The sequence below is a fragment of the Mycoplasmopsis glycophila genome (genome assembly GCF_900660605.1).
GTDB lineage: Bacteria > Bacillota_I > Bacilli_A > Mycoplasmatales > Metamycoplasmataceae > Mycoplasmopsis > Mycoplasmopsis glycophila.
In genome coordinates this window covers 692,057-922,742 of record NZ_LR215024.1, presented here as the reverse complement: position 1 = coordinate 922,742, position 230,686 = coordinate 692,057, and the positions used below count along the sequence as shown (strand labels likewise).

165 protein-coding genes, 7 tRNA genes, 4 rRNA genes, 2 pseudogenes and 1 riboswitch (2 of these 179 cut by a window edge) are annotated in these 230,686 nt (G+C 29.2%); of the genes and pseudogenes, 116 read left to right on the top strand and 62 right to left on the bottom strand.

Annotated features, from left to right (window positions below; translation table 4 throughout):
- On the bottom strand, positions 1 to 1,176 hold the 5' portion of the coding sequence (tuf, locus tag EXC46_RS03610; protein ID WP_027333868.1) for an elongation factor Tu. 12 nt of this gene lie to the left of the window's left edge; the window shows 1,176 of its 1,188 coding nt (coding positions 1-1,176); the start codon lies at positions 1,174 to 1,176; its stop codon lies beyond the left edge, outside the window.
- A gap of 496 nt (positions 1,177 to 1,672) precedes the next feature.
- Here tuf and EXC46_RS03605 point away from each other — a divergent pair, with 496 nt between their 5' ends.
- Complete coding sequence (locus tag EXC46_RS03605) at positions 1,673 to 4,054, top strand: phosphoketolase family protein (RefSeq protein WP_027333867.1); 2,382 nt, start codon at positions 1,673 to 1,675, stop codon at positions 4,052 to 4,054.
- Positions 4,055 to 4,217: 163 nt separating this feature from the next.
- Entirely contained in the window at positions 4,218 to 9,518 is a 5,301-nt protein-coding gene (locus EXC46_RS03600; protein ID WP_027333866.1) for a lipase family protein, read from the top strand.
- A 664-nt stretch (positions 9,519 to 10,182) separates the two neighbouring features.
- On the opposite strand, the gene EXC46_RS03595 is transcribed toward EXC46_RS03600, so the two are convergent.
- Positions 10,183 to 10,389 (bottom strand): hypothetical protein, encoded by a 207-nt coding sequence (locus EXC46_RS03595; RefSeq protein ID WP_027333865.1) that lies wholly within the window; start codon positions 10,387 to 10,389, stop codon positions 10,183 to 10,185.
- A 98-nt stretch (positions 10,390 to 10,487) separates the two neighbouring features.
- On the opposite strand from EXC46_RS03595, the gene EXC46_RS03590 reads away from it, so the two are divergent.
- The 7 genes from EXC46_RS03590 (at position 10,488) to EXC46_RS03560 (ending at position 15,339) form a co-directional block, all read left to right on the top strand.
- Complete coding sequence (locus EXC46_RS03590; RefSeq protein WP_027333864.1) at positions 10,488 to 11,024, top strand: tRNA (cytidine(34)-2'-O)-methyltransferase; 537 nt, start codon at positions 10,488 to 10,490, stop codon at positions 11,022 to 11,024.
- Positions 11,008 to 11,730, top strand: coding sequence for a TrmH family RNA methyltransferase (locus EXC46_RS03585; RefSeq protein WP_027333863.1), 723 nt, complete (start codon positions 11,008 to 11,010; stop codon positions 11,728 to 11,730). Before EXC46_RS03590 ends, EXC46_RS03585 begins: the two co-directional genes overlap by 17 nt.
- Positions 11,731 to 11,739: 9 nt before the next feature.
- On the top strand, positions 11,740 to 12,015 hold the full coding sequence (locus tag EXC46_RS03580; protein WP_027333862.1) for a hypothetical protein: 276 nt from the start codon (positions 11,740 to 11,742) through the stop codon (positions 12,013 to 12,015).
- Positions 12,016 to 12,017: 2 nt separating this feature from the next.
- Complete coding sequence (gene ylqF / locus EXC46_RS03575) at positions 12,018 to 12,878, top strand: ribosome biogenesis GTPase YlqF (RefSeq protein ID WP_129622190.1); 861 nt, start codon at positions 12,018 to 12,020, stop codon at positions 12,876 to 12,878.
- A gap of 165 nt (positions 12,879 to 13,043) precedes the next feature.
- A complete protein-coding gene (locus EXC46_RS03570; protein WP_044888951.1) occupies positions 13,044 to 13,412 on the top strand; it encodes an IMPACT family protein in 369 nt (122 codons plus the stop codon).
- An 8-nt stretch (positions 13,413 to 13,420) separates the two neighbouring features.
- Positions 13,421 to 14,797: a M17 family metallopeptidase gene (locus tag EXC46_RS03565; RefSeq protein WP_027333859.1), complete on the top strand. Its 1,377-nt coding sequence runs from the start codon at positions 13,421 to 13,423 to the stop codon at positions 14,795 to 14,797.
- A gap of 305 nt (positions 14,798 to 15,102) precedes the next feature.
- Positions 15,103 to 15,339 carry a hypothetical protein gene (locus tag EXC46_RS03560; RefSeq protein ID WP_129622189.1) on the top strand — a complete coding sequence of 79 codons (237 nt, stop codon included), beginning with the start codon at positions 15,103 to 15,105 and terminating at the stop codon, positions 15,337 to 15,339.
- 346 nt (positions 15,340 to 15,685) lie between these two features.
- Here the strand turns inward: EXC46_RS03560 and EXC46_RS03550 are convergent, their stop codons facing one another.
- Together EXC46_RS03550 and EXC46_RS03545 are read right to left on the bottom strand one after the other, a co-directional pair.
- Positions 15,686 to 17,023, bottom strand: coding sequence for an ATP-binding protein (locus tag EXC46_RS03550; RefSeq protein WP_027333891.1), 1,338 nt, complete (start codon positions 17,021 to 17,023; stop codon positions 15,686 to 15,688).
- 139 nt (positions 17,024 to 17,162) lie between these two features.
- Positions 17,163 to 19,907 carry a hypothetical protein gene (locus EXC46_RS03545; RefSeq protein ID WP_129622187.1) on the bottom strand — a complete coding sequence of 915 codons (2,745 nt, stop codon included), beginning with the start codon at positions 19,905 to 19,907 and terminating at the stop codon, positions 17,163 to 17,165.
- A 309-nt stretch (positions 19,908 to 20,216) separates the two neighbouring features.
- Between EXC46_RS03545 and EXC46_RS03540 the strand changes: the two genes are divergently transcribed.
- Together EXC46_RS03540 and EXC46_RS03535 are read left to right on the top strand one after the other, a co-directional pair.
- Complete coding sequence (locus EXC46_RS03540) at positions 20,217 to 21,581, top strand: M17 family metallopeptidase (protein WP_027333893.1); 1,365 nt, start codon at positions 20,217 to 20,219, stop codon at positions 21,579 to 21,581.
- A gap of 250 nt (positions 21,582 to 21,831) precedes the next feature.
- Positions 21,832 to 27,075, top strand: coding sequence for a hypothetical protein (locus EXC46_RS03535; protein ID WP_027333894.1), 5,244 nt, complete (start codon positions 21,832 to 21,834; stop codon positions 27,073 to 27,075).
- A 27-nt stretch (positions 27,076 to 27,102) separates the two neighbouring features.
- Here the strand turns inward: EXC46_RS03535 and EXC46_RS03530 are convergent, their stop codons facing one another.
- Positions 27,103 to 27,309, bottom strand: coding sequence for a hypothetical protein (locus tag EXC46_RS03530; protein ID WP_084262972.1), 207 nt, complete (start codon positions 27,307 to 27,309; stop codon positions 27,103 to 27,105).
- On the opposite strand from EXC46_RS03530, the gene rrf (EXC46_RS03525) reads away from it, so the two are divergent.
- From rrf (EXC46_RS03525) to EXC46_RS03515, 3 genes are all read left to right on the top strand, one after another.
- Positions 27,298 to 27,403: ribosomal RNA gene (rrf, locus tag EXC46_RS03525) — 5S ribosomal RNA — on the top strand. The two genes, EXC46_RS03530 and rrf (EXC46_RS03525), sit on opposite strands and share 12 nt — an antisense overlap.
- 92 nt (positions 27,404 to 27,495) lie before the next feature.
- Positions 27,496 to 27,601, top strand: a 5S ribosomal RNA gene (gene rrf / locus EXC46_RS03520).
- Positions 27,602 to 27,729: 128 nt separating this feature from the next.
- Positions 27,730 to 28,035, top strand: a complete 306-nt coding sequence (locus EXC46_RS03515) for a thioredoxin family protein (RefSeq protein ID WP_027333915.1) — start codon at positions 27,730 to 27,732, stop codon at positions 28,033 to 28,035.
- A 60-nt stretch (positions 28,036 to 28,095) separates the two neighbouring features.
- On the opposite strand, the gene EXC46_RS03510 is transcribed toward EXC46_RS03515, so the two are convergent.
- Positions 28,096 to 28,171, bottom strand: a tRNA-Thr gene (locus EXC46_RS03510).
- 55 nt (positions 28,172 to 28,226) lie between these two features.
- Complete coding sequence (gene ffh / locus EXC46_RS03505; RefSeq protein ID WP_027333916.1) at positions 28,227 to 29,573, bottom strand: signal recognition particle protein; 1,347 nt, start codon at positions 29,571 to 29,573, stop codon at positions 28,227 to 28,229.
- A 120-nt stretch (positions 29,574 to 29,693) separates the two neighbouring features.
- Between ffh and EXC46_RS03500 the strand changes: the two genes are divergently transcribed.
- Positions 29,694 to 30,635: an RluA family pseudouridine synthase gene (locus EXC46_RS03500; RefSeq protein WP_044888969.1), complete on the top strand. Its 942-nt coding sequence runs from the start codon at positions 29,694 to 29,696 to the stop codon at positions 30,633 to 30,635.
- Complete coding sequence (locus tag EXC46_RS03495) at positions 30,628 to 31,557, top strand: hypothetical protein (RefSeq protein WP_027333917.1); 930 nt, start codon at positions 30,628 to 30,630, stop codon at positions 31,555 to 31,557. Before EXC46_RS03500 ends, EXC46_RS03495 begins: the two co-directional genes overlap by 8 nt.
- A gap of 1,372 nt (positions 31,558 to 32,929) precedes the next feature.
- Here EXC46_RS03495 and EXC46_RS03485 read toward each other — a convergent pair.
- The 5 genes from EXC46_RS03485 to EXC46_RS03465 are packed head-to-tail and all read right to left on the bottom strand — an operon-like array spanning position 32,930 to position 39,485.
- Positions 32,930 to 35,860, bottom strand: coding sequence for an AAA family ATPase (locus EXC46_RS03485; protein ID WP_027333858.1), 2,931 nt, complete (start codon positions 35,858 to 35,860; stop codon positions 32,930 to 32,932).
- Between the two features lie 9 nt (positions 35,861 to 35,869).
- Positions 35,870 to 36,523, bottom strand: a complete 654-nt coding sequence (rnc, locus tag EXC46_RS03480) for a ribonuclease III (RefSeq protein WP_027333857.1) — start codon at positions 36,521 to 36,523, stop codon at positions 35,870 to 35,872.
- 2 nt (positions 36,524 to 36,525) lie between these two features.
- A complete protein-coding gene (plsX, locus tag EXC46_RS03475) occupies positions 36,526 to 37,509 on the bottom strand; it encodes a phosphate acyltransferase PlsX (RefSeq protein WP_027333856.1) in 984 nt (327 codons plus the stop codon).
- A gap of 1 nt (position 37,510) precedes the next feature.
- Positions 37,511 to 39,142: a DAK2 domain-containing protein gene (locus tag EXC46_RS03470; RefSeq protein ID WP_027333855.1), complete on the bottom strand. Its 1,632-nt coding sequence runs from the start codon at positions 39,140 to 39,142 to the stop codon at positions 37,511 to 37,513.
- Positions 39,135 to 39,485 (bottom strand): hypothetical protein, encoded by a 351-nt coding sequence (locus tag EXC46_RS03465; RefSeq protein WP_027333854.1) that lies wholly within the window; start codon positions 39,483 to 39,485, stop codon positions 39,135 to 39,137. Before EXC46_RS03465 ends, EXC46_RS03470 begins: the two co-directional genes overlap by 8 nt.
- A 141-nt stretch (positions 39,486 to 39,626) precedes the next feature.
- Between EXC46_RS03465 and recO the strand changes: the two genes are divergently transcribed.
- From recO to EXC46_RS03310, 30 genes and pseudogenes are all read left to right on the top strand, one after another.
- Complete coding sequence (gene recO / locus EXC46_RS03460; RefSeq protein WP_027333853.1) at positions 39,627 to 40,298, top strand: DNA repair protein RecO; 672 nt, start codon at positions 39,627 to 39,629, stop codon at positions 40,296 to 40,298.
- Between the two features lie 684 nt (positions 40,299 to 40,982).
- Positions 40,983 to 43,559 carry a hypothetical protein gene (locus tag EXC46_RS03450; RefSeq protein ID WP_027333851.1) on the top strand — a complete coding sequence of 859 codons (2,577 nt, stop codon included), beginning with the start codon at positions 40,983 to 40,985 and terminating at the stop codon, positions 43,557 to 43,559.
- 6 nt (positions 43,560 to 43,565) lie between these two features.
- The gene (locus EXC46_RS03445; protein WP_044888948.1) at positions 43,566 to 44,093 is read left to right on the top strand and encodes a hypothetical protein; all 528 of its coding nucleotides are present in this window, start codon (positions 43,566 to 43,568) and stop codon (positions 44,091 to 44,093) included.
- 2 nt (positions 44,094 to 44,095) lie between these two features.
- The gene (locus EXC46_RS03440) at positions 44,096 to 47,161 is read left to right on the top strand and encodes an ABC transporter permease subunit (protein WP_027333849.1); all 3,066 of its coding nucleotides are present in this window, start codon (positions 44,096 to 44,098) and stop codon (positions 47,159 to 47,161) included.
- A 1-nt stretch (position 47,162) separates the two neighbouring features.
- Positions 47,163 to 48,113 (top strand): sugar ABC transporter permease, encoded by a 951-nt coding sequence (locus EXC46_RS03435; protein WP_027333848.1) that lies wholly within the window; start codon positions 47,163 to 47,165, stop codon positions 48,111 to 48,113.
- A 2-nt stretch (positions 48,114 to 48,115) separates the two neighbouring features.
- A complete protein-coding gene (locus EXC46_RS03430) occupies positions 48,116 to 49,333 on the top strand; it encodes an ABC transporter ATP-binding protein (protein WP_027333847.1) in 1,218 nt (405 codons plus the stop codon).
- Positions 49,334 to 49,404: 71 nt separating this feature from the next.
- Entirely contained in the window at positions 49,405 to 50,046 is a 642-nt protein-coding gene (locus EXC46_RS03425) for a hypothetical protein (RefSeq protein WP_129622186.1), read from the top strand.
- A 244-nt stretch (positions 50,047 to 50,290) separates the two neighbouring features.
- A pseudogene (locus tag EXC46_RS03420) lies at positions 50,291 to 51,984 on the top strand (IS1634 family transposase).
- Positions 51,985 to 52,091: 107 nt separating this feature from the next.
- Positions 52,092 to 52,838, top strand: a complete 747-nt coding sequence (locus EXC46_RS03415; RefSeq protein ID WP_027333406.1) for a class I SAM-dependent methyltransferase — start codon at positions 52,092 to 52,094, stop codon at positions 52,836 to 52,838.
- Between the two features lie 127 nt (positions 52,839 to 52,965).
- Positions 52,966 to 55,872 (top strand): hypothetical protein, encoded by a 2,907-nt coding sequence (locus EXC46_RS03410; protein ID WP_027333407.1) that lies wholly within the window; start codon positions 52,966 to 52,968, stop codon positions 55,870 to 55,872.
- Between the two features lie 73 nt (positions 55,873 to 55,945).
- Complete coding sequence (locus tag EXC46_RS03405) at positions 55,946 to 61,318, top strand: PDxFFG protein (RefSeq protein ID WP_027333408.1); 5,373 nt, start codon at positions 55,946 to 55,948, stop codon at positions 61,316 to 61,318.
- Between the two features lie 14 nt (positions 61,319 to 61,332).
- Positions 61,333 to 64,422 (top strand): ABC transporter substrate-binding protein, encoded by a 3,090-nt coding sequence (locus EXC46_RS03400; protein ID WP_027333409.1) that lies wholly within the window; start codon positions 61,333 to 61,335, stop codon positions 64,420 to 64,422.
- A gap of 47 nt (positions 64,423 to 64,469) precedes the next feature.
- Positions 64,470 to 65,492, top strand: a complete 1,023-nt coding sequence (locus EXC46_RS03395; RefSeq protein WP_044888847.1) for an ABC transporter permease — start codon at positions 64,470 to 64,472, stop codon at positions 65,490 to 65,492.
- Positions 65,492 to 66,514: an ABC transporter permease gene (locus tag EXC46_RS03390; RefSeq protein WP_027333411.1), complete on the top strand. Its 1,023-nt coding sequence runs from the start codon at positions 65,492 to 65,494 to the stop codon at positions 66,512 to 66,514. Before EXC46_RS03395 ends, EXC46_RS03390 begins: the two co-directional genes overlap by 1 nt.
- Positions 66,515 to 66,521: 7 nt before the next feature.
- A complete protein-coding gene (locus EXC46_RS03385; protein WP_187468988.1) occupies positions 66,522 to 67,802 on the top strand; it encodes an ABC transporter ATP-binding protein in 1,281 nt (426 codons plus the stop codon).
- A 1-nt stretch (position 67,803) separates the two neighbouring features.
- Positions 67,804 to 69,144 (top strand): ABC transporter ATP-binding protein, encoded by a 1,341-nt coding sequence (locus EXC46_RS03380; RefSeq protein WP_027333412.1) that lies wholly within the window; start codon positions 67,804 to 67,806, stop codon positions 69,142 to 69,144.
- Between the two features lie 149 nt (positions 69,145 to 69,293).
- On the top strand, positions 69,294 to 71,063 hold the full coding sequence (locus EXC46_RS03375) for a Vmc-like lipoprotein signal peptide domain-containing protein (protein ID WP_052352997.1): 1,770 nt from the start codon (positions 69,294 to 69,296) through the stop codon (positions 71,061 to 71,063).
- Positions 71,064 to 71,209: 146 nt separating this feature from the next.
- Positions 71,210 to 71,872 (top strand): winged helix-turn-helix domain-containing protein, encoded by a 663-nt coding sequence (locus EXC46_RS03370; RefSeq protein ID WP_027333413.1) that lies wholly within the window; start codon positions 71,210 to 71,212, stop codon positions 71,870 to 71,872.
- Positions 71,873 to 72,011: 139 nt separating this feature from the next.
- Entirely contained in the window at positions 72,012 to 74,054 is a 2,043-nt protein-coding gene (locus tag EXC46_RS03365; protein WP_129622185.1) for an alpha-amylase family glycosyl hydrolase, read from the top strand.
- Positions 74,047 to 75,684, top strand: a complete 1,638-nt coding sequence (locus EXC46_RS03360; RefSeq protein WP_027333415.1) for an alpha-amylase family glycosyl hydrolase — start codon at positions 74,047 to 74,049, stop codon at positions 75,682 to 75,684. Before EXC46_RS03365 ends, EXC46_RS03360 begins: the two co-directional genes overlap by 8 nt.
- A gap of 9 nt (positions 75,685 to 75,693) precedes the next feature.
- Positions 75,694 to 78,069, top strand: coding sequence for a glycosyl hydrolase family 65 protein (locus EXC46_RS03355; RefSeq protein ID WP_027333416.1), 2,376 nt, complete (start codon positions 75,694 to 75,696; stop codon positions 78,067 to 78,069).
- Positions 78,062 to 78,721, top strand: a complete 660-nt coding sequence (gene pgmB, locus EXC46_RS03350) for a beta-phosphoglucomutase (protein ID WP_027333417.1) — start codon at positions 78,062 to 78,064, stop codon at positions 78,719 to 78,721. Before EXC46_RS03355 ends, pgmB begins: the two co-directional genes overlap by 8 nt.
- 252 nt (positions 78,722 to 78,973) lie before the next feature.
- On the top strand, positions 78,974 to 82,591 hold the full coding sequence (gene rpoB, locus EXC46_RS03345; RefSeq protein ID WP_129622184.1) for a DNA-directed RNA polymerase subunit beta: 3,618 nt from the start codon (positions 78,974 to 78,976) through the stop codon (positions 82,589 to 82,591).
- The gene (locus tag EXC46_RS03340; protein ID WP_044888842.1) at positions 82,584 to 87,017 is read left to right on the top strand and encodes a DNA-directed RNA polymerase subunit beta'; all 4,434 of its coding nucleotides are present in this window, start codon (positions 82,584 to 82,586) and stop codon (positions 87,015 to 87,017) included. The genes rpoB and EXC46_RS03340 overlap by 8 nt, the downstream gene beginning before the upstream one ends.
- 86 nt (positions 87,018 to 87,103) lie before the next feature.
- Positions 87,104 to 87,682 carry a hypothetical protein gene (locus EXC46_RS03335; protein WP_027333419.1) on the top strand — a complete coding sequence of 193 codons (579 nt, stop codon included), beginning with the start codon at positions 87,104 to 87,106 and terminating at the stop codon, positions 87,680 to 87,682.
- A gap of 84 nt (positions 87,683 to 87,766) precedes the next feature.
- Positions 87,767 to 88,264: a dUTP diphosphatase gene (locus EXC46_RS03330; RefSeq protein ID WP_027333420.1), complete on the top strand. Its 498-nt coding sequence runs from the start codon at positions 87,767 to 87,769 to the stop codon at positions 88,262 to 88,264.
- 2 nt (positions 88,265 to 88,266) lie between these two features.
- Positions 88,267 to 88,797 (top strand): DUF4256 domain-containing protein, encoded by a 531-nt coding sequence (locus tag EXC46_RS03325; protein ID WP_027333421.1) that lies wholly within the window; start codon positions 88,267 to 88,269, stop codon positions 88,795 to 88,797.
- A gap of 130 nt (positions 88,798 to 88,927) precedes the next feature.
- Positions 88,928 to 89,011 (top strand) — tRNA-Leu (locus EXC46_RS03320).
- Between the two features lie 120 nt (positions 89,012 to 89,131).
- Positions 89,132 to 90,220: a M42 family metallopeptidase gene (locus EXC46_RS03315; RefSeq protein WP_027333422.1), complete on the top strand. Its 1,089-nt coding sequence runs from the start codon at positions 89,132 to 89,134 to the stop codon at positions 90,218 to 90,220.
- 64 nt (positions 90,221 to 90,284) lie between these two features.
- Entirely contained in the window at positions 90,285 to 91,811 is a 1,527-nt protein-coding gene (locus EXC46_RS03310) for a hypothetical protein (protein ID WP_027333423.1), read from the top strand.
- Between the two features lie 167 nt (positions 91,812 to 91,978).
- On the opposite strand, the gene EXC46_RS03305 is transcribed toward EXC46_RS03310, so the two are convergent.
- From EXC46_RS03305 to EXC46_RS03295, 3 genes are all read right to left on the bottom strand, one after another.
- On the bottom strand, positions 91,979 to 92,263 hold the full coding sequence (locus EXC46_RS03305) for a TM2 domain-containing protein (protein WP_084262924.1): 285 nt from the start codon (positions 92,261 to 92,263) through the stop codon (positions 91,979 to 91,981).
- Positions 92,264 to 92,365: 102 nt separating this feature from the next.
- On the bottom strand, positions 92,366 to 93,040 hold the full coding sequence (locus EXC46_RS03300; RefSeq protein ID WP_027333424.1) for a DUF402 domain-containing protein: 675 nt from the start codon (positions 93,038 to 93,040) through the stop codon (positions 92,366 to 92,368).
- Between the two features lie 2 nt (positions 93,041 to 93,042).
- Positions 93,043 to 94,794 carry an MYPU_1760 family metalloprotease gene (locus tag EXC46_RS03295; protein ID WP_027333425.1) on the bottom strand — a complete coding sequence of 584 codons (1,752 nt, stop codon included), beginning with the start codon at positions 94,792 to 94,794 and terminating at the stop codon, positions 93,043 to 93,045.
- A gap of 197 nt (positions 94,795 to 94,991) precedes the next feature.
- Between EXC46_RS03295 and EXC46_RS03290 the strand changes: the two genes are divergently transcribed.
- The 8 genes from EXC46_RS03290 (at position 94,992) to EXC46_RS03255 (ending at position 105,469) form a co-directional block, all read left to right on the top strand.
- Entirely contained in the window at positions 94,992 to 95,207 is a 216-nt protein-coding gene (locus EXC46_RS03290; protein ID WP_027333426.1) for an MAG6790 family protein, read from the top strand.
- 118 nt (positions 95,208 to 95,325) lie between these two features.
- Complete coding sequence (locus EXC46_RS03285) at positions 95,326 to 95,994, top strand: nuclease-related domain-containing protein (protein WP_027333427.1); 669 nt, start codon at positions 95,326 to 95,328, stop codon at positions 95,992 to 95,994.
- A 4-nt stretch (positions 95,995 to 95,998) separates the two neighbouring features.
- Complete coding sequence (locus tag EXC46_RS03280) at positions 95,999 to 98,122, top strand: helix-hairpin-helix domain-containing protein (protein ID WP_027333428.1); 2,124 nt, start codon at positions 95,999 to 96,001, stop codon at positions 98,120 to 98,122.
- 150 nt (positions 98,123 to 98,272) lie between these two features.
- Entirely contained in the window at positions 98,273 to 99,262 is a 990-nt protein-coding gene (locus EXC46_RS03275) for an ECF transporter S component (RefSeq protein WP_044888843.1), read from the top strand.
- A 20-nt stretch (positions 99,263 to 99,282) separates the two neighbouring features.
- Positions 99,283 to 101,733, top strand: coding sequence for an MAG1360 family OppF-related protein (locus tag EXC46_RS03270; protein ID WP_129622183.1), 2,451 nt, complete (start codon positions 99,283 to 99,285; stop codon positions 101,731 to 101,733).
- Between the two features lie 15 nt (positions 101,734 to 101,748).
- A riboswitch (TPP riboswitch) is annotated at positions 101,749 to 101,855 on the top strand.
- A 32-nt stretch (positions 101,856 to 101,887) separates the two neighbouring features.
- The gene (gene cypl / locus EXC46_RS03265) at positions 101,888 to 103,051 is read left to right on the top strand and encodes an ABC transporter thiamine pyrophosphate-binding lipoprotein p37/Cypl (protein WP_052352998.1); all 1,164 of its coding nucleotides are present in this window, start codon (positions 101,888 to 101,890) and stop codon (positions 103,049 to 103,051) included.
- Positions 103,051 to 103,788, top strand: coding sequence for an ATP-binding cassette domain-containing protein (locus EXC46_RS03260; protein WP_052352999.1), 738 nt, complete (start codon positions 103,051 to 103,053; stop codon positions 103,786 to 103,788). The genes cypl and EXC46_RS03260 overlap by 1 nt, the downstream gene beginning before the upstream one ends.
- A 565-nt stretch (positions 103,789 to 104,353) precedes the next feature.
- A complete protein-coding gene (locus EXC46_RS03255) occupies positions 104,354 to 105,469 on the top strand; it encodes a hypothetical protein (RefSeq protein ID WP_129622182.1) in 1,116 nt (371 codons plus the stop codon).
- 361 nt (positions 105,470 to 105,830) lie between these two features.
- On the opposite strand, the gene EXC46_RS03250 is transcribed toward EXC46_RS03255, so the two are convergent.
- Both EXC46_RS03250 and EXC46_RS03245 read right to left on the bottom strand, forming a co-directional pair.
- On the bottom strand, positions 105,831 to 107,660 hold the full coding sequence (locus tag EXC46_RS03250) for an ABC transporter ATP-binding protein (RefSeq protein WP_052353000.1): 1,830 nt from the start codon (positions 107,658 to 107,660) through the stop codon (positions 105,831 to 105,833).
- Between the two features lies 1 nt (position 107,661).
- Positions 107,662 to 109,437, bottom strand: coding sequence for an ABC transporter ATP-binding protein (locus EXC46_RS03245; RefSeq protein WP_027333433.1), 1,776 nt, complete (start codon positions 109,435 to 109,437; stop codon positions 107,662 to 107,664).
- Positions 109,438 to 109,551: 114 nt separating this feature from the next.
- On the opposite strand from EXC46_RS03245, the gene hrcA reads away from it, so the two are divergent.
- The 6 genes from hrcA to EXC46_RS03215 all read left to right on the top strand — a co-directional run bounded on the left by hrcA (position 109,552) and on the right by EXC46_RS03215 (position 118,319).
- Positions 109,552 to 110,550 carry a heat-inducible transcriptional repressor HrcA gene (hrcA, locus tag EXC46_RS03240; RefSeq protein ID WP_027333434.1) on the top strand — a complete coding sequence of 333 codons (999 nt, stop codon included), beginning with the start codon at positions 109,552 to 109,554 and terminating at the stop codon, positions 110,548 to 110,550.
- Between the two features lies 1 nt (position 110,551).
- A complete protein-coding gene (gene grpE / locus EXC46_RS03235) occupies positions 110,552 to 111,370 on the top strand; it encodes a nucleotide exchange factor GrpE (protein ID WP_027333435.1) in 819 nt (272 codons plus the stop codon).
- Positions 111,371 to 111,498: 128 nt separating this feature from the next.
- Positions 111,499 to 113,298, top strand: a complete 1,800-nt coding sequence (gene dnaK, locus EXC46_RS03230) for a molecular chaperone DnaK (protein ID WP_129622181.1) — start codon at positions 111,499 to 111,501, stop codon at positions 113,296 to 113,298.
- Between the two features lie 660 nt (positions 113,299 to 113,958).
- Positions 113,959 to 115,269 (top strand): glucose-6-phosphate isomerase, encoded by a 1,311-nt coding sequence (locus EXC46_RS03225; RefSeq protein WP_084262928.1) that lies wholly within the window; start codon positions 113,959 to 113,961, stop codon positions 115,267 to 115,269.
- Positions 115,270 to 115,278: 9 nt separating this feature from the next.
- Complete coding sequence (locus tag EXC46_RS03220) at positions 115,279 to 115,992, top strand: 16S rRNA pseudouridine(516) synthase (RefSeq protein ID WP_044888845.1); 714 nt, start codon at positions 115,279 to 115,281, stop codon at positions 115,990 to 115,992.
- A gap of 176 nt (positions 115,993 to 116,168) precedes the next feature.
- Positions 116,169 to 118,319, top strand: coding sequence for an MIP family Ig-specific serine endopeptidase (locus EXC46_RS03215; RefSeq protein WP_027333439.1), 2,151 nt, complete (start codon positions 116,169 to 116,171; stop codon positions 118,317 to 118,319).
- Positions 118,320 to 118,369: 50 nt separating this feature from the next.
- Here the strand turns inward: EXC46_RS03215 and EXC46_RS03210 are convergent.
- A pseudogene (locus tag EXC46_RS03210) lies at positions 118,370 to 119,296 on the bottom strand (nucleotidyltransferase).
- A gap of 213 nt (positions 119,297 to 119,509) precedes the next feature.
- On the opposite strand from EXC46_RS03210, the gene rpmF reads away from it, so the two are divergent.
- The 22 genes from rpmF (at position 119,510) to EXC46_RS03780 (ending at position 139,067) form a co-directional block, all read left to right on the top strand.
- Entirely contained in the window at positions 119,510 to 119,713 is a 204-nt protein-coding gene (gene rpmF, locus EXC46_RS03205; RefSeq protein ID WP_027333441.1) for a 50S ribosomal protein L32, read from the top strand.
- 193 nt (positions 119,714 to 119,906) lie between these two features.
- Positions 119,907 to 120,500 (top strand): Holliday junction branch migration protein RuvA, encoded by a 594-nt coding sequence (gene ruvA, locus EXC46_RS03200; protein ID WP_027333442.1) that lies wholly within the window; start codon positions 119,907 to 119,909, stop codon positions 120,498 to 120,500.
- Positions 120,484 to 121,437 carry a Holliday junction branch migration DNA helicase RuvB gene (ruvB, locus tag EXC46_RS03195; RefSeq protein ID WP_044888846.1) on the top strand — a complete coding sequence of 318 codons (954 nt, stop codon included), beginning with the start codon at positions 120,484 to 120,486 and terminating at the stop codon, positions 121,435 to 121,437. The genes ruvA and ruvB overlap by 17 nt, the downstream gene beginning before the upstream one ends.
- Before the next feature lie 70 nt (positions 121,438 to 121,507).
- Complete coding sequence (secDF, locus tag EXC46_RS03190) at positions 121,508 to 124,126, top strand: protein translocase subunit SecDF (protein ID WP_027333444.1); 2,619 nt, start codon at positions 121,508 to 121,510, stop codon at positions 124,124 to 124,126.
- 95 nt (positions 124,127 to 124,221) lie between these two features.
- Positions 124,222 to 125,490 carry a GTPase ObgE gene (gene obgE, locus EXC46_RS03185; protein WP_027333445.1) on the top strand — a complete coding sequence of 423 codons (1,269 nt, stop codon included), beginning with the start codon at positions 124,222 to 124,224 and terminating at the stop codon, positions 125,488 to 125,490.
- A gap of 182 nt (positions 125,491 to 125,672) precedes the next feature.
- Complete coding sequence (gene rplM, locus EXC46_RS03180; protein WP_027333446.1) at positions 125,673 to 126,107, top strand: 50S ribosomal protein L13; 435 nt, start codon at positions 125,673 to 125,675, stop codon at positions 126,105 to 126,107.
- Complete coding sequence (gene rpsI / locus EXC46_RS03175) at positions 126,107 to 126,502, top strand: 30S ribosomal protein S9 (protein WP_316244675.1); 396 nt, start codon at positions 126,107 to 126,109, stop codon at positions 126,500 to 126,502. Before rplM ends, rpsI begins: the two co-directional genes overlap by 1 nt.
- A 57-nt stretch (positions 126,503 to 126,559) precedes the next feature.
- A tRNA-Ile gene (locus tag EXC46_RS03170) sits at positions 126,560 to 126,636 on the top strand.
- 363 nt (positions 126,637 to 126,999) lie between these two features.
- Positions 127,000 to 128,506 (top strand): 16S ribosomal RNA (locus EXC46_RS03165).
- 299 nt (positions 128,507 to 128,805) lie between these two features.
- Positions 128,806 to 131,693: ribosomal RNA gene (locus EXC46_RS03160) — 23S ribosomal RNA — on the top strand.
- The 16S and 23S rRNA genes sit together here with 1 tRNA gene alongside, the layout of an rRNA operon.
- 153 nt (positions 131,694 to 131,846) lie before the next feature.
- Entirely contained in the window at positions 131,847 to 133,250 is a 1,404-nt protein-coding gene (secY, locus tag EXC46_RS03155; RefSeq protein ID WP_027333501.1) for a preprotein translocase subunit SecY, read from the top strand.
- On the top strand, positions 133,244 to 133,891 hold the full coding sequence (locus tag EXC46_RS03150; protein ID WP_027333500.1) for an adenylate kinase family protein: 648 nt from the start codon (positions 133,244 to 133,246) through the stop codon (positions 133,889 to 133,891). The genes secY and EXC46_RS03150 overlap by 7 nt, the downstream gene beginning before the upstream one ends.
- Before the next feature lie 76 nt (positions 133,892 to 133,967).
- The gene (gene map, locus EXC46_RS03145; RefSeq protein ID WP_027333499.1) at positions 133,968 to 134,726 is read left to right on the top strand and encodes a type I methionyl aminopeptidase; all 759 of its coding nucleotides are present in this window, start codon (positions 133,968 to 133,970) and stop codon (positions 134,724 to 134,726) included.
- Positions 134,727 to 134,728: 2 nt separating this feature from the next.
- Entirely contained in the window at positions 134,729 to 134,944 is a 216-nt protein-coding gene (infA, locus tag EXC46_RS03140) for a translation initiation factor IF-1 (protein ID WP_027333498.1), read from the top strand.
- Positions 134,945 to 134,959: 15 nt separating this feature from the next.
- A complete protein-coding gene (gene rpmJ / locus EXC46_RS03135; RefSeq protein ID WP_027333497.1) occupies positions 134,960 to 135,073 on the top strand; it encodes a 50S ribosomal protein L36 in 114 nt (37 codons plus the stop codon).
- A 17-nt stretch (positions 135,074 to 135,090) separates the two neighbouring features.
- On the top strand, positions 135,091 to 135,459 hold the full coding sequence (gene rpsM / locus EXC46_RS03130; protein ID WP_027333496.1) for a 30S ribosomal protein S13: 369 nt from the start codon (positions 135,091 to 135,093) through the stop codon (positions 135,457 to 135,459).
- 2 nt (positions 135,460 to 135,461) lie between these two features.
- Complete coding sequence (gene rpsK, locus EXC46_RS03125) at positions 135,462 to 135,851, top strand: 30S ribosomal protein S11 (protein ID WP_027333495.1); 390 nt, start codon at positions 135,462 to 135,464, stop codon at positions 135,849 to 135,851.
- A gap of 30 nt (positions 135,852 to 135,881) precedes the next feature.
- On the top strand, positions 135,882 to 136,889 hold the full coding sequence (locus tag EXC46_RS03120) for a DNA-directed RNA polymerase subunit alpha (RefSeq protein WP_027333494.1): 1,008 nt from the start codon (positions 135,882 to 135,884) through the stop codon (positions 136,887 to 136,889).
- Position 136,890: 1 nt separating this feature from the next.
- Positions 136,891 to 137,253: a 50S ribosomal protein L17 gene (gene rplQ / locus EXC46_RS03115; RefSeq protein WP_027333493.1), complete on the top strand. Its 363-nt coding sequence runs from the start codon at positions 136,891 to 136,893 to the stop codon at positions 137,251 to 137,253.
- A 176-nt stretch (positions 137,254 to 137,429) separates the two neighbouring features.
- The gene (locus tag EXC46_RS03110; RefSeq protein ID WP_027333492.1) at positions 137,430 to 138,041 is read left to right on the top strand and encodes a DUF6088 family protein; all 612 of its coding nucleotides are present in this window, start codon (positions 137,430 to 137,432) and stop codon (positions 138,039 to 138,041) included.
- A complete protein-coding gene (locus EXC46_RS03765; protein WP_052353004.1) occupies positions 138,034 to 138,246 on the top strand; it encodes a hypothetical protein in 213 nt (70 codons plus the stop codon). The genes EXC46_RS03110 and EXC46_RS03765 overlap by 8 nt, the downstream gene beginning before the upstream one ends.
- Positions 138,186 to 139,067 carry a nucleotidyl transferase AbiEii/AbiGii toxin family protein gene (locus tag EXC46_RS03780; protein ID WP_084262938.1) on the top strand — a complete coding sequence of 294 codons (882 nt, stop codon included), beginning with the start codon at positions 138,186 to 138,188 and terminating at the stop codon, positions 139,065 to 139,067. The genes EXC46_RS03765 and EXC46_RS03780 overlap by 61 nt, the downstream gene beginning before the upstream one ends.
- A gap of 91 nt (positions 139,068 to 139,158) precedes the next feature.
- On the opposite strand, the gene EXC46_RS03100 is transcribed toward EXC46_RS03780, so the two are convergent.
- Complete coding sequence (locus EXC46_RS03100; RefSeq protein WP_027333491.1) at positions 139,159 to 140,664, bottom strand: amino acid permease; 1,506 nt, start codon at positions 140,662 to 140,664, stop codon at positions 139,159 to 139,161.
- A 96-nt stretch (positions 140,665 to 140,760) separates the two neighbouring features.
- On the opposite strand from EXC46_RS03100, the gene EXC46_RS03095 reads away from it, so the two are divergent.
- Together EXC46_RS03095 and EXC46_RS03090 are read left to right on the top strand one after the other, a co-directional pair.
- Positions 140,761 to 141,885 (top strand): low temperature requirement protein A, encoded by a 1,125-nt coding sequence (locus EXC46_RS03095; protein ID WP_027333490.1) that lies wholly within the window; start codon positions 140,761 to 140,763, stop codon positions 141,883 to 141,885.
- A 122-nt stretch (positions 141,886 to 142,007) separates the two neighbouring features.
- The gene (locus tag EXC46_RS03090; RefSeq protein ID WP_027333489.1) at positions 142,008 to 143,522 is read left to right on the top strand and encodes an MATE family efflux transporter; all 1,515 of its coding nucleotides are present in this window, start codon (positions 142,008 to 142,010) and stop codon (positions 143,520 to 143,522) included.
- 146 nt (positions 143,523 to 143,668) lie between these two features.
- On the opposite strand, the gene gap is transcribed toward EXC46_RS03090, so the two are convergent.
- The 9 genes from gap to EXC46_RS03045 form a co-directional block, all read right to left on the bottom strand.
- Positions 143,669 to 144,664: a type I glyceraldehyde-3-phosphate dehydrogenase gene (gene gap / locus EXC46_RS03085; protein ID WP_027333488.1), complete on the bottom strand. Its 996-nt coding sequence runs from the start codon at positions 144,662 to 144,664 to the stop codon at positions 143,669 to 143,671.
- Between the two features lie 187 nt (positions 144,665 to 144,851).
- On the bottom strand, positions 144,852 to 145,688 hold the full coding sequence (gene fmt / locus EXC46_RS03080) for a methionyl-tRNA formyltransferase (RefSeq protein ID WP_027333487.1): 837 nt from the start codon (positions 145,686 to 145,688) through the stop codon (positions 144,852 to 144,854).
- A 1-nt stretch (position 145,689) separates the two neighbouring features.
- Positions 145,690 to 146,580 (bottom strand): ATP-binding protein, encoded by an 891-nt coding sequence (locus EXC46_RS03075; protein ID WP_027333486.1) that lies wholly within the window; start codon positions 146,578 to 146,580, stop codon positions 145,690 to 145,692.
- On the bottom strand, positions 146,580 to 147,629 hold the full coding sequence (locus EXC46_RS03070) for a replication initiation and membrane attachment family protein (protein ID WP_027333485.1): 1,050 nt from the start codon (positions 147,627 to 147,629) through the stop codon (positions 146,580 to 146,582). Before EXC46_RS03070 ends, EXC46_RS03075 begins: the two co-directional genes overlap by 1 nt.
- Positions 147,630 to 147,992: 363 nt before the next feature.
- Positions 147,993 to 148,880, bottom strand: a complete 888-nt coding sequence (locus EXC46_RS03065) for a 5'-3' exonuclease (protein ID WP_027333484.1) — start codon at positions 148,878 to 148,880, stop codon at positions 147,993 to 147,995.
- Positions 148,867 to 151,842 (bottom strand): DNA polymerase III subunit alpha, encoded by a 2,976-nt coding sequence (gene dnaE, locus EXC46_RS03060; RefSeq protein ID WP_027333483.1) that lies wholly within the window; start codon positions 151,840 to 151,842, stop codon positions 148,867 to 148,869. The genes EXC46_RS03065 and dnaE overlap by 14 nt, the downstream gene beginning before the upstream one ends.
- 89 nt (positions 151,843 to 151,931) lie before the next feature.
- Positions 151,932 to 152,738 carry a DUF5378 family protein gene (locus EXC46_RS03055; protein WP_044888857.1) on the bottom strand — a complete coding sequence of 269 codons (807 nt, stop codon included), beginning with the start codon at positions 152,736 to 152,738 and terminating at the stop codon, positions 151,932 to 151,934.
- Between the two features lie 113 nt (positions 152,739 to 152,851).
- Positions 152,852 to 152,928: transfer RNA gene (locus tag EXC46_RS03050), tRNA-Arg, on the bottom strand.
- A 17-nt stretch (positions 152,929 to 152,945) separates the two neighbouring features.
- Positions 152,946 to 153,020: transfer RNA gene (locus tag EXC46_RS03045), tRNA-Cys, on the bottom strand.
- A 268-nt stretch (positions 153,021 to 153,288) separates the two neighbouring features.
- Between EXC46_RS03045 and EXC46_RS03040 the strand changes: the two genes are divergently transcribed.
- The 14 genes from EXC46_RS03040 (at position 153,289) to EXC46_RS02970 (ending at position 168,411) form a co-directional block, all read left to right on the top strand.
- Positions 153,289 to 154,617, top strand: a complete 1,329-nt coding sequence (locus EXC46_RS03040) for a hypothetical protein (protein WP_027333481.1) — start codon at positions 153,289 to 153,291, stop codon at positions 154,615 to 154,617.
- A gap of 98 nt (positions 154,618 to 154,715) precedes the next feature.
- The gene (locus tag EXC46_RS03035) at positions 154,716 to 156,446 is read left to right on the top strand and encodes a hypothetical protein (protein WP_027333480.1); all 1,731 of its coding nucleotides are present in this window, start codon (positions 154,716 to 154,718) and stop codon (positions 156,444 to 156,446) included.
- Between the two features lie 101 nt (positions 156,447 to 156,547).
- Positions 156,548 to 156,988: a hypothetical protein gene (locus EXC46_RS03030; protein ID WP_027333479.1), complete on the top strand. Its 441-nt coding sequence runs from the start codon at positions 156,548 to 156,550 to the stop codon at positions 156,986 to 156,988.
- Between the two features lie 44 nt (positions 156,989 to 157,032).
- A complete protein-coding gene (locus EXC46_RS03025; protein WP_027333478.1) occupies positions 157,033 to 158,376 on the top strand; it encodes a hypothetical protein in 1,344 nt (447 codons plus the stop codon).
- Positions 158,377 to 158,446: 70 nt separating this feature from the next.
- Positions 158,447 to 159,952, top strand: coding sequence for a 2,3-bisphosphoglycerate-independent phosphoglycerate mutase (gene gpmI / locus EXC46_RS03020; protein WP_027333477.1), 1,506 nt, complete (start codon positions 158,447 to 158,449; stop codon positions 159,950 to 159,952).
- A 132-nt stretch (positions 159,953 to 160,084) separates the two neighbouring features.
- Positions 160,085 to 160,648: an elongation factor P gene (efp, locus tag EXC46_RS03015; RefSeq protein ID WP_027333476.1), complete on the top strand. Its 564-nt coding sequence runs from the start codon at positions 160,085 to 160,087 to the stop codon at positions 160,646 to 160,648.
- A 1-nt stretch (position 160,649) separates the two neighbouring features.
- A complete protein-coding gene (locus EXC46_RS03010; RefSeq protein ID WP_044888856.1) occupies positions 160,650 to 160,961 on the top strand; it encodes an MMB_0454 family protein in 312 nt (103 codons plus the stop codon).
- Between the two features lie 3 nt (positions 160,962 to 160,964).
- The gene (locus tag EXC46_RS03005) at positions 160,965 to 161,285 is read left to right on the top strand and encodes a hypothetical protein (RefSeq protein ID WP_027333474.1); all 321 of its coding nucleotides are present in this window, start codon (positions 160,965 to 160,967) and stop codon (positions 161,283 to 161,285) included.
- A gap of 358 nt (positions 161,286 to 161,643) precedes the next feature.
- A complete protein-coding gene (locus EXC46_RS02995; RefSeq protein ID WP_027333472.1) occupies positions 161,644 to 162,366 on the top strand; it encodes an MAGa3780 family membrane protein in 723 nt (240 codons plus the stop codon).
- Between the two features lie 113 nt (positions 162,367 to 162,479).
- The gene (locus EXC46_RS02990; protein WP_044888855.1) at positions 162,480 to 163,544 is read left to right on the top strand and encodes a nicotinate phosphoribosyltransferase; all 1,065 of its coding nucleotides are present in this window, start codon (positions 162,480 to 162,482) and stop codon (positions 163,542 to 163,544) included.
- A 2-nt stretch (positions 163,545 to 163,546) separates the two neighbouring features.
- Positions 163,547 to 163,894: a hypothetical protein gene (locus tag EXC46_RS02985; RefSeq protein ID WP_052353002.1), complete on the top strand. Its 348-nt coding sequence runs from the start codon at positions 163,547 to 163,549 to the stop codon at positions 163,892 to 163,894.
- Between the two features lie 84 nt (positions 163,895 to 163,978).
- Entirely contained in the window at positions 163,979 to 164,389 is a 411-nt protein-coding gene (locus EXC46_RS02980) for an MscL family protein (protein WP_027333471.1), read from the top strand.
- Positions 164,390 to 164,532: 143 nt separating this feature from the next.
- Entirely contained in the window at positions 164,533 to 167,163 is a 2,631-nt protein-coding gene (gene gyrA / locus EXC46_RS02975; protein ID WP_027333470.1) for a DNA gyrase subunit A, read from the top strand.
- Between the two features lie 81 nt (positions 167,164 to 167,244).
- The gene (locus EXC46_RS02970; RefSeq protein ID WP_027333469.1) at positions 167,245 to 168,411 is read left to right on the top strand and encodes a Cof-type HAD-IIB family hydrolase; all 1,167 of its coding nucleotides are present in this window, start codon (positions 167,245 to 167,247) and stop codon (positions 168,409 to 168,411) included.
- A 171-nt stretch (positions 168,412 to 168,582) separates the two neighbouring features.
- On the opposite strand, the gene rlmD is transcribed toward EXC46_RS02970, so the two are convergent.
- The 12 genes from rlmD to mnmA all read right to left on the bottom strand — a co-directional run bounded on the left by rlmD (position 168,583) and on the right by mnmA (position 180,837).
- Positions 168,583 to 169,896, bottom strand: coding sequence for a 23S rRNA (uracil(1939)-C(5))-methyltransferase RlmD (rlmD, locus tag EXC46_RS02965; protein ID WP_044888860.1), 1,314 nt, complete (start codon positions 169,894 to 169,896; stop codon positions 168,583 to 168,585).
- On the bottom strand, positions 169,880 to 170,422 hold the full coding sequence (rsmD, locus tag EXC46_RS02960; protein WP_027333467.1) for a 16S rRNA (guanine(966)-N(2))-methyltransferase RsmD: 543 nt from the start codon (positions 170,420 to 170,422) through the stop codon (positions 169,880 to 169,882). Before rsmD ends, rlmD begins: the two co-directional genes overlap by 17 nt.
- A 9-nt stretch (positions 170,423 to 170,431) precedes the next feature.
- Entirely contained in the window at positions 170,432 to 171,145 is a 714-nt protein-coding gene (locus EXC46_RS02955; RefSeq protein WP_027333466.1) for a chromate transporter, read from the bottom strand.
- Positions 171,139 to 171,720 carry a chromate transporter gene (locus EXC46_RS02950; RefSeq protein WP_027333465.1) on the bottom strand — a complete coding sequence of 194 codons (582 nt, stop codon included), beginning with the start codon at positions 171,718 to 171,720 and terminating at the stop codon, positions 171,139 to 171,141. Before EXC46_RS02950 ends, EXC46_RS02955 begins: the two co-directional genes overlap by 7 nt.
- The gene (locus tag EXC46_RS02945; protein ID WP_129622180.1) at positions 171,710 to 173,815 is read right to left on the bottom strand and encodes an MYPU_1760 family metalloprotease; all 2,106 of its coding nucleotides are present in this window, start codon (positions 173,813 to 173,815) and stop codon (positions 171,710 to 171,712) included. Before EXC46_RS02945 ends, EXC46_RS02950 begins: the two co-directional genes overlap by 11 nt.
- 108 nt (positions 173,816 to 173,923) lie before the next feature.
- Positions 173,924 to 174,136 (bottom strand): YneF family protein, encoded by a 213-nt coding sequence (locus tag EXC46_RS02940; RefSeq protein WP_129622203.1) that lies wholly within the window; start codon positions 174,134 to 174,136, stop codon positions 173,924 to 173,926.
- A 132-nt stretch (positions 174,137 to 174,268) separates the two neighbouring features.
- Positions 174,269 to 175,354, bottom strand: a complete 1,086-nt coding sequence (locus EXC46_RS02935) for a M42 family metallopeptidase (RefSeq protein WP_027333462.1) — start codon at positions 175,352 to 175,354, stop codon at positions 174,269 to 174,271.
- 45 nt (positions 175,355 to 175,399) lie between these two features.
- A complete protein-coding gene (gene greA / locus EXC46_RS02930) occupies positions 175,400 to 175,876 on the bottom strand; it encodes a transcription elongation factor GreA (RefSeq protein ID WP_027333461.1) in 477 nt (158 codons plus the stop codon).
- A gap of 65 nt (positions 175,877 to 175,941) precedes the next feature.
- Positions 175,942 to 176,646, bottom strand: a complete 705-nt coding sequence (locus tag EXC46_RS02925) for a BC85_0335 family putative methyltransferase (RefSeq protein WP_084262934.1) — start codon at positions 176,644 to 176,646, stop codon at positions 175,942 to 175,944.
- Positions 176,646 to 177,083, bottom strand: a complete 438-nt coding sequence (gene ruvX / locus EXC46_RS02920) for a Holliday junction resolvase RuvX (protein ID WP_027333459.1) — start codon at positions 177,081 to 177,083, stop codon at positions 176,646 to 176,648. Before ruvX ends, EXC46_RS02925 begins: the two co-directional genes overlap by 1 nt.
- Entirely contained in the window at positions 177,071 to 179,698 is a 2,628-nt protein-coding gene (gene alaS, locus EXC46_RS02915) for an alanine--tRNA ligase (protein WP_027333458.1), read from the bottom strand. The genes ruvX and alaS overlap by 13 nt, the downstream gene beginning before the upstream one ends.
- Before the next feature lie 20 nt (positions 179,699 to 179,718).
- A complete protein-coding gene (gene mnmA / locus EXC46_RS02910; protein ID WP_027333457.1) occupies positions 179,719 to 180,837 on the bottom strand; it encodes a tRNA 2-thiouridine(34) synthase MnmA in 1,119 nt (372 codons plus the stop codon).
- A 96-nt stretch (positions 180,838 to 180,933) separates the two neighbouring features.
- Between mnmA and EXC46_RS02905 the strand changes: the two genes are divergently transcribed.
- A complete protein-coding gene (locus EXC46_RS02905) occupies positions 180,934 to 181,419 on the top strand; it encodes a hypothetical protein (RefSeq protein ID WP_027333456.1) in 486 nt (161 codons plus the stop codon).
- On the opposite strand, the gene EXC46_RS02900 is transcribed toward EXC46_RS02905, so the two are convergent.
- Genes EXC46_RS02900 through mutM form a run of 3 tightly spaced genes read right to left on the bottom strand, consistent with a single transcriptional unit; the run spans position 181,409 to position 183,115 of the window.
- Positions 181,409 to 181,717 carry a Smr/MutS family protein gene (locus tag EXC46_RS02900; protein ID WP_027333455.1) on the bottom strand — a complete coding sequence of 103 codons (309 nt, stop codon included), beginning with the start codon at positions 181,715 to 181,717 and terminating at the stop codon, positions 181,409 to 181,411. The two genes, EXC46_RS02905 and EXC46_RS02900, sit on opposite strands and share 11 nt — an antisense overlap.
- Before the next feature lie 7 nt (positions 181,718 to 181,724).
- Positions 181,725 to 182,282 (bottom strand): cysteine hydrolase family protein, encoded by a 558-nt coding sequence (locus EXC46_RS02895; protein WP_044888853.1) that lies wholly within the window; start codon positions 182,280 to 182,282, stop codon positions 181,725 to 181,727.
- The gene (gene mutM / locus EXC46_RS02890; protein ID WP_027333453.1) at positions 182,270 to 183,115 is read right to left on the bottom strand and encodes a bifunctional DNA-formamidopyrimidine glycosylase/DNA-(apurinic or apyrimidinic site) lyase; all 846 of its coding nucleotides are present in this window, start codon (positions 183,113 to 183,115) and stop codon (positions 182,270 to 182,272) included. The genes EXC46_RS02895 and mutM overlap by 13 nt, the downstream gene beginning before the upstream one ends.
- A 206-nt stretch (positions 183,116 to 183,321) precedes the next feature.
- Between mutM and rplJ the strand changes: the two genes are divergently transcribed.
- The 5 genes from rplJ (at position 183,322) to EXC46_RS02865 (ending at position 191,157) form a co-directional block, all read left to right on the top strand.
- Entirely contained in the window at positions 183,322 to 183,819 is a 498-nt protein-coding gene (gene rplJ / locus EXC46_RS02885) for a 50S ribosomal protein L10 (protein ID WP_027333452.1), read from the top strand.
- 62 nt (positions 183,820 to 183,881) lie between these two features.
- A complete protein-coding gene (gene rplL / locus EXC46_RS02880) occupies positions 183,882 to 184,253 on the top strand; it encodes a 50S ribosomal protein L7/L12 (protein WP_027333451.1) in 372 nt (123 codons plus the stop codon).
- Between the two features lie 165 nt (positions 184,254 to 184,418).
- Positions 184,419 to 187,616 (top strand): type I restriction endonuclease subunit R, encoded by a 3,198-nt coding sequence (locus EXC46_RS02875; protein ID WP_027333450.1) that lies wholly within the window; start codon positions 184,419 to 184,421, stop codon positions 187,614 to 187,616.
- A gap of 95 nt (positions 187,617 to 187,711) precedes the next feature.
- Positions 187,712 to 189,274 (top strand): type I restriction-modification system subunit M, encoded by a 1,563-nt coding sequence (locus EXC46_RS02870; protein ID WP_027333449.1) that lies wholly within the window; start codon positions 187,712 to 187,714, stop codon positions 189,272 to 189,274.
- Positions 189,274 to 191,157 (top strand): restriction endonuclease subunit S, encoded by a 1,884-nt coding sequence (locus EXC46_RS02865; RefSeq protein ID WP_129622179.1) that lies wholly within the window; start codon positions 189,274 to 189,276, stop codon positions 191,155 to 191,157. The genes EXC46_RS02870 and EXC46_RS02865 overlap by 1 nt, the downstream gene beginning before the upstream one ends.
- A 52-nt stretch (positions 191,158 to 191,209) precedes the next feature.
- Here EXC46_RS02865 and EXC46_RS02860 read toward each other — a convergent pair whose 3' ends face one another.
- Genes EXC46_RS02860 through EXC46_RS02835 form a run of 6 tightly spaced genes read right to left on the bottom strand, consistent with a single transcriptional unit; the run spans position 191,210 to position 197,435 of the window.
- Positions 191,210 to 191,992, bottom strand: coding sequence for a hypothetical protein (locus EXC46_RS02860; RefSeq protein WP_027333609.1), 783 nt, complete (start codon positions 191,990 to 191,992; stop codon positions 191,210 to 191,212).
- Positions 191,976 to 192,938 carry an aromatic motif membrane protein gene (locus EXC46_RS02855; protein ID WP_027333608.1) on the bottom strand — a complete coding sequence of 321 codons (963 nt, stop codon included), beginning with the start codon at positions 192,936 to 192,938 and terminating at the stop codon, positions 191,976 to 191,978. The genes EXC46_RS02860 and EXC46_RS02855 overlap by 17 nt, the downstream gene beginning before the upstream one ends.
- Complete coding sequence (locus EXC46_RS02850; RefSeq protein ID WP_027333607.1) at positions 192,938 to 193,969, bottom strand: aromatic motif membrane protein; 1,032 nt, start codon at positions 193,967 to 193,969, stop codon at positions 192,938 to 192,940. The genes EXC46_RS02855 and EXC46_RS02850 overlap by 1 nt, the downstream gene beginning before the upstream one ends.
- Positions 193,959 to 194,945, bottom strand: a complete 987-nt coding sequence (locus tag EXC46_RS02845) for an aromatic motif membrane protein (RefSeq protein ID WP_129622178.1) — start codon at positions 194,943 to 194,945, stop codon at positions 193,959 to 193,961. The genes EXC46_RS02850 and EXC46_RS02845 overlap by 11 nt, the downstream gene beginning before the upstream one ends.
- Positions 194,923 to 195,633, bottom strand: a complete 711-nt coding sequence (locus EXC46_RS02840) for an ABC transporter ATP-binding protein (RefSeq protein ID WP_027333605.1) — start codon at positions 195,631 to 195,633, stop codon at positions 194,923 to 194,925. Before EXC46_RS02840 ends, EXC46_RS02845 begins: the two co-directional genes overlap by 23 nt.
- On the bottom strand, positions 195,633 to 197,435 hold the full coding sequence (locus EXC46_RS02835) for an ABC transporter permease (RefSeq protein ID WP_044888885.1): 1,803 nt from the start codon (positions 197,433 to 197,435) through the stop codon (positions 195,633 to 195,635). The genes EXC46_RS02840 and EXC46_RS02835 overlap by 1 nt, the downstream gene beginning before the upstream one ends.
- A 237-nt stretch (positions 197,436 to 197,672) precedes the next feature.
- Between EXC46_RS02835 and EXC46_RS02830 the strand changes: the two genes are divergently transcribed.
- Positions 197,673 to 199,310: an endonuclease gene (locus EXC46_RS02830; protein ID WP_052353012.1), complete on the top strand. Its 1,638-nt coding sequence runs from the start codon at positions 197,673 to 197,675 to the stop codon at positions 199,308 to 199,310.
- A 66-nt stretch (positions 199,311 to 199,376) separates the two neighbouring features.
- Here EXC46_RS02830 and EXC46_RS02825 read toward each other — a convergent pair whose 3' ends face one another.
- From EXC46_RS02825 to EXC46_RS02815, 3 genes are all read right to left on the bottom strand, one after another.
- Complete coding sequence (locus EXC46_RS02825; protein WP_044888891.1) at positions 199,377 to 200,330, bottom strand: LacI family DNA-binding transcriptional regulator; 954 nt, start codon at positions 200,328 to 200,330, stop codon at positions 199,377 to 199,379.
- 180 nt (positions 200,331 to 200,510) lie between these two features.
- A complete protein-coding gene (locus EXC46_RS02820) occupies positions 200,511 to 201,473 on the bottom strand; it encodes an MAGa7180 family putative nuclease (RefSeq protein WP_027333602.1) in 963 nt (320 codons plus the stop codon).
- A 2-nt stretch (positions 201,474 to 201,475) separates the two neighbouring features.
- Positions 201,476 to 202,117: a hypothetical protein gene (locus tag EXC46_RS02815; protein ID WP_027333601.1), complete on the bottom strand. Its 642-nt coding sequence runs from the start codon at positions 202,115 to 202,117 to the stop codon at positions 201,476 to 201,478.
- Between the two features lie 502 nt (positions 202,118 to 202,619).
- Here EXC46_RS02815 and EXC46_RS02810 point away from each other — a divergent pair.
- Both EXC46_RS02810 and EXC46_RS02805 read left to right on the top strand, forming a co-directional pair.
- Positions 202,620 to 205,058: a PTS transporter subunit IIABC gene (locus EXC46_RS02810; protein WP_129622177.1), complete on the top strand. Its 2,439-nt coding sequence runs from the start codon at positions 202,620 to 202,622 to the stop codon at positions 205,056 to 205,058.
- A gap of 458 nt (positions 205,059 to 205,516) precedes the next feature.
- The gene (locus tag EXC46_RS02805; protein WP_129622176.1) at positions 205,517 to 206,194 is read left to right on the top strand and encodes a thermonuclease family protein; all 678 of its coding nucleotides are present in this window, start codon (positions 205,517 to 205,519) and stop codon (positions 206,192 to 206,194) included.
- A gap of 22 nt (positions 206,195 to 206,216) precedes the next feature.
- On the opposite strand, the gene EXC46_RS03790 is transcribed toward EXC46_RS02805, so the two are convergent.
- From EXC46_RS03790 to EXC46_RS02790, 3 genes are all read right to left on the bottom strand, one after another.
- Positions 206,217 to 207,776 (bottom strand): YitT family protein, encoded by a 1,560-nt coding sequence (locus tag EXC46_RS03790; RefSeq protein WP_044888884.1) that lies wholly within the window; start codon positions 207,774 to 207,776, stop codon positions 206,217 to 206,219.
- A 203-nt stretch (positions 207,777 to 207,979) separates the two neighbouring features.
- Positions 207,980 to 208,594, bottom strand: coding sequence for a tRNA (guanosine(46)-N7)-methyltransferase TrmB (trmB, locus tag EXC46_RS02795; protein WP_027333598.1), 615 nt, complete (start codon positions 208,592 to 208,594; stop codon positions 207,980 to 207,982).
- Positions 208,595 to 208,684: 90 nt separating this feature from the next.
- The gene (locus EXC46_RS02790; protein WP_027333597.1) at positions 208,685 to 210,637 is read right to left on the bottom strand and encodes a DNA topoisomerase subunit B; all 1,953 of its coding nucleotides are present in this window, start codon (positions 210,635 to 210,637) and stop codon (positions 208,685 to 208,687) included.
- 143 nt (positions 210,638 to 210,780) lie between these two features.
- Between EXC46_RS02790 and EXC46_RS02785 the strand changes: the two genes are divergently transcribed.
- Positions 210,781 to 210,856, top strand: a tRNA-His gene (locus tag EXC46_RS02785).
- A 106-nt stretch (positions 210,857 to 210,962) separates the two neighbouring features.
- Here the strand turns inward: EXC46_RS02785 and EXC46_RS02780 are convergent.
- From EXC46_RS02780 to lepA, 5 genes are all read right to left on the bottom strand, one after another.
- Positions 210,963 to 211,036, bottom strand: a tRNA-Trp gene (locus EXC46_RS02780).
- A gap of 11 nt (positions 211,037 to 211,047) precedes the next feature.
- Positions 211,048 to 212,148, bottom strand: a complete 1,101-nt coding sequence (gene ychF / locus EXC46_RS02775) for a redox-regulated ATPase YchF (RefSeq protein ID WP_027333596.1) — start codon at positions 212,146 to 212,148, stop codon at positions 211,048 to 211,050.
- Positions 212,149 to 212,280: 132 nt separating this feature from the next.
- A complete protein-coding gene (rplA, locus tag EXC46_RS02770) occupies positions 212,281 to 212,976 on the bottom strand; it encodes a 50S ribosomal protein L1 (RefSeq protein WP_027333595.1) in 696 nt (231 codons plus the stop codon).
- A gap of 2 nt (positions 212,977 to 212,978) precedes the next feature.
- The gene (gene rplK, locus EXC46_RS02765) at positions 212,979 to 213,575 is read right to left on the bottom strand and encodes a 50S ribosomal protein L11 (RefSeq protein ID WP_027333594.1); all 597 of its coding nucleotides are present in this window, start codon (positions 213,573 to 213,575) and stop codon (positions 212,979 to 212,981) included.
- Between the two features lie 217 nt (positions 213,576 to 213,792).
- Complete coding sequence (lepA, locus tag EXC46_RS02760) at positions 213,793 to 215,598, bottom strand: translation elongation factor 4 (protein ID WP_027333593.1); 1,806 nt, start codon at positions 215,596 to 215,598, stop codon at positions 213,793 to 213,795.
- 127 nt (positions 215,599 to 215,725) lie between these two features.
- On the opposite strand from lepA, the gene EXC46_RS02755 reads away from it, so the two are divergent.
- The 6 genes from EXC46_RS02755 to tpx are packed head-to-tail and all read left to right on the top strand — an operon-like array spanning position 215,726 to position 222,536.
- Entirely contained in the window at positions 215,726 to 216,937 is a 1,212-nt protein-coding gene (locus EXC46_RS02755) for a replication-associated recombination protein A (RefSeq protein ID WP_044888883.1), read from the top strand.
- 2 nt (positions 216,938 to 216,939) lie between these two features.
- A complete protein-coding gene (pheS, locus tag EXC46_RS02750; protein WP_027333591.1) occupies positions 216,940 to 217,893 on the top strand; it encodes a phenylalanine--tRNA ligase subunit alpha in 954 nt (317 codons plus the stop codon).
- Entirely contained in the window at positions 217,883 to 218,560 is a 678-nt protein-coding gene (locus EXC46_RS02745) for a uracil-DNA glycosylase (protein WP_027333590.1), read from the top strand. Before pheS ends, EXC46_RS02745 begins: the two co-directional genes overlap by 11 nt.
- The gene (locus EXC46_RS02740; RefSeq protein ID WP_027333589.1) at positions 218,560 to 220,722 is read left to right on the top strand and encodes a phenylalanine--tRNA ligase subunit beta; all 2,163 of its coding nucleotides are present in this window, start codon (positions 218,560 to 218,562) and stop codon (positions 220,720 to 220,722) included. The genes EXC46_RS02745 and EXC46_RS02740 overlap by 1 nt, the downstream gene beginning before the upstream one ends.
- A gap of 18 nt (positions 220,723 to 220,740) precedes the next feature.
- The gene (glyA, locus tag EXC46_RS02735; RefSeq protein WP_027333588.1) at positions 220,741 to 222,009 is read left to right on the top strand and encodes a serine hydroxymethyltransferase; all 1,269 of its coding nucleotides are present in this window, start codon (positions 220,741 to 220,743) and stop codon (positions 222,007 to 222,009) included.
- A gap of 20 nt (positions 222,010 to 222,029) precedes the next feature.
- Positions 222,030 to 222,536: a thiol peroxidase gene (gene tpx / locus EXC46_RS02730; RefSeq protein ID WP_027333587.1), complete on the top strand. Its 507-nt coding sequence runs from the start codon at positions 222,030 to 222,032 to the stop codon at positions 222,534 to 222,536.
- Between the two features lie 211 nt (positions 222,537 to 222,747).
- Here the strand turns inward: tpx and EXC46_RS02725 are convergent, their stop codons facing one another.
- Both EXC46_RS02725 and dcm_N read right to left on the bottom strand, forming a co-directional pair.
- On the bottom strand, positions 222,748 to 224,055 hold the full coding sequence (locus tag EXC46_RS02725) for an MAG4270 family putative restriction endonuclease (protein WP_027333586.1): 1,308 nt from the start codon (positions 224,053 to 224,055) through the stop codon (positions 222,748 to 222,750).
- Between the two features lies 1 nt (position 224,056).
- Positions 224,057 to 225,268 carry a DNA (cytosine-5-)-methyltransferase N-terminal subunit gene (dcm_N, locus tag EXC46_RS02720; RefSeq protein ID WP_223211555.1) on the bottom strand — a complete coding sequence of 404 codons (1,212 nt, stop codon included), beginning with the start codon at positions 225,266 to 225,268 and terminating at the stop codon, positions 224,057 to 224,059.
- Between the two features lie 256 nt (positions 225,269 to 225,524).
- Here dcm_N and rbfA point away from each other — a divergent pair, with 256 nt between their 5' ends.
- Positions 225,525 to 225,866, top strand: a complete 342-nt coding sequence (gene rbfA / locus EXC46_RS02715; RefSeq protein WP_027333584.1) for a 30S ribosome-binding factor RbfA — start codon at positions 225,525 to 225,527, stop codon at positions 225,864 to 225,866.
- A 242-nt stretch (positions 225,867 to 226,108) separates the two neighbouring features.
- Positions 226,109 to 230,686: the 5' portion of a coiled-coil domain-containing protein gene (locus tag EXC46_RS02710; RefSeq protein ID WP_027333583.1), read on the top strand. It continues 2,100 nt past the right edge of the window; 4,578 of the gene's 6,678 nt are visible here — the first part of the coding sequence; it begins with the start codon at positions 226,109 to 226,111; its stop codon lies beyond the right edge, outside the window.

The window sequence follows — 230,686 nt, the reverse complement described above, 5'->3', positions numbered from 1 at the left end:
TTTTGTAACTGATCCAGCACCAACTGTACGTCCACCTTCACGGATAGAGAATTTTGTTCCCTCTTCAACGGCGATTGGAGCGATAAGTTTAACTTTAAGGTTAACGTTTTCTCCTGGCATAACCATTTCACGTCCAGCTTCAAATTCAACTCCACCTGTTACGTCTGTTGTACGGAAGTAGAATTGAGGTTTATAGTTTTTGAAGAATGGTGTGTGACGTCCACCTTCTTCTTTTTTAAGTACATAGATAGCAGCTTCGAATTCTGTGTGAGGAACGATTGATCCTGGTTTAGCTAAAACTTGTCCACGTTCAACTTCTTCACGGTTTACTCCACGAAGTAATAATCCAGCGTTATCTCCAGCCATAGCTTCTTTAAGGTTTTTACGGAACATTTCGATTCCTGTAACAACTGTTTTTTTAGTAGGTTTTAATCCAACGATTTCAACTTCATCGTTTAATTTTAATGTTCCACGCTCTACACGACCTGTAGCAACTGTTCCACGTCCTGTAATTGTGAAAACGTCCTCAACAGCCATTAAGAATGGTTTGTCGAATTCTTTAACTGGTGTTTCAATGTATGAATCAACAGCGTCCATAAGTTCCATAATTTTAGCTTCGTATTTTTCATCACCTTCAAGTGCTTTAAGAGCTGATCCACGAATAATTGGAGCGTTATCTCCGTCAAATCCGTATTCTGAAAGAAGTCCACGAATTTCCATTTCAACAAGTTCGATCATTTCTTCTTCACCTTCAAGCATGTCGCATTTGTTTAAGAATACAACCATACGAGGAACTCCAACTTGTTTTGAAAGAAGAATGTGTTCACGTGTTTGAGGCATAGGTCCATCTGTTGCAGCAACAACTAAGATAGCTCCGTCCATTTGAGCAGCCCCTGTAATCATGTTTTTAACGTAGTCAGCGTGACCTGGACAGTCTACGTGTGCGTAGTGTCTTTTTTCTGTTTGATATTCGATGTGTGATGTGTTAATTGTTATCCCACGTGCTTTTTCTTCTGGTGCATTATCGATAGAAGCATAATCACGAGCTTCTGATAATCCTTTTTTAGCTAATGTTGTAGCAATAGCAGCTGTTAATGTAGTTTTACCGTGGTCAACGTGTCCAATAGTACCAACGTTAACGTGTTCTTTACTACGGTCAAAATCTAATTTTGCCATTTTTATCCTTTCTTACTAATTAATATAGTTTTACTTTTTTAAAATTTTTAAAATATAAATAATAAATTATCTATTTTTAGTTCTAGCGCTAAAACCAACCATAGCCTAGTCTTTCATCTAGGTCCTGTCCATTGATAATTAGCAATAGAATTTTACCAAATTATTTACTAATTAAAATATTTGAAATATGCTTATCTGTGCGCTATTTGTAAAATAAAAATTCTTTATTATTTTTAATATACGTATATTTTACCACAAAAACAATATTTAAGAATTACGCTTTTTGTTTTGTTATTCTTATTTTAGAAAGATAAAAATGTGGAAAAATAATTCAAAATTTACCTATTTAGCACACTTTATTTTTGAAAAAATAGAAAAATGGGATAATAAAAATACATATTAAAAGATGTTATTTTTAATGTGTTGCTAATTGTAAAATTAGCGAATTGGTTTAATTTAACATTTTAACTTTAAAAATAAAAAGGACATAAAATTTATGAATAAAAAAGAATTTAGCACAAAAGAATATTTAGATAAAGTTCATGCATGATGAAGAGCTGCAAACTACTTATCAGTTGGACAAATCTACTTAAGAAATAACCCACTTTTAAAAGGTGGACTTAAAGCTGAAGACGTAAAAATGTATCCTATTGGACACTGAGGAACAATTCCAGGTCAAAACTTAATTTATGCACACTTAAACCGTGTTATTAATAAATATGATTTAGATATGTTCTATATCGAAGGACCAGGACATGGTGGACAAGTTATGATTTCTAACTCTTATTTAGATGGAAGTTATACAGAATTATTCCCTGAAATCACAAAAGATGAAGAAGGGTTAAAAAGAATGTTCAAAAGATTCTCATTCCCAGGTGGAACAGCTAGCCACGCTGCTCCTAAAACACCAGGATCAATCCACGAAGGGGGAGAATTAGGATATTCATTATCACACGCAACAGGAGCAATTTTAGATAACCCTAATATTATTGCTGCTACAGTTATCGGTGATGGTGAATCAGAAACAGGACCTTTAGCTGCTGGATGGTTTGCTACATCATTCATTAACCCAGTTAATGATGGAGCGGTTTTACCAATTTTACACATTAACGGTGGAAAAATTTCTAACCCTACAATTATGTGCCGTAAAACAGATGAAGAAATTAGAAGCATGCTTTACGGATACGGATGAGAAGCTATTTTTGTAGAAGCTGACGTTCATGATCAAGTTGGAATTCACGCACAAATGGCTGAAAAATTCGATGAAGCTATTGAAAAAATTCTTAAAATTCAAGAAGAAGCTAGAAAAAAACCAGCTGAAGAAGCTACAAGACCTTTATGACCAGCACTTATTGTTAGAACACCAAAAGGATGAACATGTCCACACAAAATTGATGGTCTTACATATGAAGGAAGCTTTAGATCACACCAAGTTCCATTACCTGTAACATCAGAAAAACCAGCAATGCTTGAAGATCTAGAAAAATGATTATTATCATACAAACCAGAAGAGTTATTTAATGAAGATGGAAGCTTTAAAGCTGAACTTGCAGAAATCGCTCCAAAAGGATTAAAACGTATGGGTGTTGCACCTATTACAAACGGTGGAGTTGATCCAAAACCATTAGATTTACCAAAATGAGAAAAATTCGCACTTGATATTAAAAAACCAGGTGAAATTAAAGATCAAGATATGGTTAATGCTGGAAAATACTACGCTGAAGTAATTAAAATGAACCCAACAAACTTCCGTGCATTTGGACCAGATGAAACTAAATCAAACAGATTATTTGATGTTTTAAAAGTAACAAACCGTCAATGAATGGAAAAAGTTGATCCTGAATTAGATGAAGCTATCGGACCAGTAGGTAGATTAATCGACTCACAACTTTCAGAACACCAAGCAGAAGGAATTTTAGAAGGATACGTTCTTACAGGACGTCACGGATTCTTCGCATCATACGAATCATTCTTAAGAGTTGTTGACTCAATGTTAACACAACACATGAAATGAGTTGCTAAAGCAAGAAAAGTGCACTGAAGAAATGACTATCCATCACTTAACGTTATTGCTACTTCAACAGCATTCCAACAAGACCACAACGGATATACACACCAAGATCCAGGTCTTTTAGGACATTTAGCAGATAAAAAACCTGAATTAATTCGTGAATACCTTCCAGCTGATACAAACACTCTTTTAGCTGTTTTAGAAAAAACATTAAAAGAAAGAGATGTTATTAACTTAATCGTTGCTTCAAAACAACCAAGAGAACAATGATTTAACAAAGAAGAAGCTGCTGAATTAGTTGAAAAAGGATTAAAAGTTATTGATTGAGCATCAACATGTTCAGCAAACGAAGAACCTGATTTAGTACTTGTTTCATCAGGAACAGAACCTACATTAGAATTATTAGCTACAGCAGAATACCTTCATAACCAATACCCATCACTTAAATTCAGATTTGTAAACGTAGTTGATTTATTAAGATTACGTCACCCAAGTTTAGACCCACGTGGACTTTCAGATGAAGAATTTGATGCAATCTTTACAAAAGATAAACCTGTTGTATTTGCATTCCACGGATACGAAGGATTATTAAGAGACATTTTCTTCTCACGTCACAACCACAACTTACACGCACATGGATATAGAGAAAATGGTGATATTACAACTTCATTTGATATTCGTTTAATGAGTGATATGGATAGATACCACATGTCACAAACAGCAGCAAAAGCTGTTTATGGAGACAAAGCAAATGACTTTGTTAAATTAATGGAAGATAAAGTTGCATACCACAAACAATACATTCAAGAAGTTGGAATTGACGAAGATGAAGTTAGATTCTGACAATGAAAAGGATTAAATAAATAATTAAATCCTTATAAACCAATAGAAGGTGCAAAAGCGCTTTCTATTTTTTTATTTATGAAAAAAATTAGGTTATAATATTAACCATTTAAAATTAATATAAAATTAATTATATAAGCCAACTAACTTAAGTTCAACTTTATAAAATTTCATAATTAAGGAAAACATGAGAAAAAATAATAAATTAAAACTTTTACTTGTATCTCTTTCAGCACTAGGTTCTTTCTTTGTGACTGCTTCTACTAATGAAACATACGAAAACATCCAGCCACTTACTAGTGAAACAGCACAAAAAATTTACGCTGGCGAAATTTCAATGGCTGATGGATATTACGATTCATCGCTTATTAAAACATCTATTTTAAATCCAGATGGTGATGATGATGAGGATGGTCTTTTAAATAAAGAGGAAGTCTACACCTACGAAAAAGACAGTAAATTATACTATGGACTAAATTCACACCCTCACCTAGCTGATACTGATGGAGACGGAATCACAGATGATCAAGATACACATAAATTAAGTTGAGATTTAAGTGACAGAGATATGCTCTTTTTTCAAGAGTTAGCTTACCGTAATAAATCTGTTCTTTTTTACATGTTTAACAATGATAATTTTCTTGATTTTAAAGACAATGTTCAGCAAGCACTTAATCTTGAAAAACAGGGCAAATATAGTGGAGAAAATCAACGTTTTATGCTAAATGCATATACAAATATGCAATATGAATTTTCAAGATATTGACAACCTGTTTATAGTTTTGATGAATCAAATGGTTACCAAGCAACTTGATTTACTAATCAAAGTGATTTCCCTTTTATTGAAAGTCAAACTCTCAATGTTCTTGCGATAGCTGGTACCAATAATCCTAATGATTTTGATGATGATATAGATTTAGCAGCAGGAGCAAAACGTCCTTCACAGCTTTCAGATAATATAAATAAAGCAACATGATATTGACAAGATTGAAACATAAGAAAAAAATTCTTCAATCCAAGTGACCCTAAATTTAATTCGCAAAAAATTAAATGATTAGACCAAAGAGGAAAACCTTCTATAGCCACAGTAGGTCACTCTTTAGGTGGTTATTTAGCAAATGGTTACGCAGCATTACTTCTTGAAAACAAGAAGGATAATTCTTATAGCAATAATTATTTAGGTGCTTGATCTTTTAACGCACCAGCCATTAAAGATTCATCATTAGCAAATTACGTTAATACATGAATTAGAGAAGGCAAATCGCATAATTTTGTAACTGCACAAGATAATATGCCTAGTCATTTTTCAAACGCTATTACAGTTGGAGATGGTGGCCACACCAATAAATCTTTCTTTAAAAAACCAATTGTAGATAAGTATTTTGTAAATGGTATTAGAAAAGGTTCAGAAACAATTCTAAATCCGCAACCACAGCTTAAAGATTTAGCTTTAGCAAAGCAGATCTTATCTGTTAATTACATTAGAAATAATTCGACTTTAAAAAGTTTTGAATCAGTTTTTACTAGCCAAGTTAAATACAAAAACAAAATTCAAGAGAATATTCCTAAAGGATATAAGTTTAAAGATGAGAATGCCTTAAATAATCTTTCTTTATTTAGTCAAAATTTAGAAATTGTACCAATTAATCATAAGATTGTTTACAATTTCACATTTAATGGTAGACCTGTACATACTTTTGATCAAACAGAATTTACTGTTAATGTCGAAACAAATAATTACAAAGTTCCTTCGATTCCACCTTATCCAAGTAGCATTACAAAAAGATATGCTATTAAAGGTTATGATAGCGTCCCTATTGTTACTGATTTTACAAAAGATTCAATCTTTAATTTAGAACTTATCGAAGTTGAAAATAAAGCTACTACTAAAATTACTTTTGTTGATCACGCAACAAACAAGCAAATTGGAGAAAAACTGACTGCAACTACTTATCCTGGTGAAGATATATATTGAGAAAATGCATGAAATGACGTGAATTATAGGTTGTTAGATCCTGAATCTTATCCAACGTGAGGAAAAGAAAATATTATTGATCTAGAACTCATTCCATTTGAACAAAACATCATCTTCAAGATGGATAATAAAGAAATTGGACGTGAACAATTTATCACGAAAGTTACTGATCAATTACATAGTTTTTCACTTCCAAAAAGTAAGCTGCCACATAAACTTTATGAACAAATTAGCATCAATGAGCAAGAAAGAAATAATACTTTTGCTACTTGAGTTGTTAATTTAAGAGAAGTTGACGAGCCTAAACACGAAGTTATAGTTAGACTTCTTGATCCTCTTTCTCGTGATGTTTTAGTAGTGCAAAAATTCCAAAAATGAAGTGATGAGAAAATTACTCAAAGTGAAATAAATTTACCAAATCATTATGAATTTAGTGATAAATCATCTTATGATGCTCTAGAGACACAAGATATTATTTTAAAACGTAAAGAATATACTCTTACTTATCAATTTGTTTTGGAAGGCGAAACAATTAGTACAGATGTAATTGAAACTGAGTATTTAGGTGATTATGAACTGCCAAATGTTCCTAGTTCAAACACAAATGATTTTGTATATCAAACTAAAAATCAACTTCGTAAAATTGAAAATATAGATAAAAATCAAACAATTGTTGTTGAACTTACTAAATTACAACTTCAAACCACAATTAATTATGTTTGAGACGGACATAATGTAGCATCACAAGAGCTACAAAAAGCTCCTTCATATAACATTCAAGTCAGTGATTTATCAGTTCCTGAAAATTACACTCTTGTAAATTCTAATATTGTAAATATTAAAACAGGACAAACAAATAATCTTGAAGTAAATAAAGTGCAAAAAACTGTGTTTGTTTCTTATTTTATTGATCAAACAGAAATTGCAACTCAAAAAATTACAAAAGATTTTGATTATGTGATAACTTCTTCTAGTTTATCTATTCCAACCGGATATTCCTTAAAAAATCCAAACCAAGTGTTTGATATGAATCACAATCATAATATTGATTTAGTTCGTAAGGAATATGTTCTAACTTATGAATTTTGATTTGAAGATCACAAAATTAGTTCAGAGCAAATAACTGTCTCATATGGCAAAGAATACCAACTGCCTCCTCTTCCTTTTTCTAATTTAAATGATTATGGTTATAAAACTTTAAATGAATATAAACCACTAAAAACAGTTGAATCAAATCAAGTTGTTAAAATTTTTCTAATTAAAGACGAATTAGTCACAACAATTAACTATTTTGATCAGGAACAAAATTTAATTCAATCACAACAAATTAACAAAGCACCTAGCTATAAAGTAAAGCACAGTGATTTAGTACTTCCTTTAAATTACCATATAGAAAACCCAAATACATTAGAAATTCATACAGGGCAAATTAATTCGGTTATTTTAAGTAAAAATCTTTTAGAAACACAAATTACACTTAAATATCAAAATAATGCAATTGAAACACGTAGGCTTGAAATACCATTTGATGAGCATCTTTTTGCTAGTTCATTAGTAGCGCCAAAAGGATATGAAATTAAGGATTTAAACTTAATAATTAATGCAGGGCAAAACTACGAAATTGAGTTAAATAAAAAATCATATATTTTGACTTATGAATTTAGATTTAATGACAAGATTATTTCAGTTAATAAAGTTCCTGTGTTATATCATGAATCATATACCTTACCTAGCTTACCAAGTTCAAATTCAAATGATTTTAGCTATAGAACAAAAAATACTTATCAACCAATTTTAAATGTTGAAAAAGATCAAGAAATAATTGTTGATTTAGAAAAAGATCAAGTAGCTACAACAATAGAATACCTTAATGATGCTAATGAAATTTTAGAAACGCAAAAGTTTTGAAAAGCTCCAAATTATCAAATTACAAGCAAGGATTTAAATATTCCAAATGGCTATGCATTAAAAGATCCAAATATTCAAATTACAATTGGACAAAATAATAAAGTTGCTGTTACTAATTTAGTTGCAACAACCACTTTTAATTTCGTAGATAATGAGCAACTAATTAGTTCAATCACCCTTAAACAAGCGCAAAATAGTCAAATTGCATTTTCTAGTTTACAATTACCATTTGGCTATCTTGCAAGAGATCCACAAGAATCATATTTAGCAGGTCAAACATACACAATCAATGTTGAAAAAGAAACATTTACATTAACTTATGAATATTTCTTCGAAAACACAAAGGTAGCCAGTGTTTCTTTAAAAGTTAAATTCCATGAAGAATATAACCTTCCAGAGTTGCCTATATCAACAAGTAATTTATATGATTTTGGATTAGTTGATCCTAACTCATATAAAGCTATAAATAATGTTGAACAAAGTGAAACTTATAGAATTTATTTAGCTAAAAAGCAAGTTGAAACAATTTTTGAATATTATTATAATGACAAAAAATTGGGAACTCAACAATTTTATAGCTCATCAAAATACACTCCTTCTACAAGCGATTTAATTTTACCTGCAGGATATGTTTTAAAAACAAGTGACCTTGTTTTAGAAAGCGGAAAAATAAACCAAATTTTAGTACAAGAAGCTAGTTCTGCTACAACATTTATCTTTAAGTATGAAGATCAAGTTATTAAGACGCAAACGCTTGAAAGAAATAGCAAAAACAAGATCTTATTAACTGAACTTGATGTTCCTAATGGATATGTAATTATCAATCCGCAAAACGAATATGATCCAAAAGCAACATATGAAATTGTCTTAAACAAAAAGCAATTCCATATTACCTACAACTTTTATTATGAAGGTGATTTAATTGCAATTGAAAAAGTTAATGTTCTCTTTGAAGGAACATATGAACTTCCGCCTGTTCCTAACTCAAATTCTGATGAATATCATTACATTCCTATTTCAAACTATGTTGTTTTAGAAAACGTAAATGAAGATCAAATTGTTAATGTGCAATTAGAAAAAAGTACTGATGTTACAACATTAATTTTCGTTTTTGATAACAAAATCTTACATAGACAAAGTATTTCAAAATCCGAATTTAATAATTTTAATAACACAATGTGAGAAATTACTGAACACTACATTGCTACCAACCCTAATATAACCATAATTAAAGGACAAGAGAATATCATTAATTTACAAGAAGAAATGGTTGTTTCGCACATTGTTTTAAGATTTAAAGATAAAATTATTAAGGAAATTACAATTACTCATAAATACAATGAGCCAATTAATCTCGAAGATTTAGATCTTCCTGAAGAATATGTTTTACCAAAAGGGTTAAATTTATACCAATTAGATGGCATATACACCATCGAATTACAAATGAAAAACAACTCTTCTGGAAATTGAAAACCGCTTGTTATTGGTCTTTCTTTAGCAGTTATTTTAATCATTAGTTCTATTATTACAGCGCTAAAAGTAGGAAAAGCGAAAATGCTTTTAATGCTTACAAAAATATGAAAAACAATATCATTTAAAAAATAGAACATTTTCAATTTCTTGCAAATTTTTCACAAAATTAACTCAAAAAATACAAAAACATCCAAAAACACTTATTTTTAGGCTATATTTGAATCTTTTGGTGATTTACCTATAAAAAAATAAAAATGAAGGTATTTTATAAAAAAATCTTTTAGTTTATAATATTAATGTGGAAGTAAAAAATGAATATTTCGTTTTAAGTTTTTTTAGGACTTAATAATTCGTTTTTGTTCTGGTCAAACTAAAATGCATTATTTTCTTGGTAATCCTATCAAAACTTGCATTTATGTTTGTTAAAAATCTAAATATTAGAACTTCGTGACTTTCTTCATTTTATTGTCTATTCCACATTTTTTTGAAAAGTTGTAACAGCAATTTTTCTAAACAGTTTTAATATGATTAATTAGGTTTTTATAATCATAAATAAATTTTATTTCATTCATAAAAAGCACGCGAAAGCGTGTTTTTTCTTTTCTTATTTTTACTTTTAGTTTGAGAGAAATATTCGTGATAAAAAAGCCTAAAATTGATTCAAAATCATATTTTTATAATCTTCCTACGTTTCCCAGCTCCTAGTATAAAAAATGAAATATCTGACTTTGTTTCGGATATTTATTTTTGTTTAAGTGATTTCAAAACATTTTTAACTAAATAGTAATCATCTCAACTATTCTCTAATTTTGACACACCCCAAAAAACTTACTGAAGATGATGTTAAAGTGTTATCAGCTCTTGCACAAAAAGATTTATCAAATGTGTAATTTAGTGCAATTAAAGGACTAATTGATGGATTATTAAGAGGAGCAAATGAGCAACTTAAATGACCATGATGATTAGCTCTTGTACTTACAATCGCCGGAATTGGTTCATTCATTTTTGGTTTAATCAAAAAAAGCAAAAAAGACGAAAATTAATTTAATTAATCGATAAAAAACACACGCAAGTGTGTTTTTTCTTTATAATTAAACTATTATGTTAAATATAGTTTTATTTCAACCTGAAATTTGCCCAAATACAGGAAATATTATTCGTACATGTTTTGCAATCGGAGCAAAATTGCACATTATTAAACCAATTGGTTTTGATTTACACCCAAAATGATTACGCAGATATGGAGCAGGACGTATGCTTTCGGATATTCCGCATGAAGTTCATGCTTCATATGAAGATTTTGCTAAGAAATATTCAAACAAGAAAATTTTTTATGTGACAAGATATGGACTTAATCTTTATAGTGACGTTAATTACAAAGCTACTTATGAGCAAGATAAAGAAGTGTGACTTATGTTTGGTCGCGAGTCAACTGGAATTGATAAAAAGATCTTGCAAGATAATTTAGAAACTTGCATTCGTATTCCAATGGTGTCTGCAATGCGGTCAATTAATTTAGCAAATTGTGTAAGTATTTTAGGTTTTGAAGTTATGAGACAACTTAACTTTGTTGATTTATCGAAATTTGAAGTTGAAAAAGGTAAAAACTATTTAGTTGAAAATGATTTTAACAAGTAAAACAAATAGCAAAATCAAAGCACTAAAAAAATTACATGATAAAAAATATCGCGAACTTGAAGGTGCTTTTTTAGTTGAAGGATATCACCTTGTTTCGGAAGCTTTGAATAAAAATTTAGTTTTAGAAATTTTTGAAACACCAAGTTCCCAAAAATATCCAGAATCAACTTTAATTTCAGAAGAAATTTTGTCTTATTTATCTACAACAATCACACCTCAAAAAATTTTAGCTAAAGTACGTAAACCCACTTTTAATCAAAAAGTTAATAAAATAATTGCACTTAATAATTTACAAGATCCAGGTAATGTCGGAACTATAATTAGACTTGCGAAAGCTTTTAGATTTGATACAGTTATTATTGAGAATTTAGACCCATACAATGAAAAGGTAATCAGATCATCGCAAGGCGCTTTTTTCGATATTAATATCATACCAACCAAAAATTTAGAAGCACAGCTAATTAAATTAAAAGAGCGTGATTATGTAGTTTATCAAACTCTTTTAGATCAAGAAGCAATTGCGCTCAATGATGTTAATTTTGTGAGTAATAAATTAGTAATTGTTGTCGGAAATGAAGGACAAGGAATTAGTAAACAAATTCAAAATTATGCTGATTATAAAGTTTATATCCCAATTGATTTTGAAAGTTTAAATGTAGCTTGTGCTACTGCAATTGTTTTAGATAAAATTAGAAATAAAAAATAAGGAGCAAAAATGAAAAAAATTCTATCAAATGTGAAAAGCAAGTTAATTAATGCCAAGTTTTCAATCAATTTAGAAGGATATTCAAAATCTGAAGTTAATAATTTTCTTGAAGAAATTAGTGCTTTAATTCATTATGCAATCACAGATTTTGAATCATTTGAATCAGCTTTAGCTAAAAAAGATGAGATTATCATGTCACAAAAAAGTAAAATTGATGAATTAACTTTTGAAAACGAACGTCAAAAATTACAAATTACTAAACTAGAACAACAAAGAAAGAGTTAAAAATGGAAGATAAAGATGTAAAAGTAAATAATTATAAAAATTTAATTCAATGATTTCCTGGTCATATGGCCAAAGCTATGAAGGAAATTAGAGAAAATGCAAATCTTTGCGATGTTTTTATAGTTGTGTTAGATGCTCGTTGCCCAATTAGTTCATACAATGAAGATTTTGATTCTATAGCTACACAAAAACCACGCCTTTTTATCATCACAAAAAGTGATTTAATGGACATAAGCAAAAAAGCAGCAATTAATGCTCGTTTTAAAAACGAGCACTTGCTTTGATTAGATTTACGTAAAAAATCTTCAAAAAATGCTATTTTAACGAAGATTAAACAAATAATGAAGCCTAAAATCGAAAAGAACAAGCAAAAAGGAATGCTTATCACAAGAATGAAGTCTTTTGTTGTTGGAATTCCAAACTGCGGGAAAAGTACTCTTATTAATTTAGTCAGTGAAAAAGCGAGCTTAAAAGTTGCTAACTACCCTGGTGTTACTCGTGCTAAAAAATGAGTTGTGAATGGAGAGTATTTATTTATGGACACTCCAGGTATTTTATTGCCTAAATTTGAAGATCAGGAAGTAGCGATTAAACTTTTAACAATCGGATCAATTAAACTTGAGAATTTTCCAATTGATTTTATGGCTACACAAATGTGAAAACTACTCAGTAAATACTATCCAAATAAATTAGAAGAAATTGGAATGAAACCAAGTTTTGATGATAACGAGATTTATGGACTCTTTTTTGAATATGCTAACAAGTTTAAAATTTTAAAAAATGAGGGTAAAGAAGATATTAAAAAAGCTCAGCTACAATTTATTAATTATTGCAAAAATTTAACTGGTGTAACTTATGATTAAAAGCTTTTAAAAAAGTTTTTGTTTTAAGCTATTCTTTAAAATTCAAAATGCTACTATTCTAGCGTTTTGTTTTTTTAATTCGTTTTACTTAAATCATAAGAAAAGCGAGATTAGATACACTTGTTTTTAATCTTTTCTTTTTGAAATGCTATAATTTGAATAATTATGATTAAAGAAGAGTTAGTTATTAAAAAATCCAGATTTATCGCCTATTGTTTTGATGTTCAAAACAAAGAAGAAGTCAAAAAAATTTGGCTAGAACTTAAAAATGAGCATAAAAATGCAAGGCATGTTTGCTATGCTTATTTACTTTATCAAGATGGAGTAGAGAGCGCTGGTTTTAATGATGATGCAGAGCCAAAAGCCACTGCAGGAAGACCTATTTATAATTTGATGAGAATGAAGAATGTTTATAATAAAGCTATTTTTGTTGTGAGATATTTTGGCGGAATCAAATTAGGTGAAGGTGGATTAAAACGAGCATACGGTAGCAGTGCTGGTATGGTAATTAATAAACTAATTGAAAACCAATAATTGGAGATATTATGAAAATAATTAAAAAAGAAAATCAAAATTTTGTGAAAGTTATTGCTGCTTACGAAGGAAGTGTTTTTCCAGAATTTGTGGGAACTAAAAACTTCACATTAACAGAAGATATTGAAAAAAATATAGCTTATTTTTACATCGATAAAGAACATCAAACAATTGATGGACTAATTGAAGCAGCTTTAAAATTAGGTACTTATAGAAACCGTAATTATCAAATTGATTTAACTAGTTTTTTATTTAAGGGTATTACAATTGAACAATTAATGAGAATTTTTATTCTCAAAATTGACTTTGTTAGAGCAGAGCTTTTTAAAAAATCAATTGAGATCAAAACTAGCAAAACAAAAAGCAAAGAAATGCATTTATTAGTTGAAAATTTAACAAGTGCACAAGCAAAACTTATCAATAAACTACAACTAGTTTCTGATGCTATTACTAAAGTAAGAAACTTGCAAATTAAACCCGAAAACTTCTTAAATTCGGAAATGTTAGCTTCTGAAGTTGCTCATGATTTTTCAGGATTATCAAATTTAAGAGTTGAAGTTTTAACTAAAAAAGAAATTCAAGATCTTGGTATGAATTTACTTCTTTCAGTTAATAAAGGAAGCACACATGAACCAAGAGTTTTAGTAGCGCAATATCAAGGAAATCCAAAATCAAAAGAAAACATTGTAATTGTAGGTAAAGGAATCACTTTTGACACTGGTGGAGTTAATACCAAAGGATATCATATGTCAGGAATGAAATTTGATATGTCCGGTTCTGCTATAGCTGCTTATGCTGTGAAAGTATTAGCTCAATTAAAAGCTAAAGTTAATGTAAGCGCAGTGATGTGTATTACAGACAATAGAATTAATCACGATGCTTCTTTACCTGAAAACATTTATCAATCAATGAGTGGAAAATGAGTAGAAGTAAATGATACTGATGCTGAAGGTAGATTAGTACTAGCTGACGGTTTATATTATGGGGCTACAAAATTAAAAGCGACCACTTTAATTGATGTTGCAACACTTACAGGTACAATGCTAACTGCTCTTGGGCATGTTTATACTGGAATTTGATCAACTGATGAAAATAACTGAGAACAATTTGAAAAAGCTAGTCAAATTAGTCTAGAAAAAGTATGAAGAATGCCAATGCATGAAGATTTTAATAAAGGGAACAAAAGTTCGAAAGTTGCAGACTTATTAAATTGAAGTTCAATAGTTAAAGCTGACTCAAACCAAGCAGCAATGTTTTTAAAAGAATTTACTAATGATGTTAAATATATCCACTGTGATGTAGCAGGAACAGCTGACAAAAATGGTGAACCGCAAGGTGAATTAGTTGCAACACTAGTAGAATATGCTCTTTTATCAAGTAAGTAAAACAAAGGAACTAATTTATTATATTCAAACAAAACCAGCTTATTTAATCGCTGGTTTTTGTTATGCAACATCATTTATCCAAATAAAGATCTTAAACTGAAATACTAATTAGCTTCCGCTATAAGAGTTGTTATAAAAACAATCTTACTATTTGTGAAAATAGCAAGAAAAGAGGGAAAATATGTCTCATTAAGTTTACGGCTGGCTTCACTTTTCTGTATTTTGAGTTGGAAAAAATAATTATTTTTTTACATTTTAACCGGCATTAGTTAAAGTTTTATAAATACAATATAAACACACTTGCATTGGGTTCAAAATTGGGTTCAAAATTGGGTTCAAAATTGGGTTCAAAATTGGGTTCAAAATTGGGTTCAAAATTGGGTTCAAAATTGGGTTCAAAATTGGGTTCAAAATTGGGTTCAAAATTGGGTTCAAAATTGGGTTCAAAATTGGGTTCAAAATTGGGTTCAAAATTGGGTTCAAAATTGGGTTCAAAATTGGGTTCAAAATTGGGTTATAATTTTGCTGGATTTTTAATTTAAAAGCACTTTGGAACTAAAAAAATACAAGAGTAAAATTCACTTTCTCTTGCATTCTTGGTTTAAATTTAACCTATATTTTTATATTTTAAGTTGAAAAAAGAATTATTTTTTTTACATTTTAACCGGCATTAGTTAAAGTTTTATAAATACAATATAAACACACTTGCATTGGGTTCAAAATTGGGTTCAAAATTGGGTTCAAAATTGGGTTCAAAATTGGGTTCAAAATTGGGTTCAAAATTGGGTTCAAAATTGGGTTCAAAATTGGGTTCAAAATTGGGTTCAAAATTGGGTTCAAAATTGGGTTCAAAATTGGGTTCAATTTTTCTGGATTTATTTATTACTTCTATTCGTTTTCTGCATCTTCTAATAATTTTCAATAACCATTTTTTAGATCACCAACACGTATAATTTTATTTTTTTGTTTTAATTGAGAAATTTCTCTTTTTATGGTACTGTAAGATGTATTTAATATATTTTTAATTTGGTTTATAGATATTTTAGGATTTTCATGAATTAGATTGAGTATTTTGGTTTGTCTTTCGGTTAATCTTGTTTCAATAATATTTTTTATAATATCTTCAACATCTTTCGCATTACTATTGTAATTTCTATTGTATAGGGTTACTAATACACCATTATTAGAAATATAGTATTCAGGACTTTTCTCAAAATTTTCATAATCTTGAAAAATTCTTCTAACACCCGATGCATAATTTTCAATAAGACCTAATTTATCTAATACTTTAACTATTATTTCATTTCTTTTTGCTATAAAACCTTTTTTCATTTCTTCCAAAGTTAATCCCTCGGGAGTATCTCCTGGAGAAAAAATTTGTACTCTATCTTTAAAAAATTCAACCTTTATATCCCCGCTTAATGAATAATCACGGTGACAAAAAGAATTTGCAATAGCTTCTCTTAATGCTCTTTTTGGTATATCGTGTTTTTCTTCTCTAGCAGGTTTACCAGAAATTGTTATATTATTTTTATTTAATAGATTTGAAAAATATAAAACATCATCCATTTGTTTCACAATAGAACCACTGAATTCCTTTTTATCTAAAAACTCATCAATATCTACACCTTTAAAAATTGCGAATTTTGTAATTGTGTTATTTTGGTCGCTCAAAAGAAGAGCGGCGTTATTGTAATTATTATTTTTATCAATTAACGATAACGCTCTTTTGTCAAATTTGATATTCTTTTCTTTAAATTTCTTTTCAAGATAATCAAATGTTAAATCTTTTTTACTGATAGTAATAGATTCATAGCTTTGTGTTTTAAAATTATTCAACATTCTCTTTATCTCTTCTTGTGTTGCTCTTCTTTTTGTACTACCTACTCTAACGAATATGCCTTTATAATTAAAACCTTCACCGTCTTTGTAATAATATGGTTTATTTAATCCTTTGGAGATTTTAATCTTAAAAGGTATTTCATCAGGAAAAACTTCTACTAATTCAGAAATATTCGTATTAAAAGCATTGACAATTCAATTAGAAATAGTTTCTTCTCATATTTTCTTTTTTTCTTTGATTTTATCTTCGTCAGCTTCACCTTTATCGCTCATGCCTAAATATATTTCCCCACCTTCTGTGTTTAAAAAAGAAACAATTTCAGCTTTCAATTGACTCGATTTTTCAGGTATATCTATTTTGTATTCAATATTTTTCTTTTCCATAATTAATCCTATTTTTTTACTTTTTATAAATTCAACTTATAAAAGCTATCTATATTTATATTTTAAAACAAAAACCCGCTTCTTATTAGATAAAACGGGTTCTTTCTATAATGCTGCAAGTTTTTAGAAAAAACTAATTCTAATTTGCTTCTATATTTTGAGGTTCTTCTTCTTCTTCTTTCTTTATACGTTTTCAAATAATGAAGAATCATCATAAGAATGGAATAAGAAAGATTAAAAGAGTAAGTAATCATAATTTATTTCATGATTTCTTATATCCGCTTAAAAGCGATCTATTGATGTTTGTTTGTTCTTGAATCTGTGAATTAGAAGAATCATCACTATTGCTTAAAATTTGCTTTGTAGCAGAAATTGCATCTAAAATTGCTTGCTGACTTTGTTTGGTGATTTTGTTTCATTTTGGATCATTTGTAAAATCAATCAAATCATTTAATGATTTAATCAAGTCTTGCAAGTCAATTATTCTATTTTTTAATTCATTTTGTTTATTTTCAAATGTATTTGAATCTGCTTTGTTATTAATTACTTGTTTTTGTAATTTATCTTTAAGTTGATCGTCTAAAATAGTATTATTAGTAATTTGTTTAATTAAATCAACTTTTGATTTTACTCTTTCTAATAATGCTGATAATTCTGAATTATTAGGCAATAAAATCACTTCGCTTATAAGTTTGTCTTTTTGATCATTTGTTAAAACAGGATCTTTTTGAATTTCTGCAATTAACTTTGCTTTAGCTAGTTCATTAGCTAATTTGTTTTCAAAATTTACATCTTTTGGATCTAAATTATGGATATTTTCGTTAATTTGATTCTTTTGTTGCTCGGTTAAATTGCTATCTTGTTTTACTTTAGTTATAGCTTCTTGTTTTTTGTCGATATTTGATGAAACGTGGTCAAATGTTTGATCGATAGGATTGTTATTTTCAACATTTTCAACAAGTTTTTCTTTATCTTGAACTGTAAGTAATGAATCTGGAGTGTTATTGATGCGCTCGTATGCTTCTTTTTTCTTATTGATATTCTCATTTGTTATTTCGAATCTATTTTGCTTGTTACGTCAATTTACATCATCGTCAACATTGGCGTTAAGTATATCTTCAATAAGATCTTCTTTTTGTTTAGGTGTTAAGTTGCTATTTGTAATTTCGTCAATAGCATCACCTTTATTAACGATTTCATTTAGATTATCATGAAATTCTAGAATGTCCTCAGGAATACTTACTCCCTCATTATATGGTTCATTTAAATCATGAACTTGCTGTTTCAATCTATTTTTTTGTTCGGTTGTAAGTCTTTTATCTTGGCCTATTTTAATTTTAGCTTTTTCTTTAGAAGTAATATTTCTTACATCTTTTAACATATCTATTATGTATTGAATTTGGCTAACTTCTATAACACCATCGCCACTATTTTTATTTAATAATTGCTTTGCTTTTTCGTATTGTTTTAGAAACTTTTTGTTAGTTTCTAATTCTGAATTTTCTTTGGCTACTTCATAATCATTAGCACTATCATTAAATGCAACTTTAAGTTCGTACATCTTTTGATCAACAAGTTTAGCTTTTTCTACTTGATTTATAACATCTTCACGTGTAGGAGTTACATTTTTATCTGCTATATTGTAATTAGCAAATAGTGTTTTTTGTTTATTGTTTAAGTTTTCTAACCTTTTAACTTCTGCTATATATTCATTTCGAGTTCAAAAACGAAGTTCTGGCTGACTGTTTTTGTCTTTTTCTGGACTTATAATAGAAGGATCTTTTTTAGATCTTAATGAATATTTGATAGTTAGAATACCAAGATTTTCATCGTAAGGTATAAGTTCGTTTATGATAAGTTCTTCAGATTCTTCTGTAAAAATATTATTTCCATTTTTTATTAAAAAATGATCTCTAAAGTTATATATATTAATGTCGCTTGGATATAATCTTTGCTCTCTTGGTATTGATGTGTTTTTATATTCAAAGCTTAATTGAATATTATTGATACGTTCTTGTTCTTCTTGTGTATATCTTTGAAATCCGGTTATAAAATTAGAAGTAGAAACGTCATTTGACTCGCTAGCAAAATTAGCTTTTGATCAATTTGTAGGATGACTGTGCATTCCGCTAATACCGATCTTATGAACTATATCTGCATATTCTGCGTTGTAGTTTCTTAAATCGTACTTAACTAAAAAAGTAACTCTAGTGCGTCCATAAAACTTATCATCTTCGTTAGGATTATCTTTATTGTTAGTACTTGAGCCATTTTTAACAACTCTAATTTCTAGTTTAATATATTTATCTCTATTTATTTCTTGTTTCATTTGTTCATCTATCAAATAAAAAGATTTATATGCATCAGAGTTTTGATTGAGCTCTAAAATGTTAATTTGAGCTTTATTAGGATATTCAAAAGCATTTTCTGTATTTTCTAAAGCATGAGCAATTTGATTAATTTTATCTTGAATTCGAGCTATTTCATAATATGCATTCAAATCAACTTTTGAAGCATCAACTTCTTTAGCTTTTTGAGCTTCATTTATATAAATGCTCTTTTCATTTTGATTTAAATGACTTAAAGCTCTAATTTTATCTACAACTTCTTGAAAGTTTGAGGCTTGTACTTCTTCTGTATTTGCTGTTACGGTTTCGGCATTTTCACTTGGTGTATCATTTCTATTTACATTTAAAAATGCACTTATTGCTTTTGTTTTATAATTAGCGACTAGATTTTTAGATAAACTGTTTGTTTTAGAAACCTCTTTTGTATCATTTTTGCTTTCTACAACTAAATTTGCAGAAACGGGTATTATCATTGAAAAAGATGCTAAAGGCAGCAAGATTTTTGCTGGAATTTTGGCTATTTTTTTACTTTTCATATTTTCTCCTAAATAAAGCTTTGAAAGCAACACTATATATCATATTTTATCAAACACCAAAGCTACAAAAGCATAATGTCATGTTTTTAGTTCGTGTCATTTTTTTGCAAAGTAAAAAAGTGCATAAAATACATCAAATAAATCAAAAAAGAAGTTTTTTTGCAATTTCTCTTTTTGCTTCTTTTAAAACTTATATATATAATACATTAAAAAGCTAATCGTTCGTTTGTAATCAAAAAATGACACATTTTTTACCATAAAGTAATATAATTTACTAAATTAGATTAAAAAACAAGAAAGGATACAAAAATGATTAAAAAAATTGATAGTCAACGTAATGAATCAATGCTTGTTAAAGCAGTTTTCAAAGGTGACGAATATCCAAAAACATTAGTAGAAAAAAATAATGTAGTTACAGAATATTTTTCTCAAAATGAAGCATTAGTTTATATGGGAGATGCTGAAAAACACACATACGAAAGTGTTTTTAGTTTTGCTAAAAACTTCTTTTCATCATTAGTAAGAGATGTTCAAGTAGATTTAGACTCATTTGTAAAAGGTAAAGTATGCATTCCTTGTGTTGTTAAAGCTATGACACATGCATATAACTATGTAAATGCTGATATTTATTCAGCAAAAACTTCAAAAAAACCTAAAAAATATTCAGTTAGCTTACTTTCAAAAGCTGAAGCTTCAAAATATGAAGAAGCTTTCAAAGAAGCAACAATTTTATCTGAAGCAGTTAACTTTGCTAGAAACTTACAAGTTACACCTCCAAACATTTGTAACTCAGAATGATTAGCTGAACAAATAAAACAAGATTTAGCACAATACGATAACCTTAAAGTTACAGTATTAAACAAAAAACAAATTGAAGAATTAAAAATGGGACTTTTACTTTCTGTTAACCGTGGAAGTATGTATGAACCAAGAGTTGTTGTTATTGAATACAACGGGAACCCTGAATCAAGAGAAAAAACAGTTTATGTAGGAAAAGGAATCACATTTGACTCTGGAGGTTACAGTTTAAAACCTTCAAGAAGCATGCTTGGTATGAAATTTGATATGTCAGGTTCTGTTTTTGTAGCAAGTGCTATGAAAGCTATTGCGCAACTTAAACCTAAATCAAATGTTGCTGCTGTTATGTGTATCACAGATAACCGTGTTAATGGAGATGCTTCATTACCTGATTCTGTATGAACATCAATGAACGGCAAAACAGTTGAAATCAACAACACAGATGCTGAAGGAAGACTTGTTATGGCTGATGGTTTAACATATGCTGTTAGAAATCTTAAAGCTACACGTTTAGTAGATGTTGCGACATTAACAGGTGCTATTTTAGTTGCTTTAGGACACACTTATACAGGTGTTTGAGCCACATCCGAAGAAGCTTGAAAAGATTTATCATCTGCTGCTGAAGCGCAAAAAGAATTAGTATGAAGAATGCCACTTGATGATGCTTTTGGTAAAGAAATCAAAAACTCACCAGTAGCTGATCTTAAAAATACAGATTTAACTGGAATGGGTGGTAGTAATTCTGCTGCTATGTTCTTAAAAGAATTCACTGAAGGAGTTGAGTACATCCATTTAGATGTTGCTGGTACAGCAGATCTTAATGGTCATCCAACAGGAGTTATGGTTAAAACATTAGCTCAATTAGCTTCAAAATAATACATGATAGACACCAATGGCCTTGCCATGGTGTTTTTCTTTAAAAACAGCTGCTAAACGCCCAGAAAAACACTCGAATCTTGACTATTCATATCATTTCTTATTTTCAAACGCTTGAGAAATAGACTTTGGAGAAACCAACAAAAGTTCTGGTAATTTTTCTTGAAATAGATGCGAATTTTTATTTTATTTGATTGTGATTAGAATAAAAAATAGTAGAATAAATACACATTTAAGAAGTAGGTAAATTATGGGTAAAAAATTAAATTTCAAAAAATTAATACTAATTAGTTCTTTAGTTGCGATAGCTCCTTTCGCACTATCAGCAATTAATTCTCAAAATATAGATAAAAATCAGGCTCATTCTGTTGATGTTTATGATACAAAATTACAGTTCAGTGATTGAATGTCAAATGTGAATGGAAACAAAAGAATTACACAGCTTTCTATTCCTGGAACACACGATTCAGCTATGTTTGCTGGATGAAGCGGTTTTATCTGACCTAGTGCTAAAGCATGAGCTAAAACAGTAGAATGAGATTTTAACAAACAACTTAAAGCAGGAATCAGATTTTTTGATCTTCGTTTAGCAAGCAATATGTGATTTTACCATGGATCAATTTGCTCAACTTCTGAATTTGCTCCAGTTATGAATTTATTTGCTAATTTCTTAAAAGCACACCCTGGAGAAACTTTAATTATTAGATTGAAAGCAGAAAATGAGAATTTAGATAGAATGTCTGATTCTGCTAAAAAAGATTGAACAAATAAAATAATGAAAGTTCTTTCTTCTTCAAATGTTGCACCACATGTTTACAGTAATCCTACTAATGGTCCATTTCTTAATCCGACTTTAAATGAACTTCGTGGAAAAATGTTTTTCTTTAATAATATGACTCCTGTAATGGGTGCGTACAGAAAATTTGGTGCATATTGAGGAGATAATGACACAATGATGCTTCAAGATCAATATGCAACAGAAGAAGAGCAAAAACTTCACTTAGTATATACTTCATTAAATCTTTCAAATATACAAGAAAACGATGAAAATGAAAGAAATAGATTAATCATTAATTTCACTTCACGTTCTAAAAATAATAGTCAACCTTGGCGAACATCTCAACCTATCAATAAAGCAGTTTTTAATTATTTAAAATCAAACCAACAACTTTTAAGAACTGGTGTATTAGTTTTTGATTACCCTGGTGACGCTGTTTTGGAAGAAGTTGTTAAAAGAAATTATTACTACACAGAAAATGAATTAAATGACAATAACATTCTTCCTCAATTTTCTCTTACTGTTGATAACATCGACGAAGGGAATGATTTCATTAGCTTTAGAACTGATGTGAATGATTTTCATTTTGAACTTGAGGTTGAAAATCTTGAAACAGGGATAAGAACTACTTTAGAAATTAATAATGTAGATTTTCAAAATCGTAAAATTTATGTTGAACATAATTTTTTAAAAAATGAAAAAGTACATGTAACTGCTTATAGACAAACAGAAGGGAATGTTTATTACCCTACACCTCAAAAGTATAATAATTTTAATTTCGAAATTAAAGTTGTTGAAGATCAAATTTTAACTCGTTTGCTCAATTCTTTTGAAACTAAACTAAATAAACTTAAAAGTGATTTATTAGAGGTTGTTAATCTTGATTCTTTAGAATTAACTTATTACAATAAAGTTTTATTCGAACCTTTTGAAGAAGTTAAAAGAAATCGCCAAAACGTTGTAGAAGCAAAACAAAAACTCAAAGAATTAGTTAACAATTACACTACTTTGCTTCTTCTTTTTGAACAAATTCAAAAAAGATATCAAGCGCAAAATTTACTTGCTAGTTTTGCAAGTAAAACATACTTAAATCAATATTTTGATTCGCAAGAATTTTTAGATATTCTTAACAAACAATTTGAGAAAATTGATGCTTTTTATCAAGCAGATTTAGAAAGTAATAGTGTAATATCACATGAAAGAGTAACGAATATCTATAAAGAGTTTTATCAATTATTACTTTCAAAAATTAACTTTTTAGAAAGTTTCCTTGATGATAATAAAGAAATTGATCAAAACTATTTTGGAAATAAGTTTAAATTAGTTGACGTTTGAGGAAAAGAAGAATATCTTGCTTCAATTAATTCTAAAAAGGAATTTATTAAAGAAGCTTTAAAAAGAGTGATGAAAGCAAATCAAGATCAAATTGAAGAACAAAAGAATTCTTTAATTACATTAAATGATGACCTAATTGCATTTTCGAATTATGTATTAGCTAAAACAACTGAATTTAAGAATTTCTTAACTGATAAACATGACATTTCAAACGTTTATTTACAACAATTTTATTCAGAATTTATCTCGAGCTTAATCACTAAAAATGAAATCGGTTTAGAGAATGTTAAAAATAAAATTTCAGAAATACATCAAGCAATTATTAGATCAAAAGAGATTTTATCTGAAGCAAATAGTTTTAAACTTTCTGATGCTTTCAATAATTCATTAGAGGATATGCAAAATCAATTTAATGCAATGATTGCGAAGATAAATCAGTTTATCGAAAGCGACAGAAACTTTAGTATTGATGAGATTAATTCTGCCAATAATGGACTACTTGAAATTAAAAATTCAATTCAAGAAAAATGAATTTTATTACAAGAAACTAGAAAAAAAGCAATTATCGAAGCTGACAAGTGAAGTTTTTTAAGTGAAGCTGTGATTGCAGAATTTAAAACCTTCGTGAACGAGCAATTAGATGTTAATTTAATTAATTCACAAGAAGCAGAAAAGCAAAAACAAAACAACATCAAAAAAGAAATTTATGACAAGATAACTAAATTTAGCGAATTAAATGCAATAGCTAAAAAAATCTATCTAAATCAAATTGTAGCTTCTGAAATAGATTCTTTACATGATATTGTGCTTCGAGCTCAAAAACAAAATGATGCTATTTTAACTTTAATTAATCTTCATAAAAAGAACGAACAAACTAACCAAACATTAAACTTTTTAGAAGCAGACGAAGAATTTAAAAATGCTTATAACCAAGCATGAACAAATTTAGTTAACTTTATTCAAAATAAATCAAATACAAACTTAAACACTAATGAGCTCGAAGAACTTGATAATCAATTTAAAGCAGCTAAAGCAAATTTAAATGGTGAAGCAAATTTTGAAACCAATAAACAAAAAGTTAAAGAAGAAATTAAATCGTCAAATCTATTTGAATTTAATAAAGAAAGTTTGATTTTAGAAGTAGATAATGTTCAAAAATCAAGTGATCTTGAAGCTATTAAGCAAAAATTACAAACAATTGCATCAATTATTAATTTAATCTCAAATTCAAGTAGTTTAAATGAAGAACAAAAAAGACATTTTAACAATGAAGTTAAAATGAACAACATTATTGAAAATGCTACGCAAGTAACGCAAAATATTATTCAACTTCAAAATAAAATGACTGACTTTAATATGCAGTTAGAAGAATTTCATAATTCAGCTCAAGTGCAAGAATTAAATAACGAACAACTACAAAACTTCCGTGAGCTTGTTAATATTTTTTACCAAAATGAAAAAGAGAAATTAGCTTCAGAATTGCTTTTTGTTAATGATCTAGAAAAAGAGACAAAGCTTTTAAAACAATTTAAAGATATTATTTTTGATATAGTGCAAAATTACACTAACCAAAATAGTGATTGAATTCTTGAAAAATATGATGAACTTGAAGGTCTTTATTTTTCTAATCAAACTGAATACTATCAAGTAATGATTTCGAGCTATAAAGCTAAATTTGAAGAAAGAATTGAATATGCATTAAGTTTATTTACTAATTCAGATTCAACTCTACAAAGCTTTATTAGAGACAAAAATAGTTATAATGCACAAGATTTAAGTTTATTGAATCCTAAAGAGCTTAAAGTCTTTTGACAAAATATTTTAAATAGTATCAATCAAATTAATCTTTATACTCAAGATAAGAAAATTCATTTAGAACAAATGAATGCAAAACTAGATAAATTAAATCTTAGTTTAGACCAAATCACAGACTTAAACCAAGAAGAAAGTCAAATTAAAGAGGGAATTAAACAAGAAATTCTTGCTTTAAGTGATTCTCTTCGTGGATTAAATATAGAAGAGCTTGAATCAAAAAATACGGATTTAGAAAAAATTGTAAATGAAATTGAAGCTTTAAAAGCAAAAATCAATGAAAGAAATGAAGCTCAAAGTAACTACGAGCAAAAAATCAAAGCGCAAATTCATCAACTCGAAGAAATCAAGTTGAGTTTAACAGCTGAATATTTTAGTGATTTAGTCAACAAAATTAATGAACAAATCGAATTAATCGAAACTTATGTTCAAACTCAAAACAAAGAAGAGCAAGAAATAAACTTAACTAAAATTAATGAGTTTAAAAACAACCTTCAAGCTGATATTAATATTAGATCTGAAGTTGTTAACGCTCTTATTATAGATATCAATGAACTTCAAAATAGTCTCTTTACACAAACAAATAAAGTTCCGGATACAGAAGCAGAATTTGCAAAATTTGAAGAAATTAAAAACACTGATTTAAATTTAGCAAGCTATGAAGTAGTTGAACGAATCAGAACTAAAGTAAATGAATTAGCAGCGCAAAGAGAACTTTTTGAAACAATAATAAGCAAGAGAGAAAAGTTAAGTCAAGAATGATCGAAAAATTATCAAACAATTCAAAGCTATATTGATAGTATTAATAACTATGATGTAGAACAACAAATTAAAGATCAAATAGCAGCTTTAGAAAAAGCTAATATTAATAATTTAAACAATAATCAATTATCAGGGCTTATTCAAGGTTCTAACGAAACAATCAACGAACTCAAACGTTACTTTGACCCCGAAAAAGTTCAACTTGTTAATTCAAATTTAGAATTAACAGTTGCTTCAAACGAATTTTCTCATGAACAAGTTGAAAATCTCCAAAGTCGCAATAAAATCGCAAACTCAGTTGAAGAACTTCAAAATCTTAATTCATTTATTCATAACTTTGTTGAAGTGAAAAAGAACTACGAGCAAGGTTCATTAAATGATAAACAATATCATTCACAATTAAATTCATTAGGTAAAATCTTAAATGAAGAAGAATTAGAAACTTATAAAGCAAAAGATCAATCTTTAAAAACTAAAATGAATACACTTAAAGAAAATTTTGATAAATTAACCGAAGAATATAAGAAAAAAGAAACTTATAGTACAGAAGCACAAGAAATTTATCAAGAAGTTTTAACAAAAGTGGAAAACGAAGAAAACTGAGACGAAGATGAAGTTGAAGAAATTATTGACAAAATTCAAGTAGCATATAACAGAATCGAAAGTATAACTCTTGAAATTCCTAACGAAACTAAAGAACAAACAAGATGAGGTTTAATTTTAGGAATCACAATACCAGCTTTATTAAGTGGGCTTGCAGCCGGAGTTGCCTACTGAGTTCTTAAAGTTAGAAAAATTTTAAAATAAATTAAAAAGTTTGTTTTTTGCCTTTTTTTAGCACAAAAACAAACTTTTTGTTATAATACTAACAGTTAAAGAGTAAGGAGGCACACTTATGTCAAACAAAGAAAACAAATCATGTTCATGCGTTTCTTGCACATGTCAAGCTTGCACATGTTCAAATTGCTCATGTTCAGCAAAAAAATAATTTTTTTTACTTGCAAACTGTCTTAAATATAGTAAAATATTATCAGTGGCCATAGCAAAGGGGTGCACCTGATCCCATTCCGAACTCAGTAGTTAAGCCCTTTAGCGTCGACGATAGCCTAACGGTGAAAATAGAACGCCGCTTTTTTTTATTCTTTTTTTACATCAAGGAACGAAAAAAAGCTTTTTAAATTATTTTAAAAATTTTCTTGACTCATTATATAAATATAGTAAAATATTATCAGTGGTCATAGCAAAGGGGTGCACCTGATCCCATTCCGAACTCAGTAGTTAAGCCCTTTAGCGTCGACGATAGCCTAACGGTGAAAATAGAACGCCGCTTTTTTTTATTCCTTTTTTTAGAACTGATAATTAGCTTAATCTATCAAAAAGTTTATTTTTAAGCTTTTTTTAAATAAAAAATACACTTTTTGCTATAATTTAAGTAACAATATAAAATTTAAGGAGTAAAAAATGTTAAAAGAAGTTAATAGAGAAGAATTACAAAGCGCTTTAGGTAAAGGAGTTCAATTAGTTGTTTTTTTTGCAGAATGATGTGGACCATGTAAAATGTATAAACAATCTTTAGAAGCTCTTTCAGAAGCACAAGGAATTGACATTTTACGTGTTAATATTGATAAAGAAAGAGATTTATCAATTGAACACAGAGTTTCTTCAATTCCGCTTACAGAAATTTATGTTGATGGAGAAATGGTTGAAACAGTTAGTGGATACCTTCCTTTTGAACAAATTCAAGCTGTTGTACTTAAACACTTCTAATTCCTAATGATAATAAAAAACCTCGAATTTAATTTCGAGGTTTTTTGATGTTAAAACATATGGTGCCGACAACTGGACTCGAACCAGCGACCACCTCCTTACCATGGAGATACTCTACCTACTGAGCTATGACGGCAACTAATAATAATTTTAACATAAATTATTTGAAGTAAATTAATAAAAAAGAATTGTTAAAACCCAAAACCTGCTCCGCCAGGCATCTTACCGTTTTTAATGTTTTTCACCATTTCAGTCATTCTTTTTTGCATTTGTTCAAAATCATTGAGAAGTTTATTGTATTCTTGAGCTGTGCGTCCGCTTCCTTTAAGAATTCTTTCTTTGCGTGAAGCTTGCTTTAATAATTTAGGATTTTTTCTTTCTCTATCAGTCATTGATGACATAAGTATTTGATAAATATTCATTTTTTCTTCTGCTTTTTCGAGTTGATCTTCGTCAATTTTATTTGCAAGACCACCAGGAAGCATTTTTAAAATTTTAGAGAACTTACCTAAATTTTTCATTTGTTTGATTTGTTCTAATAGATCATCTAATGTAAAGTTACCTGAAAACATTCTTTCTAACATGTTTTGAGCTTTATCTTGATCAATGACATCTTGTGCTTTTTCAACAAGAGATAAAACATCACCCATTCCTAAAATTCTATCTGCCATTCGATCAGGGTGGAATAAATCTAAATTTGATACTTTCTCACCTGTTCCAATAAATAGAATTGGTAAATTTAAAACTTGTCTCAAACTTAATGCAGCTCCTCCACGTGCATCTGAGTCTAATTTAGTAATAATTGTCCCTGTTAAAGATAATTTTTCATCAAAAGTTTCTGCAACATTCAAAATATCTTGCCCACTCATTGCGTCAGCTACAAATAAAATTTGATTAGGTTTAGCAACTTTTTTAGCTAAAACTAACTCATCCATAAGTTTTTCATCAATACTTAAACGTCCTGCGGTATCGATTATGATTAAATCATTATTATTTTGTTTTGCTTTTTCTAATGCATTTTCAATGATTTTATCGACAGGATGTTCAATTCCCATATCAAAATGATCGATTTGAATGCTTTTAGCAAGTGTGACAAGTTGTTCTACTGCAGCAGGACGGTAAATGTCAGCTGCTACAACAAGAGGTTTTTCAGTCATTTTTTTCTTTTTGAAATAAAAAGCTAATTTTGCTGTAGCTGTGGTTTTTCCTGATCCTTGTAAACCAGTCATCATAATAATATATGGTTTTTTATCTAACTTAATTTCTTTAGTTTCATTACCAAGGATATTTACAAGCTCTTCATGAAAAATTTTGACCATTTGTTGAGAAGGATTTAATTTACCAACAATTTCACGAGTTAAAGCTTTTTCTTTAACATTATTAATAAAAGTTTTCACAACTTTCAAGTTAACGTCAGCTTCTAAAAGAGACATTTTAACTTCTCTTGTGATTTCAACAATATCTGCTTCATTAAGAACAGTTTTTTTAGCCATTTTAGCTAAACTTTTTTGTAATTTTTTTTCTAAAAATCCTAACATAAATATAATTATACATTAAGTTAAATTATTCTTTTTGAGCTAATATAATATCTTTTAGTAATGCTTTGAACTCTTTGTGCTTTCAATAATAAAATTCAAATAATTGATATAATAAATATTATGATTGAACTAATAGTTAAATACAAAGATAGAATAGATAAATATGTTTCGAATAATACTGAAATTTCACGTAATGATATTCAACAATTAATTGAAGAAAACGTTGTTAGTGTTGATGGTATGATTATCAATAAACCGAAATTTCAGGTGCGTGAAGGGCAACTAATTAAAATCGAAAGAGTTATCGATAAAGAAATTAAAATCGAACCACAAGAGATGGAATTAAATATTGTTTATGAAGATGAACATCTTTGTGTTATAGATAAACCGACAGGGCTGATTGTTCACCCGGCACCAGGGCATTATGAAAAAACCCTAGTAAATGGTTTGCTTTATCACTTCAAGAACAATTTATCAAATGAGAACGGACTTTTAAGACCAGGAATTGTTCATAGAATTGACAAAGATACAAGTGGTTTACTAATTATTGCAAAAAACAATGAATCACACAAACTTTTAGCAGAAATGTTTGCTGAACATAAAATTCAAAGATCTTATGTTGCGATTTGTGACGGAATAATTGAAGATAAAAAACTAAAACTAGATTTACCAATTGGAAGAAATCCAAAAGATCGTCAAAAAATGGCTGTTACAAATCAAAATTCTAAACATGCGATTACTTATGTTACGCTGTTAAACACTTTTTATTTAGATAATTTACCAAAAAGCTTAATTAAGTGTGAATTAGAAACAGGACGTACTCACCAAATCAGAGTACACCTTGCATATATTAAAAACCCAATTTATGGAGACCCAATTTATAATAAGTATGTAGATGAACAAGGACAAAGACTGCATGCTTATAAATTAACTTTTCTTCACCCGTTATTAAACAAAAGAATCACTTTATATTCAAAACCACCAAAAGATTTTGATGTAGCAAATTTTGATTTTGATCAATTTATTGCTGAAGATCAAAAAGAAATGGAGCAAAATGATTAAAAAAAGAGAATATTTCACAAAAAACTCAATTGAAGAATTATGAACATTTGAAAAATCAACTTTTAGATTTTGAATTATTGCGTTTTTTGTTGGTCTACTAGTTCTTTCAGCACTAGTATTAGCACAAATAATTGTTTTAGCAGTTAACTTTGAAAACATTCGCAACGAAGCTCTAGAAGTTGTTAAGGATGCAACTACTAAACCATCTAATTTTTATATTGGTTTAAAAACATTTGCGTATGATGGAGTTATTTTAGGATTTTTAGTATTTATTCTAATAACTTATGCAAACTCTGTCAAATTATCATACAAAGAGCATGACTTTTCCAAAATTTCATACTCATCATTAGCTTATGCTTTAACCATTTTACTTTTCAATGTAGTTTTAATTATTTCTAATTTAGCTACAAGCGGTGGAAATGGATTATTTATTTTCAGTAACTTAACTGGTTGAAGACTTGCTTATGCCATTCTTAAGTTTATCTTTTTTGTTGTTATGTTCTTGGTTTGTTTCTTATTAAGAAGAGAAGTTTTAGCAATTAAAAAAGCTTTCCTTGCTATTCACCAAAGAAAAGCTTTCGAAGATTTACGTAAAGAATTTACAAAAATGGTGAAAAATGAAGATGCACAAAATCCATTTGTAAACATGGGAAATTGAGAGAAAATGACTGAAGATGAAATAGAAGAAGAATTTAAATATTCAGCTGAAAACACATCTAAACCAAACCACAAAAAAGAATCGGAAGATGCTAAAAAGAAAGAAGAAATTCAAAAGCTTTTAGATTTACCAAATGAAAAACTTTTCAAAATAGCTGAAATGCTTAACATTTTTGATTATGAAAAACTATCAAAAGATGAATTAGCTGAAAAAATTTACTTTTACACAACCACAGAAAATCAAAAAAATAAAGAAGATAAATAATACTTACTTAAAAAACAAGAGACAACCAAATCCTTTCTTGTTTGCTAGAGTGTAATCTCTAGGGCAACAAAAAACATTTTTAACACTCCTAATTTTTTATTTTTAAAGAAACATTTTGAAAAGTTGTATAATTTTAATGAAATTTTTCGACTCATGGACCTCATATCCATAGAAAAAACACCTTCGGCCGGAAGGTGTTTTTTCCTTTTCGAAAGGAGGTAATATGCGCTAAATTATTTGGTTCTTAAAATGGCTAGTATAACTAACAATATTAAGAAAATCAAAAATAACTTAATATTCATATTCCTTTCTTTCAAAAAAATTTTTTTCAACCCATTTTCCTCCTTTCCAGTTAGAAAATCCCAGAGATTCCCTAACATTAAGTAGATAAGAAAAAAACACTTTTCCACTCAAAAAGAACTAAAAAAGAACAGAAAAAGTATAAAGGTAAGATTTAGTTAATCTATCTTTATAAACTTTTAGATTTAAGACGTTTTTTCATTGAAAGTTTATTTGTAATACAATTTGATTTATTTACTTAACTTTTTATATTGCTAAGCGGAACAGTCCCTATTTTTTTTATTTTTAAAGAAACCTTTTGAAAAGTTGTATAATTTTAATGAATTTTTTCGATGCATGGACCTCATTTCCATAGAAAAAACACCTTCGGACGGAAGGTGTTTTTTCCTTTTCGAAAGGAGGCAATATGCTCTAAATTATTTGGTTCTTAAAATGGCTAGTATAACTAACAATATTAAGAAAATCAAAAATAACTTAATATTCATATTCCTTTCTTTCAAAAAAATTTTTTTGATGCATTTTCCTCCTTTCCAGTTAGAAAATCTCAGAGATTCCCTAACATTAAGTAGATAAGAAAAAAATACTTTTGCACTCAAAAAGAACTAAAAAAGAACAAAAAAAGTATAAAGATAAGGTTTAGGATAGAATGTAATCTCCAACGCAACAAAAAATACCATTTTTTGAAATCTAAAAGTGGTATTTTTTGTTTTTTTCTTTGTCTTCATTGAATTTCTAAAGATTTAATAGTGGCTATTTACTTTAGTCTTATATATTTTGTAGCTTTACCTACACCTTCTCTTTTGATTTCTTGTTCTTTTACTAGTTTTCTTAATTAACTTTCGATTGAACTAAGACTAAGATTAGGGCGAAGTTCGATAATATTTTGTTTTGAAAACCTTTCTATTTTCTGATTAATTGCTTTTCTTACAATTTCAAGAGGAGGTAGTTTTTCTTCGATGATAGAAAAGCGAACTTTAAATGCTTTGTAAGTAGCGAGAATAATACCTTAATGGACTTGACGCCAGTTGGCCTAAATTGTCCGCTCACAAAAAAAAGATGGCCAATTAACCATCTATTTTTCATCCACCATTTTTTTAGCATCTTCGAGTTTAACGCTGAAAAAGCTTGTTACACCACGGTGTTGCATAGTTGCTCCAAAAAGTGCATCTACTTTAGTCATTGTACCGATACGGTGTGTAATTACTAAAAATTGTGTTTGTTTTTTAAGTTCTTGAAGGTATTCTCCATAACGTAAAACATTGTTTTCATCAAGAGCAGCTTCAACCTCGTCCAAAATACAAAGGGGAAGTGGTCTTGCTCTTAAAATTGCAAAAAGTAAAGAAATTGCAATTAGAGATTTTTCACCCCCAGAGAACAATTTTAAGTTTTTAATACTTTTGCCTGGCGGTTGTGCATAAATGCTTATTCCACTCTCTAAAATATTGTGTGGATCAACGAATTTAACTTCAGCATTTCCACCACCAAACATTGAACTGAAGACTCTAGAAAACTCTTTATTAACATCAGTTACTATGTTGGTTAAACGAGTAATTATTACTTTATCCATTTGTTCGATTGCTTCTAGAATTGTGGTTTTAGCATCAACAAGCTCTTGTAAGTTTGTTGAAAAACTTTCGTATCTTTCTTCAACTTCAGCTAGTTCTTCAATTGATTCGAGGTTAACATTACCAAGTTCTTCAATTTCTTTTCTTAATTGTTTAATTACTTCGCCAGCTGATTCTATTGAAAGCTCAAGTTCATAATTTTCAATTGCATAATCTAATGTTAATTTATAGTGATTTGCTAATCTCTCTTTATACTGATCTAAATAAAATTCAGCATTTTGGTATACCTTCATTTTTTTAGCAAATGACTCTGAAAGATTAATTAACATTTTCGAAATGTTTTTTCTTTCTTCTTCGAACTGATTAAGCTCTGTTTTAAAGTTTTCTTCAATTTTTGTTTTGGTTTGAAGATCGAATTCAATTAAACGTAACTCTGCCTCAAGTTCTTGAATTTTTTGATGAAGAGGACCAAGATTAATTTCTGTGCTCTGTTTTGAATTATCAAAAGAAGTAGCTAAAATTTTATATTCTTTAATTTCTGATGTAAAGTCTTCTAGTCTAACATTAATTGTTGCTAATTCTTTGTGATATTCATTATAAAAAGCTTGTTCATTATTTATTTTTGATTGTAAGGTTTGAATTTCCTTCGAAGCTAAATTTTTATCATTTTCTAAAACGGGTAGAATTGCTTGAAATTCTTTTATTTTATCATCCAAACTAAAGGCATCATCTGATTCTTGCTTGGTTCCACCTACCATTACCCCACCAGCACGAATGATATCTCCATCTAGAGAAACTATCATATATTTACTTTCAAGTATCTTTGAAATTTTATTACCTGATTCAATATCTTTGGTGATAATAATGTTTCCAAGTAAAAATTCCTTAAGTTTTGAAAATTCTGCTTTAGTTTCTACAAGATTTGAAGCAATATCAACATATCCAGGCTGATTTTTTAAAACGAATAAATAATCATCACGAACATATTTTGGTTGGATTGTATTTAATGGAATGAATGTAGCACGCCCACCATTGTTTTTCTTTAAGAAATTAATTCCTTCGACTGCTGTTTCTGATTTATCAACAACTATGTGTTGTGTAGCATTTGCTAAGATAGTTTCAATAGCTGTTGCATATTCACGTTTAACACTTAATAAGTCGCTAACAAGACCTTTATAACCTTTGAAAAGCTGTTTGTTTTGAACTATTGATCTAGTACCTTTAAAAAGGTTTGTTTGCTTATTCTTTTTTTCTAAAAGAAGATTGAGTTGCAACCTAGCATAATTAATTTTTTTATCAGATTCATTTAATAAACGAAAGTTTTCTTGTAGCTCTGATTGTAATTCTTTAATTGAGTTTGATGATGTTTCAGATTTAATTTCCAAATCGTATTTTACTTTGCTAAAATAATCAATTTTTTGTTCAAGCTCTTTTGTTTTGGTTAGAATTGCAGCTAATCTTTCTTCTTCGTTTGCTTTGATTTCACCTCTTGCAATTAAATCTCTTTTTTCATTTTCTTTCGCTTCAGTTACTCTTAAATCACCGAGCCTAATTGAAATTGAATCTTTTTTGCTTCTTAAACTGACTAGTTCGCTATTAAATTTATGCAATTCAGTTTTCTTGGTATTGATTGAAATATCTAATTTATCAATTTGATCTTTATATCTTTTTTGAGTATCTTCAACACCGGCTAATTCGCTATGTAGTTCGTCATAAACTTTTTCTAATCTTTGGATTTCGTGAGCTAAAAAAGCAATTTCGATTTTTTCTAATTTTGCACTTTTTTCTTTGTAAAGTAAAGCTTTTTCTGCTTGTTTTTTAAGAGGTTCCAGTCTTCTTTCGAGTTCTCTTACAATTGTTTCGATTTGCTTTAGAGTACTTTCTGTTCTTTCGAGTTTTTTAATAGCTTCTACTTTTCTGACTTTATATTTTGAAACTCCAGCAGCTTCTTCGAAAATTAAACGACGTTGTTCATCACTTGATTGTGCAATTTCAGAAACTGTACCTTGAGAAATAATTGCTAATGAGCTTTTTCCAATTCCGGTTTCCATCGCAATTGTTTTAATATCTTTTTGACGACATGGCTCACCATTTAAGAAATATTCATTAATTCCTTTTCCACGTTGTAAGCTTCTTGTGATAGTAATTATGTCAGAGTCAACACTTGAAATTCCATCACTGTTATCAAAAGTAAGTGTAACGGTTGCCTTATTCATTGCGGGAACAGTTTTAGAACCAGAGAAGATTACATCTTCCATTGTATCTCCCCTTAATTCTTTTGAGCTTTGTTCTCCAAGAACTCATCTAATGGCATCATTAATGTTGCTTTTTCCTGATCCATTTGGACCAACAATTCCTGCTACTTCACCATCAAATTTTAGTACAATCGGATCTGCAAATGACTTAAATCCATGTGCTTCTAATTTAATTAATTTCATTTTATTTCCTTATTTTAACTTACTGAGTGCATCTTGCGCGGCAGCAAGTTCAGCTTCTTTTTTTGTGCTACCTAGTCCTTCTCCAAAAATTTGCTTATCATGTTTTGCTTTTGCATAAAATTGTTTATTTGGTAATTGTTCGGTAATATATGAAATATTTTCTTTACTAAAACTTTGAAAATATTCTTGTAATTGACTTTTTGCATCTTTATTATTTTCTGAATGGACACGATCAATTACAGGATAGATGTATTTTGCTATAAATTCTTTTGCTTTTAAAATTCCTTGGTCAACATAAATTGCGCCAACAATTGATTCAAAAACATCGGCTTGAACTTTATGTGATTCTTTAACATCCTTTTCCATTTGCCCAGGTCCTGTTTTTAATAAATCGATTAGACCAATTTCGAGACTAATTTCACTGAGTGTTTCAGTACATACAGCTTTAGCTCTTAATCTGGTTTGAAATCCTTGTGCTAAATCTGGATATTTTTTATAGATGTATGAACTAGAAATAAATTGTAAAACAGCATCACCTAAAAATTCAAGTTGTTCATAATTTTTACGGTTTTGATTATATGAAGAGTGAGTTAGAGCTTCAATAAAAGTTAGTTTATTCTTTGGTTCAATTTTATGAATTTCAAAAAAATCATTTAGTGTCATAATTACTCATTCATCTTATTTTTTAATTTGATTAGTAAATCTTTTTCAACAGCATCTTTAATATTATTTAATGCTGATAAATAAGCTTTTTTATCGCTTGAACCGTGCGCTTTAATTGCTAGTGCATTAACTCCGATAACTCAAGCACTTCCAACATTTCTATAATCTAAAACTTGTCCTACTTCTTTGAAAGCGCCTTTTAAAAAGCTAGCAGCAACTTTACGAACAAAACTTTTCATAATTCTCATTTTAAGGAGGTCTTTAAAAGTAAAAATAGCACCTTCGTAGCTTTTTAAAACTAAATTTCCGCCATATCCGTCGATTAGAGCTACATCTATATTTCCTCTAAATAAATCTCTTGTTTCTTGAAAACCAATGTAGTTAATATTTGACTCTTCTTTTAAGATTGCATTTGCTTCAATAGCAAAATCTTGCCCTTTATAATCTTCAGTCCCGATGTTCAAAATAGATACCTTAGGATTAGCTGTATTAAACATAGTTTGGTGAAAAACTGATCCTAATTTAGCTCACTCAACTAAATATTCAGATTTAACAACTAAATTAGCACCAACATCCATGAATAAAAATTTGCATCCATTAATTGCATTACAAACAGGCATAAAGGCAGGGCGAGAAACATTTTCTAATCTACCTAATTTCATGGTTAAACCAGTAATATATGAACCGCTATCACCGCTAGATAAAATTGCATCAAAGCCATCTTCTTTAATCATTTGAATGGCTTGATTCATTGAGGTATTTTCTCGTAAAGTGCTTCTTAATTCTTTAGGATTTGAAGGAACATTAGGGTTGTTTAGATAAAAGACATTTTCTAAAAGTTCATCTTTGTAATTTTGTTTAAATTCTCCAATTAGATGCAATTCGAAATTAGGGTTTTGTTTAGCAAATTCTAATGCAGCAGCAATTCCTGCACTTTGACCGTTATCATTACCATTTAAGTCGAAAACAATTTTATAATTTTCCATTTTATTCAACTCCTATTAAAAATTGATAGTTTGGTTGTTTACCATCAATAATTTCAACTTCAATATCAAATTGACTTTCAATGAAATTGTTAAGCTCTTCAGCATCATTAATTGAACTTTCTTGACCATAATAAATACTTACAATTTCCTTATTGTTATCGACCATTGCTTCAATTAAAATCATTCCAGCCTCAAATAAAGTTTTGCTTGAAGCAATAATTTGACCATTAAAAATTGATAAATAATCACCTTCTTTGATTTTTACGTTATTGATTGTTGTGTTTCTAACAGCTTTAGTTACTTCTCCAGAATTTACTTCTGAAATTGCTTCGGTAATTAACTCAAGATTATCTTCAACACTAGTTGAGTGATTAAAGTTTAACATCGCTGTAATTCCTTGCATTTGTGTTTTTGTAGGAACAACAATAATGTTTGAATCTTGGAATACTTGAGCAGCTTGTTGAGCTACTAAAATAATGTTTGAATTGTTAGGTAAAATAATTACATTTTTAGCATTAACAGCTTTAATAGCTTCAATTAAATCTTGAGCTGAAGGGTTTTGTGTTTGACCGCTTTCTACAATGTAATCACACCCTAGTTCTTTCATGCGTTCGATAATTCCGCTTCCAAGGTTACATGAAATAATTGCAATTTCTCTTCTTTCACTATTTTTAGAAATTTCTTCAAGTCTTTGAGCATTTGCTTTTGAATTGTTAGCTTGCAATGTCATGTTTTCAGACTTAATTTTGATAAATTCGCCATATTTTTGAGCGTGATTTAATAATTTTCCTGGCGTTAATGTATGTCCATGAATTTTAAGAAAGTTGTCGTCTTGTACAATAACTAGAGAGTTAGCAATTTTCTGCATATTTTTTGTAAAAGTATCTTTGTTGAAATTATTTGGTTCTTTTAAGTCTACTAAAACTTCTGTACAATAACCAAATTCACCATTAAAAACTTCTTTATCACTTATGAAGCTTTGAATATCATCAGCTTCATTTGAAATTTCAACAAAATTACCTTGTAAAGCAAAAAGCATACCTTGCAAAATGGTAAAGAGACCTTCTCCACCACTATCAGTAACACCTACTTCACGTAATGTTTTAAGTTTATTAGGCGTTTCGTCGCAACTTTTTCTTGCAAATTTAACAACATTTTCAAAAAACTCAAGGATTGATAATTCTTTATCTCAAAGTTCTTTTCTTAAATTTTCGCTTGTCTCTCTAATAACTGTTAAGATAGTACCCTCTACTGGTTTAAATACAGATTTATAAGCTCTTTTAGCAGCTTCTTCAAAGGCAATTATTAATTCGTTTGTAGTTAATACTTCTTTTTCTAAACACCCTAGAGAAAAACCTTTAAAAATCTGAGAAAGAATAACACCTGAATTACCACGGGCTTCATAAATCATATCGTGTGCAACAGATTTACTTACTTCTTCAACTGTTGGGCTTTGTAAAGTTTCTAAATTCTTTACAACACTACTAATTGTTGAAGACATGTTTGTACCAGTATCTCCATCTGGAACTGGGAAAACATTTAAAGCATCAATTTTATTTTTAGCATTGTTCAAAGCATTGGAACCTGAAATAATAGCTTTAGCTAAATCACTACCATTAAGAATATTATTCATTTGTGACCTCTTTTATAAAAATTATTAATTTTTCTAATTTGTAATTACTTTTTTTGAGATTTTTAGTTAAATTTTTGTTTAATTGTGAAATTATGAATTTTGCTTGTACACCTTCAAGGATTGAAATACCAATTTGAATGATTAAACCTTTTTCACCATTTGTCACATCAATTAGCGAAAATAAATCATTTTCAATATTTGGATTGTTTGTATTGAGTTTGATTTCTAGATTTTCATGAACTGCTGTAGGATCGACAGAAATTGTCTCTCTATGTAATTTTGTAATTCCAACCATTGAAATTAATGATTCAACAAAAATTTTTTTAACTTCAGAGAAATGCATTTATACTCCCTATTTAATTGGTTTATATAATAATTTATATTTTACATTATTTTTTACATTTATATGGTTTAAAGATAAAGAGAAAATCTTCAAGTAATTTTATTGTGCAATTTGTATCAAATTTAGTTATGATATTTAAGTATGGCAGAAACAATTCATGAAGCAATTGTGCTTAATATTTATGAAAATGAAGAAAACCTTTTTGTTGTGAGTTTTTTTACTCGCAAGGGTATTTTAAATTTAATAGCACAAGGATTAAATAAGCAAACATCGAAAAACAAAGCTAATTTACAAATTGGTTCACTTGTTGAAATTGAATATTTTGCTTCCCGCTTTGAAGGTAAAATGGGTAGACTTAAAAAAGCACATTTAGCTAGCAGCATTGATTACACTGAAGTTAGTAACATTGAATTTGCTAGGTCACTAGTTAAGTTACTTGGCAACATTAATACATCAAATCATATTTTTGAACTTTGTAAAAATATTTACCAGTTCATTTCGCCACTTGCAAATCGTAAAATTTTAACTTTTTTATATGCTCAAGCACTGATTTACTTTGGAATTTGCCCGAATTTTGATTCTTGTCGCATTTGCTTCAATCGGAAAAGTTTAATTGATTTTGATATTTATGAAGGCGGCTTTGTTTGTAATCGTCACGAGCTTACAACTGATAAAAATATGGAATACTTACAAGCTGTTTGGTGCTCTTTTCATAGCCTTGCTCGTTACCTTACAATTGTGAATAATACCACAAACAAAATTCTCTTTAATCTGTACTCACAAATAATTAAGGAAAACGGTTATCAAACATAGGGAAAAAGTTTCATATTTCAAAAACACCTTTATTATTGCTTTAAAAAATAAAAATAGATATTTTTTAGCTTTTGTTTATGCCTTTTAGACGCATTATCTAAATTTTAGTTAATCTTGACTAGTCAAATACAGTTCGAAAATTGCTAGTACAAAGAAATAATAATATAAAAGAATTATTAAGCTCTATTAAATAAAATTTAATTAGGAGTTATGAGAGAAATAAAGTTTAAAAAAATTCCTATGCGAACAAAGATTAGATGATTGTTCCTAGGAAAATGACCATTAGAAAGAAAAAGCAAACCAAAAATATTAGAATATATGTTTCTTGTATTTAATAATATTTTAATTTTTATATTATCAATCATATTATTATATATCTACCTGAATTCATTCAAAAATACAACAAAAAGTCCACTTAATCTATTGATTTCATTGATACAAGAACACACAGAGCTCAAATTATTAATTACATTATTGTTTGGAATGTTTTTCGTCAACTTGTTCTTGTGTATTCATGTTTATTATATTTTGTCAAAGACAGAATTTAATAAATGAATACCAATTTTAGGTACTATTTTCGCATTATCATTTGTTTTTAGCTTTTTAGCAATTCTCTTTTTTATGGTTGCTTACGCTAAAAGCGAATTGGCTTTCGAATAATTACAATAACTCCAAGGAGATTTTATGAAGAAAAATAAAAAATTATGAACATCTATGGTTCTTTCTTTAACAACACTTACAGGATTCTCAATTTTTTCAGCTGGATGTAATCCAGAAACTACAACAAAAGATGATTCTAATGTAAGTGGTGGTATCGAGTTTAATTTAAATAGAGATTTTAGAGATAAAGACGGATTAATTAAAGATTATACAAACGAAGATATTAGTTCTGTATATGCAACAAGCAGCACACCTGCAAGCAAAGTACTTTTAGTAAACGTTGATGGTTCTCAAAAAACAATGTACCACAATGCTTTCTATTTATTCAAACAAACACAAGCTTATGCAAAAGGATACAGAATTAAAACAATCGAAAAAGGTGCATTCGATATTTTAGATACAACAATTAACGTTGGAGCGACAGATGAAAGACAAGCGCCAGATATTCTTTATGCACCATCAGATAGAGTTACTGACCTTGCATCAAGAGGAATGGTTGTTGAATTAGATAAATTTGATCCAAAACTTTTAGATACTTTACAAAAATCTATTAATTTAACAGATACAGAAAAAAATGATATTTTAGCTTATGGTTCATACCTTGGACTTAAACAAGGAGAAACTACTCCTTCGAAAAAATTCCTTGCTATTAGACACAACGTTGAAGGTATTGTTTTAGCTTCAAACAAAGAAGAAGTTGAAGTGCGTGCAGACCTTCTTTCAAATGAAAACAACACATTACTTAAAATGGTTCAAAATGGAAAAGGTTTATTCTTCTACCAAAACTTCTGATTTGGAAATGGACTTTTAGGTGGATACTTTACAAACAGAGACCATTTAACTGAAGCGCAAAAAAATGATTCTGAATATTCAGTAGATAACCTTATGAACAAAAGTATTTACCAAAACATTGAAAAAGGTGCTCCTTCTTCAGGTTGGGTAGTTACTGATCCATTTCACGAAGTTTTTGCACCAGTTATTAATTTAGCAGGAGCAATGAGCTACGAAATTTGAAATGCTATTTACAAAATGACTGATGAAGAATATGCTAACTCACCATGAGGACAAAAAGGTATTCAAAGAAAATCATTAGAAGTTGCACTTTCAAGTGATGGTGGAAACTTTAACAACCAAGTTTATGCATTCTTTAAAGAAAACAAACTTAACTATACAATTCTTGGTTCATGAGAACTTACAAACGCTTTCAAAAATGGAGGTGTAAAATCAGTTTTTGCTGCTCCAGATGTTGATGAAGGTGTTCCATACTTACAATCACCAGGTTCATGAACATACTTAATTAACGTAAGAAACTTAAATGCTGAAAAATATGGAAATTTAGATGATAGAAAACAAGCTTTAAGAGAATTACTTCTTGCAATTTACTCTCCTGAAGCTTCAAATGCATACTTTAAAGCTGATACAAAAATTCCATACGCTAAATCATTACAAAATCTTCTTAAAGCAAACGTTGATCAAACACTTGAAAACGAAAACGAGGGTGCACAAACATTTGCTAGAGATTTAGGATATGCAAATGTTTCTGAACTTAAAGCAAAATACGCAGAATTAGTTGCACCAGTTGATGCTTTAGCAGGTGCATTTATTGGAAATGGTTGAGAAAACACAGCTGATGCAAATGCTACTTCAGAAAACAACAAAACAGCAACTACAGAAGAATTTGTTGTAAGAGTAAGTTCATTACCTGAAGAATCTGTTGTAAGATTCAAAGAATTACTTCAACCATATGGTTTACCACTTAAAAATGCTTTAGCTGGTTTATACCAAACATCTGTAGCTGGATTAACAGCAGGTACAGAAGCATATAAATTATCAACTGATTTACTTTCAGAAGATGCTAAAACAAACTCAAGATATGATGAATTAAAAGACGGAAAGAACTGACACCTTAGAAAAGTAGAAAAAGCTATTTTTGGAGTTAATGAAGATAACGAAAAAGATTCATTCATTGACCAAATCAAAGAATACACAATCAAATTACTTAAAGCTACAACAGCAGAAGAAAAAGCTGCAGCACAAGGTGAATATGATGCTTTCTACAACAACTTATTAGAAGCTGGATATGCCTTTTACGCTCCAACAGCTAAAAACCCAGTTGATAAAGCTACATTCTCAGATCTTTTTGCAAAACGTATGACATATTGATTCAATAATGCATTGTTAAGATCATTAGGAACAACATTATTAGATGCTTTAAACTTCCCACGTAAAGATGGAAGCGCATCAGATGTTAAATACAGCAAAGTAGCACAAGTAATTAATGACCTTCTTAAAGCAGGTATTGTTAACAAAGTATTCGATGTTTTAACATCAACAACACCATATGATCAAGGTGGTCTTGGAGTATTTAGAACACTTCAAAAAAGACCTGGAGTTTCAAACCCACAATTTGGTATCGTTTGAGAAACATGAAATGAAAAAACATTTGGTGCTTTACCAGTATTTACTGAGTTAAGAGATAAAGGAAACATTACTGATAAAGAATCATTCTTAAATGCTATTAGAACAAAATTAAGTGACAATATGAAAACAAAATTAGGCGCAATCCAAGGTGATGCTAAATTCCTTATTCCTTGAACATAATATTTAATGTCAAATTATTATCGAAAATTTAAAACTAATATTAACAAAATAGACTTTTACGTTCTTGTTAGTTTACTTGCAGCTTTAATGTTTACTTTAACTATTTGAGTAATTATCCCATTTACTCTTGGAGTTAATGAAGAATACCTTAAAGCAAACGGAATAGATCCAAATTCGATAAATAAAGAGAATAATGAAGCAACAAGTTTGACATCATTAACCCTGCTGTCATATATTGCCAATGCTTTTGTTATTCTCTTTTTCCTTGCCTACCTCTTTTGGGCAGCAAGGAAAGTAAAAGTTGGTTACATCTTTTATTTATCTTGAATTTTTATCTTTATTACTTTAGCTTTTATACCTTTTATTAAAGGTGTAAAAATCTTACACACTTGACAATTAGGAACAGGAATTTGTATTAGTATTTTTTCTTCATGCATCAGCATTGCACTGGCTATTTCGCTGGTAAAATATCATATGGAAAGAAAAATACACTATTATGAATGATTTAAAATACATAGACAGAAAGGGAGGTAAGAATGGAGAAGCTTAAACTTTATAATTGATACGGTGAAGAATTTGAAAGCAAATTACCAGAAACTGCAGATACTTTAAAAGCTTATAAACACCAAGTTAATAACGTCTTTACTCGTTTAAGTGAAAACACTAAAACTAGATATAACGTTGAAAAAGACTTGTTTTTAAGAGCTAAAACCAAAATCAATGACAATTTAAAAAGAGAATTAGATAGCAATAAAGTTGCTTATTTAAATAAACTTAAAGTTTACAAAGATTCAATCAAAAAACTTGCTTTCGTAGATGATGTTAAAAAACTAATCAATTTTGAACTCAAAAAAATTAGAAGCACTAAAAAAGCAAACAAAAAATATGTTAAAGATTTTGTCTATTCACTCGAACACACTGGTGATGACTTTGAAGATAAAGTAGCAAACATTCAAAAATTACAAAAGAATGTTAATTCAACAGAAACAGAACTTTTCCAAAAACACTGTTTATTTAATGCTGTGTTAATTTACCTTAAGAAATTCCAAGATCGTGATTTTGACTTTGATAAATTACAACCTTATTTATCAGCATATGAAGTTCAGTTTTTATCTTCAAAATATGATCCATCAGCTTTTCTTCAAGATTTTTATGCAAAATTAGAAATCAAAAGAGCCAAATTAATCAAACAAAAAGATCTTTTGGTTTCAAAATACAATGAAACTAAAAAGCTTCAAAGAGAGCTTTACTTAAATGAGAAAAATAACATCATTTTAAGCGCGAACCAAAGAATAGTCGAATTAGAAAATGAATTTAATTTAAAAACAGAAGAATTAAAAACAAAAGCTGAAAACTACAAAAAAGAAGCTTTAACTAAAATCAAAAACCACAAAGCCCAAATTTTAGCTAACGAAAAAGCTAACGTAGCTAAAATTAAGCAAATTAAATCAGAAGCACAAAAGGTACGTAGCGTATTAAAAGTGCAAAAAGATAAATTATTACCAATTTTTGAATACAAGTTTCTAATCAAGAACGCAAATGATTTTATCAGTTTTATTAATAAACAAACAGACTCAAAAGTCACTTTAAATGATCAGCACAAAAACGTGACAGATTTAGGAACTTTAAAAGCAATTTATAATAAAACATTAAATCAATTAAAAGAATTAAATCATGATTCAAACCCACATTATGCTTTATACAAAATTGCTTTTAAATACTTCTTTAACTGCAGCAACTTACTTCAAGTTAAAAAAGAAGCAAAAGCACTTGTTAAATCTGAATATCTTAAAAATGTATCAAAAACATATAGATTGTACAGTTATGAAGCAGAATTTAAACAAGAAGAATCAAATGCTTTAAGAGAATGATTTATTGAAGCTAGAAAAACTAGAATTAAATTCTTAAAAGAAAAAATTCTAGCTAAATTTGAACTCCAAATTCTTAAAGTAAATGGAATGTTCAAAGAAGAGCAAGAGGATGCAAAAGTAAAATTTGGAGAAATTAACAAAGTTTACAAAAAAGATCTAGAAGAATTAAGTGAAAAAGTTAAAAATAAAGAAATTTCAAAACAAGCTGTTAAGAACAAAAAAATTGAAATTAAAATCAAAGCTAAAGAAGCTAGATATACAGTTAAACTTGAATCAAAAATCTTAAAAAATAGAGAAATTTTAAAGAGTCTTTTCTTCCGTAGAAGAGCGGAAGTAAAAGTTAACCGTAAAATTTATGAAAGTAAAATTAATGAAGCGCAAAAAACTATACCTGTTGAAACACATAAAAACATTAAACTTATTGCAACAATATTAGGATTTATTTGTCCTGGTTTACCTGAAATAACATACTTTAGACAATACATTAAAGGAATTTTAATGTTGCTCTTTACAGCAGTTGTTTGAGGATTTGCGATTCCTTTCTCATTAGGTTTCTATACTTCTAATATGAATGGTATTTTTGGATTTATAGACCTTGGAGCAAGCGGATTTAATGCTGACTTAGGTCATTTTCCTGATGCGCGTTACTTCCTTTTTGGAGGGGTAGTTTCGGTTATTCTTTTAACCTTTTCAATAATATACTTTGCGGTATCTGCAATTGGTGCAAGCAGAGTAGCAAAAAGCCTTTATCAAGGATCGCGTGCAAGCAGATGAAGTCATACCAAACGTTGATTACAAACATCAGGTTTCCCTTGAATGATTTCACTTTTTGGATGATTTTTAATGATCTTTATAGTAGTTGCTCCTGTTGTAACATCTATTTTAATTTCATTTACCAACTTTGGATTTAACCACCAAGCACCTACACAAACAGTAGATTGAGTTGGATTAGAGCAATGAGGAAAATGATGAATCTTTAGAAAAGCAAATTTAATTCAATCAATCGGAAACGTTTTAGGTTGAACATTAATTTGAACATTTGCATCTACTATCTTGCCAATTTGTTTAGGTCTTTTAATTGCGATTCTTGCAAATAACAAGAGATTAATTGGTAAAAAATACTTTAGATTAATTTTCATCTTACCTTGAGCAATTCCTGCTTTCGTTACTCTTGGATTCATGAAAAACATGTTTGCATCAGGAGAAACGGGGTTAGTGAACTTTATTCTTCTTAAATTATTTAATATTGAACCACGTTCATGATTGCAAGAAATTGGAACAGCTAGAGTTTTAGTTATTTTAGTTCAAACATGAATTGGTTATGCATGAATTTTCATGCTTGTTACAGGTAATTTACAATCGATACCAAAAGATATTTATGAAGCTGGTTCGGTTGATGGAGCGAAAGGTAAACATCTATTTTGATACCTTACTTTACCTTCGTTACTTTTAGCGATTGCCCCAATGTTAATTGGACAATTCGTTGCGGCATTTAACAACTTTACAACCATTTCTATCTTCACTGGTGGTGGTCCTGCATATTCATATGCAACTACATTCGGTGAAGCTTCAACAGACATTATCATTTCATGAGTTTATAAACTTACAACTGGTGCAGTTAAAATCGACGGAAACCAAGCATTCGGAGCTGCACTTGCAACATTAGCCTCATTATTCAGTATTGGTTTAGCAGCAAGAGGATTTATCAAATCAATGTCAAGGAGAGATTAATATGTGATTTAAGAAAAATAATTTTTACGAATTTACATTTAATAAAACAAATGTTTCGAAAAAGAAATTACAACCAAAAAGATTGAAATTTAACGAATCAGATACTAAACCCCCAACACCTCTTGAAATGATTTGACTCTTCTTTAATTACCTTATTTTAATAGTTTGAGCTTTAATTATTCTCTTCCCGATCGTTTCATTAATTGTTGCTTCATTTAATACTTCAAACCCTCGTTATGTTAGTGTTACACCATTTTCTTTTGGCTTTGACAACTTAACATACTTATTTACATCTCCAAAAAGTTCATTTACAACTTGATATGGAAACACAATTTATATCGCAACTTTAACATCTATTATTTCAACAGTTACAGTTGCGCTTAATGCATATGCATATTCTCGTTTCAAATTTGCTGGTTCTAAACACTCTTTAACAATTATTATGTTAGTGCAAATGATACCTGCTACATCTTCACTTATTGTTTTATATATTTTAGTAACAATGGGTGCTCAACTTCACATTTCGCCAGTTTCAATGCTTGTTATCATTTATTCTGGTGGTGCGATTGCAGGTAATACATTTATGGTTAAAAGTTATTTAGATACAGTTAGTGCAGAATTAGATGATTCAGCTAAAGTAGATGGATGTAATAACTGAGGACTATTTTTCAAAATTTTATTACCAGTTATTAAACCAGCTCTTGTAATGGTTGCTTTATGATCATTTCTTATTCCATTTACAGATGTTATTCTGCCACAGTTTGTGCTTGTAGACGATAAAGAAAGAACTTTAGCTGTAGGGTTACAAAAATTCCTTAACGACCAACAAGATATTCAAGCTGGAGCTTACACTATGGGGACTTTATTAGCTTCTATTCCTGCGTTTATGCTATTTATGTATCTTCAAAGATACATCGTTGGTGGATTAAGTGATGGAGCGGTGAAAGGATAGTTATGTTATTTAAAAAGAAAAACGAAAATATTATTTTAGAAACAAACGAATTAGATGAACTTCAAAATTTTGAACAATTAGATTTAGAAAAAATGATCAGCGAAATTGGTGAAATTGGAAATACATCTAATGGTGCACATATTCAATTAGTTAATATTTCTAAAAAATATGAAGGTAATGAAAAATATACTTTAAAAGATATTAATTTAGAAATTAAACCTGGAACATTCTGTATCTTTTTAGGGCCTTCAGGTTGCGGAAAAACTACACTTCTTAGAATGATTGCAGGCCTTAACTCAATTACTAAAGGGGACTTACTTTTTAACTCAAAAAGATATAATAACCTTTTACCTAACGAAAGAAATATCGCAATGGTCTTTCAATCTTATGCTCTTTATCCACACATGAACGTTTACAATAATATTTCATTCGGTTTAAAAATTGCTAAAGAAAGAAAAGATATTATTGATCGTCGTGTTAAAGATGTTGCAAAAATTCTTAAAATCGATGAATATTTATATCGTAAACCAAAAGATCTTTCTGGTGGACAAAGACAACGTGTTGCAATTGGTAGAGCGATTGCAAGAAAACCGTTAGTCTTCTTAATGGATGAACCACTTTCAAACCTTGATGCTAAATTAAGAGAAAGCATGCGTAGAGAAATTGTTAATATTCACCGTATGCTTAACACAACAAGTATTTATGTTACACATGACCAATTAGAAGCGATGACTATGGGTAATCAAATTGTTGTTTTCAATGATGGTCAAATTCAACAAAACGGAACAGGAAGAGAACTTTACTTTAAGCCAGCTAACATTTTCGTAGCTAAATTTATCGGTTCGCCAACAATGAACACTTTTGATGCTGTTTATAAAAACGGTGAAGTTGTTTCGGTTGATGGTGATGTTAAAATTCCTCTTACACTTCCAGAGAACAAAAAGAATGTAAAAAACAATCAAGAAATTGTAACTGGATTTAGAAGTGAAGATATTCGTATTTTCACAGAAGATGCTCCAGGACGTATTAAAGGTAAAATTGCAAATGTTGAGTTAATCGGAAAAGATCAATTAGTTGCTGTCAAAATTAATAAAGATATTGAGTTTATTGTTAATGCTTCAAATAGCGCTGAATACGAGCTTTATTCATATGTTTATTTAGAATTTGAAGAAAGCAGAATTCACTTATTTGATAAAGAAACAACAATGAGACTTAATTAAATATAACAATGAAATTAACTAACAAATTGCGTAATTGATCGCTTTCGAGAAATTACGCGCAAAGAAAATTTATGCTAATAATTTTGGCAACACTTATCTTTTTCATTCTTGCTATCTTGATTTTTGAAGCGATTTCTTATTCACAATATTTAGTCGAAGATAAAAGACTTATTTTGGCTAAACTTATCGAAGAAAACAAAAGTAAGGAGCCAGGCAAACAACTAGCAACAGATGATGCTACAGTTTGAGCTCTTTCACCTGGTTATGCTCTTAAAACTATTTTCTATAGTTTAGAATTATCAGCTTTAGGTTTTATGTTTGTTGCGTTTGTGTTTACTATTTGAATTTTGATTAACTTATTTACTAATAAATACAATGGTGATAAATATTTTAGAATTTTATATTACACAACCACAATAGCTTTTGCTCTTATTTTCTTTACAATTTCAGTTCAACCACAACCAACTTATTTTGCAAGACAAAAAATTGAAATTATTGACGGAGCAAAATATTCAATCGATATTAAAGAAACAATCCACGTAATTAGCTACAAATGATTCTGAATTGCTTTATTTGGTACCTTTATTTCTCTCATCATATCAATCGTAGCTAAAAAGAAATTAGGATATTTAACAAAATCAAAATTCTTAAATACAAGATTTGCTGAAACTAAAAAACTTAAAGAACAAATTAGAGTTATCGAAGAACAATAATTAATATTTCAAATAATGCACCTACTCCTACATGAGTAGGTGCATTTTTATATACTAAAAGCGTTCTTTGACTACCTAGGGAGCTTTCACTGTATAATTAAATTACTTATGAAAAATACAAAAAAATTTATAGCAGCATATAATACCTGAGTTTCCAAGTTGGAAGCTCTTTTTTATACCTTCTACCTTATTACTTATATACATAGTATATAAGTACAGTTTTTAATTATTTTAATTTTTTACAATGATTACAATGATAATAATGTATAATATAAATATGAGTAACTACATTCTGTATAAAAGAAAAAACCCAAAAGGAATTTACATTGCATTAGGAATATCAAAAGGATATGGTAAAGGGATTGGTAATTTAGTTGGATTAGGTTATTGAGAAGAAATTAAAGAAAAATATTCTCTGCAAAACATCGATGATTTAAAACCAATTGCTAAATTAGTTCCTGTTGGAGAAGATAAAATTGAAGTTAAAACCAAATTTTTTCAATTGCTTGAACCAACATCTGTCGAAACAAATGTGAAAAATGTTGGTATTGAATTGATTTATAAAGTAATTAAAGAACTAGATTTATTTAAAGGATTACCGAAAACTAAACACAAATCTTTAGAAGAAGTATTAGAATTTATTGTTGCAACAAGAATAATTCAACCAAGAAGTTATATTTGTCAATACAAAAACAAAAATGACTTTTTACATGATATAGATATAAAAAAATCTTCAATTTATAACTATTTTGATACTTTTTTAGAATATAAAAATACAATTTTAGTCAATATTTATAACAAAATGCAAGAATTGACAACTAGAAACACAAAATTAATGCATTTTGATAATACAACTGCTTATTTTCAAAGTTTTTCAAGAGATGGTTTGAGACAAAGAGGTTTTTCTAAAGATGGAAAGCATGATGAAGATCAAATTGTTGTGGCTATGGCAGTTGATAATAATGGTATTCCTTTTCACTATAAAGTTTTCGAAGGAAATACTGCAGATTCTAAAACTCTTGTGAAATTTTTAGTCGAAATGCAAAGGATTTACAAAACAAAAGACACAATAATAGTTGCTGATAAGGGTATTAGTCAAAATGCAAATTTAAGATATTTAGAGCAAAAAGGATATAAATATATAGTTCAGAAACGTATTGATATTCTTGGAAAAGAAGATAAAGCATTTATAGTAAATGATCAAGGGTTTGTTCAAGAAAATGATTATTTCACTAAATCTAGATTCGTCCAATCTGTTTGAGCTAAAAATAAAAATAAAAATAAAAAAAGATATAGCGATACTTTTAGAAAACAATTTGTCTATTTTAGCCCTTCCAAACAAACTTTAGACAAAATAAAAAGACAAAATCTTATTAATAAATTGGAGAAAAAGTCTATTAACGGTGAATTACCATTAAGTGCTTTGGTTCCTGAATATAAGAAAAAGTATATGGATGTAGATGGTAAAACAGTTGGAAGATTAAATATCGAAAAAATTAAAAAAGTCGCTAATGAAGATGGTTTTTATATGATTGAAACCAACATAACAAATATAGATTCAAAAGAAGCAAATGAAATATATAAGGGACAATGAAAAGTCGAAGAAGGTTTTAGAACTTTAAAATCAGCAATCGAAGTTAGACCGATGTACGTCTATAAAGACGAGCATATTCAATCTCATGTATTTTATGCTTTTTATCTCTAATTGTTTTGAAATATTGCATTTATAAATTAAAGAAATTTTATAAAGATAATGGAGAGATCCAAAAACTCACAATGAATATGTTTATAGATGCATTGAAACTTATAACAATCACAACAAAGACTGTGAATGGTAAAGTTGTAAGTGAAATCAAGAATAATTTAGACCCAGAACATAAGGAATTAAACAAAATATATAGTGATTTTCAATATGCAGTCGATGGTCTATCATTGTAATTTAAAAGCGCAAAAAACGAATACGCCTTATTTATAGGTGTATTCGTTTTTTTCTTCATTACAACTTGGAAACTCAGGGGAGCTTTCACTGTATAATTAAATTACTTATGAAAAATACAAAAAAATTTATAGCAGCATATAATACGGAAAAATCACTTTTACATTATGGACACGCAATTTACAATGTTGGTATTTTACAAGCAGAACATAAGATTTTAGAAATGCTTAACTTACCAAAAGACGCTAAAATTGCTGATTTAGGCTCAGGCCCTGGGAGGTTTGGAATTAATTTAGGCTTACTTATGCCTAATTATCAAATTGATTGCTATGATTTATCTGAACTTTCAATCGATTTAGGAAGAAAATTAGCTAAAGAACATAAACTCCAAAAACGTGTTAAGTTTATTTGCGGAGATTTAACTAGTTTTGGTCTTTATGGCAAAAATAAGTATGACCTTATGTTTTTTACTTTTAATGCACTAATGACAATCCCTGATCATCATAATAAAGTTTTAGCATTACAAAATGCTTATAAAAGTTTAAAAGAAAATGGTTTTTTAGCTTTTACAGCTCCAACAATTAGTGGCGATCGCAACCGAGAAAAATATTTTTCTCAAATTAAAAAAAGCGAAAACGAAAGACTCGGCGATCTAACTTATCAAGTTGAAAATGAACTAGGAATACTTTGTTATTATGAAATCGAAGAAATTATGGACTTGCTTAAAGAAGCTGGGTTACCAAAACCAACTTTTTACGATTATCGTGACAATATTGCTGAAGAAACCTTGCAAGCAAAAGAATTTTCAGATAATGCAGTTTATTACTTAATTGAAAAAACAAGTGCAAAAGATTAAAAAACACTAAAAATAAGGGTAAAAGAGTATAATTTGGTATACTTTTTAATATTAATGCAAAAATTCCAACTTTATTTGCATTAGAAATAAGAAAATAAAGACATTTAGAATACAAAAAGGAGTAAATATGAAGAAAAAAATACTTTTAGTTTCTTCTCTACTAACAGCAGCGACACCTACTTTTGCTGTTTTAGCATCTTGTGTTGACACACAAAAAGCAGCACAAGAGCAAGAGAAAAGTGAGTTTGAGAAAAACGCCAAACTTGTAGAAACAGCTTTAGAAATCATTAATAATTCAAAAGTATCAAGTAATTTTTATCGTAAACAAAAACAAAACTTCTTACAACTTAAAGAAGACTTTGCAAACGCTAAAACAACAATTGCAAAAGCAAGAGTTAATGAGTCTTTAGGTCAATTTTATAAAGATTTACTTAAAGATTGGTCTTCACAACTTTTTGAAGTTGTAGAAAACACTAAAACTGCACACGTTTTAAATGAAAATTTAGTGGCTGAAGCAAATTCAAAACTTGAGAACATGGTGGCTGATCGTGAATTGGAAAAAACAGTAAATAATGACGAAATTGAAAAACTTAAAGCAGAACTTAAAAAAGCCAATGAAGATCTTGCATTAGCAACTGTTCACAACGGAAATGAATTAAGTGAAGAACTTGCAGAGTTAAAAGCTAACTTTTTACCAAGACAACGTTCAGGTAAATTTGCATTAATGGAAGCGCAAAGATATTTAATCGATTGATACACAGAGTTTCTTAAATTCTTAAATACACTAGCACCAAAAGATCCTGAATCACAAAGAATTTTAGCTAACTACATTACAAATGCAGAAGGCATTAGACAATCAACAGAACTTTCACTTGAAAGCACAAGAAATACACCTGAAACATATGAAAATAGAAATCAATTCCGTGTTGATTTAGCAATTACTATGGAAAGAATTAAGAAAATTGGTGATGCTTACAAAAGACTTTTCAACTACGATTTACCTTATCCAAAAAGTGAAGCAATTGATGATCTTTATGATTGAAGAATTGAAAACTTCAAGAGAATTAAAACTGCTATAGAAGCGAATGACGCAAGCGTGTATGATCGTCCAGAAATTAAAACAACTCTTATTTCTTTCCTTGAACAAATTATTAGTCAATACGCAAAAGTAAAACTTCAAAATGCAAATTATGCTGAACAAGTTTTTTCATATGTTTTCCTTGAAGAAAACTATGCACTTAAATATGTTTTCCCATCTAATAGCGTTGGACTAGATGTTGTAAACCCTTCATTTAGACTAAATTTAAGTAAAAACTACTTATTAGAGTATCCGCTTTATAACCGTATTTATGATAGTGAAACTACAGCTAAAATTGATGTATTTTACCTTCAAACAAGAAGAAATATGGTTAACTTTTGAAATTCTGAAGGAAGCAAGCATTATATAACTTCATTAGGATATAGAAGAACTTGAAATCAATTTTGAAAATATCTTGAAAACACTTCAAATTATAAATACAACGCTAAAGCAAACACCTATTATGAAATATTAGGAACATTCAACGAAGCTAATTTATCTATTACTAATTTAGCTGTTCCAATAGCAGAAATTGAAGCTAAAAGAGTTGAAATTGTTGCTAAAATCGATGAATTAAAAGATAAAGTATGACAACTTTATCTTCAAGCAAGCAGAAAAATTAGTGAAAATGAAGAGTATGATTTTGAACCTGAAGATTTTAGACCATATACAGACCTAAAAAATTCAATTAGAGACAAAAGAAGTAAAGCAATGCTAATGTCAGATGGAACATTTGTTGAAGCATTTGATAAATATATAGCATTTCTTTTATTAGAAAAATATGCTGAAAAAATGTTGGAAATTTACGACTACTGAAAATTATTAGGAGACAATCCTAAATCTGATGAACTGGAAGCTGTTTTAAGATACAAAACTAAATCTGATAAGTTACTTAAAAAGATGAATAATGCAAAAAATGATTATGATGAATCAGTTGCTGAAAAAACTTGATTTGAAGCGAAAATCTTCCCATTATTCAGCAACTTTGAATGACCTAATTTTGATGATTCATCATTAAGTGATGAACAAAAAGTTACTTTATACAAAGAGAAACTTGCAAAAATTAAAGAGATTTATGACAATATTAAAACAATTTGTGAAAATATTGAACCAGAGTATGCTAACACAATTTTTAGAGAATGAGTTTTTGATGATTATTATAAAAATGATTTTAATGAAATTCAGCAAGCATTTGAAAATATGGAAACTGTGCAATCTATTGGTTATAGTCAAAAAGAACTTTTTGCTTCACTTAAAGAAAAATACAAAGGAAGAAAAGAGACTGTTATTGAAAATGAAGTTGTTGCAAAAGAGCGTTACGAAAGTGCTAAAGCAACATATGAAGCTGGTGATTTAAATTACCAAAACTACATCGTTCCAAACCAAGAGTTATATGCATTAATTCGTCAATGAAATATTAAAAACCGTGCTGAATTAAGTAGTTTACAATTAAGTAACGAAGCCGGGAAAGAACCAGATACCGGAGCACTTCAATTATTTAATTCTTACTCAACAGAATGATCATTTGGTCATGAAGATACTCAAAACAAACCATACATTCATATCACTAATTTAGATATTGATGATATTGAAAATAACACAGAAGATGATCAATATAGTTCTGATAAAGTAAAAGCAAAATTACTAGAAATTGAAAAAAGATATTTTGAAGCAAACGAAGCTTATCTTGAAGCTAAAAAAGCAAATGCTGATAATTTAGAAGCGCTTAAAAACAAATTAGTAGAAGTTAGAAAAGAATACTATGATTTCTTAAATAACCCTAACTTTACTTTCTTAAAATCAAGCTATGCTAAATATAATGTTTCACACTACGGAAGTGGTCAACAAGTTATTTTAAGTCCATTCAAATTAGCTAATATTTACGCTAGTGAAGTGGCTTCATATGAAGTACTTAAACAAATTAATGAAGAATACATCAAAGATTCTGAAAATTAATTTAACTTTGGAAAAACCATATTGTCAAATATTTAAATATGGTTTTTTTCATACTTAACAAGAAAGGATACCTATGGCAAAAAAATTAAGTTTAAAAAGTAAAATATTAATTTCATTAGGTATGATCGCAGCTGGTGCTGGTATAGCGTATGGGAGTATGTACCAATATGCTCAAAACTCTGATGAGGTTTTAGGTTCTGATCGTCCTTACTCAAAAGAACAACTAGCTAACAGATACGCTGAAATTCGTAAAAGTGATGGAGAATTAGCTCCTACTTTATCAATTTTAGATCCGTTAAAAGAAAATAAAGTTGCTGATCTTAATGAAGATGGAACATTATTTTGATTTTTAGATCAACCTAGCCAAAAAATGGATTTAGAAACATTTTTTAGAGCTTATTTTGAGAGATATCAAGAAAGCTTTGTTTTAGAAGTGAAATATGCTTCATTTAGTTTTTACAATGAATATGTTTTAGCTGTAAAACCAAAACAATTTATCAATTTCAGTAAATGATTTATGAACGAAGTAGCTTGAGGACCAGATATTTTAACATTAGAAAGCTTCAGAATTGTACCTGGTGCAGAACAACGTGGTAACTCAATTACATTAGGTTCACACTCAACTGACCGTAAAGAATCAAGTGAAATTAAGTTCTTCCCAGATGCTTTCTTTGGTTCGCTTCCGATTTTTAACCAAGCTGGTGGACGTGGACTTGCACAAGATTCATTAGGTTATAGTGCTTTTAGTAAAAATGTTAATTTAGAAACATTAGAAGAATATTTATCGAATATTCCTTTAGCAACCGCTTTAATGAACAACGAAGAACGTTCATTTACAACTTCTTATGCTGAAGATAACGATATTTCAAGAGATGCAACACCAAACATCGAGCATTTCCAAGGTTTATTAATGCCTGGAAGACTTTTTGATAAAGAATTTTTAGCTTATGAAGATCAAGATTCTGCTAATGAAGTTAGCGTTACTCTTTCAGAAAGCAATAAGATTTCACAAAAACCAATTTTAATCTTACCTATTAATACAACAGAAGAAGAGTTTAATAAGCTTAAAGAAGAGCAACCAGTGTTACTTAAAAATGCTCAATTTAGTGATTTATTTAAAGTGAAAGTTGCAGATGTTGTGAAACAAAAATTAGTTGATCCATCAGCTCGTAAAACACCAATTTCAATGCGTGTTTCATTTGAAAGCGAAGAACATGGAGACTTTGATTACTTCTTCAAAGAAGTTCCTGGAAGCTACCTTGAAATTGTCAGTTTAGATACTTTCAGAAATACAATTAATGGATCAATTGATAATTTCCTTGACTTTTATGACTTTAATAGTTATTTAAATAAAGAACTTTATGTTCACCAAAAAGAGAATAAAGATGGAACAAAAGAAATACAATTCTTTGGTTCATTAGCTGAAGCACAAGATAAATTAAGACAATCAGGAATCCAAAAAAACTCTTTATATAAAATTTCTGAATTTAGTAAAGAAAAACTTATTGACGGTTCATGAAACTTGGATGTTATTTTAGAAAACATTACAAAAAGAAACTTGCCTGGAATTAAGAGTGAATTAGTATTAAGTTTTAACAGCAAGGAAATTAAATCTAATTACAATAAAAAACTAGAATTTTTCTACTTCAAAAAAGCAATCGGATACAAAGGATCAATTAAACCAATCGTTTTATCTCCAGGACCTGAAAATGTTAATTTAACAGACGAAGAAGGAAATCCAATTCGTGGATTAAAATCAAGAGATTATCAACTTTTCAATGAAGTTTATTCAGGACTTGTAGATATTATTACAACTAAATATCCACATTTACTTAAAGAACTTGATGGACCTCATATTGAAGAAACTATCAATGATCAAGGATTTTATGAATATAAAGTGGTTGATGGACCATATAAAGGAATTAATGACGGAGATAGAATTGGTTTACCTTTAATTCTTAATGCTTTAATTGAAAACTATCCTGGAATTTCAACTGATTTCTTAAAATATGTTGGAACTCACGAATATGGACACCACTATACTCTTGAAGGTTCACAAGGTCTTAATAATCAAAACAATTCAGTTGTTGTTGGGGCGTTAAATACCCGTGGTGGAGCAAACATTCAATCATACTATTCATACGATGCTTTAAAAAATTATTTAGATGCTAGAACTGGACTTAACATTGTTAGAGTTGACGCATTAGGCAACGAAACACCTAATGGAGAATTTATTAACTTTGCTTTCAATAAAGTAAATTCTAATGATATCTACAAAGAAACTGATGATGATATTTGAGGTTCAACTAAATCAAATGACAATGTTTTTGATGTTATTGATAACAAACTTAGACGTTTCTTACAAAGCTATGAAACTATGAAGCAAGCTGCTAAATTAAGAGATGTACGTCTTGGTGATATGTTTATTGCTAACTCATTTGATAGACATTCTGGTACTTTAAACCCATTTATTGAAGGTAAAATGTCTGCTTTCAATAAAGAAAGAAAATTTGAAATTCTTTCTGATGAGCATATTTTAAATATTGTGCTTGACGGAAGAATGGAGCAAATCCCTTATGTAATTCAAGATAATGGAAATGTTGATGTTAAAGTAATCGAAACAAAACAAAATCAAAATCATAAATACCTTGTGACTAAAATTAATGTTCACAATTTAGATGGTTCACCAGTTATTGATGTTCCACTTTACGAAGAATTATCAGATGAATCTTGAGATTATGTACAGAAAAAAGTTAATGCTATTCAACAAGGTATTCTTAACTTAATTAGAGCAAATGGTAATGATAGTGGTTGAAACCAATTGTCAACTATTTTAGGTGGACAGCCTGATATTAGTTTAAATACACTTTTAGAAAGTGAACCATGAACAATTTGAACTCAATCTGTTTTAACAAGAAAAGATGCAGTTGAAAAAGATCCTTTTTATAACTTGTATGGATATGAATATAAAAACCAAAGACGTAAAGGATACTCATATTTAGCATTATCACCTAATAACAACTATCTTAACTGATTCTTCATTAGACAAGGATATTTCGCTAAAAACATCTCTGACCAAATGCCGGATAGTATTAGCACAGGTTCTGATGCAATTATGAAGTTAAAAGATGCTACATATGAAGGTAACTTTGCTGAAGTAAACTCAGTTGTTTACTTTAATGAAAATAGCAAATATTCATTCCCATTTGTTCAAACATCAAAAACATCAATTGATTTATTCTCAGATCGTATTACAAATAGATTACAAGACTTCGCAGATCGTTTTGATTTAACTAAAGCTTATGGATATAATTTCCTTGGTTTTGATAGTTTTTGAGTATCAAAAAATGTACAAAGCGAAAATGCAGTTGGATTTTTAGATACTGAAAATAACTTTGTTTTAGAACCAGAAAGTGGATCTTGACCAATTGCGATTCGTTTCAAAGCTTTTAATAGCATTAATAGCAAATTAGAAAGATCACTTTTAAATGTTGAAACAATCAAAGTGGATGGAAATGAAGAGAGCGCTTTCGTTTTTGCTAACTTCCAAGAATTTCTTGATTATTTTGCAATTGACTATTCACAATTTATTAAAGTAGGAATTACAAACGATAATTCAAAAGCCAAATTTAATATTAATTTAGAATATGCTAAAACTAAATTTAATTTTGATAAATTTAGAGAAGAATTAAGAAAATCTATTACAGAAGATAATAAAGCGGAAATCGAGTCAATTTTAGCAAGCGATCAAGCTTTAGCTAATGAATGATTTAGATTATTCACAAAATCAAATCTTTTCTTCACTATTAAAGATTTCAACCCAGCAACACAGCTTGTTGCAAACCAAGCAATCTTATCAACAGATTATGGTATTACTGTTTTAGAGCCAGAACTGCGTGATAACTATTATGAAGATTCAAGTTTTATCCCTGAAGATAAACAAAGAACCGGAATAACAATTGAAAGACTTCAAGATCTTATTTTAGAAGTTGCTAAAAAACATGGAGTTACTACAGAAAGCGATCTTAATAACTTAAACTCATTTGACTTTTATCAACTTATTGGACAATCAGTTAAAATTAAAAATAATGGAATTAATACTCCTTCATACTTTAGTAATTTCACATACTTCAAAATTAGCACAGGAAACCCATCAAGTGATTTCTTAACTTATAACCTTACAAGGGTAGAACCTCTTGTTAATGATAAATTCACTGATTATATTTATAGTTTCCCAGAAACACTTACAAGAGATTATGTGCAAACAACTTATGTACCTTCATACAATAATTTTGGTAATTTACCTTCATATTTAAGTAATGTAAATGAAGCCACAACAGGTTTAGACTATATTGTTGATGCTACAAAATTACTTTGAATTAATGACACTAAATTAAGTCATTTAGAAATCAACAACGCTCAAATCACTTTAAATGCTTATAAAAAATTCTTAATTTCAAAAGATGAAATTGTCAAAGAAAGAACTGCTGCATTTATTAAAAAAGAAGAAATTAAACCAGAATTAGAAAGATTACAAGCTGAACTTGAAGAAGCGAAAAAAGAACCTGATACAGCACTCAGAAATACTTTAATTTCTAATATTGCTTCAGAAAAACTTAATTTATATTCATTTTTAGGGACTTTAGCTGATAAAGTAAAAGAATTAACAAATCAAGGTAATGCAAAGGTTATCACAATTGATTCAAGTCTTTTAGCCGAAGATCAAACAGACTCTAGAGATTCATCATATTTTGGAAAATTCATTACTAACTCAAATGGTTACTTTAAAGACAGATGAGAAAAAGATATGATCGACATGAAGCTTTATGACGATAATGGAAATCCAGTTGTAATTCCTGAAAAAGACAGAAGACTTGAATTTAATGGTAAAAAGATTGACAATCAACCAGAAGCATTCTTCATTTCACAATTATTAAACTTTGGTGTAGGTTCGAGAAATATTAGTGGAATTTTCAGAAACAAAAAATTTGATGCTTTAGCTATGTTTGGATATATTGAAAATGAATATGCAAGCAAAGCAAAATACATTAAGTTTGTTGATGTTGAAAATCCATCTGTTGTTCGTTATTTACCAATTAACATTGAAAATACTAACAATATTTTCTATTTAAGAAAACAAGGTGACCCTAATTCAAAAGCTAAACTTGAAGATTATGGATACACTTCTTGAATTTCTGATTACGAATACATGGGTAAATATCGTGACACTCTTTTACAACCAAAACATTCTTACTATGTTGAATTTGTTGACGAAAACAAACAAAGTTTAGTTGAAATGAAATTAGGAAATGTTGAGACTATTGCAGAAAATGGAAAATTAATTTCTCAATCACCAATTATCTTGACAAATGAAGTAGATGCTAACGGAGAAAAAACAGGAAAAGTTGTTCTTAAAATTAATTACCAATTTAACATTTTAGGATAATGGAAGGAGGAAATATGAAACAAATCAAAAAGAAATTATTTAGTTTACTTTTAACTTTTGGTGCAACAAGCCAATTAGCATTTATCGCGACTGCTTGTGGTACTAAAGAAAAAGATAAAAATGAAGAATACTTAAATAATGTTATTGCAACAGTAGATAAAAGTTCTTATGATTTAGGACTTGCTACAGAACCACTTAATAACTTAAACTATGTTTTAAAACAATCTGTTAACAAAATCCTTCCTTCACTTGTTGATTCTTTCTTAAAAAATGGTCCAGTTGATTCTTTAAAATCAATCTTAAATACTTCTAAATTTAATATGGTTATGGTTGATACCAATTCAGGTAAAGGTTCATCTAATTTTGATTTTTATTACAATAGTACATTAGCTAAAGTAGGTGAAAACGAAAAACCAAATCCTTCAACTTCGAAATTAGCCAGTGAAAATGGATACGGGAATGTTCTTGGTTCTTCTTATGGACTTCATGATTTTGGTATCTTTGGTGGACTAGGTAGAGCTAGTGAAGGTGATGATGTTAAAAAACAATCAACAGTTTATGCCTTTCCTAACCCAAAAAACTCAAATAACTATATGGCAGCAACAGGTTTTGTTAACAAAGCCAAAAACATTTGAAGCAATGGTGATATTGTTACTGCTCAAGATTTAAGAGATTATCTTGAATATATTCTTGACTACAACAATGGTTCAGAAAAATTCGATCAAATTAAGAAAATGTCTATTCGTGGAGCTGAAGATTTTGCTAATGCTCAAAATGAATACAATAAAAAACATGGAAAATTCTACTCAAATCCTTGAGGAAGAAGAAGTTATGTACCTGGACCATTTGAAAAATATTCATATGTTCAAACAGCTAGTCCAGTATGAGAATCTCAAACAGAAGGTGACGAAAAAGAAGTTGAACAAATTAAACAAGCTGCTCTTAAATTCGGTTTTTATACAGGTCAATTATTTTTAGACTATACAAATGAAGATATTTTTAGTAACCTTGATTTAAACCCTTCTTTTGCTTTAGATAAAGAAGTGCAAGATTTTGTAATGCGTGATCCAAAATTCCCAAATGATGAATCAAAACGTAAAACAGTTACAATTATTAAAAATCAATATGTGAATCCATATCAAGAATTTGATTATACAGATCCAGCTACTCCAACTACATTAAAAGCTAGAATTCAATCTTTATCAGTAGATGAAAACAGTTTTACAATTATTTTTGATGAAAATAAAACACCTGATTTAAACTTTATTTTATCTCACATTTTAATGCAACTTTATCCAATCAATCGTAAGTATGTTGAAACACAAACTAAAGGAATTGATGATTATGGTTCAAGTCCAGAAAAATTCCTAACAAGTGGTCCATTTACTTTCGATCCAAAAGAAGTTGTACTTGGTCCACAAGGAAATATTACTCTAAATAAAAACCAAGAATATTATGATGTAGACAACATTATTCCTAACAAAATTAAGATTTTATTCTCAGTTGAAAGAAACATTAACTCAATTTTCTTCAAAGATGGTTATATTTCTCAAACAGTAATTCCAGGTAATGCAATTAACTCATTTTGAGCTAATCCTCAAACTAAAAAATACCTTAAAAAGAATTATGGTTATGGAACAATTGCGCTTGGATTTAATTTAGATCCAGAATCAAATGGACAAAGTTATATTCAAGATCAAAATATTAGAAATGCTATTTATTATGCTTTAAATCGTGAAGAAATGCTTAAATACGTTGGATGAGAGTTTTCTTTCCCGGTTAACAACTGAACAGCATATGGGCAATACAAAACAAAAGATGGACGTAATTTAGAAATGTTTTTCAGCAACAGAAAATTAAGAGCGAAAAACAATAAAGAGTACGAACTTCTTAACTATGATTATTTAGTACACCTTTCAAAATCATTTAATTTTGAAAATACAATCAGAGAAGATTTTGCTTTTGATTTAGAAACAGCTAGATTTTATGTTGAAGAATTCAAAAAGGCAAATCCAACTGTTAAATCAATCACTTTAAAATATTTAAACAACTCTTCTGACGAGCAAAAGAAAGCTGGTCAATATGTTAAAGAAAAAATTGAACAAATGAGTGATGGATTTATTAAAATTGAAATTAAAAGCTTGCCAGAAAACGTTTTTGGTAGTTTCTATGAAACTGGAGAATTCGATTTTGTGTACCAAAACTACGACAAAATTGGTGGAAACTCTCCACAAGACTATATTTCAGCTTTCTTTAAGAGAGATGGACTTAATTCACTAGAAGGTAGCTTGTTTGGATTTAAGGACAACCCAACTGGTGACTATATTTATGCTGATTACTTCACAAAACTAGTTGTAGATGCTAACTTTGAAGGTTCATTAGAAAAATTCCTTGAACCAGTTATAGTCCAAATTAAATATGTTATTAATGCTGATGCTGAATTAAAAGCAGAATTTGACAAAATTTATCAATCGCAAGCAAAACCAGCAATTATTAACTATGCTGAATCGAAGTTAGATCAAATTTGAGCTAAATTATTAGAAAAAAATCCAGAAAATGAAACTAAATTAGTAAAAAGTTTAGTTAAAGAACTTCTTCAATACTTATTAGTTAAAGATGCTAATATTGCTAAAACCAAATTAAGACATGCTGCTGTTTTCTGAATGAATTTAAGTTATTCAATTAGTGAGATTGCAAATATAACAAGCAGCACAAGACAAAGATTGCAAGAGCAACCAGTTTCTGACGGTAAAGATAAAACTTTAGATTTATGAGAGAAAGTAATTGAATTATCATTCCAAAAAAATGATGAATCAATTCAAGCTTATTCAGATCGTCTTAATGCTTTCTTTTCAGGAAACTTTACTGATTTAGAAATAGAGCAAGGTTGAAAAGAAGATGCTATTTTCCAATTAATTGGTACTTTTGAAAAAGTTGTTAGAGAAAACGCTTTTGTAGTACCTTTAATGGAAGTTGATACCAACTGAGAAGTAACGAAAGTTGGTGGTGTAAGTTCATTATTCACATTTGATTTACAATATGCATATGATGTAACTAAACCACCAAGACCAGGATTACCAAGAACAATCGGAGGAGGAAACTAGTGAAATCACAAAAAAATTTAGATGAGCAAAACTTAAATTTTGCTAATATGATTGAATCAAGCAACAAAATTATTTTTACAAACATTAGAAATAAAAAATTAAGCTTTGCACAAAAAGCTTTTGCTATCGATTCTCCGCTTTTAAAAACTCTTTGAAGAATGTTCAAAATTATTTTTGAGTTCTTAATTATTGGTCTTATCGTTATTTCAATTACCTTCTTTCTTATTAACGCTGTTCCTGGTTCAAACTCAATTGTGGCAAGTGCTAAAACTCCAGAAGCTAGAGAGGCAATTGAAGCTAAATATGGTTTAAATCTTCCGCTCATGCAAAGATATTTCAACTATATTCAAGGGATATTTAGGGGTGATTTTGGTATTTCGCTTTCTTTATTCCCGGGACAAGAGATTAATTCATTTATTTGAATTAGATTCTATAAATCATTTTTAGTTGGTATTTTCTCTGTCTTTCTTACTGTTGTAATTGGTATTTCACTTGGAATTTGAGTTGGAAAAAACCCTGGTGGAATTGTTGATAACGTTTCCACGGTGCTTGTAAGTATCTTTTCATCAGTTCCTTCAATTATTTTTGCTCTTGTTTTAATTTTCATTGGTAGAGCAGTCGGAATTCCATATGTTTTTGAAATGAATGATTTTTCAACTTTCATCTTACCTGGAATTGCGCTTTCATTAGGAAGTATCATTGTTTATATCAAATACATTAGAACAGAGCTTAATAGAGAACTTAATTCTGTGCATGCTAAATTTGCTTACCTTAAAGGTTTAACTAAAAACCGTTTTGTGTGAAAACATGCGCTAAAACCAGCTTTATTCCCAATTGCTACTTTCTTCCCTGCTGTTATTTTTGGTTCATTTATCGGAAGTATTTTTATTGAACAAATCTTCTTCATTCCTGGTTCAGGGGCAACTTTACTACAAGCTATTCAAACAAAAGATTATAACGTCATCTTATTCCTTATCATTATTTTTGCTTTATTAACTATTGTTTCGTATGCAACTCGTGATATTCTTTACGAAGCAATTGATCCAAGAGTTAGAAGAAGAGGTAAATAATGAGTAAATTTAATAAATTAAATAATTGATTTGCTAAAAAAGCAAATGATATTCGTAGTAAAGCAACTGAACCAATTAGTGAAGCTGCACCAAATCCATTGGCACAACCTTTTAATTATCAAGCTTGAAAAATTATTGGAAATGCTTTTGAATATAATGAAGGAAAACATTTAGCTAAAGAATCTAATCTTTTCAAAGAATTTGTTTATCGTTTTGCTAATAACTTTGCTGGTGTCTTTGGATTTATTTTGATTGTAATGATTATTCTTGCTGCTATCATTATCCCTTTTACAACTCAAGATCCAAACTTCTCTTATGTTCAAGATAAGTTCAAAACAATTGGTGAAGTAGATTCACGTGGGATCTTTCATATTTTAGGAACTGACTCAGTTGGTAGAGACTTTTGAGCAAGACTTTGATGAGGTCTTCGTTATTCACTTGCTCTTTCAATTGCTGTAACAGCAATTGAAGTATGTATTGGTCTTACAATTGGTATTATGATGGGGCAATTTGAAATTTTTGATAAGATTATGACTTTTCTAATCAAGATTATTTCTGTTGTACCAAGTATCATTATCTTAATTCTTTTAACAATCATTTTAAACCCAGGTTTTTGAGTTATTGTCTTTTCATTATCTTTAACTGGTTGAATTGGAATGGCAAACCAAATTCGTGCACAGGTTAAACGTGCTAAACATTTAGAATGAGTTGCTGCTTCAAAAGTATTAGGTACTCCAATGTACAAAATTCTTAAAAATTATGTTCCAGTTATTTTACCTATCTTAATTACTCAATTAGTCTTCACAATCCCGGGTGTTATTCTTTCGGAAACTTCGCTTGCATTTATTGGTCTTGCAATCGATGATGTCCCAACATTAGGGAACTTAATTTCAGAGGGTCAAAAAATCTTCCCAACTTACTTAAGATATGTCTTTATTCCATCTTCATTCTTAATTGCTATTACAGCAAGTGTTCAATTAATCGGAGCTAGTGTGCAAGACGCACTCAGAAGACAAAGATAGGAGCGCAATGAAAAAGAATGTTAAATACAACCTTTGAGTAAAAAACATGAAACAATCAGCTAAAAATTTTGTAAATTTCTTTAACTATAAACAAAGACAAAGAAACAAAATTTTTGATTGAGATGATTTTTACAAAGATGTTCAATACAAAACATTTAATGATGGAACAAAATTAAAAATTGCCGCTGAAATTAAAGATATTTATTTATCATTTACAAACCCAGCTCGTCCTGGTGAGAAAAATAAAGTTTTACGTGGACCAAGTATTCAAATTTTCGAAGGTAAAGTACACTCAATTATTGGAGAAAGTGGTAGTGGTAAAAGTGTTATTACTTCCTTACTTTACGGATTAACTGGTGATAATGCTGTGATTGACTCTGGAGAAATTAAACTTTATAACAATAATGTTGAAGAATTTAGTTTAAGAGATTGAGAACGTTCAAAATATAGAGGTAAAGTTGTTTCTGCGGTTTTCCAAAACCCAATGTCAACTTTAAACCCAACCATGAAAGTTGGAGAACAAATCATGGAAGGTATGCTTATTAATCGTGTTGTAAAAAACCGCAAGGAAGCATATGCTAGAGCAATTGAATTCTTAAAATTAACTAAAATTAATGACCCAGAAGCTGTTATGAAATTATACCCACACGAAATGTCAGGTGGTATGATTCAACGTGTTGTTATTGCAGCGATCGTTGCTTTAGAACCAAAGGTTCTTGTTATGGATGAACCTACAACTGCACTTGACCCTACAGTTCAAGCTTTAGTTCTTGATGTAATTAAAGACCTTCAAGAAAAGCTTAATTTATCAATTGTATTTATTACTCACGACCTTGGAGTTGTTGCTTCGATTAGTGATTATATTTCAATCATGTATGCTGGACAAATTATTGAAGAAGGAACTGCGCGTGAAATTTTAGAATATCCACAACACCCTTATACATGAGGTTTAATTTCAAGTATGCCTGATGTTAACTTAGGTTCGAGATTAAAAACTGTTCGTGGTAGTGTTCCTGCTAACTTAAATAATATTGTTGGTGATGCTTTTGCACCTAGAAATGACTATGCTTTAGGAATCGACTTCGAACAAGAACCAGCTTTCTATTTCATTTCAGAAACACACCGTGTCAAAAGTGCTTTACTTGATGAAAAAGCGCCAAGCTATCAACCGCCAAAAGTAATTCAAAAATTATGAGATAAATATCTTGCTAATACACCAGAAAAAGAAATTATTGCCGTTAAAGAAGATGGTACTTCTTCGAAAGTGATTTACAAGAAAGGAGCATAAAATGAGCCAAGTTAATACAAAAACAAATGTTTACATTGAAAAGAAAAAAACTCTTTTTGGTACTAAAAAATATTACAGAAATTGATTACCTGGTTTAGAAGATATGCTCACTCCGAAGCACGATGAAGATATTTTAGTTAAATTAAGAAACGTTGATATTACTTATGGTTCAGGTTCAAAAGCCTTTAAAGCTGTTTCAGATTTTAGTGTTAATATCTACAAAGGGGAAGTTCTTGGTCTTGTTGGTGAATCTGGTAGTGGTAAAAGTACAATCGGAAAAACACTTGTAGGTCTTGTTCCTTATAGTTTTGGTGAAATTAAACTTTTAGAAAGAACTTTACCAAAAAAACTTAAAAGAGGATTCAAATTCGGTAAAAAATTACGTGAATACAAAGAAATCGAAAACTTTATGGTTAATAAAGTGCAAATGATTTTCCAAGATCCAGCTAACTCTTTAAACCCGCACGTTAACGTTGAAGCTGTTGTATCTGAAGGGCTTGAAAATACCAAAAATGCGCGTGAAATTTATTTATATAATAATGATCAAGAAGTTGAAAAAGAACTTTATGAAAAACACTTAAATCAAAAAGATGATGTCAAGTTTTTTGGAACTTACGCAAAAGAACTTTCTGCTAAAATCGCTGAAAATGAAGATGTTGCATATCAAGCTTTATATGTTGATCTTTTATCAGAATTAGAAAAGTCGAATAATAAATCAGCTTATGAATTTCTTTTAGCTGAAAAAACTAAAAGAGATGAACTTAACAAACTCAGTGAAAAAGAATGTAAAAGAATTTTAGTTGTCGAAATGCTTAAAAGTGTTGGACTTGATAAAACTGTTTTAAGACGTTATCCACTTGAGTTTTCAGGTGGTCAACAACAAAGAATCGGGATTTCACGTTCTGTTGTTCTACGTCCACAATTACTTGTTGCCGACGAGCCAATTTCGGCTTTGGACGTTTCAATCCAAGCTCAAGTTGTTAATATTTTTAACGACTTAAAAGAAAAATATAATCTTACAATTTTATTCATTGCTCACGATTTACGTATGGTTGAATATATTTCTGACCGTATTGCGGTTATGAACAAAGGTAGATTATTGGAAATTGGTAAAACTGAAGAAATTATGAAACATTCATTACACCCTTATACAAAAAGTCTTTTAGACGCTGTTCCTTCTATTTATGGAACAAAGGGTTCATTAATTGGTTATGTTTATGATCCACAAATTCATCAATATAACGATGAGGTTCAACCTGTTTGAAACAAAATTAATGATGATCACTATGTTTTAGGTACACCTCAAGAAATTGAAAATTGAAAAAAAGAATTTTGAAAATAAACAAATTAAATGGCACTTTTTAGTGCTATTTTTTGTTTTTTTGATCTTTTAAAACCATGCATAGGGTGCAAAAGAAGTTTTTAAATTTCGAATAATTGTATAAAATATTATGTATATAAAATAAATTAAATATGAAAGGATAAAATATAATGAAAAAAATCCAAAAATTATTATTAGGATTAACCGGTGTTTTAGTAACTTCAGCACCTGTATTTGCTATTGCTGCTGGATGTAATCCTGAACAAAAACCAGCTGATAAAACTACTGAAGGAAATGATAACTCAGGTTCAACAGAAACAACTACTCCAAGCAACCCAAATCCAAGCACAGATAACGGTTCAACAAACGGTGAAAATTCTTCTGATAATTCAAACCCTTCAAATGAAGCTTCAAATCCAAGTGGAAACAATTCATCAGATAATGAAGGTTCAAATCCAGGATCAGGTGATAACTCAAACCCAGGAGAAACACCACAACCTAAAGAAGATAGTGAGGGTGTAAAAACATTAAAACAAGAAGGTGACGCACAATTAGCTATTTCAGCTGAATTAGAATTAAAATTAAGTAACCTTAGACTTGATCAAGAAGTTGCTCCTTTAACAGAAGCTATTGCTTCATATCAACTTTTAAAATCAAATGAACAAGCGACAGAAAATGATTTTAGAGTTGCTATTGACAACATTAAAGCACAACACAAAGCAGCTGAAGCTAGATTCACTAAAGACGCTATCATCAAAGGTATTAAAAAATGAGTTGAAGAAATTAGAAAAAATTATGTTAGAACAGCTGCATTTGGTAATACAATGGCCGCAACAATTAAAGAGTTTTTACTAAATTTTGAATTAAATACTAATGCAAGCAAAGATTCTCTTGAAGAACAATTAAGAGAAGTTATTGTAACTTATATTACAAATTATGAAGAGAATTTACCGAAAATTGATACTTTATTAGAAGTAATTGATAATAGAGATTACATTAGAAAAGCTTGAAGTTTTCTTAGACCATTAAAAAGCAACTTAATCTCTGATAGAGAAAAACTAGCTAAATATAATGCTTTTTCAACTGCTTATAGTTCATACATTTATAATTCAGCTGCTAAATCATATTATTCAATGTTTGTAAATAATTTAGAAGATATAAAAAATAATCTAGAACAAATTAAAACAATGAGAGAAAATCAACTTAAAGATATTATTGATATTATCTTTGATAAAGTTAAAATAAAAGTAAAAGCAGAACTACGTAATCCACAAAATGATTTATTACCATACTTAAGTGAATATAAAAATGCTTTATTAGAAGCTCAAAACTATTTAGGTACTAATTCAAATCCTACAACTGAAGAAAAACTTGAATACTTTAATTTATATGTAAAAGCAGATCAAAAACTATTTTCAATTAACACTTTAAATAAGCTTGTTTATACTAATAGAAACCTTACATTAGAAAAAAATATTGTTGAAGATTTTGCTTTATTACCAGATGGAATATACCCTGTTTTATTACCGAAAGATAGACCAGATGATAAAAATATTCATGTTAGTCCTATCACTCCAAGTATGCCAGAAGTATTTAATACAGGTTCTGAAAGTCAAGACAAATACAATAAATTTGTAGAATTGAGAGAAAGAATTATTAATGAATTATTTAAATTACAACCAGGTATGATCAAAATGTATTTAATAAAAGATGAAGCAAGATTAGCTAGAATGGCTAGTGTTTTAATTAATTGCATCGATTATGCTATTCAAACAGGATTGTTTTTAGAAGATAATCTTTATACATTCTTATTAGGAACAGAAAAAGAAAATTCTGTAATTATTCTGCCAGAAAACTACTTCTCATTCTATAGGGTTCTTTTAACAATGGAAGAAACTTCATCTAGACCAAGACCAGGCGGAGGGTCATTCGAAGCTTAATTCTATTAAACCTTTTTAACATCAAAATACATAGAGATTCATTCTTTATGTATTTTTTTGCAAATTTTAGGATTTAATAAGCTGAAATTAAAAATAATTTTCATTGTTCTATTCATTTAAAGTTTAAAAAACATTATAATTGTTTTATGACTAATAAACAAAAGAATAAGACAACTCAAATTATTGAATATTTGATGGATTTAATTCGTACAAGAAGAATACCAGTTAATAAAATTATGCCTTCAGAACATCAATTAATGCATAAATTTGATTGTTCAAGAAACATAGTAGTTGCAGCTTATCAAAAACTTGAATTTTTAGGTGCGGTTTATTCAATTCAAAAAAGAGGCCACTTTGTAGCAGAAAACTTTCATAATTTAATTAAACCTATTAGCTTCCTTTTTGCTGCAGATAAGCAAACTGGTGTTGAAGTGCAAGGTGATGTTCCATTACCACAGTGAGCAGAGGACAAGAATATTATTTTTGTAAATGGATTTCGTGTTTTCGATAAAAAGTTCTATAAAGAAAATGAACTAATTGCTGAAGCTAGAATTTTCATGTCACTTAAAAATATTGATCAATTCGAACCTATTGATTGTACTAAACCTTTAATCGATGTTTTATTAGAAAAAGAAGATTTAACAAACATAGTGTATGAATTAGAATTCGATAATGTAGAAAAATTTGGGCAAAATCCATCGCTTGGAATTAGATTTTTTGGTTACGATGCAGATAGCATTTCAATTGCTGGTGTTTTTTATGTAGATCCAAAACACTTTAAATTCTTCCACCAAGAATTTTCATTATAATTGTCAAACTCCAAAGGCTAAAACCTTTGGTTTTTTGTACTTCTTTTTTGACCGGTCTAGTATGCTAACATAAATTGAACCATCAAGAAAATTTGAATTTTGCTTATTTTTTATATAGCTTAAATATAATAATTTTGCTATGAAATTAAAATATCAAAATAAAGATTTTTTCAAAAAATTTGATAACGAATACGCTTATAAAAAGGGTCAATTAGGAATTTTTTATAAAGGGGACCACATTTTTGCGAGACTATGACAACCACTTGCTGAAAATGTTGAGCTTTTAATCTTTGCCAAAGATGATCAAGATAGATTAATTAAGACATTACAAATGTCTAAAAAAGACACAATTTGAGAAGTTAAAATCAGTAAAGATTTTGATGAATTTTACTATCAATTTAAAGTAACTCAAGACGGGAAAACAAATGTTGTTTTAGACCCTTATGCATACAGTATGGCACCTTTTAACTGAGAAGGACAAGAAGTTAATGTTGGAAAAGGAGCTTTTGTAGATTTTGATTCTCCTAAAGCAGGAAAGATGCCAAGAGAAGTTAACTTAAAAACAAATTATGGTGTAGATCCAATTGTTTATGAACTACACACTAGAGACTTCACTAGCTTACTTAATCCAAAACAATTTAAAAGTAGATTAGGAACTTTTAATGCAATGTTAGAACATAAAGTTTTTAAATACTTAAAAAGTTTAGGTGTAACACATTTACAACTATTGCCTTTGCAATCAACTTATACTGTAAATGAATTTGATCTTAGAATTTTACAAAAAGGTGACGGTGAAGGTTGACTTACAAATTACAACTGAGGATATGATCCGCATAATTACTTTACTTTAAATGGAATTTACTCTAGTGATCCTTCAAAGCCTTACGCTAGAATCAAGGAATTTCGTAAATTTGTGGACGAAGCGCACAAAAACAATATTGGTGTAATTGTTGATGTTGTTTACAACCATATGTTTACAAATCGAATCTATGATGATATTATTGATGGTTATTACTATCGAGATAACGCGGTAACTCGGCCAGTAAGTTATCCGCCACTAGCTGATGAAAGATACATGGCAAGAAGAATTATTGTTGATTCGCTTAAAATGTATGTTGAAAAATTTGACGTTGATGGATTTCGTTTCGACTTATCTTGTTTCTTACATAAAGAAACAATTGATGAGATTGATAAGGAACTTAGAAAAATTAAACCAAATATTGTGCTCCATGGTGAAGCTTGAGCATATACAGATTTAAACACGGAACAAAAAGAAGCTTACATCAAAGGTTCGCTTGATAACAACTTACAATTTGGATACTTTAGTGATACTTTACGTGATGCAATCAAAGGTTTTGACATGCATGGTGGGGGCAAAGGTCTTATTGCGAGTTACGATAAAAACTTATTAGAAAGATATATTGTAACTGTAACTGGTGGACTTAAAACTTATAACTATAATTTCCTTGAAAAGGTTTCTGAATATGATGCTTACACATCAGATCCAAGAGTGAATTTATCATATGCAAGTTGTCATGATGGATCAACACTTTGAGATAAAATTAACTTTTCAACTGAAAAATTAAGTTTTATTGAAAGACTAGAAAGATATCGTCAAGGACTACTTATGACAACAACAACTATGGGACGTCAATTTATGTTAGCCGGAACCGAGCTTTTACAAACCAAACCATATGATAAAACCGGTGTGCAAACTAATGATATGCACAAATCAAATTATCGTGATAACTTCGGTGAGCACCCTGATGACAATAAATATGAATGAAACTCGTATAAAACAACAGATTATGTTAATGGATTAAAATGAAAACATTTAGAAAATGAAAATGTCCAAAAATATATTTTTGAATTTGTTCAAAAATTAAATAAATGAAGAAACAAGACTAGATTTTTTAGATTAGATAATTTAGCAGATATTGAAAAAGCACTAACTTGAAGAAAAGTAGATTTTGGAAAAGGTATTTTAATTTTTGAATTAAATGTAGATAATAAAACAATTCAAGTTATTCATAACTTTGGAAATAGCAAATTTAAATACGATATTAAAGGTAAGAAAATTTTATTTAATAGCAAAATTAATCAAACGAATTTGAATTATGTTTACGATCATACATCAATGATTTTAGAACTTAAAAATAAAAAAGGAGCAAGCAATGACTAAAAAACAATTAAAAGATAAAGTTTTATATCAAATTTTTCCTCGCTCATTTTATGACTCAAATAATGACGGTGATGGAGATATCAAAGGAATTACACTTAAATTAGATTATTTAAAAGAATTGGGAATTGACGGAATTTGACTTTGTCCAACTTATGAAACTAATTTTGTGGACGCAGGATATGATGTTTTAGATTATAAAACAGTATGGAAACAATTTGGAACATTAGAGGATTTTAAAGAGCTTACAAGAGAAGCTAAAAAACGTAACATTGATATTATTATGGATATTGTTTTAAATCACGTATCAAACGAACATGAGTGATTTAAAAAAGCTTGTGAATCAAGAGATAATAAAGAACATGATTATTTCATTTGAAGAGATGAACTTAATGAAGATGAAAGAAATGCAAAAAGTATTTTTGGTGGAGAGGCTTGAGAATATGTTCCAAGTGTTAATAGATATTATTTTCACCTTTTTGCGAAAGAACAAGTTGATTTAAATTGAGCTAACGAAACTACAGCAAAAGCAATGGCTGAAGTTATTGATTTCTGATATGACCTTGGAGTTCGTGGTTTTAGATTAGATGCGATTAAACACGTTGCTAAAAACTTCGCTGAAGTTAAAGATAATCCAGCTTTTGCTTGATGTGATGGTTCAGTTGATTTTCTTAAAACTTTTAACAAATTAGCATTTAGCAATAAACCTGACGCTTATACATTTGGAGAAGCAAGTGGAATTAGTGCACAGGAACTTAAAAAATATGGTTTAAGTAAAGATAAAGTAGCTGATAATTACTTTAACTTCTCATGATGATGAATTGGATGAGGAAGACAAACTGGAAGAAACGGTTATGATGCAAATTGAGATTACCGTGAATTTGTTTGACAACAAAAACCATTCCAAGAAGACGAAAGTATTCCAGCTGAATCATTTACTAACTTCTTATCAAATCACGATACATCAAGAAGTCTTTCAAGATGAGGAAATGAAACATTCTTTAGAAAAGAAAGTGCTAAAACTCACGCTCTTTTCTTAATGGCACTTAAAGGTGTACCATGTATTTACTACGGGGAAGAAATTGGTATGTTAAATACAATTTTTAACTCAAGAAAAGAATTTAAAGACGTTGATATTTTCAATGCTTTTGATGACATGGTTGATAAAAAGAAAATTTATTCAGAAAGTGAACTTTTACTTTACTGCAACATTAATTCAAGAGACGCAGGTCGTGTAATCATGCAGTGAAATGATAAAGTTAATGCAGGATTTAATGGAGGCCACACTCCATGAATCAAAATGAGTAGAAACAAAGAAGAAATCAATGTTGAAAAAGATAAAGCTGACTCAAATAGTATCTTTAATTTCTACAAAGAACTTATTAAAATGCGTAAAAATGAACTTAAGCTTGCTTTAGTAGATGGTACTTCAAAAATTGATTTACAAGAAGGCGGTGTAATTCAAGTTGTACGTGAAGCACAAGGGCAAAAAGTTATTGCGTACATCAATATGACAAGTAAAGAACTTGCTTTTGATAAAGAAAATGGAAAACAAATTTTATCAACTTACGATGATCAAAAACTAGTTGAAAATAAATTAAGACCATATGAATCAATTTTAATTTTGAAATAGGAGCAATTTATGGAATTTTTAAAATATAACACAAAGGATAAAACAATTTCTCAAGTGAAATTTGACAAAAATGTTGTCGCAAAAACAGAAAGTATTTTTTCACTTGGAAATGGTTATTTAGGGATTAGAAGTGCAGATGAAGAGGTTACTTCATACAACAAAGAAGACTTCTTCGTTAATGGTATCTTTAATAAAGATAATAAAAATGAAGTTAGTGAATTAGCAAATTTAGCTGATTTATTAAGTACACCAATTTATTTAAACAAAAAAGCTTTTGAAGTTTCAGAGCAAGATGAATATAACAAAACTTTACATATTAAAACAGGAATCTTAACAAGAGAAGTTATTGCAAAAAGAGGCGAATATAAATATGCACTTAATTTTGAAAGATTCGTATCTCAAGCTAATAAAAACGTTTATGCACAAAAAATAACAATTAAAGTTTTAAAAGCACCAGAAAAAGCTAATGTTTTATTTAAAGCTGGTATTAATGGACAAGTCACAAATAATGGGACACAACACTTTATGGAAGGTCTTAAATCTAGACCTACAAATGAATCGTTACAAATGCAACAAAAAACAACTCTTTCAAACCGTTTTGTAGTGCATAACATGGTAACAAGATTATTTGTTAATGGACAAAGAATTTATGGTGGAAATGATGATTATGTTATCGACATTCAAAGACGTCAAATTTTCTTCAAAATTAATTTAAACCTTAAAGAAGGTGATGAGGTTATTTTAGAAAAATTAATGTCAGTTCACACTTCAGTTGACAGTAAAAACTATGTTTTAAATGATGAAGTAGTTTTAAATGCAGCCAAAGATGAGCTTTCAAAACTTTTAGATGCTACATACGATGAACTTAAAGAAGCGTCAATTGCAGCAATGGACTCAAAAGTATGAGAAAGATTCTTTGTGGAAATTAAGGGTGGCAAAGAAGCTGAATATGATTCTTTAGCACTTGATTTTGGTATTTTCCACCTAAATAACTTTGTTCCTACAACATCAACTAATATGAATGTGGGAGCAAAAGGATTGAGTGGAGAAGGATATCAAGGACATACATATTGAGACACAGAATTTTTCATTAATCCAATTTACTTATTTAATGATCCACAAGTTGTTAGAAACTTATTAACTTATAGATTTAAAGGACTTGCAGGAGCACGTAAAAAAGCGCTTGAAACCAAAGAAAGACCAGAGGAATCAAAATTAATTGGAGCGCAATATCCATGAGAAATGGCTTGACCAACAGAAGGAGAAGTTTGTCCTTATTGAGGACAAGCCGATGTTGTTTCAGGACAGCAAGTTCCAATCGCTTCACGTAGACAAGAAATTCACGTTTCTGCCGATGTGGCTTATGCAATTAATCAATATTACCAAATCACAAAAGATAATAAGTTCATGAATAAAATGGGTTACCAAATGGTATTTGAAACAGCATATTTTTACACAAATCGTGCTGAATTACAACCTGATGGAAGCTATGAAATTAAAGATGTAATGGGACCAAATGAATATAAAGGTAACATTGATAACAATGCTTACATCAACATGATGGCAAAATACAATATCGATTTAGCTCTTAAGTATATTTACAAACTCAGTCAAGATGAAAAATCAAAAGAAATTTTAGATTTCATTTTAAGAAAAATTCCTTATAAACTTAATATTTCAAAAATGAAAAAAGTTTCAAAACATCTTAAACAACAAGTTCCAAACAAAGATTTAATTATTGCAGAAAATGATCAATTTTTAGGTTTACCAAAAATTGATGTTAAACCATTCCAAATGCTTGGTGATGCAGGAAAAAAACTTTTCTCAACTGCAGAAGGGCACAAAAGATTATGTAGCCAACTTGTTAAACAAGCCGATGTTGTGTTGCTTTTAAACTTATTGCCACACTTATTTGATAAAGAAATTCGTAAAGCGAACTTCGATTATTATGAAGATATCACAACACATGATTCTTCATTATCACCAGCAACATATTCAATTGAAGCTGCTCGTCTAGGAATGCTTGAAAAAGCATATCACCTATTTAAGTATGGTATTAACATCGATTTAGGATTAAATATGTCTTCATCAAATGCTGGTATTCATGCTGGTTCATTAGCAGCTATCTACCAAATGATTGTTTTTGGATTTGGTGGACTTGATTGACATAATGACAAACTACATTTAAATCCAATCTTACCAAAAGAATGAGATAGCCTTAAATATCGTTTCCAATACCAAGGAAGCACTTTTGAAGTATTTGTACAACAAGATAAATTCTCAATCCAAGCTATTAATAACTCAAAACCAAGAACAATTTCAATTCATGGCAAAGATATTCTAGTTGGTGCCATGCAAAAAACATATGAGGTAAAAAATGCTTAAAGGTTTTGTTTTTGATTTAGATGGAGTTATTACAGATACAGCTATCTTACATTATCAATCTTGAAAACAAATGGTAGCAAAGCTAGGGATTGATTACACAGAAGCTGATAATGAAAAATTAAGAGGTTTGCCTAGAAAAGACACTCTGATCGCTATCTTAAAACTTTACAATTATGATTATTCAGAGTTAGATTTAGATCATATTTGTGAAGAAAAAAATGAACTTTATAAAAAATTATTAACAACAGAAATTAATGAAAACTCAATTCTACCTGGTGTTAAAAACTTTTTAGACCAAGCAAAAAGTCATGGAATTAAATTAGCTATCGCATCAAGTAGCTTTAACGCTCCTGTGATTTTAGAAAAATTAAAAATTAAAGATTACTTTGATTTTATTGTGAATCCAGGAACTGTTAAACACGGAAAACCAGCACCAGATATTTTCATTGCAGCAGCTCACGGATTAGGGCTAGATGTGAGTGAATGCATCGGTTTTGAAGATGCTATTGCTGGAGTTAAAGGAATCAAAGATGCAAATATGGTGGCTGTTGCTATTACAAATGAAGATCCATCAGAATTTGCAATTGCTGACTTAATCTTGAAATCAACATCAGAGTTAGATTACGATAAAGTTGCACATTTAGTTAAATAATTACAAGTGCAAAAATTTTGAACACTTTAAAAGCAAATTATGCAAAAAGACCAGTTTTATAGCTGGTTTTTTTATTTTTGCAAATTAATTAAGCTTAAAAATACCTAAAAAAGCTCGTTAATGAAAGAAAAAACAAAAAAATAATTTTTTTAATTTTTTTTATGTTAAAATTTATGCACCTTACGGACACGCAATTTATATATATGTAATATATATTTGAGTGTCTTTTAATTATTTAAAGGAAGTAAATTTATGGAACAAAAAAAATATATTAACCGTAAATTCGGACCAAAAACAGTGAGAAGAGATTATTCTGTAACAAAACATTCTCTTGATTTGTTTGATATTTTAGCGACAAGCAAAGAAAGCTTTGAACTTTTTATCAACAAAAAAATTCAAGAATGTTTACAGGAAGTATATCCTATTGAAGCTGCTAATAAACAAGTTCGTTTAGACTATGTTAAAAACTCACTTAAACTTGAGTTACCTTTCAAAAAACTAACAAGTGAAAGTGAAGAAATTAAAAAATGTAAAGCTAAAGGAACAAACTTTAGTGTGAAGGTATATGCTACTTTAAGAAGAGAGATTACCGAAACTGGAGAGGTTCGTTTAGATGATGTTTTAATTGGTGAAATTCCTTATATGACATCAGGTGGTAGTTTTATCATCAATGGATCAGAAAAAGTTATTGTATCTCAATTAATTCGTTCACCTGGTGCTTACTATGGACTTGGTGTTCGTAATAAACAATCTGATGACCTTTTCAACAAGTTAGAAATTTTACCAAGAATCGGATCATGATTGGAAGTATCTCACAAAGTTACTTCTTCATCAATCGATACTGTTAAAGTAAAAGTTGATAAAAACAAAAACATTAATTTAGCAACTTTTTTAGGATCGTTTGGTTTTACAGCTCAAAATATTCAAGAACTATTTGGTAATAGTGATCTTTTACAAGAAACACTCAGAAAAGATAAAATTATTAGCAATGATGAATTAACAGACGAAGAAAAAGTTGATCAATGTCAAGAAGAATTATTTAGAGGACTTAGAAAAGGTGATCGTATTTCAGAAGAAGCTAAAAGATCACTTATTCCTGGAATTTTATTTGATAAAAAACGTTACAACCTTTCATTAACAGGTCGTCACATGCTTAATAAAAAGTTATCACTTGTAGACCGTATAACAAATACTTATTTAGCAGAAGATTTAGTTACTAAAACAGGTGAATTACTTGTTCAAAAAGGAACTTTTATTGATATCAAACTTGCTAAAGAAATTCAAGGTTTCTTTGAAACTGGTGTTTTAAGTAGTGAAAAAATTCCTGGAATCAATCCAGAATTTGTTTACCACAAACTTATTAACAACAATAAAGATCTCAAAAAACGTATTAAGATTATTAAAATTAAGGTTTATCCAACAAGAAAACAAATGGAAGCTGGTTTAGAGCCTGTTTTAGTAATCGGAAATGATCCAAAATCTGTTGAACAACATTTATTAATTTCAGATATTGTTGCAGCAATTAACTATTACTTCAACTTAATTGAGGGAATTGGACAAGATGATGATCCAGACTCACTTACAAACAAACGTATTGTTTCAGTTGGTGAGCTTTTAGAAGGGCAATTATCTGTAGCTTTAACTAAACTTGAAAAAATTACCCGTGAAAGAATGGGAGCTAAAGAACCAGATAAAGTTACAGCTAAAAACGTAACAAACAACAAATTGGTTACAAACCAAATGAAAACATTCTTTAACACTTCAAAACTTTCACAATTCATGGATCAAATTAACCCGCTTGCTGAAGTTTCTAACAAACGTAGAGTTACATCACTTGGACCTGGGGGTCTTAACCGTGATACTGCGCAGTTTGAAGTTCGTGACGTTCACTCAACTCACTACGGAAGAATTTGTCCAATCGAAACTCCTGAAGGACCAAACATCGGACTTATTCTTAACTATGCTACTTTTGCAAAAGTAGATGATTTAGGTTTCCTTAAAACACCTTACTTTAAAGTTAATAATGGTGTTGTAGATTATAATGATGTTAGATATTTAACAGCTGCTGAAGAAATCGGTTATTCATTCGCTCAATCATCAGTTAAAGTTGATGATAATAATAAAATTACTGTTCCTACACTTACAGTAAGAAGAGACTATAACTATATTATCGCTTCACCTTCAGAAGTTGATTTTATTGAGGTTTCATCAAAACAAATTGTTTCAGTTGCAGCTGCTGCAATTCCTTTCCTAGAAAATGACGATGCCAACCGTGCACTTATGGGTTCAAACATGCAACGTCAAGCTGTTCCGCTTTTACAAGCTGAAGCACCACTTGTTGCAACAGGTATTGAAGCTGATATTGCTAAATATTCTTCATACAATATTGTTGCCAAAAATTCAGGTGAAGTTACCTTTGTAGATGGTTCAAAAATTCATATTAAATATCCTTCACCTAAAGAACCAGATAAATTTATTACTGACAAATATACTTTAAGAAACTTCGAAAGAAGCAACCAAGGTACATTAATTCAACAAAGACCAATTGTTGAAGTTGGGCAAAAAGTTGAAAAAGGTGATTTATTAGTTGATGGTTCATCATTTAAAGATGGTGAAATGGCACTTGGTAAAAACTTATTAATTGGATTTTCAACATGAAACGGTTATAACTATGAGGATGCTGTTATTATTAATGAACGTTTAGTTAAAGATGATGTATTTACTTCAATTCACATTGAAGAACAAACAATTCAATTTAGAAGCAGCAGAGCCGGGGATGATAAATTAACTCCAAATATTCCAAACGTTTCAAAATATGCATTAAGACATTTAGATGAACAAGGTATCGTAAGAGTTGGTTCTGAAGTTGTTCCAGGTGATGTTCTTGTTGGTAGAACTTCTCCAAAAGGTGAAGAAAACCCTTCACAAGAAGAAAAATTATTGATGGCTATCCTTCAACAAAAATCTTCAAATGAAAAAGATACATCATTAAAAGTTAAAAATGGACACAACGGAACTGTTATTCATGTTGAAGTTTTATCACGTGATAAAGGTGACGTTTTAGATGAAGGTATCGATAAAATTGTTAAAGTGTCTATCGCTCAAAAACGTAAAATTAAAGTTGGTGATAAGGTTGCTGGACGTCATGGTAACAAAGGGGTTATCTCAATTGTTTTACCAGAAGAAGATATGCCATATTTAGAAGATGGAACACCACTTGATGTTATGCTTAACCCACAAGGGGTTCCTTCACGTATGAACATTGGGCAAATTCTTGAATTACACCTTGGAATGGCTGCTAGAAAATTAGGTGTGAAATTCGTAACACCAAGCTTTGATGGGGTTAAAAAACCAGATATTGAAGCTGCTTTAGAAGAAGCTGGACTTGATAAATCAGGAAAACAAATTTTAATTGACCCAATTACAGGTAGAAAATTTGACAAACCTATTTCAGTTGGGGTGATGTACATGCTTAAACTTAACCATATGGTTGACGATAAAATGCACGCACGTAGTGTTGGACCATATTCTCTTATTACACAACAACCTCTTGGAGGAAAAAGCCAAAACGGGGGACAAAGATTCGGGGAAATGGAAACATGAGCGATTGAATCTTATGGAGCAACAAATGTGCTACAAGAAATCCTTACTTATAAATCAGATGATATTTCAGGAAGAAATGCTCTTTATAGTGCATTAGTTGCTGGAAAAGAACTTCCACACCCTGGAATTCCAGAATCATTTAATGTTCTTAGTTATGAACTTAAAGGATTAGGAATGAAACTTGATGTAACAGAAGATACACAAGATTTAGAAGAATTAGATGTTGATCTTTATCAATACTTAGATGGAGGAGAAAGTTATGAATAATTTCAATAACAATGATCCAAAAGACATTAGTAAATTAATCAATAAGATTACTTTATCATTAGCAACAAATGATGATATTTTAGAATGATCTAATGGAGAGGTTAAAAAACCTGAAACAATTAACTATAAATCTTATAAACCAGAAAAAGATGGATTATTTGATGAATTAATTTTCGGTCCTACAACAGACTATAAATGTCCTGTTTGTGGTACTAAATACAAAAAAAGTGATGAAAATTTAATTTGTTCTAAAACTCCTGCTTGTGAAAAGTATAAACCTCAAATTCTTCCAAAAATTACACGTAGAAGTAGAATGGGACACATTAAATTACACAACCCAGTTGTTCACTTCTGATTCTTCAAAATTGATCACTCAATTATTTCAAAACTTTTAGGTTTAAGAGTCCACGATTCAAATAAACAAGTAACTAAAGCGGATTTAGAAAAATTAATTTACTATAAATCACACATTGTTTTAGATAGTGGAGAATTAAAATCATTAAAGAAAAATACAATTATTGACATTAACGACGCTGCTAATATTTATGAAGCTGCATTAGAAGAAATGTTAAATAATTATGAAAAAGACACAGACGAATATGAAGATATCGAAACAGCTTTAAATGAACTTAGAGATTATGCTGTTTCTAAAATCGGGAAAGATTTCGGGATTGATTTTTATCAATACAACGATATCATTCACGAATATTCAAATGCTAAAATTGGAACAGGTTCACAGTCAATTGCTTATCTTTTAGAAAATATTAATTTAGAAGAAGAAGCACTTGCTGTTCAAGCGGAAATTGATATTATCAATTCACAAGGTGAAGATGAAGGATTAACTTCAACTAAAATTCAAGATCGTCAAAAACTTTACAAACGTTTAACAGTTATTAACTCATTTATTAAATCAGGTCAAAAACCAACAAGTATGCTTATTTACAACTTACCTGTTATTCCTGCTGATTTACGTCCACTTGTTCAACTTGATGGTGGAAGACACTCAACAAGTGATGTTAATGAACTTTACCGTCGTATTATTATCAGAAACAATCGTTTAGAAAAATGAAATGAATCAGATGCTCCAATGCTTATCAAACAAAATGAGTATCGTATGATTCAAGAAGCTGTTGATGCTTTAATCGATAATGCACGTAAAAAACCATCACCAGTTACATCAAAAGACTCACATCCTTTAAAATCAATTTCAGACGCCCTTACAGGTAAAAAAGGACGTTTCCGTCAAAACCTTTTAGGAAAACGTGTTGACTATTCAGGACGTAGTGTTATTGTTGTTGGGCCAACTTTAAAAATGTATGAAGTAGGTATCCCAAGAGATATGGCTGCCAAACTTTTCGAACCTTGAATTATTAAAGAATTAATTAAAGGTGAAGAAAGTATTACTAGTGTAAAATCAGCTAAAAAATTAATTGAAAACCTTAACCCAATTATTTGACCATACGTTGAAAAAGCAATCGATGGAAGACCAGTTCTTTTAAACCGTGCTCCTACATTGCACCGTCTTTCAATTCAAGCTTTCCAACCAGTTTTAATTCGTGGTAAAGCAATTAAATTACACCCACTTGTAACTACAGCTTTCAACGCTGACTTCGACGGGGATCAAATGGCTGTTCACGTTCCAATTTCAGATCAAGCTGTTCGTGAAGCTAAAGAGTTAATGTTAGCTTCAAAAAACATTTTAGGACCAAAAGATGGAGAACCTATCATTAACCCTTCACAGGATATGATTTTAGGTCTTTACTACTTAACAATTGAAAAAGCTGGAGCCAAAGGTGAAGGTAACTTCTATGCAAACTATGATGATATGATGTTAGCTTACGAAAGAGGCTACATTACACTTCATACACGTGTAGTTTTACCTGTTAAATCATTAAATAAAGAATCTATTTCATCAAATACAAGTGAGCCATACTTAATTTCAACTGTTGGTAAATTTATTCTTAATAATGCTTTCCCTACTGATTTCCCATTTGTTTTTGGTAAATACGTTTCTGTAAATTACAAAACAAATCCAGATGGATCAGTTAAAACTATTGAAAAAGAAATGATTCATACTTCAGAACATGATTTGGATAGATACACTCTACCATATGGAGCGAACTTTAAAGAAGAAATTGCTAATATGCAACCAAATCTTGCTCTAACTAAAAAAGATATCGCTAAAATTGTTCGTAAAGTATATGAAAACTATGTTGCTGTTGTAACAATGGAAGATATTGCTGAAGTAATCCAAAACGTTACTCAAATTAACTATGAAGATAACTTCCAAGAATGTGCAGAATTAATTGATTATAAAGGCGAGCAAATTTCAACCTCACATGCAAGAATCATCAACAAGTTAATTAAAGAAGCATTCTCAAGATTAGCTTTCAACACTCCTAAAAATCAATTACCTGAAAGTTTCCAATGAGACGTTGATCAATATACTAAAGCACTTGATGATGTTTGATTTAACTACAGTAACTATGTTGCATCAATTTTAGATAAAATCAAAAACCTTGGATTTGCCTTTTCAACAATTTCGGGTACAACAATTTCGATGAACGATATTACTACACTTGAAACAACTAAAGAAAAAATTCAAAAAGGTGAAAAATATATCGATGAACTTAAGAAATTCTTCGAAAATGGTTGATTAACAGATGATGAACGTTATAACTTAGTTATTCAAAAATGAACAGAAGTTAAAGATTCGATTGAAAAAGATCTTAAAGAAGTTACAAAATCAGATTTAGATAACCCATTATTTATGATGTTCACCTCAGGAGCACGTGGAAACTCATCTAACTTTACACAGCTTGCTGGTATGCGTGGACTTATGCAAAACAACACCAAAGTACTTAAAGCCGATGCGGAAAACGACCGTGTTGTTCGTAGTACTGTTGAAATTCCTGTTAAATCTTCATTCCTTGATGGACTTAGTGCATATGAATTCTATTCATCAACCCACGGGGCTAGAAAGGGACTTACAGATACTGCGCTTAACACTGCTAAATCAGGATACTTAACACGTAGATTAGTTGACGTTGCGCAAGGTATTGTTGTACGTGAAGAAGATTGTGGCAGTGACTTTGGTTTTGTAGTTAAAGATATTAAAGATACAAAAACTGATACAGTTATTGAATCGCTTACCGAAAGAATTGAAGGTAGATTTACTAACTCAGCTATTTTAGATGATCAAGGAAATGTTGTTGTTGAAGGTAACACATTCATTACACCTGAAATTGCTAACAAAATCGTGAATGAATACGGTAAAAAAGAAGTTGAAATTCGTTCAGTGCTTTCATGTCATACTAAAAACGGAGTATGTAAACGTTGCTACGGAAAAGACCTTGCTTCAAACCGTATTGTTAACATCGGTGAAGCTGTTGGGGTTGTTGCGGCTCAAAGTATTGGGGAACCTGGAACCCAGCTTACCATGCGTACATTCCACACCGGAGGGGTTGCTGGGGTAGAAGATATTACAGGTGGGTTCGGTAGACTTATCGAGCTTATCGATGCTTACGATTTCCCATGAGGACGTCCTGCAATTATTTCTAAAGTTTATGGAACAGTTACATCAATTGTGCCTGCTAAAGATAAGTCAGGAAAAGATACAGATGTAATGCTTGTTACAATTGAAACTCAAGTTAATGCAAAACAAAAAGAAAACATTATCGAAAGTGGTAAAGTTTCACAAAAACTTAGAGTTAAAGTTGGTGACAGAGTTGTACCTGGACAAAAAATCTTTGAAGGACCAGTTATCCTTAACGATTTACTTAAATATGCAGATACTCGTGCTGTTCAAAATTACTTATTAAAAGAAGTTCAACGTTTATACCGTTTACAAGGTATTACAATTTCAGATAAATATATTGAAATCATTATTCGTCAAATGCTTTCAAAAATTATGATTACAGATCCAGGAGACTCTAACTTCTTCACAGGAAGTCTTGTTGATACTTTTGTATATCAAAGAGAAAATGGAAAATTACTTGCTCAAGGTAAAAGACCTGCCTTTGGTGAAGTTAAGATTAGAGGGGCTAAACAAACGCCATTACTTAGTGACTCATTCCTTGCTGCTGCTTCATATCAAGAAACAGCTAAGATCTTAGTTAACAGTTCTATCGCAAAACGTGTAGACCACCTTGAAGGACTTAAAGAAAACATTATCCTTGGACTTAAAATTCCTGCTGGAACTAACTCAAACTTTGAGTTAAAAGGTAAATACGACATTAGAGATCCAAGATCATACTTTGCTCCAATGGCATATTCAAACAATAACGAAACTTTTGAACCAATGGAATTAATGGATTTCGAAGAACTTACAGAAAATGGTGAATACTACGATCAAATCGATGAAATGTCTAATTTACAATACGACATGGACGATGTTTCATACGATGGAATGGAAGATTTCGATTAATAATTCAAAAATCACTCCTTATCATAGATGAGAAGTGATTTTTTGTATATAATTATTCCATAAGTGTAATCTTATAAAGGAGATGTATGAACGAACAAAACCTTAAATTCTACTCAAAAACTCAAAAACTCTTTAGAAACGTAATTATTTCAGGAATCGTGGCAATTGCGCTTCTAGTATTTTGTTCTTTTCTATCATTTTTTGTATTATCATTTTTAACAGCTTTTGAATTTGTTTCTACTGGAAAAGCAGCACTTGCGGTTGTTAAAGGGGTATTGTGTTATTTACCATATCTAGTAGCACTTGTTGTATTTATTTTTTATGTAATTCTTTACATCAATAGTTTATTTGAAATTTGATACAGAAAAACAGTTACAGAAAACGCTGAACTTATTCAATTAGCAAAAATGGCTTTTATTTTTTTAATTGTTGGACTTGGTATCTTATCATTACCTGCAGTTTTAAATTTATTAACACAATCTTCAGTTGTAAGTAATGCAAGTTTAACAAAAAACGTGTCTTTAAATCTTGTTGCTTGCGGTGTTTTAATTGGTGGTTTAATTGTATCATCAAAAGTTAATAAGAAATTAGAATTGGTTATTAAAACACAAAACCCACAAAATGAAGCTCAAAAGGAAGAAAATAAAGTAGAAGAAAATAACTAAAATTAAACACAAAAATCAGATTAAACTTAAAAATCTGATTTTTTTATATTCTTTTGTAATCTTTTCTTATATATAATTGATAATATGAATTTACAAATGATTTTCGATATGCAAAAAGCATTAGATGAAAAAATTAACCTTAAAAGAAAAACCAATCATCCTAATTTAACTCATAAAGAAATTGAAATCCAAAAGAACCTTGCTCTTATAGTGGAAGCTGGTGAGTTTGTCAATGAAGTACAAAGTTTTAAATATTGAAAAATGAATAAAAACATTGATCAAAGCGCTATTAAGGAAGAATTTGCTGACTTACTACACTTTCTTGTGACTTTTGGATATGAACACAAAGTTGATTCTTATATTGAACCAAAAATTGTTTCTAATGATATTAATGTCCAATTTCAAGAGCTCTTTGTAGCAATTGCAAAATTAATGCAAGAGATTAATCACGACCATATTAAACATATTTTTGAAATTGCATTAGGTAGCTTTGTAATGCTCGGGTACGATTATGGCGATCTTTTTGAAGCTTATTTTTTCAAAAATCAAAAAAACTATCAAAGGTTAAAAAATAATTATTAATCATGAATAAAGCTGAATTTATTACACTTTTAGAAACAAGAATTTTATCTAAACAAATTGTCGAACTTGATATTTGAGCACAAATCAAAACTCAAATCGAGCAGGATGAAAAAATTTTCGAAACACTTTGAAAAATGGAAGAAATTGGCGGAGAGATTAACCTTATTCCATTTAACGATCATTATTTATTTGTAGACACTTTTTTAAAGCCTAAAAAAGAACGAACATCAGTTTGCTACAATGAACATTTTAGATTAAAACGTAAGAAATTCCAGCCTGCAAATAGTGCTTACGAAATAGCACAGAGCGTTGGTGCTGATTTACTTGATGAATTTGAATATGAAGCTTTACAAAATTATTTCGAACTTGATTTAACTACTTCTGTTTGACTTAAAACGCCATTTCATCTTTTAGATGCAGGTATTGCACTTTTTGGAGATCGAAAGAGCTCACGAACCTTTATTTACCATAATGGGCCTGATTCTTATTATGCAAACCGTTCGTTTAGACTTAAGAAAGCTATTTACCTTTAATTCATCCTACACAAGCTTTTTGGCTTGTGTTTTTTTATTTCAATCATCTTTATTAATAACGGCAGATGTTCAATCAATCTAAAAATCAATAATTTCAGTCAAATTGTATTATAATTATATTAATACACTTGCCTCAGTGGTGGAATGGTAGACGCTGCGGACTCAAAATCCGCTGGAGCAATCCGTGCAGGTTCAAGTCCTGTCTGAGGCACCAAATCTTTGACTTGCTAACGCAAGTTTTTTATTACTTTTTTTTGAATTTAATAGATAAATTTTTTCTAAAAAAAACTAAAATATATGTATTAAATTCAATATTTCGAAAAAGGAGAAAAAAATGGATAAAAAATATGAAAAATTAGCAGGTAGACTAGCTAAATATATGTCAATTGAAGCTATCTCTCGTTTTGAAGAACCTGTTGTAGAAGAATTAAAAAGCAGCTTAAATTCAGGTGCTTTTGAAGTTTCGAGAGATAAATTAGGTTCAGTAATTTTCTACAAAAAATCAAAACACCCTAACGCTCCAAAAGTTATGATTGCAGCACACATGGATGAAGTTGGGTACATGGTAAGAGAAATTAAAGATAACGGGAACATTTTAGTTACTACAATTGGTGGAGTTTGACCAACAGTTGTAATTGGAACAAAAGCTATTGTAGTTTCGGCTAAATTAGGAAAAAGATATGAAGGTGTATTTGGACATACTTCAATTCACATTTTAGAACGTGAAAAAGTATCTAAAGCAATTACAGCTGACGAGTTATTCGTTGATTTAGGATTTGTTTCTAGAAAAGAAGTTGAAGAAGCGGGGATTGAAATTGGCGACAAAATTTTCATGACAGGTGAAACAGTTCATTTTGCTAACAACATTATTGGTGGAAAAGCAATGGACAACCGTGCTGGAGTTACATCATTAGAAGCGATTGCTAAAAATGTTGAAAATTTAGATTTACCTTGCGATGTTTACTTTGTCGGAACAGTGCAAGAAGAAGTTGGAACAAGAGGTGCTAAAACTTCAGTTGCGATTTTAAATCCAGATGTTGCTTTTGCACTTGATACAGGTGCTGCACATGATACAACCGGAGCAAAACCAGGAACTCCTTCTTTAGGAAAAGGTGTAAGCATTTTAGTTAAAGACGGTGGAACATTACCTGATCCAAAATTAGTTGATCTTTTAATGAACATTTCAAAAGAAAAAGAAATTCCTGCTTATAAATATGTAGCTGGTGGCGGAGGAACAGATGCTGCTGAACTTCAATTTGCGCCTGGTGGAGCAAGTGTTACTACAATTTCTTTACCACAAAGATATTTACACAGTCCAATTGGATTATGTTCATTAGTTGATATTCAAGCTGCAATTGATCTTTTAACAGAATTTTTAAAATCATTTTCAAACGAAAAATACGATTCAATTTCATATAAATAATTGAGGAAATAGCGGAGACGCTATTTTTTCTTATACTTTTTAAGTTTGTTATAATTTGAGTAATATGCAAATAAATCAAGAGAATAAAACAGAATTTGAAGATATTAAAATCTCGGCAAATGATTTAATTATCAAAATTGATGAACTTTACGATAATTTATATAAGAAAAAAATAAGCAAAGCAACAAGAACTTTTCTTTGCAAGCTTTTCTTGCTTTATTTTTATTATCCAACACATACAAACAAAGATAATCAAAAAGGAATTGTTAGGTATGTATTTGATCAAGGTAAGGATCTTAAATCACTCTTTTTTGATTATGATGATACTATCAAAAAATACTATTCGCGTTTAATTAGTCTTCTTAATGACAATAAGATTGATTATGATAAAAATGTCAGCGAAATTGATTTAGATGACCAAGTTATTATTAACCTAATGCAAAAGAATCTCTCTCCAAAAGGTTATTTAAAAACTAAATATGACCAAAAAGACTTTATGGATTATTTAGTTAGTACAAATCTTTTAATTGTAGATAATAATTTTGAAGCATCATGATTTGAAACTTATGAAAAATCTGAATTAACAAATGAGATTTTTGAAAGCCTAAAAGAGTGCTATAAATTAGACTTATTCTTAAGAATTCCGAAAAATTTAATTATCTCTAAAATAGATCTTAAAAAAGATTTCATAGCACTTCCAAGTAAAGATGTTTATGCAATTTATCGTGAATTACTTCAAATTTCGAAAAGCAAAACTAGCAATAAAGAAAAAATCAAAGAAATAAAGGAAAAAATCAGACAAAAAACCCGCCGCAAAGAGATGGATTTAGTAACAATTCAAATTTATTCATCAAATTTCTTTGATGAAATTAAAGAAACCTTTAAAGTTGAGAATAGTCAATTTAAAAAGACATGAAAAAAAGTAAGAATGATTACAAGTTGAAACAACCGTTTTTTAGTTATTTTTGCGATCTGTTTTGTGCTCTCAACTTTATTTTTTGAAGTCTTTCAAGGGTTATCAATTTGAAATGAAACTCTTTCAAAAGAAAAACTCATTTACATTGGATTTGCACTCCTTTGTATTTTGGTAATTTCAGGTATTATTTTGCTTATTCTTTACATTCTTAATCGTCAATATATTCGTTCATATAATTTTAGTTCAAATGTTGAATATAAATCATTAGGGCAAAAAAGTCCTCATTACTTTGCGATGATTGACATTTTTGATGCAACTTGAGAGTTAATTAGTGAAAAAAATAAAGAACAAAAACAGGATTCACTAGATGAATTACACAAAAATAAGAACATTTTTTCTGTTTGAAAAATTGTTTTTGATTTTAGTGACATGGATTTAAATCCTGATATGCTTCATGAAATTTATTTATTCAAGTCATATTATGAAATCATTTCAACAAATAAAGAACATACACTCTTTAAAAATCAAAATGCTCTAGAATTCAATTTTATAATTTCAGAGTCTCAAAAAGATTCGCTTTTTGTGAAAAGACTAGAAAAGCTTATTGAACAAGATGATAACTTTGAATGTGTCTTTTTAGAAGAAAAACACAATAAACTATTAAATGACAACTAATGAAACAAAAGACGAATTTTTATAATAAACTAAATTTTACCTTTTGTTTAATCAAAAAAACACCTACTTTTGAGGTGTTTTTTTGATTGTTTTTTTGAAATGTTTTTATTTTATATTTGATCTTTATTAAAAAGATTTTTTAAGTGTAAAATTACATTTATGTTTAATTATCACTCTGTAATTCTTAATCCGTCGCTATCTTTTTGTTGACCGCAAATAGCTAAAATAAGATCCACAAGCGCTCAAATTCCTAATGTCATTCAACCGAAAAATAATTTAGCAAGTCCTAATCCTATTCTTCCAGCGTAAAATCTGTCTACTCCAAGCCCTCCTAAAAAGAAACTTAAAAGAACAAGAACAAGTCTACTTTTAGAACTTCTAGGCTTACGAACAAAAACATGGTTAAATTCGCTTTGCTCATTTTGATATTGGTTATTTTGTTCAGTATTCATTTTATTTTACCTTCCTTTTCAATCTTCTTTTTTAATTATAAATGAATTCTTTTTTTTTTTTTTTTTTGCAAAAACAAAAATATTTTCTCTAATTTTATTGAACTAAATTTTATTTTTTCATTTTTTCTTATTTGTATTTTTTGAAAATTGATTAAAAATTTCTCTTTCTTCTAAAAAGATTTTTTTATTACCTCAAGCAATGAAGTTCTCAAGTGTTTTTTCACTAATTAATTTATCTTTTGAAGCTATGCCAAGATAATATTCAATTATTGAGTTATTAAAAAAGTATTCATAATTATTATAAATCGAAATTACTTCATTAAGTTCTTGAAAGATAATTTTTTTAAGCTTTTCAGGATATTTCATTAAGTAAGCATTGTTTGTAAATTCTTCACGATCAACAACTTGTAATTCTTTTTGAGGATAGCACTTAATATCAAGGTCATAATCAATAAATTTGATTGTATTATCTTCAAAAATAGGTTTTGAAGCCATATTTATGTAATAGTAGTTACCAATATTTTTCTTAAATAGGACAATTGCATTGTAATAATTATTTTTAGGTAAAAATCATAAAGCACTTTCGGTATACTTTCAGCCAGATGATTCTTTTTGGCTTTCTGTCACCCTTGTACCTTTGAGAAAAAGTACTATATGTCTTTTATTGTGAAAAATAACTTTAGCACCATTTCATTGACGATATAAAAATCCATTATGTTTGTATGCTTGGACATTAATTATTTTTCCTACTTTTAGTTCGCTAAAGTCTCATTCCATTATTATTCTCCTGTTTTGTTAATTTTGTGTAGTATGATCTCATTTTGTGCATTTTGATAAATAGTTACCTTATCTATGTCTTGATAACTTAAATTACCTTTTAAATTAATCAATGAATAAGGTGGAATTGTAAGTTTGTTGTCAAATAAAATTTCATCCAATGAGACTTGCCCATCATTATTTAGATCTTTATAAAAATATAAAGCAAGATTGTTTGGTAGTTTTTCTACATTGATAAAATCTGTGTAATAAGGCACATAATGATATCCTGGATAAAGTCTTTGATCAATTTGCTCTGTTCTAGCTGTTTGATTACTTAATCTTGCTCCTTGGTCATAAGTTTTTCTTCCGAAGAAATTAAATGCAGGCATGTAGTGAATTGTGGCTGCCTTGATAATTTGCTCATTTTGTTTGTCTCAAAAAGCTATTCCTGTATATTCGTTGTTTTCTAAATAACCAGTTATTTTGATGTTAGCAAATTTTGTATCATCAAGTCAAATTTGGTCACTTTTTCTTTCTTTTTGCTCAAAAATGTATTTTCAGTTATTTTCGTAACAAATTTGACTAATTGATTTGCCGTAACCAATATATTCTAAAAATAAATTATAAAATTTTTGCTCATAATTAAATTTAAATAAATCATTAAAGAAAATAGGTTCAATTAAACTTCAATCTTTTAAAATATCATCATTATTTTTAAATAAAAGTGTTCGTGATCAATCAAATAAGTATGAATAATAATTTAACTTTCCGTTTGCTGTTAAACCTTCAAATGAAGCTTTAACACCATTATATTCGAGCTTATCAGTTTTATTAAAGTAATTTTCGAATGCATATTTAGTATATTCTCTTGCTATCATCTCTTCATAAGAATAAAGATATTTAATTTTTCTTTTATTGACAAAAGCTGTCATAATCTTACTAAAAGAGTACACAGAACGGATCTTATCTTCGTTTTGATCAAAATTTGCAAACTGAATTAAATCATTTAAAGAATTATTTTTTTCAGGATTCTTAATAGTAGGGTTTAGTAATTTGACAAATTGATCAATAAATTGCTTATTAAAAGTGTAATTTGAACTTAAAGTTAAATTTTTATCAGCATGATAGTAATCAAAATTAGAAAAATAAGATGTGGCAACGTGATGAATATATTCATGAAACAAAGAAGGCATTAAAACAGCGATAATTTGCTCTGCTAACATTTTTTGCGATTTAGCTACTTCCATAAAAAGATAAATCGCTTTATTTTTGTCGCTATAAGCACCATGTAAATCTTCTTGATTAAAGTCCTTTAAGTTAATATTAATTGAATCAAGATCAAAAACTTCGGTTGAAAAAGGTATTTTACGCTTGAATTCATTAGCTAAAATTACTAACCCTTCTTTTCCTAATAAAAAAGTAGCATTATTGTTTGTAATGTCTAATGGATACTCTCTAAATTTAATTTTTGTGTATGGATCAATGTACTCTAAATAGATTTTTCCATCTTCTTCTTGGGTTGTTTTAAAAGCTTCACTAGTAAGGTTAATTTGATCTACAGCACTAGCATCAAGGCTTAAAAACTCGCTTTCATTAATTTTGTGCAAAAACTTATCTGCTTGTTCAGAAGTTTCTAAAACTGAAGAATAAGTTAAAGTTTCTAAATTAACTGGGACTGATTTTGCGCTACATGAACCAGCAAGAAAAATTGGAAAGCTTAAACTTGTTAAAAAAGAACCAAAAAGAAACCGTCTCTTTATATTTTTTTTCATAGTTATTTTTAATTATATACTTAACTTTTAGTGTCTGTTAAGATATTATAGTAAAATTAATTTGTAGATCTTTCTACCTGAGATTTTCTCAGTATTTTTATATAAAAGGTATTTTCTAAAAAATAAAACTTCTAAGTTTAACACTAGTTTTTTTAACTAAGAAAATATTTAAAAGTTATTTAAATAATGGAGGGCTTATGTACAAATACAAAGCAAGATTGTTATCACACGGAGAAATTATTGCTCAAGCAAATTCTTTAGAAGATCTTGAAGGATTAATTAAAGGATTCAGAAGAGGGCAAAAACGTGGGGAACACACTCAAGGGAATGAAAAAATTGAAATCATTCACGTCGAAAGAAATAACTTGGAAGGAAAGAAAGCATCTAAAGAAGTTGTATTAAAAGTTGTTTAGAGCTTTATTTAGTTTTTACCATATGAGTTGGCATTAGCCAACTTTCTTTTTACCTTTTTATAATAATGCTAATATAATTAAAACTAACAATCAAAAGATTAAAAATGAAAGGATGAGTATGGATCATAAAACCTTAACATTTGTGACTATTGGTCTAATTGGCTTTGTTTTACTTGTGTCTTTAGTAATTTGACTTTACTTCCGCTTGAAAAGGAAGAAACAAGAGAAAAACAAAACTGGTTTTATTTTTGAAGAAAAAGTAACTAAACAATTACAAACTTTAGCCAAGAAAAATGAAGCTATTTTTCTAAAAGGTGCAATTTATCATTATGATGGAAATGTTTTTGAACTGGATGGAATTTTAATTTATGATAGTTTTATAGTTATAGTGGAAATCAAATCTTATTTTGGAAAAATGGTAGGTAATGGATATGAAAAAGATTTAACTATTTTAAATCATAATAAATCTAAAAAAATCCCGAATCCTATTTTACAAAACGAAAGACATATTACACATGTTGAAAGATTTTTAGGAAGAAATATACCTGTAGTTTCACTAATTATTGTACCTGAATCAACTGAAGTTGCTCTTACTGAAAAACCTAATCATGTAATTTTTAGTACAACAGAAGAGCTCGATCAAAAATTACTTTTTTTATGAAAGCAATCTCTGAATTGAACTCAAAAATTTAATAAGCAAGATGTTAAAAATACAATTGTAGCAATGCAAGCTAAAACAAGCAAAGAAAGAAAAAAATTTAAAAAACTAATTAATAAAAAGGGGTAATTTAATGGATAATAAAGCAATTTTAAATGTAGCTAATGAACTTAAAATCAAAGAATCACAAGTTCTTGAAGTTTTAGGAATGCTTGCTCAAGGTGATACTGTACCATTCATTTCTCGTTATCGTAAGGATAAAACGGGCGGACTTGATGAAGAACAAATTTATCAAATTGAAACACTTTTCAAATACACATCTGAATTAAACAAAAGAAAAGAAGGGATCTTACAAATTTTGGATGAAAAGAAATTATTAACACCTGAATTAAAGCTTAAAATTGAAAATACGAAAACAAAAAGCGAACTAGAAGCTATTTATGAACCGTTCAAGGTTGGAAAAGTAACGAAAGCATCAGAAGCTATCAAATTAGGTCTTGAGCCACTTGCTTTAAGTATTTTAAATAATACAAAACGTGATTTTGATCCTAAAGTAGAAGCGAAAAAATATCTTAATGATCAAGTAACAAGTGTTGAATTTGCGCTTGAACAAGCAAATTATATTATTGCTCAAATCATTTCGCAAAATGTTGAAATTAGATCAGCAATTAAAGAAAACATCGAAAATTATGCTGTTTTAGTCTCAAAAGCAAAGAAAATTGAGTTAGACGAAGAACAAAAATTCACTAATTATTATGATTATAAAATCCCGCTTAAATATATTAAGAATCACAATGTTCTTGCAATTAATCGTGGAGTAAATTTAAATATTCTGAAATTATCTTTTAATTATAAAGTAGACTTTCTCAAAATAATTATTCTTAAACAAATTGATAAGAAAAGACTTAATGCAAAATTTCTTGATCTTGCAATTGATGATTCATTAAAAAGACTTATTTTACCTAGCCTTGAGCGTGAAATTTTTAATGATTTATTTGAAAAAGCAGAAGCATCTGCAATTAAAATTTTCTCAAATTCGGTGGAAAAATTATTAATGGCTCCTGCTATTAAAAACCATAATGTTCTTGCGATTGATCCAGCTTTTGTCAACGGATGCAAACTTGCTGCATTAAATGAAAATGGAGATCTTTTAGAAATTAATAAAATCTTTCCTAATGCGCCAAGATTTCAAATTGAACAAGCTTCTAAAATTGTTCTTGCAATGCTTAAAAAACACAAAATTGATATTGTTGTAATTGGAAATGGTACTGCTTCAAGGGAAACTGAACAATTTATAGCTAAACTTATCAAAGAAAATGATTTAAAAATTAAGTATGCTATCGTTTCAGAAGTTGGTGCATCTGTTTATTCGGCATCAAAATTAGCAATTGAAGAATTTCCTAACTTAAATGTTGAAGAAAGAAGTGCGATTAATATTGGTAGAAAATTCCTTGATCCTTTAAATGAACTAATTAAAATTGATCCAAAATCGATTGGTGTTGGACAATATCAGCATGACTTAAATCAAAAAGAATTAAATCATTATTTAAACTTTAAGGTTGATAAAGTAGTTAACTTAACCGGAATAGATCTTAATTCAGCTTCAAAAACTATTTTGACTCATATTTCAGGACTAAGTTCTAAAGTTGCAGAAAATATTATTTTGTACAGGAATGAAATTGGTAAATTTAATAACCGTGAGCAACTAAAAAAAGTTAAAGGGCTTGGAGCTAAAACATATGAACAAGCAATTGGCTTTTTAAGAATTTTTGATTCAAATAACTTTTTAGATCGAACTTTTGTTCACCCTGAATCTTATGAGCTTGCCAATAAAATTATTCAGGATTACAATTTAGAACCAAACAATGAAGGATTAAGTAATCTTAAATTAGAAGTTCAAGAATTAGCTGACAAATACCATGCAAATTATTATGAAGTGGATCTAATTTTAAATGCACTCAAAAACCCTGTCAAAAACTTTGATCAAAACAAGAAAGGTTTTATCTTAAAAGATAATATTTTAAACATTCAAGATCTTAAAGTGGGTGATCAAATTCAAGGAACCATTGAAAACATTACTGATTTCGGGGTGTTTGTTTATATTGGACTTAAACAAAATCTTTTTATTCACACTTCAAAACTCGGATTATCAGAAAATGAAAGTGCTTTTGAAAAATATCATCCAGGGCAAATTATTGATGCTAAATTATTAGAAATCAATTTGGAAAAAAACAGAATTTCAGGAGAAATTATTTAAATTCTTAAAAAGGAACATAACTTAAAAACAAACAATTTAAATTGTTTGAGTGCCTTTGTTATGTTCTTTTGTTTTTCTTTAGATGTTAGTATAAAAATAACTAGAATAATATAAAATTAAAAAAAGAAATTAACAAAACGAAAGGTGACGATGAAAGAAAAATTAAAAATTTGAAATATTAAGTTATTTCCAAAGTGAACAATTCGAAAAATGGCTTTTGTTGCTATTTTAATTGCTATTTCTGTTGCTTTTACGATTATTTCTGCTCAGATTGTACCTTTAGTAAATATTCAATCATATAAATTTTCATTTATTGGTTTACCAATTAAAATTTCTGGATTTATTTTTGGTCCTTTCGTGGGGCTATTTGTTGGAATAGTTAGTGATTTCCTTTCGCTTTTATTTATTCCGCCAGCAGGCTACAATCCAGTTTATACTGTGGCAATTGCGGTCAATGGTATTGTATCTGGTATTTTTGGATTTTATTTTGTCCAATTTATCAAAAATGCATTTTCGAAAGATTATCGGCTAGCTAAAATTTCAGTCAAAATTTACTTATTGAACATTAAATATAATAATTATCAAGCTAAAGAAAACTTTTATCTTGTTGATAAATATGCTAATAAAATTATTCGTTTACAACACAAGAGTAAATATATTTCTGAAGATTCTTCAAACAAGCTTCTCGCGAATATTTATTTAATTAATGGTGTAGCTTTTTTATTGATGGTTGCTGCAATTATTGGTATTTATATGTCCATTGCTTATGATCGAAATCCAGCAATTTTAAATAATAGTTTAATTCGTGATAAAACTATTTTATTAATCTTAATGATTTCAGGTATTCTCTTAATGGTTGTTTTTATTATCATTGGTCGTTTTACACTTAAATTAGAACGTTATACTGTTCTTGTTCCAATTATTGTGTTTTCAGCATTTTTAGAGCTTATTAATACTCCAATTCTTTCTGTTGGTGACGTTTTATCTCTTGGGTCAGGTAACTTTGATAATTATTTCTTTTGAGTTTCGCAACATATTCTAACTAGCCCTATTAAAATTTGATTCAATATGTTTGTTATTTACTATTCATATATGATCGTTTCAAAATTAATTAATAAAAATTCTCATTTGACTTACTAACAAGCAAAAAGTAGGAACTTATGCAAAATAAAAAAAATCTTCTAACAATTCATAATATTTTTGCTCAATCTAATCTTTCAGAAAATGAAGTGGATTTTATTACTTTACCTTATGTTGAAATTTTTCAAAACGAAAAAACAGCTTTCTATATCAATGAAAAAAACTCTTTATTAACTTTTGATTTGCTTTGAAAAAATATTGTAAGTAACAAAAATGTCTCACTTGCATTTTTTGACCAAGATTCAAATAATAAAAATTCAGAATTTGTTACAAACAAGAAAGAAGTACTTAAGAAAATGGGAATTTTCAATATCTTGGAAGTTATTAACGAAGATGATGAAAATATTCCTCTTTTCGAAATTTGAGAAAACATTCTTGCCTTACCAACAGCTGAAAAACTAGAAAAAGAAGCAAATCAATTATTTAAAGACTTTGATTTTACACTTAAAAACGTTCTTTTTAATATTATTAATAAGTATTCTAAAGATATTATTGACCTTAACCAAGAAAATATTCGTGAAGCAAATTTAATTCTTTCTAAAATTAGTAATAACGATATTGGTTATAATCCTAACCTTTTTAGCGAATCTATTAAAACTCTTAATGAATTAAGTTTAGATTACAAAAATGACTTATTAGATATTCTTATTGAACTTTTTAATGCTGTCCGTGAAAATCACAATAAAATTCTTGAAAGTTATGAATTAAGTAACATTGTTCGCCAAAAAAGACTGATTGAAAATAGTAAAAAAAGACTTTTTTACATGAATGAAATTAAAAATGGATCAATTAATAAGTTACAAAATTCAATTAAAATACGTGACTTTTATTTTGAAATTGATTTTTACAAAAAACTCTTAAGAAAAACCAAGAAAAAGTCATTAAACCTTTTGAATTACTTGCTTAAAGTTATTTCAAGAGACATCAAAACTCTTAAATGAAAGCTATCTATTGTTAACCGTGAAAGCTCAAAGTTTTTAGAAATTTATAAAGATATTTCAATCAAAAAAAGAGTTTATGCCCTTTTAAAAAGAAACAAAAGTAAATTATACTATTTAAAAGCCGAAAAAATTTGAAAACTCAATAACTACTTAAATACTGAAATTAAAATTTTTATCAATGAAACTTATCGAACAAAAAAAGAAGATACTTCACTTAATAAAATTAATAAATTAAGTAAGTTAATTTATTATGAATTTAACTTTAATATTGATAAATACATTTTGGAATCCAAAGATTTTAAAAATAAAATAGAAAACGAAATCAAGGAAATTCAAAGTAAAATCAACAAGCTGGAAAAGCTTAATTTTGAAAAAATTCTCAACACTCAAAGCTATTGAAAAATTGATGAGTTTGAAAGAAGAATCAAAATGTCCGAGGCTGAATTGCAGTGATTCAAACTCAATGAAAAAAAACTTTTTAATAGCATTATCAAAAATAAAGAAATTAGAATTAAGCGTCTTTCTGCAAGTTTTCAAGCTGTTTTTGACGAGCTTGAACTTTTCAAAGAAAGATTTACTTGAATTAAAAATAATTATCCTTCTATTTTTAAAGAAAACATCGAAATGTTAAACAATTTAAATCATTTTTACGATTACTTTTATAAATTCAAAAAAATGATTAGCTTTTTAAGCGCTTTATCAGACTTTACAACTTCAAAAGCGCCAGCAAACAAAAAAATCATTGAAATTTATAAAAATATTCTAAATTTTAGTGATTTTGTTGAAAATCTCTCGATTTCAAATGCAAATTATCTTATTCCGTATTGTGATTTGAAATTAGTTGATAGAGCTAAAATTAAGTTGATGAAATTTATTTTGTCGAAAACGAAGCTTTTATTTGTCAAAGACAGCAACTTCATTACATCAGATATTCGATTAGAATTTCTTCGTGTTTTATTTAAAATTTCTGAAAAATATAATTTAAACTTTGTTTTTGTAACGAGCCATTCTGGTCTTATTAAGGCCAACTTTGATCGTGTGCATTTTTTTGGAAACTATTCTTTACTTGAAGGTGGACTTGTGAGTGAAGTTTTTGAAAATCCAATTCATCCGATTATTTATGAAATTTTAGTTAACAAAAAATACTCACTTTTAGATGTGCGGGACACTAAAGAATACGTTTATGATGATTTATTTTATGTTGACGACGATAATCATTATGTCTTTGCTTCATTAGATGAATTTCAAAAATGAATTTCAAAGCGTGAGAATCGAAATTTATCAAATTACATTGCAAAAAACCCTCAATTTAATTCAACAATGGAAACAACTGTGGAAATTGAAGGGAACGAAATGGTAAATATTTTCTATAATCAAGAATTTATTATTACTCAAAACAATAAAAAAAGCAAAAAAGTTCAAAAAAATGAAGATTTAGAGCTATATAATGAACTTTTAAGTTCATCTGAACAAAATGCTGAAAACAAAAAAGAATTCACATTTGATGAAAATAATGAACAATTTTTTTAAAATCTATATAATTACAAGTAAGGACAGAGGTACTTACTTGTTTTTTTCGTCAAGTAGGTTGAGAAACACTCTTATTAGCTGATCTAGGTAATGCTAGCGTAGCGAGTTCTCTCATGAAGAATTCTTCCTGTCCGAGGAGGTTTTTTTATTATTTATGAAAAAGAAAATTAAATTTTTATCATTGTTATCTTTAACAAGTTTAGGTGCAGTTACACCTATGTTTTTTGCAAGTGCATGCAATAATAAGCAAGAAGAGGCAAAAATTATTAGAATGCATTTAGGTGATCCGTATAGTAAACAAGATGTGATTAAAGCTAATCTTGAAAACCATTTTAATTCTTACTTAAAATCACAAGATTTAAATTACAAAGTAGCAATCGAGTTTACAGAAGACGATAATTATGCTACAGTAAAAGAAAAAATATTGAAAAAAGAAATTGATTTAGGTTTTGTTTCTGCTGGTTCAACATATCACAGCAAAGAAGAAATGTCAATTAGTGGAATTTATCCATTAGTACAAACTTATACTCGTAAATTTGCGGGAGAAATTAAAAATGCTGGTTATGTAGATGGATCTGCAACAGATCCGCTTAGAGTTTCAGCAGCAAATGAAGAAGCAATTTTTAAATCAAAACCAAGACAAGATTGAAATAACGAAGGTGATCTTGGAATGGACTTTGATGGTGCAATTTACAGAAAAGTTTATGATGCGGAAGATGCGTTAGTACCTTACCAAAGAGGGCTTTTTGTTATCGTTGCTACACCAGATATGACACAAGAAATTGTTAAAGCATGAAATGAAAAAGACTTAACTTCTTTTGTTTCTTATGGACTTGGAATTGGTAGTGCTGATTCAGGAAGTAAATATTTATTACCAGAAGCTTTAATGAAAAAGCACTTTGGAAAACAATTCCTTTCATTTAAAGATTTACAAGCTAAATATTCAGAAAAAGTTATAAAAACTAAAACAAAAAAAGCTAATGACCAAAAAAATGAAAATATCCATATCTTTATGGACAATGAAGGATTCTACGGATATAGTAAAGTTGAATCCAACGATCCTTATACTCCTTCTGCAGAAACACGTCCAGGTCAAGAAATTAGTTTTTTAACTGTTACAGAGAAGCTACCATACAATGTAGCTCTTGTTAACTCAAAAACAATTCCTACAGATGTGGCTAAAGCACTTGGACAAGCTTTTGTTGAATTACAAAAAGGCGACAATAGTTGAGGTGCTACACAAGGGTTTAATAGCTATGCAGTCATTGAAAATCCAGAAGATGCGTACTGAAAAGTACTTAAGGAGACATTAGGTTAATGTTAAAATTCAAGAATGTTACAATTAGTTATCACAAAAATTACTTAAAAGATAGTGTCTTTGATGATGTGTCTTTTTACCTTAAAGAAGGTGAAATTATCGGAATTATTGGAAAAAGTGGTTATGGAAAAAGTACAATACTCAAAAGTATTTTTGACAACTCCTTAATCAAAGAAGGTGAATTAATCTACAATAATACAGATATTTTAAGTTCATCTCGCAAAACCAGAAAAAAATTCAAAAAGAGTATTAGTTTTATTGACCAAGACAACTTGATTCTCGAAGATTACGATTTTTATCACAATGTTCTTTTTAGTTATGATCGTTATCAAAATTGATTTTTCAAAAAGATTAAATATTTAACAGCTCGTGAGCTAGATTTACTTTGAGATATTTTAAAAAAATTAAATCTAGAGGATTTTGCTTTTATTCCTCTTACTAAATTATCTTCAGGTCAAAAACAACGTCTAAATATTGCTCGTGCACTTTTTAATGATGGGCAAATTATTTTAGCAGATGAACCAACTAGTAATTTAGATTTTAATAATTCAGAGCTTGTTATGCAGTTATTTAAAGAAGAGGCTAAAAAAAATAAATTAGTTTTAATTGCAATTCACGATCTTGATCTTGCACTTAAATATTGTGACAAATTAGTTGCACTCAAGAACCATGAGATATATAAATTTATTGACAAAAAAGATTTCAATTTAGCAGAAATTAAGGAATATTTTGATTAATAGGCAACCACAAGCGTCATTTAAAACTAAATCAAGAAACAAAATTTGATTTAAGTATGCCATAGTTTTGTTTGCTTTTAGTTTTCTAATTTATTGTTTAATTTCAATTGATTTCTTTAGTCTTTCAGATATTAGTTTTGCTAGAAGTTGAAGATGATTTTCTATGCTTTTTAGATTTGATTCAAATGATCCAGAACTTAGTATTAATTTGTGAGCATATAATTTCAAACTTTTAGCAATTACATTACAAACGGTACTTTTAGGAACGATTTGCGCTTTTATAATGTCTTTTTTTTCTTCGTTTCTTGCTGTACCTAGACTTTTTACCTTTAAGTGAAAGTGAATGAGTTATTTCATCAGGATTTTCTTAATTTTCTTAAGAGCTTTTCCTGTTTTAGTTTTTCTAACAATGTTCAGTGACATTGTTGTTTCGAAATATTTTCTACCTTTTTTAGTTTATTTCTGATTCACTTGACTTTGAATCCATCGTTATTTTGTGGATATCATCGAGAGTACAAACTTAAAGAATTACAATCTAGACATTCATTTAGGAATGTCACGAATAATGTCTTTTTATAAAAATGTCTTTTTATACAACAAAAATAAATATTTAATGAATTTCTTCCTTTCTTTTGAGTCTAATGTGCGTTGAAGTTCCATTTTTGGATTTATTGGAATCAAAGGTATTGGAGAATTTTTCAAAATGTATGAAAAACAACCACAGCACCTAGGTATCACTATTTTTGTTTTAGTGCTTGTTTTATTTATCATTGAAATTTTCCTTTTTATTTTAAAAAATTATTTATTTGTGCCTGTTGCACTTAAAACAAGTGATAAATCTACAATTTATAAATGAAAATACATTTATAAAAGTGCTATTAAATTATTTTTATTAATTTTTCTAGTGGGTCTTATAATTTACAGTGTTGTTGATCTAATACTTAAAGTTGGGTCCTCAAAAATTGTTGACAAGCATTTACTTTACAACTTTTGAAACACTTATTGAAAATTTGATTTTTCAGATATTGTTAAAGATCCAAGTATTTATCTTATTTATTGAAGTTTATTTAAGCAAACTTTTGTTGCTATCTCGTTTGGTTTTTTTGGTGCTATATTTTATGCTTATTTTGCATCTGATAAACTTCATAAACCTGCAACTAGTCTTTTTCTCAAATTTTTACTGAGTGTATTTAAAGCTATACCTACATTAATTTTATTCTTTATTATTAATCCTCTTTTTAGCACTAAACAAGCATATATTTTAATTCTTTCGTTTGGTGCATTTAAAGCAATTGTTAAACAACTAATCGAAAGTGTAGGTTTGATTAAATCAAAAGAACTTGAAATGCATCTTAATCTCGGGTGAACTAAACCAAGATTTTATTTAAATTACATTTTGCCAAAAATTTGAAGAAGATTAATTGGTTATATGTTATTTGAATTTGAAGGTACATATCGTAACGCAATTAACTACAGTCTTTTTGTTGGAATTGGTGTTTATGGAAGAATCAACAACAAATATATCAAAGAAGACGCAGAAAACAAAATTATTCCTTATCTTTTACCTTGCATTATTTTCTTCTTCCTTATTGAATTTATTTTCTTGGTTAAAAAAGAACGTTGAATCTTTAAGATAATGAGTTGATGAAATCTTCGCAAGGAAAAAGTGAGAGCTAACTAACATTCTTAATTTAAAACATAAAAAATACGCTAGAGTATAATCTCTAACGCAACAAGAAATACCATTTTTTTAATATAAAAGTGGTATTTTTTATTTTCTTTTGTGATAGAAAAATTAAAGCTGATCAAAATGTCGATTCTTACAATTTCGATTACTTATAAAAAGCCATAAAAGTATTAATTAATTGAACTATATATTTCTTTTGTGATTTGATTAAAAAACTGACTAATAAATATAGTCAGTTCTTTTTGTTTTTGTATCTCTTTGTATTGTGATGTGGAGAATACAACCAAGCTATCACCTTACACTTAAGAGTAAGGTGTTATTTTGTTAAATATCACTATAACATATGTTTTTGGGTTTATTCGAGAATTTGTTTGTCGCTTTCTAAAATTGAATTGTAAAGTTTGAAGTATTTACCTTCTTTGTTTTGCATTAGTTCTTTGTGATTTCCCCTTTCAACAATTTTTCCATTTTCTAAAAGAAGAATCTGATCCGAATTAATAATAGTGCTTAAACGGTGCGCAATAATAACTACTGTTTTTTGATCATTTAAATATTTAAATGATTCTTGAATGAGATTTTCGGTAATTGTATCGATATTTGATGTTGCCTCATCCATTATAATAATAGGTCTTTCGGAAATTAAAGCACGTGTGATTGCTAACAGCTGTCTTTGTCCTTCTGAAATGTTGCGCCCATTATTAACTAGCATTGTGTTGTATTTTTCAGGCATTTTTTGAATAAAACTATCAATTTGGGTTATTTTACAAATTTCTAAAATTTTCTCATCTGAAAGGTGTTCGTTAACCATTTTAAGATTGTTTCAAATTGTGTCTTCAAAAAGGAAAGTATCTTGTGAGATGATCGCAATTGAGTCACGTCATGATTTTTCGCTAATTGTTTGTGAGTCTTGCTTGTCAATTGTAATCTTTCCGCTTGTTGGTTCATAAAACTTTGCAAGTAGTTTTGAAATTGTAGTTTTTCCACTTCCAGTATGTCCAACTAATGCTAATGAAGTTTGAGCTGGAATGTTAAAGTTAATATTATCTAAAATTAATTTATCAGGCACATTAGGGTAATGGAAGTTAACATTTTCAAACTTGATTTCACCTTTTTGGAAAGCTAATTTTCCAAGTTTATTTTGATAAGTATTATCAGGAGCTTCTAAAATTCTTTTGATCCGATCTCAAGATGCTAAACCGTTTTGCAAGGTGTTTGAGAAACTAATTACAGTCATAATTTGATTAGTTAAGGAAGCAATATACATTGAAAATGAAGTAATAATACCAAAATCAAGGGGTTTAATTCCGTATGTTGGAATCTGGTTTAGGAAGAAATAAGTACTTAAAGACACAATTATAAGTTGGTTAAGAATATTAATAAAGTTATATGAAGGGAATAAAATGTGTCAAAAAAGCACTGATTTACGCCCTGCGTTTCTTTCGTTAAGACTTACTTTTTCGAATTTTTTGTAAACTAAATCTTGTTTTTGATGAATTCTAACATTAGGTAGAGCATCCAAAATTTCTTCAATGTAACCATTATATTCACCAAAAGCATCTTGAGCTTTTCTAAAGTATTTTTTAGTTTTAGATGTAATATATATGAATATTGCTCCTGTAAGTGGAACTAAAATAATTGAAATTAAACCTAAAAGAGGAGCATAAATAAACATTAAAGTTGCATTTAAGACAAATGTAAAAATAACACTCAAAATGTTGGAAACAATGCTTGATAAAGCATTTGACAAGTTTTCAGTATCGTTTACAATTGCTGCCATCAAGTCACCAGTTTTTTCATTCTCGAAAAAGTTCATTGGTAAATTTTGGAACTTAAGATAAAGCATATCACGCATATTTTTTGCATAGCGGTTAAATGCACTGGCAAGCATTAAATTATTAAAAATTGAAATTACTTTTTCAAAAACATAAAAAGCAAAAAGAATTACAACCAAAAGAAAATAAAAATGCATTCTAGTTTCTCAAGCTGGTTTGAAATTTTCGCTATTAAAGAATGTACCAACCAAATATCCAATATATCAAGAGATTAAGCTACCAATTCCAGCCATAGATAAAATAAATAGAACCAAGAAAAATCAGTTTCATTTACCAAGCGGAACAATTGAAAAAATCTCTTTTAGTTGCTTGAGTGATACTTTTTGTTGTTGCGTAGAAATTCGCATTCTCATTTTATTTCTCCTTTTGACTTTCGAATAATTTTTGGTAGTAAGTATTATTTGCCAGTAGCTCTTGGTGGCTTCCATTTCCTACAATTTGACCTTGATCAAGCACAATAATTTGATCTAGGTTTTGGATTGTACGTATTCTTTGTGAAATAATAATTAGTGTTGTGTCTTTTAATTTGCTTTTAATTTGGTCTTGCAAGTTTTTGTCAGTTTTATTATCAAGAGCGCTAGTTGAATCATCTAAAATTAAAACATTTGGTTTTTTAATTAGCCCTTGAGCAATTGAAATTCTTTGTTTTTGACCACCACTTAAATTAATTCCGTGTTGACCGATGATTTGTTCATATTTATCAGGATAATCTTTGATAAAGTTAGCTTGAGCTATATTAATTACTTCATCAATTTCGGCATCATTAGCATTTTCGTGGGTAAAAACTAAATTTTCTTTGATTGAACCACTTAACAACATATTTTTTTGTCAAATTGCTGAAATATTTTGTCTAAGATGAGCGCTATCAATTTCGTTGAGATTTAAATTGTTAATTAAGATTTCTCCTTGGGTTGGAAGAATTTCTTTAGTTAATAAATTAACTATTGTACTTTTTCCACTTCCGGTAGTTCCAATGATTCCAACTGATGAGCTATTTGGAATTTTGAATGAAACATTTTGTAATGCATTTTGAGTTTCGTTATTTTTATATCTATATGACACATTTTTGAATTCAATATTTCACTCTGTTGGTTTGTTATCGTTTGTAACTTCAGGAATAATACTTTCCATTTGTAAAACTTCATAAATTCTTTTAGCGCTAAAACGAGCTCTAAAAAGTTTATTTGATTCAAAACATACTTGAAAAATTCCAGATGAAATTAAACCTAAATAAGCAAGGAATTGGTACAAGTTACCAACTTTTTCTTGAATGTTGGCATTTGTGTAATTTTTAGCTAGAAAACCAAAAATAAGAAAGACTAAAATGTTACCAAAAGCGACAAAAGTATGAATTACAGGTCAAGCAATTGAGCTTGTTTTAGTCACTTTAAGATTTAATTTTAAGAGATTTTCGTTTTCTTCATTATAAAGCTTATAACGGTAATTTTCTAAATTGTAAGTTTTAATAAGCTCAATTCCATTAATATCTTGTTTTGCTTTTTCGTTAAGTTTATCTAAAATTCAATTTTCTTTTCTAAATGAAGGGAAAAGAAATTTGATTGCAAAAAGTGAACCAATTATGACAACAGGAATATTAATAAAAATTGCTATTGAAAGATTAAGATCAAGATTAAGTGAAAAAACTAGTCCTCAAACTATTAAGAAAGTTCCATTTAAAAGCGAACGACAAAGAACAAAAAATCCACCATTTATTTTATTAATATCATTTCCAAAATAAGTAATAATACTTGCATGTGAAAGTTCATTAATGTTGTCTTTGCTTAAATTAATGATCTTTTTAAATAATTGCATTCTGATTAAGTGTCTAATATGACTAATTGTATATTCAGAAAGTCTTAAAGAAATGATTCATAAAACTAAATTAGCAAGGCTACATCCGATTACCAAAATAATTAAAAATTGGTAGACAGTAAGTCCTTGCGGAGGTAATATTTGTCAATGAAAGAGCTTTACAACGGTTATTTCTTGTGTTCTATCACTCATTACAATAAATTGTTTAACAAACTGAGGAATAAACATCTCAAAAAAGCTCGGCATAATTGAAATTAATGCACAAAGCAAGATTCTAAACCTCGTGGTTGTTGGTAATAATTTGAAAATTTTAAACATAGAGAAATTATAAATAAATTAATTTAGGGCTAAACAAAAAAGATGCTCAATCAAGATTTAGCAGAAAAGAATTTTATTTGCTAATTTTGACTTTTTAGTGCTATAATTTTTAATATGAATTCAAGAAAACTAGACAATAAATATGAATTTATTTTGAAACATATTGTTTCCTTATACATTGAGGAACCAAAAGCAATTAGTAGTTCTTTACTATTACAAAAATATCCAGAACAAATTACTTTTTCATCAGCTAAAATTCGTTATTTAATGAACGATTTAGAAAAGATGGGATATTTAGAAAAATGTCACTCTTCAAGTGGGAGAATACCAACAGCTAATGGTTTAAATTATTATGCTAATTATTTAGCTGATTCTTGTGAAGAACAACTTATGAAACAATTAAGTCAAATTTTTAAAGATAAAGAAGAAAAGATTGATACTACAATTGAATCAGCAGCTAAAATAATCTCTGATGCAACTGGACTGACTTTAGTTACAACTTCATATAATCACAACTCTCTTTTAAAAGGGATCGATATTGTACCAATTAGCGATTTTTCAGCGACCATTGTAATTGTGATTTCAACAGGTGAAGTTTTTTCTAAAATCTTAAAATTTGATCCTGAAGAAATTAATATTAATGATTTAAAAGTTGCTGTCCGTATTTTTAAAGAACATTTAATTGATGAACCTGTTTCAAGACTTACACATCGTGTTAATGAGCTTAAAGATGTTTTATCCCAAGCTGTTAAAAATTACCAAAAAATTATTGAAAATTTTGTTAACAATATTTTTAATAACAATTTTGTCCAAAAGAATGTTTACGGAAAGAAAAATATTATTTTAAGCAGTAAAATCAATCGTGAAAGTCTTTCAAACATGATTGAATTAATTGAAAACTATTCTGTTTGAGAACACATTGAAAATGAATTAGAAAACGAAGAAAGAATCAAAATTTCGATCACTGATTCTGGTGCATATATGTCAAAAAGAATTGATGCAGGTGATAAAATTACTGAAATTTCTGTAGTTGGTTCGCAAAATTCCAATTTTAATAATATGAGAGCAGTTTTAAATGTTTTAGAAAAATTATTAAAGAATAAAAAGGAGTAATATGAAAGCAATTAAGATAAAAGACAATAATATTTTAAAAGGTGAATTCAAACTTTATGTTGAAGATCAAAAACAAGACAATTATTCAGGTTATCGTGAAATCACAATAGGAAAAGAAGAATATTTACCTTTTTTTGATGAAAAAATAGTTAATCGTAAAATCAAAAAAACTTTAGAAGTTAAATTTTCTTTTGCAAAAGATTATCCAATTGAAGAATTCAGAAGAAAAAGTGCACTTGTAATCATGGATAATATTGAAATTATTGAGCAAGAAAACTTTAAAGGAAATGAATCGGAAAATTTAGCAAAAATCAAAGAGCTTGAACACAAATTATCACTTAAAGAAAACGAAATTAAAGTACTTGAATATACTTTTAAAGAAAAAGCAAGTGAACTATCTAATAAAGCTAATGAACAAATCGCTCAATTTAGAAAAGAACTAGAAGAAAAAAATAAAAATGAACTTGCACAAGCCAAAAAGTTTGCTTTATTAAAATTTATGGAAGATTTTGAAACTCCATTCAACAACTTTAAAATGGCAGTTCAAGCAGGAGAAAACTCTGACAACATCCAAGTTAAAAACTATTGCTATGGTTTTAACATTGTATCTCAACAATTTGAACAAGTTTTAAATGATCATGGAGTTAGTTTGATTTTACCTCAAGTTGGTCAAGAGTTTGATGCACACAAAGAACAAGCAATTGATTTTTCTACACTTACTGATTTTGAAAATAACATAATTACAAAAGTCGTTAAACCAGGAATCATGATTGAAGATAGGGTAGTTAAACCTGCATCAGTGATAGTAAATAAAAAATAATTTAAAAATTTAGCAATTAAATGATTTGATTGCTAAAAAGTATGATATAATTAAATTATCAAAATAATAAAAATTTAATAAAGTTTTTAACTTATAACTTATTTATATATCTTATTTAGGAGGCTAAAATGGCTAAAGAAATAGTATTAGGAATTGACTTAGGAACAACAAACTCTGTTGTTTCTGTAATTGAAAATAAACAACCTGTTGTTTTGGAAAATCCAAACGGAAAAAGAACAACACCTTCAGTAGTTGCTTTTAAAAACGGAGAAATTATTGTTGGTGAAGTAGCAAAAAGACAAGTTGAAACTAACCCTAACACAGTTGTTTCGATTAAAAGATTAATGGGAACAAATAAAACTGTACATGTAAATGGCAAAGATTATAAACCAGAAGAAATTTCAGCAATGATCCTTTCATATATGAAAGATTATGCTGAAGCAAAATTGGGAACAAAAGTTTCTAAAGCAGTTATCACTGTACCTGCTTACTTTGATAATGCTCAACGTGAAGCTACTAAAATTGCTGGTAAAATTGCTGGTCTTGATGTTTTACGTATCATTAACGAACCTACAGCAGCAGCTCTTGCTTTCGGTTTAGAAAAAACAGATAAATCAATGAAAGTTTTAGTTTACGACCTTGGTGGTGGTACATTTGACGTTTCTGTTTTAGAATTAGAAGATGGTACATTTGAAGTTCTTTCAACAAGTGGAGATAACCACCTTGGGGGAGATGATTGAGATAACGAAATTGTTAAATGAATGTTAAAAGAAATTAATTCAAAATACAACTATGATGCTGCAAATGATAAAATGGCTTTAGCTAGATTAAAAGAAACAGCTGAAAAAGCTAAAATTGATTTATCAGCTCAATCTGTTGCTCAAATTAACTTACCTTTCCTTGCTGTAACAGCTGATGGACCAGTTAATGTTGAGCTTGAATTAAAACGTAGTGAGTTTGAATCAATGACTTCTCATTTATTAGACAGAACAAGAAAACCTATTGAAGATGCTCTTAAAGAAGCTGGAATTACAGCAAATGATATTCATGAAGTTTTACTTGTAGGTGGTTCAACAAGAATGCCTGCTGTAGTAGATATGGTTAAAAGAACATTAGGTAAAGAACCAAACCGTTCAATTAACCCAGATGAAGTTGTTTCAATTGGTGCTGCAATTCAAGGTGCTGTTTTAGCAGGTGATATTGATGATATTTTACTTTTAGACGTTACACCATTAACTTTAGGAATTGAAACAATGGGTGGAGTATCTACACCTCTTATTGCTAGAAACACAAGAATTCCTGTAACAAAATCACAAATCTTTTCAACCGCTGCAGATAATCAAACAGAAGTTACTATTAGAGTTGTGCAAGGCGAAAGACCAATGGCTAACGATAACAAACTTTTAGGGCAATTTAACCTTGATGGTATTGAACCAGCTCCTAGAGGTGTTCCACAAATCGAAGTTAGCTTCTCAATCGATGTTAACGGAATTACAACTGTAACAGCTAAAGATGTTAAAACTCAAAAAGAACAAAAAATCACAATTTCAAACTCAAGTAAATTATCAGAAGAAGAAATTGAAAAAATGGTTAAAGAAGCAGAAATGAACAAAGAAGCTGATGCTAAACGTAAAGACGAAGCAGAAACAATTGTTCGTGCTGAAAGTTTAATCGATCAAATTAACAAAGCTAATAAAGATCAAGGTCATAAATTAGATCCTAAAGCAAAAGAAGAATCAGAAAAATTAGTAAAAGAAATTCAAGAACTTATTAATAAAAAAGACATTTCAACTCTTAAAACAAAACTTGATGAGTTAGAAAATGCAATTAAAAACTTTGCTAACTATGCTGCACAACAAAATGCTCAAAATGCTAGTTCATCATCAAATTCAGATAATGTAGAAACAGCTGAAGTTGTTGAAGAATAATATCAAAACTAAAACTAGGACGTAAGAAAGTTATGCTTCTCTTATGTTCTGGTTTTTTAACACAAGAAACTATTTTTTCTATGTGCTGTTATTTTTAAGCTGTTCATTTGTTTCATCTTTTTATTTCCATTTTTAACTAATTTTCAAAATTAAGCTTTTATAGGTTATTTATTTTTAAAAGAACCTTTTAAAAAAGGTATAATTTATATGAAATTTTTACACATGTTAAACTCATTTCCATAGAAAAACACCTTCTGCCGGAAGGTGTTTTTTCCTTTTCGAAAGGAGGAAATATGATTTAAATTATTTGGTTCTCAAAATAGCTAGTATAACTAGCAAAATTAAGAGAATTAAAAATAACTTAATATTCATATTCCTTTCTTTCAAAAAAAATTTTTTACACACGTTTCCCTCCTTTCCAGTTAGAAAACTTCAGAGTCTCCTAACATTAAATAAATAAGAAAAAAGCAGTGTAGAACAAAAAAAGTATAAATACAAGCTCTAGTTCATCTATATTTTGAGTTAATAGATGAAATTAAATATTAATCTTGCTCATTCAAAAATTCATTAATAGTTATTAATAAAATTAAATGTATAAATTATAATTATTAATAATTAAAAAATCATAAGAGAAAACTCAAATAATAATTAGGAGAAAAAATGAAATTAAAACATTTAGAATTGAATTTAGATAATGCATTCCCACAAGAGACAACAAACATTAATGAATTAGCTGGTACTCTTCAAGAAAGAGTTACAAAAATTCACAATTCATTAGTTAATAAAACAGTCGAAGAAAAAGATTGACTAGGTTGATACAACCTTCCAGAAGACTACGATAAAGATGAATTTGCTAGAATGGTGAAAAAAGCAGATAGCTGAGCACAAGCTGGTGTAGAAGTTGTAGTTGTAGTTGGAATTGGTGGTTCATATTTAGGGGCTAAAACAGGTTACGACTTTATTTATGGTCCTTATTCAATTAAAAAACCAAAAATGGAATTACTTTTTGCCGGAAATGATATTTCTGCGGAAGCTTTATATGAAAAATTAGAATATGTTAAAAATAAAAAGTTTGCTATTAATGTAATTTCAAAATCAGGAACAACTTTAGAACCTTCAATTGCTTTTAGAGAATTTAGAAACTTATTAGAGTCTAAAGAAGCAAATGCAAGTGAGCTTATTGCTGCTACAACAGATCAAGCTAAAGGTGTACTTTTTGAACTTGCTACTCAAAAAGGATATGAAAAATTCATCGTTCCAGATGATGTTGGTGGAAGATTTTCAGTTTTAACAGCAGTTGGTCTTTTCCCATTTCTTTGTGCAGGAATTGATGCAAAAAGAGTACTAGAAGGAGCAAACTTAACAAACAAAGAATTATCTTCTGATTTAATTCTTAAAAACCCTGCTTATGCATATGCTGTTACTAGGTTTTATTTACATACAGAACACAACTTTTTAGCCGAAATGCTTGTGTCATATGAACCAAAATTACAATATTTTGCCGAGTGATGAAAACAACTTTTTGCAGAATCAGAAGGTAAAGATGGACAAGGTATTTGACCAATGAGTTCACTTTTCTCAACTGATTTACACTCATTAGGGCAAATGATTCAAGATGGAAATAAAATTTTATTTGAAACAGTTTTAACACTTAAAAATCCAAAATACAACATCGTATTTAAATCAGACTCACAAGATTTAGATAAATTAAGTTACCTAGATGGTAAAGATTTACACTCTGTGAATAATGTTGCTTTTGCAGCTACAATGAAAGCCCATGTTGAAGTTGGTAAAGTGCCAAACCTTCATTTATTATTCGATAAGTTTGATGAAGAAACATTAGGTGCTTTATTCATTTTCTTTGAACGTGCATTAGCAATGAGCGCATATTTATTAGGTGTAAATCCATTCAACCAACCAGGCGTTGAAGTATATAAGAAAAATATGTTTAGTTTACTTGGAAAAAAATAATTCTAGAAAATGATTGATTTAGAAAAGTTAGTTAGTAATAATACAAATTATTCACGAAAAGAAGTCAAAAAATTAATTTCACAAGGTTTGGTTAGCATTAATAATCAAAGCATCCTTGAAAACTTAAAAATAAACACAGGTCAAGATTTGATTTTTATAAATAACCAAGAAGTTTATAATGATCAATTTGTGTACCTTGTAATTAATAAGCCTAAAAACTATATTTGTGCAAATCAAGATTCGTGAAATAATGTTATCTTTGAACTTTTAGATCCTAAATATAGGTATATTAAAGGCTTACATACTGTCGGTCGTTTAGATAAAGATACAACTGGTTTGCTTCTTTTGACTAATGATGGAGCTTTTTCACACAATCTACTCAGTCCAAATAAGCATATTTCTAAAAAATATTTAGTAGATACTAAAAACCCTTTGAAAATTGACTTGGTCACTCAATTTGAACAAGGTATCGATATTGGTGAAAAAAAATTAACCAAGCCTGCTAAATTAGAAATTATTGATCAGTACAGAGCATTTTTAACAATTAACGAAGGTAAATTTCACCAAGTTAAAAGAATGTTCCAAAAAGTAGATAATGAAGTTATAGAACTACAGAGAGTCTCTTTTGGAAAATTAGAACTTGATCAATTAAATCTTCAGGTAGGTGAATATCGAGAACTAACCAAACAAGAGATTGAAATTTTAAAAAATGCTAAAGTTTAATTTATGCAATTTTCATCTTTTAAACTTGAACTTCAATGGGAAATGTCACTTTTATCGTGACGTTTCCTTTTTTGTTTCCTTTTTTACTTACTTTTTATGAATTATTTTGAGCTTTGTTATTATTTGCATTTTGATTTGTTTATAATTTAAGATATAGAAAATAGAAAAGAGCTAAAATGATTAAAAAACTAAAACAAATTTTATCCTTTTTTGCTTTATCTGCCTCTATTTTGGGTTTAGCTGCTTCTTGTGATAAAACAAGCAAAACAGCGCAAACTCAAAAAGAAATAGAAAAAAATAATCAAACAGCAGATAATCCTAAAAATGCAAATAATGATCTAGACACAAAAGAAAACGACTTAAATAATAATTTAGATGAACAATTGATAAATAAAGAAGCAGAAAACAAAAAAAGTGACAATTCAACTAATTTAGAACCAAGTGATTCTGCAACTGTTTCAAATAATGAAAGCGAAAACAAAGAAGACGCAAATCAAGATACTAAAACACAGACAGAAACTAATAATGAAACATCTGAACCTTCAGAAAAGCCTTCAGAAACTAATAATTCAAATAATGAAACTATAGAAGCCAATAATAATTCAAGTTCTTATAGTTCTTCTGATAGCGAAATTACTAGTTCCAATTCAACAATAAATAATGAAACTAACGCAGATAAAGAAAATTCAAACCCTGAAAGTTCACATAATAGTGCTAGTTCGGAAACAGAAAATACATCAAATACTTCAAATGATACTATTTCTACTAATGAAGAAGAGTTACCAAAAACAAGCAAAGATGAAGAAGGGGTTGAAAATAATATTGATACAAGTTCAAAAGAAGTGGAAGCTAATGAAAATAATGAACCAAATCCTGTAACTAATAATGAACCTATTGCTAACGATTCTGATAAAATCGAAACTAATGAACCTAAAACTAATTTAAATTCTAATAATGATGAAAAACAAACAGCGGAAAGTTTTTATAATGAAAATCCAAATGCCTTAAAATATAACGATATTGTCCCTGAATATTTTATGTTAAATAGCAACAACGATTATATTGACTTGCTTCGCAAAAGAAGTTTTTCTTTACTTACATTTTTTAATGATGGAACATATACAGCTGGTACACTTTGATTACTAGATTACAAAGTCATTAAAGAAAGAGAAGAATATAAATTGTTCTTTGGAACAAATTATCATGTAGCGGTAGAATTATTTAGCGAAGATGATTATCCTGAATATAAGCAACCAAATCGTGATAAAGCAATTTCAAGACTTTTTATTGGAAAAGGAAGTCAAAACCAAGTTGCTAATGGTAAAGTCCAATATATGGAAATAGCGAATGATAATTTCCCGAGAACATTCTTTTTAGCACGTAATTTTATGGACGAAAGAGCTTATTCTAATTATGATCAATCTAAAACATATTACACAGATTTTGCTGTAATTGAATGAGATTTTAAAGTAAGCAAATATCCGAGTTCAAAATTTAGACCGATCGTCAAACAACTTGTTGTGCAAGCACCGCAAGTTTTAGACGATTCAATTAACAAAGTTGAAACTCACAAAATTTCAATGTTTAATAACTCTCTTCCATATGCAAATTTAGATTATCGTTCATTTTGAGAAGCAAGACAAAATATGATTAGAACAAATGATGCTAATAAGCTAAATGAAATTACAACTTATGAAAAAGCAAAAGAAGTCTCTGATTTTCTGACAAATATTTTTAAAGATGATGAAATTACTCCTTATTACTATAAACCTTATTCACTTTATTCATATGGATTTCCTTCATATAGTTCCAACCGTCAGGGTATTTTCTCAAGCGTTTTAGATAGTGATTTAGCTTCATTAAAAAGAACTGATTGACACGGTAGAAAAGATACGTCATTTTTACCAATTGATGAATTACATAATAAGCAAGTAGCTGATCATGGAGCAAAATTTAATGGTGAAGATATTCCGTATTTTTATGGTATTGCATATAAAACAGATCATGGTACAAAAGCATATGGCGGAATTAGTGGTAGTTTAGTCTTAAATCAAGATGGTCTGCCAATTGGTCTTTTATTTGGTAACTTAAAAGATGACTCTTCAATTTATTTAAGCGAAGATAATAAATATGTAATTAATCACAGCACACTCTTTATCCAATTTGTCCAAAGTGCGAAACTTTGAAATGCAAATGGAGTAATCTATCCATATAATTTAATTGATGGACGTGACAAAAATAAATATGAACTTCAAACCAATTCATATAAAGAGCAACTTGAAAAAGTTTATGGAGAAAACTACTCAACTGCACTTTTTCCTAGTTAAAAAAAAGCTCCAAAAGGAGCAAAACAATTTTTAGAAAATAGGCTTTAGGCTTATTTTTTTATTTTTAAAAGCACAAAAAGATACGTTCTTTTAATTCTGCTTGCTGTATATCTTTTGCTCACACAAGAAGCAATAAACTCCTCATAATTTGGCTTATCAATATTTTTGATAAATAAATTCTCGATACCTTCACTAATCATTTTGTATTTTCTCAATTGTTCAGGAGTTGAATTTTTAATAATTTTTTGAAATTTAGGATAAGTATTTTCAATCAATCTCTTTCTTTTGAGTTTTTTTAGTTGAACGGGCGTGTATTTTGAAACATCTTGATTTTCACTTATTGCTTTTCGTAAATATGTTGCACTAGCAAAACTTTCATTAGGTTTTTCAGCATGAAAACCAACTGTTCTTTTGATTGCGATTGGCTTAATGTCCAAGTTTTCTTCAACTATTGTTTTAACGTATTCTAATCCTAAAATATCATTAGGCAAGCTAATATTTTCGCCTGATAATTCCTGTAAAGCTAAATTAGTTGCTCTCGGAAAACTATTACCTTTTTCTTTTAAGTATTTTTTGACAAGTTTGTTATATTCTGCTTTATTTTCTTTGATTAATTTTGCAATCTTCAGAAAGAGCTCTACATCTGCTGTTTCTGAACCAAACACTAAATAATCAATCCTTGCTTTATTTAATTTTAAAACTGCTTGACTTGCAAAAATATGAGCTGCTTGTGCAGAAATTTCAACTGGTAGTTTAATTGCTTTCGAAACACCGTATTTTTTGGCTATTTTAAACCTTTGTCTAAATTATAAACAAATAATTTCACCTCTTTGTGAATACTTGTGGCTCATTGCAATTATTATTTTAGAATTTGGAAAGTGTTCTTTAATTCAATTTAACTGAAAAATATGACCATTATGGAACGGGTTATATTCAACAACTATTCCAACTTTTGTTTTTTTTCTTTTTTGATTCATAGATAAAATTAATTATAATATATAAAACAATAAATACTTTTTGATTAAATTTGAATGCAAAAATATTTCTAGAACATAAAATTAGTATTACTAGTCAAAAATGAGTTTTCAAGCTCACCTTGCTTGTCAATTTTTTTGAAATAATATTTATTATTTTTTGTTTTTGTATTATAATATTTTTGCTAATTATAAAGACCACAAAGGAGGACAACCATGGCTATTGTACCAAAGCGTAAAACATCAAAGCAACGTAAACACAAAAGACAAACACACAATGCGTTAGCTACACCTAACCTTGTAAAATGCTCAAACTGTACAAAATTAATTGAGCAACACGTAGTATGTAGATTTTGTGGTTTTTACAAAGGTAAAAAAGTTGAAGGATATGTTGCATTAGACGACCGTATCCAAAAATAATCGTTTTATTTAAATTATTTCAAATTCCAGACACTAGATATTTAGATATTTAGTGTCTTTTTTGTTTTTTAAATTCTTCTTAAAGTAAGGAAAAATACTATTTCTAGAACATTTTTAGTTTATTTTTAGACATTTTTTTGTTCATAATGCAAATTTCTTTATCTACTAAATGAGGAACAAAAAAGGAGAAAATATGATTTTATATAAATTTGGAGAAATAGTATACAAAAACAAAAACAATCTAATTTTAGAATCTTATGGAACAGGTTATCTTGTAAATGTTGCTCAAGAACATCGCTTTACAATTGGCCAAAAAATGAAGTTATTTCTTTATGAATACAAAACAGATTATTATCAAAATACATATGGTTTTAAGGATTTTAAAGAAAGATTGCTTTTTATTGATCTTTTAACAATAGATAAAGTTGGACCAAAAATAGCTATTAATCTTTTAGAAAAAGGTTGACTAGAAGTAGCTACATCAATTGTTTCAGAAGAATGACAAACACTTGCTAGTTGTCCATTTGTCACTGATAAGACTGCTAGATTCATTTGTGTTGAATTAAAAGAAAAATGAAGCAAATTAATCCAAGTGAAAGCTGAAACACAAGCCAAACAAAATAACTTAAATGAGCTAAATTTAACACTCACAACTTTAGGGTTTAAAAAACATCAAATTGATTTAGCAATGCAAAAAATTAAAGAAACAGATAATTTAGAAAAAATGATTGAGGATTCAATTCAAATCATTGCTGACGAGCAACAAAAAAATGTACAAACACAATAATTTAAGACCACTGAAATTCGAAGATTTCATTGGGCAAGACAAGTTAATAAAAACATTAAAAGCAATGATTACAAGTTCTCAGATTAAAAAGTGTGTTTTATCACATATTTTGTTTTATGCCCCTCCAGGTATGGGCAAGACAACTTTAGCTACCATTATAGCGAATGAAACTGATAAAAAAATACACTACATTCAAGGAGCAAATTTAGAAAAGAAAGCAGATATTATCAATATGCTTTCGATTATTCAAGATGGGGACATTGTTTTTGTTGATGAAATTCATAGCATTAATCGAAATATTATTGAATTTCTCTATAGTGCGATTGAAGATTTTGTTTTTGACTTAATTATAGGTGCAGAAGGCAATTCTAGAGCACTTCGGATGAAGATCAAACCCTTTACACTTATTGGTGCTACAACTAAAATTAATGAAATACCTCAACCATTCAAAGATCGTTTTGGTTATATTGCAAGATTAGTACCATACAATGAAAAAGATATTTTGAAAATTATTAAACATTCAACCAAAAAAATGAATCTTAAAATCCCACTTGAAATACAAAAGTTTATTGCTAATTATGCTCGTTTAACACCTAGAATAGCAAATCACTTGCTTGAGAGAATTAGTGACTTTGCAATTGCGGAAAATAATGGCAAAATTGACTTAAATATCGTCCAAAAAACTTTTAAGAACCTAGATCTTTATCAATTTGGCCTCACTAAAGATCATGTTGAATATTTAGAGATTTTGAAAAATATCGGCCACAATAGATCCCTCTCCCTTGATACAATTACAGGAATTTCGATCCACAACAAAGAAACAATTTTAAATGAAATTGAACCTATTCTTATCTACTTAAAATTTATCGAGAAAAATTCACGCGGACGGAAAATTTCTGACAAAGGAATTAACTATCTTTTAGAGCAATTAAAATAAGTAATTCAAAGTAAAAGGACATGATTTTGTGGTATCATTTAGATTAATTTGTGGTATCATTTAGATTAATATGATTAAGTGATTCAAAAAAATCTTTAAAATCAATAATTTTCGAAGATATTTAATCAGTTTTTTAACATTATCTGCTGCAGCAACATCTATTGTTGTTGGTAGCAAATATTATATTTCTCAAAACGTTAATAAATCGATTGAATATGGCGGAGGTGTTGAAGTTGTCGTCCAAGCGCAAACAAAGGATGACAAAGGTCAAACAGTTAATGCAAACAGTGAACTAACTAATTTAATTAACAATTCACTTTATGATCGCTTAACTGGCGGAACAGGTCTTAACGGAATTAATATTTCAACTGAAGGAGAAGGTAAATTAAGAATTACCAAAAGTGGTGATTACTCTTTTGAAGAATTAACTAAATTTGAAGAAGAAATTATTACAAAACCTATTTTAACAATTACAGATACAGAAATGCATCCGCTTTTTGTTAAAGATGGTTCGACAATTACATTCAAAGAAGATGCATCACTTTTTGATTCAGAAGGAAATCTTTTACCAATTTCTAATTTTATTCCACCATTTAAAAGCAATGGAGTAGAAGCAACTTTAGGAAATGATGGTAAATGAAATGTTTCAATTGAATTAAACGGTGTTAATGGTCAAAATGCTTGAGTTGATGCAACTAAATATATTTCAAATAAGCAAGATCGTAGAATGCTAATTTGACTTAATTTAGATAAACTTGTTGATTTAGCTGAAAATAAATACCCAGATGATTGAAATGCAGCTGGTAAAAACCTATGAAACTTTATTCACGTTAATAATGAAGTTTACCTTACTAATAACGGACAAAATTTAGGTGAAAATGCTCTTAAAGAAAATGAATTTAAAGCATCGTTATATTTAATTAGTTCACCTAGTGTTTCGTCAGTAATTACAACTGATAAAACAGTTATTCAAGGTAACTTTACTCAAGTTGATGCTAAAGAATTAGCAAGTAAAATTAAGTTTGGATTAAGTAATTATGAATTAGTTCCGCTTCTTAAATACTATGTTCAAGCAGACAAAAATCAAACAGCATTTAAATATGCTATTTTTGCCGGTATTGTTATTTTTAGTCTTATTGCTATCTTTATGATGGTCAACTATGGTTTACTAGGTGCTTTAAGCACAATTAGTATGTCGCTTTACATCTTTTTAACATTACTTATCTTCACAGCACTTCGTGGCGAATATTCTCCATCAACATTAGCTGCTATGATTATTGGAATTGGAATTAGTGTTGATGCTAATGTTATTACTTATGAAAGACTGAAAAAGCAAATTTATGAAGGTGATTCATTTAAAAAATCATTTAAAAACGCAAATAGGCAATCACTTTCAAGTATTTTGGATGCTAATATTACAACTTTATTAGTTGGATTTATTCTCTTTTATTTTGGAACAAAAGATGTTAAAGGGTTTAGTATTACACTTGTTTTATCAGTTTTATTCACTTTAATTGTGATGCTTGTCTTCCAAAAATTTGTAGCTCATATGCTTGCAAATACAGGACTTTTTGAAAAGCGTCTTTATCTTTTAGGTGTTCATAAAAAATATATTGAGAAACCTACAAGATTAAGAACTTTCATTAATCAAAACGATTTCTTAAAACAGTCGAAATGATTTGCGTTAGCTTCATTTATTTTCATTCTTGTTGCAATAATAATTTTTGGAGCAATAGCAGGCAAAAATGGTAGCTTTGGGAGTGGAATCAATACATCAATCGAATTTAGTGGTGGATTAAATATTTCAATTGTCGCAAATGAAGCAAAAAGTATTTACATGACTCAAGCTAATGCTCAAGAGATTCAAAACTTATTAGCAGCCAAAATGAATGGAATTGAAAATATTCAAGATTTAATTTCAATTAATTTATCTGACAAACAAAATGATTCATATCTTGTATCTTTAAAACTAATCGGAAGCAACTTTGATCAAGAAGAAATTCTGACACAAGTTAAAACAATTGTTTCAGACTACAACAGTAACTTTAACGTTTTAGCATTACAAGTTTCAAATTCAGAAGCACAAAAATTAGTTATCAATGCTTTAATAGCTACTTCAATTAGCTTTATTGCAATTATTGTTTATTTACTTATTCGAATGAATTATACTTATTCAATTGCAGCAATTTTTGGTTTATTACATGACTTTTTAATGGTTATAGCTTTCATTATTATTACAAGATTACAAATTTCAACAATTGTTGTAGCTGCTATGCTTGCAATTTTAGGGCTCAGTATTAACGATACAGTTGTTACATTTGATAAGATTAGAGAAATTATTCATGCTCAATATGTTAAGAAAATTTTAACTAAAGATGATATTCGTAAAATTGTAAATACAGCAATAGCTGATACTTTAAAAAGAAGTCTTTATACTTCATTAACAACAATTTTTGCAATTATTGTTCTTTTAGCATTTCAAAATGCAACAGACTTTTCATTCAATATTATTATGCTATTTGGAATCACGATTGGAGTTTACTCTTCGATTTTCATTTGTACTTGAATTTGAAGTTTACTTGAAAACCAAAGACAAAAAAGAATTGCAAAAAGAATTAAAAATGGATATTGAAACATTAATTTCCCAGAAGAACAAACCTTTAATGGAATTAATGATTATCTAGTTTAATTACAAAAGCAGGCAAAGCCTGTTTTTCTTTTAAATAAAAAAATATAATTTATAATACTATAACTATAAAAAAAGGCAGTTAATTGGAGGTATACATGGCAAAATTCGTAGACGAAGTTAAAATTTTATTGCAAGCCGGTAAAGGTGGAGATGGAATGATCTCATTCCGTAGAGAGGCTCACGTTGATAAAGGTGGTCCAGATGGCGGAGATGGTGGACGTGGTGGAAACATTTATTTTGTTGGTGATTTAGGCAAAAATACCTTACTTAGTTTCTACAAAAGCAAACACATTACAGCTGAAGATGGTGTTAAAGGTGGTCCTAAAAATCTTTATGGAGCTAACGCTAAAGACACATACATTAAAGTACCTATTGGAACACTTGTTTATAATGGTAAAAAATTAATTGCTGATGTTCTAGAAGCTGATAAACCATATTTAGTTGCTAGAGGTGGTAAAGGCGGAAGGGGAAATACTAAATTTAAAACCGCCAAAAACACTGCACCACGTATTTGTGAAAATGGAATGCCAGGAGAAAAATATGAAGCAAACATCGTCCTAAAAATTTTAAGTGATGTTGGTCTTGTAGGAAAACCTTCAGCTGGAAAAAGTACTTTTTTAACTTTAATTTCAAATGCAAAAGCTAAAATTGCCGATTATGAATTTACCACACTTGTTCCGCAGTTAGGAATGGTTGAATACGATGGCGATTCATACACAGTTGCAGACTTACCGGGATTAATTAAAGGCGCTTCATTAGGTAAGGGGCTTGGAATACAATTCTTAAAACATATCGAAAGATGTAGAATTATTGCTCACATTATTGATTTTGGTTCAGAAGACAAAAATCCAATTGAAGACTACAAAATAATTAATGATGAACTTAAAATCTATAATCTAAAATTAGAAAACAAACCTCAACTAATTATTGCTAACAAATCTGATCTTGAGGCATTCGATAATCATATGCAAGAGTTTAAAAAAACTTACCCAGATTTGGATGTTATTTCTATTTCTGCATTAAATAATGAAAATATTGAATTAGTTAAAGGTAAATTACTTGAATTAATTAAAAAATCACATCTCAATCCAATTGAAAATGAAGAAGAAGAGGAAATGAAAGTAATTGAATTTCAACCCGATTACGAAATATTCTCACCATACAAAGGTTACTTTGAAATTACAGGGCCTAAAATTGAAGAGCTTTATCACAAAATTCCAATTAATAGTTATGATAACTTACTTAGATTTAACAATATCTTAAGAAAGATTGGTGTTTGAGAAGATCTTGTAAGAAGAGGAATTCAAAAAGGTGATACTGTAACAATTTATGGATACCAATTTGAGTGAGAAGATGAAAATTAATTTAAATTAAAAATCTCTCTTTTTTATAATATAATTAAAAAACACAACTTACTTAAATTGCAAAAATATCAACATATTAAACTTTTTCTTTTTTCTATTTTTGAATATTTGTTTGTATGTTATAATAGTAATGCAATTTATGGACCAAACCGAATTTTTAAATTAACGTAGGAGGATAGTTTATGAGACAAACTACAATTGTTAATAGCCAACAAGCAGATAAAAAATGATATGTTATTGACGCAGAAGGACAAGTTTTAGGACGTTTAGCAGCTTTTGTAGCCTCAGTTTTAAGAGGAAAAAACAAACCTACTTTTACTCCAAATTCAGATATGGGTGATAATGTTATTATCATCAATGCTGAAAAAGTTGTTTTAACAGCTAAAAAAGAAGAAAACAAAATTTACTACTCACACTCAGGATATCCTGGTGGTTTAAAAAGTATTACAGCAGCTAAATTAAGAGTAAAAAGACCTACAGCTTTAATCGAAAAAGCTGTTAGCGGTATGATCCCTCACACAAAACTTGGAAACAAACAACGTCGTAACTTATACGTTTATGCAGGACCAGAACACAAACAAGAAGCACAACAACCAGAAAGATTAGAGGTTAAATAATTATGTCTAAAGTAGAATATCGTGGTTTAGGAAGAAGAAAATCATCTGTAGCTCGTGTTAAAATTTCAACAGGTACAGGTAAATTTATTATCAACAATCGTGATGCTAGAGATTACTTAACATCAGATATTTATTTAAAAGATGCTAATCAACCTTTTGTGTTAACAGAAACTGCTGGACAATTTGATGTTTCAGTTAAAGTTGCTGGTGGTGGTTTAAGTGGTCAAGCTGGAGCTATTAGATTAGGTATTGCTCGTGCTTTATTATTAGCAAGTGACAGTTATAGATCTGTTTTAAAAGCTGCTGGTATGCTTACAAGAGATGCTAGAGCTAAAGAACGTAAAAAACCAGGTCTTCGTGCTGCACGTCGTGCAAGACAATTTTCAAAACGTTAATTTATTTAATAATTTTGTTGCTTATTATATAAAAAAGTGTATAATAAGCATACATATGCGAGCGTAGCTCAGCTGGTTAGAGCACACGACTGATAATCGTGAGGTCGATGGTTCAAGTCCATTCGTTCGCACCATTTCAACAAATGTTGGTCGAAAATAGAAACTCAAGAATTTCTTGAGTTTTTTTATTTCAAAATCTAACTTTAAAATCAAGAAAATAAATTCTAAAATGATTTATCAAATTAATTGAATTTAACAGCCAAATAACAACAAAAACGTGCGTTTTATAAAAAAAGATTTTTTTATTTGAATTATTTTATTTTGTATGTATAATATTAACACGACTTTTAAAAGAGTCGTTACAAATAGAATAAGAAATCAAATAAAAAATATAAAAAAAATTATTGTTTTATTTTTCTTGTGCTATAATAATTAAGCAAACATTTTGAAACAAAAGTTCTTTGAAAACTAGATATATACAATACATGACAGTCAATTTTTTCGAGAGTTTGATCCTGGCTCAGGATGAACGCTGGCTGTGTGCCTAATACATGCATGTCGAGCGGAGTTCTTCGGAACTTAGCGGCGAATGGGTGAGTAACACGTACTTAACGTGCCTTCTAGATTGGAATAACGCTGAGAAATTAGCGCTAATGCCGGATACTTATATGGTTCGCATGAACTATATATAAAAGGAGCTTTCAAGCTTCACTAGAAGATCGGGGTGCGTAACATTAGCTAGTTGGTAAGGTAATGGCTTACCAAGGCGATGATGTTTAGCGGGGTTGAGAGACTGATCCGCCACACTGGGACTGAGATACGGCCCAGACTCCTACGGGAGGCAGCAGTAGGGAATTTTCCACAATGGGCGAAAGCCTGATGGAGCGACACAGCGTGCAGGATGAAGGCCTTCGGGTTGTAAACTGCTGTTATAAGGGAAGAAAAAATCGTGGAGGAAATGCCATGATCTTGACGGTACCTTGTCAGAAAGCAACGGCTAACTATGTGCCAGCAGCCGCGGTAATACATAGGTTGCAAGCGTTATCCGGAATTATTGGGCGTAAAGCGTCTGTAGGTTGTGTGTTAAGTCTGACGTCAAAACTTGGGGCTCAACCCCAAATCGCGTTGGATACTGGCATACTAGAATTGTGTAGAGGTTAGCGGAATTCCTAGTGAAGCGGTGAAATGCGTAGATATTAGGAAGAACACCAACATGGCGAAGGCAGCTAACTGGGCACATATTGACACTGAGAGACGAAAGCGTGGGGAGCAAACAGGATTAGATACCCTGGTAGTCCACGCCGTAAACGATGATGATTAGCTGATGGGAACCATCGGCGCAGCTAACGCATTAAATCATCCGCCTGAGTAGTATGCACGCAAGTGTGAAACTTAAAGGAATTGACGGGGATCCGCACAAGCGGTGGAGCATGTGGTTTAATTTGAAGATACGCGTAGAACCTTACCCACTCTTGACATCTTCCGCAAAGCTATAGAGATATAGTGGAGGTTAACGGAATGACAGATGGTGCATGGTTGTCGTCAGCTCGTGTCGTGAGATGTTCGGTTAAGTCCTGCAACGAGCGCAACCCTTGTCCTTAGTTAGATGATCTAAGGAGACTGCCCGAGTAATTGGGAGGAAGGTGGGGACGACGTCAAATCATCATGCCTCTTACGAGTGGGGCAACACACGTGCTACAATGGACGGTACAAAGAGAAGCAAGACGGCGACGTGGAGCAAATCTCAAAAAACCGTTCTCAGTTCGGATTGTAGTCTGCAACTCGACTACATGAAGTCGGAATCGCTAGTAATCGTAGATCAGCTACGCTACGGTGAATACGTTCTCGGGTCTTGTACACACCGCCCGTCAAACCATGGGAGCTGGTAATGCCCGAAGTCGGTTTTGTTAACTACGGAAACAACCGCCTAAGGCAGGACTGGTGACTGGGGTTAAGTCGTAACAAGGTATCCCTACGAGAACGTGGGGATGGATTACCTCCTTTCTACGGAGTACATTACCTATATTAATAGGATACTTAAGACTATTTTTATTAAAATTATTTGTTACAATGACACATGTACTATGTTAATAGTCCATAGATATATCTAGTTTTGAGAGAACTTTCTCTCTAATTGTTCTTTGAAAACTGAATAGTAAAGATATTACAACGACATCAAATAAAATAAATAAATTAAATTGGTTAATTTGTTTTGATTGATACCGAGTAATTATTATTAAATATAATAATTTATTGAAATGTCTTTGAATATACATCAACAATAGGTCATATATTGTTACAACTTTTAAATAAGTAAGAGTTTGTGGTGGATGCCTTGGGTCTGGAAGTCGATGAAGGACGTGATTACCTGCGATAAGCCTCGTGGAGCTGGATATAAGCTACGAAGCGGGGATTTCCGAATGGGGAAACCTAACTAGAGTAATTTCTAGTTGCTATGTAATGAATAAAATAGTTACATTTGCGAGACACGTTGTGAACTGAAACATCTTAGTAGCAACAGGAAGAGAAAATAAATAATGATTCCATTAGTAGCGGCGAGCGAACGTGGAAGAGCCCAAACCGACATAAGTCGGGGTTGTAGGACTATCTACACGAAGTTACAAATCTTTGTTATAGCAGAATTAGTTGGGAAACTAAAGCATAGAGGGTGAAACTCCCGTACGCGAAATGGCAAAGACTTCTGATAGTATCCTGAGTAGGGCGGGGCACGTGAAACCCTGTCTGAATCTGCCGGGACCATCCGGTAAGGCTAAATACTAACCAGACACCGATAGCGAACTAGTACCGTGAGGGAAAGGTGAAAAGAACCCCGGGAGGGGAGTGAAATAGAATCTGAAACCGCTTACTTACAATTAGTCAGAGCTCGTTAATGAGTGATGGCGTACATCTTGCAGTATGGACCGGCGAGTTATGTTAACATGCGAGGTTAAGTGGAGAAAAACGGAGCCGTAGAGAAATCGAGTCTTAATAGGGCGTTTAGTATGTTGATATATACCCGAAACCATGTGATCTATCCATGAGCAGGCTGAAGCTTGGTTAACCCCAAGTGGAGGGCCGAACCGTAGTACGCTGAAAAGTGCCCGGATGACTTGTGGATAGTGGAGAAATTCCAATCGAACTTGGAGATAGCTGGTTCTCCTCGAAATAGCTTTAGGGCTAGCGTCTGATGTTAAACTTTGGTGGTAGAGCACTGAATATGGAATGGCCGCGCCTAGCGGTACTGACTATAATCAAACTCCGAATACCATTGTGTATTATCAGGCAGTCGGAACCGGGGTGCTAACGTCCCGGCTCGCGAGGGCAACAACCCAGATCGTCAGCTAAGGTCCCAAAATCATGTTAAGTCAGAAAGGTTGTGTGATTTCATAAACAACTAGGAGGTTGGCTTAGAAGCAGCCACCCTTTAAAGAGTGCGTAATAGCTCACTAGTCAAGAGATCATGCGCCAATAATGTAACGGGAGTAAAACATGATACCGAAGCTACGGGTGTGAAAACACGTTAGAGGAGCGTTCTAAGTGCGGCGAAGCCAGACCGTGAGGACTGGTGGAGCGCTTAGAAGTGAGAATGCCGGTATGAGTAACGATTTGTGGTGAGAATCCACAACGCCTATTGGGGAAGGTTTCCTGGGCAAGGTTCGTCCACCCAGGGTTAGTCAGGACCTAAGGAGAGGCTGAAAAGCGTATCCGATGGACAACAGGTTAATATTCCTGTACTACCTATTACTAGTGATGGAGTGACGGAGAAGGATAGCATTACCCATTAATGGATTTGGGGGTAAGTAGCAACTGGTGAGTATAGTTAAATGCGTACTCTATAACCGGAATCTACGATGCATAGGAACTTCGGTTCCGAATTATGTGATTTCATGCTTCCAAGAAAAGCTTCTAAACGTTAAAGTAACTGGTACCTGTACCGAGAACGGACACACGTCCCCAAGATGAGTATTCTAAGGCGCGCGAGAAAACCATCGTTAAGGAACTCTGCAAAATGACCCCGTAAGTTCGCGAGAAGGGGAGCCAACTTCTAGTTGGCCACAGTAAATTGTGAGGGGCAACTGTTTATCAAAAACACAGCTCTCTGCTAAACCGCAAGGTGATGTATAGGGGGTGAAGCCTGCCCAGTGCCCGAAGGTTAAGCGGATGCGTTAGCTTTATGCGAAGCGTTGAAGTGAAGCCCGGGTGAACGGCGGCCGTAACTATAACGGTCCTAAGGTAGCGAAATTCCTTGTCGGCTAAATACTGACCTGCACGAAAGGCGCAATGATCTCTCAACTGTCTCAACGATGGACTCGGTGAAATTATGGTCCCAGTGAAAACGCTGGGTACCCGCATCAAGACGAAAAGACCCCATGGAGCTTTACTACAACTTCGTATTGGAACTTGGCCTAACATGTGTAGGATAGGTGGGAGACTTTGAAGTTAAGGCGCTAGCCTTAATGGAGTCGTCCTTGAAATACCACCCTTGGTATGTTGAGTTTCTAACCTGCCGCCGTTATCCGGTGGGGGGACAGTGCGTGGTGGGTAGTTTGACTGGGGCGGTCGCCTCCTAAAAGGTAACGGAGGCGTTCAAAGGTACACTCAATACGGTCAGAAACCGTATGTAGAGCGCAAAGGTAGAAGTGTGCTTGACTGCGAGACCTACAAGTCGAGCAGGTGCGAAAGCAGGACTTAGTGATCCGGCTGTACGTCATGGAACGGCAGTCGCTCAACGGATAAAAGTTACCCTGGGGATAACAGGCTTATCTTGCCCAAGAGATCACATCGACGGCAAGGTTTGGCACCTCGATGTCGGCTCATCGCATCCTGGAGCTGGAGTCGGTTCCAAGGGTTTGGCTGTTCGCCAATTAAAGCGGTACGCGAGCTGGGTTCAGAACGTCGTGAGACAGTTCGGTCCCTATCTGATGTGGGCGTTGGAATATTGATGAGAGCTGCTCTTAGTACGAGAGGACCGGAGTGGACGTACCGCTGGTGTTCCAGTTGTTCCGCCAGGAGCATAGCTGGGTAGCTAAGTACGGAAAGGATAACCGCTGAAAGCATCTAAGTGGGAAGCCTCCTCAGAGATAAGTATTCCCTTGAAATTCCTTGTAGACGACGAGGTTGATAGGATGGAAGTGTAAGTGTAGTAATACATTCAGCTGACCATTACTAATAAATTGATAGGTTTAAAAGTTAAGATGTTTATTCAAGACATTTTAATGAATTATTATTTACTATTCAGTTTTGAAAAAGCAATGCCCAAATGGGCTTTTTTTTATTTTTTCACACTTTGTTATCTTATTAATATATAATTAACTAGTATTATTTAAACTAGAAAGAAGAGGTTATTTTGTTCAATAGTAAAACATATAAAATAAAAAATTGATGAATACAATTTTGATCGACAAAAGACCTATTAAAGAAGTTTTTATTTACTTCTTTATTACTTACTTTATTTGTTATAGGTACAACTATTACTTTGCCTTTTATACAAATAACAAACCCGAACCAATTATCAGATAATTCATTTTTAAATACCTTGAATTTAATTGGTGGAGGTGGTCTTAGACAATTTTCTATTTTTGCTTTAGGAATTAGCCCATTTATTAACGCTTCATTAATAATGATGATTTTACAAACTAAAGTATTTCCACCTGTTTATAAATTAAGTCAGAGTGGGCCGCAAGGAAGAAAGAAAATTAATGTCATAACAAGAGTTTTAACGCTTGTTATAGCTTTTCCACAAGCTATCTTTTTAACTAAAGGTTTAACAACAGGAGATAATCCATTTATTAGTATCAATCCAGGTACAACAGGATTAACGACATCGTTTTTAGCTTATTTTGCGTTGCCTTTAATTTTAGTGTCTGCTTCTTTATTTGTACTTTTTATCTCAGAACAGATTACAAATAAAGGTGTTGGAAACGGAACGAGTTTAATTATTTTTGCAGGTATTGCTGCTCGTTTACCTTTTCAATTTCAATCTGCCTTTGTTACATACGTTCAAGGTGCAACAGAAGGTTCTGGTACTCTTGTTGGTATTATTAACTTTGCAACTTATATTCTTGTTTATTTAATTGTAATAGTTATTGTTACAATTGTTTATGTTGCTGAAAGACATATTCCAATTCAACAAGTTGGAGCAGGAAGATCGAAAAACAAAAAAGAAATTGGTAAATTACCTATTAAATTAAATCCAGCTGGAATTATGCCTATTATTTTTGCTATGATGGTACTTTCTTTCCCTGGTATGATTGCAAACATCTTGCCTAACACAAGTGCTTCAAAACAATGAATTAATGCTAATTTACAATTTACTAAACCACTAGGTTTTAGTCTTTTATTAGTGATTATTTTCTTCTTTTCATTAATTATGGGGATCCAACAATCAAAAGTAGATAAAATTGCTGAAGATTTTGCAAAGAGCTCAACTTTTATACCTGGAGTTAGACCTGGTGAAGAAACACAAGATTATTTAATTGCAATTGTTTTTAGACTCAGTGTTTTTTCATCAATTTATTTACTTGTTTTAGGAAGTATGCAATTTGTTGAAATTATGACTGGTGTGCTTAACCAAGCAATTTCATTCGGTGGAACATCAATTATGATTTTAGTTTCAACATCTCTTGAAACAATTAGTCAAATTCAGGCTAGAAACAAAACAAATAAATTAGCCAAAGCTAAAAGATTAACACTTTCAAATATTGAATCGGATAATGAAGACGATAAAGTAGAAGGATTATTATGATAAACAAAAACGTTATCATTATGGGAATGCCAGGTGCTGGAAAAGGAACTGTTGCTGGTATTCTTAAACAAAATGGTACTTTAACTCACCTTTCAACTGGTGAAATTTTTAGAAGCGAAATTAAAAACAAAACAGAATTAGGACTCAAAGTTCAAGAATATGTAACTTCTGGTGGATATGTTCCTGATGAAATTACAAACCAAATTGTTAAAAACGCAATTACTAAATTCATTGAAAAAGGCGAAAGATTCATTTTAGATGGTTATCCAAGAACATTAGCCCAAGCTGAATTTTTAAGAGATACATTTGGGGATAATTTTATTGTAATTGAACTTAAAGTATCAAAAGAAGTTGTTTTAGAGCGTTTAGGCGGAAGAAGAACTTGTCCTACTTGCCAAACTGGATATCATGTTCTTTTCAAAAAACCACAAGTGGAAAATAAATGTGACTTAGACAGCAGTGAATTATTTATTCGTGAAGACGATAAAGCAGAAAAAATTACAAACCGTTTAGAAATCTATGAAGAGCAAACAAAACCACTTTTAGATTTTTACAAATCACAAAATGCATTAGTAACTGTTGAAGCTTTAGAAGCACCTAATAAAGTTGCTGAAAAAGTTTTAGAAATTATTCAAAAAAACTAATAAAAATGGTAAAATGTAAGTACTCTAAGAAGGTACTTACTTTTTTTATTCAAAGAATGATTAACGAGGGACAATTATGGCTAGAAAAAATACAAATGTAAATAACCATGATGCTATTTTAAAAATTACTCGTAGTTGTGAAATCTTGGCAGAAGTAAAACAAATTGTTTTTGACTTTGTAAGACCAGGCGTTTCTTTAAAAGAGATTGATCAATTAGCTTTTAAAGAAATAGTAAAACGTGGAGCAAAGCCAGCCTTTCTAGGCTTATATGGCTTTCCAGCGACAGCATGTATATCTGTCAACGAACAATTGATCCATGGCATTCCGAGTGACTACATTGTCCGTGAAGGAGATCTAGTTAGTGTTGATCTTGGATGCATTTATGAAGGTTATAATTCAGATAGTGCCTTTACAAAAGGCGTGGGTAAAATATCTGCAGAAGACCAACAATTAATTGATGTAGCTAAAGGTGCTTTCTTAGCTGGCTTAAAAGCTATTAAAAAAGGTGCACGTGTAGGAGATATTTCTCATGCAATTGGACAGTACATCAAAAAACATAATCTTTATACTCCAAGTGAATTCTGTGGTCATGGGATAGGGCTTCAATTACACCAGTGACCTGATGTTCATAACGATGGACAAAAAGGGACTGGACCACTTCTTAAAGATGGAATGGTTATTTGTATTGAACCTATGATTACAAGAACTCCTGGAATTAAAGTTTTAAAAGACGGATGAACAATTACTTCTCGTGATGGAAGTAATACTGCTCATTATGAACACACTGTATTAATCAAAGATAATAAAGGTGTTGTTCTTACGAAAGGAATTTAATTTTGGCTAAAGACGCAATCAAGCTAAAAGGAACTGTTAAAGAAGTTCATTCAACTGATTTATATTCAGTCGAACTTGAAAACGGTTTAGTTATTAAAGCTCATATCTCAGGAAAAATGAGAGTAAATCATATTCGAATTTTACCTGGAGACGTTGTTGACGTAGAAATGAGTCCTTATGATTTAACACAAGGACGTGTTGTCTACCGTCACAAGTAGAATTAAGGAGAACAAATGAAAGTTAGAGCAAGTGTTAAAAAAATGTGTAAAGACTGCAAAATCATTAAACGTAAAGGAGTTATCCGTGTAATTTGTGCTTTACCAAAACACAAACAAAGACAAGGATAATTAGAAAGGAAAATTAAATGGCACGTATTTTAAACGTTGAAATACCAAATGACAAACGTGTAGTTATTTCATTAACATACATTTACGGAATTGGTAAAACATCAGCACAAGAAATTTGTAAAAAAGCAAACATTGACGAAAACGCTCGTGTTAAAAATCTTTCAGAAGAAGAATTATCAAGAATTCGTGAAGTTGCTAAAGATTACTTAACAGAAGGTGATTTAAGAAGAGAAGTTACATTAAACATTAAACGTTTAATGGAAATTAAATGCTACCGTGGAATCAGACACCGTAGAGGACTTCCTGTAAGAGGACAATCAACTCAAAAGAATGCTCGTACACGTAAAGGACCAAGAAAAACTGTTGCTGGAAAGAAAGGTAAATAATAATGGCTCGTAAATCAAAGAAAAAAAATATTACTAGTGGTGTTGCACACATTCACTCATCAAACCAAAACACAATTGTTACCTTTGCAGACGAAAACGGGAATGTAATTGCTTGAAGTTCAGCTGGAGCTATTGGTTACAAAGGAACTAAAAAGAAAACTCCATATGCTGCTGGTTTAGCTGCACAAGCTGCTGCTGAAGCTGCTAAAGAACAAGGAATTAAAACTGTTAAAGTTGAACTTAAAGGACTTGGAGCAGGGAAAGATGCTGCAAGAAAACAAATCGAAGTTTCAGGTATTACAGTTACTGAAATTAAAGACGTTACACCAGTTCCACACAACGGAACAAGACCACCAAAACGTATTTTAAAACGTGAACGTATGAAAAAATAATTTAATTCGTAATTGAAAGAAGGTATCCTTATGGAAAAGATGAAACAATTAGTTTACTTAGAAAAACCTGAAATTAAACAAGTCGGAGAATACGAAACAACTTTTGTTTTAGAAGGTTTAGAAAGAGGCTATGGTAATACACTAGGAGTAGCTCTTAGAAGAGTTTTACTTTCAAGTGTTACCTCATTAGCACCTTTCGCTATTCGTATCGAAGGTGTAGAACATGAATTTCAAACTATCAAAGATGTAGTTGAAGATGTTCCAAGTTTAATTATGAATTTAAGAAAAGTTCGTTTTTCTTATAATCCTGAAACAATTTCTGATACAGAAATTATCAAGGTTTCATTAACATCAGACGAGAAAGGTAAAATTAATTCTCGTTACTTAGAAGTAAAAAATAGCGCAGGGATTGAAGTTATTGATCACAACTTACATATCGCTGAAGTTATGTCTGAAAATGCTCTTAAATTAGAACTTTATCTTCGTCCAGGGCGTGGATTCATGTCATTTGAAGAAAATAAAGCTTTCTTAAGCAAAAAAGAATCAGAATTAGAATCAGACATTAAAAAAGGTCAATTTATTGCTGTGGATTCAAACTTCTCACCAATTGAGAAAGTTTACTACAATGTAAATGAACTTAACTCATCATCAACAAAAATTGAAGAATCTTTAGAATTTACCATCAAAACAGATGGAACTGTAAAAGCCAAAGATGCTTTAAGAACAGCAAGTGAAATTTTAATTGCTCACTTACAAGTAATTGGTGATGTAGATAGTATGGCAAAAATCGAATTATTTGAAGAAGAAGTGAAAGAAACAGAAAACAAAGATGAGACAGATATCGATATTACTGAACTTAATCTTTCTGTTCGTTCATTAAATGCTTTAAAAAGAATTAAGAAAACAAAACTTAGCCAAATTGCTTCTATGAAATATGAAGAACTTGAACAAACTAAAAACTTAGGTAAAAAATCAATTCAGGAAATTGTAGAAAAACTTAAAGAATATGGTTACGAATTAAAAGAAGGAGATGAATAATATGGCAAATCCAACACAAATTTATTCACGTGATACAAAATGAAGAAATGGTGTAATGCGTTCATTAGTTAGTGAACTTTTTGCAAACGGAAGAATTACAACAACAGTTACAAGAGCAAAAGAAGTTAGAAGACACGCTGAAAAAATGATTACAAAAGCAAAAAACCCAACTTTGGCAAACAGAAGAATCGTTGCAGGATACTTACGTCCAATCAACGCGAAAAATGGTCAAGAACTTTTAAAATATTTATTTGCTGAAATCGCACCTAAATATTCAGAAAGAAACGGTGGATACACAAGAATTATCAAATTACCTAAACGTTTAGGTGATAACACACGTATGGCAATCATTGAATTAGTTTAATTATTCTTTAGAGCTTTAATAACATTATTTAACAAAATTATTATCAATAATATAAAGCAAAGCATAAGCTTTGTTTTTTTTATTACACTTTTGTTAATTTTATTTCAAATATCAAGAAAATAATAAATTTGCACCTAAAAAGTATATAATTTAGGTGCAAATTAAAAGGAGATTTTATGAAAAATATAACGGCACAAATTGAAAATATAATGAACGAGAACGAAGGGAAAATTTTTGCTATAAAAGATTTTTATGACCTAGGAAGTCCTAACACTATTAAATCAATCTTGCGTAGATTAGTTGAAAAAAACAAAATTATTCGCTTAATCAATGGTTTATACACAAAACCATATTATAGTGAAAGGTTCCAAGAATATGGATATCCTACTTCATATGAAGTTGCTATAAAACTAGCTGAAAAATCTTCTTGAAAAATAGCTCCCACAAGTGTAATGGCTTTAAATGACACTGGTCTATCAACTCAAGTGCCGGTTGTTCTTCTTTTTGCATCTACTGGACCATCAAAAACATATATTTATAATAATATTAAAATTATCTTTAAGCACACATCGAATAATTTATTAGATTTTGAATCAGATCAATTACGTCTCTTAATCCAAGCAATCAAATTTGCTATTAAAGAAAGATTCACTAAAAAAGAAATGAATGCATTAATTTATTTTTCTCAAAAAGCAAAGATCGATTTTACCAAAGAGGATTTAACAAAATTACCTTTTCCAATTTTTAAGATTATCAAAGAAATAGAAAATCAAATTAAATATGAATAATTTAGAAAAGTTGTTAACTGTCAATGATGCTGATTTTAAACTTGTTGTAACTAAAATAGCAAAACAATTAGAATTTAGAGAAAGCGTTATAGAAAAAGATTTTTGAGTTACGTTCTTACTTAACTATTTATTTCAAGAATTTAAATTCAAGAATTACATAGTTTTAAAGGCGGAACATCTTTATCGAAAGTTTATAATATTATAGATAGATTCTCAGAGGATATTGATATAGCTTTGGATTGAACTATTCTAGGTTATCATAAGAATGAACCTTATCAGAAAAGAAGTAATAGACAACAAATATTCTTTAATGATGAAATAAATGAAAAAACAAATCTATTTATAAAAGAAGTGTTTTTACCAGAAATTAAGTCTTATTTTTCATCATTAAAAATAAAAGAGCAATTTCATTTTTATATTAATGCTAAAAATCCTGGAATTATTGAATTTGAATATCCTAAAAAATATAATGATTCTACTATGCGTCAAGTTATTTCTATTGAAATTGGTTGTTTAGCTAAATCTATTCCTTGCGAAAGTCGTGAAATTAAGTCCTATATAGAGAAAGTTTATGATGACTTTTTTAAATGAGAGAACAAAGTTATAACTACAAGTCTTTTTAGAACGTTTTTTGAGAAATTAACATTAATTCATAGAGAATGCAATAGAACTAACGGCAACTATCCTGTAAGATATTCTAGACACTTTTATGATGTTTATAAAATATTAGAAAAAATAGGAAATGATGAAATTTTCTCAAACATACATATACTTCAAGATGTTATTGAATTTAAAAAGAAATTTTATTCTTGCAATTGAGCGAAATATGATGATATTATTGAAGGGAAATTGAAGTTATTACCTAATGAAGAAGCGATCCACATCTTTTCTAAAGACTATGAATTAATGGGATGAATGTTCATAGGTAAAATTATTCCCTTTGATGAAATTATGAATTTAATGCACAAATATCAAGAAGAATTTAATAAAAAAGTAGTTAACCTAAAATGAGGAAAAGAAAATTAGATTATCGAAGCATCAAGTTTTATTATTAAATAATTTGTTTAATATTAAGTTATTCTTTAATGTCATAAAGTTATATAAAAAAGCCGACTTATTAAATTAAGTCGGCTCTTGTTTTTTGTTTTTTGAAGTGATTGTAGTAATTTAAATAAGCAAAAAGACTAACAACTATTATAAAACCTCAGTAGGAAATACCGTCGTAAATGTATTTTCAATTATTTGAAGCATAAAATACACCGCTATTGCTTTGACCTCCTTTTATAAAGGCTAAATAAATATCACGATAAATAATATCAAATCCCATAATTATTACAATTGATATAATTGATATTAATGCAATAGCTTTGAAGAATCTAATTGCTGGTTCTTTTGTTTGAAGATGTTTTTTGAGTGCTAAATAAATAGCATATGCATAAACAAGGAAGAAAATATTAATTGGAATATTCGAGAATGTATCAATTAATGAGTCAGTGTTTAAAATAATTGAAGGAATAAAAAGTAAGGCTGAATATACCACAAAAACGATTAAATAAAGAATGTAACCACCCAAACCATGTTTTCTATTGTCTAATTTTGAAAAAAAATTTGCTCCAATAATATTTTTCTCTTCAACTAAGCCTTCAAATCCTCTTAAGGTTCCTAAAGTAACCGAATTACATACAAAGTAACCACTAAAACCAAGCATAAAGTAGACAATGATAGTGATTATTTTATGAATTTGATCTTGATCTTGATTCTTGAAAATGCTACTAAAAATATTAACTACATTAGCATATCCAGTTAGAGCAACTCCTAGTGAAATGAAAAAGTAAATAACACCAGATATGATTATTGTTAAAATTGAAACAATTGGTATTTGCTTTGGTTTTTTCATATCATCAGCAAGATTTCCGATCATTAAAAAAGCATCGAAAGCAAAAAGAACAATTGGTAATGATAAAAATAATCCACTTCAATTAAAGAACTTTGTACTTGCTATTCCATTTGCACCTGGATTTAAATTTTCGGAATTAATATTTGGAGCATTGTAACTACCAATAAAAGCAATTGTGATTGCTATTAAAAGCGGAATAATCTTAAAAAAGAAAGAAAATTGTTGTAAGAAGACTGTAGTTTTTAAGGAGAGAAAATTAAGTGTAATTAAACTTAAACCAACAAAAAAACCAGTTAAAACAACATAACCAAAATGAATATTAGTTACATTTATTCCTCTAATTGAAGCAACAGCATTAAAAATCATTTCAGTAGATAAAATAGGTAAAATTGTACCTAAAATCCCGTAGTACAAGAAGGCTTGAAAAATTCGAGCTAAATAACCTTGTTTTTTGTTTGATAAATTACTAATTCAGCCTGATAAACCACTTTTTGAATGTCCTGATTTACTAACTTGTAAAAAACAATAAGCAGTAAGAAGTGATAATAAAGCACCAAGTATTCAAACTAGTAAAAAACTATATAAGCTAAAATTATTTGTGCCTTCAAGAGTTTGATTCTTGAAGATACTGATATTTTTAAAGAAAATACCAATACCTATTACACTTGATACGCTAATTGATAGGGAAGCAAAAAAACCTATTTTACCTTTTGTTTTATTTTTCATAGTCTAATTATAAGCTAAAAAACTAAATACATTTTTCTTAAAGCAACAAAAAACAGATAAAATTTAAAATAAATTAGGACATGAAAGGAGTTAATTATGGTCAAGCAAGCAGCAATGAATTTTATTAAAAAAGTTTCACTAGCAGAGCTTTTTTATGATTTAGTTTTTGTTTTAGCTATTTCGCGTTTTGTGAACATTTTTGAACATGATGATCATAGCAAAATTATTTTTCAAGATTTTCTAAAATTTGGTTTAGTGTTAATTAGCTTAATCAATGTTTGAGTTACTAAAACAATTTTTATTAATCGTTATGGCCGGGATACTTTTGTCGAAAAACTATTTATGTTAATTGACATGGCTATTATTATGTACATTTCTTATTCAATTAATAATAATTGAGAAGAGAGTTTTAAAAAATTTAATCTCGCCTTTAGTTTTATTGTTTTTAGCTTTGTCGCACAGTTTCTTTATTTTTTACTTCGCAACAAAGAAGTATGTGAATACCGTTATGCATTTTATATTTACATTTCATTTTTCTTTTCAATTGGAGTAGCACTTGCTGTTATTTCTCAATTAAGCTACCGAATTGGTATTTATTTTGCAATTGTAATTTTAATTCTCACATGGCTTGTCCCCCATTTTATTCGCTTTGCTGTAAAGGAAAAACCAATTAATTTACCCCATGCAATTGAAAGGTTAAATCTCCTTACTATTATTTTCTTTGGAGAAATGCTGATTGTGTTATCGCACTATTTTGAACATCTTGATTGAAAAGGTATTTTAGCTATTTTATTTAGTGGTTCAATCTTTTTATATTACACGCTCTTTTTTGATAATATGATTGATCATCATAAAGGTAATAAGAGAGTCTACTGACTTTTCTTTATTCACTATTTCATTTTTATTTCAATTAGTCTTTTAAGTTTAGATTTTGAATTTAGTATTCAAAATCAACTTTCACTAACGCTCATCTGAATCATTTGTTATATTGCTTTATTTATGTATGTTTTATCATTATTTCTTATTCTCTATCTTTTTGGGAAAGAGCAATATCGCTTTAATTTAATTCATATCATATTTACATTATGCATTATTGGACTTGTTTTTGGATTAGGATTTATCAATATTAGTTACCTTTTCTATCATTTTTGTTTAACTAGCTTACTAGCTGTTTTGCTAGTGGTGCAACTTTATGGTTATATCAGCTTTAAAAAGAGATAAAGAAAACTTGAAAATTAGTTTTAACTAGTTTTTTTAGTTTTCTTTTTTATTCTTTTTTAGGCTAAAAGTTATAAAATTTAAAAGTATTTTACACTTATAAAAGTAAACTAGAAAGGAGTTTTGTGTTTCTTAAAAAATTTTTTATTAAACATTTTCCAGATTCAAAAGCAAAGTGATGAGACTATTTTAAATTTGCTTTACCTGTTGTTTTATCTGGACTTTGCTTTTCGCTCAATAATTTTGTTGATAACTTCATGGTCTTAAATATTAATGGTGGAGCCCCCGCACTCAGTTTTGCTAACTTTTATACCTCAATTATTCTTGCTATTTTTACTGGAATAGCATTTGTTGGTTCTGTTTTAGTTGGTCAATATTTAGGAGCCAACAATATTAAAAAAACTCGCGAGGTTATTAGTTTAAGAATTATATTAAGCGCGATTGTAGTCTTTACATTACTAATTTTTGCTTATTCAATGCCAGATCGAATGATCACTTTAGTTGCAGGAAAGAGAAATGAGATTAATGCCGCTAGTTATGATGAAATTATTAAACTTTCCAAAGATTATTTAAAATATATTACAATTGCTTGAATTCTTTTAATTTGAACTTTTACATCTGGGAATCTTTTACGTGAAATTGGTCTTGGAAAATATTCGATGTATTCAACAATTACAACTTTACTAGTAAATATTACTTTTAACTCAATTTTTATGTATGGAATGAATATGGGTGTAGTTGGTGCTGCACTTGCTAGTGTGCTAGCGAGAGTTTCGGCGCTGACAATGAACTTCATTTTTCTTTACTGAAAAAGAAGAGAATTAAATGTTGCTCCATGACAGTTATTCCACGTTTCATCGACAATTTTTATTCAATTCGTGAAACGTTTTCCATCAATTTTTCTTTCATCACTTGCAGTTGCATTTAATACTGTGAGACAAATCTTTTACAACTCCGCAGCCACAAGCAACGAGTATCATTTAATGAATGTTGCTATTTTATCAATTACAGCGACATTTACAGGTATATTTACAGCTACTTTTGCTTCGTTTAGCGCAAACGTTACCAAGTATGTTGGAATGCATCTAGGTCGAAGTGAATTTGATATTGCTGTTAGAAATGGTAATCATTTAAAAGGTTTTCACTTTATCATGCAACTTGGTATGAGTTTGCTTTGCTCCCTTATCTTAATTGCCTTGCCGTATACATCGCTTTTCTCAAGCGCTGCAATTGAGAACTGACAACTTTCTAACGTTAATGTAACGAAAGAAGTACTTATTGAAGTCAAAGCAGTTTATGATAGATATTTAATTGGAACACTTTTAATTATGCTTTTCTTTAGTCCTTTATGAGCATGATTTATCACTAGTGCTAGATTAATTTCATCAGGTGGAAGAAACAACTTACTCTCAATTCTTGAATTTTCTACTGGACTTTTACAACTTGGTTGATTAGCGCTACTCAGTTTAGTCATTGTTGGCCCTGATCGCTGAAGCTTAAATGTCGTTGGATATTATTTTGTCTTTTTCCTTTCAGATATTGTGAAAATGGCTATTTTTGAACTCGTTTATTACAATATAAAATGAGACCGCAACATCACACATGAACACTTTAGCTTGCGCCATAAAAAAGCTAAATAAAAGTAAAGCATACAAATTTAGTTGAATAAAATAGCATAGACTTAATCAAGCCTATGCTATTTTTTATAACCAAAAATGAATGAAAAGAACGCATGAAAAGATATAAAAAACAAGGCTAATTAACCTTGTTTTAAAGATATTGCGAATTATAAGTTTGCAAAGTGTACTACTGTTCTTACTAATTGTGATACGTATGACATTTCATTGTCATATCATGAGAATAATTTGTATAAGTTTCCTTCTGCTGAAACTTTAACTGATGTTAAACCAGCATCAAAGATTGAACCGTAGTGTGAGTTGATGATATCTGATGATACAATTGGGGCTGTTTCATATTTCATTGTTTCGTTAGCAGCTTCTTTCATTGCAGCGTTGATTTCTTCAACTGTTGGTTGTTTTTCTAACATAACTGTTAAGTCAACAAGTGAACCTGTAATTGTAGGCACACGAACAGCTAAACCATCTAATTTACCAGCAGCTTCTGGAACTACAAGTCCGATAGCTTTAGCAGCACCTGTTGATGTAGGGATCATGTTTTGAGCAGCAGCTCTAGCTCTTCTTAAATCACGGTGTGGAGCATCTTGTAATCTTTGGTCTCCTGTGTAAGCGTGAACTGTTGTCATAAGTCCTGATTTAATTCCGAATTTGTCAACTAAAACTTTAACAACTGGAGCTAAACAGTTTGTTGTACATGAAGCAGCTGAAATAACTGTATCTTGTGCATTTAAAATATCGTGGTTTACATTGTAAACAACTGTTTTTAAATCGCTTCCTGCTGGAGCTGAAATAACAACTTTTTTAGCACCTGCTTTAACGTGTTTTTCTCCACCTTCTTTGCTTGTGAAGAATCCTGTTGATTCAACAACAAGGTCGATGTCTAATTCACCTCATGGAAGGTTTTCTGGATCTCTTTCAGCAAATACTTTAATTTCTTTTCCATTAACAACAATAGCACCTTCTTTAGCTTCCACTTCGTATGGTAATTGGTGGAATGCTGTATCGAATTTTAATAAGTGAGCTAATGTTTTAGGATCTGTTAAGTCGTTAACTGCAACAACTTCTAAGTTAGATTGTGTTTCTAATAATCTACGGAAAAATAATCTTCCAATTCTTCCGAAACCATTAATTGCAACTTTTTTCATAAAGTTTAATTCCTTTCTCGAATTATATTTATCTAAGTATTAATTTGTAAGATTTTTTGATATTTTTATTAATAAATTTACTTCTTTAAGATATTAATATCTTACGTTTGATATTATACTTTATTAACTCTTAAAAAATGTTTTTTAAAGCCAGAAAGAAAAATAAAAATGTGGTAACACTACCACATTATAATTTAACTCTTTTTTTAGATTCAAATTGATAATCGATTGCATATAATTTACCATCTGAAAATTCCAAAACAAGAGAATTTGGTTTTTCTAATTCTAATGTTGCGTAATAGATTTTAACACGTTTTCCATTTAGATAAACATATGCACCTGGATTAGAAGAAAAGGCTCTAATTTTATTAAAAGCTTGTCTTTTTGTTAAGCTAGAATCTAACAAAGCATCTTCTTTATTTAGCTTTGGACTTAATATAACTAAAGATTCATCTTGTTTGATTCTTTGAAAATCACCATCATTAAATTCATGCAATCAGTTTGTGATGTTTTCTGTTGCTAACTGTGATAACTTTGTAAATAAAGTATCGCTTGTATCATTTTTTTCAATTGGTAATTTAGCAACTTTAATAACATCGCCAGCATCCATTTTTAGTTCCATATACATTAAGGAAATTCCGGTCTCTTGATCTCCATTTAGAAGAGAGTATTGAATTGGTGCAGCACCACGATATTTAGGTAATAATGATCCATGAATATTAAGAGCAGCTTTTTTAGGTAAATCTAATACTCTTTGTGGAATAAATTGACCAAAAGCACAAGTTAAAAGTAAATCACAGTCAAGCTTTTTTATTTCCTCTGCAATATCACCTATTTTATTAGGTTGAAAAAGCGGAATATTATATTTTTGAGCTAATAATTTTGTAGGTGTTGGTTCTAATTTATATCCACGATTTGCTGGTCGATCTGGTTGAGAAATAATTGCTACAACATTAAAATTTTTAATTACTTCTTCAAAAATAGAGACAGCAAAATTAGGGGTTCCTGCTAAAATTATTTTCATATTACCTTCCTATTCAAATTTGAGATGGGCATAACTTAATAATTATTGATTCTAATTTTTTGAGTGCAAAAACGGAAGTTTTATTATTAGGATTTACAATTTTATTTAAGTCACGAATTGAAAGGTATGAACCAATAAAAGTAAGTTTGTTATTAATTAAGCGTGATTCAAGAATTTTGATTAAAACAGTTTCAATAAATCAAGCGCTATATTTTTTAAATCCAATTTCATCAATAACTAAAACATCAATATCAATTAGGCTATTTATCACAAAGTTGGTTTCATTATTTGCTGAACTAAAATTAGTTTTAAGTTGATCTTCTAAATAGTTAGCATTAATATATGCAACTTCATAGTCTTCAACCATTAAAGTGTTAGCGATCGCGCTTAATGCATGTGAACGCAAACTAGCATAATCACCTTGTATAAAGCATCCGGTGATTTGGTTATTACCTTGTTCTATTTTGCTCAATAAATCATGTTTATAATTATATAAATCGAAATGCGAATGTTCTTTAATAGTGTCTATCTCTTGTAAGATTAAATCATTCATTGGTTTAGAAATATTTGAAAAAGCTAAATTGTTTTCTAATAGATATCTTTTCGAATTTTCATTTTTAACAATTTGTTTAGCAAAAACAAGCTCATTATCATTGTTTCTTAAAATAATTGTTTTATAAATCTTATTTTCGTCATTTTCCTTATTTTCTTGAATAAAGTCTTTCAATTCAATATAGTTATCTCAAATTTCATCATCTGTTATTTGTAATTTTTTAATAATTGAACTTAATAAAACTTCTTTTTTAATTGAATCAATAAGTTCTTTTTGACTACGTGGAGTAATATCGAAATAAAGATCATCCAAAACATCTTTAACCATTTTTGAAGACATTATTTATCAGCCTTTTTGTTAAGGTAGATTTGTTTTAAGAAAGCTTTTTGTTCATAAATTGGACGATATTCTGTTGAAATTTCGAATTTACCATCAAGATAGTTTTCAACCTTATTAAAATTGCGAAGTTCATTTTGGACAACTTCCTTAATTAGAGAATTTGCTAATTTAAGTCAAGAATCACTTTTTTTGTTCTTGAATTTTAAATTTGCTAAAAAGAGCACTAAATTAATTGTTTTATCATCAAGTTGATAATCTCTTTTTCAGTTTAAAAGAAATTTTTGAGCAAGTTCATTAGGATCACGATCTGTAATTTGTGTATAGAAAGAAACAGTATCTAAATTTTGTAATGCTTCATATTCGTTTGAATATTTAACATTTCCAATTTCTAATTTAATTGGTGTGTGTTGTTTTTTGGCAATTTTTTTAATTTCTTTTTCAGTTCTGTTTTTTTGCCCTAGTTCAATTAAAAAATCTTTAATATTATTATTTTCAGTAGCAGCTACATTTGAATTTGGAGCAGAAATCACATTTAATTCTTTTTCTTCTTCAAAATCATTATATAAATCAAAGTATGTTGTTGTTACATCTTCATATGCTTCACCAACAAGTTCGTGAATTTTACTAATTTTTGATTTGATTAAGATATCAAAGTTTCTTTCTCCAATTTTTTTAATGATTGCATTTTTGAGAATGAAATTAGATTCAATTCCTTTTGCATCTAATGGTTTTTGGATTAATAAAATAGTTACTGCACGATTGTTATCATAGATTAAATTAAGAAGACCATGTGCTTCTAGTTTTTTTCTATTTTCATCCAGTTCTTCTGGCGTCATAGAAAGAAGCATTGAGAAAGCATAAAAATCAATTGAAGATTTTTGAACGTTTTGATCTTTAAGAAAATCTAATAAATATTCATAAAGAAAAATTGGTCCAGCACCTAAAATTGAACCATAAAGTTCTCTAAGGTTGCTTAAGTCTTGGCTTGAAATATAAGTTTCTTTACGAACTTCGAAATATGAAAATCTTAAGTTTCTAATCTTGTTCATAATTCTTCCTCGCTTTCTGCTTTTTTGTTTCAATCTTAATTTTATTTGTTTAATTAATTTAATTAATTATGTTTAGAAAAAACAATTTAAATATTATTTTTATCCCTATTGATATTAACAATTGATAATTAGTCTAAAAACATTTTTTATGCTTTTATCAATATTGTTTTGGAATTTTACAAAATAAAAAAACAAGTTATCCACATATTTAATTTTAAATATGAAACAAAATGTGAACCGTTTCTACTTGTTTCATTATTTTAATAAAAAATCATGTTCGAATAACTCGAATATTTTACAAAATATCAAATTTTAAGAAATCATATTCATAAAACTTTGTATTTGGCTTGTTATTAAACTTTTTTAAAATAGGTGATTATGAAGCTCTTTTAAATAGCTTCATAATTTTTTAAGTTCTAATTCGTCAATTAAATCTTTAGCATTACTGTAATCAACATTAATTAGAAAGTCTATTTCCTTGGTAGGAAAATCAGGAACATCATAAACCAATTGAGCTAGTTTATAACACATATAGCCATCTTTTTGACCTTCAATTAGTTTTTTTCTAACACTTGCTGTGATTTCTTTAGAATCTAAATTGGCATAGATATTTTCGAATGTACCAAATGATTTTAAAAGCTTGATTGCGGTTACATCTCCAATTCCTTTAATTCCTGGAAGATTATCAGATGGATCGCCTTTAAGACCTTTGTAACTTACAACTTGATTTGGATAAAAACTATATTTATCATAAAAGTTATCATTATCCAAAATTTCATAACCATAAGATGTTTTTTCAACAATTGAAACTTCTTCATTAACTAGTTGTAACAAATCCTTATCACGAGAAAAAATATACTTTTCGCCAGGTATTACTTTAGTATATGTTGCGATTAAATCGTCTGCTTCGTAACCTGATTTTTCCATTCAAGTAATATTGAGCTTTGTTAAAAGCTCCTTAATAAGATCGAACTGAATAAAAAGCTCATTAGGTGCTTTAGTTCTTCCGCTCTTATATTCGCTATATTCAAGGTGACGTGAAGTTTTTTCTTTTGCATCAAAAGCTATAAATAAGCAATCAGGGTCAATAAAATAGATTAATTTAATTAACTGACTCATAAATATTGAAATTGCATTAGTAGGTACGCCTTTGCTTGATCTTAAAATTGTTTCTAAATCTCCTCGGTATGTAGCGTAAAAGCTTTGAAACATGAGATAATTGCCATCAATAACTAAACTAGTTTTCTTCATTATTTGTAATTTCCTTTCAATCAAATACACGATAGTATTTTTTTTCATTTTGAGAAATATTAACAAGTATATTTCTAGGTTTAAAGTTTTCTTCCAAATTAAAAATATTTTCATTAAAACCATAGGCCATAATTGAACCTGTTTCATCTCGAAGTCCTATTGCTGCATGAGTTCTTTTTGCTCCTTTTACTAGTTTAAAACTAGTGATAAAAACAACAACTCAAGATCTTTCTAGATCGATTTGATTGATTTTTTTGCGAATCACATTACTTTGATTTTGTGCTACCGTTGGAATTACGTTATAAATGTCACCAAGCAGTTCACTTTCATATTCAATTTCTAATTCGATATTTCTTTCTTTTGTAGGAATTTCAACTTTATCATAACCATTATCTTTAATAAATTCAGTAAGTGCTAAATATTTTGCCTGTTCAGTTTCAATTTTTTGTTTTTTGCTTGTTAAAGCAAACAAATTAAAAATTTGAAAACATTCTTGGACAAAACTTATTAATGTTTCCACATTACCATAAGATCTTAAAACATTTGCTTTGATTAAAATATTAATAATTGATTCTCCAACTCCAATGTTTCTGAGTCTTAAAATAGCATCTATAAAGCCTTTAAATGGTCCATTGTCATCTAATTCTTGTATGATTTTAGATACTGCAGCAAGACCAACACCTTTAATCATATTTAAAGGTAAATAAAGCTGATTTTGATATATTACAACTTCATTTCTTGAAATGTTTATAAGAGGAGAATTGACCTGAATTTTTTGCTCTTTGGCATCTAATACATATTTTTTAATCATAGTCAAATCACCAGAATTGTTTGTAAGAAGAACTGCATAAAATTCTTTTGGAAAACGTGCTTTATAATATGCCATTTTGTATGAAATTAGAGCATATGCAACTGCATGAGATTTATTAAATCCATAGTCTGCAAATTTTTCAATATTTTGATAAATTCTTTCTAAAGTTTGAGCTTCAATATTATTTTTGATACCTTGTTCAAAAAACGTTTTTTTGTAACTATGTAGTTTTTCTTCATCTTTTTTCGAGATAGCGCGTCTTAATAAATCCGCTTGAGCAAAAGACATTTTAGTCACTTTTTGTGCAATTTCCATGATTTGTTCTTGATAAACAATTATTCCAAAAGTTGGAGCAACAATCTCATCATAAAGTGGATGTATTTTTTCAATTAATTTTGGATTTCTTTTGTTTGCAGCATAATTTGGTATATATTGCGCTGGCCCAGGTCTAAAGAGAGATAAAATCGCGTATAAATCATCAAAAGTATCAACACGAACTGATTGAATCGCGTTTTTCATCCCTTCGCTCTCGAGTTGGAAAATCCCGTTTGTAAGTAATTTGTTAAGTAACTTAAATGTTTCATTATCAATAAATTTAGAGTAATTGTTTTCGATTCTAACATCAAAATGATCTTTTTCTGGTATTTTATCCTCAATTTCTTGAATAATTGTTAAGTTTTTAAGTCCTAAAAAATCAATTTTAATTAAACCGTACTTTTCTAAAAAATTCATATTAAATTGAATTTGCTGAATTTTGTTAGCATTTCAAGAAACAGGAAATTCTTTTGTGAGTTCTTCGTTAGCTATAACAACACCAGCTGCATGAAGTCCAGTTTGTCTTGGTAATCCTTCAATTCTTGAAGCAAAATCATGTAGATTTGGAAATTTATCGACTAGAGCACGATATTTTTTATTTTTTTGATAAGCAACAGTTAAGTTTTCATCAAATTTAGTTAAAGAAGCAGAAATTTTATTCACGTCAGCAATTGGAATTTTCAAAACACGAGCAACATCACGAATTGAATTTTTCGAAGCTAAAGTTTGAAACGTTGTGATTAATGCAAATTTATTTTCGCCGTATTTTTCTTGTAAATAATTTAATAATAAATCCCTTTTAGTATCTTGAATATCAATATCAATATCCGGTAAGCTTACTCTATCCACATTTAAAAATCTTTCAAAAAGAAGATTAAATTCAAGCGGATTAATATCAGTAATTTCTAAAAGATATGATATTAATGAACCAGAAGCACTTCCTCTACCTGGCCCAATCGCAATTTTGTTTTCTCTAGCTCATTTTAATGCATCTCAAATGATTAAAAAATAATCAATAAATCCTAATTTCGCAATAGTTTCATATTCATATAAAATTCGACTTTGAACCATTTGAATATCATACTCTGTGATTAATTTTTTATATCTTTTGCCTTGGATTAACTTTTGAAAAAGTTCAGCACTATTTTCACTAAATTTAGGAAGTTTAATTGTCGAATCTGGTTCTTTAATTTCAATTGAATCAACCATGTTTAGCATATTTTGATATACAGGTTCTTCAAGATCTTTGAATTCGTCTTCATCTAAATAATCATAAAAAGTGTAAATTGATTTTTTTGTTTTTCCACCTATTTCTTCTAAAACGTTGAGAATCTCGTTATCTTCAAATTTTAAGATTCTTTTAGTTGGTGCAAAAACAGTTTGAGGATGGACTAATTTTTTGTTATTAAAATAAAAGTTAGTAGGAAGCTGGAATTGCTTTATATTTTTGGCTACCAACCCTTTTTCAAGGTGATCAATTATGAATATGTTCTCATTTTCAAGCTCAATTAGATTGGATAAATATTTATTTTTTGAAGCATCTAAAATAATGTTGTTAATTACTTCTAAACCTTTATTATTTTTAGCAATTAAGATAACTTTGAAATAATCTTTGTCATTCAAATAAACTTTAGTTTCAATACCGACAATTGCTTTAATTCCATATTTTGATTGCAATTCATAGTAATATGGCAACGCAGAAAGGTTATTAACATCAGTCAAAGGTAAATATTCTAGTTTATTTTCAATCGCTAAATTAAATAATTCTTTAACTCTAATTGTTGAATATAAAAAAGAAAATTCAGTATTTGTGTGAAGGTAAATTTTTTTTCTCATATTTCAATTTTAAATGATTAATTTTTAATGCAACATAAAATAAAATGACTTTATGTTAGGTTTTAATCGTAGATTAAAAAAATCGAAAGCTATTTAGCAAGCGATCTTTTTCACTGTTGCATTTTTGATTTAATTTTTTGGATGAATTTTCCAATAATAATTTCATTTTGCAAGTCATATTTTACAAGGGGTATAAAATTTATTCAAGCAATACTAAAGATATAAAATAAAACTGCTTGATATGGATGTGGTACTCTTAAACCTTTGCTTATTGCGTAAAACGATCCGCCTTTTTCTCAGTCCTTACGTGAAAGCCCTGTTGTATTTTTATCAATGTTAAAAATGTAAGAAATAATTATGATATATGAAGCAAAAACAAGCAATGTTATTTGAATATCTCTAAAGATTCGCTTGTAACTTACGTTTTCTAATGAATAATTTACAAAAGCTAAACATCCGAAATTAAACATAAATCAGTGCATGAAGAAATAAAGTCTGAACTCTTTTGTAGCTATTAGCAAGTATTTGAGTGAAAAAACAAAATTTTTCTCTGTAGCAGGAACAAAAGGAATAACAATCGCTGAAGCAAAAAGACAAAATGGACTCACGATAAAACTTGAGTATTTTGAACGATCAAAAATCATAGTTAAAAGAAGTGCGAATGTAAAGAAAGGACATAAATCTAAAAATAATGACCTTGAAAGAACATAAGAGCGATAATCATGAAAAGTTTCGTGTCACCATCCTGGCATTTTGTGAGCAGTTATATTTGCAATTTCTGATCAATTACCAACAAATCTAAATAAAACAATGTAAGTTAAAAAAACAAGACCTGCTGTTACTCTTACTCAATATTTATCGAGATATTTCTTAAATTTTTTATTGATTATCAACATGGTAGCGGCTGTAAAAAAAGTAATAAACAACAATATTATTCCGTATTTCATATTTAATGATTATAACAAAAAAAGCTAGGTAACAACCTAGCTTTGGTAATTTTACAATTATATGGCGCGCCCGGCAGGAGTCGAACCCGCAACCTTTAGGGCCGTAACCTAACACTCTGTCCAGTTGAGCTACGGGCGCATTTTTCGATAATTTTATGGAGGCACCAACGGGATTCGAACCCGTAATCAAGGTTTTGCAGACCCATGCCTTGGCCGTTTGGCTATGGTGCCATAAGTGCTTTATTATTATACAAATATTTTTGAAAAAATAAAAAAGAATTTTAAATTTTTCAAACACTTCACTCTTTTCTTGAAATTAAAAACTCTTAAAAAAAACACTTTTTCACTACGAATTTAAATCATGTTTTTTTGAATGATATTTCAAACATTCTTTTATAATAAATATGTATGTATATAAATATTAATTAAATAATATTTAGGGCGATTATTTTATTAAGGGTGCATACTCAATATATAAAAATATTAAGGATTTTGAAATATGAAATTTAAGAAATGAATTATTTTAAGTTTAACAAGTTCAATTTTACCAATTGTTGCAATTTCTTGCAAAAACACAAAAGCTCAAGAATCAGCTGAAAAACAAGAACTTTCTAATTCAATTTCTCGTGCATACTTAAAATTAGGAAGTAAGTTATTAGACAACAAAGTTCACGAAAACTTACAATTACAAATTAATAACGCACAAGAAGTTTTAAACAACCCAGATTCAACTAATGCTGATTATGCAAGTGCTGCATCTAAGTTAATCGAATATTACACAAAAACATTACTTGCAGAAGAAGAAGCTATTAAATCAAGCAAAAAACAAGCTTTTGAAAGTGATCTTAATGCTAAAGTTGCTGAAATGAATGCTAACGTAATCGTTCAACCAACAGCTCCATTAAAATATTTAGATCAATTAATTGCATCTTATAGATCTTTAATCTCTTCTGGATTTGATCTATTTGGAGATGAGCAAGGTACACTTAAACTTAGATTGTACAAAATGTTAACTAACTTCTTCAAATACGGAAAAGAAGCAAACCACAAATTATCAGCTTACTTTAATTACAAAGACGCTAAAGTTGTTTTACAAGTTAGAGAAAGTGGAGAAAATGGAAAAGTTGTTGAAAGTGTTGCTTCATTATCAATTAAAGATCAACTAAAAAATAGTGGACTTAACACAAAAGCAAAAGAACATGAAAAAGTTCAATTAGTAAATCCTGATGAAACTAATGGATACCATGATCAAGGTAATCCAAATTCTGATTTAAAAGTTGAATTTGATTTATCAGAAGGAATTGAAAACGGAGCTCTTTTAGTTCGTTTTAAACTTGCTTTCAGAAAAGCTACTGACGACTATACAGTTCTTCCTGTAGATAACTCATTTGCTTATGCATTTTCATTAAAAGGTTTCGTAGTTAATGAAGAACTTTTAAATACTTTAAATGAAGTTGACGAGCTTTATTCATTAGTTTATAAATCAGCTATCTTTAATGATAAATTCAAAGAAGATTTAGCAGGTTTCTACAAAGCAATTGCTGAAGCTAAAAAGACAAATCCAAAAAGCAAACCAAAAGTTACATACAAATATGATCCTAAAGCAAAAACAATTTCAGTTAAATATGGTAAAACAACAATTACTTCATTACCAATCAATCTTTTACCAGAAGGATATTCAATTAGTTTAGCTGGTAACCAATTTGATTCATCTTCAAATGCTTTAATACTTAATTTTGCTTTATCAAAAGATGGACAACAATATAGAAACTCATTAGGTAAAACAAGCTACTTTAAAATAGATTTATCTAAAGAAATGGCTGAATAAAATTTAAAAGTTTGGTTATTTTAAATAATCAAACTTTTATCTTTTTATAGATAAATTTAGCTTTAAAACTATTAAATTTTAAAAAGGGGTCATGAAAAATGAAATTAAAAAAATTATTTTTATTAACTTTAGGTGCTGCACCAGTTCCGTTTCTTGTTGTTTCTTGTGTTAAAGAAAGCAAAAGCGAAGAGAAATTGAAATTAGAAACTCAAATTAATATTGCAAAAACTAAACTTGCATACAATGTTTGAGACTCTGCATCAAGAGTAGAATTTGAATTAGCTATTCAAAAAGCAGAAAAAGTTTCAGCTAACAAAGATTTAACAAATGCTGATTACAAAAAAGCAAAAGAAAATCTTGTTGAACTTCAAAAACAAATTGAAGAAAGAGTAGCAATTGCTAGAACAGAAAAAGAAAAAACAAACTCTGCAGCTATTGATGCGCTTATTGATTCTGTTGTAAAAGACAGTTCTAAAGCCGAAAAAAATACTGCACCTGTTGATTTTAAATACAAATCATTATTAGAAGATCAAGAAGCTTATTTAACAAATCCTAATACTTTTGTAAATTCTGCAAATAATGATGAATTATATGTATTCTTCGAAGGATACAACAAGTATGCAGCTAACCTTCACAACTCATTAACAGCTACATATCTTTTTGGTGAGCAAAAAATTAGATTCGAATACAGAAGTTCAGTTGATAATAAAACCATTACACGTGAAGTGTTTTCATCAAAATTAGCACTTGCACCAGAGTATACATTAGTTAGTGCTACAGAAACTGATGGACATCATTCAAAAGGTAACCCATTAAGTAATTTAGAAGTAAGTTATGATATTGAAACTCGTACAGTTACGCTTTCATATAAATTAGCTTACAGAAAATCAATCAATGATTATTCTGTTTTATCAAACAACGGAAGTGCCTTCACAGTTGTTCTTAATTTAGAAAAACCACAACCAAAATCTGCTGCTGAAGAAACTACAACATCATCAAAAGATACACCAGCAAGTGGCTCAACAGAAAATAATCCATCTGCACAACCACAACCAACTGAACCATCTACTAGTGGCACAACTAGTGAAGGAGATTCTTCGGACGCTTCAACAGATACACCTACACCAGCAACAACAAATGAAGGAACAGAAAATCCTTCTAATGCTCCGACAACAGAAGATGAAACAACTAATCCAGCTCCAGTAAGCGAGGGTGCCGAAGCAAACAATACAGAAACTAACAATCCTGTAACTGAAAACACAGATGCTCCAGCTGATACAAATAATGATGAAACACAACCAAAACCTACAGATGCAGAATTAAATGCTGCGTTTGCAGGAACCACTTTCGAAAACTTTAGTTTAGAAGGTCTTGTAGATGGAGATTCTATTACCTTGACAGCTACAGATAAAAACAGTCTAACAGAAACTTTAAATACAGAATTTAATGATCATTCAACTTTAACAAATACTGTATTTTTCTCTATAACAACAAAAAGTAAACAAATGTATTTAAGAATACTTAAAGCTAATGACGCTTCGGCCACTGGTGTAAATTTAGCACCAAATATGTATAACAAAACTTCATTAGAAGGAAATAACGCTAACTTAAGACTTGTAGGACCTTCATATGCAAAAAGTGAACTTGAATATCCTGATAAAAAAATACCATTAGATATTGTTTCTATTACTAAAACAGAAGACAAAAAATACACAATTGTTGTTGAGTTCTATGTAGTTAAAATAGAAGGAAACAGAGTTACAAACATTTATAAAGAAAACGGTGAAAACAAAAAATACCAATTAACAATTAACTTAACAGTTAAATAGTAAAACTTAAATTACCACAACTTATGTTGTGGTTTTTTACTTTTTTAGTTCTTTTTTCGTTCTTTCTCTTTTAAAAGTTATCTACTATATGGAGAGAAAAAATGAAAAATATGGAAAACAAACTATTTAAAATACATTTCTTATCAAAGAAATTATGTGAAGATCTTAAAAAAACCAAATTTGCAAAATCTAATTTATGTCTACCGTTTTTAATTATGGATGATGAAGTTTTATTTCTTGAAGTGATTAGAAAAGGAGAAGAAACAGCTGATAATTTTCAGAAAGTTCAGTTGTTTACACAAGATTCTGACCTGGATTATTTTGTGAATTTAAGTTTTATTTTTAAAATGAAATACAGTAGCTTTGAAAAATTCGTGAGTGAATTTGAACCAAATAAATTAGGTAGCATATCACAATTTAATGAGTTAGAAATTTTAGAATATATCCAAAGTAATATTGCTAATTTACAGAAAATTAGACTTATTTCAATTGATGAAATGCCACAAATGCAGGAACAAAGAGATTATGCAAGTGTTTTTTAAAACAAAACTTTCTAATTTTTAGATTAGCATACTATAATTATATTATGCAATTAAAAGTTAGTGAAAGTCCTTATTTATTAAAATATTTTAAATACCAATCAATCAAAAGATTTTTATTATCTTTGGTTTTTTTGGTATTTTTTATTGGTTTTTTAGGATCGGCAATTTGAATTGTTTTATCAAAAACTAGTCTATCAGCAAAAGATTTATCAAAATATTATAAAACTTATAATACTTTAGCTATTTTGTTTTTTGCTGCTGCAATTGCTTTTTTTTCTTTATATTTAACGATTCAAATTTATGATTTTTTATATTTTCAAAAGAATTTTAAAAACAAGAAAATGTCTTGAAAAGAAAAGAAAATACCTTTTTTTGTCTTTTTTAGTAGTATTTTGTCTTTTGTTTTTAAAAATAAATATCTTTATAATTCGCTAGTTGTTCACACAGAAGAAGAAACTTTTAAAATTGAGCTTTATAATTTTGAGGAGCATTTTAAAATTATCTCTAGTCCAAGATTAGACTATCTTTACAATAGATATATCAAAGTAAGTATTATGGATATCGCTTTAAGTGGTATGCTCCTTGCACTTTTTACCATTATTACTCTTTTAACAAAATATACAATTTTTAAGTTTTTAACAATTAATTTTGAGTATATTTTTGCTATTGTTTATGCTTTTTTATTCAGATATTTAAAAGGAGCTATTTTAGCATTTGTTTCTGATGCTCTTTCGCTTATTATTTTTGGTAAAATAGCCTTTTGATATTGAGCTTATGCTGTGGTTCCTATTTTTATTGTTATTTTTAGTTCTGCAGCATTTGAGCTATATAAAAGAAATAAAAATATTATGGTTATTATGTCTAATATAACTTTATTTACGATTCTTTTATTGCTTGAATTTCTTTTTTACAAGAAAATTTCTGGTTCAAAAGCTTCGAGTTTTGCTATTTCAGAATTTTTCGGTTTTAAAAGATTACCAAATATTGTTGGACACATTCTCTTTATTGTCTTTCTTTGTGTTGGTTTTGTGATTTTATTTTTATCATTCTATTATTTTTCTTTGCCAAGCAATAATTCTTTACAAAAAGAGAAGAAAACTAAAATTAGTACCTTTATTTTCATTTTTTCTTTAGTCTTTTCAATTGTTGTTATTTCGAGATGAATATGAGGTCCATATGCTTGAATTTCTTACTCTGAATATATTGGCCGGATAAGATCAAAATCTTATGCAACTGACCTAGATTGATACTTTGGATTAATGATGTTAATTGCGCTTAAATCATTTTTAGCATTACCAGTTTATGTTTTCTTAACTTGAGCATTACTGCCAGCGCTTAAATTTGCTAAAAAAAGATATTTAGATCAAAATATTTGGTTGAAATATTAATAATGTATTAAAATATAAATACTTATTTTAGATTAAATATTATTTATAACAATTTTTAAATGGAGAAGATATGAAAAAAACTATTTTAGTAGTTATTGATGGATTAGGTCTTAGAGAAGAAAAACAAGGAAATGGTTTTGCTCTAGCTAATACACCAACATTTGATAAATTATTTAAAGAGTATCCAAACAGCTTAATTCAAGCTTCGGGAGAATTTGTAGGTTTACCAGCTGGACAAATGGGTAATTCAGAAGTTGGGCACCTTAATATTGGTGCAGGAACTGTTGTTTATACAGGTTTATCATTAATTAAAAAAGCTTTAAATGATGGAACATACAAAAAAAACTATGCATTTTTAGAAGTTTTTGAAGATGTGAAAAAAAATGATGCAACTTTACATATTATGGGTCTTTTATCACCCGGTGGAGTTCACTCATTAGAAGAGCACTTATTCCAATTATTAGAAGCAGCACACGAAAATGGAGTTAAAAAAGTTTCTGTACATGCTTTTGGAGACGGAAGAGATGTAGCACCACAATCAATTAGAAGTTCAATGGAAAAATTAGAAGCAATTTGTGCTAAATACAATTACAATATTGCTTCAATTTCAGGAAGATTCTATGCAATGGATCGTGACAAAATGTTTGATAGAGTAGAAAAAGCATATGAAGCTATTTTAGGACATTCTGATGTTAAATTTAATTCAGGTGTTGAGTATGTTGATTACGAATACTCACAAGGTATTACAGATGAATTCTTTGTTCCTGCTATCAATCAAAATTTATCTGCTGACGCTTTTGCTAAAGATGGAGATAGTGTTATTTTCTTCAACTTTAGACCAGATCGTGCAAGACAATTAACTCACTTATTTATTGGTTCACCTTTATATGAAGAAAAACCTGTACACCCAGTTAAAATTAACAAATTTGTTTCAATGATGAAATATGAAGGAATCGAAACTGTTGTTGCTTTTGACGAAATGGAAGTTTCAATGCCAATTGGTAGAGTTCTTGAACTTGCAGGCAAAAGTCAATTAAGAGTCGCTGAAACTCAAAAATATGCACACGTAACATATTTCATGGACGGTGGAAACGATATTGAATTCAAGAATTCAAAAAGAATTATGGTACCTTCGTTAAAAGTCGAATCATATGCTGATGCTCCACACATGTCTGCTGAAGGTATTGTTGATGAACTTTTAGCTAATGCATTAAATTATGATGTTACAATCATGAACTTTGCTAACCCTGATATGGTTGGACACACAGGTAACTTAAAATCAACAATTGAAGCTGTAACTTTCCTAGATACACAAATTAAAAGAATCATTGATTGAGCAGAAGCTAATGATGTAACTGTGTTTATCACTGCTGATCATGGTAATGCTGAAATTACAGAAGATGCAAATGGTAAACCAGCCACAAAACACACAAGCAGTCCAGTTATGTTAATTTGTTCTGATAAATCAGTTAAATTAAAAGATGGTAAATTAGCAAATATTGCTCCAACAATTTTAGATTACATCGGAATTGCTAAACCAAAAGAAATGGATGAAGAATCATTATTAGTAAAATAATTCAACTTTAAGCAATAAAGAGTCGGGCAAGGCTCTTTTTTTGTTTCTTTTAGCAAAAAGATACCTTAAAAATTAGGTATAATAATAAAAATATTAAGACAAATTGATACAAGGGTAACAAAGGAGAACAATATGATTAATGTTAATGAATTTAAACCTGGAATCACTTTCCAAGACGAAGGTGAAATTTATGTAGTTTTAGAAGCGCAACACTCAAAACAAGGGCGTGGACAAGCCAACGTTAAAGCTAAAGTAAAAAATTTAAGAACTGGTTCTACAACTATTAAATCTTATACAGGTGGTGATAAAGTAAAACCTGCTCACATCGATAAAAGAAAAATGGATTATCTTTACAATGATGGAGAAAACATTATTTTAATGGATAAAGAAACATATGAACAAGTAGAAATTCCAGCTACTACAGTTGAATGAGAATTAAACTTCTTAAAAGAAGGAAACGAAGTTCAAATCAGATCATTTGAAGGTGAAGTTCTTGATGTTGAATTGCCAGCTAATGTTGAACTAACTGTTACAGAAGCGCCAGATGCTGTTAAAGGAAATACTGCTAATAACCCACAGAAAAAAGTAATTGTTGAAACTGGTTATGAACTAGAAACACCAATGTTTATTAAAGAAGGTGATGTTATTTTAGTTTCGACAGAATCTGGAAAATACGCAGGAAAATCAAATAAATAAAATGAATTGAATTAATGTGCCTTATGGTTCAAATCAAGTTTATATCGTCCAAGAAGAAGCAATAACTAGTGCTTTGAACTTAATTTTAAACGAAGAAAAAGAAGTTAAATTAGTTGATAAAAAACTAAATTTATTATTCAATCAAGACCATTCTAATTTAGAAATTGTATTACAAATTAAAGTCAAAAAAAATACTAAAAAAAGTGCAGCAGAAATTATTAAAAAATTAGTTTCTAATGTCGAAAATGCTTTAATTGCTTTAATTGACACCAAACCACTTAATGTCCAAGTTATTTTTTCAGGACTTTATTAGTTTATGAAAAAAGAAATTTTTGTAGATTACGCAATTTACCGTCAAATTTTTTTAAAAGACGTTAGAAGGAATTTACAAAAGGTGGAACAAAGTAGATTTGCGCTAATGAAAAAATCTACTAAAGAAAAAATTGTGGAAAAATATAAAAAACTAGCTAGAGAACTTGAAACAGGACAAATTAAAAACGAAAATCTTGTTGCTAACAGAAAATTATTCAATAAATTTCAAAACGAAATCAAAATAAGAGCATATTTGCCTTATTTTATTGTTTTACTTTTTCTTGTTTTAATTTTAATGTTAGTTTTTTTGTTTTTATTTAAATAAATATGAAAATAATTTGAAACAAAATTAAAGCAAAAGCGCAAATTTTTGATTTTTACGATTGAATTACCTTCACAATTGGTTTTACCTTACTTTTTACTTATTTATACTTTACTTTTTTCGAATGGTATATGGTTTCGACACGTGCTTATACCGGTTATTCTGAAATTAATTCAATTATCAGGGATCTCAAACAATCTAATTACTTAACTCGCACACAAGAAGTTTCGCTTTCGCGTGTGATTTACCCTAATGCTGTGCAGTTATTTTGAGGTGGATCAACTTATTTTTTTACATTCCTAACTAATGTTTATATGGGTGTCGTTTTAGTTTTTTTCCAACTGCTCGTAAATCTTTAAGAATGCAAAAATTTTATTTTGCTGCAATGGTTTACATCTTAATTGTTGGGCTAGCATATTGAGTTGGAGTAGCAATGGTACCGTCAACTTTTAATAATCTGATTTTTGATCAAAAAATGAAATCGATTGTGATGCATATTATTGCGCCAATTTTAGGATTATCAACTTTAACTTATGAGCGTAAAAGAATTAAAATCTCAAACATGAGTATTTGAAGTTATTCTCTTTATCCTTTTTTATATTTCCTTTTATTAATTGTTCCAACTTACGTTTTTGGATATAAATTTTTAGAAATTAACTCCGATTTACCTGGAACCACCTCAATTCCGACTGAATTGAGTAGGGGTATAGTAATTTATCAATTAGTAAGTTTTAACCATCCTTTAGGTTATCCTGGTGATATTGTCTTTATTAAAGTAATTTTAAATATTTTATTAATTTTAATGTCCTTCTTTACGGCACCAATTTTTGGGTTTTTATTACGTCAAATTTTAAGAATTTCACGTCCAGGTGAAGAAGTGAAAAAACTTTATTTTGTTAATCCTGAAACAAAATATATTAAAAATCTAATTACTTGAAAAAATGAAATTATTAAAATTAAAAATAATTTAAACAAGAAGAGTAAAGACACAAATAGCAAGCATGATAATTACCAAAAAGCAATGCAAGAAGTTCAAAAATTAAGAGATGAATATTTAGCAAAACAAAAAGATCACAAGAAATAAATAAACTATATTTAAGATGCTATTCTTATTTTGGTTTGTTTATTTCTTTTTTATTTACAAAAAGAGATTAATGTATAATTTAAGTTAAAAGACATCTTATTTAAAGGAGCTTTATGTTTAAAGAAGAACAATATATAGCTAAATATTTTCACAAAACAAAAAAAATTTTAGAACAAGAAAAACCAAATAATATTATTACATTACAATTTTTCCAAAGAAAAGATGATTCGATTTTAGCCGGTATGGATGAAGTTCTTAAACTTCTTGAAAGAGTGACTGATACTTCAAAATATACAATTAAATATTTACCAGATGGATCTAAAATTAACAATTTAGATGTAGTTTTAGAACTGACAGGTCAATATCAGTATTTCGGTATTTGAGAAGGAATGATAGACGGAATTTTAGCTAGATACACTTCAATTGCTACAAATGCATATAGATGTAAAAAAGCAGCAAGAAACAAAGAAGTAATTTTTATGGGAGATCGTGCTGATCATTTTGTTAACCAAGAAATTGACGGAAAAGCAGTTGCTCTTGGTGGAATTACAATTGTTTCAACACCTGCACAGCAAATGACTAAAAATGACGAAGAAGCCGTTTTTGGAAGTATGCCACACATCTTACTTCAAGGTTTTGGTGGAGATGTAGTAGCTGCTACAAAAGCTTTTCACAAGCATTTTCCTGATTCTAAATTAATTGCTCTTGTTGATTATCATAATGATGTTATTGGTGATTCTTTAAAAGTTTATGAAGCTCTTAAAGATAAAGTTTGAGGAGTCAGAATCGACACGAGTAAGAATATGATTGACCATATGTTCGATGGACAAACTAATCCGCCAAAAGGTGTTAATCCAGAACAAGTTATTAAACTCAGAAATGCTTTAGATGAAGCTGGAGCAACTAATTATAAAATAGTTGTTTCAAGTGGTTTTGATCATAAAAAAATTGAACTTTTCGAAAATCTGAATGTTCCTGTTGACTATTATGGTGTTGGACAAAGTATTTTTAAACTAAATAATAGCTTTTCAGCTGATGCAACGATTTTAAATGGTAAAAAAGAAGCTAAAGAAGGTCGCTCTTATCGTGAAAATTCAAATTTAATCACTTATAATAAGCCTCGTTTAACATTTTGAAAACGTTTATTAAAGCATTTTCAAAAGGAAGGAAATAACTAATTATGATTGCAAGCCTAACTAACCTTTTAGCAACAAATGCAGATGAAATTCATGTTGATGTTAAAATCTTGCCTTTATGACTTTCAATTTTAATTTTTTTACTATTTTTATTCTTATCAATCATTTCGTTTGTAATTTATCGAACTTATTCACTTAAAAAAATGCGTGAATATAAACAAGCGCAACTTGATGATTTTATAAAAGAAAATCCAAGAAGAAAAAACGTTAAATACGAAGATACAGGTATGTTCCTTCCGTCATGAGAAAGAATGAAATACAATTTACCATTATTTTTAACAATTGTTTTTGCTTTAATTTCAATCTTTGGATTTGTAGCGTTATTTAAGTAAATAACGCTTTTTTATTTTGTTTTTTACAATTTCATTGTAAAATATATTACGAATTATTATTCAAACACTTATTAAGGAGACTTTATGTCAAAAATTAAAAGCGCAATGAAAGATGCTAAACAAGTTTTCAAAAAAGGAAACATTTTACTTTTAGCAATTGGTTTATTAATTGGTACTGTATTTGGTGCATTAGTTAAATCATTAGCTGATGATATCATCATGGCTCCAATTTCTAAATTACTTGGGTTCGATGAACTTAAAAACATGGTATATGGCGGAGTAAGAGTTGGTAACTTCTTAGCTGCATTACTTACATTTATCATCGTTTCATTAATGCTTTTTGTATTACTTGTTGGATATTTTGTGGTTGCAAATCACGTTAAAGCTAAAAAAGAAGCTAAAAACCCTACTCCAGCACCAGCAGCTCCGGCTCCTACAACAGAAGAGCTTATTCTTGCTGAATTACAAAAACTTAACGAAAATATTAAAAAATAAAACTTTAAATTTATAAAAAACAATAGAAATATGCTATTTTTAGCATATTTTTTGTTCAAATAATTACTTAATTTTTATTTTGAAAAATGTATAATTTTAATAAAATATAAATATTTTATTAAAAATGAGGCGGTGAATTAACTATGACAAACGAAGAAAAAAACAAAAAAATCAATGATGTAGAAGAAAATAAAGCACACATTATCACAGAATTAGAATTTGAATATGATGATGACAAAAGAGTTGTTTTTGGTAAAAAGAAAAAAGAAATTATTGAAGAAGTAGAGGAAGAAGAAGCACCACAAAATCTTGATGAATATCAAGTTACTTCTCAAATTATTCTTGAGCCAACTGAAGGATTAGAACCTGTTATCATCGATTCTGAAATGAAAAATTCATTTTTAGAATATGCAATGAGTGTTATTGTTTCGCGTGCTTTACCAGATGCAAGAGATGGTTTAAAACCAGTTCACCGTAGAATTTTATATGATATGTCAGAACTTGGAATAACACCAGGAAGTCAACATCGTAAAAGTGCAAGAATTGTCGGGGATGTTTTAGGGAAATACCACCCACATGGGGATAGTTCAGTTTATGAAGCGATGGTTCGTATGGCACAAGATTTCTCAATGCGTTATCCACTTGTGGACGGGCATGGTAACTTTGGTTCAATTGATGGTGACGAAGCAGCCGCAATGCGTTATACAGAAGCTAGAATGTCAAAATTATCTGCTGAAATGCTAGATGGTATTAAGAAAAATACAGTAGATTTTGTCGATAACTATGATGCTAGTGAAATCGAACCTTCTGTTTTACCTTCACGTTTTCCAAACTTGCTTGTTTCTGGAGCAACAGGAATAGCTGTTGGTATGGCAACAGAAATTCCACCACATAATTTAGGCGAAACTATTGATGCAACAATTGCATTAGCTCGTAATCCAGAAATTACAGTTCGTGAATTAATGGAACATATTAAAGGACCTGATTTCCCAACGGGTGCAACAATTTTAGGAACTAAAGGTATTTTAGATGCTTATGAAACAGGAAAAGGAAAAATTCCTGTTCGTTCAAAGACAGAAGTTATTGAATTAGCGAACGGAAAAAGCAAAATCATTGTTCGTGAAATACCTTATGCAATCAAGAAAACTCTTTTAATTCAAAAAATAACTGAATTACACAAAGATAAAGTTGTTGAGGGTATTTCTGATTTAAGAGATGAGTCAAATAGAGAAGGAATTCGGATTGTTATTGATGTTAAAAAAGGTGTGAATCCACATATTTTACTCAATAAACTTTATCAAAAATCTTATCTACAAACCAACTTTAACGTTAACATGGTCGCATTAGTTAAAGGTGAACCTAAACTTTTAAACCTTAAACAAGTTTTAGAAATTTACCTAGAACACCAAAAAGAAGTTGTAACTAGAAGATTACAATTTGATTTAAATAAAGCTCAAGAAAAAGCACATATTTTAGATGGATTAAAAATTGCTATCTCAAATATTGATGAAGTTGTAGCAATTATCAAAAGCTCCAAAACAGACCAAGAAGCTCAAGATAGATTGGCATCAAGATTTAGTTTAACTGAAAAACAAACTAAAGCAATTTTAGATATGAACCTCAGAAGATTAACAGGTTTAAATATCGAGAAAATGAATGCAGAAATTGATGAATTACAAAAAGAAATTGAATTACTTCAATCTATTCTTAATTCAGAAGAAAAGTTAATTGACACAATCGTTGATGAACTTACAGTTATCAAAAACAAATATAGTGATGCTAGAAGAACCAAAATTGATGAATCTAATGCAGGAATCATTTCAGATGAAGATTTAATTCCTGAAAGAGAAATTGTTATTACAGCAAGTGTTAACGGTTATGTAAAAAGAATCAATCTTGAAGATTATTCAGTTCAAAACCGTGGAGGTATTGGTTCAATCGGAATGAAAACATACGATAATGATGATATTTCAATGATTATTAAAACTTCAACACATACTGATTTACTTCTCTTTTCAAACTTTGGAAGAGCTTACCAAATTAGAGCTCACCAAATACCAGAAGGATCAAAAAATTCTAAAGGTATTCCACTTATTAATGTAGTTCCTTCATTAGAAGTTGAAAATGGAGAAAAAATTATTTCAATTTTAGATGTTGCTGAATATTCAGACAATTTATATTTAGGAACTGTAACTGAAAAAGGTTTATTCAAGAAAACTTCACTATCATTTTTCCAAAATATTAGAAGAAATGGACTTAATGCATTTAAACTTAATGAGGGTGACAAATTAGTTAGAGCCTTTAAATTAAGTGATGATGATTTAATTTTAGTAGCTAATAATGATAAAAATATCGTTAAATTCAAAGCAGATGATGTTCGTCCATTAGGAAGAAATGCACTCGGGGTTAAAGCTATTACCTTAACAAATAATCAAAAAGTTATTTCTTGTTCTTCTAATTTAGATGGTTCATATATTTTATCAATCGGAAGCAAAGGATTTGGTAAATTAACACCACATGAAGAATATAGATTAACCAAAAGAGGAGCGAAAGGTACAACAGGAATTAACTCTGAAAAAGCTGGACATTTAGTTTTTGCAAGTTTCGTGAATTTAGAAGATGAATTATTAATTATTACAGCAAACGGTATTACAATTAGAACTAAAATCGAACAAATTTCACAAACATCACGTAATACCAAAGGTGTTAAAATTATTAATTTACGTGAAAATGATGAAATTGTTGCAATTGATGTACTTAAATCAAATGAATAATATTAGTGCCTTTTTGGGCACTTTTTTATACTATTTAAACTACAAATTGGTAAAATAATAACACAAAGAAAAGAGGAAGGAATGTATAAAGAATTTGCAGTTGAAAATAAGTGATTTAACAAAATTAAAAATGGAACCAAAACAATTGAAATTAGAGTCAATTCGACAAGAAGAAGACATTTAAAAACAAATGATTTAATTAAAATTAAAAACGAATCAACAAATGAATTATTACTAGGTAAAATTACAAAAATTCACAATTTTCCTACTTTTAAAATGCTTTTTGAAGCTCTTGAACCTAATAAATTAGGCTTTGATTCAGCTAATGATAATAATTATGAGCAAATGTATAATTACTATACCAAAGAACAAGAAAAAGAAAATGGAGTTATCGGTGTTGAATTTGAGCTTACTATGATCAATTTAGATGATATTGATAATTTTGTCTTTGATATGGATGGTACGCTTTTAGATGAAAAAAGCAAGCCGGTTCCAGAGAATCTTGCGATGATACAAGAACTTCAAAAACAAGGCAAAAAGATTGCTATTTGTACTGGTAGACCTTACTTTACCTTACAAAGAGTTTTAACTCAAATTGAGCCTGATTATCCCATTGTAGCTGCAAATGGAGCTATGATTTATGATAACCACACTAAAGAAATGGTTCACTTTATGGCAATCGAAAAACATGATGCTCAAGTTATTTTTGATTTTTTAATGAAAGAGAATTTTGAATTTGTAATTTATACAGCTAAAAAAATGTATGGACATTGTACTGATGCAACTGATTTTTTCAGCCAAAGAAAATATTATAATGCATTAAGACCAGATTTTTATACAGATATTGATGAAACATTTAATCCTAAAGATCATGAAATTTCGAAATTTTTAATTTTAACTGAAAGCAGACCAAGTTCATCATTACCTGAAATGGAAATTTTAGCAAATAAATTTCCAAATATGCATGGAGTTTATTCAAGACATGATATGTACGATATTATGCACAAGGATGCTTCAAAAGGGAATGGACTTTTATATTTAGCGAAAACAAAAGGTCTTAATTTAGAACGCACAATTGTGTTTGGTGATAGCGAAAATGATATTTCAATGTTTATTCAAGCAAAATACAGTGGAGCAATGGCGAATGGATTTGTTGAAACAAGAAAACATTCTTTATTCGAATGCGATGATCACAATACTCCTTGATTTGCTAATTTTGTAAATAAAGTCCTAGACAAAAAACAATAGATTTTTATCAAACTTAATAGTCAGCTTGCAGTTGCTGACTTTTTTGTTGTTTTTTTAGGAGCAAAGGTAAATTTTACAGAAAATTCAACAATTTGCTTAACAAAAAAACCAACTTTTAAAGCTGGTTTGTAGGCAATAATGTTTTGTTTAACTTATTAAAATTGTTTATTTTTATTTTTCTAACACAACAACAGTTTCAATATGGTGCGTATTAGGAAACATATCAAAACCTTGGATTTTCTTAATGCTATATTTTTGTTTTTCAAATTCTTGTAAATCTCTTGTTAGTGTTCTTGGATCACAAGAAATGTAAATAATATTATGAATTTTTTGCTTTGCAATTCATTTTACAAAATCAATTCCAAGACCAGCGCGTGGAGGATCAACAACAAAAAGAGGATTTTTTCAATTTTGATATTCTTTACTAATGATTTTGAAAGCGTCGCCGCAAATATATTTAAAATCTTTTAGATTGTTGTTTAATGCGTTTTGTTTAGCTTTTTGAATCGAAGAAGCTTCATTATCTATTCCGATTACTTTTTGGTTTTCTAAAGCCGACAAAATAGAAATAACACCAACACCACAAAAAAGGTCAATAAAATAATCGTATGAATTATTGTTAAGTTTTTTTACTTTATCAAATATTTTTGAAGCAACTTCATTATTGATTTGAAAGAATGAATTTTGCTTAATTTCAAACAATTTATCATTAAGCTCAAGTTTAAATTCTTCTTTTTGAAAGATTGTTTTAATTTGGTTTTTCTTCTCAACTGAAAGCTCGATTAAATTAGGTATTTCTTGAAGTTTTGTTACGAGCTTTTGAGGTAAATCATAATCGTTGTGAATTTTAAGTAATACACTAACTTTATTTTCGTTATTTGTACGGAGCGTGATTGTTTGATATAAATTAAGTTTATTTTTATCTAAAACAACTTGATTGATAAGTTCTAAAAATTGTGCTAATAAATCATTTAGCACTTGTTTATTGAGCTTTTGGTTATTAATTGGTATTTTTGTTTTGCTTTTTGGAAAATATTCAATTGCTTCTAGTTTTTCTCTTGTGCTATTAAAAGATAAATCATACCTAATTTTATTTCGGTAATTGTATTGAGCTAATGAACTAGTAAATTCTTGATAGATACCACTTTGAGTTAAATCGGTTTTTAAGTTTCTTTGAAGTAAATTAAATAAGTAATCATTTTTAAATTTAATTTGCTCACTATACTTTAGATTAATTAGTGGCGCACTAAAAACAGTATTTAGCAAAACATTTGTTCTAGAACTTGATTTTGTTAATAATTCTAAAACATATCCAAAAGCAATTTTAGACTGGGTTTTAAAAAGTTTAATTTTTGCTTTTTCGCCAGGAAATAAGTCATAAACAAAAATTGTAAAATTTTCGAATTTGACAACCCCTAATCCTTCGTAACTTATTTCATTACATTCAACTATTAATTCATCATTTAAGTTAGGCTTTGCAAACATATAATAAATCAATTCTACCATGTCTTTTTTCTTTAAATACTTTTAAGTGCTCTGGTAGAACAATTTCCTTCTTCTGATCAGTTTCAATAATTATTTCACCATCATCGTTTAAAATATTGCGGCTTACAATAATTTCGAGAGCTTCATTTACTAAATCAAATCTTTTAAAAGGAGCGTCGATGAAAATAAAATCAAATTTGCGATCAGTTTTGACTAAATAACTTAAAGCCTCCATGTTGAGAGCATGAATGTTTTGCTCTCCTACCGAAGCGATATTTTCAAGAATTATTCGAAAGGCTTTTTTGTCTAATTCAATTGCTTGCACAGAGTTAGCGTCGCGACTCATAGCTTCAATAGCTCAAGCTCCACTTCCACTAAATAAATCAAGACAATCTTTGTCTATGATTTTAAATTGTAAACTGCTAAAAACAGCTTCTCTTACTTTATCTGTTGTGGCTCTAGTTATATTTTGATCTGGTTGTTTAAGTTTTCTAAATTTATATTTTCCTGCTATTATTCTGAGCATATTTCTCCTTTATATAATTTTGACAATAAGTTTTGATAAAAATTCCAAAAGAATTATTGCAAGTGATATGTTGATTACAATTACAAAAATAAGTTTGATTTTCTTTTTAAATAAAATAAATGATAGAATGGCCGCAATGATTAAAAATATATATAACAAGTAAGTTCTAACAAGACCAATTTTACTACTTGTGTTAAATAAGTCTAAAAGTGAACCTGGTGATACATTTTTAAGCGGAACGCTTCCAAAATAATTTTGATAACTTTTGTTAAAGTAATACTGCGGAATACTAATCGAAAGTAAAAGTTGAATTGCTAATGAAAACATTATTCCAGCAATTAAAGGCTTAAATAGAATGATCAAATTTTGAAAATAAGTATTAGTTTTAAATTTGTTTAGATAATTCATTGCAATTAACATACTAAATATTGCAGGCATGCAAAAAATAAAGTATGTAAGAAACATTGCTAAATACCCTCACCAAGCACCATTTGCAACTAAATACCCTGTTAAAAAGGCAAATTTAGTGGATACAACTCCAGGTGTTGAATTTGAAACGGTGAAAACTTGATTGATTAAATTATTATCAATTTGACTTCCAAAATTATCAGCTAATAAATTCCAAAGTCATGAAAATAAAGGCATAAAAACTTGTCCGCCACCAAAAACAATTAAACTAATTAAAATCAAAAAAGGAAGTGATATACAAAGTGCAATTAACATACTTTATTCTCCTTTCTTCTTTTTAAGAAATAGAAAAGAGAGTAGGTAATAATTAGTAAAACAATTGGGATAACTGGTAAGTTAAATGGTGCCGGAATAAAGATATTGTATGTGAATGTAAAAACAAAAATAGCAAGTCAAACTGGTAAATTGATTGTGGTTTTGGCTTGTTTAAGATAACTAACTCCAAAATTAAATAGCAAAACAATAATTGAAATTAAAGTACCAATTGCGATGTAATTGATATATTTAAGTGGTACAAATTTAAAGAGTTTTAAAATGAGCAGCGCAAAAATTAAATGAGGGATAAAAGCTATTAAAGTGACAAGAATGCCTTTTAACTTTCCAAGTAGCTTAATACTAATATATGAAATAGTTTGAATTACACTAGCGCCAGGTAGACTATTTGTCACAATTAAAATATGATCAAATTCTTCGCTTGTTATTCATTTTTTTTGCTTCACTATCTCGCTTTTAATCACGGGCATAATTGCATTTCCACCACCAAAACCAATAAATGAAATTTTGAGAATAAAAAGAAAGACAGCTAGAAATGAAATTTTTTTAGACTGCATGAACTACCACTTTCTTGTTATTTTTTGGATCATTTGTAATAACTAAAGTCTGACTTGATGTGTTATATGATCTTTTAGTTGTTACATATCTTGTTTCAGGTAGTGTGAATTCAAAATCATAGTCGATTTCACCGTTATCAAAAATACCATTATTATTTAGATCTTCTCACATGTAAATTTGACTATCAGTAGTTAAGTTAAATGAACTTTCAGTAAGGTAACTATAAAACTTGTTAACTGGATAAAGGCGGTTATTAAGTTGTGCCTCGCGATCTTGATTATTTTCACCTAATCTAGCTCCTTTATCAAAATCATAGTGTCCAAAGAAATTGAAAATTGAGTTATATTTGAATTTAACAGTTTGTTTTAGTTTGTTATTTTTATCTAAAATAGCAAAACCTTTGTATTTTTGATCTTTTAAGTAACCACCAAGCTGAACTTTATTTTTACTTGTTCGATTTAGAAATGCAATTGATTTACCATATCCCATTGCTTTTAGGAAAGTTTGGTAGAAAGGAATGCTTCTTGAATTAGATCTTTCTTCATCTAAAATTTCTAATCCATCTTCTGTGTAGTATTTAAAATCATAAATTTTGAAAGGGTTGTTAGGAAACATTGAAGAATTTTGAATATACACTCCAGCTCTATTTGGATTTGACACTCCATTTAAAAATGTTTTAGATCAATCTAAATTATTTGTTGAAATTTTAAAATTACTTACTATTTTTTTGTTTTTATCTGGCTCGTAATCAAAGTTTCCGAATCAAGATGAGAAGAAAATCTTGTTATCATCCATTTTGATATAGGTGTTTTTATCATTACGGTCTTCATTGATGTTGTAATATGATTCATACGCAAATTTACTATATTCACGTGGAACAAGTTCGGTCATTGAATAGAAATATAATAAATCTCTTAATGTATGATAAAAATTATAATATCCATCATAATAGTATTTTCTTTCAAGATCTTGTTCTGAAATTCCCCCTCTTATTTCAAAGTTAGCTAATTTTCAAATTGTTGGTAATGTGAAGTTGGCATGCACAAAAGTTTTAATTTGTTCAGGTTCTAGTTGAAAAAGATTATATAAATCTTCAGGCAAGCTTACAAAATTATCGAAATCATAATTTAAAAGTTTTAAAAAGCTATTTGAAAATGCATAATTTCAGGCTTCTTTTTCATTGATTAAACCGTTTTGATTTAAACCAGAACCCTTATATGAAACGTTAAAAGTTTTAGTGAGTTTTTCATCATAATTTTCGTTTAATCAGTCAGTATTAAGCTTCAAAATATTTCATGAAATATATGAGTTAGCCCAGTGGTGAATATATTCGTGGAATAAAGTTGGCATAATGAGTGCAATTTTGTGGTAGATTGGTAAATCATAGTTAGCAAAAAGATTTCCATTAATATAAATGTTTTTGTTTCCTACTGTATATAAACCACTAAATGCATCATTCATTTCAACACCACCATTGATATTAATTGCTTTTAGATCTGAAATTTCTAATCCAAATGGAACTTTACGTTTGAACTCTTGGGCAAGTAAATGAATATTTTCAGATCCAATAAAGAAAGTTGGATTACTTTGTTCTGGAGTTAAATCAAACTCACGAAAGATTACTTTGGTAAATGGGTCTTTATATTCGTAGTATCTAGTTCCATCTTTTGAAATAACATCTGATGGTGTAGCTATTTCATTAATTTCACGTAAAGCTTCTTCGGTATAACTATCTGCTAAAAGAAATTCTTTTTCATTAATTGAATTAGGTAGAATTGAATAAGAATCTGATACTTCTTTTTTATCAACAAAAGGAATTAATAAATCTTTTTCTTTTTCATTTAGCTTGACATCTTTGAATCTGTAATCGTTTTGAGTTAATTTACCGATTTGATTAGAAACTTTTAAGTTTGGATCATCAAAAAGATCAGCTTCAAGAACCAAAGGAGAATTAATTTTGGATGATACATCAATGTTTTTTGAGCTATTAGTCGGCGCTGAACAAAAACTTGCTGCTAAAAAAGGAGAAAAACTTGTTAAAACACCAAAAATAAGCAATTTTTTCTTAAATTTCATATCTTTAAACCCTTTCATTTTGTTTTATATTAATTTTAAACTTTTAACTATTTTTTTCGATTAAATTAGTGATTTTTTCAAAAGAAAAACAGAACCTAGTTTTAACCAAGATTCTGCTTTAGTTTATTATTTTTCGTCTTTAGCATTTTGCATTGAACGCATAATTTGTCTAATTTGTGTTTCGCTTGCTTTACGACCCATTTGATTAAACATTACTCTAATCATTTTTTCTGTAATAGGTGGGTTTTCTTTAATTTGTTTTTCAAAGTATTTTTTTGCTACAATAAAAGTTATTAATGCAGTAATAAGTGCAACACCTAATACAACAAAAATAATCATAATTGTGAATTCTCAAGTACCAAGATGAACACCGGTTGTTGTACTTGAATCTGCTAGTAATTTAGTAACGTTTTGTATCATAGCATCTCCTTAAAATAGTATTTGTATAAAAAATTATACTTTAAAATAGTCTTATTTGTATTTTATTTTATCATAAGCACTTGAATTAAAGTCCTTACAAAAGTTTACAAGTAAATCTGTTGCAGCTAATAAATCGCTAATTGCACAAACACCAATTGGACTGTGTAAGTATCTTTGTGGAAGAGAAATTGTAATTGTGGCTGCTCCACCTTTTGAGTATTGAAGTTCATGAGCATCAGTTCCGCCGCCCATTGCAACAAAACGGTAGGCAGGAATTTGATGTTTAGTTGCTACTTCTTCAAAAAAGTTAACTAATTTTGGATCCATTAATGTTCCACCATCTTTATATCTTAAGGCAGCACCTTTGAATAATCTTGTAGTTCCACTAATTGTACCAATTGTGTCATGGCTAGATGTTGTGTCAAGTGCAATAGCAACTTCAGGATTAATAATGCTTACTGAAGTTTTGGCACCTCTTGTTCCAACTTCCTCTTGAACTGTACCAACTAGATATAGGTCAATATCTAATTCTTTGTCTGCTAATTCATTTGCTATAAATTCAAGCACAGTTACACCTGCACGGTTATCCATTGCTTTTCCACCGATTAAATCAGGGTTTTTAAAGTGAATGGTTTCTCCTGAAAGTTGAACACGATCACCAATTTCAACTCCACTTTCAATTGCTTCTTGCTCATTTTTGAAACCGAAATCTGCATAGATTTCATCGCTTGTGATTGCTTTTGAAACTTTTTCAGCTTGCATAATGTGAATTGAGGTGTGACCAAATACACCAAGAAATTCTTCACCTTTTGTAGTAATTAGTTTTGCTTTTGTTCCAACTACAACAGTTGGTCAAATTCCTCCGATTGGAGAAAGTAAAATTTGTCCTTCTTTTGCAATTGAACGGACAATATAACCAACTTCATCCATGTGTGCGGCAATCATAACTTTTGGAGCATTAGGATTTTTACTTGGTTTATGCATAATTAATGAACCAAATTTATCACGTGAAATTTGATAAGTAGCTGCTACATTATTTCTGAGTTCTTCTGCTACAGGTTCCTCGTAACGTGACATTGCTTCAATTTCTAAATATTTGATTAATCTTTGTTTAAATTTTTCTGCTCTATTTTGCATTTTTTACCTCGATATATTTATAAAAAAAGATGTTTGAAACATCTTTTATGCGAATTCAACTTCAAGAATTTTAACTGTATATTTTTTAGGAGCTTCAACTTCAACAATGTCATTTTTTTTGTGCCCTAGCATCGCAACAGCTAATGGACTTTTGTTTGAAATTTTACCTTCAAATGGGTTAGTATCGTGTGTCCCCATAATACTTACTTTGGTTGTTTCATTAGTTTCAAGATTTAAGAATGTTACTAATGTTCCAATTCCGACAGTCTCTTGTGTTGTATTTTCGATCAAAACAGCTCGATCAATAATTTTTTCTAATTCTGAAATACGACCTTCAACAGCGGCTTGTTTATCTCTGGCTGCATCATATTCGGCGTTTTCACTAAGGTCACCCTGTGCACGAGCTTCTTTAAGTGCTGCTTGAACTGCAGGACGTTCTATATTAACTAAATGTTCATATTCTTTTTTATATTTTTCTAAAGTTTCTTGAGAAACATATAATTTGTTATCGATATTTGACATATAACTCCTTTTTGGTAGTATTTTTATTTTACTATATATATAAATAATTGCTTTATTTATTTTATTTATTTAACAACAAAAAGAATTTTAGTCCCAAAATAACTAACTTCATGTTTTTTCTTTTCGAGTGCTAAATGATTTAATAAAAGATTAATCTCACGTTTAGGGAAATTTGAGATTTTCACTAAAAGCATTCCATTATCTTTTAATTTAGAAAAATATTTATCATAAAGATCATTTATATTTTGGTTTGAGCTAAAAATAGCGACAAAATCTAATTCTTGATTTTCATAAGGTTTAATTTCATTAGCTAAATTATTTTCAGGGTTCATTCTTGCTTTGTTATACTCATCAAACTTAAAACTTTCAAGTTCGTAAAAGATAGGGTTTTTAGTTTTTTGACTGATGCAAGCAAATGGATATAAATCATTTGAAACAACAAGTGCATTTGTGAAGCTATTTTGATAAATAGTATTGATTGTTCCTTCAATATCGTAGTCATTTTCTTTTGAATTAAATATTTTCTTAAGTTCTTGAGGTAAAATTCCTACATCATTTCTTAATGACTCGATTTTAATAATTGCTTCTTGGTGAGCTTTTTGATCGTATTTTTTTCTAATTCTTTTAGTTCAAAAAAGAATTCCGGCATAAGCTAACATCCCGAGCACAAAAACAACTATCGCAGAGATTAACAAAGCGTTAGCGCCTTTTGGCGAACCTGATTTTTGTGCCGTTTCATTAAGCATTAACATTGTATTTTTAAAAATCATTATTTTCCTCACGCGTTTTTATAATATTCTAAATAATCTTGCAAAATTATTTGAGCAGCAAGTTTGTCTTTATGTTTTTTACGTTTTTGTCTTGTTAAACCTGCGTTGATGAGAACTTCTGTAACTTTTTTTGTCGAATATTGTTCATTCACAAGTAAAACAGGAATGTTGTATTTTTCTTCAATTAATTTTTTGAAAGCTTCAACCATCAAAGTTCTCTCGCTTTTTTCACCACTAATTTTAAGTGGATAACCAAGTACGATTCCATCGATTTTATTTGGATAAGTTTGAAGATAAAAACCAATTCTTTCAAGTGGCATTTCAAAATTGTTCTCTTCAAACATATAATTTTCTAATCCTGTTGCAATTATTTCGTCCTGATCAGTGATTGCAAATCCACAAGATTTAGTTCCTAAATCAAGTCCTAGTTTTCTCATAATTTCTTTTCAAGAATTAGATCTTTAAAATTAGGTATTTTGGTACTTATTTTACCCATGCTTAAGATTGCGTTTCCACCACCTTTACCATTAAATTCTTTAAATAATTTTTGAGCAACTTCGTTAGAGTTTGCAATTTTGCTTGCAACAACTAACATTGGCTGCGGATCATCTGATAAACAGATAAAAATAGCATCTTGATATTTTTCTCTTAAAGTTGAAGCGACAGTTTTAATTTGTTCTTTAAGTAAGTTTTCATTAATATAAACTTTCACAGGTTCATTAACATCGAACTTAATTTCATCGTAGTTAAATTCAAAACTATTAAGTTTTTGTTTATGTAATTCTTTGTTATCTTCTTTTAACTTCAATAAAGCTTTTTGAAGGTACTTAATTGCTTCTTCTTTATTGTTAGGAATTTCTAAATCAAATTTATAATCAGCGCTTAATTTTTCATTTTTCTCTAATGCTTTATTCACTTCGACAATTAAATTATCAATTTCATTTTCTAAATATTCATTAACTAAATTATTTGATGAAATAGCTCTAATTCTATAAACTCCGGCGGCTTTTTTCTCTACGTTGGTAATTTTGAAGTTTTCTAATTTAGCAGAATTTGAAAGGTGTGTTCCTCCACATAAATCAGCTGTAATTCCCTCAAAATGAACGATTCTAACTGCTTTAGGATCCATATATTCAGCTTCTTCTAAAGTCATGATTGCGCCCATATCTTTTGCTTCTTCGGTAGTCATTGTTAAATAATGTCTAGTTGCATCTTGTTTAATATAACTGCGCACTAATTGCTCAATTTTTTCAATTTCTTCATCAGTAGGTTTTTTATCTGCTGGTAAATCAAAAGTTAAACGTTCTTCATTGTTATCTGAACCTAATTGTTTTATTTGAGACCCTAAAATTGTTCTTAATGCCGAGAATAATAAGTGTGTTCCTGAGTGGTTTCTTTCAAGACCTAATCTAATTTCTTCATCAACAAAGCATTCAACTAGATCTTTAACATTAATTTTTCCTTCAACTTTGTGGATGTGATTTCCAAATTTGTCTTTAAAAACATCTAAAATGATTATTTTATTTTTGTTTTGAAGAATATATCCACGGTCATGTTTTTGACCACCGCTAGTTGCGTAAAATGGAGTTTCAGCTAGAATTACATAACTAACTTCGCTTGAACTTTCAATTTCTTTTTCAGTGTCTAATAAATGTAAAATTTTAGTTTTGTTATGTGTTGTTTCATAACCTACAAATTTATCAATTTTGGATTTAATTAAGGTCAATGAGTTAATTACTTTATCCATTCCTGAAATTTTTGAGTTTCTTGAAGCTTCAGCATGTTTTTCTTTAGCTAATTCATAACCAGCTAAATCAATTTGAATTCCTTTTTGAGATAAAATCTCTTCTGTTAATTCAATAGGGAAACCATATGTTTCAAATAATTTGAAAGCAAGCTCACCAGGGAATACTTTTGTATCTTTTTCAATAAAATTATTTAATAATTCTTTACCGTTTTCAATTGTTTTACTAAATATAAGTTCTTCATCTTTGATAATCTTTTGAATAGGAAAGGTATCATATTCAAAAGGTAAACTTTCTTTCACAACATCAACTAATTTATATAAAAATGGTTCATAAATTTCAAGTTGCATTGCTTTATAGACACTTCTACGGATTAATCTTCTTAAAATGTAACCACGTCCTACGTTTGAAGGTTTTGCTCCATCAGCAATAGCGTTTACTACAGTTCTCATATGGTCAGCAATGACTTTAAAACAAGAGTTGATTTCTGTTTGCTTTGGATCTTTAGTAAAGTAGTTTTGAATTTCGTATTTATACTTGGTATATTTTTCTATTTCATTGATAATTGGTAAAAATAAATCGGTATCAAAGTTTGTTGGAGCATCTTGCATAATCGATACAATTCTCTCAAGACCTGCACCAGTATCGATATTTTTTTGTTTTAATTCAGTATATTCACCTTCACCGTTTGAGTTGTAGGTTGAAAAGACTATGTTTCAAATCTCGATATAACGATCATTTTCGATATCTTTTTGAAGAAGAACAATTCCTCTCTCATCATATTTTTCACCACGATCATAAAAAATTTCTGTGTTAGGCCCACATGGTCCTGAACCAACTTCTCAGAAGTTTGTGTCTTTAGTACCGGGAATCATGTGTGATTCTTCAACACCATGTGACATTCACATTTGCTTTGTTTCTAAATCTTCAAAATAGTATGTGAAATATAATTTATTTAAATCTAACTTTAATTTTTGAGTTAAAAACTCGAAAGCAAAATCGATTGCCTCCTTTTTAAAGTAATCACCAATTGAAAAGTTACCTAACATTTCAAAAAAGGTATGGTGTCTTGCTGTAATTCCTACGTTTTCAATATCATTAGTACGAATTGCTTTTTGTGAGTTTACAATTCTTTTTGAAGGTGGTATTTTTTTACCTGAAAAATAATCTTTGAGTGTCGCAACACCTGAGTTGATTCAAAGTAAAGATGGGTCATTTTGTGGAACTAAACTTTTTGAAGGTACCACTAAATGGTTTTTACTTTCAAAAAAGTCTAATCATGCTTGTCTAATTTCTTTTGATGTCATTTTGTCTCCTCTTATCATAATTAAACGTAATCTATTTTTTTGTTATCAAAGTATATTTCTTCAATTACTGCACCACCAATACATTTGTCTCCATCATATAAAACAACTTGTTGTCCTGGAGTAACAGCTTGAGCTGTTTGAGGATAAAATACTCTAATTTGATTGTTTTCTAAAATTTCAATTGTAACTTTTGTATCTTCTTGACGATATCTAAATTTAGCAGTTAGATTTTGTGGATTATAATCTTTGTTATTTAAATTTAATTGACTAGCAATTAAGTTGTTTGATTCAATATAATGCATCTGTGAGCTTGGTGCAACATAAATAATGTTTTTAAACACATCTCTTCCACATACATAATAAGGTTCTTGCATTCCGCCTAAATTAAGCCCTTTTCTTTGACCGATTGTATAATAGAACGAACCAACATGTTTACCAACAATTTTTCCTGTTGTAATATCTACAATGTCACCATCTTGCGCAGGGATGTAATTTTGTAAGAAGTCACGGAAGTTTCTCTCTCCAATAAAACATATCCCAGTTGAATCTTTTTTCTTGGCAGTAATTAAATCTAAATCTTCGGCTATTTTTCTAATTTCAGGTTTTTCTAAATCTGCAAGTGGCATAATAACTCTTTGAAGTTGTTCTTCTGAAAGTTGCGCTAGAAAATATGTTTGATCTTTATTTTGATCTTTTGCACGGTATAAGTGTCCGTTTTCAACTTTAGCGTAGTGGCCCATTGCAATATAATCAGCTTTTAGAACATCAAAAGCATAATTAGCGAAAGAATTGAACTTAATGTATTTGTTGCAAAGAATATCAGGGTTTGGTGTTCTTCCTTTTTTGTATTCTTCAATAAAGTTTTCAAAAACGTTGTCTCAATATTCTTTGACAAAATCAACTCTTTCAAGTGGTATTTCTAATTTTTGAGCAACCGCTAAAGCATCTTGATAGTCTTGCTCTTGCGGGCAAATATCTTGGGAAATCGATTCGTTACCTAAAATATCATTATTTAAAATCGAATCTCAATTCCGCATAAAAAGACCTATCACTTCGTATCCTTGTTTTTTTAGTAAGTAAGCAGCCACCGAAGAATCGACACCTCCAGACATCCCGATTACTACTCTTTTATTTTTCATAAAATCTCCTTAAATTGCGGGAAAAATATATTATTTACATATAATTATTTGTAATTATAAAATTTTTCATAAAAACTCAAAACGAAAGGGCTAAAAATGAATCTCTTTAAATCTTTTTTCAAAAATAATTCTCAAAGCAATATTTATTCGCTTGCAAATACAAAAGTTCGTAGTTTAAAAACTGACGAAAACTCACTTTTTTATAATCTCACAGAAGATGAATTTTCATTAGCTTTTGAAACATCTGCTAGCGAAAATAAAATTGAGATTTTATCTCCTGTTGAAGGAGTTTTGAAAACGATTTTCCCTCATCAAAACGGTTTCATAATCGAGACACAAGCAGGATTTAAAATTTTAATTTATTTTGATTTAAAAATGGATTTTGAAATTGTTTTATCAAAATCACTTTTTAATAAAGTAAAACAAGGAGAAAAGCTTTGTGAAATTAATTTAAAAGATGCGCAAGATCTTTTTGCATATTTTCTTGTTGTACTTCCTGAAAGCGGGAAATGTAAAGTAAATAAATTGGATTTTGATCAAAAAAATGACCAAAATCCAATTTACCAAGTTATTAAAGTTTAAAATTATTGAACAAATCATCTATTTCTTCTTCATCTGCAAAATCATCATCGAAATCATCGTTTTGAGTATAAATGAAATTTTGTTGTTCTATTAAAAAAGCTCCATGATTATTAACTAATGTATATTTGATTCCTTTTTTGTCTAAAATATTACCAACAACTGTTTGTAAAATTCCTGTTCCTTTACCTGTGATAATTAACATTTGAGTAACTTTGTTTCTTTCGAAATCTAAAAGAGCCAAAGTTACTTCTTTTATTGCTTCTTCTGATTCTAGACCATGTAAATCAACTCTTTTCATTTTGTTCCTATCTTTTTATTTTAACTCCAGCATTTTCCATTAGTCTTAAAGCAAATTCATGCATAAGATCACGATTGTGTGTTTCGGAGTTAAAGGTATCTACTAAATTTTCATAAACTACAATTTGAGTTTGAATTTTTTCTTTATTAAAATATGTTTTTAATGATAAAACAAATTGCAAGACACAAATATCAGTGCAGCAACCAACAAAAACAATTTCCTTGTATTTTTTTAAAATTTCAACAGGAAAATGGTGAAATCCATTAGTTGTATCCTTGAAATAAATTTTATTTGGTTTTGCGAATTTAGCTAATTGGTCATCAATTTCACTTTCATTAGTTCCTTTTAAACAGTGAAGTGGATAATTTTGCATTTCTAAATCAGATTCTGAATGTGCATCACAAATAAAATAAATATCTTCATTTTGGTTTATTTTTAAAAAATTAGCAATTGGTTTTACGATTCTTTGGATATTGGGATCATACAAGCTACCTTTTTCGGTAAAGCCTTTGATCATATCAATTACTAAAATAGCTTTGCTATTAGTTTGTGTTACTTTTGACATATTGGACAAAAAGTTGTTCCTCTTCCGTTTTCTTTAAAGTCTAATTTGACTTTCTTGAAGAATCCATCTTTGCATTTTGGACATTTCTTTTCACCCTTACCATAAACTTTAAGTTTATCTTGGTATGTACCTTGTTTCGAGTTAACTGATTGATAGGTATGTACGCTACTTCCACCATGTTTGATGCTTTCGTCCATTATTTTTTGTGCATTTTCCAAGATTGTTTTAAGTTCATCTTTAGTAACTTCATTACATTTGCGCATTGGATAAACATTTGCTGCAAAAAGAGCTTCATCAGCATAAATATTACCGATTCCTAAAATTAAATTTTGATCTAAAAGAACTGACTTAATACTTATTCTTTTCTTTTGGAGCTTTTGGTAAAGTTCATCTACATCAATTTTTCCAGGTAATTCTGCTAACTTTTTAATTTCAACAAGTGTTTTAGTATTATCATTTTTAATTAATTCAAAACCACCAAATTGTCTTGCGTCATTATAAATCATCACTTTATTATTTGATAGATAAAAATAAACATAATTATGTTTATTATTTTTATCTAAATTGGCTTGATTATAGTCATAAACGTAAAACTTACCAGCCATTCTTAAGTGTGAAAAGATTCTAAATTTATCACTTAAATCAAATTCGATGAATTTACCATAATTTTGAACATTTAAAATAGTTTTATTAGTAACACTAAAAACAAAATCATCAACTGTTGTATTATGAATAAATTTAGGATTAAGAACTTCTACTTTGAGTATTTTTTCATTTTTAACTAACTTTCTTAATGAGTTAGTCACGACTGTAACTTCTGGATATTCTGGCATATAAATAATTGTAACATTACAACAAAATTTGCAATCTAAAATAATCAATAAAAGATTTTGTTTTCCAAACTTTTTGATTATAATTAATAAGCAATACATAAAGACAGTAACTGCATTGGCTTAATTTGTTACCTAATGTATATTTCCTAAAATTTAAGTTTTCTTGTATTGCATTTATTTAATTAATTTTGAAAGGAGGCACTCAAATGTCAGAATCAAAATTTAAAGCAGCTAAAAGAGAAGTTGTTGCTGAAATAGTTGAAAAAATTCAAGATTCTCAAGCTCTTGCTTTTGCTGAATACCGTGGATTAACTGTTGCTGAACTTCAAGAATTTAGAAAAGAAGCTAAAAAACTTGGTGTTGAAATCAAAGTTTACAAAAATAGATTATTTAAAATTGCTGCTGATAAAGCTGGATACTCTGATTTAGCTGATCACTTGGTAGGTCCAAACATTTTCGCGTTTTCTCAAAATGATGAAATGTCTGCTGCTAAATTATTAGTAAGTTTTGCTAAAAAACACAAATTAATGGTGATCAAAGCCGGAACATTTGAAGGTAAAGTTGTTGATGCTGCTGGTGTTAAAACAGTTGCTTCACTTCCAACATATGAAGAAGCACTTGGAATTCTTGCTCGTTCATTGATGGCACCTTTACAACAAGTGGGATTATCACTTAAATTAATTAGTGAAGGAAAATCAGAATAATTTTAAATTTTATTATATTAACAAATCATTAAAATAACCATGTTATTAAGAAAGGATTAAAAATGGCTAAATTAACAAAAGAATCATTTATTGAATCATTAAAAGAAATGTCAATTAAAGAAGTTATGGAACTTGTAGAGGCAATGAAAGAAGAATTCGGAATCGACCCTATGGCAGCTGTTGCAGTTGCTGCAGCACCAGCTGAAGGTGGAGCTGAAGAAAAATCAAGCGTTAAAGTTGTTTTAAAAGCAGATAACGGTAAAAAAGTTGCTATTATCAAAGTAGTTAAAGATCTTTTAAATGTTGGACTTATGGACGCTAAAAAAATCGTTGACTCATTACCAGCAGTTCTTAAAGAAGACGTTAAACCAGAAGAAGCTGAAGCTATGAGAGCTGCTTTAGTTGAAGCTGGAGCTGATGTTTCAGTTGAATAATTTTCAATAAATAATGACATACAAATCACATAGTTTCGATTATGTGATTTTTTTTGAACTTTTTAAACTCTTTTAAGCAAACTTTAACTACTGTATATCCCCTTAAGCGCTAAATTTTGTATAATATTTAAAAAAGCATTTAAAGTTATTTAGTAGGGAGTTTATATGTCAAACTATAAACAAATTATGGAACGCAACAATGATACGGTAGTTGCTGATATTTCTCTCATTAGAAACAAAAAAAGAGATCAAAAATATCAATCTGAAGCAGAATTGGAACAAAGTTTTATTAACATTTTAGAATCGCAAGGATATGAATATTTACCAATTGATAATGAAAAAGACTTAATTCAAAATTTAAGAAATCAAATCGAAAGACTCAACAATTATAAATTTCAAAGCGAACAAGAATGAGAGCGCTTTTTTACTGAAATTTCTGGAAAGGGAAAAGGAATTCAAGATAAAACCGAAATCATTCAACAAATTCGAGTGTTTAGTATCAAGTTAGATGATGGAACTACCAAAAACATTAAAGTGATTGAAACTGAACACATTCATGATAATTGTTTACAAGTGATTAATCAATACCAAGCTAATAACGGAACACATAAAAATCGTTATGACGTCACAATTTTAGTCAATGGTCTTCCGCTTGTTCATTTAGAACTAAAAAGACGTGGTTCAAATATTAAGGAAGCTTTTAATCAAATTCAAAGATATCAAAAAGAAAGTTTCTGAAGTGATCACGGATTATTTGAGTTTATTCAAGTTTTTGTAATTTCAAATGGAACAGATACCAAATATTATTCAAATACAACAAGAGAGCTAGCTAAAAAAGCTTCAAGCGGGAATCAAGAAGCAAGCGAAAAAGTTTTAAGAAAAAATATTCAATCCTTTGAATTTACTTCGTATTGAACAGATGAGAAAAATAACAAAATTCATGATTTAATGGATTTTGCGCAAACCTTTTTTACAAAAAATACAATCTTAAATATTCTTACTAAATATTGTATTTTTGACACTAACAAAATGCTTTTAGTTATGCGTCCATATCAAATTACAGCCACTGAAAAAATTATTAAGAAAATTATTGCTTCGAAATACGAAAAAAACGAAGGAACAATTGAAGCAGGTGGTTATATTTGACATACAACCGGAAGCGGTAAAACATTAACTTCTTTTAAAACGGCAGAACTTATTCAAAAAAATCCTGAAATTGACAAAATTCTCTTCGTTGTTGACCGTAGAGATCTAGATTACCAAACAATTCGGGAATACAAGCGTTTTTCAAATGAATTTGCTGCTGGAGTAAAAAATACTAAAGGTCTTGCTGAACTTTTAGATTCTGATAATTTTGTCTCAAAAGATAAAAAAGTCATTGTTGTAACAATTCAGAAATTATCTAACTTTATCAAACAATACGACAGTGCTAAAATTTACAATCAAAATGTTGTTTTTGTATTTGATGAATGTCACCGCTCACAATTTGGTTCAATGCACAAAGCAATAACCAAAAAATTCAAAAAATATCATTTATTTGGTTTTACAGGAACACCTATTTTTAATGAAAACTCAAATTTCCGTGATCAAGCCAATAACGTTTTAACTACGGAAGATCTTTTCGGACAAAGACTTCATACCTATACAATTGTGAACGCAATTGATGATGGTAATGTTTTACCTTTTAAAGTTGACTACGTTAACACAATTAAGCTCAAAGATGTAGTTACAGATAAAAAAGTGTCAAATATAAACACATATGAAGTTCGTATTTCAAACAAAAGAATTTCAGCAATTGTTGATTATATTTTAGAACACTATGATCACAAAACCAAAACCCATGAAAAGTACGTTTTCGATAGATTAGTAAATACTAATGAACTTACTAAAAACCCTAAAGCTATAGAGAATAAAGAATCAAGTGTTCTTCGTGGTTTTAACTCGATTTTTGCAGTTGAAGATATTGAGTTTGCTAAAAAATATTACACTGAATTTAAAAAGAAAATTAAAGAGAAAAACAAAAATCTAAAAGTAGCTACTATTTTTACTTATGCTCCAAATAAAGAAATGAGCCAACTCGGTGAATTTGATGACGAAGATTTTACAAATTTTGTAAATCTACAAAGAAGTGATCGAGACTTTCTGCAAGATGCTATTGATGATTATAATAGAATGTTTAATACATCATATAGTATGGATCGTGAAGATGGCTTTCAAGATTATTACAAGAATGTCTCGCTTAAAATGAAAAACCGTGAAATTGACATTTTAATCGTTGTTAATATGTTTTTAACCGGTTTTGACTCTACAACCTTAAATACTTTATGAGTTGATCGTCCATTGCGTCAACATGGACTTGTTCAAGCTTTTTCAAGAACTAATAGAATTCTAAACTCAATCAAAAGCTATGGAAACATCGTAACTTTTAGAGATATTTCAAGAGAAACAGATGAAGCAATTGCTCTCTTTGGTGATGAAAATACCAAAGAAATTGTGCTTTTAAAAACTTATAACGATTACATCGATGGTTACATTGATAAAAGAACAAACAAGAAAATTGAAGGATACAAAGAATTAACAGCGAAATTAAAAGAAAAATTTCCGCTTGATGATCCACAAAAATTAGACGAAGTTTTATTAACTAAAGAAAACAAAAAAGAATTTATTTCTCTTTTTGGATCTGTTTTAAGACTCAGAAACATCCTTCGCTCTTTTGATCAATTCCAAGAAGAAGAGGAAACTTTTTTAGATGAAAGAGCCTTTCAAGATTATAGTTCACGCCAGTGAGTCATTGCTGAACAAAACGAAAAAGCAATCAAGGATGGTAAAGAAAGCATTATTGATGATGTGGTTATTGAACTTGAGCTTGTGAGACAAGATGAAATTAACATTGACTATATTTTAAAAATAGTTTCAAGTGACATTTTGAAAAAGAAAAAGACAAAAGACATTCAAAACAATATCGAACGCTCAATTGATTCGAGCTCATCTTTAAGAAACAAAAAGCAACTTATTTTCAAGTTTATTGAGAAGATGAATGTAGAAGATAGCTCTCTTCATGATAAAAACAGTGAAGAAGAAGTTGAAGATCAAATTAATAACAGCTGAAATAAATATACCGAAGAAGAGTACAATAAAGAACTTACAAATATTATTGAAGAAATGAACCTTTACAAAGAAGAGACAGAAAATTACATGAGTGATTCTTTTGTTAATGGTGAAATTAGATTTGAAGGGCCAGGGCTAGGAAAAACAATTAAAGAGAATTATTTTAATAAAAATAGAAATACAAAAAGATATACAGTATATGAAAAACTAAAACAACTTTTTGATAAATTTAAAGGTTTAGTTTTTCCTGAATAATCTAAAACAACAACACAAGCAGCTTATTGCTTGTTTTCTATTCTTTATTTAAATTATTAATTTATAATCAATTTAATAATTAGGAGAAACATAATATGTACAATAAGAAAGAATTAGAACGTAGTGAACTACAAAAAACAATTTGAAATATAGCAGATAAATTAAGAGGAAGCGTTGACGGATGAGACTTTAAGAACTATGTTTTGGGCGGAATGTTTTATCGTTTTTTATCTGAAAAAATTACTTATAAAATCAATGAATCAGCAAGAGAAGATGATCCAAATTTTGATTATGCATTATATCAAGGAGAGATTGATAAAGAAACAATTGACGGCATAACAAACGATTTAGGTTTCTTTATTAACCCTAAAGATCTTTTTGTCAATGTTTCAAAAAATGCAGAAAATAACGAAAATCTTAACGAAACTCTTGAAAGAATTTTCCGTTCAATTGAAGATTCAGCTAAAGGAAAAGCAAGTGAGGAAGACTTTAAAGGTTTATTTCAAGACTTTGACGTAAATAACAACAAATTAGGTGATATAGTAGTTAAAAGAAACAAAACCTTAACTTCACTTTTAAAAGGTATCGAAAGTATGAATCTTGGTAATTTACAAGATAATACTATTGATCTATTTGGTGATGCTTATGAGTATCTAATGGGTATGTATGCTTCAAATGCAGGTAAAAGTGGTGGTGAATATTTTACTCCGCAAGAAGTAAGTAAATTACTTGTTAAATTAGCTATTGGAGACAAAACTAAAATTAAGAAAATCTACGATATGTGTGCTGGATCAGGTTCATTACTTTTACAAGCAGTTAAACTTTTAGGTGCTGAAAATATCAAAAACGGAATTTATGGTCAAGAAAAAAACGTCACAACATATAACCTTTGCCGGATCAATATGTTTTTACACGACATTCCATTTGATAAATTTAGAATGTACTGTGATGATACTTTAATTCATCCAAGAGGTGAAGAATATGGTCCTTTTGACATTGTTGTTTCTAATCCTCCGTATTCAATTGGTTGAAATGAAAATGATGATAAAACATTAATCAATGATCCTCGTTACCAAGGTCCTGGTGTGCTTGCTCCTAAATCAAAAGCGGATTGAGCTTTTGTTTTACATGCTCTTTATAATTTATCTGAAGACGGAACTGCTGCGATTGTCTGCTTCCCTGGTATTATGTACCGTGGAGGTGCTGAACAAAAAATCCGTAAATATTTAGTTGAAAACAACTATGTTGAAGCTGTTATTAAGCTTCCTGACAACTTATTTTTTGGAACAAGCATCGAAACATGTATTTTGGTGTTAAAGAAAAATAGATTTGATTCAAGTGTTAAATTTATCGATGCATCAAGCTTCTTTGTCAAAATAACAAAGAAAAACAAATTAACAGACCAAAATATTGAAGATATTTTACAAATTTACAACGATAAAAAAGACGTTCTTAACTATTGTAAAGTTGCTACAAGACAAGAAATTGAAGATAACGATTACAATCTTTCTGTTAATTCTTACGTGGAAAAAGAAGATACAAGAGAAGTTATTGATATCAAAAAACTTAATGCGGAACTTAAAGAAATTGTTGCTCGTCAAGCTGTTTTACGTGATGAAATTGATAAAATTATTGCTGAACTTGAAGGTGAAGAATAATGAAGTTATTTGAAGATTTAATGGAAAAAGAGCTAGCTTCTAACAATTCTAAAGTTATTAAAAAGAAATTGTATGAAGTGACTATTTGAGACAAAACATTCGCAGGTTTATCTAAAGAGAAACAAATAAAAAATAATGTTAAATATGAATATTTATTTGCTAAAGATATCGAAAATTTAAAAGATGAAAACGGCGATATAAAAATTCTTACAACATTTCCATCTAACTTTTTTACTTCTTCTGAAAAATATAAAAACCAAATTTATGATCAAGAGATAGTGGCAATTCCTGGTGGTTCTTCAACTATGCATATTCAATATTTCAAAGGGAAATTCATAACAAGTGATAATAGAATTTGCCAATCATTTGACACTAATGTTTTAAATACAAAATTTATTTATTATTTTTTTCACTCAATAAAAGATTTTCTTTTTAGTTTCTATAGAGGAAGCGGCATTCAACACCCATATATGCCTGGTATTTTAAATCTAGAAATCCCTATTCCACCTCTTGAAATTCAAAACAAAATAGTTGAAATTCTTGACAAATTTACCGAGTATTCAGCGGAGCTGAAGGCGGAGCTGAAGGCGGAGCTGAAGGCGAGGGACGAGCAATATAAATTTTATAGAGACAAATTGTTGTCAAACAACAATTTGTCCAATGATGCAAGCATCAGTGGAATAAAATCAAATATAGCAAAAGTAAAGGATTACATTGATTATATTCAACCAACAAAATTTATTGTAAAAAGTGATAAATACAGTCCTGAATTTAAAACTCCCGTTTTAACTGCTAATCAAAAATTCATTTTAGGATATACAGATGAAAAACAAAATATTTTTCATTCAAGCAAAGAAAATCCTGTAATAATTTTCGACGATTTTACAACAGATTTAAAATTAGTAGATTTTGATTTTAAGATTAAATCTTCCGCTATAAAGATATTGACACCTAAAAACAGTAATATTAATATTAAATACTTTTATTATTGATTAAATTTCATCCACAATACAGAAGAATCATCAAAAGAACACAAAAGACATTGAATATCTGTATTTGCAGAAAAATTATTTACATTACCTGCTCTTTCAGTTCAAAACAAAATAGTTAAAGTTCTTGATAACTTTGAAGCCATCTGTAAAGACTTAAATATCGGTCTTCCAGCAGAAGAAACAAAAAGACAACAACAATATGAATACTACCGTGATGCTATCTTTAAATATCTAGAAACAGGTAAATTAGAAACTAACTCTGCCAAAGAGAGAGAGAGAGAGAGAGAGAGAGACCACGGAATAGTTAAGGTGCTCCAATTTATCTTTGAAAAAATCATTATTGATGTTCCTTTAGATTTTATTGCTAATATCAAAAGAGGAAGAGTTATTAGTAAAGAAGAAATTCAAAGAAATTTAGGTTTATTTCCTGTTTATTCTTCTCAAACAGAAAATAACGGAGAGCTAGGTAAAATAAGCACTTATGATTTTGACGGTGAATTTATAACTTGAACAACAGACGGTGCTAAAGCAGGAACTGTTTTTCACAGAAAAGGCAAATTTAGTATCACTAATATTTGCGGTTTAATAGATGTTTGTGTTGACTTTGCCTCTATCAAATATTTATATTACCTTTTAACTATAAATATGAACAAATATGTTAAAAGGGAAACTTCCAACGCTAAATTAATGAGTAATGTTGTTTCTAAAATTAAAATTTCTCTTCCGCCACTAAAAACACAAAACAAAATAGTCGAAATTCTTGACAGCTTTGAGAGTCTTTGTCAAGACTTAAGTATCGGTCTTCCGGCAGAAGAGACTAAAAGACAGCAACAATACGAATATTATAGAGACAAGATTTTTGATTATTTAGAAAAGCTAGCTAAAGATTAAAAAAAAGTTAAACAAAAAAAAGTACAAGCAAAAAGTTTGTACTTTTTTGATCTTAATTTTGAAGTCTAATTAGAGCAACAGGCCCTAAAACTTCGTTTAAAGCGAATTTTTCATATTCGTTGACAAGTTCTTGATTAATTTCAGTAGGGTTGAAGAATTTGTTAATTAAATCTAGTTCATCTTGATATCCAAATTCTTGCTGTAAATTAGAGTTTAATTTAGTGTTTTTTGCAAAACGTAACATTAAAATCTGATTACTAAAATAAATTTGATTATTTACAATCAAGAATTTAAAAACAACATTTCCGCGAGCAACAAATCAAACTTTAGCGCCATTTATTTCGTTACTGTCATATACACGATCATTTGTGATATTTAGTTGTAACAATTTAAAGCTTTGTGTGTCAACTTTGTAATGTTTGTGAGCATGATTGCTAGAATTATTGTTTGAATTATTGCTGCTTAATCCTAATTGTTCCTTAAATGTGTCGCTAAATGAATATGCATTATTTTCAGGGAAAATGTAGAATTCTTTGGGTTGTAAGTTAATTTTATTTAAATTATCAAGAATGATTTGGGTAGCATTTTTTAATAATCTTTCGTAATCAGCGCTATGAATAGCGTTTTTCTTACCAAGCTCTTTTTCTAATTCACTAAAAGTTAAATTAGTTTGGGGAATGTATCAAGCTTCCTGTTTTTTGTCTAAAAGCGTTTTTACAAAAATGTTTTGTGAATTGTTGTTTGCAACTGCATTACACGAGCTTGAAATAGCTAGTGGAGCAATTAAGGATGAACTAAAAGCGAATGCTTTTCATAAATTAATTTGTTTCTTCATTTTGGTTAGATATATCAATTACGGTATAACGTAATTCTGTCCCTCCGTATTTGTCGATAAACAATACTTGTTTTGTGTCGTTTCCGTATTCGTCGAAACCAACAAAACTTTGTGTATCCATTATATATTTTTTTAGATCAAAATCATTTGTTTTATTTTTACTAAAAAGGAGCTTTGGATAAGTAAAAATATACATAAAGACTTCTACGCTAGGTTCTTGTGTCACAGTTTCACCTGGAATCTCGTTGTAATTTTCATCATATTTAGGTTGTGGCTGATAAATTTCAAGGTTGATATTTAAAATAAAGCCATCTTCAGTTAAGATAAAAATTTTCTTAATATTCGAATAGTCATTATTATCATACTCTTGCACTACAAAGTCAAGAAAGTGATTACTTTTTGGTTTATAAAAACTACCATAAAGCAATATGTTTTCTGATGATTCTTTGATTTTCTTGATACTTTCTACATCATTTCCTTCAGCATTTTGATCTTGCATAAAGACTAAATCTTGGTAATGAAAAAGTAAAAAGAGTCAGTTTTTATTAAAAAGTTCTTCAATTACTTCATCAGATTTTTCGAATGTGTCTGCGACTGTTTTTTTGAATCAAAAGTTTCCACTAAATGAACGTTGGGAATTTAATGAACGGGTAATTGGATTAGCATATCTTAAAGCACCTTTTGCAATATTTAGATAGTTACTATCTAAAAGATTAATTTGTGAATTAATATAATCTGTTTTTGCTTCTTCGTCCTTGTAAATATTATTTAAAATAGTTTGGACTAAATTAGTTTGTACAAAAAGATTAAACTCATCTTTTTGAGAGTTAGCAGTAATTTGACTTTTAGCTGTAAGCACTTTTTCGGTATTTTGACAAGATATAACAGCACCAAGTGAAAGTAAACTAGGAATTAAACCAAATGATAATATTTTTCTTATTTTCATTAATTCTCCTTTGTTTTGATTACTGGTATCACAAAAACAGGTTCACCATAGCGTTGTTTTTCAACCATATCTTCCTTAAATTGTTTGTATGCTTCTTTATATTGGTGAATAAAAGCAAAGTGATAAATTGATGAGATTAAATTAGCTGAAATTTCAGGAGTTTTTAAATTTTCAAAATATCAAATTCAATTATCAATTTTCAGAAATGGTTCTTTATTATTTGTCCCTTGAATTTCGATTCTAAATATCATTTTATCTTTATTGAGGTAATAAATATTAGTGTTATTGAGTTCATTTGTTTCGGTTCCGAGAACAATTGAACTTAAAAATTCATCAGATGGAGAAAATGTTTTAGAAGCAGGTAAAGTAGCGAATTTTTCTAAATAAGCATCAGTTAAAACTTCTTTATCTTCCGCATATTTTTGTGGATTGGTTTCTTTGATATTTTCAACTGAACTAGCTAGATATTCACCAACATACCTTACAAATTCAAATTTAAAAAGTTCTAAATGAGTTAAGAAGAAATATCAGTTCTCACTCATGAGTGTTTCAAAACTAGTAGCATAATTAATCAAGCTATTTTGAAATTCTTTTAACTTTTGATTAATTTCTTGAATTCTGTTTTTTGAGGCGATTATTTCATTTTCATATTGGAAGGGTAAGAATTCATATTCTTTTAATTTTTCTTTGATTTGTTTAATTTCTTCTTTTAAGGATGCTTTTTCTAAAAACATTGTTTGATATTTTTTGTATAGATTTTGAAATGATGTTTCTACTTGCGTGCTGTTTTGACTTTTTAAGAATCTTTCTTTTGCGACTTTATTATTTTTATAAACTTGATTTAAAAGTAAATTTAAAATTTCTTTAGTTTTATTTTCTTCATTTGTTGGTTTATTTTCGATTACATCTAAATTATGGTCAATAAAAGTTTCGTACTTTTTAGGAGATTCATATTTTGCACATGAAAACGAAAAAGAAATGGTACTAATGCTCAAAGTTGTAAACAAGATTTTCTTTCATTTATTTTTCATTTAAGTAACCTCATGTATATTTTGTAATCTCGATATTTTGATTTTGCTTTAATTCTTCAATTGTTCGTTTAAATAGTTCAGCATAATTCTTTTTAGTATAGACATCAAAAATAACTTTATCATTGTTATTTTTAAGATATTCATCACTATCAAATGAGCTTTCATTTTCGTTTTCGCTTGCATTTAGTTCTTTATAATACTGAATGTTTTCTGCGTCTCTTTTTTCTCTTTGTTTGTTAAAAATTGAGACAAACTCCGTAAATGTTTCACTTTCTTGCTCATTGTTTTTAAGTTCAAGTAACTCCGGAAAAAGGAAATAATTTAATTTTTGTTCGCTTTCGAATTCTAAAAGCGGAATAAATAAATTAGCGTCAAATTTGAGAAATTTAAGCTTTTTATTTGTGTAAATATCAAATTTATCATTAGTAAGCTCAAATTCAAAGCTATCTAATATTTGAGGGTTTTTGATCTCTTTTAGCACCTCTCCATTAGCAATTTTGGTTTTAATTGTCTCTTTTTGAGCTTCGTTGTTTTCAAATGGATAGTAATTATAATCTGCTCCGTAAGGGTTATATACAAAAACTAATTTATCAATGTTATTTAAAGCTCAAAATCATTTTTGATGTAATATTTCGCGAATATTTTTAATTGATTGAAAAGTTTGTTTTGATTTTGAATAACCAGAATTATCATAAACATCAACATCTCATAAAGGAGCAAAAATAAGTGAGTTTAAAACTTCTGGAAAAAGTAATTTATTTGTTTGTGATTCAAGAGTATAAAATGAATTAATTTCAGCTTGATTATTTTGGAAAAACTTACTTACAAGTTCTTTTAGATGAGGATCGATTTTTTCTTGAAAAGTTTTTTGATGCTGAATTTTAATCTCTTTAGAGCTAGCGTTTTGACAAGCTACAAGCGAAAAGGAAGTAAAAGCTAAAAAGGGAACCAAACTAATTTTTAATAACTTTTTCATAAAAAATGTTTTCAAGACTTTCTTGTTTTTTACCTGTGTAGACAATCTTGCCTTTGTGAATTAAAGTTAATGAGTCTACATACTTATCAATTTCACTGAGTACATGTGAAGAAATAAAAATTGTTGTCCCTTTTTCGTTAAGCTCTTTTAACAATTTGAATAAATTATATCTAGCAGTCGGGTCTAAATTAGCAGCTGGCTCATCAAGTACAATTATTTCTGGTTCGAACATTAAAGCTTGAATCAATAAGATTTTTTTCTTTTGACCTGATGAGAAATTAAATGGCTTTAAGTTTTTTAGATCTTCAATTTCAAAAGATTTTAGAAAATAATCAATTTTAGCATCAATTTCTTTTTTAGTTAAATTATTAAGTAGTGCAAGAGAGTATAAATAGTTATAAACTGTAATATCTTTTGGAAAATTAGCGTTTTCAGGCACATAACCTAAAAACTTCTTACTTTCTGGTAGTTTGTTTGAAATATTGTTAATTAAAATTGAACCTTCAAAATTTTGATATGCTCCTACAATGCTTTTAATTGTTGTTGTTTTACCAGCTCCGTTTTCACCTATAAAAGCATGAAATTCACCTTTTTGAATTTCAAAATTCAAATCGAAAATACCTGTTTTAACTTTTTTATTTGAAGTGTAAATTTTACTTAAATTTTGAATTTTTAAAATTGTGTTCATTATTTATAGTCCTTTTTTGTGTGTTTATAAGCATTTAAAACAAGTAAACCAGCAACAAGCAATGTTCAAATGATTGAGTAACCAAGTTTTGATACGATTTGATTTGTTCTTTGTAGTTCGTAAACTTCTTTAGTTTTTTGGAAAAGATAATTATCGCTTTGGTGAAGGTTATAACGAATAATAATTTTATCTTCACCATCAATATTTTTGACTTCTTGTACCGGAATATATGATGAGTATCCACCAATTAAATATTGATGATTATTGATCTGGAAGCTAAATTGTTGTGGAGCGTAACCATTTTGTTGGTTGTCATTTAATAAAATACTTTCCATTAAAATTGAATTGTTTTGAGCAAAGTATAGGTAGTAAATTAGAGCTGTTGCTAAATAAATTTTCTTTTCTGTGTCTGTTTTAATTATTTTGTTTTCAATTGAGTTAGGATTAAAGACATTTGTCATATAGCTTGTATATCTATTTAAAAATGAATCGTTATTTTCTAACTCTTCACTAATTTTTTGAATAATTAAATTTTTGATATCAAGATTTGCTTCTGTGCTTTGATTTAAACTTTTTTCAATCTTGTCAAAAAATTCTTTTGCATATTTTTTAAATTCACTATCTTCTAAAACTTCTTTAATGTAAATTCATTTGATTTGCCCAACTAAATTGTCGCTTGCAGCAAAAACAAATTTATCTTCTGGAAATTCTATATTGAAGTTGTTTGCGTTTTCTCTTGCATAAATTAAATTAGTATTGTAAATATTGTCTCTTGATGTTTCATTTTTAAGAGCACCAGGAATTAAAAAGAATGCTTCGTTTTCACTCTCGTTTGTAAAGTTATAAAGCTTGAGGTTAGCTGTTTGATTTAATTTATATTTATAAATATATGAATCAAGTTTGTTGTAATATAAAACATTTTCAAGATTATTTTTGTTTAAGTTCTGATCAAAAATATTTTGATTTTCAATATTGAAAATATCTAAAAATTGATACGGAATTGCAAGTCAAGAATAAATTGCAACCTCATTATTGTTAGATGCATTATAAGCTGCTTCTAAAAATTGTTTTTGTTTCTCGCTTAAATTTTCATTTTTGTAACCATTAGGCACAATAAAGAAGTTATCTTGTTTTTCATTTAAATAAAATTGTTCAGTGTTTGAAATGCGACCAGATAAATTATCTTGATATTTTAAATTCAAGTAGTATCCAAAATTATTGGCTGTACTTGTTGAATAATTATTCAAGATAACTCCTCCAATCATAAGAGGTGCAGTTACAATAAATGGCAATGTCATTGCTATTTTAGTATTTAAACGGTAGGCCATAAGTGATGCAATCGAACCAAAAAAGTTAAATACAATAGCAAAACTGAAAAAACTAATTAAAAGATAGAAAATGATGATATTGTAATATCCAATTGCAATTGCTAAAAATAAGTTATTTAGCATTAAAACGAGTCCAAAAACAAGACTAAATAACACACAAAAAATAGTTTTTGCAATATAAATGTTTTTCCGACTCAGTGGTTTACTTAATGTTAATATTTCTAATCCCTCTTCTTCTAATTCTTTAAAAATATTAACGTAAATTAAAGAACTATAGAAGATGGTAAATAAAATTTGCACAAATGCCATGATAAAAATAACCATATTTTTATTCATGTTAATTTGTAATACAGCTAAAACAATGTCCACTATTATGTTTAAAGCTATAAATAGAATTAAAAGTATTCATGTAATTTTTTTAGAAAAAACTACTACTTTTAAAAAGTTAAGATAATTTAAAATTTGTTTATACATTTTTCCCTTTCTAAATATTATTGTGTAGTAATATTATAATCTAAATATTACTATTTAGTAATATAATAATTAAAAAATATTTTCATTGTTATTTTTCCATATCTTTACCATAAAAATAGCTCAAATCTGCATAAAGCTTTTCAAGATTTTTTTAAAAGAATTAGAATATAAACAAATAGTTATAAAATAACTATTTTAGATTTAAACAAAAAATACTTTATTAAACGGAGAATTAAAATGAGCAAAAAAAATAAGTTTTTCTTTTTATTAGGTGCAGTAATGACTGGTTTAACACCTTTATTATCAATTTCAGCAGGTTGTGAACCAAAAACAACAAAAACTCCTGATAAAGGTGATTCAAATTCAAGTTCAACACAAGGCGGAAGCACTTCAACAAATAATCAAGGTTCTTCAAATTCTGGTTCAACACAAGGTGGAAGCAGTTCTTCAAACAACCAAGGTGGAACAAATACAGGTTCAAATGAAAACACACCAAGCACTCCTAGCAATGAAACTTTAGCAAGCCAAATTTCAAATGCTGCAGTTGCTGCTTTTGTTAGAGAACATGGAGCATACAATCTTTTTAGAGTTTCAGAAAGTACAGATTGAGCAAAAATGATTGAACACTTAAATAATCCGGATGAAAGATATGGTTTACAATTCTGATATTATCCACAAGGAAAAGTTTTTGGAGCTAGAGTGCAAGGAACAACAGACCTTAAAGATGGGGTTGTTTTTGAAAGTGTAAGTGATTTATTTACTAATGTATCTCCAGCTGTTACAGATTCAAAATATCACACAACAAAATCTGGTTATCCTAATACAAACCTTAAAGCTACATACGATCCATCTACAGGTCTTGTTACAATTAAATATTATTTAGTTGAAATTGGTTCAGACGGAAAAGCAGTTTCACAAACAGAAAAATTCGGACCTTATACATCAACATTTACAGTTCCTAGCAATAGCTTAGATTCTTCTTCTAATAATAATGAAAATAGTTCTTCAAATTCAAATAATAATCCAAACGCATCTGTAGATGTTTATAATCCTACTATTGCAGGAAATTTAGTTTATCAGCCATCAGATTACTACAGCTCGCTAGAAGGTAAAAGCGGAGCTGAATTAATGAGTGCTTTAGTTCAATTGCAATCATCAAAACATGAACAAGGTGACTATACTGCTTTAAAAACTTTTTATACAGACACTAATGCATTTAAAGATTTATATTTCGAAAATGATGGCACACTTTTAGATATTTATAGTGAAAATCCAAACGGTCAAGACCCTTATACATATGCTACTTATGTAGGCGGTAATGCAGGAAAAACTGAAGGTTTAGGAACCAACAGAGAGCATTTAATTCCGCAAGCTTGATTTAATAAAGTGGATAAAATGAGAAATGACCCATTTCATGTTTGACCTACTGACATTAAAGTTAATGGTTGAAGAGATAATGACCCACACGATAATGTAACAAAAGTTACATTAACAACCAAAAACGGTTCAAAACAAGGAAATAACTCTGATGTAAGTTTTAGAGTTTTTGAACCAGTTGATGCATTTAAAGGGGATATTGCAAGAGCATACTTATACTTTGCTTTCACATATGCTAATGAGGAGAAGTACAAGCTAAATGGAGCAGAAGTTTTCCAAAGCCAAGCACCATATCTTAAAAATCACTTTTTAGATACATATTTAGCATGAAATGCAATTGATCCTGTTTCTAAATGAGATATTGATAGAAATAACTTAACATCTGAATTTACTATGACTAAAAGACGTAATCCATTTATTGATTACCCTAATTTAGCAGAGAATTTATTTAACGGTGTTCCTTTTGTGAATAAAGGTATTTTAGTTGATATCCAATAATAAAACAAAAAATCAGAAAACTTATTTATTTTCTGATTTTTATTTTTGATTTTGAGGAAATTAAATTTAAACAACTTGTAATTTAATGAATTTTGTTTGTGGTTGTTCTTCGGTAGTTTCGCTAATTGAAAGCATTCTTTCGATTTCGTATCCTATTTTTGCATAATCAACGAAAATTTTAGCTTTATAGTTGTTAATATTATCATAAATAGAAGTATATCCTATATCTGTTAATCTTAAGCCTCTTGTTCCGACAACAGCTAAAGAAATGAAGGCTTCATGTGTTGAACACACAATGTTCGAAAACCCTTGTTTTTTTGTATATTTGTCAAAGTCAATAATATCTTTTTGGTGTTTTCTTAAAGGAATTACGTACTCTTCATACTCGATGTTTAATTCTTGACAAGCTTTTTCAAATCCTTTGAAACGATCCTGTCTTTGTCCTAAAGTTAATTTTTCATCTGAAAGGAATAACATTTTTTGATTATCTTTGACTAATTTTTCGTGGAACTTATATGTTAATTGATAAAAAGCGTTTGTTTCATCTGGTTTAATTCAGTTAAGACCATTAACTTGGTGACCATAAATTATAAATGAAACATCTTCTACTGTTTTTAAGAAGTCAAAAAGTTGTTTATCGTATTTAGGGATAAAAATAACAATTGAAGTAGGTCTTCATGAAAGCATATATCTTACTGTTGCGATATATTCTTCTGTAGTAATACCTGTATAAGTTGTATTAACTCTCTTGTTATTTTTTTTAGCCGAGATAATGATACCATTAACAATTTGTGTATATGCTGTTTCACCTCAAATAGGCATAATAACAAAAATTGAACGGTCTTTACCACGAATCAATCTAGCCCCATGATTAGGGTAGTATTGATATTGTTTAACAACAGAATCAATTTTGTCCTTTGTCTTTTTTGAAACATAACCATTGTTATAATATCTACTAATTGTAGAAATTGAAACACCAGCTAATTCTGATATGTCTTTATAAGATATTTGTTTTTTCATAGTTATAATTATAATTCAAAATATGTGAAACATTTTCATATTTTTTAAAAATATGAATTTTTATTTTAAATCATTCCTTTCGTTTTGTTTTGCTTTTTCCAACTAATTTAATATAAAAAACAAACTAAAAGGAAAATGGATATATTTCTACACCTTCTCTATAGTTTGTTTTGTTTGAATTTAAGGTTGAACGTCTAAATCGGCTTTACCAGCTTTTTTTCATTTTTCTAAAAGTTCGCCTCATTGTTCTTCATTTTCACACAATAAATATTCAACTTGATCTTGATCTTTTTGTAAATCAAAAAGAGGCGATTCTTTGGTGTTTGTGTATTTTTGATATCAATTTCTTACGGTTTCAATATCGTCTTTTACTTCACTTTCATTGATAGTATATTTATAAGTTCGCATATTTCTTTGGTTTAAATTAACTAGCGCAGGCTCTTTGTAATCTTCTTCTTGTAAAAATAAAGCAACAATAACATATCTTTTATTTCCATTTAAGTATGAATACAATTGACTTTGTTTACGATATGATAAATCAACTTCACCTGCATCTCATTTTGGTAATTTTTTAAGTCCTGCTGTTTTGATTTCCAAGATCACACCTTCGCTATGTAAATTACTTCACTGCTTTTCTAGCTCAATTAACTTACTTTCAAGTTCACTATTATGATTTTGTGCTAGTTCATTTTTAAGTGTATTGATTTGTTTTTCGACTTCAAGTTCTTTGAGAGAGCACATATAACCATCAGGAACCCCACCAAAAATAGGGTCTTTCCCCTTGAAATAATCATATTCATATTCTTCTGCAACATAATTTAAAATTGTTAATTTGTCTTTGTTTGGTTGTATTTCGCGTAATTTATCAAAAATAAGCGGCTCTAGAATAACCCCTGCTCTTACATATTTTTGTGTTAAAACCGGTAATTTTAATCTTGTGATGTGACAAAAAGCATTAAATTCAGATTTGAATGCTTCGTTTTTAAGTAAAATATCACCAATTGAGCTACCACCTATTTTTTTGTATTTTGTCCATTGATTATTTGAGTTTAATTGTGCGAATAATTCATCACTTAAAATTATTTTATTGCTTTGAAGGTCAACAAAATAATCTTTCTTGTTATAAAACTTTCTTTTAGCCATTTTTATTTTAAAAAGTTTCTAATGATAACGTTTGCCATGATTTCAACATTTGAAAAGTTAGGTGATCATTCACGGTTAATTAATACATCCATTGGTACAATATGGTCAAAACAAATATTAACTAATTTATCAAAACTTGTTTCTGTTGAGTTGTCATCAACACCCGGTACAAATTTTTCGGCATCCATAAACTTTTCGATTCTAATTGAGATTACTCTTACTTCATCTCCTGGTTTTACTTTGGCCTCAAGATTTTTCTTGTTACCTTTAAAAAAGTCTAATTCATTAGGAAAACGTAAATCATCAATTAAAAATAAGCTATTTTTATTGTTTTTTGATGAATCTTCAACAATATCAACAATTTTATCAAACACTTTTGAACACCAAACATTATTGTCGATATTTCTACCTACTTCACCCATAGCGATTCATAATGGTCTTACCACTTCTTTGTCAACACCATTTCAGTTAATTGCCTTTAAAATAGGTTCAGTGATTGCTTTGATTGGCTGTGCAAATGAAAGGATGTTAACGTTATTGTCAAACTCCTTTGCACATTTTTCTTTCAATTTATTACTAAGAAGTCCTTTACCACTTCTTCTTTTACCATTTATTAATATAATAACGTGTTTATTTTTTTTCATAATATAAAAACTCCTTAATAATTTTGATTGCTTTAATTATTATAGATTAAAGATAAAGCAACTAGGAAATTAATCTTGTTTTTTTCAAGAAAACAAGGAATATTTTCTTACAAAACAGGGCACTTTGAATTAATGAAAATGGATAATGTAAATTTTTTTAAAATAAAAAATGAATTTTTAGTAGCTAATTAAGCTGTTTTTGTTGTTTTTTATTTTAAAACCTAAAATATAGCAACTTATATGGAAATATTTTTCATGTTTTTATGATACTTTTTCCATAAGGTAAAATTTACACTCTTTAATATATTAAAATTATTCTCGGTTAGCTTGCTAACTATGCTATTTTATCTGTCTTTTAAAAATTTAAAGAGACATTTAGCTATTTTTATAACACATTTTTATTATTTCTTATCATTTGATTTTGACTAAAATGAAAGGATTAAACTATATATATAAAATATAATCTTGTTTTATTGAAATTACAAGGTTAGGAAAGGAAAAAATGCTTACTTTATTCAAAGGTAAAACTGCATCAACAAAGCAGAAATCAAAGAATAACAGTGGATCATCAAAAGCTAGAAAAATACTTTCTAAAATTAGTGGTGCATTCATGTTACCTATTTCTGTGATGGCGATTGCTGGATTCTTCCTTGGTGTTGGTGCTGCAATTGCTAATGCAGGATCAAGCAATAACATTGAAGGGCTTAAAGTTTTCGGTGAATTTATTAAAGCGTTAGGTGACCCTATTTTTGGTGCCTTACCTTTATTGTTTGCTGCCGCTTTTGTTATTGCCTTCACAGATGAAGCTGGTGTTGGGGTTTTTGCTGCAATTATCGGTTACTTTGTTTTTAATGCTATTCAAAGTGTTTTCATCTGAGACTACATGGTAGAAGAAACTAAAAATGTTTCAGGAACACTTGTTGGAAGTGGAACTGAAGCAACAGTTGAAGTTAAAGAAAAAACACTTAAAGGATATACAATTCTTTTTGCAGCTGGAGGGAGAAGTCCTGAAACTCTTAAAGCTTTAGTTGGATATACTTTAGGAACTAAATCATTACAAACATCAGTATTTGGTGGATTAACTGTTGGACTTGTTGTTCAATACTTATACAATAGATTCCACCAAATTCAATTACCACAAGTTATTTCATTCTTTGGTGGTAAACGTTTTGTTGCTATTGTTACAATCCCTTCAATGATTGCTTTAGCATTCGCATACTTATTATTATGACCATGAATCGGAGTTGCTTTAAATAAATTCGGAAATGCACTCGGAAAAGTTCCTTACGGAATTGAATCATTTATTTTCGGATACGTAGAAAGATCTCTTGTTCCATTTGGTCTTCACCACGTATTCTATGCACCTCTTTGATATTCTAATGCTGGTGGTGATCTTTCTGATGCATTAGCTAGATGACAAGAAAATAATCCAGGAGTTGTTCCAGGAGACGGACTTATTGAACTTATTGCAGCAGTTGCTAAAGAACCTACAAAATTTGTTGGTGATTCAACTGCTTCAAATACTTTATTAGGTCAAGCAAATACTGTTTCATGAACACTTAATGGTGAATCTCACACACTTCCTTTATTTGACTTTGTGTCAAATCAATTAGGATTTAAAATCGGAAGATTTTTAGATGGTAAATTCTCATTCATGATCTTCGGATTACCTGCAGCTGGAGTTGCTATGATTTTAGCTGCTCCAAAAGAAAATAGAAAAGTTGCTATTGGTACTGTTGTTCCTTCGATTGTTACAACAATTGTTACAGGGGTTACAGAACCAATTGAATTCACATTCTTATTCTTATCACCTGTTTTATTCTGAGGATTCCATGCATTCTTCTGTGCTCTATCATTCATGTTGGCAAACCTTTTAGGTGTTCACATTCCAATGACATTCTCAGGTGGTATGTTAGACTTACTTATCTACTGAATTATTCCGGTTGCTAAAGGGACACACTTCTGATGAACATTAGTAGTTGGATTAGGATACATTCCAATTTACTTCTTTGGATTCTTATTCTTCATCAAACGTTATAATTTAGCTACACCAGGAAGAGGTGGAAATACAAAATTATTTACAAAAGCTGATTATTTAGCAAATAAAAAAGGTAAGAGAGAAGATTTAGGTGAAGTAGATCCTAAAGCATTAGAAATTGTTTTAGCTTTTGGTGGACTTGACAACATTACTACATTTAACAATTGTGCTTCAAGATTAAGATATGACATTAAAGATCCTGCTTTAGTATCTGAAGATAGATTAAAAGCAGCTGGTGCTGCTGGAGTTAAATGAGAAGGTTCAAACCATGTTCAAGCTATTTTTGGACCTGCTGCTGATCAAATTAACTCAAAAATTAAAGCACAAAGAGAACTTATTAGAGATTATTTAGCGAAAAATCCAGAATTTAACAACAATGATGTAGTAGAAAGCGTTAAAAAAGCAAACGAAAAAGAACACGACAATCAGTTAATTGATGGTGTTGTAATTCAAACAGTTGCTCGTGGAGAAATTCTTACATTAGATCGTGTAAATGACGGTGTATTCTCTACAAAAGCTATGGGAGATGGTTTTGCTGTTAAATTTGATGCAGAAACTGTAGGTAATGTTTACTCACCAGTTGATGGAGAAGTTAAACTTGTATTCCCTACAAAACACGCTTATGGAATTACAACAAAAGAAGGTGTTGAATTATTAATTCACATCGGAATCGATACTGTTGCATTAAACGGTGAAGGTTTTGAATCATTTGTTAATGTTGGAGACCACGTTAAAGCAGGACAACAAATTGCAAAAGTTGATTTAGAATTTCTTAAAGAAAAAGGAATTCAATCAGATGCAATCTGTGTTGTGCTTGAAAGTGGAACACACAAAGATTTCTCATTCACAAATGATAAAATGGTTGCCGATTCAACAACAACTGTTGTTGGTGAAGTTAAATAATTTTAACTAAATAAAAAAACCAGTTTGAAAAAGCTGGTTTTTATTTTGCTCAAAAAGGAGATTTAAACTTTTTAAGTTCTTTTTTGGTTTAATTTTCTTATTTTTTTTATCTATTTAATGGTTAAAAGATCTTAGATGAAATTTTAACCTAGAAGGAGGTAAAAAAAATCACAATAATCAAAACCAAAAAGGAGAATATGAACAATTTAACATTATTCTTAATTTTTCTAATAATATTACTAATTTTAAGAATTAATAAATAGATTTGTTTGTTTTTCCTCTTTCTAAACTAAAAAACACCTTCTGCGAAAAGGTGTTTTCTTTTTTTAAAGTGGCATAATAATCACAATAATTGATAATATTATACAACTTTTGTGCGTATATTTATTAAAATATTCAAATTTTCATAATTATTAAACAAAGTGCCTCCCTTGATTTTAGGCAAAAATTCAATAATTTTGAATAAAATTTTAAAAAAATATAGTTTTTTTGCTCGATTTTTTTATCTATTTAATGGTATGAGATTTGGAGTAAATAAAATTTGTATCAGTATATTAGGTTTTTGTTTTGTTCTTTTAAGTGTTATTTTTGGTGCTATCAAATTTAAGGAAAACAGGTTTTTAGTAGGACAAAGTATTGTTCGTCAAAAATATATAGTTACAAAAGTAATTGATGGCGATACTTTTGAAATAAATAATAGTAAAGTTGTTAGACTTTTTGGGATTGATTGTCCTGAAGTTTATAAAACTTATAAAGATGAAAAACTAGCAGAATATGAAAATTATTTTGGACAAAAAGCGACAAACTATGTGAAGAAGTATTTAGCTAAACATAATTTTGGAGTGTATTTAGATGTAATTAGTAAAGATAAATATAACCGCGATGTTTGTGTTGCTTATGTTAATAAAGAGGCTAAAATCGCTCGTAGTTTAAATTTAGAACTCATTAAAAATGGATTAGCTATACCTGCGTATTTGGATGTTCATAAGAAAAAAAGTCCGTATTATCAAAAAGGGTCATTTGCGCTTGAGTATTATAAATTATCATTAGAATCTTATGAGAATGCTAAAATGACTAAAATTGGTTTGAATAGTTATAAGTTAACTCAAGTTTTTCATAAAAAAAGACGAAACTAAAATAAATAGTTTCATCTCATTTTTAGAATTTATTTTCTGGTAGATATACATATCCATCAATACTTGAAACATCAGAAATAGAAACGAATGCTTCGGGATCAATTTTGTGCACTGCTTTTAAAATCCTTACAACATGTCTAAATAGCGAAATTGAAGTTACAACATTAACTTCATTACCTTTAAATCCACCACGAGCTTTAAAGATAGTAATTCCGGTCACAATTTTTGAATCTGCATTAATAGAGTCACGAATTTCATTTCATTTTTCTGAAAAGATTTCAACACGCACAAGTTTAAACTTAGGATAAAGTTTATTTAAAGTAAGAATATAAACAACGTTTGTTAAAATTGTTGCAATAAAGTTAGGAGATAAATAAAGTGAGAATTTTCAAGCATTATCAGTAATTTCTTTGATTGTTTTATATTGTTTTAAAACAATATTAAATTCTTCTGCTTTATTAAGATTTTCCATAATAGAGCTAATTTTAATTACCGCAGATGAATCGTTTATTTCTGAAAGACGATAAACTAATCAATTCGAGATAACAAAGCCAGCTTCTGACTCTGGTTCTATTTTACTGATTATTGTTTGTAGATTATTTTTAGCGCTTTCTACTGTAGATTTGTCTAAACTGAGTAGGTTTTCGAATTTAAATGAATGAATTTGATCTGCAACATTGCTGTTTTCAACTAAATTTTTCATTTCTGAAAGGTTTGTTTTGTATGCTTCTTGTAGCAATAATGAACCAGGAAGTCATGAACCAACGGCAACAGAAATAAAGACAATTATAATATTCATGTATCCTGAAATTGAACCAAATGATTTTTGTTTTTCATTTGCATATCATTCCCCAATTACCCCAGTAACACCTGCTGTTCCACCAATAATTTGAATAATTGCAAAAATTCAAGCAAGTAAATAACCGTAGACTATTGCGTAAATCATTAAGGCAATAATATTACCACCATCATTTCATAAAAGTGGTATAACACCACTTAAAGCTTTTTTGAAACCAGGTAAAACATCTTTGATTTGACTATTTTGAAAGTTTCCAATTAAGTAAGCTTGGTTAGCACCAGGAATTAATCCGATTGAGAAAGAAACAAGTGAAGAAACAGCTAAAAATAAAACTGTTAAATTAGTAAAAAGCTTTCCGATTCTTTTGTAACCAAAAATAAAAATCGGAATACTGAGAATTATATAAAGAATTCAGAAAACAAACTGGTCAATTAAATTCCGAACAGTTTCAGTTACTGTTCCTTCTTTAAGAAGTGTGATTAAAATTCTAGCAGCAGCTTGACCAAAGGCAGCTAAACCAAAATTATAAATACCAACATTTTTAACGAAGAAAACACTTATTACACCAAAGAAAATAGCAGTAATTACTGTTATCAAAGTTATTTTTCAAATTGGCATATAAGAATAAAGAGAACTTAACTTAAGACCGAAGTTGGACATTTTGGTTCTCTTGTAGATTGTGTGCTTTTTAGTGATGCGATTAGTAACATCTAACTCAATTAAAGCTTCTTCAATGTCTTCTTTGAATGTTTTTTTATTATTTTTATTTCAGAAATTAAACATTGAATTTTTCCTTTCTTTTACAAAAAAAGTAATTTATAAAAAAATAATAAAGCAGCCATAAAATGACTGTCTTCATTAATAATTATTATATACTCTTATGTAATTTATGTAAGCACAAAGATCATTTAAATTGGATTAGATGAAATTTTTTCATATAAATTAATTGAAAAGAAAAACCATTTTTTTCAAAATGGCTCATTTTATTAATCTTTTTTAGGTTTTGCTATTAAGAAATTAATGTTTTTTCCTTGTTCTGATCATTTCGTTTCATAACCAGTTTTAATGTTTGTATCGTTATATTTACTTTGGTGCAAATCTCTTGTGTGATCCAAAATTTCTCAATTGTTTTCATTTAATGATTCAAGTGAAAAATCAAATAGTTTATCATTATCTGTTTTAAAATATAATTTACCTTCACTTGACAAAATTGTTTTATATAAATCTAAAAAAGTTTTATATGTTAATCTTCTTTTGGTATGCGCTTTTTTAGGTCATGGATCACTAAATGTGAGTCAAATAGTATCTATTTTACCAACAAAAAGTTCAGGGATCTTAATTGCATCTTCGGTTAATATAAACAAGTTGTGAATGTTTAATTTTTGTATTTTTGTTAGTATTTTTTTAGCTACTGTTGGATATTTTTCAAGTGCATAATAAGTAATATCAGGATTTTGTAGCGCTAATTGTGTTATCATTTCACCTTTACCGGCACCAATTTCTAACACATTATTTTCTTTTAAGTGCACAGGAAAAGTCTTTAAATAAAATTCTGATTTATTAAGTTCTTCCTGTGCTGTTTTATCATGTCTTAATCTCATGTTTTTATTATATATAAGAAAAACTTTTTTAATAATTTTATCTTACAAAAAGAACAAAAAAAGCAAACACAAGGATTGCTTTTGAAATTTTTATAAATCGATGTTTTTAACGTATTTAGCGTTTTTTTCGATGAATTCTTTTCTAGGTTCGACAAGCTCACCCATTAAAGTTGTGAAAACTAAATCTGCTTTATATGCATCTTCGATTTGAACTTGAAGCATTTTTCTTCTTTCTGGATCCATTGTTGTTTCTCAAAGTTGTTCTGGATCCATTTCTCCAAGCCCTTTGTAACGTTGAATATTAATTTTTAAGTTTGGATTTAACTTGCTCATTATTTCATCTTTTTGTTGATCGTTATATGCATATTCAACTGTTTTATTTTGTGAAATTTTATAAAGTGGAGGTTGAGCGATATAAACAAATCCATATTCAATTAAAGGTTTAAAATATCTATAGAAAAATGTTAAAAGTAAAGTACGAATGTGCGCTCCATCCACGTCAGCGTCAGTCATAATTACAATTTTGTGATACCTTAATTTATTGATGTTAAATGTATCTCCAAGCCCTGTTCCTAGTGCTGTAATTAATGAACCGATTTCTTCGTTTTCAAAAACTTTTTCTTGTCTTGCTTTTTCAACATTAATAACTTTTCCACGAAGTGGCAAGATGGCTTGTGTTTTACGATCACGTCCCATTTTTGCACTACCACCAGCAGAGTTCCCTTCGACAATATAAAGTTCACTAATTTCTGCATTTCTTGAAGTACAATCACTTAATTTACCTGGAAGTCCACCATTGTCAAAAGCACTTTTTCTTCTTGCGCTATCACGAGCTGCATTTGAAGCTAAACGACCTTTACGTGCTATTGTTGCGATATTAATAATTTTTTTCGCAAGTTCAGGATTTTCATTTAGTACTCTTTCGAAAACTTCTGAATAAACTTTATTTACTGCCATTCTAGCATCTTTAGAACCAAGTTTACCTTTTGTTTGACCTTCAAATTGAGGTTGCGGATGTTTAATCGAAATAACAGCGGTTAATCCTTCTGTTAAATCTTCACGAGAAAATTTTTCTGCATCAGTTTTAATGTAACCTTTTTCAATTGCATAATTATTAATTAAACGCATTAAAGAATCATAAAAACCAGAAACGTGAGTTCCACCTTCATGTGTTGCAATATTGTTTGTGTAAGAAATAATATTACTACGGTAAAAGTCGTTTAAATATTGTGAAGCTACTTCAACACCAATTGTGATTGTCCCATCACCATTTTTATTAGGTACTTCATATTCACCTTCAGCATAAATAATATCTTTATTAATTGGATTATACCCTTCGTTTAATTCTTTAACGTAGTCAATAATTCCATTATCATATTTAAATTCTTGAAATGTGTTGTCTCTTTCGTCTGTAACACTAACGTAGAGTCCTCTATTTAAGTGAGCGATTTGTTTTGCGTGGTCAATAATAAGTTCTTTATCAAAAAGTCCTTTATCCATAACTTTAAAATCAGGGTGAAACTCAATTGTTGTACCTGTCACTCCAGGAGCAACAGAACCTACAATTTCAGTTGATTTTACTGTTTTACCACCATTAGCAAATTCTGCATAATAAATATTTCCGTCTCTTTTAACTCAAGCTTTTAGTCAGTCACTTAAAGCATTAACAACACTAGCACCAACACCGTGTAATCCACCACTTACTTTATAAGCGTTTGATTCGAATTTCCCACCAGCATTTAGTTTTGTTAAAACAACTTCTAATGCACTGATTCCGAATTTTGGATGAGGTCCAACCGGAATACCGCGTCCATCATCTTCTACTCTAATACTTTCTTCTCTTGTGATTGTGATGTTAATGTTTTTAGCAAAGCCAGCCATAGCTTCATCGACTGAGTTATCTACAATTTCTCAAACAAGATGGTGTAAACCAGCTTTAGCTGTAGTCCCGATATACATACCAGGTCTTAAACGAACGTGCTCTAACCCTTCTAAAAACTTAATATTGCTAGCATCATAAGATTGTTTTTTTACTTCGCTCATTTTGACTCCTTTTTGAAATAAAATTAAATATATTTATATATTTAATTTAAATTATAGCACTTTTGCTTTTCTTTTAGCAAAATTACTTTCGGTAAAAAACTTGACATTTTTTTTATTTAATATATAATATATTTACATTTATGGCGATTGTGGTGAAGTGGCTAACACAGCGGGTTGTGGTCCCGTCATTCGCGGGTTCGAATCCCGTCAATCGCCCCATTTCAGAAATGACCTAGTAGATATCACTTGATATCTACTTTTTTTAATTTTTAGAGCAATAAAAAAACTTATTCTTTTGAATAAGTCAATTTTTGGTTTGAAAGTTTGGCGGGGGTTAAAGGAATCGAACCCTTATCATTGGTTTTGGAGACCACTATATTGCCATTATACTAAACCCCCAAAAAAGATGGTTATTTACCAAATTTGAAATGACAAATGTCACCATCTTGCATTATATAATTTTTTCCTTCTGAACGTAATTTTCCAGCATTTTTTGCACCTTGCTCACCTTGAAATTCGATAAAGTCAGCAAAAGAAATTACATCAGCTTTAATAAATTTCTTTTCAAAATCAGTATGAATTACACCAGCACATCTTGGTGCAGCTCAACCTTTGTGAAATACTCATGCACGGGCTTCTATTTTACCTGCTGTAAAATAAGTTTGTAAGTTTAATAAATCAAAAGCTTCTCTTGTTAAAACATCAAGTCCGCTAATTTCAATTCCATACATTGCTAGTAATTCTTGTTTTTCTTCTTCCTCTTCAATTTCGATTAATTCGCTTTCTAATTGCACACAAATAGGAATGATTTTTTCATAGTCTTTAAGTGAATTTTTTAATGCTATAAAGAGCGGATCATTTTGGTAATTTGCAAATTGATCGTTACTTAAATTTGCTACATAAATAATAGGTTTAAAAGTTAATAAATGATATCCTTTGATGATTTTTTGTTCGTTTTCGTCTAAATCAAGTTCTCTAGCAGGAATATTTTGTTCAAGTGCTTCTTTAACTTTTAAAGCTGTATTTTGCTCTAAAATACCTTCTTTATCTCCTGATTTAGCTTTTTTCGCAACACGATTTAAAACATTATTGATAGTTTCTAAATCAGCAAGTAAAAGTTCATAATTGATAACTTCTTTGTCCCTAACAGGGTCAACACTATTTGCAACGTGCATGATATTTTTATTTTCAAAACATCTTACAACATGAATAATTGCGTCCACCTCACGAATATTTGCTAAAAATTTATTTCCAAGTCCTTCACCTTTTGAAGCTCCTTGTACCAATCCAGCAATATCGACAAAATCAAATGTTGCATAAACTATTTTATCTGGATTAATAATTTTGGCAATTTGTTGTAATCTTTTATCAAGAAGTGGAACAGATGAAATGTTAGGTTCAATAGTTGTGAAAGCATAATTTGATGCTTCCACTTTTTTCTTTGTAATAGCACTAAAAAGTGTACTTTTTCCAACGTTTGGTAATCCTACAATTCCTGCTTTTAAAGCCATATTTCTCCTTAAGGTTTTTTATTTATTACTTTTTAAATAGTATTTTTTAATTATATTAGATTTTTAAATTCTTGTTACACTATACTTTAAAAAAGTAAAAAAAACAGCAATTCATGCTGCTTTTAAAATGAATTATTTTTCAAGTTTAATTTTAACACTTGGTCCCATTGATGCTGAAACTGTTAAGTTAAGAATGTATGTTCCTTTAACAGCTGCAGGTTTTAATCTTTTAATTAATGTGATAAGTGTTTTAGCATTTTCAACTAAAGCTTCAGTTGACATGCTTGATTTTCCGATAAGAGAGTGTACAATACCAGCTTTATCTGTACGGTAGTTTGCTTTACCTTTTTTAAGTTCTTCAACAGCTTTTTCTGGAGTAGGAGTAACTGTACCTGTTTTAGGGTTTGGCATTAAACCTTTAGGTCCAAGTTTTTTTCCGTATTTTCCAAGTAAAGGCATCATTGTAGGATCAGCAACCATAACATCAAAATCAAAGTCATCTTCTTTGATTTTTTGTTCAACTGCTTGTCCATCTAATACCATATCTGCACCAGCTTCTTTAGCTAATTTAGCTTTTTCAGGGTTGTTTGTAGCAACTAATACTCTAACTGTTTTTCCTGTTCCGTTTGGCAGTAAAACAGCACCACGTAATTGTTGGTCAGCTTTTCTAACATCAAGGTTAAGGTTGAAAGCTAAATCGATTGAAGCGTCAAATTTAGCGTAAGAAGTTTTTTTAGCAAGTTCAATAGCTTCCGCAAGTTCGTAAGCTACTGTTCTATCAAAAGAAGCTCTAGCTTCTCTTAAATTTTTAGAAAGTTTTCTAGCCATTATTATTCTTCTCCTTCTTCTCTTGATTTTTCTTCATCTCTAATTGTTGTAACTTCAATAGCTTGACCTTTTGTTTCTTTTAAGTTTTCTAAATCTTCTGCAAGAGCAGCTTCTTTAGCTTTAGCAGCTTTAGCAGCTTTAGCAGCAGCTTTAGCAGCAGCTTTAGCTTTGAAAATATCGTCGTATCCTTCTACTAAAACTCCCATTTGTTTAGCTGTACCAGCGATTGTTGCCATAGCAGCATCTACATCATCTGTATTTAAGTCAGGTAATTTGTATTCTGCAATTTCTCTGAGTTGATCTTTTGAAATTGTAGCTACAACAGTTGTTTTAGCATTTGAAGCACCTGATTTGATTTTTGCAGCTTGTTTGATTTTGAATGAAGCAGGAGCTGTGAATAATTTAAATTCGAATGTTTTGTCTTTGTAAACTGTAATTTGTACTGGAACTGGTTCGTTTCCTCTATCTCTTGTTGCGTCATTAAAAGCTCTAGTGAATTCAGGCATGTTAACACCAACACCAGCAAGAGCTGGCCCTGGTTTAGCTTGCCCGGCAATGAACTCTAATTTAGCAATTCTTTGAATTTCTTTTTTTGCCATTTTAAATGTATCCTTTCGATATTGTGGTCTAACGATATTTTCCTAGAAATATCTCCCACGTGGCAATAGTTTTATATTGCTTTTTAATTATAAAAAATTTTTTTGTAAAAACAAATAAATAAAATATGTTTTTTTGATTAGAAAAGCATCTCTTTTTTGTGCTATTTTAGTCTTAATTAAAATTAAAAAAACACCTAATTTTAGGTGCTTAATTAAATTATTTTGGCTCGATATTTGTCTTTAAAATTGATAAAAATGCTTCTTGTGGAACTTCGATTGTTCCTAGTTTTTTCATACGTTTTTTACCTTCTTTTTGTTTTTTAAGAAGCTTTTGACGACGTGTAACATCTCCACCATAAAGTTTTGCGGTAACATCTTTACGATATGCTTTAATTGTTTCTCTAGCAATAATTTTTCCACCAATTGTTGCTTGAACTGGAACTTCAAAGTTTTGTCTTGGAATAGCATCTTTTAATTTTTTACAAAGTTCTCTTGAACTTTCATATGCTTTATCTCTGTGTGTGATTATTGAAAAGGCATCAACTTTATCTCCGTTAAGTAAAATATCGACTTTAACAAGATCACTTTCACGGTATCCAATTCATTCATATTCGAATGAAGCGTAACCTTTTGTGCTCGATTTTAAACGATCAAAGAAATCAAAAATCGTTTCAGCTAACGGTAGTTCATAAACCACTCTTGAACGTTTAGCATCAATAGATTCAAGAGATTTGTAAATTCCTCTTTTATTTTGACAAAGCTCCATAACATTTCCAATATATTCGTTTGGAATAAAAATATTAGCTTCAATATAAGGTTCTTCAATTTTATCAATAAAAGTTCGGTCAGGAAGCATTGTTGGATTTGAAATTTTTTCTATATTTCCATTTGTCATATAAACTAAATATTCAACAGAAGGAGCTGTAGCAATGATCCCTACTTTATATTCTCTATCTAATCTTTCTTGGAGAATTTCCATGTGAAGTAGACCTAAAAATCCTACTCTAAATCCAAATCCTAGTGCTTTAGAAGTTTCTTGTTCTCATGTAATTGATGAGTCACTTAATGATATTTTTTCAAGGCTCTCTTTTAAAAGAGAATAATCTCTAGTGTCAATTGGATAAAAACCAGTGAAAACAACGGGCTTCATTTTTTTGTAACCAGCTAAAGGCTTGTCTGTTGGATTATTAGCAAGAGTAATTGTATCTCCAACGTGAACTTCTTTTGCATCACGTATAGCTGCAGAAACTCAACCAACTTCACCAGCTTCAAGACAATCTTTTTTAGTTTCGTGTGGATTTCTTACCCCAAGATCAATTACGTGATAATCTTGTTCTTCTTTTTTACGTGACATAAAAATGAATTTATCACCTGGTTTTAATTTACCTTCGAAGATTCTTACTAGCATAACTACACCACGATATGCATCAAAATAGCTATCAAAAATTAATGCTTTTAATGGTTTGTTGTCATCAGCATCACGCGGAGCAGGAATATATTTTACAATTGCATCTAGTAATTCATGAACACCCTGTCCTGTTTTAGCACTAACTAAAACAGCATTTTCTGTTGGAATTCCAATAACGTCTTCGATTTCTTGTTTTACTTCATCTACATTAGCACTAGGTAGATCAATTTTGTTTATTACTGGTATGATTTCTAAATTATTTTCTATTGCTAAATACACATTGGCTAATGTTTGAGCTTCAATACCTTGTGTTGCATCAACCAATAAAAGAGCACCTTCGCTTGCTGCTAACGAACGAGAAACTTCATAAGTAAAATCGACATGTCCAGGAGTATCAATTAAATGAAAAGTGTAATCTTTATATTTTAGTTGTACAGCATTTAATTTGATTGTAATCCCTCTTTCTTGTTCAAGATCCATTGAATCAAGAAACTGGTCTTTAAGTTCACGATTACTTACTGTTCCTGTGTATTCTAAAATACGGTCTGCTAAAGTGCTTTTACCGTGATCAATATGTGCAATAATGGAAAAATTTTTAATTTTATCTTTATTCATGTTTTAAATTATATTAGAAAAAGATTTCTTTTATTAGTTTTCTCAAATAAATAAGTTTATTTAATACTTTCTTGATAAGAATTCATTAAAATATTAAGAATAATATAAAATTAATTTTAAGTAGATTATGAACAAAAATTTAGCAAATGAAATTCGTCCAAAAACGATTGATGAAATCATTGGACAGCAACATCTTAAAGATCTTTTTAACCAAATTGTCAAAAATAAATTAGGAACTAATTTTATTTTCTATGGTGAAAGCGGAATTGGTAAAACTTCTAGTGCTATAGCGCTAGCTAATGATTTAGGTCTCAAGTATGATTATTTTAACGCAAGCGTTAATTCAAAAGCAGATTTAGTTAAGTTATTAGAAAATAATGAATTATTAATTATTGATGAAATTCATCGTCTTAATAAAGATAAGCAAGATATTTTACTTTCATATTTAGAATTTGACAAAATCACTGTTTATGCTACAACAACCGAAAATCCTTATTTTAAGGTGAATCCTGCTTTGCGAAGTAGAATGCAAATTCTACAATTTTATAAACTTACTGAAGAAGAATTAGTTGATGGACTTTCTAATGTTGCGACTAAATATTTTCCTAAACTTCAAATTTCAAAGGAAAGATTACTAGATTTAGCAAGATTTTCAGCAGGAGATTTTCGTTCAAGTATTAATAACTTGCAAATGCTTGCTTTTTTAGGTATTGACAAAGAAGTTTCAAAGGAAGATCTACGTAAAATAATACCTAATATTAATTTTTATAGTGATAGTTCAAAGGACTCACACTATGATAATTTATCTGCATTTCATAAATCACTTCGAGGAAGCGATGTTGATGCTTCTCTTTATTATGGTTTTTTAATTTTAAAATCAGGTGATATTGACGGACTTTTTCGTCGAATGCTTTGTGCATCATATGAAGATGTCGGTCTTGCTTCTCCAAGCGTAGCGCTTCGTACTGAAACAGCAATACGAAGTTATGAAAGGTTAGGTGAACCAGAAGGAAAATTAGCAATTGCAAATGCAATAATTGATATTTCTTTAGCTCCAAAATCTAATTCTGCATATTTAGCTTTAAATAGAGTTGAAGAAGTTATTAATTCAGGAAAAATTTATCAAATGCCGAAACATTTAAAGGATGCTCATTATTCATCCGCGCAAAAATTAGGGAATGGAATTGGCTATCTCTATCCGCATGATAATAAATCTACACATTTTGTCAAACAACAATATTTACCAAATGAATTAAAAGGTAAAAAGTTTTATCAGCCAGCGAATAATAAAGTAGAAATTTCTTACCAAAACTATTGAGAAAACATTAAGAAAGGATAATTATGAAATTTATTTTAGAAAACATTAATACTCTTGAAGATTTAAAACAAGCGAAAGCTAAAGCTTTTTCAAGCGAAGGTGAAATTTTTAAATTACAACAAGAATTAAAAAGCGCCCCTGCAACTGAGAAAAAAGTACTTGGCCAAAAAATTACACAACTTAAAAAAGAATATGAAGAATTTTTTAGTTTAGCAGAACAAAGAGTTTTTGATTTAGCCATCGAAAGAAAAATTGCTAATGAAAAAATCGATGTATCAAAACCCACATTAAAACCTGGTGCTTTACATCCAATTACAATCATCGAAGAAAGATTGAGAGATTGATTTTTTAACCATGGTTATTATGAACAAGAATCAGGTGAAATTGTTAGTGATTTATACAACTTTGCAAGATTAAATATTCCACAAGATCACCCGGCAAGAGCGATGCATGATTCGCTTTATATTAATGCAACTACTTTATTAAGAACTCACAACACTGGAATCACTGCTAAAGTTCTTGAAGATAACAAAAACGAAGAAATTTCAACTTTTGCAATTGGTAAAGTATATCGTAATGATGAAGATGATGCGACACACTCACATCAATTTACTCAAGTGGATTTTGTTTCTGTTGGAAATCATAGTTTTTCTAACTTAATTTGAACATTAAAATCACTTTTATCTTATGTTTTGGAAGATGAAGTTGAAATTCGTCTCCGTCCAAGCTATTTCCCATTTACTGAACCATCAGTTGAAGTTGATGTTTTTTATAAAAATAGATGAATTGAGATTTTAGGTGCTGGAATGTTACATCCAAATGTATTAAAAGCAGCAGGATACACAAATAATTTAAATGCTTTTGCAGCAGGATTAGGTATTGAAAGAATAACAATGATTAAGTATGGTTTTACAGATATTCGTGATTTATACCGTAACGATTTAAGAATAATGGAGCAATTTAACGATGAAAGATAGTTTTTTACAAATTTTACAAAAAGAAGGTAATAAAGAATATTTTGTGAAAATTCTTGATAGTTTAAAAACGGCTGAAAAAAATGGTGCAATCTACCCACATCAAATTGAAATGTTTAGACCATTAGAATTTTTCCAAGTAAACGAAACAAAAGTGGTAATTTTAGGACAAGATCCATATCACAGTCCTTTTGTTGCTGATGGTCTTGCTTTTAGTGCAAAACACACAAATAAAACGCCAGCAAGTTTAGCTAATCTTTTCAAGGAACTCAAAAAAGATTATCCTAAAACCAAAATTGAAACTAACGATTTAGCAGCTTGAGCAAAACAAGGTGTTCTTCTTATCAATATGGTTTGAACAGTAACTGAAGGAAAAGCTAATTCACACAAGAATTTTGGTTGACAAAAATTTACTTTAGCAATTTTGGAAGAAGTTAAAAATACCAATCCAAACGTTATTTTTGTTGCGCTTGGTAATGAAGCACAAAAATTTTTAAATAAAATTCATCCTAATCCAGATAATGTTATAGCACTCAGTCATCCAAGTCCATTAGGATATGCTAAATCATTAAAAGATGGTCAACTATTTTTACAAATTAATCAAAAACTTAAAAAACACAAAGAAAAACAAATTAAGTGAGATCTTGTTAAAGAGAAAGGAGCGAAATAATGGTTTTTTCATTAAATTATTTAAATACATTTTTTAAAAACAAAAAACTAAATGCTAAAGAAGTTGAAGTTGCATTAAATGAACTTGGAATTGAAGTTGAAGGCATTGAAGAATTTTCTGATGTAAAAGGTCTTTTATTTGCTAAAGTTTTAGAAGTTTTTCAAAATCCTAACTCTGATCGTCTTGATGTTGTTAAAGTAGAAACCAAACAAGGTGTTTTTCAAATACAGACTAATAATCGAATTTTAAAACCTGGAGATTTAACAATTTGTTTTCCCGTTGGTTCTTCAAAAGGTGAACAAGTTTTTGGTGAGGTAACCCTTAAAGGTGAAATCTCTCAAGGTATGATGGGAGCTCTTGCAGAAATTGGTTATAATTGAGAACTTTTAGAAGATCAAAATCAATTATTAGTTTTACCAAATGATTTTGCAACAATTGAAGATGATCCGATGGTTAAACTAGGACTTGACGATATTATGATTGAAACATCAGTTACAGCTAACCGTAATGATGCTAATTCATATTACGTTTTAGCTAAAGAATTAGCAAGTTTTTATGATTTAGAATTTACTTTTGATATCAAAAAAGTTCAAGATACATTTGTATCAAATTTAATTGTAAATTCAAATGATGCTGAAGAGTTAACTTTTTTAGAAGTTAAAGGTAATACTGAAAATTCTTTCGCTGAAAAATTATTACTTGCAAAGCATGGTATTTCTTCAAAATTTAGTTGAGCTGTTAATTTAACAAACCTTACTTTAATTAATTTTGGAGTTCCTACACATGTTTATGACCGCAACAAAATTGGTTCAAAAATCGAGGCATCTTACTACACAGGTAAAATAACTGTTTTAGGTGGCAAAGAAGTTGAAGTTAATGATGTTTTAGCAATTAAAGATGAAAATAAAGTTATTTCACTAGCGAGTGTGATGGGGCTTGAAGATACTAAAGCAGATTTAGCAACAAATGATTTTGCTTTTGAAATTGGTATTTTTAGTTCAAAAGATATTCGTCATGGTGCAAAGGAAATTAAGTTAAATTCAAACGCTTCTAACCAAGGTTCACGTAAAATTTCAAAAGAATTAGCTCATTTAGCTATGCTCTTTGTGCGTTCTTACTGTTCAAATTTAGAGCTTTCTCAAATTATTAATCCTATAATCATTGAACCAAAGCACAAAATTGCTTGAGACGAAAAGAAACTAACACAATATTCAAATATTACAAATCATCAAATTTTTGATGAAGCTAAACAAAAACTTACTAAATTAGGTTTCGAATTTAGCGATGACTATGTTTTAGTACCTAATTATCGTTATGATATTCAAATTTTTGAAGATATTATTGAAGAAATTTTTAGATTTTACTCATATGCAAATTTCCCTGCTTTACCAGTTAAAAACACACCTTTAAAAACACAAAAAAGAGATATGTTTAAGAAAATTTTAGCTCATAGCGGATTTTCTGAAGCACGTACTTTTTCGCTTGTTTCAAATGAAAAGAACTTTTTAAATCCTTTTAACTTTGATCAAAGTATTGCACTCTTAACTTTTGTTTCAAAAGAAAGAGAAGAAATTAGAAATTCAATTATCACTTCTTTAGCTGAAGTTGTGGAATATAACCAAAAAAGAAAAATGGAAAATATTAACCTTTTTGAAAAAGGTATGATTAACAACAATCACATGGTTTTTGGTTTTGCATCAACAACCAAAACATTTGATGAGCTAAAACAAGATATTGTTAATTTTACAAAACAAACTAATTTAAGTTTTGTGCCATTAACAAACAATCCACACATTCATCCAAATTGCTCTGCAAGAATCGAAAAAGACGGCAAAATGGTTGGATGAATAGGTAAAATACATCCAAAATACGACCAAACAAACGCTTTTTATGCAGAGATTTTAAAAGATGTAGTTTTAAAAGATTCAAACTTTGAAAAATTTGTTTCAATCGATAATACACCACTTAAAAGCATTGATTTAACATTTGAACTATCTTATGATGAATTAATTTCATCTTATATTGATGAAATTAAACAGACTGCTAACATTTTTGAAGTAAAACAATTAGATGATTATAAAAAAGCAGATACTCATAATGTAACAATTAGAGTTTATGCCGATGATGAAAATATTCAAAAATTAATTGCTAAATACAATTAGTTTTTTAAGGAGCACAATATGTACAAAAAAATAGAATTAGCAGACAAAATTTTACAAGATGCAATTAACAATGAATTAAAAAGACAAGAAGATCATATTGAATTAATTGCTAGTGAAAACTACGTTTCAGAGGATGTTCTTAAAGCACAAGGAAGTGTTTTAACAAATAAATATGGTGAAGGATATCCAGGAAAAAGATATTACGGTAGTTGTGAAAATGTTGATATTGTCGAACAAGCTGCAATTGATCGCTTAAAACTCATTTTTGGCGTTAAATATGCTAATGTTCAACCATATTCTGGAAGTGTTGCAAATGCAGCAGCAATAGCTAGCGTTGTACCTAGTGGTGGTAAAATTATGGGACTTTCATTAAGTTCTGGTGGCCACTTAACTCACGGGTATAAAATTAGTTTTAGTGGGATTTTTTATAATTCAATCACTTACGAACTTAATCATGAAGGATATTTAGATTATGATGCTATCGAAAAACAAGCACTTGAAGAAAAGCCAGATTTAATTATTTGTGGTTATTCAGCTTATTCAAGAACAATTGATTTTGCTCGTTTTAAAGAAATAGCAGACAAATCAGGTGCTAAATTAATGGCTGATATAGCTCACATTGCAGGTCTTATTGCAGCTGGTGTTCACCCTAGCCCTGTTGGTTATGCAGATATCATTACTTCAACAACACACAAAACTCTTCGTGGAGGTAGAGGTGGAATCATCATGACTAATGATGAGGAAATTGCGAAAAAAATGAACCGTTGAGTTTTTCCTGGTTATCAAGGTGGACCACTTTTTCATGCTATTGCAGGAAAAGCAGTTGCTTTCTATGAAACATTAACACCAATGTTTAAAGAATATGGTGCTAAAATTGTTTCAAACGCAAAGAAATTTTGTGAAGCTTTTCAAGATAAAGGTGTCAAAATTATTAGTGGCGGAACTGATAATCACCTTTTCATGATTAATGTTTTAGATTCTTATAAAATAAATGGAAAACAAGCAGAAACAATCTTGGAAAAAATTAACATTACAATTAATAAAAACACAATCCCTTTTGATACCTTAAGTCCAACTCTTGCAAGTGGAATTAGATTAGGAACTGCAGCAATGACAAGTAGAGATTTTGATCAATGAGATGAACTTGCTGAAATTATTCATTACACTTTATCTAATTGCGAAAGATTAGAGCAAGATAAAGAAGAAGCTAATTTAGAATTAATCAAATTAAAAGAAAAAGTTTTAAACTTAACTTCTAAATATCCAATCAAAAAATCTTATTTATAATTTTAAAAAAAGGAACTAATATGAAAAAAATTACAATTGGCGGTAATCCTATTACTTTAATTGGTAATAATGTTCAAATAGGACAAAAAGCACCTGATTTTAAAGCGTTAAAATCAAATTTAGAAGAATTCAAATTAAGTGATCATTTTGGTAAGGTAATAATTTTAACTTCTTTCCCTTCAATTGATACAGGAATTTGCGCATTACAAACCAAAAGATTTAATCAAGAAATTGGAAACTTTAAAGATAAAGCTTTACTAGTTACAATTTCAAATGATTTACCTTTTGCTCTTGATCGATATTGTGCTGCTGAAGGTATTACTAACGCAATAACACTTTCAGATCATAGACTTACAGATTTTGGTCTAAAATACGGTTTACTAATTGAAGAATTAAGACTACTTGGAAGAAGTGTCTTTGTAATTGATCAAAATGGCAAAATCTCTTATCAAGAAATTCTTGATGAAATTAAGCAAGAACCTAACTATGAACCTGCACTTGAAGTGGTAAGAAACTTAATAAAATAAGAATAAACTAGGACACGAAATATGGACACAACCATATTTCGTGTTTTTATATATTTATGAGTTATTATCCTGAGTTTCCCTGAGTTTCCAAGTTAGACCTCAAAAAAATGAGGTCTAACTTGGAAACTCAGGTTAAGAAAGCAAAAGGTAACTAATACAAAAAAACAAGCCTAAAAAGCTTGTTTTTTTGTTTTGTGAACACAATTCCGGTTTAAGTGATTCTTTTTTCATTTGTATAGTTTTTATATTTTTCATTATCAACATAATAGCGGTTTCTTTTGTCGATAAAAAATATCATTTCTTTATTTAGTTTTTCTTTTGGTATTTTATTATATATTTCATCTATATCTTTCGCTCTTCTATTTACTTTAATTTGAATTTCGCCTTTTTCGTTGTAAGAAAATACATTCGAATCAAATAGTGCATGAGTATTTTTATCCATATCTAGTAAATTATTTTTATTTGCTATTTCATCTAATCTTCTATATGCATTTTCTTCAAAAGAATTTATTTTTTGTTTAAAAACAGAATTACTTAAATTTATAGCTTTATTACTTATAAAATAAGAATTATAAAAATCATTTAAATTATCTTCAAGTTCTTTTTGTGTTTTTTGTACAGGATATATGTGTGCTCTTTCAAAAAGAATTTTGTCTCATTCTTTATGAAAAACATTAGGTTTATATTTTTGATTTTTATTTCTTAACTTTTTTACTTTCTTTCTTACGTTTAGACAAAAACTAGTAAAGTAGCTAGACTTTTTCAGTCAATTTTGATATTTAATCATTATTTTTTGTGTTATTTCTTTTCTTTCCATCTTTGCTTCTGTTAAAAAAGCATTAAAAATTTCATGATAAATTGAATTATTATTTTCACCAGAAAGCATAAACTCAATAAATGACGAATTTGAGATTTCTTGACTTTTTAATTTTTCTTTTTTCTTTTTTTTTAGCTTGATATTTTTTTCTATTAACAAATCTACTATGTTTGATATAAAACATTTAATTAAAGGATTTATATCATCAGAATCTATTCTCATTTCAGCCGCATTAGGATTAGATATTTTACCTCCTGGATTGCGGCCTGTGATAATTCCTGAAATATTATTAAATGTAGACTTATCAGAATTTTCAAAAAATCATTGATTAGCAATTTTGAGTTCTTCTTTAGTTAATGTGACAATTTCTTTATCTTTTAAGTTCTTTCTTTCTTTTTGCTTAAATTTTTGTTCAGAAGCATTTTTGTTTAAATATTCAAAAAGTGATTTTCTCATTTTATTGAGTGTTTTATTTTTTCATTTTGGTGTTTGGCATAAATCTATTTGTAAATTTTCAAAATAAGGGTACCAAAAGACTATAAACTTTTGTTTGTTTCGAATAAATAGATTAAGTTTAAATTTAAATTCCATTTTCTTCTTTTTATAAGTTGCTAATATAGGTACGACCACTCTTGTGACATCCATATCATCGTTTTCTTCTTTTCAATCTCACAAATAAAAATTTATATATTTTTTGCTCATATTAACTTTCTTTTTGAATATTAATTGAGCTTAAAATACTTAAAAAAAGATTTTCAAGAACTTCGACAGATATTGAATTACCACAGGTGAAAATCATTTTATTTTTAGGAATTAGATTTGTTTCTTTGACCTTTTTAGCAACTTTTTTGTCAAAACCCATATATTGATATGATTGTATTTCATCTATATAACGAACTTTTTTGTGATTTTGATAATAAAACTTTAATCTGCTATTTGCTCCACTAGCAGTTAGAGTAGGACCAATACCTTTTGGTAAATAAACATAATTTTCCGAATTAAAACTTGTATAGTTTGGAATAAATGCTTTAAAAATTCCATTTTTAGTTTTTGAGAATTTAATTTTTTGATCTAATTCCAAAATAGTTTTTTCTTCAATTTCAGATAGTTTTAATATTCTTGTTAATTTGTTGTTATTTTTTGTTTCTTTTTTTGCAGGAAACTCGAATTTTTTGTGCTTGCCTAAAAATGAGACACAAAAAACTCTTTCTCTATTTTGTGCCGAACCATAGTCAGATGAATTTATAACCTTGTAATAAGATTTATACCCCAATTCATTTAAAACATCAATTCATTTTTCGAAATCGTTAATAAATTTTTTTGTTATTAATGCTTTTACATTTTCAAGTAATAGAACTTTTGGTAAATTGTCTTTGTTTTGCTTCAGTATCCTTTCAACTTCTAAAAGTAAACCACTTCTTGTTTCTGGTGATATTCCTCTTTGTTTCCCTTGTTGTGATAAATCTTGACAAGGAAATGAATATTTTAATATATCTATATTACGTGGTAATTTAGTGATTTGCTTAATATCGGTGAAGTTCTCTCTCTCTCTCTCTCCACTATTTTTATATTTAAAATTAAAATAATCCATATTTATAAAAGAGTACAAATAAGGAAAAATCTTTCTTAACTTATCCTCTCTTATTTTTAAAAAATAATTTTTAGAAACTTGATTTTTACTATCAGAACTGAATGTAAAATCTTTTAGTAAATTGTGCATTTCTTCTTTGGTGAAATCAGTTTCTGGTGTTAATTCTCCATAATGAATGATCATATAAGATATTATTGCATCTATATAAAACTCACATGCACCTAAAGAAATTGGTTGAAAGTTTTTTGCAATCTTTTTTAATGCATAAAATTGACTACCAATTCCTGCGAACAATTCATAAATTCTAACTTCTTTTTTCATCATACTTATTATTTTAACGCGCTAAAAATTTTTAAAAAGTATATAAAACAAAACTATAACTTTAATTTAAGAAGATTAAAATTAAAATCACATTTAAATATAATTTAGATATAATCTGAATTATTGTTTTGGACTTTTTTAATTCAAAAAAAACTCACAAAAAGAAGCTTTTATGCTCTGTTTTAAGCATTTTTTCCACATACTTTTAAATTAAAACTTAAGGTATTTAATTATTTTTCGTTTTTGATATAATAAACACATGAATGAAATAAATTTAAAGAGAAAGGAATCTCAAATTCAACAGTTAGTTGCAAATATCCTAGCTACAGATTTACAAAACGTAAACGTTATTGACCCTGTTGTGATGGATGTGAAACTAACTAACGATTTATCCCATTTGAAGGTTTTTGTTAATTTATCAGGAAATAACCAAAAAGGAATTATCGCCCTAAATAATTCTGCAGGTTATATACGGAAAATTTTAGCTAAATCTTTAAATTGGAGAAAAGTTCCAGAAGTTCATTTTTTACTAGATGAAGTGAGCCAGACTGGTAGTCGAATAGACGAAATTTTAAGAGAAATTAAAGCTGACCAAAAATAAAAAATTTCAATCTTAAAAAAAGTTTTCTTATTTAAAAAAGAAAAACACTCACTGCAATTTTTAATTGTCAGTACTGACCAAAAAATATTATTCATGGAATAAAAATGGTATTATCCCATGGAAATTTGATATCAAAATATTTATTTTAAATAAATAACCATAATATAAACAAACAAAATAAATTAAAAATATTTTTTAATTTAATACTAAACAAAACTTTTACCCAAAAGGAAAGGAAAAAAATGACTAAAAAAAGTAAATATTTACTTTTAGGTGTTGCAGGTCTTTTAGTAGGTACTGCTGTGGTTGCTATACCGGTTGCTACAACAGCAAATGCCAAAGCTAAAGAAGCGCAAGAAAGAAACGAAGCTATTGTTGACCTTAACAACGTTGTTACATCTGCAGAAGTAGTAAAAAGTCAAGTTGACAATTTCTACGCAAATCCTGCTGAATTTAATGGATGAGTTGTAAAAGAATATAACAATCTTTCAATTTACGAAAAACCAAGCAACGTTAAAGAAGCATCTGATGCATTATCAAAACTTCTTGAAGATGCAAAACTTTCAGTATTAAGCGATGATTTAACAAAAGAAGATTACGCTAAACAAGCTGAACAAATTAAAGAAGCAGAAGTTGCTTTAAACAATGCTCACAAAAACAACATTGCTGAACTTACAAAGGGAGTTAATGAACTTTCAGAATTCATTAATTCATTAACTGAAGCTGCTCAAAACACAAAAAATGTTAAAGATGCAAAAAGAGCTATTACTGCAACATTAAGTGCTTTAAGCTCAGAAGGACAACCAAGTGATTCAGAACTTAGAAACACTACTCCAATCATTACAACTCCAGTTCAAACACAAAGCATTTTAATTATTTTAGCAAAAGGATTAATTAGCTCAACAGGTGAACTAAACCAAGCAGTATTAAACTTCTTTAACAAGGACGTTGAAGAAAAAGATAGACCATTATTAGTTGGTGCTGCTAACTTAACTGTAGATTCATCATTCAACCCTGAAGCTTTAAAAGCACGTTACGCTACATCTTCAGTTCAAGAAAATGGAACTTCAACACAAGTTTCAGATATTTTTGGAAGATTATTTACATCATACAAAAATGCATATGCTTTAGTAGATTCTGAAACATACAATGAAGTTGTATATCTTGAAAACTTATTAAGAGATGCTGCTCTTCCAGCTAAAGTTAAAGAACTTGCAGAAAACTTAAAAGCTGCACAAGCTGCTAAAGATACTGTTAACAACCAATTAAAAGCAAGCCGTGTTGCATACACAAACAAAAAAGCTGATTTAGTTAAATACATCGACCTTGTTGTATTTGATGATCAAGAAGTTATGTTTGATGTTCTTACTCCAACAGAACAAGACGCAAACAAAACAACTCCTACATGAGCTAGAACATACACAGCTGCTGAAATTGCTAAATTACAAGAAAAAGTGTTCCAAAATAATGAACAAGATTCTCTTGCAACTGAATGAGCAAACAAAATTACAGCAAACTTATATGATCAACAACTTCCAGTATTAGATCAAGTTAAAGCAAACGATGACTTTGCTCTTCAAAGAAGATTCTACAAAAGAGCTGTTGAACATGCTAAAAAACTTGTTAACAAACAAACTGTTGATTCTGATGTTCAAGCATCATATGAAACTGTTGAAAATTCAGCTGATTTAATTACTGCATTAGAAAATGCTGTTCAAGCTGCTCAAGGTGCAGTTGAAGAAGTTGAAGAAGCCCAAAGAACAACAGCTACATACCAAAGTGCTAAAGATGCTATTAATTCTGCTGTTTCTACATTTGTCAACTCAATGAAAGCTGCAGCTGTTGCTAAATACGAAGAAGTTGTTGAAACAATTAAATCACACAAAGCTTTATATGAAAAAATTCAAGCTTTAATTCTTTCATACAACAAAGCTTCTAATATTCAACTTGTTGAAGACTTTGAAAATTTACTTGCTTTAAGTAGATTTGAAAAAGATATTTTAGAAAATCTTTACTTTACACCAACAGATCTTTTCCCTGGTGCTTCAGATGATTTCAAAAATCTTGTTGCTCTTAAAGATCAACTTAAAGTTTCTTCATCTAACTTAACAGAAAAAGATAAAAAAGAATTACTTGCTAAAGCAGTTGCTCAATATGCTGTTGCTGCTCAATTACAAAACAATTTTGATAAAGGTGCAGTAGCAACAACTGAAGGTGCTTCTGATATTCCTGCATTTGGACTTGTAAATACTCTTGAAGTTGCAAGATTATTAGACTTCCTTAAAGCAGATACAGAAAAATTAAGCGCATACAGTAACGGTTTAGATGAAAAAGCTAAAAAAGCAATCGAAAGCTTTGTTACAAAAGTTTCTTCAGATAAAACAAATTATGTTAATGCAGTTCCTGCAGAATTATTTGAAACAGAAGAAGAACAAAATGCTCTTAAAGCCCTTAAGGATGCTTTAAACAAAGTATTTGAAGCTCCAGTTTCATTAAATAAACCTGCTGCTGAAGGACAACCTGCAACAACAAGAAACAACTATGAATTAGCTGAAGATATCTATGATAAAGCAAGTGCTGCATTAGATGCATATGGATACTTCGAATACGCAATTGAAAAACAAAAAGTTGCAAAAGAAATTGCTGCATTAGGTGAAAACTGATCAGATGTTCCTTCAACAGCTGTTCATGAAAATGTTAAAGCTTCAGGATACCTTGCAAATGGTGTTGTTGAAGGATACTCACCAAAAGCCAACCTTTCAACTGCTTTAAATGATGCTCGTGCATTAATTATCGGAATTGTTAGAACAGCTGATGAAGTTCCTGCTACTGCTGATTCTACAAACAAATTCCAACCTGTTTTAGATGTATTAGCTAACCTTGCAGAAGGAACAGATCACGCTCAAGAAAAACACGAAATCATTTATCCAGCATACAAAAAAGCAGTTGAAAAACTTCAAGTTGCTATAAATGACAAACGTGTTGATAATGCTAGATATGAATATGAATTAGCTATTTGAAATACAGATCATTTAATTCCTATTTATGAATCATACAAACTTTATGATGCTAAAGGTGTTCTTGCACAAGGAATTGAATTATCAAAAGAAGCAATTAAATTTACTGACAAAACAACATTAGATGAAAAAATTGCTGCATATCAAAAAGCTAAAAAACTTGTTGAAGAATATGTTATCAGAGCAAATACTGCTTCATACTATGACTTACAAACAAACAAAGAAAATACTATTAAGTTAATTGATATTAAGTCATATGAGATTAAAAAATTAGAAGTTATCAAAAAACCTGCCGCTATTCTTTTAGAACAAGTTAGAGCTGTAGATAAAATTTCAGCTGAATTAGCAAAACAAAAAGCTGACAAAGTTAAAGAAAAAGAACAAAAACAACAAGCTAGAAATCAAGTTCAAGATCCAAAATCTTCACAAGCAAAAACACTTGATGCTGAAATCAAGTCATTAGATGACAAAATTTCTGTAATTGATAAATTTGAAGCAAACAAAACTGCTTTAGCTTTACCTACTGTAGTAGAAATTCAAAATCTTTTATCAACATATGATAATGCAGATACAGCTACAACAACAGAAAACTTCAAAACAGGTAAATCATATCAACTTAAATCACAAAAATTAGAAGAGTTAGTACGTAACTTACAAACACAAAATCCTGCGTTATTAAGCTCAACAGATGCTAACTATGTATCATTAACACAACCAAGCTCACAAGATATCACAGATGCTATTGCTAAAATCAATGAACTTCAAGCAATTAAAGATACATTACACGCTCGTTTCAAATTACAAAGAAATACACAAGCTTTATTAGTAGGAGTATTAAAACCAGCTTTTGCTACTGAAGCAAAATTAAAAGACACATCTACAGTTTATACAAATGCTGATTTTGTTGAAAAAGACAAAGGTGCTGATATTCTTGGTGATGAAAAAGGTGATGTAAGAGACTTGCTTAAATTTGATATTGAAGCTCTTGGTACACTTAATGATCAAAAAGAACTTTCAAAACAATTGGCGAAAGATTTAGAAGTTGCAAAAGTACAAACTGAAACAGGTGCTATTTATGATGCTTTATTAAGACCTGCTAGAGAAAGTTACCAAAATGCTCTTGCAGAACTTAAAGCTTACCAAGCAGAATTAGCTAAATCTTCACAATATGATGAAATTGTAAACCACATCTCAACTGTATTAGAAGGAATGAGAGAATATGACGTTTACAACGAAACATTTGCAAACTTTGTAAATGATGCTAAAGAATTACAAGCAGAATTATTATTAGCTAAATACAAACGTGCTAAAAAAGATTATGAAGTTCAAAAAGATTCTAGTCTTCAAAACAAACCAACCGATAATGGGGGTGCTGCTTTAATTGATAAAGCTGTTGCTGTTGCTGAAGCAAAACTTCACGCACTTCTTGCAAAACACATTCTTGAAGCTAAAAAAGTTGAAGAAGCTAATAAACAAGCTCTTGAAACTGCAGTTAAAGCTCTTGAAACTGAACTTAAAAACCCAGAAAGCACAAAAGAAACTCTTGAACAAAAAACAACTGAACTTAAGACTGAACTTGCAAAAATCACAAATGCTACATTAGAAGATGTAAATAAACTTGCAGGTAATAAATTCCAAAACTTTGCATATGGTCTATCGAAAGAAGTTCCTGGATTAATTCCTACATTTGAATTACAAACAAAAGAACTTAGAAATGCTATTTTAGATGCTAAAGTCGCTGCTGCTGTAAATGAACTTAATGCTAAAATTGCATTCTTTGAAAGAACAATCGAAACTCCTACT